Below are 222,680 nucleotides of genomic sequence, written 5' to 3' on the forward strand. Positions count from 1 at the left end.
TCCGCCGCCCTGCTGGAGCAGGCGAAGGACGTCGAGACCAAGGAGCAGATCGCCTCCACCGCGTCCATCTCCGCCGCCGACACCCAGATCGGCGAGCTGATCGCCGAGGCCATGGACAAGGTCGGCAAGGAAGGCGTCATCACCGTCGAGGAGAGCAACACCTTCGGCCTTGAGCTCGAGCTCACCGAGGGCATGCGCTTCGACAAGGGCTACATCTCCGCCTACTTCGCGACCGACATGGAGCGCATGGAGGCGGTGCTCGAGGACCCGTACATCCTCATCGCCAACTCCAAGATCTCCTCGGTCAAGGACCTGCTCCCGCTCCTGGAGAAGGTCATGCAGTCGGGCAAGCCGCTGCTGATCATCGCCGAGGACGTCGAGGGCGAGGCCCTGTCGACCCTGGTCGTCAACAAGATCCGCGGCACCTTCAAGTCCGTCGCCGTCAAGGCCCCGGGCTTCGGCGACCGCCGCAAGGCCATGCTCGGCGACATCGCCATCCTCACGGGCGGCGAGGTCATCTCCGAGGAGGTCGGCCTCAAGCTGGAGAACGCGACCCTGGACCTCCTGGGCCGCGCCCGCAAGGTCGTCATCACCAAGGACGAGACGACCATCGTCGACGGCTCCGGCTCCTCCGACCAGGTCAACGGCCGCGTCAACCAGATCCGCGCCGAGATCGAGAACAGCGACTCGGACTACGACCGCGAGAAGCTGCAGGAGCGCCTGGCGAAGCTCGCCGGCGGTGTCGCGGTCATCAAGGCCGGCGCCGCCACCGAGGTGGAGCTCAAGGAGCGCAAGCACCGCATCGAGGACGCCGTGCGCAACGCCAAGGCGGCCGTCGAGGAGGGCATCGTCGCCGGTGGTGGCGTGGCCCTGCTGCAGGCCTCCCAGGTGTTCGAGAAGCTGGAGCTCGAGGGTGACGAGGCGACCGGCGCCAACGCCGTGAAGCTCGCCCTGGAGGCCCCGCTCAAGCAGATCGCCGTCAACGGTGGTCTCGAGGGCGGCGTCGTCGTGGAGAAGGTCCGCAACCTGACCGTCGGCCACGGCCTGAACGCCGCGACCGGCGAGTACGTCGACATGATCGCCGAGGGCATCATCGACCCGGCGAAGGTGACCCGTTCCGCGCTGCAGAACGCCGCCTCCATCGCCGCGCTGTTCCTCACCACCGAGGCCGTCATCGCCGACAAGCCGGAGAAGGCCGCCGCGCCGGCCGGCGGCGGCATGCCGGGCGGTGACATGGACTTCTGATCCCGCGCGGATCGGCCTGTCCTTTCCGAGGGCGGCACTCCCTGTCTGTGGCAGGGGGTGCCGCCCTCGGGCGTGTCCGACGTCACAGCGCTCACCGGCCGGAAGCGGAATGCGCCGCGGGCCCCTGGGAGTTTCCTTAAGGAGCTGCAACAATGCGTGCGCACATACCAGCTGGTCAACCGAGTCGTCCCCGAGGAGCCCCCACGTGACCGTGACGCCGACCCCCGCCTCCCGCGCGGCCCAGATCCTCTCGCGCCCCATCACCCTGAACGGCCTGACCGTCCCCAACCGCATCGTGATGGCGCCGATGACCCGGATGTTCTCCCCGGGCGGCGTCCCCGGCGAGGACGTGGTGTCCTACTACGCCCGGCGCGCCGCGGCCGGCGTCGGCCTGATCGTCACCGAGGGCACCTACGTCGGCCACGAGTCGGCCGGCGGCAGCAGCCGCGTGCCCCGGTTCCACGGCGAGGAGCAGCTGGCCGGCTGGGCGAAGGTCGCCGAGGCGGTGCACCAGGCGGGCGGCACCATCGTGCCGCAGCTGTGGCACATCGGCACGGTCCGCAAGCAGGGCCAGAACCCCCACCCGGACGCCCCCTCCCACGGCCCCTCCGGGCTGCGCGTGGACGGCACCGAGGACGCCACGCCCATGACCCAGGCCGACATCGACGCCGTCATCGGCGCCTTCGCCCAGGCCGCGGCCGACGCCGAGCGCATCGGCTTCGACGGCGTGGAGATCCACGGCGCCCACGGCTACCTGCTCGACCAGTTCCTGTGGGAGGCCACCAACCGCCGCACCGACGCCTACGGCGGCGACCCGGTCGCCCGCACCACCTTCGCCGCCCAGATCGTGGCGGCCGTCCGCGCCGCGGTCTCCCCGGACTTCCCGGTCATCTTCCGCTTCTCGCAGTGGAAGCAGGAGGCCTACGACGCCCGTCTCGCTGAGACCCCCGAGGAGCTGGAGGCCATCCTCACGCCGCTGGCCGCCGCCGGCGTCGACGTCTTCCACGCCTCCACCCGCCGCTACTGGCTCCCCGAGTTCGAGGGCTCCGACCTGAACCTCGCGGGCTGGACGAAGAAGATCACCGGCAAGCCCGTCATCACCGTCGGCTCGGTCGGCCTGGACGGCGACTTCATCAAGGCCTTCCAGGGCGAGGGCTCCCCGGTCAAGGGCATCGACAACCTCCTGGACCGGCTGGAGGCCGACGAGTTCGACATGGTCGCCGTCGGCCGCGCCCTGCTCCAGGACCCCGAGTGGGCGGAGAAGGTCCTCTCCGACCGCTTCGACGAGCTGAAGCCGTACGACGCGGCCGCCCTGCAGACGCTCAGCTGAACCGGTGAGCGGGGCCGGGTACCGCCCCTCCCGGCCCGGAGGCCCGCCCCTACAGGTTGCCCATCGGCTCGATGTCGACGTACACGGGCGTGCCCCACACCCGCAGCACCTCGTAGTCGGTGAACTCGTGCACGAGCCGGTACGCCATGGCGGGCCGCGACCCGCGCCGCTGGGCGGCGAGGTAGGCCTCGGCCTCGTGCCGGTCCCGCCGGGGCGTACCGCACAGCTGCCACTCACGCCCGTTCCAGGCCTCCGCCAGCCAGCGCTGCTGCGGCTGGGGCCGGTCGGCGCGCACGCCGTAGCGGGAGGGGGCGGTGGCGACGGGCGCCGCCTCCGCCCGGCCGCTCCGGTACCCCGCCCGCCGGGCCGCCCGGCGCCGGGTCTCGCAGAGCAGGCACAGGTCGGGCGCGCTCTCGTCCACGGGCCCCTGCGGGTGCTCCGGGCAGCGCGTGGTGGGCGCGCTGCTGCTGACGCTCTCCTCCAGCAGGTCCAGCGCCCGCCGCAGATCGGCCTTGATCTCGTGCAGGCGGGCGTCGGGGGTGTCGGCGGTGAGGGCGTCGCCGTGTTCCCCGAGCACCCGCAGGGCACGGCCCAGGGAGGTGAGCTGGGCGTGGTTCATGGCAGTCCGTCCAGTCCTTCGGCTTCTGCGCGCCGGGCGGTGCCCGGCGGGGGCGGCGGCTCGGCCGGGCACCCCAGGGCCAGCTTACGAGCGGGCCCGGGCGTGACCGGCCGCGGGAAGCGTCCCGGCTCAACCGTCCGCCCGGGCCAGCGCCGCCCGCAGGTGGCCGTCGGACTGCCGCAGCAGACGGGCGGCCGTCGGGCCGTCGACGCCGGCGAGGATGGCCAGGATGGCGTTCTTCACCTCGCCGCCGGACTCGGTGAGGGCCTGCTCGATCTCCTCCTCGCCCGCCCCCGTGGCCAGCGAGACGATGCGCCGCGAGCGGGCCCGCAGCTTGTCGTTGGACGCGCGGACGTCGACCATCAGGTTCCCGTACGTCTTGCCGAGCCGGATCATCGTGATCGTCGACAGCATGTTGAGCACCAGCTTCTGCGCCGTGCCCGCCTTCAGGCGGGTGGAGCCGGTGAGGAGTTCCGGGCCGACGACGACCTCGATCCCGTGCTCGGCGGCCGCCGCGAGCGCGCTGTGCTCGTTGCAGGCCAGCCCGATGGTCAGCGCGCCGAGCGCGCGGGCGTGCTCGACGGCGCCGACGGCGTACGGGGTGCGGCCGGAGGCGGAGATGCCGACGACGGTGTCGTCCGGGGTGAGTTTCAGCGCGTCCAGGTCCCGGCGGGCCAGCTCCGGGGAGTCCTCGGCGCCCTCCACGGAGGTGACCATCGCCTCGGGGCCGCCCGCGATCAGGCCGACGACCTGCTCCGGGTCGGTGTTGAAGGTGGGCGGGCACTCGGAGGCGTCCAGCACGCCGAGCCGCCCGGCCGTCCCGGCGCCGGCGTAGACGAGCCGCCCGCCCCGCGCCATGCGCTCGGCTACGGCGTCGACGGCGGCGGCGATCTGCGGCAGCCGGGCGGCGACCGCAGCGGGGACGGCGCCGTCCTCCCCGTTCATCAGCCGGGCGATGTCGAGGGTGGGCAGCCGGTCGATCTCGGCGAGCTCGGGCCGGAAGGCCTCGGTGGTCAGGGACTCCAGCTGGGTGCGCAGGTCGTGGGAGGTCATGGGGGGTGGCTCTCTCCGCTTCCGGTGGCTTTCACTCACGTCTCACCTGGTGCCGGCGCGATGCCGGTGCGCCAGCGCCTCGTACGACGCCGCCAGCGCGGGCGCCGCACTCTCGTACGTCCGCTGCGCGACCCCCACGAACAGGCAGTCCACCACCAGCAGTTGACTGGTCCGGGACGACATCGCGGCGGGCCGCAGCTCCGACTCCCGCGACGTGGAGGTCGTCAGCACGTGGTCCGCGTACTGCGTCACCGGTGACTGGGGTCTCCCGGTGATCGCGACGGTCGTCGCCCCGCGCTCGAACGCGACCCGCAGCGGCTCTATCACGTCCCCCGTCGACCCGGAGTGCGTGATCGCGATCGCCACGTCACCCGCCCGCAGCTGCACCGCGTTGGTCACCGCCAGGTGCGGATCGCCCGGGGCGTGGGCTATGAGCCCTATCCGCAGCAGCTTCTGCGTGAGGTCCTGGGCGACCAGTCCGGACGCCCCGAGGCCGTACACGTCGGTGCGGCGGGCGGCCGCGAGCGCGGTGACGGCCGCGCCCAGTGCCGCCGTGTCCAGACCGGCGGCCGTGTCGGCGAGGGTCTGCTGCTCCTCGTAGGCCAGCTTGGTGACGACGTCGGCGAGAGAATCGTCCACCGCGATGTCCGTCGTGATCGCGGGCGCGCGGCCGGACTGCTGCTGCGCGGCCAGTCCGGCGAGGGCCAGCCGCAGATCGCGGTAGCCCGGATAGCCGAGCAGGCGGGCGGTGCGGACGACCGTCGCCTCGCTGGTGCCGGTGAGTTCGGCCAGGCCGGTGACCGTGAGGGCGGCGCAGCCGGCCGGGTCGCCGGCGACCGCCTCGGCGACGCGCTGCATCGAGCGCGTCATGGAGGGTGCGAGGGTGCGCACCTTGGCGGCGAGCGAGCCGCCCGGACTGCCGAAACTTTCCTTCACGTCCTGGGTCACCTCTGAAAGATATTTTCGGCTCGGCGTCCCGGTCAAGAGTGCGCACAATGGGACCATGGAGTCCCTGAGCCCGCTCGAACAGTCCCTGCACGCCGCCCGCGCCCTGGTGCTGGCGGACCTGGTCGCCGGCCGGGTCGCGCAGGCGGACGTGGTGTCGCTCGTCGAGGACTCCGTCGTCCAGCGGCGCTGGTGGGTCGAGCAGTGGCCGGACGGCGCCGGCTTCGTCGCCGGGCTGGTCGCCCAGGACGTGCAGGACGCGCTGCTGGAGCGCTACGGCCGCTGGCCGCTGTGCCCGGTGTGCCCCTCGGGCGACCCGCACGCCCTCGACGTCGAACCGGAGCTGGGCCCCGACCCGCACTGGGTGTGCCACCAGGCGGGCGTGAAGGTCGCCGCGGTGGGCTCGCTCGGTAGCGCCACGGGCGGGATGCAGTCCTCGTGAGGCGCCCGTGACGGTGTACATCGACCCACCGGCCTGGCCCGGCCACGGCCGCATGTGGTCGCACCTGGTCAGCGACGCGTCGTACGACGAACTGCACCTGTTCGCCGCGGACCTGGGCGTTCCCCGGCGGGCCTTCGAGCGCGACCACTACGACCTGCCGTCGCACCGGTACGCGGACGCCGTGGCCGCCGGGGCGGTGGAGGTGAGCAGCCGCGAGGTGGTGCGGCTGCTGCGCTTCTCCGGCCTGCGCCGCCCGAAGGGGCGGGTGGCGCGGGGGCTGCCGATCTGACGCCCGCGCCGCGGGGGCCGCCGCGAGGGACAGGCTCAGGCGGTCAGGCGCGGTGGATGTAGAGCAGCAGCCCGGCGTCCAGGTCGTGCTCCTGGTGCGCGATCCGCTCCTCCTCCACGGTGGCCGGGGTGAAGCCCGCCCGGGACACCACCCGCTGCGAGGGGACGTTGTCGCGCTCGATGGTCGCGAACACCGTGCCGACGTCGTCGCGGGCCAGCGCCCACTCGGTGAGCGCGCGCAGCGCCTCGGTGGCGTAGCCGTTGCCCCGGGCGCCCTCGACGAGGTCGTACCCGACCTCCACCCGGCCCTCCTCGTCCGGAGCGCCGTGGAAGCCCATGCCGCCGACGGCGCGGCCGTCCTCGTGCCGTACGAGCGCGAACACCCCGAACTCGGGCCGGTACACGCCCGCTTCGTAGGCCTTGATCAGAAAGCCGGCGGCCTCCAGAGTCCCCTGGTACGGCCCGCCCTCGATCCACTCGAAGCCGCCGTCGCCGCCGAGGCGCAGGTCGCGGGCGGCGGGCGGGCGGATGCCGGTCAGGGTGAGGCGTTCGGTGGGGATGACGAGGTTGTTGCGCCAGCGCCACTCCGTGACCGGGGCCCGGCCGGGCAGTTCACCGCGGCCGGTCGCCCACAGCAGGGTGGGCCAGGGCTCCGCGCCCGGCTGGACGTGCGGGAAGATGCAGCCCAGGACGGCATCGGCGAGCGCGGCGGGCGGCTCGTAGGCGATGCCCAGCCCCCGGGCCATGTCATGGGTGTGCAGCAGCACCTCGGCGACGCCCATCGCGGCGAAGCCCTCGCGGTCGGCGCTGCCGTACGGGAACGGGTGGAAGGCCCGGACACCGGGTGGAGTGGCGCGGACGGTGGTGGCGAGCAGGACGCCGGCCGTCCGGAGGACCTCCAGCGTGCCGGCGTCGTCGGCGTCCTCCTCCAGGACGACGTCGAAGGGCACGTACGCGTCCTGGGCCCGCCCGGCCAGCTGCCCCGCGTACGCGATCAGCGCACCGGCGACGTGCTCGGCCGTCCTCCGGCAGCTCCACTCCAGGCCCCCCGCCCCGACGGCGCCCCAGTCCTGCCCCACCCCCGCCCGCAGCGCCGCCACGCATCCGTCGACGGCCTCGGTCACGTCGTCCCCGCTCATCGCTCGCATGGGCGAACCCTAGGGGCCGGGACGGCTCCGGGCGACGGTATTTCCGGTTTCACCGACGGCTGCCCCTGCCGACGGGACCGGCGGGGGAGACGGCGGCGGCCGGGGCGCGGCCGCCCAGGCCGGCGCCGGCGGACATCGCGGAGCGGACGGTACTGGGGCCGGGCGACGGCTCCCGCCGAGGACTCCCCTCCATCGCCCGAACCGGGCACGTTCACCCCGGCAACGCCGGCCGAACCGGACGACGCCGACCGACTGCGCGCCCACCGGCGTGGGTTCCTCTCCTGGCTCGGCCGTTTCCGGCGCCGGCGCGTCCTCGTGCCGTACGGCGAGAACGGTGCCGCCCTGACGGTGGAGGCGCACGGGGCACGGTGGCTGCTCGCCCGTACCGGCTGGGGTGCGCCCGCCGCTGCTGCCCGCCGGCCGGGAAACGGCCGACGGGCTGCGGGCTACAGATGTTCTCGTCGACCGCATCGCGGGGTGGGAACACGCACTGGACATTCTTTGTCGGGCTGCTCCGCCGGTAGGAGCGGACCACCTGCTTCCTGTGTCCGCCTGACGGACATGGTCAATGGACACCGTGCTGGGCTGGGTCGGGTCGGTCCCGTCCGTCAGGCGGTCAGGTGGGTGGCGGCCGCGTGGTGGGGGTGGAGATCGCGGTCCGGTCAGGGGTGGAGGAGGGGGGTCAGCGGATGTGGCGGTGCATCGTCACGGTCGGCATGAAGTCGGCGAGGGGATCGGCGGTGCCGCTTGTGCGGGGCGCGCGTGCCGCTTCGTGGTCAAGGATGGTTTTGATCCGTTGGGCGAGCTCATCGGCCCGGCGTGTGATCTGGTCGATCGGCAGAGGGGACGCCCTGAGGGCGTCGACCTGACGGTTGATGCCGTTCAGTTCGACGCGCGCCTGGGGGCTGATGTGGAAAAGCCGAGGAGTGGCCACGACGAACTGGTAGGCAGCCGAGAGGGTTTGGCAGTCGGGGCAGTGCTCGTTGACTGCTCGGCTGAGGTTGGTGGCGTTGATGCGGCGTGCGTTGGCGCCGGCGGTGGTGACGATCTGGTAGGAGAGCGCGACGGAGCGGCAGGGGTTCTGGGGGCTGCATCCGGTGGAGACGGCGGTGGCGCGGTTGTTGGCGGTGACGGCGATGGTCGGGCCGTATTCGTGGATGGCGAAGGAGATGTCGCTCTGGTTCACGTGGATCCTGTCGGCGTGGCTGTGGGCGGTGTCGACCGCGACGGCGACGTGGGGGATGGAGCGGGTGGGGGTGGCGCGTGCCGTGCCGGCGACAGCGGTGACGGCCAGGCCGGCGGTGACGGCTGCGCCGAGTCGGACGGCGGTCTTGGTGGGGGTGCGTGGTTTGCGGTGGTGCACGGTCTTCTCCTGTGTGAGGGATGGGGTGAGGTGGTGTCAGGGCTGAGTCGGATTCGACGGCGTGGTCGCTGGGGGTGAGGGCGAGGTGGAGGGAGGCTGCGAGGGCGAGGAACTCTGCGAGGGGGATGGGGCGCTGGAGTGGCTGGGGGACGGGTCGGGTGTGGGGTGGGTGGGGGTGGTGTCAGGCGGTGTGGTGGGGCCGGGGGTGGGCGGTGGCGGCGTGGCCTGGGGTGTGCCGGTGGGGGTGTGCTGGTCGCTGGTGGTCGGGTGGGGGAGTCCTGCGGGGTGTCGGTGAACGGGGGTGGCGGCAGGGGGCGGCTGGGTGGGTGGGTGTGGTGTTGTGTCGTGTGGGGGGGTGGGGTGGGAGGCGTGGGTGGGCGTGGGGGGTTGGAGGGCGGGGGTGACGGGGGCTGCTTTGGGGAGGGGCGCGGGCGTGAGGCCTTGGGTCCAGGCGGTGGCGAGGACGGCGCAGCCTGCGGTGGCGGTGGCGGCGAGTACCAGGCGTAGCAGGGGTTTGCCCTGGGTCGCTCTGGTGGTGGCGCGCCAGAGGCGTGCGGTGAGGCGTGCGGTGAGGTAGGTGCCTCCCGCCATGGGGCATAGCAGCATGAGGATGCCGATCACTGCGACCAGTCCGGCCGCCGTGTGCCCGTTGGTGAACGCGGCTATGGTTCCGAGGGTTTGGTCGTGCAGGGCGCGGGCGGCGGTGGTGAGCAGGCGGGGCAGGTTCCACAGGGCGTAGGCGGCTTCGGCGAGCAGCAACGGAACCATGGTCAGGACCCACAGGGTGACGATGGTGCGTGCGGAGCGTTTGAGGTCGGCGACCTCGGCGGCGGCGCGGTGGTGTCCGGGGAGCAGGCTGAGCAGGATCGGTTTGACCTTGCCGTACAGGTCGGGGACGCCGGCGAGGTCGCCGAGGATGTAGTAGCCGTCCAGGCGTACGGCGGGCATGAGTTGTTCGAGGACTTCGAAGTGGGCGAGATAGACCGCGGCGAGCAGAAAGGGCTGGCCGGTGAGGAGGTAGAGGGCGGTGAGGGCCAGCATGAAGATGACGTTGAAGTAGACGCCGCCCAGTCCGGTGCGCAGGCGGCCGGCTCTACCGATCCGGTACACGTCGGTGACGTCGGTGTACATGGAGGGCCAGATCAGGTAGATGCCGCATCCGATCTTCCCGGGCACCGCCCCGCTGTACCGGCAGGCGGAGGCGTGCCCGAACTCGTGGAAGAGGAGGGAGGCTACGGTCAGGAGGAAGATGATCAGCGTCCACACGGGCTGTTCGAGTACCTGCAGGACGGCTGTCATGGCTCCATGGACGGCGAAGAGCCAGACGTCCATGACGAAGGCGCCCGCCAGCGTCAGTGCCACCACCGGGGGGTGGTGCAGCCAGGCGAGGGCGGCGGCGATGCGGGCCACCTGTCTCTCGTGGAAGATCACTGTGTGGCTGCGCAGGGCGAGCAGCAGATCGGAGCGGGGGGCGGTGATGTCGCCGGGGTGTTCTCCTGGCGGGACGGTGATCCCGAGCGGGGTGAGCTTGTGCTCCACGAGGTGGAGGATGTTGTCGGTGGTGACTTCGGCCCCGTAGCGGGCGCTGACGCGGTGGGAGATCGTCTCCGTGTCGCGGACGCCGTCGATGCTTGCCACGACGAGGTAGAGCAGGCGCGACATCTGGATGACCTGCCCGTCGCCGCGGCGGACGAGGTACCGGCGTTCGGTGAAGCCCGATCCCTGGTATTCGCCCAGGGTTTGCAGGCCCGGGCTCGGTTGCGGGACGGGCGTGATGTTCAGGGCCGCGGGGGCGTGGACCGTCGTGGCAGGATCCGGTTGCGCGTGCTCGTCGAACGCATGGCTGGCGGCCGCCTGCCCGGGAACGGGTCCGGGGTGGGGAGGGTGGGCCTGAAGCGTGGTGCGGCTGGCGTGGTCTTCGGACGCCGGCATGGTGATCTCCTGGACGCATTTGACGGTCCGACACAGGTGCGCGATGCGCGGTGGATGCCGATGGGGCGTTCGGGCGCATCCCGGCGGCGGTCCCGAAGAGTGACGACCGCTCGAGGTGGTCACGGTCGGTGGGCGCGTGGTGGAGCGGGCGCCGCGCGGTGAGGGAGCGGCGGTCCCCGCCTGGACGGCTCGATCACTCGCGGGCCGGTGCGGTCGAACGCCGACCAGTGGCGTCCTGAGCCGACTCCCGCCCCCGTGGGACCGGATGACGCACCGTGGGGGCAAGCGGGCGAGGCGCGGTGCGGCAAGCCGGCCGAGGCCGCGCTGCAGATCGTCGTGAGGTGGGCCGGGCAGGCCTGGACTCGTATGCCGGTACGGCTCTGCCCGGCCCGTGCACTACTGCTGCACGCTGATGCTCTGCGTGGCCTCGGACTGGGCCACCGCATACGGCGAGCACTGGTTCAGCGCAGCCGACTCGTTGTGCGCGTCGACGTGCGCGATCTTCTTCGTGACGGTGGTCATCTTGGCGAAGTTGAACGAGAACTTGCCGAGTGCCTCACGCCGCGGCAGCAGTTCCGCGGTCTCGGTCTCGAGCTGGTCCATGTTCATGGAGGAGTCCTTTCATCCTTCGAGTGGTTGGTGAAACCCGACGAGTTCCGGTGCGTCGCCCCGGGACGTCGTGGCCGCCTCTGCGGTCTCGTCCCGGGCCTGCCGGCGCGTTCGGGCTGACAGTGAGCGAGCAGCAGGCTGTCTGCGCTCCCCGCGCCGGCAGGACCGGTGGACGGGAGGAAGTCCCTCCTCGGCGGCCCGGCCATGCGGAAACCCGGCCGTCGAGTCGGGGAACGGCGGATCTGGGGGAGGTCCGCCCCAACCGTCCGACGACTCCGAACAGTTCGTCCGGAGGGTCTGGACAGTAGCCGAAGCCAAAAGAAAAGTGCAAACACACTAAATGCGACATTCGTTCAAAGTCGCACTGCTGTTTCGGGTGGGACCGGGACCGTCCGCGCCCGCGCGGCACCGCGGTGCCGCGCGGGCCACCGGCCGGGGGTACCGGCCGGACGTGGTTGAGGGGTCTGCAGCCGGCGCCTCGCACCACCGGGCCGCGGTGCGCCATGGGGTCGTGAACGGCCGTGCGGGCGGCGTACCGGGAGAGTCGTGGCGGCCTCCGAAGACGCCCGGCGCCGGGCGTCTTCGGTGTTCCGGCCGGCCCCGGCCCACGGTCCCGCAACGCTTCACCCTGCGCAGATGGCTCCGCAGGCGAGCCGTCCACCACCGCTGGGCCAACGGGAGATTGCCGCTTCAACCTCTTGCTGGATGACGGGGTCTGCCGGCAGGACCGCCTGACGCCGCAGATCTCATCACGGCTCGTGACATCCCCGGGGCCGAGCAGCCCCACGCGATCAAGTGGTCCCATGGTGTGCTTCGCCGGGAAGGACCGGCCGCCGTACCCAAAGAAGGGGGAGGAGGACGTGTTCGCCGGCTTCACGCCGGACTCAGTTGACGATCAGTCGGTAGACCGTCAACTCGTCTCCTTCGATACGGACATGGAAGTCCGGGTGGCCCGTGCCGAGTATCGGAACGGCGTTGTTGACGGTCGTGAGTTCCGCGGCGCTGAGAACGGCGGCAGCAGCTTTCATCATGTCGGTGATCGTCTTCTGCGGTACCTGCCGCAGTGAGTCGCCGGAAAGCAGGACCACCGCCTCGCCGGTGCTGCTGCGCACGACAGCGGTCGTGGGGGCTCCACGTACGACAAGCACCTGTACACCCCTCTCGGCGTGGCCCTTTTCGACCCGCTCGATATGGCACGGCAGGAGGATATTCCCCGCTCTTCCGGTGACCATGAACCATGGTGCAGGCACTGGATTCCGGGAAGATTCCGCCGAGCTTAGCGGGAGAGCCATCGCCGAGGGGGGAGGACCCGGAGGGCGTGCATGTGCTCGATTCGACGCCCCGCACTTCCTCCGCGCTGCTGACACGTCCCTCCTCGAGCGAGCAGTTCAGTCCCGACGACAAGCGTCCGGCGATACACGGGAGAGGGGCGCCGGTGGGAGCGGTGTCATCGGCGCGTGGCCCTCGCGCTCTGGCCCTCCCGCAAGATCCTGGATGTCGAGGCCGCATCGATTTCCGCCTGGAGTGCGATCGCCTGAACGATGCTCCCGTTCAGGGTCCGGCGGATGATGGGGTCGGTGATTCTCCACGCCGTCATGGCCTCGTCCGGCGAGAGGGCCGCGTCCGGTTCGCGTCGTGGTGACTGAGGACCCCGCTGCTCGGGAATGAGACCGCTCTCCACCAGAACCCTCCGGTGATCGAGATTGAGGACGGTCGCCCACGTCGTCAACTGCGAGGACAGCGGCAACGTTTTGCCGTCCAGCGTCCGGCTGATGGTGGTCAGGCTCAGACCGGTCACGGCCGCCAGTTGCGCCCGGCCGCCCTGGCGTCGCCGGACGTCGTATCCGGCTGCCGTCGCGGCCTGGGTGAGATACGCACCGATCCGCTGCGCCTGAGCCTGCCGTCTGGCCCGGCTCTCATGGGGGGAATTCTCCGCACTCCGCATTGTCGGAGAGTAGCGTGCAAGCACATTGACACATGCCGGTTGCACGCGTGCACCTTCGCAGGTCAAGAGCTAGATCGGCATTTCCGCAGGCCACATACCGGATCTCGTATTCGTGTGCGAATTAAAATACCCTTGCGTCAGTCGTAATCCGGCAACTTGCATATGTTGCGCGCGTGTGGGTCAGCCGCACGACTGCACGTTGCTGAGGGGGTCTTTTGACCATGCTTCGCCTCCATATGGCCACGCTCCTGCTCAAGGCCAGGGAGCTGGGTGACGAAAGCGTCGCCGACATGGCACAGCGCACCGGGATCAGCAGGTCGACGCTCCACCGGCTCGCGACCGGAACGAAACAGCCCAGTCTGGCCACACTCTGGACACTGCGGGACGCCTACAGCGTCCTGCTGGACGCGCTCGTCTACGACGATCCGCAGACGATGCAGACCGGCCTTTCGCAGCGCTGGCGTGTGCTCGACCCGGAGCGGCAACGCTTGCCGCACGGTGACCGGGACCGGCGCGCGGCCGACTGACGACCGGCCCGGCGCTCATCCCCCTCCGCGTCCTCAAGGCGGTCTTCGCACGCCACCGCCTCACGTTCCGCCGACAGCCCCACCTCTGCCTCTTTCCAACGACCGGGAGCACCCTTTGAACATCCAGGCTCACGACGCCACCCTCGACGGCAGTGCCGACACCAGGGAATCGGCCCTCATCGCCCTCGCCCAGCAGGGCGATCACGAGGCCTTCGCCGAGCTGTACCGCATGCATCACGGTGTCATCGCCGCACTCGTCGCCCGGCGCGTCAGATCGAACACCGCCCTGGCCGAGGACCTCACCGCGGACGTCTTCATGAAGGCATGGGCGAAGATCCCCACCTTCACGTGGAACGGTACGTCGATCCGTGCCTGGCTGTGCACCATCGCACGCCACGCGGTCGCTGACCACTTCAAGACCGCCACGACCCGCCACCTCACCTTCGTCGGCCAGATCACCCAGGTGGGAGACGCCTGGGCCCCGGTGGTGAGCAACCCCGAAGAAACCGTTCTCTCCTCGCTCGCACTCGACGACCTCCGGCACGCCCTGTCCGAGATCACCCCCCGTCAGCAGGCCGTCATCCGGTTGCGGTTCCTGGGCGAGATGTCCGTCCGTGAGACCGCCCGCACCATGGGCACCACTGACGGCGCCGTCAAGACGCTCCAATGGCGCGCGCTCGACTCCCTCCGCAAGGCCTACCTGGGGGCCGCGGCATGACCATCGCCGACGGCAGTGGGACGGACGTCGAGCGGGAACTCACCGCACGGCTCCGCGAACTCGCCCGCGTCTTCATCGCCGACCTGCAGGCACAGGGCCGCCTGGTGGAGACCGGCGGCGCCGACACCCTCCAGGGGCTCGGACAACAGAACCTGGCGCGTCGTCGTCCGCCGGAGTCGGAACCCGCCGATCCCGAGGCCGGATCCACCGAGACCGATGCATCTCCCGCCACGGGCGCGACGCCCCCGTGGGAGCCGGTCACGACGCCCCACGCCGGCGGGGACACGCCTGGCCTGTTCACCACGCCCCGCCCGCCGCACATCCCCGGCGTGTCCGAGCCTCACCCCGCGAGCACCCACGAGCCCGACGCACCGGCCACCACGCCCGTCCCGGCCCAGCTGCCCGCTGCACTCGAACCGGCTCCCTCCCGGAGCGCCGGTGCCCAGGAGCCGCGCACGGATGTCGGCGGCCAGACGCAGCCACCGGCCGCCGTCGCGGCGGCCAGGCTGCGGTCCGAGAACAACGACCGGCTCGAGGTCACCCGGATCACCTCGGATCACGAACGCGTCACCGTCCACATCCACGCTGTGTCCCTGGGGGACTGGGAGTACTGGCTGAACGAGATCGGTGCACCCCTGAACGTGCCGACTCACCGCAGTGGATGGGCGCAGACCGCCATCGGGCACCTTGACGGTGTGGAGGTCCATCTGACCGCGGACGCCGTGCCCCGCCTCTTGGAGGAAGCGGCGCAGCTAGCCGCTGAACCCTTCCTTCTGTGGGGCCGCGTCTACGACCTCGCTGTCGGTTACATCGACCGCCTGGGGCAGATCTGGCATCACCACAGCCGGCGTGGAGAGGACGGCGTCCCCCTGTTCACCCTGGGCGGTTCCAGCGGCACGCTCCACCCGCTCCCCTGCATCGTGATGGCCAACGGGCCCCTCACCCCCGTCGTCACCCCTGGAAACTGAGCGCGCGTCATACCACCGGCCCCGCGACAGGCCCCGGGGCAGCAGAGCCGGGGCGCACGGAGGACGACGGCTGCTCAGAGCCGCAGGAGGTTCTCCGGTTGTGGGAAGAACGAATGCGACACCTTTTGCGGACTGGGCCGCCGGGCTCGCTCCACCGCCGTGTCCTCCTACGCCGCACTCGGCGCAGCGACGCCTTCTCGCCTGTACGGGTAACGCCTGCGTTTCGTTCTGCTGCCACAGACTCGTGCCCGGCCGCCGTCGTACGCTTCGGGGCTCGGCCGGGCCGCGCAGGACGTCGCCTTGTGGAAGCGGGGGTCCGATGTGCGTGACCGCGGCGACTTTCCTGCTGGGTCGATGCGTCGGCGCGACGGGACACGCAGAAGCCGACGACCCGGTCTGAAGGAGGCGCTCTGGAAAGCCTCGGCGCCGACGGCGGCCAGGCAGCCGGCCGGTCTTCGTACATCACGCGGGACCGGAACATTCGCTGACCGTCCCCATACGCAACACCCGCGTGGTTCAGCGCACCCGGAGATGCTGATCACGTCTGGTGGGCGACCAGGTCCCCGTGCTCGGGCTTGGCCCGGCATCCGCCATCGGGCGGCCCGAAGGCTCGATGCCCCGCTGCGGTGAGCCGCGGCCGGTGGCGCCCGGCCTGCACTCGGAACGCCGAGTCGGAGCGGCTGGTCTTGCCGGGCACCAGCGCTGCCGACATTCGTCCGGACCGCCAGCGGGAACGGGCAGGCCGTGTCCGACCCGGGCGGCGGCGCATCGCGTCTCCCGTACGCCCGGCTCCGGCCTGCGTGATCGCAGGCGCGGTGGCGCCGTGCCGCTCGGCCGTCCGCGCGCGCCTCGGGGTCTGCTCGTCGGCCGGCGCCCGGGCCCGCGCCCGAGTTGCGCCCTGTTCATCGACGAGCGGCGGCCGCGGGGCCGGGCTGTTGCGTGTGGAACCGGCCTTGGGCGGGGTGGCCGCCGCGCGGGCGGGGGCGCTTGACGGCTGTGTGCTGTGGAGGACAGCGCGGGGTGAGGCGCGGCTCGCGGAGCGTCTCACTCCGGCGGAGGTAGTGCTGGTTCTCGATGCCGGCCGAGCCGTCCGCAGGTGTCGATCATGACGTGAAGTCGGCGGTCAGGGTAGCGCAGGCCGCTGGTGGAGGAACAGGTACGGAACGCCCCGCCGATACGGCCGTTAGACTCATTGACAGGCGGTCACTCCCTCTCCACAGGAAGAACCGGCGTGCCCAACACACTGCAGGAAATGATCAAGCGCAAGTTGGATCAGAACGGCTGGTCCTACAGCGATGTAGCGCGCCGCGGTGGCATCTCCCGTTCGACGGTCCACCACCTGGCGACGTCGGAGCGGCTGGCGCAGATGCCCCAGCAGACCACTCTGGAGGGCTTGGCCAAGGGACTGGGCATCCCCGTGGCGCCGGTGCATCGGGCCGCCGCCGACGCCGCGGGCGTCAACCTGTACCTCGAGGACGCACTCGAGGCCGCCGATCCGGAGGTGGCGATCCTCATCGCGAGCGTGCACAAGCTGAGCCCGGCGGACCGTCGGCATGTGGCCGTTCTCGTCGAGTCGTTGCTCCACGCGAACGGCACCCTCTAGGGAAGGAATGTGCTGCGCTCGCACGCCGGGCTCGTCACCTCGGGTGCGCAAGCGGGCACGGTTCAAGTGTTCGTGCCGCGTCGAGCCAGTCGATGACGGCGTGCACGGTGACGCAGTCGAGTTCGGCCAGTTTGAAGACGGCCTGGACGTCGGCGGCAGCGAGGGGAACACACACCCGGTCCAAGGCGCCGTACAGGTGCAATCGATGGGCGTGGTTGGTGGAGGTGTCCTGCCTGGTGTGGATGTCGGGCCTGGGGCCGCCTGTGGCGGGCACGGCTGGTGTCGTTTCCATGGGATCCGCCTTACGGTGTGGACGGGCTCGCTGGTCCGGCGGCCCACGCCTGCCGGGCGAAGCGGTCGAGGGTCTTGCCGAGCCTGCCCTCGGCACAGTATGTGTCCGGCCAGGGGGACGGGTCGTGCAGTTCGCGGTGGACGGCCCTCCAGAAGGTCTCCACGACCGCGTGGTCGTAGCGGTTTCCCACTGTTGCGCCGACGGGCGTGCAGCGAAGCGAGTCGGCCCGCTCGGTGAAAGAGCATGCCGGCAAGGGCTCGTGCAGGCCCTGGGGGGCCGGTTGCGCGTGAACGACGCGGGTGAGGGCGGCCATGAGGGCGCAGGGGACGAGGGTGCGGTGCGCGGTCGCGGCGGTGCTCCAGCCGAGCAGGCAGTGCGATGCGGTGTCGAGGACGACGGCCGTGTACAGCGGGCCCTTCGCTGTGGTGAGGGTGAGCACGTCGACGATCCAGCGCCGGCGCCGGGCCGAGGTCGCCGCCTGCGGGGTCTGTTCGCGCGGTCGTCCTGCTTGGCCGCGGATGCCGGCCCCCCTCATGACGGCCTCCACGGTGGAGTGGCTGATGTCGATCCCGTAGCGGCGGCCGAGTTCCTGCCTCACTCTGCGGTATCCGTAACGGGAGCCGGACTCCTGGTGGATGCCGAGGATCAGCCGGGTCAGTGAGGCCCGGCGCAGTGCGCGTGGGGAGGGTGAGCGTGTGCGCCAGGCGTAGTACCCGGACTCCGAGACGCCAAGGAGCGCGGCGACGCGGCGTGCCGGGAACCCGTGCGACGCCATGTGGTGGATCACCTCGTACCGTCTTTTGGGGGCATCATCTGCCGCATCGTGGCGATGACTTCGCGGCACAGGAGGAGTTCCCCCTCCAGTTCGTCGATGCGGGTGCGGGCCTGCGCCAGGTTCGACCCGGACGCGGCGGAGCGCCGCCAGCGGTAGACGGTCTGCGGTGAGACGCCCAGTTGCCGTGCCACTTCCCTTGCCGGGCACCCTTCCAGGACGAGTTGCATTGCGCGGGCGCGCAAGGCTGCGGGGTGAGGACTGCTCACCGGATTCCCCTCGTTCATGCCGTCGCCGCCGATGGATGGGTGAAAGCCGGGTGCGGGGACCGGTTCCCCGAGCGTCTGCCGGCGGATCCCGCCGGGTCCACCGCCCGCCCGACGTTCGGGGCCGGCGCGCACCACGGTGTTCCATCCCCAACTGGTAGGTACCGCGGGAAGTCCGTTACCGGCGGCAGGCATGGACCGTCCGGTGCCCGCACGGGCCACCGGCAGCCGGGCCGTGTCCAGCTCGTCGTGCCGGGTGAGCCCGATTCCTGTCCCGGCGCAGGGACATGCTCCGGGGGGACCGTCCCTGCGCCGGGGATCGTGCTACTGCCGGACGCTGATGGTCTGGGAGGCCTCGGACTGGGCGACCGCGAACGGCGAGTACTGGTTCAGCGCAGCCGACTCGTTGTGGGCGTCCACGTGCGCGATCTTCTTCGAGACGGTCGTCATCTTGGTGAGGCTGAAGGAGAACTTGCCCAGCGCCTCGCGGCCGGGCAGCAGTTCGGCGGTCTCGGCCTCAAGCCAGTCGTTGTTCATGAGGAAAACCTTTCCTGATGGAAGGGGGATGTACGTGAGATCAGGAGCCGGGCCGGGCGGCGAAACAGACCAACTGCCAGCCGCCCTGCTGCGCTCCACCTCCGGTCGGCGCCATCGGCCATCGGGTCTGCCGGCCACTGCAGAGGCCCGCCGGACCCGGCTCGACGGCATCGCGCGGATTCCGTACGGGAACGGTCACTCCGGACGGCAAGGCCATGCACAACCCCGCCGTCCGGAGTCTCCGGACGATTCGTCCGGAGAGCTTGGACGGTAGTCGACGGGAACGTGCAGTGCAAACCGCCTATTTCCGACATCCGTTCAGAAGTGTGCATCTGTTCCCTTCTCTGCCTCTGAACCTCAACCGCGGTGCATGTGTGGCGCGTTGGGGTCGCGGCTCCAGCCCGGCCGACGGGGGTGCCGGCAGGAGGCGGACGCCGGCCGGGCCGCCACCTTGCCGGAGCAGCGAAAACGCCCCCCTCCGGAGATCGGCGGCCACCTCGGCCGGCGGTCCCTGCCCGGTGCCGTGAGGGCGGTGGTGGCCCTGACTGCCGTCCATTCGCGGGTGCGCGTCCGAGATGCACCGTCGCCGAAGACCCCTCCCGGAGCCCGGGCCGACTGCCCCGGACTGCCAACTCGCCGGTGCTGGACGGTGCGCCGCATCGCCCGGTGTCCCGGGCGACCCGCCCCCTTTGCGCGACCGCCGCGCGGCGGTCGACACGCCGAACCCTGTGTGTCCTTCCCCCGGAGGCGGTCGACGGGCGCCGCTCCGCGAGAAACGCACTCCATGGAATTCAGGGCATTGTCGAAAGCTCGCGTCATCAGCTTCGACGCAAACCGCCACGCGCTTTCTCGTCGCACGACTCCGAAAAACAAGGGGCGTTTGGAGCGGCGCTTTACCGCCACCGGGTCTAATCTGTCGCAACCTTGGAACTGCGGGCTGGCTGACCGGAGTTCACCCGGTCGGCCGCCTTCTCCGCGCAGGGCGGGAATATTTCATAAGGGTGCGTCAGTGTCGCTGAGCTGCCGCTTTCGATGTAGCGCTCGTATGTGCGCTGGAGCTGACGGAAATTCAGCCGGCTTCAAGTCGGACGGCATTTGTGTAGCTTTGTGTTCAGCGGCAGGGCCAAATCGGACCTACTGCTTGAAAGGAGATCAGGTGAAGACCATTGCTAAGGCGGTAGCGGGCACGCTTTTGGCGGCCGGCGCTGTCATGGCCCCTCTCTCGATGGAGGCATCCGCTGCCCCGGCGGCGGCCCTCCAGACGGCAGTGGCCCCCTCGTTCCAGCCGGGCAACCACCACGCCTATGGCTACCGTCACTTCGATGACTGGCGGCGGTACTGCGACGACGACCGCTACGGCCGCTGGGGACACCGCAACCACTGCGATGGCTGGGGGCGGTACTGCGACGACGACCGCTACGGCCGCTGGGGTCACCGCAACCACTGCCGCGACGACCGCAACTACGGCTGGGACCAGTACAGGTACGGCTACCACCACCGTGTCTCCTACTGGGACTGCGACTAACGTCAACAGCCCGTGCGACACCCGGGCCGCCCGCCGTCAGCACCCCTGACCGCGGGCGGCCCGCAGACGCGGCCCCTGACCACCAGGTCGTTCACACGGCGGCGGCCCGGGGGCCGCGCTCGGCCGGGTCTGGACGACGAAGGCGTCTGCGGCGGTTGGGCGTTCGGGCACCGGGCATCGTTGCCGACTGGGGGGCGCCCCCGTTCGAGTCGGCTCTGGTGGCGGTCCGGTGCCCCGGCTCGAGCTCGGAGGCCCCCGCAGACGCCGGCCCCTGTACCCGCCGGCAAGGCCTACCACTCCCGCGGTGACGAGGCTCTGCGCAGCCGGCGGACCGGGTACGCGACCACCGGGAACACCGTGCCAGAGCCTTCACCATCTGCTCGCAGTCCTCCGGAGGAGGCTCACGTCGTGGCCGTCTCCGAATGGACGGGCAAGGACGCGGCGGCCCGGCCCACCCGCCCGCAGGCAACGCGGTCGTCCGGTGGCGGTGGTGACTCTCGGCCGGATGTGGACGGACCGAACGACAACATGGATGAGATCGTCATCAACGCCCCCGCCGGCCACACTCCCGCATCGGATCTCTGCTGTCGGACGCAGTCGATCGGCAGCCGTGCGGGGGCGTGATGTTCGCCTCCGAGAGGCTCAGTCGAGGCAGAACTCGTTGCCCTCGATGTCCTGCATCGTGATGCACGCGTCGTGGCCGTCGTACTGCGTCTGCACGTGCACCGCGCCGAGCGGAGCCAGACGTGCGCGTTCGGCCTCCAGTGCGGCGAGGCGCTCTTCGCCCACGAGTCCGGTGCCGACCCGCACGTCGAGGTGCACCCGGTTCTTGACGACCTTCCCCTCGGGGACCCGCTGGAAGTACAGCCGCGGCCCCACACCCGTGGGGTCACTGCATGCGAACCACGAACCCTGCTCCTCGGGCGGCAGCGAGCGCTGGTAGTCGTCCCAGGAGGCGAACCCCTCCGGTGGCGGCGGTACGACGTACCCCAGCACCTCGCACCAGAAGCGAGCGACGCGCTCCGGATCCGCGCAGTCGAAGGTGACCTGGAACTGCTTGATCGACGACATCGGCGGACCATAGCAGGGGGCTCTGTTGCTCCTCCACCGACAATTCACGCCGACAGCATGTCCAGTTCCGCCGACAGGTTGTAGCGAGCCGTCGCCTCCCAGTGCTCCCGCCCGTGCGGGGTGCTGAAGAGGTGGGGGAGGGCGAGGAGTTGCCGCAGGATGTCGGCGCGGCCCGCGCGGAACGCCTCGTTCGGGACGAAGTGGTACTCCTCGCGGACCTCGGCGGTGTAGGCGGCGTACGCCGACGGCGGTGCGGCCAGGATCGCCAGGTCCGCGTCGCACAGGACCTGGCCGTCGCGGTCGTCGTCCGCCGGGGCGTGGGTCACGGTGAGCCGGACCAGTCGGGCCACCTCCGCCGTCTTCGCGTCCGGCACGCCGGCCTCCGGCAGCGCGCGCTCGGCGAGCCGGGCCGAGCGCTCCTCGTTCTCGGACCGCTCCGGCAGGTACACCGCGTCGTGGAACCAGGCGGCCAGGCGCACGGCGTCCGGATCGGCGGCGTACTTCTCCAGCGCGTCGACGTGGTCCAGGACCGCCGTGAGGTGGGTCAGCGTGTGGTAGTGGCGCTGGGGTTCCTGCCAGCGGGCCAGCAGGTTGTCGGCGTACGGCGCCGGGTCGGGTCCGCCGTCTGGGCCGCGGGCGCCCTCCAGGGCGCGGGCGAAGCGGGTGCGCAGAGTGTCCAGGTCGGCGTGAGAGGCCATGGGGCCATTGTCCCCGGGCGGGGCGACCTGGTCCCGTGATCTTCAACTGATCCTCAACTCGGCTCGCACCGTCTTGCCCGGTCCTCCCCCTTCTCGCGGACCGACGCGCAAGTACCGGGCGGGCGGTGATCCACTCAAAGGCGTCATCGAGTCGCCGGTCTTCGGCCACAGCGACACCCACACGCTGCTTCAGCTCTCGGATCTCGTCGTCTCCTCCCTGCTCTTCCCCATCGCATGCCACGCCTACCTGAGCGACGTGACGTGGAACGTGCACTGCGACGACGCCTATCGGCCGCTGAGGGAACATTTCGGGGAGCGGCTGAAGAAGCTTCAGTTCCGTTACCAGGACCCGGCGGGCACGTGGCGCGGCGGGATCGTGGTGTCCGACCGACGGACGACGCAGCCGTCGAGCCTCATGTTCGGAACCGGTAAGCCCGTCACGTCCGAAATCCGTATCCCTGCGCAGCAGGCGGACAACGGGGGTCTGCCGAGCACCTTGTAGTGCGCGCCGCAGCCCGCGTGTCGCGGTCCACGACATCACCCGGCGTCCGCACTAGCGTGGCCCCCATGACGACTCCCGCGGATGTGACCGACGTACGAGACCCGGAACTGCCCGGACGGCTGCTCGCCGCCGAGCGGGACGCGTTGATACCGCTGTTGCGGTCCCGGCCCGACGCGGACTTCGCGTTGCCGACCGCCGCGTGTCCGGGGTGGAGCGTGCGGGACGTGCTGGCGCACTGTTCCGCCGTGCTGACGCGGGTGGTGGAGCGCCGGTTCGAGGAAGGTGTGTTCTCGCCCGAGTCCAACGACCGGGACATCGCCGAGCGTGCCGAGTGGACGAACGCGCAGGTCGTGGACGAGCTGGAGCGCGGCATGACCGAGGCCGGGACGGTGATCGGCAAGGCGGGCGGGGTGCTGGACATGATCGCGCTCGGGGAGTGGGTGCACGCCGGGGACGTGCGCGAGACCCTCGGGGAGCCGGGGGCGTACACGGGCGCGGCGCTGCCGGACGCGCTGGTGCTGCTGGCGCGCATCACCCGGGAGAAGGAGCACGTGCCGCTGCACGCGGACCTCGACGACCTCGACGAGCCGGTGCGGCTGGGCGCCGTGGCCGGGGACGGTCCGCCCGCCCGGTTCATCGGGGACGCCGCCACGCTCGTACGGCTGTACGCGGGGCGGCCGCTGAACGGTGCCGGGTACGAGCTGGCCGGCGCGGAGGCGGAGCGGCTGAACATCTTCGGCTGAGACGCGGGACCCCGTCCGGCGAAGCATGGGCTAAATTGGACTAGACCTGTAGGGGACCTGTAGCCCGCCGACGAATGGGGTGCCATGAGCAAGCGTGCAGTCCTGGAGGTGATCGCGCTCGACGTCGAGGACGCGGTCGCCGCCCAGGCCGGGGGCGCGGACCGACTCGAGCTGGTCACCGACATGGCGGCCGACGGGCTGACCCCGCCGGCCGCCACCGTCGCCGGGATCCGGGCCGCCGTCGACATCGACCTGCGCGTGATGCTGCGGCTGGCGGACGGGTTCGCGGCGGGTGACGTGGACCGGCTGGTGCGGGTGGCGCACGAGATGCGGGACGCGGGGGCCGACCAGTTCGTGTTCGGGTTCCTCGACCCGTTCGGCGGGGTGGACCTGGCCGCGGTGGAGCGGGTGGTGGCCGCACTGGACGGCTGCCCCTGGACGTTCCACCGCGCGATCGACCGCGCCGCCGACCGCGACGCCCTGCGGGGGCGACTCGCCGGTCTGCCCGGCCTGGACACCTACCTGACGGCGGGCGCGGCCGCGGGTGTCGACGCGGGCCTGTCCACGCTGGCCGCGGAGGCGCGGAGGGGCGGGCAGCCCGGGTACGGGCAGCAGATCCTGGTGGGCGGCGGGCTGCGCCTCGACCACGTGCCGCGGCTGCTGGCCGACGGCCTCGAAGCGTTCCACATCGGCGGGGCGGCCCGTCCCGGCGGGTGGCGGGGCCCCGTCTCGGCGGCGGAGGTCGCGCGCTGGCGGACCGTGCTCGACGGGGACGCCGTGCGGCCCGAGCTGAGCCCCGTCTAGGCCGTTCCGCGGTCTGGTCCCCTCGACCGGGAACGGCACAGCGCCCTACTCCGCGAGCTGGGCCGGCAGCGGTCCCGCGTGCGCGACGACCAGGCCCGACACCGCTCGGGTCAGGGCCACGTACAGCCGGCGCAGGCCCGTCCGCTCGTCGGGCTCGCCGTCCACCACGGCCCGCGGCTCGTCCAGGACGACGTAGTCGTACTCCAGGCCCTTGGCGAGGGAGGCGGGGACGAGGGTGAGGCGGGTCTCGCGGGTCGTCTCCTCACCCGGCGCGAGATACGTGATCCCGGCCGCCGCCAGTGCCTCGGCGAGTACGGGGACGCGGGCGTCGGCGGCGATCAGACCGGTCGAGCCCTCGTTGCGCAGCAACTCGGCGCAGGCGGCCACGACGTCCTCCGGCGCGGTGACGGGACGGACCTCGAAGAAGCCCGGGTTCTCGCGGACGGACGCGACCGGCGTCAGGCCGGGCGCGATGTGGGGCAGGAGCCGGGAGGCGTACGTGATGACGTCCGTCGGGACACGGAAGCCCGCCGTCAGCTCCTCGATGACCCCCTCCGGTTTGCCCAGGTGGGCCAGCGCCTCGTCCCAGCTCCGGGTCGCCCACGGCGTGGTGCCCTGCGCCAGGTCGCCCAGCACCGTGGCGCTGCCGGTGGTGCAGCGGCGTCCCACGGCCCGGTACTGCATCGGCGACAGGTCCTGCGCCTCGTCCAGGACCACGTGCCCGAGCGAGTGCGTGCGCTGGACCAGGTCGGTGGCCTCGTCGATCAGCACCGCGTCCGCCGCCGACCACTTCGCCGTCTTCACGCTCCGCGCCGGCTTCGCCCACAGGATCGTCTTCTGCTCGTCCTCGTCGAGGATCCCCGCCGCGTGCTCCGCGAGGAAGTCCGCGTCGCCGAGCAGCCGCAGCACCAGCTTCGCCGGGTCGACGGCCGGCCAGATCTCCTTCACCGCGGCCTTCACCGCGCTGTTGCGGGCGACCGCGTCCTGCACCCGGTCGTCGGGGGCCTCTCCGGAGCGCTCCATCTGCACCAGCACCGCGTGCGCGATGCGCTGCGGCAGGGCCTCGCGGGCGGCGCCGTAGCGGATGTCCCGCTCCAGCAACTGCCGTACCAGCTCCTCCAGTTCGTACGCCGGCACCCGCCAGCGCCGCGAGCCGCGCACGACGACGACGGGCTCGGTGGGCATGGTCACGTGCGAGTACAGGGCCCGGCGCAGCACCTCGGCCATCCGGGCGTCGCCCTTGACGACCGCTGCGGCCGCGTCGTCCGTGCCGCGCACCTCCAGGTGGGCGACCAGGTCGTCCACGGTCGCCTGCTGCACGGTCAGCTCGCCGAGGGCGGGCAGGACCTGCTCGATGTAGTGCAGGAAGGACTTGTTCGGTCCGATGACGAGCGTGCCGGTGCGGGCGAGGCGCTCGCGGTGGGCGTACAGGAGGTAGGCCACCCGGTGCAGGCCCACGGCGGTCTTCCCGGTGCCCGGGCCGCCCTGCACGCACACCGTGCCGGACAGGCCGGACCGGACGATCTCGTCCTGCTCGGGCTGGATGGTCGCGACGATGTCGCGCATCGGTCCGACGCGCGGCCGTTCGATCTCCTGCTGGAGCAGCTTGCTGGTGGTGGCGGCCTCGGCCGGGTCGGACAGGTGCTCGTCCTCGTAGGCGGTCAGGTCGCCGCCGGTGTAGCCGAAGCGGCGGCGCAGCCCGATGTCCATGGGGTCCTTCTTGGACGCCCGGTAGAACGGCTGCGACACCGGGGCGCGCCAGTCGATGACCATGGGGTCGCCGCCGGCGTCGTGCACGTGCCGCCGCCCGATGTAGAAGCGCTCGCCCTCCGCGCCCTCCGCCTGCTCGGCGCCGGGTGCGTGCAGGAAGTCGAGCCGGCCGAAGAACAGCGGGGTGTCGCTGAGGTCGGCCAGCGCCTTGATGCGCTCGTCGATCTGGTGGGCCAGCACCGCGGCGTTGACCCAGTTCGCGGTGACGTCGGTGATGTCCAGCGACTCGACGTCCTCGCGCATGGCGCGCAGCGCGGCCCGGGAGGAGGCGAGGTGGGAGCGCTCGCGGGCGAGGGGGTCCTCGAGCCGGTCGTGGGGATCGGCGAGCCGGTCGTGGGCGGGCGTGGACAAGGGGGTGCCTCCGGATCTGCTCTTCCAGGACTGGGGCCGACCGGTTTCCGTCCGGGCGGTGGCACTCCGTGAGGGAGGCGGGCAAGAGCGGAGATTTTAAGGGCAACGGGCGGGACGGGGCCAATGAATTTCCGCCGTCCGTGCACACCCTCTCGCGGGCCGTCCCCTGGGGGACGCGGACATCCCGCGGTAAGGGACGTGTCCACCCGCGGGCCTACCCGGACGGCCCGCGGATTGGACCCTTGGGCCGATTCCGCAACCGTGCCCGGAGTTCCACCATGGAGGCATGAGCGCAGCAACCATCCATCCCGCCTCCGTCCGGCCTCCGACCGGTGCCACGGCCGTGGACGGCCCCCACCACCACCTCCTGGGCAACGTCCTGCGTGCGGTCAAGGTGTTCGTGGAGGCCCTGTTCGACGTGGTGATCCTCGGCGAGTACGGCGAGCAGGCGGGCATACGCCGCGGGTAGCGGCCCGCCCGCCCCCGCCCGGTCGCTCAGCCGTCGGCGAGGATCTCGTCCGCGTCCATGATCCGGTAGGCGTAGCCCTGCTCGGCCAGGAAGCGCTGGCGGTGGGCGGCGAAGTCCTGGTCGAGGGTGTCGCGGGCGACGACGGAGTAGAAGTGCGCCTGGTGGCCGTCCGCCTTGGGGCGCAGCACCCGGCCGAGGCGCTGGGCCTCCTCCTGCCGGGAGCCGAAGGTGCCGGACACCTGGATCGCGACCGTCGCCTCGGGCAGGTCGATGGAGAAGTTGGCGACCTTCGACACCACCAGCACGCTGATCTCGCCCTCCCGGAACGCGTCGAAGAGCTTCTCGCGCTGCGCGTTGGACGTCTCGCCCTTGATCACCGGGGCGTTCAGGTGCTCGCCCAGCTCGTCGAGCTGGTCGATGTACTGGCCGATGACGAGGATCTGCTGCCCCGCGAACCGGCGCACGAGCGCCTCCGTCACCTTCCGCTTGGTCGCGGTCGTCGCGCAGAAGCGGTACTTCTCCTCGGTCTCGGCGGTGGCGTACGCCAGCCGCTCGGAGTCGGTGAGGTTGACCCGGACCTCGACGCAGTCGGCGGGCGCGATGTAACCCTGCGCCTCGATCTCCTTCCAGGGCGCGTCGAACCGCTTGGGCCCGATGAGGGAGAACACGTCCGACTCGCGGCCGTCCTCGCGCACCAGCGTGGCCGTGAGGCCCAGCCGGCGCCGCGCCTGCAGGTCGGCGGTGAACTTGAAGACGGGAGCGGGCAGCAGATGCACCTCGTCGTACAGGATCAGCCCCCAGTCCCGGGAGTCGAACAGCTCCAGGTGCGGGTAGACGCCCTTCCGCCGGGTCGTCAGCACCTGGTAGGTGGCGATCGTGACCGGGCGGATCTCCTTCCTCGTCCCGCTGTACTCGCCGATCTCGTCCTCGGTCAGCGAGGTCCGCTTCACCAGCTCGTGCTTCCACTGACGGGCCGAGACGGTGTTGGTGACGAGGATGAGCGTGGTGGACTTCGCCTGCGCCATGGACCCGGCGCCGACCAGCGTCTTCCCCGCACCGCAGGGCAGCACGACGACACCGCTGCCGCCGTGCCAGAAGTTCTCCACGGCCTGCTTCTGGTACGGCCTGAGCGCCCAGCCGTCCTCGACCAGCTCGATCGGGTGCGCCTCACCGTCGACGTACCCGGCGAGGTCCTCGGCCGGCCAGCCCAGCTTCAGCAGCGTCTGCTTGATCTGCCCGCGCTCGGAGGGGTGCACGGCCACGGTGTCCGGGTCGATCCGGGCGCCGACCAGCGGGGCGATCCGCCTGGACTTCAGCACCTCCTCCAGCACCGGCCGGTCGGTGGTGGTCAGCACCAGCCCGTGCGCGGGGTGCTTGGAGAGGGTGAGGCGGCCGTAGCGGTCCATCGTCTCGGCGATGTCCACGAGCAGCGCGTGCGGCACGGGGTAGCGGCTGTACTGCACCAGCGCGTCGACGACCTGCTCGGCGTCGTGCCCCGCCGCGCGCGCGTTCCACAGGCCGAGCGGGGTGACCCGGTAGGTGTGGATGTGCTCGGGGGCCCGCTCCAGCTCGGCGAAGGGCGCGATGGCCCGACGGCAGTCGTCGGCCCGCTCGTGGTCGACTTCCAGCAGCAGCGTCTTGTCGGACTGGACGATCAGCGGACCATTCACGCGCGGCACACCCTTCCTCAACGGCCCCCAACGGCCAAACGTCCAGTGTGCCTCATTCGCCGGCGTTCCCCCGGGCCGGCGGCCGGACGATCACCGTCAGTCCTCCGCGAGCTCGGCGACGCCCGTGATCCGGTGCAGCGGGTACGTCCGCACCTCGTCGGCCGTGTGGTCGTACGCCGTCACGAAGCCGCCCTCGACCCGGATCGGGGCGATGACGCGCTGGCTCGCGCTGCCCTCGGCGTTGACGTACCCGATCCACAGCGACTCACCGGTCAGGACGGCGGCCTGCACGGTGGCCAGGGTCTCGGCGGAGCCGGTGCGCGGCAGTTCCCCGCCGGCCGGCGGGGTGCCCGAGGACTTGCGCGGGGCGGTGGCGGCCAGGTCACCTGCCCGGATCGCCCGGATCGCGGCCGTGAGGAGGGTGGCGTCGGGCGGCGGCGGCCCCTCGGGCACCGGCTCCGGGGCGGTGCGCGGCGGGGTGCGGTGGGCGTGGGCGCGACTGACGAGCACGTCGCCCTCGGCCGACTCGGCGGCGGGCGCGTAGCCCATCGCGCGCAGCCCCTCCAGCAGCGTGGCCGGGTCGGACTGGGTGGCCAGCACGGTCGGGGCCAGCCGGCGCAGCCGCAGGGCGGCCGCCCGCTTGTCGGCGAGGATCTCGTTCAGCAGGGCGTCGTCGTCGCAGCGCACGTACGCCGAGGCCGCGCCGACCCGCAGGTGCCCGTGCCTGCGGGCCACGTCGTCGATCAGGTACGCCAGCGGCTGCGGGACCGGGGTACGGGAGTGCTCGGCGAGGAAGGCGTGCAGGTCGGCGGCGGTCCGGCCGGCGTCCAGGGCGCGGCGCACCGAGCCCGGCGTGAAGCGGTAGACGGTCGCCCCGCCCTTGGACTCGACGTCCGCGAGGACGCCGAGGACGTCGGCGAGCGGACGCCGCAGCGGCCCGGGGGCCACCGCCGTCAGGTCGGCCTGCAGCAGCACGTGGTCCAGCGGTTCGGGCAGCAGCGGCGCCAGCAGCCGGGCGGCGGCGGCCGTGGCGACGGCCTGCTCGGCGGGGGACAGGGGCCCGGCGGGAGCGGCCGGGCGGTGGTGGTGGTGCACGGGAAGCTTGTCACCCGGGCCGGACGGCTCGGCGCCGTCCGCCGCGGCCGTCACCGCGGGGCTCACGCCCAGGAGCGCGCGTCCGTGCGCGGACAGCGCGCCGCGCCCGGTGACGCCCAGCAGTTCCGCCTCGGACAGGGTCCAGCGGGCGAGCCGGGTCCGCAGGTCGTCCTCGCCCTCCCGCCGGGGACCGCGCAGCGGCCGCTCCCAGCCCAGCCGGGCCAGCACCGACTCGGCCGCCGGGGCGGCACCCGCCGGGAGCCCGGCCAGCAGGGTCAGCACCCGGTGCCGCACCTCGGGCGCGGCGGACCGGTCCAGCCCGGGCCCGAGGGCCGACAGCGTGCGGTCCTTCGCGTCCCGCCCGCCGATCACCCCCGGCGTCCGGGTCGCGGCGAGCCACGCCTGCGCCAGCCGCCCCCAGCGCTCGGCGGGGGGCTGCTCCAGCCACTCGTCGTAGGCGGGCGTGGCCGCGTACCGCTCGTCGGCCTCGCCGTCGGAGGCCAGCAGACCGGCCGCGTACGCCAGCTCCACCCAGAACGCGGCGACCGGCTCGGACACGTCCAGCGCGACGGCGGTCCGCTTGAGGTCCCGCACGCTGAGCCCGCCGGCCCGCAGCACGGCGGGACCGCCCTCGTCCCAGTCCTTCAGCAGCTCCTCCACCGTGGCCAGCGCGGTGTACGCCTGCCCGGCGGCCGTCGCGTCCACCACCTGGGGACTGTGCGCGGCGGCCGGCTCGACGGCGGGCGGCAGCGGCTCGGGCGCCCGGTGCGCGCGGCCCTCGCGCAGGTGCAGGGCCACCTCGCGGGGCAGCACGACCGTGCCGGGCGCGGTCGGCAGCAGCAGGCCGCGGTCGAGCAGCCAGCGCAGATGGGCGGCCGGATCGGGGGTGACCTGCCCGTACGGCGGACCCCACACCAGCCGGGAGAGCACCTCCAGGGAGGCCTCCGGAGCCCCGGCGAGCAGTTTGCCCATCTTCCTGCGGTCGGTGAACAGGGCGGTCAGCGCGCCCACGGCGGAGACCGAGTCGTGCGTCGAGGGCAGCCCGGCCGCGGTGACGATCTCCTGGATCCGCCCCGGGGACATGCCCGAGGTGGCCTCCTGCACGGTCGGGCCGAGACCGGTCGGGGAGGGGTGCTGCGCGGAGGGCGCCAGCAGCTCCCGGGCCGTGCGCACCAGTCGCAGCCGGTCGTCGTCGCCCCACGCCAGGGCCTGCTCGCGCAGGGTGGCGACGGCGCGCGGCAGCGCGGCGGCCACGGTCTCGTCCCCGGCGTCCCCCGCCATCAGACCGAGCAGCGTCCCGTACGACGCCGGGTCCGGGGCCACGGCCAGCGCCTCCGCGGTCTGCAGGGCGAACCGGTCCAGCCGCTCGACCGCGCGCAGCACCGAGGCGCGGGTGCCGGCGCGGGTGGCCAGCTGGGTCAGGTCGGTGGGGACGGGGGTGATGAGGTCGGGTCGGCTGCGCAGGAGCGCGGCCAGCGAGGCGTCGTCCCTGGCGCGGAGTGCTTCCGCGAGGGACCGGGGGGCTGCGGGGGCCTCGGGGCTCATCCGACCACGTTAGCGGTTGCCGTCCCCGGCTGACCGGTGCCCGTCTGCGCTACCTTCCTCACGGGTTGTCCGTGCCGTCGCCCGGAGGGGTTCCGTTGGGGATCGAGAGCGACCAGGTCGTCTACGAGTATCTGAGCCGTGTCGGAGACGTCGCTCAGCAGCGGCAGTTGCCGTCGGCCACGCGTATGCGGCTGGTGTCGGAGCTGCGCAACGAGATCGACCGGTCCCGGGCCAAGGCGCCGGTGGACAGTCCCGCCGCCGTGCGCCGCATCCTGGACCGGCTGGGCACCCCGTCCGAGGTGGTGGAGGCCGCGGGCGGCCGGCCGGTGGTCCCGCAGCCGCCGGACACCTCGGTGCCCGGGCAGCGCGAGCCGGAGACGGCGGAGGACCGGCCCAAGGGCCTGCGCAGGGTCGTACCCCGCCCCCGCCCCACCGGGCCGCCGGTGCCCTCCCCGCGCGACGCGCCGTCCCCGCCGCACCTCGCGTCCGCACAGGAACTCGGCGACGGCGCATCGCAGCCGGACTGGTGGCGGGTGGAGGGCCCGGCGTTCGGTGGGGCCTTCGACGACTCGGTGCCCGGCTTCGTCGGCGGTGTGGAGATCCCCGACCTGCTCAAACGCCCCCGGAAGGACGGCGAGGACGACACCGGCCCGGACGAGGGCAAGGCCCCGGTGGAACAGCCGGCCGCGGCCCCCGCAGGCCGCCGCCTGTTCGGTCGCCGCACGCCCGCGCCCGCGCCGGCCGCCCCGGCACCGGCGGCCCGTCCGGCCCGCCGCCTTCTGCCCGGCCCCGCCGCCGGCTGGTCCAACCCGCTGCTGCTCCTGGCCGCCGCGGCCCTGGTCGCCGGGGCCGTGCTCGGGAACTGGTTCGCGCTGCTCCTGGGCTGGCTGATCGCCTACGGCTCCCGGCGCCTGACCCCGGCCGAGACCAAGCTGGCCGTCCTGGGCGCCCCCGGACTGTCCCTCACGGCAGGCCTGCTCTGGCTGTGGGGCCGCAACACCGGCCGCTGGGGCGCGCCCATCGCCCAGGGCCACATGAACGCGGCCGTCGCCGAGACCTGGCCCTGGGTGGTCCGGGGCGCGGCGGTGGCCTCGGCCCTGTTCCTGCTGTGGCGCTCCCAGCGCGCGCGCTGAGCCGCGGGGCGCCCCGCCGCCGTCAGCATCCGCCGACGGCGAGAAGGCCCCTCGGGGGCCGCCCGCACCCGACCCCGAAAGCCGCACGGCCGGCGCGGGTGGGAACCCCCGGATCCGGCCGAAGGCCGGACGCCCGTCCCATCGGCCCGCACCCGCACCCGGCACAATGACCCCCATGACCTCGGCCTCCGCCCTCACCGTCGGCTTCGACCTCGACATGACCCTCATCGACTCCCGCCCCGGCATCCGCGCCTGCTACGTCGCGCTGTCGGAGCGGACGGGGACCCACATCGACGCCGATCTGGCGGTCACCCGCCTCGGTCCGCCCCTCGCCGAGGAGCTGGTGCACTGGTTCCCGCAGGAGGAGATCGCCGCGATGGCGGACCTCTACCGGGAGATGTACCCCTCGTACGCGATAGCCGCGACCCCCGCCATGGCCGGTGCGCGGGAGGCCGTCGAGGCGGTGCGGGCGGCGGGCGGCCGGACGATGGTGGTGACGGCGAAGTACGAGCCGAACGCCAAACTGCACCTGGCCCACCTGGGCATCGAGCCGGACGTGGTCGTCGGCGACCTGTGGGCCGAGCAGAAGGCGCAGGCCCTGCGCGAGCACGGCGCGGGCGTGTACGTCGGCGACCACGTCGGCGACGTCCGCGGGGCGCGTGCCGCGGGCACGCTGTCCGTCGCCGTGGCCACCGGCCCGTGCCCCGCGCACGAGCTGCGGGCCGCCGGAGCGGACGTCGTGCTCGACGACCTCTCCGCGTTCCCGGGCTGGCTGGACGGCTACCGGCCGGCGTCCCGCGCCTGACGCCGGCCGGCGGCGACCGAGCGCAGCACACCCGCCCCGGCGACCAGGAAACCGACGGCCATGAGCATGCTCAAGCCAAACATGTACGTCGGGAAGGGCTTCGCCCCGAGGAACAGCGGGGCCACCGTGACGAGGGTGGCCACGGCCCCGATGAAGAACACCACGGCACCGGCCCGGATCAGTCCGTCACCCGGCCCGGCGGAATTTGCTTGGGTTTTCTCTCGCACCCCACCAGGGTAGTTCCCCGGGTGCCGCCGGTGCCGGGCCGGCGCCGGCGGACACCGGGACGAGACGCCGTACGCACGACGGCCGAGTTCCCCTGCAGTCTCTTTGAGCCTCTGCCTTCACCAGCAGGTGCCGACTCCGTTTTCCGGGGTGATCGGCAGGGGAAAGCCCCAGTAATCTGATGGCAGGACGCTGGGGCCTGTCCCTTGGCAGCCTTGTCTGGGATGGCCCTACGGGAGCGGAAGAGGTGTGTGCTTTGCCGACTGGCAAGGTCAAATGGTTCAACAGCGAGAAGGGCTTCGGCTTCCTCTCCCGCGACGACGGCGGTGACGTCTTCGTCCATTCCTCCGTCCTGCCCGCCGGAGTGGAAGTGCTCAAGCCGGGCCAGCGCGTGGAGTTCGGCGTCGTCGCCGGGCAGCGCGGCGACCAGGCCCTCTCCGTGACCGTCCTCGATCCGACGCCCTCCGTCGCGGCCGCCCAGCGCAAGAAGCCGGACGAGCTGGCCTCCATCGTCCAGGACCTGACGACCCTTCTGGAGAACATCACCCCGCAGCTCGAGAAGGGCCGCTACCCCGAGAAGGCGTCCGGCAAGAAGATCGCCGGCCTGCTGCGCGCGGTCGCCGACCAGCTGGACGTGTGACCCGCAGGCGGACCCGGCGTACCCGGCCCGTCAGCGGGGGAACGCGAGCGCACCCGGCTCGAGGGGCGGCACCAGCCCCTCGGCCGCCGCGCGGGTGAGCAGCCCGCGGACCGCCGCGTAGCCGTCCTCGCCGAGACCGGCGGTGAACTCGTTGACGTAGAGCCCGATGTGCTGGTCGGCGACGGCCGGGTCCATCTCCTGGGCGTGCTCCATGACGTACGGGCGGGAGACGGCCGGGTCGTCCCAGGCGGCCTGGACGGACGCGCGGATGGCGTCGGCGAGCCGGCCGAGCACGCCGGCGCCCAGTGAGCGCTTGGCGATGATCGCGCCCAGCGGGATCGGCAGCCCCGTCGTCTGCTCCCAGTGCTCACCCATGTCGGCGAGCTTGTGCAGCCCGTAGTTCTGGTAGGTGAAGCGCGCCTCGTGGATGACGAGGCCCGCGTCCACCTTGCCGTCCCGCACCGCCGGCATGATCTCGTGGAACGGCATGACCACGATCTCCCCGACGCCGCCGGGCACGGTGTCCGCCGCCCAGAGGCGGAAGAGCAGGTACGCCGTCGACTTCTCGCTCGGCACGGCGACGGTACGGCCGCGCAGGTCGGTTCCCGCCTCCCGGGTCAGCACCAGCGGCCCGCAGCCCCGCCCCAGCGCGCCGCCGCACGGCAGCAGCGTGTACTCGCCGAGCACGTAGGGCAGCACGGCGTACGACACCTTCAGCACGTCGGACTCGCCGCGCTCGGCCATGCCGTTGGTGACGTCGATGTCGGCGAAGGTCACGTCCAGCGCGGGCGCGCCGGGCACCCGCCCGTGGGCGAGGGCGTCGAAGACGAACGTGTCGTTCGGGCAGGGGGAGTACGCGATCCGCAGGGACCGCTGCTCACTGGTCGTCATAGGTGTTCCAACTCTCCAGAGCGGGCGCGAGCTTCCCGAAGCCCCCGGTGAGGGCGGCGAGGGCTTCGCCGATGCGCCAGGCGGCCCGGTCGCGCGGGCCGACCGGGTTGGAGACGGCGCGGATCTCCAGCACGGGCACCCCGTGCGCGGCGGCCGCCTCGGCGACCCCGAACCCCTCCATGCCCTCGGCGAGCGCCCGCGGGTGCCGCGCCCGCAGAGCGTCGGCGCGGGCGGCGGTGCCGGTCACGGTGGAGACGGTGAGGACGGTCCCGGTGCGGGCGCCGGTGGCCTCGGACACGGCCCGCACGAGCTGCCGCGGGGGCCGGTGGGTGACGGTCCCGAAGCCCAGCTCGGTGACCGGAACGAAGCCCTCGGCGGTCTCGGCGCCCAGGTCGGCCGCGGTGATCGCGTCGGCGACGACGAGCGAGCCGAGCGGCGCCCCGGGCGGGAAGCCGCCGCCGATCCCGGCCGAGACGACCAGGCCGTAGGGCCGGCCGGCGAGGGCGGCCGCGGTGAGCGCCGCGGCGGTGGAGGCGGCGGCGAGGGCGGGCCCGACACCGGCGGCCAGCAGGTCGTACCCGGCGGCCGTCCGCAGCAGGCGGGCCCCCGGCAGCCGGACCTCCTCGGCCGTGCCCGGGAACGCCCGTGCCACCGCGTCCCGTTCGGCCGGGACCGCGGTGGCCACGAGGATGCGTACGGCGGGCGTGGTCAGGCCTTCTTCAGCTTGAAGGACCACAGGCCCTTGGCCGGGCTGGCGCCCATCTGGATGGAGACGGTGTTGGAGTCGCCCTGGGTGCCGTACTGGGCGTTGAAGAAGGCGCTGCCCGGGATGACGCGGTACGTCTTCTTGCTGGACTCGGTGAACTGGCGGCCGTTGACCAGGATCGTCCAGCCGGCGTCCGCGATCTTCGGGTCGACGCCGAAGCGGACGTTCTCGTCCTGGTCCACCTTGATCGACTTGATGTCGCCGGCGTTCTTCGCGCACTTGGCGAGCGACTTGGCGTCCAGGGCCTTGCCGTCGTTGTAGCAGAGGGCCTCGGAGTTGACCGAGTCCTGGCCTACCGTGACCGTCGAGACAGGGGTCGGCTTGTCGCAGGCCGACAGGACGAGCAGTCCGGCACAAACGGCGCCGGCGGCGGCGACGGCTCGGCGGCGCCGCGCGGCGCGGTGTACATCAGCGGCTTCGCCGCGGGGCAGCGTGGTCATGGTCGAAGGCTATCTGGCACCCGCAGCCGCCCGCCCACGTGGGGTGCGGCGTGCCCGGTTCGTTACGCCACCCGCGCCCCGGCCCGGCCGCCGTGCCGGGCCGAGGCGAGCAGCCCGCGCAGCGTCGCCACCCAGCCGACGGCCACCAGCGCGGCGGCGACCACGAGGCCGGCGGTGCCGTTGAGCGGCATCACGATGCCCACCGCGCCGCCGAACACCCACGCCATCTGCAGCAGGGTCTCCGAGCGGGCGAACGCCGACGTCCGCACCAGCTCGGGCACGTCCCGCTGGATCAGCGCGTCCAGGGCCAGCTTGGCCAGCGCCTGCGCGAAACCGGCGACCGCGGCCAGGCAGGCCACCAGGAAGGCCCCGAAGAACACGGCGGCGACGACCGCCGTCCCGAGCGCGACGGCGACGACGGTCACGATGATGACCTCCGGCGCCCGCGACCTCAGCCAGGCCCCCACGGCCGTGCCCAGCGCGTTGCCGGTGCCCGCCGCCACGCCCACGATGCCCAGCGAGACCGCCGCGCTCTCGCCGGTCAGCGGGTGCTCGCGCAGCAGGAAGGCGAGGAAGAAGATCAGGAAGCCGGACAGGCAGCGCAGGGCGGCGTTGGCGCCCAGGGCATGGGTGACGGCCGGGCCGACGGTGCGCAGCCCCGGCCGCTTGACCTGCCGCTGCGCGCGGTGCGGGCCGTGCCGGTGCCGCTCGTCGGCCGCGAGCAGCGCCACGTCCTCACCCTTGGCGGAGTCCACCTTGGGCGGCAGGGTGAAGGACAGGAACGTCCCCCCGGCGAAGATCACGAAGGCGCCGTACAGCGGCCAGGGGTCCCCGAGCGCGTGCAGCCCCGCCGCGATCGGCGCGGCCACGCCGGTGGCCAGCAGCCCGGCGAGCGTGACCCGGGAGTTGGCCTTCACCAGGGAGAACGCCGGAGGCAGCAGCCGGGGCACGACGGCACTGCGGACCACGCCGTAGGCCTTGGAGGCGACGAGCACACCGAGCGCGGCGGGATACAGCTCCAGGCTGCCGGTCGCCACCGCCCCCGAGATGATCAGCGCGAGCAGGGCCCGGGCCAGCATGGCGCCGGCCATCGCGGCGCGGCGGCCGTGCGGGAGGCGGTCGAGGAGCGGGCCGATGACGGGGGCGAGGACGGTGAACGGGGCCATGGTGATGGCGAGGTAGAGCGCGACCCGCCCCCGGGCCTCGTCCGTCGGCACGGAGAAGAACACGGTGGAGGCCAGGGCGACGGTGACCATGACGTCCCCGGCGCCGTTCACCGCGTGCAGCTCGATCAGCTTGCCGAGCCCCGACTCGCCCGCGCCGTGCGCGTGCGTCGCCCGGCGGATGCCCCGCGCGGCGCCGGTCACCGGGAGGTGCAGGGCGCGGCCGACCGAGCGGACGGCACCGCCGACCCGGCCCGATCCGCCACCCCGAACGCTGCCCCTGTCCGTGGCTGCCACGTCGTTCATAGTGCCCCGAGACCCCACCGGATAGTGCCCTTTGAAACGGAGCGAGTCGAAACGCCCCGAGGACCGGGTCCGGGCGCGGAGGCACGGCGGACTGTCCCCCACCACCGGCGACGGGGTAGCGTGCGTATCTCAGCCATAACGCACAATGGATGGCAGAGGTGCGTGCGCCCGAGTGCGCGGAACGCAGACGTCGATGCGGCCCCCAGGTCCGCTCCGTCCGCCCAACCGCCTAAGGCAGCCGCACTCATTGCAGACGGCGTAGGAGAGAAGCGATACCTGTGAGCGCAGCGACAACGCGAAGCCGCACCCCCGACCGTCTGTGCGCCGAGGCCGTGGACCTCGCCCGCGCCGCAGCCGAGGAGGCCGCCGCCCCCGGCGTGGTCGGAGAGCACGTCGGCCTGGTGTCGGAGGGCGACCGTGTTGTCACGCACTTCTTCGAGTGCAAGGAGCTGGGCTACCGGGGCTGGCGCTGGGCGGCGACGGTGGCCCGCGCCTCCCGCGCGAAGATCGTGACCCTGGACGAGGTCGTCCTGCTCCCCGGTCCCGACGCCCTGCTCGCCCCCGAGTGGGTCCCGTGGAGCGAACGGCTGCGCCCCGGCGACCTCGGCCCCGGCGACCTGCTCCCCACCGACCAGGAGGACCTGCGCCTGGAGCCCGGCTACACGGGCGAGGAGGAGCCGCCGCCGAACTCCGTGGTGTCGCAGGAGATGGCGGCCCTCGCGGAGGCGGAGGACGCCGACGTGGCCCCCGGAGCGCCGGCCGTCCAGCCGACCGCCCCGGTCCGCGGCTCGATCGCGGCGGTGGCCGAGGAGCTCGGCCTGCGCCGCGCCCGGGTGCTGTCCCGCTACGGCCTGCACACCGCCGCCGACCGCTGGGAGGAGGCCTTCGGCCCCAAGACGCCGATGGCCCAGGCTGCCCCGGCCTCCTGCGCGAGCTGCGGCTTCCTCACCCCGATCGGCGGCTCCCTCGGCCAGGCCTTCGGCGTGTGCGCCAACGAGTTCTCCCCGGCGGACGGCCGCGTGGTCTCCCTCGCCTACGGCTGCGGCGGCCACTCGGAGGCGGCGGTCATGCCGAAGACCCCGCAGCCGGCCCCGCCCGTCATCGACGAGACCCGCGTCGACCCCTTCCCCCTCCGCCCGGCCCGCGACTCCGGCTCGGTCCCGGAGCCCGGCGACGAGGAAACGGCGGAACTGGGCCACTCGTAGGCTCCGCGTGGGGCGGGGGCCGGCGACCAGCGTGGGTACCGGGCGCTGTCGGGCTGCTCTCCCGAGGGCGGTCCCGCCGGCGGGTGCGTCGCCCTCCGGCCGGTCTCCCGGGCGTGCCGGGCTCCTTCCGGCCCAGGTGTCCGGGCCGCCCCGGCCGGGCGGATCCAACGGCTCGCGAAGGTCGTTCGGAGTCCGCTCCTCCGGGTCCGACCGGGCACGCACGACCGCCGCACCCGGGCGGCTCCCGCTGCCCGAAGGCCTGCGCGCGCCCTCGTGCGCGAGCGGGCCCGCAGCCTGACCGGCCGCGCGGTCCGGCACCGACCCGCCCCGGGCCCGGCCAAGCCGGCCGTGGAGGCCGGCCAGGCACGCGCGGCCCCCGTACGCGAGCCGGCCCGTGGCCGACTCGGTTGCGCGCGGCCCGCCCGCGGGGCGGCCCGGCTCCCGACCGGGACGGCCGAACCGGCACGGGAGCCGGACGAGCCGCACTCGCTGCCCCGTCCCCAGGCCGGTGATCCGAGGCCCTTCACGTGCTCGGCGGCCACGTCACTCACCCCAGCCGCCCAGGTGCCGGGCGGCCCCGTGCCCAAGCCGGTCCAGAGCCTGACCTGCCGGGCCGGTCCCAGAGCCCTGTCAGGCACTCGCGGCCCCCGTACGCGAGCCGGTCCCGTGGCCGACTCGGTTGCGCGCGGCCTGCCCGCGAGGCGGCCCGGGCCCTGACCGGGACGGCCGAACCGGCACGGGAGCCGGACGAGCCGCACTCGCTGCCCCGTCCCCAGGCCGGTGACCCGAGGCCCTTCACGTGCTCGGCGGCCACGTCACTCACCCCAGCCGCCCAGGTGCCGGGCGGCCCCGTGCCCAAGCCGGTCCAGAGCCTGACCTGCCGGGCCGGTCCCAGAGCCCTGTCAGGCACTCGCGGCCCCCGTACGCGAGCCGGTCCCCCAGCCGTCCACGCGCTCGGCACCCCCTGCCCGGCAGGGCTCGGGCTTCCGCCCGCCCGCCTCGCGCGCTGTACCTTCGTCCTCACGTCGACGAGGAGAGTGAACGTGAGCAAGTACGTGCGGCCGGCGGCCGAGGGCGCCGACCCCTTCGGCACCGCCCGTCTGCGGCGCGGGGTCCTCGACGCCTGGGCCACCAGCCCCGCCCGGTTCCGCGAGGACGCCAACGCCGAGGAGGACCTGGTCCTCGGCGGCTACCGGGACCGGCTCGTGGTCGAGCTGGCCCAGAACGCCGCCGACGCGGCCGCCCGCGCGAAGACCCCGGGCCGGCTCCGTCTCACCCTCCGCGACGGCGTCCTGGTGGCCGCGAACACCGGCGCCCCGCTGGACGCGGCCGGCGTCGAGTCGCTGTCGACCCTCAGGGCCTCCGCCAAGCGCGACGCGCACGACACCCACGGCGCCGTCGGCCGGTTCGGCGTCGGCTTCGCCGCCGTACTCGCCGTCACCGACGAGCCGGCGATCGTCGGCCGGCACGGCGGGATCCGCTGGTCCCTGAACGAGGCGCGCGAACTGGCCGCCGACACCGCCCGGCACAGCCCCGGGCTGGGGGACGAGATCCGGCGCCGCGACGGGCACGTCCCGCTGCTGCGGCTGCCGTTCGCCGCCGAGGGCTCCGCCCCCGAGCCGTACGACACCGTCGTCATCCTCCCCCTGCGCGACGCCGCCGCCACCGACCTCGCCGAGCGCCTCCTCGAAGCCGTCGACGACGCCCTGCTGCTCGCCCTGCCCGGCCTGGAGGAGGTCGTCGTCGAGGCCGGCGACTCGCCCCCGCGCACGCTGCGCCGCCGTACCGAGGGCGCCCTCACGATCGTGGAGGACTCGCGGGAGGGCACCACCCGGTGGCGTACCGCCGCCGCGCACGGGGCGCTCACCCCCGACCTGCTCGCCGACCGGCCGGTGGAGGAGCGCCTGCGCCCGCACTGGTCGGTGACCTGGGCCGTACCCGTGGACGAGCGGGGCGCGCCGCTGCGGCCGCGCACCACCGCCGTCGTGCACGCCCCGACCCCGAGCGACGAACCCCTCGGCGTCCCCGCCCTGCTCATCGCCTCGTTCCCGCTGGACACCACCCGCCGGCACGCGGCGCCCGGCCCGCTGACCGACTTCCTGGTGCAGCGCGCCGCGGACGCCTACACCGGGCTGCTGGCCGAGTGGCGGCCGGTGAGCGAGGGCGTCATCGGCCTCGTGCCCGGGCCGCTGGGCAAGGGCGAGCTGGACGGCGCGCTGCGGCAGGCGATCCTGGAGCGGCTGCCGAGGACCTCCTTCCTGCCGCCGGCCCTCGACTCCGAGGGCGACGACGACCTGCCGGAGGCCCTGCGCCCCCGGGACGCCGAGGTCGTGGAGGGAGCGGGGGCGGACACCGTGCGGGTGCTCGCCGAAGCGCTGCCCACCCTGCTCCCGGCCGGCCTCGAGCGCCGCGCCGAGCTGCGGACGCTGGGCGTGGCGCGGCTCCCGCTCGCGGACGCCGTCGACCGGCTCGCCGGCCTGGAGAAGGAGCCCGGCTGGTGGTGGCGGCTCTACGACAGTCTCGCGGGAGTCGATCCGGACCGGCTGTCCGGGCTGCCCGTGCCGCTCGCCGACGGGCGGACCACCATCGGGCCCCGGCAGGTGCTGCTGCCCGCCCCGGACGGCGCCCGCCTCGACGCGGACGTGCTCGGCCGGCTCGGGCTGAAGGTCGCCCACGAGGACGCCACGCACCCGCTGCTGGAGAAGCTGGGCGCGCTGCCCGCGACCCCGCGCGCGGTGCTGACCACCCCGCAGGTGCGGGCCGCCGTGGCCGCCTCGCTGGACGAGGAGGGCGGGCGGCTCTGGGAGGAGGACGCCCCGGACGCCGAGGAACTCGCCGACACCGTGCTGGCGTTGGTGCGGGACGCGGGTCTGGAGCCCGGTGACGAGCCGTGGCTGGGCGCCCTCGCGCTGCCCGACGAGGAAGGGGAGCTCGCTCCGGCCGGCGAACTGGTCCTGCCCGGCAGCCCGTTCGCCCGGGTGATCCGGGAGGGCGAACTGGCCGCCGTGGACGCGGACCTGGCCGAGAAGTGGGGCGAGCAGCCGCTGACCGCGTGCGGGGTGCTCGCGGACTTCGCGCTGGTCCGCGCCACCGACGTCGTCCTCGACCCGGACGAACTGGAGCCCCGGGACGGCGACTTCGCCGAGCCCGACGACGCGGGGCTGCTGGACGCCGTGGACGTGTGGAGCGAGGACGTCCTCGACCGCTTCCCGGACAGCCCGGTGCCCCCGGTCGCCACCGAACTCGTCGCCGTGCGCGACCTCGACCTGGTGGACGACGACCAGTGGCCCGAGGCCCTCGCCCTGCTCGCCCGGCCGCCGCTGCGCGACGCCCTGACCCAGCCGGTGCGGATCCTGCTGCACGACGGCACGCACGAGATCGTCCGGCCGTACACGGCGTGGTGGCTGCGCGGGCACCCGGTCCTCGACGGCCGCCGCCCGGCCGGCCTGCTCGCGGCCGGCGGCGACCCGCTCCTGCGCGGCCTGTACGACGAGGCCGACGCCACCGGGTTCGGGGACGAGCAGGTGCTGCGCGCGCTGGGGGTGCGGACCTCGGTCGCCGCCCTGCTGGACGAGCCCGGCGGCGCCGCCGAGCTGCTGGACCGCCTCGCCGACCCGGACCGGCCGGTCACCGCCGCCCAGCTCCACGGGCTGTACGGCGCCCTGGCCGAGCTGGACCCGGATCAGGTGACCCTGCCGGACGAGCTGCGGGCGGTCGTGGACGGCCGGGTCGAGGTGGTGGACGCGGCCGACGCGGTGGTCGTGGACTCCCCGGACCTCCTGCCCTTCACCGCCGGTGTCCCGCTGCTGCCGGTCCGCCCCGCCCGGGCGGCCGAACTGGCCGAACTGTTCCAGGTACGGCGGCTGAGCGAGTCCGTCACCGGCGAGGTGCACTCCGAGGGCGCCGAGCACGACGTACCGGAGCCGGTGCGGGTGCTGCTCGGGCCGCGCACGCCCGAGACCTACGTCGAGCACGAGGAACTGGTCGTGGACGGCGTCGGGATCGACTGGCGCCTCACCGCCGACGGCGTCCTGCACGCGGCCACCCTGGAGGGCGTCGCCGCCGGACTGGCCTGGGCGGCGGGCCAGTGGCCGCGCCGCTTCGAGGTGGCGGCCCTGCTGGAGGACCCGTCCAGGACACAGGAGTTGGCCCGGGACCGCTGGTTCGACTGAGGCGGCACAGGAGCCATTTCAAGCCGTTCGCAAAACTTTCAACTTCTCTACAACCGTTCCCCTGGGTGGCGAGTCTGATCACCGAGTCGACTGACTCCACGATCATTTGGGCGCTCTCGCGCCCACCCTCTCCACACAGGGGAACGCATGCGCATACGTGCCACCGTGGCCGCCGTCACCGGCGCCCTGGCCCTCTCCGCTCTCGCCGTGCCGGCCGCGCAGGCCGCCGGCTCCGCTCCGTCGTACAAGACGGAGGCCGCCAAGGTCCTCTCGCACGCCGCGTCCGGCAAGACCGCCTTCACCTCGGCCGCCGACCCCGTAGACCTGGGCGTCACCTTCTCGAACCTCAAGATCGCCTCCGCGATCAAGGTCGGCACGACCAACCACGTCACCGCCACGGTCACCTACACGATGACCTACGGCTCCGGGTACGTCCTCGGCTCGGACGACTTCGACAACGGACCCCTCATCTACAAGGAGTCCACGGGCAACATGCTGCTCGGCGACGCCCCGGCCGACTGCACCGCCACGTCGGCGACGACCGCCGACTGCAAGGGCCTCATCGACATCTACCCCGGTGACGGCGAACTGACCAACGCGGACGCGGGCACCTGGTCGGCCGGCGCGCTGGCCCTGCAGTACAGCACCGGCAACTTCTCCGAGGCGGACGGCCTGGGCACCACCAAGGTCCAGCGCTACTCCAAGCTGACCGTCAACGCCTCGCCGGAGCCGGTGAAGAAGGGCAAGACCATCACGGTCACGGGCAAGCTCACCCGCGCCAACTGGGAGGACAACCTGTACCACGGCTACACCAACCAGCCGGTGAAGCTGCAGTACCGCAAGAAGGGCTCCACCACCTACACCACCCTGAAGACCATCACGTCGGACTCCACGGGCTACCTGAAGACGACGACCACGGCCACGGCCGACGGCTACTACCGCTACTCCTTCGCGGGCACCTCGACCACCCCGGCGGTCAGCGCCACGGGTGACTACGTCGACGTGCAGTAAACGGGACCGACGGCCACCGGAGGCGCCCGCCGCCTCCGGTGGCCGGAACGTTTCCTCTCACTTGTGCCACGACCTGGCAATCGGCCGACAAAGAATGGCCGGGAACGGCTCCCGCCGTACAACCGGAACGGGGTCTCGCGGATCTGATCGCGTGAGTCGACCGACTCCCCGATCACTTCTCCCTCCAGGGGACCGCACATGCGCATACGTGCCACCGTGGCCGCCGTCACCGGCGCCCTGGCCCTCACCGCTCTCGCCGTGCCGGCCGCGCAGGCCGCCACGTCCAGCGGTACGCCGTACACGATGGACGTCAGCTTCTCGAACCTCAAGATCGCCTCGGCGATCAAGGTGGGGACGACGAACAAGGTCAGCAGCACCTACACGTTCACGCTGACGCACGGCGCGGACGTGGACACCACCGCGTCCGACTTCTACGCCGACGCCTACCTCTACCGCGGCTCGCTGGACGCCCCGTCCAAGACGCTGGAGGGCGACGACTTCGCCACCTGCTCGCCCACCTCGTCGACCGCCGCCACCTGCACCGGCACCGTCGACCTCCACCCGGGCGAGGGCGAGCTGAAGAACGCCGACGCCGGCAGCTGGTCCGTCGCCGCGGAGGCGACCGCCTTCAACGGCCAGGACCCCGACAACCCCGACCTCAGCAAGGTCGGCTACGCCGAGCAGGGCGGCATGGCCACCACCAAGCTCCAGCGCTACTCCAAGCTCACGGCCAACGCCGGCCCCGAGCCGGTCGCCAAGGGCAAGACCCTCACCACCACGGGCAAGCTCTCCCGCGCCAACTGGGAGGACCACCTGTACCACGGCTACACCAGCCAGCCGGTCAAGCTCCAGTTCCGCAAGGCGGGCACCAGCACGTACACCACCGTCAAGACGGTCTACTCCGACTCGTCGGGCAACCTGAAGGCCACCGCCACCGCCGCCTACGACGGCTACTGGCGGTTCAGCTTCGCGGGCACGTCGACGACCCCGGCGGTCAGCGCGACGGGTGACTACGTGGACGTGCAGTAGCCGGCCCTCACACGGGAAAGCGGCGGCCGATCCACCTCCACACCAGTTCCAGGACGGCCGCCGCCGCCACCGCCACCCCCACCGCCGTCCACGGCAGGGTCGGGCCCACCAGGCGCAGGGCGAAGAAGTCCCGCAGGGCCGGGATCGTGAGGACGAGCAGGAACGCCGCGGCCATGGCCGCGACCAGGGCGACGCGCCACCAGGTGTACGGGCGGGCGATGATCGCCAGGATCCACAGGGAGACCAGGAACAGGGTCAGGGTGGCGGCGCTGGTCTCCGCGGTCAGGGAGCCGGCGCCGGTGTAGTGGTGGCGGGCGATCAGGTACGTCGCGAAGGTCGCCGCTCCCGCCACCAGGCCGCCGGGCACGGCGTAGCGCATGACCCGGCGGACGAAGTGCGGGCGGGCCCGCTCGGTGTTGGGGGCCAGGGCCAGGAAGAAGGCCGGGACGCCGATCGTGAGGGTGGACAGCAGGGTCAGGTGCCGCGGCAGGAAGGGGTACTCGACCCGCCAGCACACCACCAGCAGCGCCAGCAGCACCGAGTACACCGTCTTCACCAGGAACAGCGTGGCCACCCGGGTGATGTTGCCGATCACCCGGCGCCCCTCGGCGACCACCGACGGCAGCGTCGCGAAGCTGTTGTCCAGCAGCACGATCTGCGCGACGGCCCGGGTCGCCTCCGAGCCCGAGCCCATCGAGACGCCGATGTCGGCGTCCTTGAGCGCCAGCACGTCGTTCACCCCGTCACCGGTCATCGCGACCGTGTGCCCCCGGGACTGCAGCGCGCCCACCATGTCCCGCTTCTGCCGCGGGGTGACCCGGCCGAACACGGTCGCCTCGTCCAGCGCCCGCGCCATGCGCTCCCGGTCGGCGGGCAGCCGCCGCGCGTCCACCGCCTTGCCCGGCAGGCCCAGCTTCGCCGCGACCGTACCGACCGAGACCGCGTTGTCGCCGGAGACGACCTTGGCGCGGACGTTCTGCTCGGCGAAGTAGCGCAGGGTGTCGGCGGCGTCGGGACGCAGCCGCTGCTCCAGCACGACGAGGGCGGTCGGGTGGGCGCCCCGGGCCGGCTCCGGGTCGTCCAGGTCGCGGGTGGTGCGGGCCAGGAGCAGCACCCGCAGCCCCTGCTCGTTCAGGCGCTCGGTCTCCGCCAGGGCCGGGTCGCCGGGGGCGAGCAGCACGTCGGGGGCGCCCAGCAGCCAGGTGCTGGCCTCGCCGTCGCCCCCGCTGAACGCGGCCCCGCTGTACTTGCGGGCGGAGGAGAAGGGCAGCGACTGCACGCAGCGCCACTCCTCGGTATCCGGGAAGGCGTCGATGATCGCCCGCAGCGAGGCGTTGGGGCGCGGGTCGGACTCGCCGAGGGCGCCGAGCACCCTGCGCACGTAATCCTCGTCGGCCCCGTCCAGCGCCCTGAGCGCGGTGACGTCCATGCCGCCCTCGGTCAGCGTGCCGGTCTTGTCCAGGCACACGGTGTCGACCCGGGCGAGGCCCTCGATGGCGGGCAGCTCCTGCACCAGGCACTGCTTGCGGCCGAGCCGGATGACCCCGATCGCGAAGGCGACCGAGGTGAGCAGCACCAGCCCCTCCGGCACCATCGGCACGATGCCGCCGACGGTGCGGGCGACGGCGTCCTTGAGGTCGTCGTTCTTCACGACCAGCTGGGTGACGACCAGGCCGATCGCGGCCGGGACCATCATCCACGTCACGTACTTCAGGATCGTGGAGATGCCGGTGCGCAGCTCGGAGTGGACGAGGGTGAAGCGGGAGGCCTCCTCGGCGAGCTGGGCGGCGTACGCCTCGCGGCCCACCCTGGCCGCCGTGAAGGCGCCGCCGCCCGCGACCACGAAGCTGCCGGACAGCACCTGGTCGCCGGGGCGTTTGACGACCGGGTCCGCCTCACCGGTGAGCAGCGACTCGTCGATCTCGAGCCCCTCGGCCTCGGCGCACACCCCGTCGACGACGATCTTGTCCCCGGGTCCGATCTCCAGGAGGTCGTCCAGGACGATCTCGTTCGTCGGGACCTCCACGGCGGTGCCGTCCCGGCGGACGGTCGGCCGGGCCTCCCCGATCACCGCGAGCGAGTCCAGGGTCTGCTTCGCCCGCCACTCCTGGACGATGCCGATGCCGGTGTTGGCGAGGATCACGAAGCCGAAGAGGCCGTCCTGGATCGGCGCGACGAACAGCATGACCAGCCACAGCACGCCGATGATCGCGTTGAACCGGGTGAAGACGTTCGCCCGGACGATCTCGCCCAGGGACCGGCTGCCGCGCACCGGAACGTCGTTGACCTGCCCACGCGCGACGCGTTCCGCGACCTCGGCGCCGGTCAGTCCGCCCGGCCGGCTCCGGGGCAGTGCCACGGGGTGCACGGGGTCGAGTTCGGCGCCCGCGTCTATGTGGGTCATGCCTTCGACGGTACGTGCGCCGGTGGCCGTTCACCTGCCGAGCGGGGCCGATCTCCGACCGGGGGAGGACCGGTGTCGTACGCCGGTCGTACGGACGGTGCGCCGCCCGTACGCCCTACGGCCGTTCCACCGCCGCGCGCAGCGCCGCGTCCCGCTTGATCGCGGCGTCCCGCCTGCGGACGTACCAGATGCCGATGAGCCCCAGGCCGCCCCCGGCCAGGCAGGTCCACAGCCACCACAGGTGGCCGTGGTCGGCGAACCAGCCGTAGAACGGCAGCTGGACCAGGAAGAGGACGAACCACACGATCGTGCCGCCGGTGACGGTGGCGACCACCGGGCCCTCCAGGGGCTCGGGCGCTTCGTGCTTGGGGGTCCACTTGGCCATGGGCACAGCTTACGAGGCGATCGGACGCACCTCGTATCCGCTCGTGTCTACGCGCGGAGATAGCGATCTCGCCTTCATGTGTTCATACTGAAACCGTTTGTCTTTGACCGCTTCTGTTCGTAGGAAAGTCCAACGGGGCTCGGGGGAACCCCGTAGGTGATGAGGTCCCGCATGTCCTCCTCGGCCCCCACCAAGGCCCCCACTCCCGAGAAGCCGGGCGCCACGCCCGGGCAGGGAGCCCTCGACCGCTACTTCCGGATCTCCGAGCGCGGCAGCACGCTCGGCCGTGAGGTCCGCGGCGGTTTCGCCACCTTCTTCGCGATGGCGTACATCATCGTGCTGAACCCGATCATCCTGAGCAGCGCGAAGGACATGTACGGGCACCACCTGGACAGTGGCCAGCTGGTGACGGCGACCGCGCTGACGGCGGCGTTCACCACGCTGCTGATGGGCGTCATCGGCAACGTGCCGATCGCGCTCGCCGCCGGTCTCGGCGTGAACTCGGTCGTCGCGCTCCAGCTCGCGCCCCGGATGTCCTGGCCGGACGCCATGGGCATGGTCGTGCTGGCCGGCTTCGTGGTCATGCTGCTGGTCGCCACCGGCCTGCGCGAGCGCGTGATGAACGCCGTGCCGTTCGGTCTGCGCAAGGCGATCGCGATCGGCATCGGCCTGTTCATCATGCTGATCGGCCTGGTCGACTCCGGCTTCGTCACCCGTATCCCGGACGTCGCCCAGACCACCGTCCCGCTGCAGCTCGGCGTGGGCGGCCACCTCAACGGCTGGCCGGTGCTGATCTTCGTCCTGGGTGCGCTGCTCACCTTCGCCCTGATCGTGCGCAAGGTGCCCGGCGCCATCCTGATCTCCATCGTCGGGATGACCGTCCTCGCGCTGATCGTCAACTCGGTCGCGAAGGTGCCGTCCTGGGGCCTGACGGTCCCGAAGTGGCCGGGCAACCCGGTGGCCACGCCCGACTTCGGCCTGATCGGCAAGGTCAGCCTCTTCGGCGGCTTCTCCAAGGTCGGCGTGCTGACCGGCGTCCTGTTCGTCTTCACGGTGCTGCTGTCGTGCTTCTTCGACGCGATGGGCACGATCATGGGCATCGGCGACGAGGCCAAGCTGACCGACGCCCAGGGCTACATGCCGGGCATCAACAAGGTCCTCTTCGTCGACGGCCTCGCGGTCGCGGCGGGCGGCGCCAGCTCCTCCTCGGCCACCACCGCGTTCGTGGAGTCCACGGCCGGTGTCGGCGAGGGCGCCCGCACGGGCTTCGCGAACGTCGTCACGGGCGGCCTGTTCGCCGTTGCCCTCTTCCTCACGCCGGTCGCCACGATGGTCCCGTCCCAGGCGGCCACCCCGGCCCTGGTCGCGGTGGGCTTCCTGATCCTGTCGAACTCCGTCCGGGAGATCGACTGGGCCGACTACACCATCGCGATCCCGGCCTTCGTGACCATGCTGATGATGCCGTTCACCTACTCGATCACCAACGGCATCGGCATGGGCTTCATCACCTTCGTCGTCCTGCGGCTGGCCGCCGGGCGGCCCAAGGAGATCCCGGCCGCGATGTACGTCGTCGCCGCCGTCTTCGCGTTCTACTACCTGATGCCGGCGCTCGGCCTGACCTGAGCGCCGGGCGTCAGGTGACGCCGTAGAACTTCTCCGTCTCCTCGACGGCGGCCTGGAACCGCTCGTCGAAGTCGTCCCGGATGAGCGTGCGGACCACATAGTCCTGCACGCTCATTCCTCTTTTCGCCGCGTGGTGCCGCAGTCTCTCGAGCAGCTCCCTGTCCATGCGCAGGCTGAGCACATCGGTCCCCATGCGTACGAGGGTCGCCACCTCCGGTGGTCCGAGGTGTCACTTTCCGGCCGCGAGTCACCCGTACGAGTGATGAAGGGTGGCAGTGGCGGGTGTCACGGCGATAAGGGCGTGTCGCGGTGTTCTTTAGCGAGAGTAATGAGTTACTCTAAAGAACATGCCGGACCTCACCCATGGCGACGACGCTGCCGCCGTGAACGCCCTCCGCTCCGCCGTGATGCGGCTGTCCCGTCGGCTCAAGCACCAGCGGGTCGACGAGTCGCTGAGCCCCACCGAGATGTCGGTGCTCGGCACCCTCGCCCGCTGCGGCTCGGCCACCCCGGGTGAGCTGGCCCGCAAGGAGCACGTGCAGCCCCCGTCGATGACCCGCATCGTCGCGCTGCTCGAGGCGAAGGGCCTGGTCCGGCTGGAGCCCCACCCCGAGGACCGGCGCCAGAAGGTCGTCACGCAGACCGAGCAGGCCGAGGCGATGCTCGAGGAGAGCCGCCGCAAGCGCAACGCGTTCCTGGCCGGCCTGGTCGAGGGCCTGGACGAGGACGAGTGGGCCCGCCTGCGCGCCGCCGCGCCCGTGCTGGAGAAGCTCGCGCACCTGTAGGACACGTCGCAAGGAGGCGAACCCTGTTGAGTACGGGACCCGGAGCACCTTCCGCCCCCGCACCGACCACTCCCACCCCCATCTCCCGCAAGTCCTCGATGTTCAGCTCGCTGAGGATCCGGAACTACCGCCTGTTCTTCATCGGCCAGGTCGTCTCCAACACGGGCACCTGGATGCAGCGCATCGCCCAGGACTGGCTGGTCCTCAGCCTCACCGGCTCCTCGGCCGCCGTCGGCATCACGACGGCGCTGCAGTTCCTGCCGATGCTCCTGTTCGGGCTCTACGGCGGTGTGCTGGTCGACCGCCTGCCCAAGCGCCCCGCGCTGCTGTGCACCCAGTCCGCGATGGCCGTCACGGGCCTGGTGCTCGCCGCACTGACCCTCTCCGGCCACGTCCAGGTCTGGCACGTCTACCTCGCCGCCTTCGCCGTCGGCCTCGCCACCGTGGTCGACAACCCGGCCCGGCAGTCCTTCGTCTCCGAGATGGTCGGCCCCGGTCAGCTGCAGAACGCGGTCAGCCTGAACTCGGCGAACTTCCAGTCCGCCCGCCTGGTCGGGCCGGCCGTCGCCGGCCTGATGATCACCGGGGTGGGCACCGGCTGGGCGTTCCTCGCCAACGGCCTGTCCTTCGCCGCGCCCATCGCCGGCCTGCTGCTGATGCGCGCCCGCGAACTGCACGTGGTCGAGCGCGCCCCGCGCGGCAAGGGCCAGCTCCGGGAGGGTCTGCGGTACGTGGCCAAGCGGCCGGAACTGATCTGGCCGATCGTCCTCGTCGGGTTCATCGGCACCTTCGGCTTCAACTTCCCGGTGTGGCTGTCCGCCTACGCCGACGACGTCTTCCACGCCGGGGCCGGCGCCTACAGCCTCTTCAACACGCTGATGGCCGTCGGCTCCCTGTGCGGCGCCCTGCTCGCCGCCCGGCGCGGCACGGCCCGGCTCCGGGTGCTGATCGCCGCCGCGCTGGCCTTCGGCACCCTGGAGATCGTGGCCGCGCTGGCACCGTCGTACTGGCTGTTCGCGCTGCTCATGGTGCCGATCGGCATCTTCGGCCTGACGGTCAACGTCACCGCCAACACCGCCGTCCAGATGGCCACCGACCCCGCCATGCGCGGCCGGGTGATGGCGCTGTTCATGATGGTCTTCATGGGCGGTACGCCCGTGGGCGCGCCGGTCGTCGGCTGGGTCACCGACACCTACGGCGCCCGGATCGGCTTCGCCCTCGGCGGCGTGGTCGCGGCCGCGTCCGCCGCCACGATCGGCCTGGTCCTCGCCCGCATCGGCGGCCTGCGCCTGTCGGTGGGCTGGCACCAGGGCCGTCCGCGGGTCCAGTTCGTCCGGCGCGAGGAGCTGGCGCCGGCGGCGTGAGGAAGGGACCGGGGATCAGTCGCCGGGCGACTCGTCCGATTCGAGGACGGCCGTCGTGGCGCTCCTCCCCGGCCGCCCCGTCGACGAGTGCAGCCGCGCAGGACAGCGATACGCACGGTGACCGGGACACGCCCCGGTCCCGCCGGAGGAGACTGGTGGCATGAGACTCTTCGCCGCCGTTCTGCCGCCGGACGACGTCGCCGAGCAGCTGGCCGCCGAGGTCGCCGCGCTGCGGGAGCTGCCCGGTGCGGACGGGCTGCGCTGGACCGGGCGGCCGGGCTGGCACTTCACGCTCGCCTTCTACGGCGAGGTCGACGACGAACTCCTGCCGGACCTGTCGGACCGCCTGGCCCGCGCGGCCCACCGGACGGCGTCCTTCGAGCTGGCCCTCGCGGGCGGCGGCCGGTTCGGCCGCGGCCAGGCGCTGTGGACCGGGGCCTCGGGCGACGTCGAGCCCCTGCGCCGGCTCGCCGACCGCGCGGAGGCGGCGGCCCGCAAGGCGGGGGTGCCGATGGAGCAGCACCGCCGCTACCAGGCCCACCTGACGATCGCGCGCAGCCGGACCGCGGTGGACGTGCGGACGTACGTGAGCCTGCTCGGCGCGTTCAGCAGCCGGCGCTGGACGGTGAACGAGCTGACGCTGGTGCGCAGCAACCTGCCGAGGTCCGGTGTGCCCGGCGAGCAGCCCCGCTACGAGGCGGTCGCCCGCTGGGCACTGGACGGGGCCGGTTAGTCTCGAGTACGTGGACCCGAAGACCCGGAACCGGATCATGGCCGGTGCGCTCGTTCTGATGTTCGTGGTGGTTGCCGTGGCTGCTGCCATGAGGTAGGGGCACGGGACGCCCCCGTGCCCCTGGGCGGGTCACCCCTCCCGCGCTACCAGGCGAACGCCTCCGGCGACGGCCCCGGACCCGGGAAGACCTCGTCCAGGCCCGTCAGCACGTCCTCGCTCAGCTCCAGGTCCACCGCCCTGACCGCCGACTCCAGCTGCCCGGCGGTGCGCGGGCCGACGATCGGGCCGGTCACGCCGGGACGGGTCAGCAGCCAGGCCAGGGCCACCTCGCCGGGCTCCAGGCCGTGCTTGTCGAGCAGGTCCTCGTACGACTGGATCTGCGCGCGGGCGGCGGGGTCGGCGAGGGTGTCGGCGGCCCGGCCGGAGGCGCGGCGACCGCCCTGCACCTCCTTCCTGATCACTCCGCCGAGCAGGCCGCCGTGCAGCGGCGACCAGGGGATGACCCCGAGGCCGTAGTCCTGCGCGGCCGGGATGACCTCCATCTCGGCGCGGCGCTCGGCCAGGTTGTACAGGCACTGCTCGCTGACCAGGCCGATGGTGCCGCCGCGCCGGGCGGCGATCTCGTTGGCCTGGGCGATCTTGTAGCCCGGGAAGTTGGAGGAGCCGGCGTAGAGGATCTTGCCCTGCTGGACCAGGACGTCGATCGCCTGCCAGATCTCCTCGAAGGGGGTGTCCCGGTCGACGTGGTGGAACTGGTAGACGTCGATGTGGTCGGTCCGCAGCCGCTTCAGGCTCGCGTCCACGGCCCGGCGGATGTTCAGCGCGGAGAGCTTGTCGTGGTTCGGCCAGGCGCCGTCGCCGTCGGGGGCCATGTTGCCGTACACCTTGGTGGCGAGGACCACCTTGTCGCGCCGCTCGCCGCCCTTGGCGAACCAGTCGCCGATGATGCGCTCGGTGCGTCCCTTGTTCTCCCCCCACCCGTAGACGTTCGCCGTGTCGAAGAAGTTGATGCCCGCGTCCAGTGCGGCGTCCATGATGGCGTGGCTGTCGGCCTCGTCCGTCTGCGGGCCGAAGTTCATCGTCCCGAGGACGAGCCGGCTGACCTTGAGTCCCGTGCGTCCAAGCTGCGTGTACTTCATGGTCCACCAGCCAACGGCGTGGAGTGCGCTCTAGGCAAGGGGCCGGTGACGCGCCCGGTCAGTCCCGGGGGAAGCCGTCGGTCCGCAGGACGAGGTCGACGACGGAGCCGGTCAGGTCGAGGTCGGTGCCGAAGTCCACCCGGACCGGGTCGCCGTAGTCGCCGTCCTTGGGGTCGGTGTAGACGTGGCAACGGCCCTGATAGGGATCGGCGATGACGTAGAGGGGGACCCCGGCCACCGCGTAGGCGGTCTTCTTGGGGCCGTAGTCGTTGCGGGCGGTGCCCTCGGAGATGACCTCGGCGACGAACTCGACGTCCTCGCAGCGCCAGCGGCCCTCGTCCTTCTTCGCCGAGTCCTTGAGCAGGGCGACGTCCGGACAGAAGCCGTTCTCATGACCGGGAAAGTCGATGCGGACGTCCGAGAGGACCCTGTCCATCCCGTACTTCTCCGCGACGGCTCCCGCGATACGGAAGATGATGGCCCAATGCGTGTCCCGCTGCGGCGTCATGTGGACGTTGCCCCCGACGATCTCGACCCTGTATCCCTCGGGGACGGGCATGCGCTCAAGACGTTCGAACCACTCGTCCAGACGCTTGGTGTTGGCGTCGGCGTCGGCCATCGCGATCCTGTCTTCGAGGACGGTCATCGTGGCGCTCCTCCCCGGCCGCCCACGGACAGATGCGGCCGCGCGGTACAACGATACGCACGGTGACCGGGACACGCCGGAATCAGGTCAAAGCGTTCCCGCCGCGTACGCCTGTCCGACCCCCCACGCCTCCGCCATCGCCCCCGCGAACGCCTCCGCGATCCGGTGCTCCCCGGACTCGTTGGGATGGGTGCCGTCGTAGGTGTCGGTGTGGATGTCGTAGCCCTCGGGCGGCGGGACCAGCAGGACCGGGGAGCGGGACTCGTCCAGGTCGGCGACGGCCTTGGCCAGCAGGTCGTTGAAGAGGTCCACCTGGGCGGCGAAGGGCTCGTCCGCCTCGGCCCGGATGTTCGGGATCACCGGGAGGAGCGCCATGCGGACGCGCGGGTTGGCCTCCCGGGCGCCGGCCACGAACGCCCGGACGTTCCCGGCCGTCTGCTCGGCGTTGGTGTAGAAGCCCAGGTCGATCAGGCCCAGGGAGACCAGGAGCACGTCGGCCCGGTAGTCCCGCACCGCCCCGCCTATCAGGGGGGCCATGTGCTGCCAGCCCTCGCCCCAGCCGGCCAGGTGGGCGCGGGGGAAGGCGGGGTCGGCGTAGGCCAGGGAGGTCGGGGCCCCGGCCTCCTTGTCGTACAGGGTCTCGCGCGGGCCCACGAAGGTGAACGGGGCGTCGTACGAGGTGCACAGGTGCCGCCACAACCGGTAGCGCCAGGTGTGCTGGCCCGGGCTCCCGATCGTCATGGAGTCGCCCACGGGCATGAACCTAAGCATCCGCTCATGATGGACGATCACGCCCGCGGGTGGGATGTGAAGCCCACCACGTCCGGCGAACGGCCGCGGGCAATGGCAGTCTTGGTCCATGCGTCGACCGTTCGCCCTGCTCGCCGGGGTCCTCCTCGCCGGTGCCTGCGCGCTGCCCGCCTCCGCCGCCGACGGCGACCAGGGCTTCACGATCAAGGACCCGAGGATCACCGAGTCCAGCGGCCTCGCCGCCTCTCACCTGCACCCCGGCATCTACTGGACGCACAACGACAGCTCCGACGGGCCCTACATCTACGCGGTGGACAGCCGGACCGGGAAGACCGTCGCCACCGTCACCCTGCGCGGCGTCGGCGCACCGCGCGACGTCGAGGCCATCTCCATCGGGCCGGGCCACCAGATCTACGTCGGGGACACGGGCGACAACTTCGGCGGGAGGTGGCCGTACGTGTGGATCTACCGGCTGCCCGAGCCGAAGGTGCTCAAGGACCAGACCGTCACCGCCACCCAGTACGTCGTGAAGTACTCCGACGGGCCCCGGGACGCCGAGTCGCTGATCGTCCACCCGAAGACCGGGCGGGTCTACATCATCGACAAGAAGGAGGACGGGGGGCACCTGTACGAGGGGCCGGCCCACCTGTCCGCCTCCGGCACGAACGTCTTCCGGCCGATCGCCCCCGTCGACCTGTGGGCCACCGACGCCGCCTTCTCCCCGGACGGCCGCCGGCTCGCCGTGCGCGGCTACTTCGGCGGGATCTTCTACGACTGGAACGGCGGCGACATCCGTCGCGAGGGCCGCCTCGACGTGCCCCTGCAGGGTCAGGGCGAGTCCCTCAGCTACTCGGCCGACGGCACCAAGCTCATGTACGGCAGCGAGGGCGCCGGCAGCTCGGTGGAGGCGCAGGACGCGCCCGGGGGCGCCGGCAAGTCCCCGTCCGCCCACGGCGGTTCCGCCGCGAGTGGACAGGGCGCGGGCGCGGACTCCAGGAGCCTCGGAATCGGTGCCGCGGCCGTCGGCGCGGGCGCGGTGGCCCTCCTCGGTCTGCGGCGCCTGCGGCGGCGGAGCCGGTAGCGACTCCGGTCCAGTGTCTTGACGTGAGCATGGTGCTCTCAGTTTCCTAGGGGGGCGCGGTGCATGGGAGCGCTCCCATGTTCCGGGGCCGCGCCTCCCCGAGAGGACCCAGCCACATGTTCCGCAGTCTGCGAAAAGTGCTGTGCGCCGCCGCGGCGGCGCTCCTCGTCCCCCTGGCCGGCGTCACGACGGCACACGCGGCCGTCCCGTCGGCCGCCGCCACCCCCGGAGCCGGTTACTGGCACACCAGCGGCCGGCAGATCCTGGACGCGGCCGGGCAGCCGGTCCGGATCGCCGGCATCAACTGGTTCGGCTTCGAGACCGGCAACCACGTCGTGCACGGCCTCTGGTCCCGCGACTACAAGAGCATGATCGACCAGATGAAGTCACTGGGCTACAACACCATCCGGCTGCCCTACAGCGACGACATCTTCAAAGCCGGCACCGTCCCCAACAGCATCGACTTCTCCGGCGGCAAGAACACCGACCTCCAGGGACTGGACTCCCTCCAGGTCATGGACAAGCTCGTGGCCTACGCGGGACAGGACGGCCTGAAGGTCATCCTCGACCGGCACCGCCCGGACTCCGCCGGCCAGTCGGCGCTCTGGTACACCTCGTCCGTCCCCGAGTCCACCTGGATCGCCAACCTGAAGTCCCTCGCGAACCGTTACCGGGGCCAGGACACCGTCATCGGCATCGACCTGCACAACGAACCCCACGACCCCGCCTGCTGGGGCTGCGGCGACCAGGCCACCGACTGGCGGCTCGCCGCCCAGCGCGCGGGCAACGCGGTCCTCTCCGTCAACCCCGACCTGCTGATCTTCGTCGAGGGCGTGCAGTCGTACAACGGCGTCTCCGGCTGGTGGGGCGGCAACCTGATGGGCGTCGCCCAGTACCCGGTGCAGCTCTCCGTGGCGAACCGGGTGGTGTACTCCGCCCACGACTACGCCACCAGCGTCGCCCAGCAGAGCTGGTTCAGCGACCCCTCGTTCCCCGCCAACATGCCGGGCGTGTGGGACAAGTACTGGGGCTACATCTTCAGGCAGAACATCGCCCCCGTGTGGGTCGGCGAGTTCGGCACCACCCTGCAGTCCACCGTGGACCAGAAGTGGCTGGCCGCGCTGGTGAGTTACCTGCGGCCCACGTCGACGTACGGGGCCGACGCCTTCCAGTGGACGTTCTGGTCCTGGAACCCCAACTCCGGTGACACCGGCGGGATCCTGAAGGACGACTGGACGACCGTGGACACCGTCAAGGACGGCTACCTGGCGAGCATCAAGGCGCCGCTGTTCCCGGGGACCGGCACGGGCGGGGGAACCGGTGGCGGGGGAACCGGCGGGGGAACCGGTGGCGGGGGCGGCACCGCCTCGTGCAGCGCCACCTACACCGTCAGCAGCGACTGGGGCAGCGGCTTCAACGCGGACGTGAAGGTCACCAACACCGGGACGACGGCGATCAGCGGCTGGAAGGTCACCTGGACCTGGAGCGGGTCGCAGAAGGTCACCAGCATGTGGAACGCCTCCTACACCCAGACCGGCTCGACCGTCACGGCCGTCAACGCCGACCACAACGGCACGGTCGCCGCGGGCGGTTCGGCGGGCTTCGGGTTCGGCGGAGCGCCCGGGGGCGGGGCGGTGCCCACCCTGACGTGCACGGCGGCATGAGACAGGCGCCATGAGAGAGGTGGCATGAGAAAAGGGCGCCCGGTGTCCGCCGGGCGCCCTTCGCCGTCGCGTCGGACGGCTGGAGCTAGAGCTTCTCGATCACGTAGTCGACGCACTTCGTCAGGGCCTCGACGTCCGCCGGGTCGATCGCCGGGAACATCGCGATGCGCAGCTGGTTGCGGCCGAGCTTGCGGTACGGCTCGGTGTCGACGATGCCGTTGGCGCGCAGCACCTTGGCGACGGCGGCCGCGTCGATCTCGTCGGCGAAGTCGATGGTGCCGATGACCTGCGAGCGCTTGGCCGGGTCGGAGACGAACGGCGTCGCGTACTTGGACTCCTCCGCCCAGGTGTACAGGCGGGTCGAGGAGTCCTTCGTGCGGGCCGTGGTCCAGTCGAGGCCGCCCTGGCCGTTCATCCACTCCAGCTGCTGGTTCAGCAGGAAGAGGGTGGCGAGGGCCGGGGTGTTGTACGTCTGGTTCTTGCGGGAGTTGTCGATCGCCGTCGGCAGGCTGAAGAACTCCGGGACGTGCCGGCCGGACGCGTGGACGCGCTCGGCGCGCTCGATGGCGGCCGGGGAGAAGACGCCGATCCACAGGCCGCCGTCGGAGGCGAAGGACTTCTGCGGGGCGAAGTAGTAGACGTCGGTCTCGGAGACGTCCACCGGGAGGCCGCCGGCGCCCGAGGTGGCGTCCACGAGGACCAGCGCGCCCTCGTCGGCCCCCTCGACCCGCTTGATCGGCATGGCGACGCCGGTCGAGGTCTCGTTGTGGGTGTAGGCGTAGACGTCGACGCCCGCCTCGGCCCGCGGCTCCGGGTGGGTGCCCGGGTCGGTGGCGACGACGGTCGGCTCGGCCAGCCAGGGGGCGAGCTTGGCCGCCTTGGCGAACTTCGAGGAGAACTCGCCGAAGCTGAGGTGCTGCGACTTGTTCTCGATCAGCCCGTGGGTGGCGATGTCCCAGAAGGCGGTGGAGCCGCCGTTGCCGAGGATGACCTCGTAGCCCTCGGGGAGCGAGAACAGGGAGCTGATGCCCTCGCGGACCTGGCCCACGAGGTTCTTCACGGGGGCCTGTCGGTGGGAGGTGCCCAGCAGAGACGTACCGGTGGCGGCGAGGGCGTCCAGCGCCTCGGTGCGCACCTTGGAGGGGCCCGCGCCGAAGCGTCCGTCGGCGGGCTTGATGTCAGCGGGGATCTGGATGTCGGCCACGGAAAGGAGGTTAGCGGCTGGGGGAAACCGGGGCGAAACCTCGTCCGTCCGGTGAGACGGTGTCGTGGCCGGAACCGGTCGGCCGGGCGCGCGATGACGGATGCCGGCGGGCGGGGGAGCGGTCGGGCGGGCGGGGTCTCGTGGGGGAGTCGCGTCGGGTGGTGGGGGCGGGGCCGTCCGGGGCGCCGATGGCGTGGCGGCCCCCCTGCGGGTGTGCCGGGAGCGCGGGTGGGTGGTCGCCCGGGAGGCGGTGCCGTGGCCGGGGCGGGCGGTGGCGCGGGCGGGACGGCCTCTCTCGCGGGCGGGTTGCGCCGGTTGGTCCGGGGCGAGGTCGCTCGGGGTGGTCGCGCCCCTGAGCGTCGGTGACGTGGCGGCCGTCCCGGGACGCGCCGGACGGGGGGACGGCGGTGGTGGCCGAGAGGCGGTGTCGTGGCGGGGCGGGCTGGTGGGCCGCTCGGCACGACGGATCGTGCGGGCGGGACGGGTTCCCTCGCGGGCGGGTTGCGCCGGGTGGTCCAGGCAAGTTCGCTGGGGTGGTCGCGCCCCTGACCGTCGGCGACGTGACGGCCGTCCTGTGGACACGCCGGGCGGGGAGACGGCGGTGGTCGCCCGGAGGCCGTGTCGTGGCCGGGACCGGCCGGTCGGCACGACGGATCGTGCGGGCGGGACGGCCTCTCTCGCGGGCGGGCCGCGCCGGGTGGTCCGGGCCAGGAAGCTCGGGGTGGTCGCGCCCCTGACCGTCGGGTGACCCGGGAGGCGGGGTCGTGGTCGCGGTGGGCTGGTTAGCTGGGCGGTATGACGGATCGTGCGGGTGGGACGGCCTCTCTCGTGGGTGAGTTGCGCCGTGTGGTGCGGGGCGAGGTCGGGTTCGACGCGACCTCCCGGGCGCTGACGACCATGGACGCGTCCAACTACCGTCGGGTCCCGCTCGGGGTGGTCGCGCCCCGGGACGCCGACGACGTGGCGGCCGTCCTGGAGGTGTGCCGGGAGCGGGGGATTCCGGTGGTCGCGCGGGGCGGCGGGACCTCGATCGCGGGGCAGGCGACCGGGGTCGGCGTGGTGCTGGACTTCACCCGGCACATGAACCGGCTGCTCGCGCTCGACCCCGCCGCGCGCACGGCCGTCGTGCAGCCCGGCCTGGTCCTGGACCGGTTGCAGGAGGCCGCCGCCCCGCACGGCCTGCGCTTCGGCCCCGACCCGTCCACGCACGGCCGGTGCACGCTCGGCGGGATGATCGGCAACAACTCGTGCGGCGCGCACTCGGTCGCCTGGGGCACGACGGCGGACAGCGTCCGGGAGCTGTCCGTGCTCACCGCCCGCGGGCGGCTGCTGCGGCCCGGACGGGACTGGGCCGGCGCCCCGGAGGGGCTGCGCGCACTCGTGGAGGGCGAACTGGCGCGGCTGCGCACCGGGTTCCCCGACCTGCCCCGCCGCATCTCCGGGTACGCACTGGACGCCCTGCTGCCCGAGCGCGGTGCCGACGTCGCCCGCTCCTTCTGCGGCTCGGAGGGCACCCTCGGCATCCTGACGGAGGCGGTCGTACGGCTCGTGGAGGCGCCCCGCGCCCGGGCGCTGGCGGTACTGGGTTACGCCGACGAGAGCGCCGCCGCCGAGGCGGCCGCCGGGCTGCTGCCGCTCGGGCCGCTGACGGTGGAGGGCATGGCGGCCGACCTGGTGCGCTCGCCGGCCGGGCTGCCGCGGGGCGGTGCCTGGCTGTTCGTGGAGACCGGCGGGGCGACGGCGGGCGAGGCCCGCGCGCGGGCGGAGGCGATCGTCCGCGCGGCCGACGTCGTCGGCTCCCTGGTGGTGACCGATCCGGCCGCGCAGCGCGCCCTGTGGCGCATCCGCGAGGACGCCAGCGGCACGGCGACCCGGATACCTGGGGGCACCTCCCGGACGAAGTCTGGGGGAGGCACGGAGGCCTGGCCCGGCTGGGAGGACTGCGCGGTGCCGCCCGCCCGGCTCGGCGCCTACCTGCGCGACTTCCGCGCCCTGCTCGCCGGCCACGGCCTGCGCGGCACGCCGTACGGGCACTTCGGCGACGGCTGCATCCACGTCCGCATCGACTTCGACCTGCTCACCGAGGCCGGCGTCGGCCGCTTCCGGCGCTTCTCCGAGGACCTGGCCGACCTGGTCGTCGCCCACGGCGGCTCGCTGTCCGGGGAGCACGGCGACGGCCGGGCCCGCGCGGAGCTGCTGCCCCGCATGTACGGCGCCGAGACCGTGCGGCTGTTCGAGCGGGCCAAGGCGGTCTGGGACCCCGACGACCTGCTCAACCCCGGCATGCTGGTCCGCCCGGCCCCCCTGGACACCGATCTCCGCTTCTCCGTGCTGCCCCGCCGCCCGGTGGACGTCGCCTTCGGCTACCCGGCCGACGGCGGCGACTTCCGCGCGGCCGTCCGCCGCTGCGTCGGCGTCGCCAAGTGCCGTACGGCCACGTCGGCGGGACCGGCGGTGATGTGCCCCTCGTTCCGGGTGACGGGCGAGGAGGAGCACTCCACGCGGGGGCGTGCCCGGCTGCTGCACGAGATGCTCGCCGGCGAGATCGTCACCGGCGGGTGGCGCTCCACGGAGGTCCGGGACGCGCTGGACCTGTGCCTGTCCTGCAAGGGCTGCCGCTCCGACTGCCCGGTCGGCGTGGACATGGCCACGTACAAGGCGGAGTTCCTGCACCACCACTACGCGGGCCGGCGCCGCCCGGCCGCGCACCACGTGCTGGGCCGGCTGCCCGAGTGGCTGCGCGCCGTGGCGCGGACGGGCACGGCCGCGCTGGTCAACCGGCTGGCCTCCGTCACCGTGGCGGCACGCCTGGGCAAGCGGCTGGCCGGGATCGCGCCGGAGCGGGACGTCCCGGGGATCGCCGAGGAGACCTTCACCCGCTGGTGGCGGCGCCGGGGCGGCGGCCGGGCCGCCGGGGACCCGGTCGTGCTGTGGCCGGACACCTTCACCGAGCACCTCTCGCCCCAGGTGGGCCGGGCGGCCGTACGGGTGCTGGAGGCCGCCGGGCTGCGGGTGGAGCTGCCGCCGGCGGGCCGCCGGGGCCGCGTCTGCTGCGGTCTGACCTACGTCTCCACGGGCCAGCTCGACCGCGCCCGCGCCGTGCTGCGCCGCACGCTGGACGTGATGGAGCCGGTGCTGCGGGCCGGGGCCCCGGTCGTGGTCCTGGAGCCGAGCTGCGCGGCGGCCCTGCGCGGCGACCTCCCGGAACTCCTGCACGACGACCCGCGCGCCGCCCGTCTCGCCGCGGTGGTCCGCACCTTCGCCGAGACCCTGGAGGAGCACGCGCCCGAGTGGACCCCGCCGGCCGCGGACCGCCCCGTCGCCGGTCAGACCCACTGCCACCAGCACGCCGTCCTCGGTGACGCCGCCGACCGCCGCCTGCGCGAGTCGGCCGGCCTGACCGGTGACCTGAGCGGCGGCTGCTGCGGCCTGGCGGGCAACTTCGGCTTCGAGAAGGGCCACTTCGAGGTGTCCCGGGCCTGCGCGGAGGAACAGCTGCTGCCGGCGGTACGGGCGGCGGCCGGGGGCACGGTGATCCTCGCGGACGGCTACTCCTGCCGCACCCAGCTGGAGCAGCTGGCCGGCGTCCGGGGCCGGCACCTGGCGGAAGTGCTGGCGGAGGGGCTCGACGGGGGGCCGGACGGGGATTCGGAGGGGGCCACCGGCACCGGCCGATAAGCCGGCTCCCAGGTTCCCCGGCGCATTCTCAGGCTCGCGCCGGTCTCTCAGGAATTCCCCAGGAATTCCAAGGTGTTCACAGCGCCCCTTTGCCATTTTTACCGTCCGGCCGCCCGGGCGGCAGGTAGTTTCTTCGGTGTCGGGAACACCGGACGCGGAAATTCCCGGACAGTGAACTGTGAACCGCAAAGAGCCGAACCGTCTAGAACCAGGAGTCGGAAATGAGCTTCAGGAAGCTTGCCCCGCTGCCCCCCAAGCCCAAGTCGAAGCAGCTCCCGCCGCCGCCGAAGCCGAAGGCGAAGAAGCACGCGCACAAGCCGCTGCCCAAGCCGCTGCCCGGTCACGATCGCTGAACCGGCTGAACCGGCGCTGAACGGAAAGGGGTCGATGGTGCACCGTCGGCCCCTTTCTGTATTCGTTCCCGATTAGTTCGGGGCGGTGGCGGCCCAAACGGCCGCAGAAGGGAATACGTCATGGACGCCGAGGGTGATGAACACGAATACGGCACCCCTTCCATTCCGGCCCGCACGGCGTTTCGCCGTTTCTGGCCGCTGACCCGGGGTCTGCGCGGCCCGCTGCTGCTGGTCTGGGTGTGCACGGTGCTGGCCGCACTGGCCGAGACCGGGGCCGTCCTGCTCTTCGGCGACCTCACCGACCACGCCCTGGCGACGGGCTCGCTCGGCGCGTTCTGGGCGCCGGCCGTGGAGTGGCTGGGCATCGCGGTGGCCGGCGCCCTCGTCGCGTACGCGGGCAACTCGATCGCCGCGTGGGTGACCGAGCGGTTCGTGCTGCGGCTGCGTGAGCACGTCTTCGACCATGTGCAGCAGCTGCCCCCGCACTTCTTCCAGCGCCACCGCCAGGGCGACCTGCTCTCCCGGCTGACCGGCGACGTCGAGGCGATCGAGACGATGGTCGTGTCGGGGCTGGTGGGCGCCGCCTCGGCCGCATTCTCCGCGTTCTTCTACGCGGCCGCCGCGTTCTGGCTGCGCTGGGACCTGGCCGCCGCCACCTTCGTCCTCGCGCCCCTGTTCTGGCTGGCCGCCCGCCGCTTCTCCGGTTCCCTCGGGGCCGTGTCCCGCGAGGGCCGGGTCGCCGACGGCGCGATCACCTCCGTCGTCGAGGAGTCGCTCGGCAACATCGTGCTGACCCAGGCCTACGGCCGGCGCGACGCCGAGCGCCGCCGGCTGCGCGAGGAGGCGAACGCCTGGTTCCGCGCCTCCGTCCGGTCCACCCGCCTGAACGAGGCGTACGAGCAGCTCGTCCAGGTCATCGAGACGGTGTGCGTGCTCGCCGTGATCGGCATCGGCGCCTGGGAGATCTCCACCGGCCGGATGACCCTCGGCCGGCTCCTCGCCTTCGCCGCGTTCCTCGGCTACCTCTATCCGCCGGTGCGCGGCCTCGCCCAGCTCGGGCTCACGGTCACCGCGGCCACCGCGGGTGCCGAGCGGCTCATCGAGATCCTGGACGCCCGTCCGTCGGTGCGCGACCCCCGGCGTCCCACGGAGACCGGCCGCCCGGACGGCACCGTCGAGGTCCAGGACGTCTCCTTCCGCTACCCGGGCGCCGACCGGGCCGCCCTGGAGAGGCTGTCCTTCACCGTCACCCCCGGCGAGCTGGTCATCGTCACCGGCCCGAGCGGCGCCGGGAAGTCCACCGTCTCGAAGCTGCTGCTGCGCTTCTACGACCCCGACGCCGGCCGGATCCTGCTGGACGGCGTCCGCCTGCGGGACTACCCGCTGGCCCGCCTGCGCGAGTACGTCACCCTGCTGCCGCAGGAGACCCTGGTGCTGCACGACACGGTCCGCGCCAACATCGCCTGCGGCCGGCCCGGCGCCGGCGACCGGGCGATCGAGGAGGCGGCCCGGGCGGCGGACGCCCACGACTTCATCGTCCGGCTGCCCGACGGCTACGACACCCGGGTCGACCCGAACACGGCCCGCCTGTCCGGCGGTCAGCTCCAGCGCCTGGCCATCGCCCGCGCCCTCCTGCGCGACGCGCCCGTGCTGGTCTTGGACGAGCCGACCACGGGCCTGGACGCGCTGGCCGCCCGCCGGGTCGTCAAGCCGCTGCGCCGGCTGATGGCGGGCCGTACGACCATCATGATCACCCACGACCTCAACCTCGCCCCGGACGCCGACCGCATCCTGGTCGTGGACCGCGGCCGGATCGTCGAGACGGGCCGCCACGAGGAGCTGCTCGCCCGCGGCGGGGCGTACGCGCGGCTGCACCGCTCGCAGAACGGCGCGGTGACGGACACGGCCGAGCTGCGCCTGCCGCTGTGGCCGGAGCCGCCCGCTCGGGCACCGGCTCCGGTCTCCTGGCCGGGCGCGTGATGTCAGCATGTGGGACAGTGGCATAAGTGGTTTACGCACCTGTTGAAGGTCATTACCCTGAACCTGCCAGTGCATCGTGATGAACACCGTCGACCAAGCGGCAGGACCACCGTGAGTGCTACCTCCAGTACCACCAGCTCCGCCACGCCCACGCCGGTCGCCCCGGGCGGAGGGCGCGGCCGCTTCGGCTCCTTCGGGCCCGTCGGCCTGGTGCTGGCCGGCGGGGTCTCGGTCCAGTTCGGCGCCGGGCTCGCGGTGACCCTGATGCCGCGGGCCGGAGCGCTCGGCGTCGTCACGCTGCGGCTGCTGGCGGCGGCCGTCGTCCTGCTCCTGGCCTGCCGTCCGCGGCTGCGCGGCCACTCCCGCGGCGACTGGGCGACGGTGGTCGTCTTCGGCATCACCCTGGGCGGGATGAACGGCTTCTTCTACGAGGCGGTGGCCCGCATCCCGCTGGGTGCCGCGGTCACCCTGGAGGTCCTCGGCCCGCTCACCCTGTCCGTCCTGGGCTCCCGCCGCGCGATCAACGCACTGTGGGCCGGTCTCGCCCTGGCGGGCGTCTTCCTGCTCGGCGGCGGGGGCTTCAGCGGCATCGACCCCGTCGGTGTCGGCTTCGCCCTGGGCGCCGGTGCCATGTGGGCCGCCTACATCGTCTTCAGCGCCCGGACGGGCCGCCGGTTCCCCCAGGCGGACGGGCTGGCCCTCGCCATGGCGGTCGGCGCCCTCCTGATCCTGCCCCTGGGGATCGCCGACGCCGGCAGCCGGCTGCTGAACCCCACCACCGTCGCCCTGGGCTCGGCGGTGGCGCTCCTGTCCTCGGTCCTGCCCTACACCCTGGAACTCATCGCCCTGCGCCGCCTGCCCTCCTCCACCTTCGCCATCCTCATGAGCCTGGAACCGGCCCTCGCGGCCACGGCCGGCTTCCTGATCCTCGGCCAGTCCCTCTCCGCCGCCCAGGCGGCCGCGATCGCCCTGGTCATCGCGGCGAGCATCGGCGCCGTACGCACCCAGGTCGGCGGCGCCAGGCTGCGCGCGAAGGCCCCGGACGCCTGACCGGGCGCGCCCGGCGGCCGACCCCTGCCACAGGCCCCCCGAGGTAACCGTCCTCGTCGGGCGCCGGCCGACGGTACTGCGCCGGGGGCGTCAGGCACCCGCCGTCTTCCGGCGCGTCTCCGTGCCAAATTCATGCAAGCATGCTTGATTGTTTCTCGCCCCGCTGCCATGCTCCCCCCATGGCCGACCCGACGCCCGTCATCGACGACCTGCGTGCCGAGAGCGACGAACTGGACTTGCTCGTAGCCGAGTTGAGCCCCGAGCAGTGGAGCCTTCCCACTCCGGCACCCGGCTGGTCCGTCGCCCACCAGATCGCGCACCTCGCCTGGACCGACCACTCCGCGCTGCTGGCCGTCACCGACGCCGACGCCTTCCGGGGCCTGGTCGAGAAGGCACTCGCCGCCCCCGGCTCGTTCTTGGACGAGGGGGCGGAGGAGGGTGCGCGCCTGCCGCGCACCGAGCTGCTGTCGACGTGGCGCGCGGGGCGGGCCGCCCTCGACCGGGCGCTGCGCGCCGCGCCGCCCGGCGCCCGCTTCCCCTGGTACGGCCCACCCATGTCCGCCGCCTCCATGGCCACCGCCCGGCTCATGGAGACCTGGGCCCACTCGCTGGACGTGGCCGACGCCCTGAGTGTGGAGCGCCCACCCACCGACCGGCTCCGTCATGTGGCCCGGCTCGGGGTGCGCACCCGCGACTTCGCCTTCGGGGTGCACGGACTCACCCCGCCCGCGGACGAGTTCCGGGTGGAACTGGCCGCGCCGGGCGGCGAGGTGTGGGCCTACGGCCCGCAGGACGCCGCGCAGCGCGTCACCGGCCCCGCCCTCGACTTCTGCCTCCTCGTCACCCAGCGCGCCCACCGCGCCGACCTCGCCCTGCGCGCCCAGGGCCCGGACGCCGACCGCTGGCTCGGCATCGCGCAGGCGTTCGCGGGACCGCCCGGCACCGGCCGCCCCGCGAAGGAGGCCGGACGGTGAGGGCGCTGCGCGTCGGCAACTTCTCCGGCTTCTACGGCGACCGCGCGGACGCCCTGCGCGAGATGCTCACCGGTGGCGAGGTCGACGTCCTCACCGGCGACTACCTCGCCGAACTCACCATGCTCATCCTCGGCCGCGACCGCCTGAAGGACCCGGACGCCGGATACGCCCGCACCTTCCTGAGCCGGCTGGAGGACTGCCTCGGCCTCGCCCACGAGCGCGGGGTGCGGATCGTCACCAACGCGGGCGGCCTCAACCCGGCCGGACTCGCCGACGCCGTCCGCCGGCTGGCCGAGCGGCTGGGCGTCCCCGTCCGGGTCGCCCACGTCGAGGGCGACGACCTGGGCGCGGCCCACCCCGGAGCCCTCGCCGCCCACGCCTACCTCGGCGGCTTCGGCATCGCCGCGTGCCTGCGGGCCGGCGCCGACGTCGTGATCACCGGTCGGGTGACCGACGCGGCCCTCGTCACCGGGCCCGCCGCCGCCCACTTCGGCTGGCAGCCGGGGGAGTACGACCGCCTCGCCGGCGCCGTCGTCGCCGGGCACGTCCTGGAGTGCGGAACCCAGGCGACCGGCGGGAACTACGCGTTCTTCCGGGAGGGGGACGTCCGCCGGCCCGGCTTCCCGCTGGCCGAGATCCACGCCGACGGCAGCAGCGTCGTCACCAAGCACCCCGGCACCGGCGGCTTCGTCGACGTCGGCACGGTCACCGCCCAGCTGCTCTACGAGACCGGCGGCGCCCGCTACCTCGGCCCCGACGTCACCGCCCGCCTGGACACCGCACGGCTCGCCCAGGACGGGCCGGACCGGGTGCGGATCGAGGGCGTGCGCGGCGAGGCCCCGCCGCCGACCCTCAAGGTCGGACTCAACCGGCTCGGCGGGTTCCGCAACGAGGTGGTGTTCGTCCTGACCGGACTCGACATCGAGGCCAAGGCCGCGCTGGTCCGCGAGCAGCTGGCCGACGCGCTCGCCAAGGCGCCGCCCGCCGAGGTGCGCTGGGACCTCGTCCGCACCGACCGGGCCGACGCGGGCACCGAGGAGACGGCCAGCGCCCTGCTGCGGCTCGTCGTACGGGACCCCGACCAGCGTCTCGTCGGCCGGGCGCTCAGCGGGGCCGCCATCGAACTCGCCCTCGCCAGCTACCCCGGCTTCCACGTGCCGGCGCCACCCGGGAAGGGCGCCCCCTACGGGGTCTTCGAGGAGGCGTACGTCCCCCAGGACGCCGTCGACCACGTGGCGGTCCTCCCCGACGGGCGCCGGGTGACCGTGGCACCGGCCCCGGACGCCTCCGCGCACGCGACCGCCGCACCGGACCCGCTCCCCGAGCCCCCGCTGCCCGAGCCGCTGCCGCCCGGCCCCACCCGCCGCGCCCCCCTCGGCCTGGTCGCCGGAGCCCGCAGCGGCGACAAGGGCGGCAACGCCAACGTGGGCGTGTGGGCGCGCTCGGACGACGCCTGGCGGTGGCTCGCCCACGAGCTGACCGCCGGCCGCTTCCGGGAACTCATCCCCGAGAGCCGGGACCTGCCCGTCACCCGGCACGTGCTGCCCAACCTCCGCGCGGTCAACTTCGTCGTCGAAGGCATCCTCGGCGCCGGCGTCGCCGCGCAGGCCCGCTTCGACCCGCAGGCCAAGGCCCTCGGCGAATGGCTGCGCTCCCGCCACCTGGACATCCCGGAGGCCCTGCTTTGACCGCTCCCCCTTTGAAGGACAGGGGAATTCCTGGCTCAGGCGGCCTTTTGGAGCAGCGCTCCAGGAGGACTTACGCCATCGGCGCCAGCCGGGTTCAGACCAGCCCGGACCAGCATCACGTGGGCGGAGTTCTTGTCTCTGGGAGAGACGGCTCCGCACGCGGTGCAGGTGTAGGTACGTTGCGAAAGGGGAAGTGCGTGCTTGGTTCTCGCTCCGCACGACGCACAGTCCATGGTGGTGTGTGCGGGGTGTACCAGGCGGACGTCGCCCCCGTGCTTGCGGCCCATCTCGATCAGAGCCTTCTTGGTGGCGCCGATTGCGGCGTCTGCGGCCTTGCGCGCCATGTTCGTCTTGGCGAGGAACTTCGGCCTGAAGTCCTCGACCGCTACTGCGTCATGGTCCCGCACGACTCGCTTGGCCCATTTGCGGGCGGTGTCCGCTCTCTGCCGGGCGATCTTCTGGTAGGCCTTTGCTCGCCACTTCTTCGCCTTTTGGTAGCCCTTCGACTTGGGCTGTCCCCTCTGAGGCGTGCGGCGGGCCATCATCCGGTCGTAGCGGGACACCCTTGTCTTGGCCTTCTTGCCATGCTCAGGATGAGGAAGATCGTGCGTGTCGCTGGTGGTGGTCGCGATCTCCTTGATGCCCCAGTCAACGCCGAGCACTTGGCCGGTCTCCGGCAGCTGCTCGACCTGGGTGGGGACGACGAACGAGGCGTACCAGTCGCCAACACTGTCCCGGTACACCCGCACCGACGACGGTTCGGCAGGCAGATCACGCGACCACACCACAGTCAGCACGATCCTGCCTGCCAGGTGCAGTCGGCCGTTCTTGAGTCGGAAGCCGCGACGGGTGTAGTTGAGACTCGGATTGGCTTGGTGCTTCTTCCTGTAACCCGGCATTCCGGCCCGCAGCCTTACCGGCAGCTGCTTTTTGATGTCCCCCAGTGCTTTCGTACGAGACTTGCCAAAGTCACGGATCAACTGCTGCTGGGGTACCGATGCTCCCTCAGCCAGCCAAGGGGTGATGGCGCGAGCGTGCGTCAGCATCCGGTCCAGCCGTGCCGGACCGCACTCTTCCCCGTCCGTATGGGCCTTCTTCGAGCGGGCCACGCACTCATTCCACAGCCAACGGCACCGGTCCCACTCCGCCAGAAGGGCCGTACGGGCGGTGGCCGACACCCGCAGCCGGTAGGTGTACCGAACATGTCCCGTCCCATCCGCTTCTTCCGCTGCCATTCCGTCACCCCCTCGCTCACGCCCGGCACTGCTCATCCGACCTCCGGGACCCGACCCTACGTACGACGCCCGCATGCCAGTACCGGCGTTTCGCCGAGACCACCCCAACGAGGCGACTTGGAAACAAACGTTCGCCTGCCTGAATGTCGCCAGTCTTTGCGTGTGGAGGCGTCACGCTGCGAAATGGCGGACGGTGCCACACTCGGCTTTGTGGCTGCAGCGGAAGGCGATTCCTGTATCCCCGCCGTGGCCTGCCCGAGCCCCCATTCCCCCCGGCTCAGCAGCCAGGGCGCTTCAGGAGGTACGTGGTGACCGTCCTGACCTCGGCCCTGGATACGGCCGGCCCCGACCACCGCGCCCACCGCGACGCCATGCTCGCCAAGCTCGCCGAGCTCGACGCCGAACACGCCAAGGCCCTCGCCGGCGGCGGCGAGAAGTACGTCCAGCGGCACCGCGCACGCGGCAAGCTGCTCGCCCGGGAGCGCATCGAGCTCCTCCTCGACCCCGACACGCCCTTCCTGGAGCTGTCCCCGCTGGCCGGCTGGGGCAGCGAGTACACGGTGGGCGCCTCGCTGGTCACCGGCATCGGCGTCGTCGAGGGCGTCGAGTGCCTGATCACCGCCAACGACCCGACCGTGCGCGGCGGCGCCAGCAACCCGTGGAGCCTGAAGAAGGCCCTGCGCGCCAACGACATCGCGCTCGCCAACCGGCTGCCCTGCATCAGCCTCGTCGAGTCCGGCGGCGCCGACCTGCCCTCCCAGAAGGAGATCTTCATCCCCGGCGGCGCCATCTTCCGGGACCTCACCCGGCTGTCGGCCGCCGGCATCCCCACCGTCGCCGTCGTCTTCGGCAACTCCACCGCCGGCGGCGCCTACATCCCCGGCATGTCCGACCACGTCATCATGGTCAAGGAGCGGGCCAAGGTCTTCCTCGGCGGGCCGCCCCTGGTGAAGATGGCGACCGGCGAGGAGAGCGACGACGAGTCCCTGGGCGGCGCGGAGATGCACGCCCGGGTGTCCGGCCTCGCCGACTACTTCGCCGTGGACGAGCAGGACGCGTTGCGCCAGGCGCGCCGCGTCGTCGCCCGCCTGAACCACCGCAAGGCCCACCCCGATCCGCCCGCCGCCGAGCCGCCCCAGTACGACGCCGAGGAACTCCTCGGCATCGTCCCGGAGGACCTGAAGACCCCCTTCGACCCCCGCGAGGTCATCGCGCGGATCGTCGACGCCTCCGACTTCGACGAGTTCAAGCCGCTGTACGGCACCAGCCTCGCCACCGGCTGGGCGACCCTGCACGGCTACCCCGTCGGCATCCTCGCCAACGCCCAGGGCGTGCTGTTCAGTGCCGAGTCGCAGAAGGCCGCCCAGTTCATCCAGCTCGCCAACCAGCGCGACATCCCGCTGCTGTTCCTGCACAACACCACCGGCTACATGGTCGGCAGCCAGTACGAGCAGGGCGGCATCATCAAGCACGGCGCCATGATGATCAACGCGGTCAGCAACAGCCGCGTCCCCCACCTGTCCGTCCTGATGGGCGCCTCCTACGGCGCCGGGCACTACGGCATGTGCGGGCGCGCCTACGACCCCCGCTTCCTGTTCGCCTGGCCCAGCGCCAAGTCCGCCGTCATGGGCCCGCAGCAGCTCGCCGGCGTGCTGTCGATCGTCGCCCGGCAGTCGGCCGCCGCCAAGGGCCGGCCCTACGACGACGACGCGGACGCCGCCCTGCGCGCCATGGTGGAGCAGCAGATCGAGTCCGAGTCTCTGCCGATGTTCCTGTCCGGGCGGCTGTACGACGACGGCGTCATCGACCCGCGCGACACCCGCACCGTCCTCGGCCTGTGCCTGTCCGCCGTCCACACCGCCCCCTACGAGGGCGCGCGGGGCGGCTTCGGCGTCTTCCGGATGTGAGGTCCATGGTCCAGACACTCCTCGTCGCCAACCGCGGCGAAATCGCCTGCCGGATCTTCCGCACCTGCGCCGCGTGGGGGATCCGCACGGTCGCCGTGCACTCGGACGCCGACGAGAACGCGCTCCACGTGCGCGCGGCCGACACCGCGGTCCGCCTGCCGGGCGCGACGCCCGCCGAGACGTACCTGCGCGGCGACCTCGTCGTGAAGGCCGCCCTCGCCGCCGGCGCGGACGCCGTGCACCCCGGCTACGGCTTCCTCTCCGAGAACGCCGGCTTCGCCCGCGCCGTCCTCGACGCCGGCCTGACCTGGATCGGCCCGCCCCCCGAGGCCATCGAGGCGATGGCGTCCAAGACGCGCGCCAAGGAACTGATGGGCGTCGCGCCGCTCGGCGAGGCCGACGTCACCGAGGCCGACCTGCCGGTGCTGGTGAAGGCCGCCGCGGGCGGCGGAGGGCGCGGCATGCGCGTCGTGCGCCGCCTGGACGAGCTGCCCGCCGCACTGGAGGGCGCACGCGCCGAGGCGGCGAGCGCGTTCGGTGACGGCGAGGTGTTCGTCGAGCCGTACCTCGCCCACGGCCGCCACGTCGAGGTGCAGATCCTCGCCGACACCCACGGCACCGTCTGGGCCCTCGGCACCCGCGACTGCTCCCTGCAGCGCCGCCACCAGAAGGTCATCGAGGAGGCACCGGCACCCGGCCTGTCCCCGGGACTGGAGGAGGAACTGCACGGCCTGGCCGTCCGCGCCGCCCGCTCCGTCTCCTACGTCGGCGCCGGAACCGTCGAGTTCCTCGTCGCCGACGGCCGCGCCCACTTCCTGGAGATGAACACCCGCCTCCAGGTCGAACACCCCGTCACCGAGGAGGTGTTCGGCATCGACCTGGTCGCGCAGCAGATCCGCGTCGCCGAGGGCCACGCCCTCCCGGTGGACCCGCCCCCCGCGCGCGGCCACGCCGTCGAGGCCCGCCTGTACGCCGAGGACCCCGCGCGCGACTGGGCGCCCCAGACCGGCACCCTGCACCGGCTCGACGTACCGCCCGGCGTCCGCCTGGACACCGGCTACACCGACGGCGACACCATCGGCGTCCACTACGACCCGATGCTCGCCAAGGTGATCGCCCACGCCCCCACCCGCGCGGAGGCGCTGCGCAGGCTCGCCGGCGCGCTCGAACGCACCCGGCTGCACGGCCCGGTCACCAACCGCGACCTCCTCGTCCGCTCCCTGCGGCACGAGGAACTCGCCGCCGCCCGCATGGACACCGGCTTCTACGACCGCCACCTGCCCGCCCTGACGGCCCCCGCCCCCGACCCGCACGCCCCGCTCGCCGCCGCCCTCGCCGACGCCCACGGCCGCTCCCGCTTCGGCGGCTGGCGCAACGTCCCCTCGCAGCCGCAGGTCAAGCGGTACGAGACGGCCGGGCAGGAGCACGAGGTCCACTACCGGCACACCCGGCAGGGCCTCGCCGCCGACGGCGTCCGCGTCGTGCACGCCGACGCGCACACCGTCGTCCTCGAAGCCGACGGGGTACGCCGGACGTTCGAGGTCGCGCGCTACGGCGACGAGATCCACGTGGGCGGCACCCGCCTCACCGCCCTGCCCCGCTTCCCCGACCCCGCCGCCCAGCTCGCCCCGGGCTCCCTGGTGGCCCCGATGCCGGGCACCGTCGTACGCGTCGCCGAAGGCCTGGCCGAGGGGGCGGCCGTCCAGGCCGGGCAGCCCCTGATCTGGCTGGAGGCCATGAAGATGCAGCACCGCATCACCGCACCCGCCACCGGCACCCTCACCGCCCTGCACGCCGAGCCCGGACAGCAGGTGGAACCCGGCACGGTGCTCGCCGTCGTGCGGGAAACCCCGTCCCAGGAGCGCCCATGACCGCCGTCATCGAATCCGAAGAGCACAAGGCCCTGCGATCCGCGGTCTCCGCGCTCGGCAGGCGCTACGGCCGCGACTACATCACCCGCACCATCGCGGAGGGCCGCCACCCCACCGAGCTGTGGGCCGAGGCGGGCAAGCTCGGCTACCTCGGGGTCAACCTCCCGGAGGAGTACGGCGGCGGAGGCGGCGGCATCGGCGAACTCTCCATCGTCCTGGAGGAACTGGGCGCCGCCGGCTCCCCGCTCCTCATGCTCGTCGTCTCACCGGCCATCTGCGGCACCGTCATCTCCCGCTTCGGCACCGAGGAGCAGAAGCGGGCCTGGCTGCCCGGACTCGCCGACGGCACCCGCACGATGGCCTTCGGCATCACCGAACCCGACGCCGGCTCCAACTCCCACCGCATCACCACCACCGCCCGCCGCGACGGCGCCGACTGGCTCCTCACCGGCCGCAAGATCTACGTCTCCGGCGTCGACCAGGCGGACGCCACCCTCATCGTCGGCCGCACCGCGGACGCCCGCACCGGCAGCCTCAAACCCTGCCTGTTCATCGTCCCCCGCGACACCGAGGGCTTCGCCCGGCACCCCATCGACATGGAACTGAACGCCGCCGAGAAGCAGTTCGAGCTTGTCCTGGACGACGTGCGGCTGCCCGCCGACGCGCTCGTGGGCGACGAGGACGCCGGCCTGCTGCAGCTGTTCGCCGGACTCAACCCCGAACGCATCATGACGGCCGCCTTCGCGATCGGCATGGGCCGCCACGCCCTCGCCAAGGCGATCGAGTACGCCCGCGTCCGCACCGTCTGGAAGGTCCCCATCGGCGCCCACCAGGCCATCGCCCACCCCCTGGCGCAGGCCCACATCGACCTGGAACTGGCCCGGCTGATGATGCAGAAGGCGGCCCACCTCTACGACAGCGGCGACGACATCGGCGCCGGCGAGGCCGCCAACATGGCCAAGTACGCCGCCGCGGAAGCCTGCGTGAAGGCCGTCGACCAGGCCGTGCACACCCTCGGCGGCGCCGGGCTCACCCGCGAGTTCGGACTCGCCTCGTTGATCACGGCCTCACGGGTGGCCCGTATAGCTCCGGTGAGCCGGGAGATGATCCTCAACTACGTCTCCCACCAGACCCTGGGTCTGCCCAAGTCGTACTAGACACTCGCGCAGACCCCTCGTGGCCGCTTGGAGGAACCGTGTTCCGCAGCGCGTACGCAGACGTCCCGCCCGTAGAACTCCCCATCCACGAAGCCGTCCTGGGCCGGGCCGCCGAGTTCGGCGACCACCCGGCCCTGATCGACGGCACGGACGGCACCACCCTCACCTACGGACAGGTGGACCGGTTCCACCGGCGCCTCGCCGCCGCCCTCGCCGACGCCGGGGTCCGCAAGGGCGACGTCCTCGCCCTGCACAGCCCCAACACCATCGCCTTCCCCACCGCCTTCTACGCCGCCACCCGCGCCGGCGCCTCCGTCACCACCGCGCACCCCCTCGCCACCCCCGAGGAGTTCGCCGAGCAGCTCCGCGACAGCGCCGCCCGCTGGATCGTCACCGTCTCGCCCCTGCTGGCGTCCGCCCGCCGGGCCGCCGAACTCGCGGGCGGCATCCGGGAGATCCTCGTCTGCGACAGCGCCCCCGGGCACCGCTCCCTCATCGACCTGCTCGCCACCACCGCCCCCGAACCCGACCTCGCCTTCGACCCGGCCGAGGACGTCGCCGCCCTGCCGTACTCCTCCGGCACCACCGGCACCCCCAAGGGCGTCATGCTCACCCACCGGCAGATCGCCACCAACCTCGCCCAGCTGGAACCCGCCGTCCCCGCCGGACCCGGCGACCGCATCCTCGCCGTCCTCCCCTTCTTCCACATCTACGGCCTCACCGCCCTGATGAACGCCCCGCTGCGCAAGGGCGCCACGGTCGTCGTCCTGCCCCGCTTCGACCTCGAGACCTTCCTCGCCGCCATCGAGACCCACCGCATCACCGGCCTGTACGTCGCCCCGCCGATCGTCCTCGCCCTCGCCAAACACCCCGCGGTCGCCCGCTACGACCTGTCCTCCCTCCAGTACGTCATCAGCGCCGCCGCCCCCCTCGACGCGCAGCTCGCCACCGTCTGCGCCGAACGCCTCGGCCTGCCCCCGATCGGCCAGGCCTACGGCATGACCGAACTCTCCCCCGGCACCCACGTCGTCCCCGTCGACCGCCTGCACGACGCCCCCGCCGGCACCGTCGGCCGGCTCATCGCCGGAACCGAGATGCGCATCGTCTCCCTCGACGACCCCGGCAAGGACCTCGGCACCCGCGAACCCGGCGAGATCCTCATCCGCGGCCCGCAGGTCATGAAGGGCTACCTCGGCCGCCCCGACGCCACCGCCGCCGTGATCGACCCCGACGGCTGGCTGCACACCGGCGACGTCGGCCACGTCGACGAGGACGGCTGGCTCTTCGTCGTCGACCGCGTCAAGGAACTCATCAAGTACAAGGGCTTCCAGGTCGCACCCGCCGAACTCGAGGCCCTGCTGCTCACCCACCCCGGCATCGACGACGCCGCCGTGGTCGGCGCCCGCAACGAGGACGGCAACGAGATCCCGCACGCCTTCGTCGTCCGCCGGGCCACCGCCGGCGACCTGACCGAGAACGAGATCATGCTCTACGTCGGCGAGCGCGTCGCCCCCTACAAACGCGTCCGCAAGGTCACCTTCCTCGACACCGTCCCCCGCGCCGCCTCCGGCAAGATCCTGCGCCGACAGCTCCGGGAGCACCCATGACCGCCCTCATCGGCCGCACCCGCGAGCGAGCCGTCGAAACCCTCAGCCTCGACTCCACCGGCACCCGCAACGCGCTCTCCGCCGCCCTCGTCGCCGCCCTCGCCGACGCGCTGGCCGACTGCGCCGAGGACCCCGGCGTCCGCGCCGTCGTCCTCACCCACACCGGCACCACCTTCTGCGCCGGCGCCGACCTGCGCGACCCGCCCGACCCCGACGCCCTCGTCGGCCTGCTCCGCCAGATCGTCGCGCTGCCCAAACCCGTCGTCGCCCGGATCACCGGCCACGTCCGCGCCGGCGGCCTCGGCCTCCTCGCCGCCTGCGACATCGCCGCCGCCGCACCGGCCGCCACCTTCGCCTTCACCGAGGTCCGCATCGGCGTCGCCCCCGCCGTGATCTCCCTCCCGGTCCTCCCGCGCGCCGACCCCCGCGCCCTCGCCCGCTACTACCTCACCGGCGAACGCTTCGACGCCGCCGAGGCCGTACGCCTCGGCCTGCTCACCACGACCGCCGACGACGTCGACCAGGCCCTCGCCCCCGTCCTCGACGGCCTGCGCCGCTCCGCCCCCGAGGCCCTGACCGAGACGAAACGGCTGCTCACGGCTAGGGTGCTGGAGACGTTCGACCGGGACGCGGCCCACCTGACCGCGCTCTCGGCCCGGCTGTTCTCCTCCGCCCACGCCCGGGAGGGGATGACGGCCTTCCTGGAAAGACGGGATGCGGCATGGGTGGTGGTGTGAGTACAGCGGCGGAACGCGACCGCGTACCCAAGCAGGACCGCAGCCGGGCCACCCGGCAGCGGCTCCTGGAGGCCGCCGTGGCCTGCCTCGCCGAGCACGGCTGGGCAGGCTCCACGGTCTCCGTCGTCGCCGAACGCGCCGGCGTCTCCCGGGGCGCCGCCCAGCACCACTTCCCCACCCGCGAGGACCTCTTCACGGCCGCCGTCGAGTACGTCGCCGAGGAACGCTCCACCGCCCTGCGCGAACTTTTCCCCGACGGCCCCGCAGACCGCCGCGCCGTCGTCGCCGCCGTCGTCGGCCTCTACACCGGCCCCCTCTTCCGCGCCGCCCTCCACCTGTGGGTCGCCGCCAGCGACGAGGAACAGCTCCGCGCGCGCGTGACCGAACTCGAGGCCCGCGTCGGCCGCGAGTCCCACCGCATCGCCGTCGAACTCCTCGGCGCCGACGAGTCCCGCCCCGGCGTCCGGGAAACCGTCCAGGGCCTGCTCGACATGGCCCGCGGCCTCGGCCTCGCCAACCTCCTCACCGACGACACCGCCCGCCGCGAGCGCGTGGTCGCCCAATGGGCGGCACTCGTGGACACGGCCCTGGACTGAGCCGCCACCGAGCCGGCGCGACGACCACCACGCCCACGGCCATCTCGGCCTCGAATCCTGGAACCGGCCCGAGATCACCGAGGACTTCCGCGGCCGGCCGGCCGGCCGGGCGACGAGACGGGCACCGCACGGTCCACCTCCAGGGCGAACTCCGACCTCGCCCACCGCGGCCCCGGCACAGTGAGCCCGGCCACAGGCGCATCCCGCGAACCGCAGTACCCTGTGCTCCATGCTTCCGATGCTCGTCCGACGCCGCCACGTGGACTACGTGCGCGTCACGAGCATGGGCTGTCGGCGCTTCTCCGCCTGACCCAGCCCCCTGCGCGCTTTCTCCCTCTTCCGGCACCCGGGGGCCGCCACACCCCCGGCGGCCGCCCGTGCCCCGTACACCCAGCGGACGCACCCCATGACGACGCACACCGCGACGAACCCGTCGTACGCCCAGCTCCCCATCATCGACCTCTCCGCCGCCGACCGCGGCCCCCAGGCCCGCGCCCTCCTCCACGCCCAGCTGCACAGCGCCGCCCACGACGTCGGCTTCTTCCAGCTCGTCGGCCACGGCGTGACCCCGGCCGAGACCGACGCGCTGCTCACCGCCATGCGCGCCTTCTTCGCCCTCCCCGAGGCCGACCGGCTCGCCCTCGACAACGTCCGCTCCCCGCACTTCCGCGGCTACACCCGCACCGGCGACGAACGCACCGCCGGTGCCCGCGACTGGCGCGACCAGCTCGACATAGGCGCCGAACGCCCCGCCCACGTCCCCGGCCCCGGCGAACCGCCCTACTGGTGGCTGCAGGGCCCCAACCAGTGGCCGGCCGCCCTCCCCGGACTGCGCACCGCCGCCCTCGCCTGGATCGACCGGCTGAGCGCCGTCGCCGAGCGCCTGCTCCGCGAACTGCTGACCGCCATCGGCGCTCCCGCAGGCTTCTACGACCCCGTCTTCGGCGAGCACGCCCACCCGCACCTCAAGCTCGTCCGCTACCCCGGCAGCGCGGGCGACGGCACCGACCAGGGCGTCGGCGCCCACAAGGACTACGGCTTCCTCACCCTGCTCCTGCAGGACGCCGTCGGCGGCCTCCAGGTCCAGCGCGCGGACGGCCGCTTCCACGACGTGCCGCCGATCGAGGGCGCCTTCGTCGTCAACCTGGGCGAACTCCTCGAGGTCGCGACCAACGGCTACCTGATCGCCACCAACCACCGCGTGGTGAGCCCGCCCGGAGCGACGGAACGCTTCTCCGTCCCGTTCTTCTACAACCCCCGCCTGGACGCCCGGATCGAGCCGCTGCCCTTCCCGCACGCCACCACGGCCCCCGGCATCACCACCGACCCGGCCAACCCGCTGTACGCCGAGTACGGCTACAACGAACTCAAGGGCAAGCTCAGGGCCCACCCGCTGGCGGCGCAGCGGCACCACGGGGACCTGCTGACCCCGGCGTGACCCTGCCGCAAGGGGCGCGGGCGGCCGCACCGGCGTGCGACCGCCCGCGCCCCTCAGCGGCTCCCTCAGTGGGCGATGTCCGCGTACCCCTCGACGTCCCGCGGACTGCGCGGTCCCGGCCCCACGTACTTCGCCGACGGCCGCACCAGCCGCCCCGTCCGCTTCTGCTCCAGGATGTGCGCCGACCAGCCGGCCGTCCTCGCGCACGTGAACATCGACGTGAACATGTGCGCCGGCACCTCCGCGAAGTCCAGCATGATCGCCGCCCAGAACTCCACGTTCGTCGCCAGCACCCGGTCCGGCCGCCGGTTGTGCAGCTCCTCCAGCGCCGCCTTCTCCAGCGCCTCCGCGATCTCGAACCGCGGCGCCCCCAGCTCCCGCGCCGTACGCCGCAGCACCCGCGCCCGCGGGTCCTCCGCCCGGTACACCCGGTGCCCGAACCCCATCAGCCGCTCACCGCGGTCCAGGGCCCGCCTGACGTAGCCCTCCGCGTCGCCGGTGCGCTCGATCTCCTCGATCATGCCGAGCACCCGCGAGGGCGCACCGCCGTGCAGCGGCCCGGACATGGCGCCCACCGCACCCGACAGCGCGGCGGCGACGTCCGCCCCGGTCGAGGCGATGACCCGCGCGGTGAACGTGGAGGCGTTCATGCCGTGCTCGGCGGCCGACGTCCAGTACGCGTCGACGGCCGCCACGTGCTTCGGGTCCGGCTCACCCCGCCAGCGGATCATGAACCGCTCCACCACGGAGCCCGCCTTGTCGATCTCCCGCTGCGGCACCATCGGCAGCCCCTGCCCGCGCGCGGACTGGGCGACGTACGACAGCGCCATCACCGCGGCGCGCGCGAGGTCGGCGCGAGCCTGCGCCACGTCGATGTCCAGCAGCGGTTTCAGGCCCCACACCGGGGCCAGCATGGCCAGCGCGGACTGCACGTCGACGCGGATGTCACCGGAGTGCACGGGGATCGGGAAGGGCTCGGCGGGCGGCAGTCCGGGATTGAACGCGCCGTCCACCAGCAGCCCCCACACGTTCCCGAAGGAGACGTGCCCGACCAGATCCTCGATGTCGACGCCCCGGTAGCGCAGGGCGCCGCCCTCCTTGTCCGGTTCGGCGATCTCCGTCTCGAACGCGACGACTCCTTCGAGCCCGGGTACGAAGTCGGACATCAGGCGGCTCCTCGTGAAAGTGTCGGCGGCGGTCACCCCGGTGATGCCCCGATAGGCCGGTGGTCACCCGAACCGCGTCGGAACCAGCACGATAACCCCGAGTGCCATAGTTGGGGAGCCCACACGACACTGAGTGCCACGCCCGTTCGATACGGCAGGATGACCGCGTGACCGACAGCGACGCCACCCTCGACCCCCTCCTGGACCCCGCCGCCATGCGCAAGCAGTACCGGGCGGCCGGGCTGGACGAGAAGGACCTCGCCACGCAGCCCATGGACCACTTCGCCGGCTGGTTCGAGGACGCCGCACGGGCGGCCCTGCACGGCACCCTCTACGAACCCAACGCGATGGTCGTCTCCACGGCCGACGCCACGGGACGCCCCAGTTCGCGCACGGTCCTCATGAAGCAGTTCGACAGCGAGGGCTTCGTCTTCTACACCAACTACGACTCCCGCAAGGGGCGCGACCTCGCGCAGAACCCGCACGTCTCGCTGCTCTTCCCCTGGCACCCCATCGCCCGCCAGGTCATCGTCACCGGCACCGCCCGCCGCACCAGCAGGGAAGAGACCACCGCCTACTTCCGCACCCGCCCGCACGGCTCCCGGCTGGGCGCCTGGGCCAGTGCCCAGTCCACGGTGATCGCCTCCCGCACCGACCTGGACACCGCCTACGCCGACCTGGAGGCCCGCTACCCCGAGGGCGAGGAGGTCCCGGTCCCGCCGCACTGGGGCGGCTTCCGCATCACCCCGGAGATCATCGAGTTCTGGCAGGGCCGCGAGAACCGCCTCCACGACCGCCTGCGCTACGTCTCCCGGGGGGACGGCACCTGGACGGTGGAGCGCCTCAGCCCCTGAGCACGCAGACGACCCGCGGGCTGGGTTCCTCCGAGGAGGAGCCGGCCGGACGTACCGGCAGCCCGCGGGTCGGGTGACTGCTTGGGATTGGGCCGGCTGCACGTACTGTCACGTGCTGGTCCGGCACCGCACTGGATGTGGTGGCGAGCCGCTAGCCCGCAGCCACCTCACGCGTCCGGTTCTCATACATCTGCCGAACCACCTCCCTTCTCGTGTACCGCACACCTTAGGAAGTGGTCGGGAGCTGCTCAACCCCTTTTTTTCCGTGGACGGCCTCCGCTGCCGGTCCTACGGTTCGGATCATGACCGATCTCCGCATACAGCCCGTCGACGGCGACCCCATGCTCGAGCAGTGGCGGCATGTCCACAACGTGGTCGTGCCGCCCGCCGCGATGTCCCTGGAGGAGGCGCGGGAGCGGCTGGGGCGGTATCGGCTGGAGAACGCCTATGTGGGGGATGTGCTGGTGGGGTGTTCCACCGTGCGGCCACCTAGTGGGGAGGGGGCGGCGGCGACGGTGATCGCGCGGGTGCTGCCGGAGTTCCGGCGGCGGGGGTTCGGTGCCGCGCTGTACGAGAACGGGCTCGCCCACGCGCGCGGGCTGGGTGCCGAGACGGTCGAGACGTGTGTGCTGGCGGTGAACGGGGACGGGCTCCGGTTCGCCGGGCGGCGCGGGTTCGTGGAGGTCGACCGGTATGTGCTGGACGGGGAGCTCGACGAATGGGTGGACCTGCGGCTGGAGCACGGGGGCGGCCACTGATTGCCGCAGACTTGCGGGAACAGGATGTGGGCTGTGTCACGTTCCAGTTGAATGAAAGGCCAGTGAGCGAACCGAGCGCCGTACGGGCGCGGACGAAGCCTCAGGGGGTCAGGGTGAGTGCTTCCCGGCGGAGTGGGGCCACCGACGAGCTGGGGCCGGACGATCCCGACGGCCCCGAGGAGCCCGGTGGGTCGGACCTGCTCGCCGCGCTGCTGGACGGCATGGACGCGGCGCTGTGCGCGTTCGACGCGGACGGTGTCGTCACCCATTGGAACCGGGAGGCCGAGCGGATTCTCGGCTGGACCGCGGCGGAGGCGGTCGGGCGGCACGGGTTCGCCGGGTGGGCGGTGCGCAGCGCGGACGCCGAGGAGGTGCACGCCCGGCTGATGTCGGCGATGCACGCGCCGGGCCGGCAGGTGCAGGAGTTCGCCCTGGTCACCAAGGACGGCGGGCGGGTGCTGGTGCGGACGCAGTCGGCGGCCGTGCGCGGGCCCGACGGGAAGCCGGCCGGGGTGTACTGCGCGTTCAGCGAGGTGCACGCGCAGATCGATCTGGAGCGGTCGATCGCGCTGAGCGAGGCGTTGTTCGAGGACGCGTCGTGGGGGGTTGTCCTGGTGGACGCGGACCTGCGGCCCGCCGTCGTCAACGCGCACGCGGCGCGGGCGCTGGGCATCGGGCGTACGTCGGCGCTGGGGCGGCCGCTGGGGGAGTTGCTGGCGCAGGGTGTGGAGGAGCTGGAGAGCGCGCTGACCCATGTGCTGGCCGAGGGGGCGCCGCCCGCGCCGGCCGAGATGTGGGTGGCGGTGCGGACGGCGGAGGGCGAGCGGCGGCGGTGCTGGCGCAGCGGTTTCGTGCGGCTGGCGTCGCCGCTCGCCGAGGAGCCGGTGCCGCTGGGGGTCGGCTGGTTGTTCCTGGACGTCACGGAGGCGAAGCAGGGGGAGCAGGAGGGGGCGCTGCTGCGGTTCCGGACGAATCAGCTGCACCGTGCGGCGCGGGCCGCCGCCGAGTGTGAGGATCCGGCGGAGGCGGCGACCGTGCACCTGGACTTCGCGCTCGCCGGGTTCGCCGATCACGCGCTGCTGGACAGGGTGGCGGGTGTGCCGCGGGCGGAGGGTGCGGAGGCGGCGGGTCCGGTGCGGCTGGTGCGGCTGGCGGCGACGCCCGCGGGGGCGCCGGGGCCGAGTTCGCTGACAGGGGCGGCGGGGCTGCCGGTGCGGTACGGGGAGGGGCATCCGGCGCTGCAGTGTGTGGAGCGGGCGGGTGCCGTGCGGGCGGACGCGCCGGGGTCGGCGGAGCGGGCGCGGGAATGGGCGCTGGAGCGGCAGTGGCCGGGTGACGCGGTGCACGCGTTGTGCGCGGTGCTGCGCAGCCGGGGGCGGACGCTGGGTGTGGTGACGTTTCTGCGGGGGGCGGGGCGCAGCCGCTTCGAGCGGGTGGACGCGGTGTACGCGGAGGACGTGGCGGTACGGGTCGCGGCGGCGCTGGATCTGGCGGACGCGGTGCGGCGGGGGCCGGCGGAGTGACGCCGGCCCGGTTTCAGTGCCGGTAGAAGATCCGGTCGCCGTACTGCTCCATGATGCGGCGGTTCCAGTCGTGGCCGCCGTCGACGTTGCCGGAGCGCAGCAGCGGGGGTTCGATGCCGCGGTCGGCGAGGGTGGCCGCGGTGGTGGCCATGACGGCCTGCATGAGGGCGGAGGTGACCACCGTGGAGGCCGGGGCGAAGGGGGCGGGGATGGTGTCGAGGGTGAGTTCGGCGTCGCCGACGGCGATCTTGGAGTCGAGGACGACGTCGCAGTGGTCTTTCAGGAAGGTGCCCGAGGTGTGGCGTGAGGTGGTCTCGGCGGCGTAGGCCACGGAGGTGACGCCGATGACCTTGACGCCGAGGGTGCGGGCGGTGAGGGCCATCTCGACGGGGAGGGCGTTGCGGCCCGAGAGGGAGATGACCACGAGGGCGTCGCCGGCGCGCAGGGGCGAGGTGGCGAGGACGGCGCTCGCGAGGCCGTCCACGCGTTCCAGGGCGGAGCCGAGGGTGGCGGGGGTGACGTCGACGCCGACGACGCCGGGGACGGCGAGGAGGTTCATCAGGGCGAGTCCGCCGGCGCGGTAGACGACGTCCTGGGCGGGCAGGGAGGAGTGTCCGGCGCCGAAGGCGAACAGGCGGCCGCCGGCCGCGACGGTGTCGGCCAGCAGGGTGGCGGCGGCGGTGACGGCTTCGGCCTCCTCCTCCCTGACCCGGTGCAGGAGGGTGATGGCGGCGTCGAAGAACAGGTCGGCCGGCGTGCCGTCGCTCATGCGGTGCCCCTTCGCAGCGTCTGTGTCGCGGATCACCGTGCGGTCTGGACCAGTGCGGTGTCAATACGGGGGGCGTGTGGCGGCCGGGGCGGGGCCCGGCCGTCCGGCGGCGGCCCGTTCCCCCGGATTCACCGGTAGCGCACGGTTGTCAGTGGTATCCGGCAGAATTGAGGTCAGGGCCAGCGCACGCGCCGGGCGAGCTTCCGGCAGAGGTAATCGAGGGGCACGTATGTCCGGACTGATCGACACCACGGAGATGTATCTCCGCACCATCCTCGAGCTGGAAGAGGAAGGCGTCGTCCCCATGCGCGCCCGCATCGCGGAGCGGCTGGACCAGAGCGGGCCGACGGTGAGCCAGACGGTGGCGCGGATGGAGCGCGACGGTCTGGTGTCGGTCGCCAGTGACCGGCATCTGGAGCTGACGGACGAGGGCCGCCGGCTGGCCACGCGGGTGATGCGCAAGCACCGGCTGGCGGAGTGTCTCCTGGTCGACGTGATCGGCCTGGAGTGGGAGCAGGTGCACGCGGAGGCGTGTCGCTGGGAGCACGTGATGAGTGAGGCCGTGGAGCGCCGGGTGCTGGAGCTGCTGCGGCATCCGACCGAGTCGCCGTACGGCAATCCGATCCCGGGTCTGGAGGAGCTGGGCGAGAAGGACGGGGCGAATCCGTTCCTGGACGAGGGGATGGTCTCGCTGGCGGACCTGGAGCCCGGTTCGGACGGGAAGACGGTCGTCGTCCGGCGGATCGGTGAGCCGATCCAGACCGACGCCCAGCTGATGTACACGCTGCGGCGGGCGGGGGTGCAGCCGGGCTCGGTGGTGAGTGTGACGCAGTCGGCCGGCGGGGTGCTGGTGGGCAGTGGCGGTGAGGCCGCCGAGCTGGAGGCGGACATCGCCTCGCACGTGTTCGTGGCCAAGCGCTGAGTGTGGGAGGGCCCCGGCGCCTGGTGGCGCCGGGGCCTGTCCTCCCCTTGCTCTGACCCGGAGCCCCGAGCTCTCAGGGTCAGTCCCCCTCGGACCGTTTTTCCCCGAGCGGTCCGCCTCCCGCCAGAAAGATCCCCTCGGTGGCGGCGATCATTCCTTGGGGGGTGTCACTCGAACGAGGGGTGTTGACCACGAAGGCCCCATTTTCGAATGGGCTTTCGAGACGCTTGGGTAGGCTGCGGTCGCGGTAACCACGGCACGACGGGAAACAAGGGCAGTACACCGGTACGAGGCAGGCGGAGCTTGGGGGGTACCAGGCCGATGGCACGGCGTATCGACGTGACGGGAGCGGGCGGGGTGCGCCTTGCCGCCTGGGAGTTCTCGGACCCTCCGAAACCGGAGGCGGAGCCCACCGCCGTCCCGGGGGTGCTGTTACTCCACGGCCTGATGGGCCGCGCCTCGCACTGGGCGTCCACCGCCCGCTGGCTCGCCGAGCGGTACCGCGCCGTGGCGCTCGACCAGCGCGGCCACGGCCGCAGCGAGAAGCCGCCGGAGGCCGCCTTCACCCGCGAGGCCTACGTCGAGGACGCCGAGGCCGCGCTCGAGCAGCTGGGCCTCGCCCCCGCCGTCCTCGTGGGCCACGCCATGGGCGCCCTGACCGCCTGGCAGCTCGCCGCGAAACGCCCCGACCTGGTGCGCGGCCTGGTCGTCTGCGACATGCGGGCCTCCGCGCTCGGCGCGGCCTCCCAGCGCGAGTGGGCCGACTGGTTCCGCTCCTGGCCGGTCCCCTTCGCCACCCTCGCCGACGTCCGCAAGTGGTTCGGGGAGGACGATCCCCGGGTCGAGCGCCCCAGTCCGTCCCGCGGGGACTTCTTCGCCGAGATCATGCGGGAGGCCGCCGACGGCTGGCGCCCCGTCTTCGAGCAGGAGCAGATGCTGCGCACCCGCGAGAGCTGGGTGTACGACGCGCACTGGGAGGAGCTGGCCCAGGTCCGGTGCCCGGCGCTGGTCGTGCGCGGGCTCGACGGGGAGCTGGGGCGGGCCGAGGCGCAGGAGATGGTCCGGGTGCTGCCGCTCGGGGAGTACGCGGAGGTGGCCGACGCGGGCCATCTGGTGCACTACGACCAGCCGGCGGCCTGGCGCGGGGTCGTCGAGCCGTTCCTCGACGGAGTGTTCGGGGGGTGAGCGACTGAACGCCCGCGGGCGGGATGCCGGTGCGGCTGCGCTGCGGCTGCGTCGCGGCCCTGCCGCCCCGTTCCCCTGCTCCCGCCGACGTGTCCCGCCCCGCCCGGACGGGCGCACTCACCCCTTGCTCACCGCCGCCAGGATCTCCGGCAGCCGGGCCGCCGTGCGGGGGGCGGCGAGGCGGAGGCCCGCCCAGGTGAGGGCCGCGCCGTAGGCGGCGCCGGCGGGCAGGAGCAGCCAGGTCCACGCGTCGCCGCCCGCGCTCACGTTGAGCCAGATGGCCGCGGTGATGACGGGGGAGCACAGCAGGGCCGCCGCGACCATGCCGCCGAAGATGGAGATCCAGGCGAGGCCGGCCTGGCCGGGGGCGACGTTCTTGTGGCCCTCCTGCGGGATGGAGTAGGGGAAGCGGGCCGAGGTCCAGGCGCCGGTCGCCAGCATGGCGCCGAGCAGGGCGAGGGAGAGGCCGAGCACCTCCGGCAGGCGCGGCCAGTCGCCGAGCAGGGCGGTGGTGACGACGGTGACGAGGGCGGCGTAGGGCAGCGTGATCGTCAGCAGGGCGAGCGCCCGGCCGCGCAGTTCGTCGTAGGCGTCCCGGGGCGAGGAGATCGTGAGGGCCACCATCCAGAAGGCGGAGGTGTCCTGCCCGAACTGGTTGTACATCTGGATGCCGAGCATCCCGGCGGCGAAGCACGCGAAGTAGATCGACCCGGTGCCCTGGACGGCGTTGAAGACCGGCACGATGAGCCCGATGGCGAGCGAGGTCACCCAGGCGGCCTTGGTCTTGGGGTCGCGCCAGACGTAGCGCAGGGCGCGTTCCATGACCGTGCCGGTGCGCCCGCCGGGCAGCAGCCGGGCGAGGCCGCCGGCGGAGCGGTCGCGGGTCCGGGTGTCGGCGGTCTGCAGCGTCGAGCCGTCGGGCGAGGTCATCAGCCGGGTCAGACTCCGCTCCCAGAGCGCGACCAGCAGGGCGAGTGCGGCCGCCGTCACGAGCAGGCGGGCGGCGGCGGCGCCGTACGATCCCTGGCTCGCCGCCCGGACGGCGCCCACCGCCGCGGCGGGCGGCACCCAGGACAGGACGTCCGCGACCGGCCGCAGCGGGCCGAGTCCCGCGGAACCGATCCGCTGGGCACCGAAGTTGACCAGCTGGGCGCCGACGGCGATCACGAGTCCGCTGAGGACGGCGAGGTCGCGTCCCCTCCTGCTGGTGAGCAGCCGTACGTTGGCGGCGGCGACGGCCCGCGCGAGCGCCACGCAGACCAGTAGCGCGAGGGCCACGGCGACGACGGCGACGGCGTAGGCGGCGCCGCCGTGGGCGACGGACAGTGCGCAGCCCGCCAGCACCAGCAGGGTGAACAGGGGGCCGATACCGACCAGGGAGGCCGCGAGCAGGGCGCGCACCAGCGGCCGGGGGCGCAGGGGCAGCATGACGAGCCGGGTCGGGTCCAGGGTCTCGTCGCCGCTCGGGAAGAACAGCGGCATCACCGCCCAGCCCAGGGCCAGCAAGGCCGTGCCGGGGACGGCGACGGTCTCGGCGTTCGCGTGGCCGCGCAGCGCGAGGAGGCCCAGCAGTTGCAGCAGCCCGAACAGCAGGGCGACGACGGCGGAGGCGACGAACGCGGAGCGGCGGCCGGAGGACTGCCGCAGCCCGCCGCGCAGCAGGGACAGTTTCAGGCGTACGACGGTGGCGGTGGTGCGGCTCATCGGGCGGCCCCGCCGCCCAGCCAGTCGAGGTCGGACGCGGCGTCCCGGCCGCGGGCCCCGACCAGTTCCAGGAAGGCCGCCTGGAGGGTGGGGTGCTCGCCGCGCACCTCGGCCAGGGTCCCGGTGGCGCGGATGCGGCCGGCCGCCATCACCGCGACCCAGTCGCACAGCGACTCGACCAGTTCCATGACGTGGGAGGAGAAGACGACGGTGGCCCCGGAGGCGGTGTACCGCTCGAGCACGCCGCGGATGGTCTGGGCGGAGACCGGGTCGACGCCCTCGAAGGGCTCGTCGAGGAAGAGGACTTCGGGGTTGTGGAGGAGAGCGGCCGCGAGTCCGATCTTCTTGCGCATGCCGGTCGAGTAGTCGACGACGAGTTTGTGCTGCGACCCGGCGAGGTCGAGCACGTCGAGCAGTTGGGTCGCCCGCTTGTCGACCTCGGCTCCGGGCAGCCCCCGCAGCCGTCCGGAGTAGCCGAGCAGTTCCCGTCCCGACAACCGCTCGAACAGCCGCAGTCCTTCGGGCAGTACGCCGATCCGCGCCTTGACGGCCACGGGATCGCGCCACACGTCGTGCCCGACGACGGAAACGGTCCCTTCGTCGGGTCGCAGCAGCCCGGTCACCATGGACAGGGTGGTGGTCTTGCCGGCGCCGTTGGGCCCGACCAGTCCGATGAACTTCCCGGCGGGCAGCTCCAGGTCGATCCCGCCGACGGCGACCTGCTGCCCGAACCGCTTCCAGAGCCCCCGTACACGCACTGCGACTTCGGTCATGCATGAAGGCTACGGCGGCGGCGGCTCCCCCGGGGGGCGGGCGTCGGTCAGCGGTCCCGGCCGCAGGCGTAGGCGAGCGGGGAGATCAGTTCCTCCGCGTCCGGCAGCCACCGGTTCGCGGGGGTGGGCCGGCAGGCCCACTGCACGGCTCCCCGGGACCCGAACCGGGTGGGCGGTGCGGCCACGTAGGCGCCTTCCCCGAGCGGCACCAGATCCAGCGAGGCCAGTGACCAGCCCAGCGTGTGCACCAGGTCGGAGACCTTGGCGGCGGCTCCCGGCAGGACGAAGAACTGCATGCGGCGGTCCGGGGTCAGCGTCACCGGCCCGAGCGTCAGCTCCATCCGCTCCATCCGGGCCAGCGCCAGGAAGCCGGCGCTCTCCGGGACCGACAGGGCGTCGAACGTACGTCCCGTGGGCAGCAGGATCGACGCCGTGGGCTGCCGCTGCCACATCCGCCGCGCGACGGTCGCGCTGCCGGTCGCCTGCGTCGCCCAGTCGGGGCGCGCGGGGTGCGCACCCGGCGCGGGGCAGGAGGCGTCACCGCACGAGCAGCGCTGGGTTCCGTCGGCGGCTTCCAGCCAGGTGCCCGGGACCACGTCCCAGTGCCGCTCCTCGGCGTAGCGCACGGCGGTGTCCAGCAGCGATTCCCCGCGCTGCTGCGGAATGTGAGCGGCTTCGGGGCCCGCGATCGTCTCTTCCACGCTCCACTCAACTCCCGCGCTCACCTCGGGTTACGGCCGTGGCGCGCGCGGGGGAGGAGCATCGATTCGGCAGCCGGGGCGCATGGGCGCACATCCGGGGGCGCGCGGGAGGAACGGGGGTCGGGGCTGGGTAGGCAGGGGTGGGGTGGCAACAGCCGTTACCCCGGCAAACCGCACATGTCACGCATTGACGGTATGTCAGCTGGGCAGTGATCTTCTGGTAATGATCGTCTGCTCCAGGGGTTCGCAGGGGGTAGCACATGGCCGCAAGGCCTCTCGTGGCGAGGCAGCCGAACGAACGGCTGCAGGCACTCATCCAGGAAGCGGGGTGCTCGAACGCCGGGCTGGCCCGGCGGGTCAACATGTGCGGGGCCGAGCACGGTCTCGACCTGCGCTACGACAAGACGTCCGTGGCCCGCTGGCTGCGCGGCCAGCAGCCGCGGGGCCGGGCCCCGGCGATCATCGCGGAGGCGCTCGGGCGCAAGCTCGGCCGTACGGTCACGATCGACGAGATCGGCATGGCCAACGGCAAGAACCTGGCCTCGGGTGTCGGTCTCCAGTTCTCGCCGACGGTACTGGGGGCCATCGAGCAGGTCTGCGAGCTGTGGCGCAGCGACGTGGGGCGCCGGGACTTCCTGTCCGGCTCCTCCGTCGCCGCCTCCGCGCTGGTCGAGCCCAGCCGCGACTGGCTGATCTCGGCGCCCGACGCGCAGGTGGCGCGGCAGGCGGGGCCGCGCGTGGGCATGGCCGACGTGGCGGCCGTGCGGTCCATGACCCAGGCGCTCACGGACCTGGACCACAGCTACGGCAGCGGGCACGTCCGCCCGGTCGTCGTCCACTACCTCAACAGCGTCGTCTCCGGGCTGCTGGCCGGCTCGTACCGGGAGGCGGTCGGCCGGGAGCTGTTCGCGACCGTCGCCCGACTGACCGAGCTGGCCGGGTACATGGCGGTCGACACCGGCCAATCGGGCCTCGCCCAGCGGTACTACATCCAGTCGCTCCGGCTCGCGCAGGCGGCCGGCGACCGCGGGTACGGCGGCTACGTCCTCGCCGCCTCCATGAGCCACCTCGCCGCCCAGCTCGGAAACCCGCGGGAGATCGCGCAGTTGGCGCGCGCGGCGCAGGAGGGGGCGCGGGGGCGGGTGACGCCGCGCGCGGAGGCGATGTTCCACGCCGCCGAGGCCCGGGGCCACGCCCTGCTCGGCGACGCCCGCGCGGCCCAGGCGTCCTCCGGGCGGGCGGTCGAGGCGATGGAGCGCGCGGACGCGGCCTGCGGTGACGACCCGGCCTGGATCGCCCACTTCGACGAGGCCTACCTCGCCGACGAGTTGGCGCACTGCCACCGGGACCTCGGGCAGGCCGAGGCGGCGGCCCGGTGCGCCGAGCAGTCGCTGGCCGGGCATCCCGAGAGCCGGGTCCGGCGCCGGGCCATCGGCTACGTGCTGCTCGCCACGGCCCAGGTGCAGCAGCGCGAGATCGAGCAGGCGTGCAGCACCGGCATGAAGGCGGTGGAGCTGCTGGAGACGCTGCGCTCCAACCGGGGCGCGGAGTACCTGGAGGATCTCCAGCAGCGCCTGGAGCCCTTCCGGGAGGAGGCGGTCGTCAGGGAGTTCGGGGCCCGCCTCGACCTGCAGCCGGCCGCCTGAACACCCGCCCCGCGGCCGCCTTTCGGGCGGTGGGCCGCGGGGCGGTCACGTGGTCGCCGGCACAGGGCGGAAGATCACGGTCCGAGCTGCGTGGCACCCGGCTCGGGGGACCCGGTAGCGTGAACCGACGATGCAGTAGGTCCCCCATTCGTAGGAGTCCCGGTGACGCAGAGTGGACAGGGCGAGGAGCCCTCGGCGCGGCCCGCGCACGAAGGCATCGTGCTGCCCTCCGACGGAGGCGAGCCCCTGTTGCCGGGTATGACGGGCACCCCCGCCCCGGCCGCGCCGGCCGGCGGCCAGGCCTGGGGCGGTGCCTGGGGCCCCGGCCATGAGGAGCCGCAGCCCCAGCCGGGCCAGGGCTGGCCGCCCGCGGCCGCCCAGCAGTGGGGCACCCCGGAGCAGCAGCCCGCCCCGGCCGGCCCCGGCCCGCTGCCTCCCGAGGGCGCCCCGGCACCGTCGTACGGCGGGCAGGCGCCCACCGGTCAGGCGGCGCACAACGGTCAGGCGTACGGCGGGCAGCAGGCGTACGGCGCCGGGTCCCACGAGGCCCAGGCCTACGGCGCTCCCGCCGATCCGTACGGGCAGCCGCAGCGGCAGTACCCGGCGCAGGGCGCTCCGCTGCCCCCGGCGGCCGACGGCGCGACCCAGTACCTGCCGCCCGTCCCGGCGGCCGCCGGGCCCGCCAACGTGCCGGCGGCCGAGGGCGCCACCCAGTACCTGCCCCCGGTCCCGGCGGCCTCCGCCGACGAGGGCGCCACGCAGTACATCCCGCCGGTGCCGTCCGGCTCGCTGCCGCCGGAGTCGGCCGGGGAGCAGACGCACTACCTGGGCACGGGGGCGCAGCGGCCGGCCGGTCACCCCGACGCGGAGGCCACCCAGTACATACCGCCGTACGCCGGTCAGGCGCAGGGTGGGGACCAGCAGCCGCCCGCCGAGTTCGACAACCTCTTCCGCGGCGGCCCGGCCGGCCCGGAGAGCCCGGCCGGGGCCACCCAGCAGATGCCGCGCGTCCCGCAGTCCGGCGGCTACCCGGGCCACCCGGGGGCGCCGCAGCCGCCGCAGCCGTCCTACGGCTCGCCGGCGGACCCGGACGACGGCCGGCGCGGCTCGGGGCGGTCCGGATCGCGGGTGCCGCTGATCGCCGCGATCGGGGTCGGCATCGTGGTGCTCGGCTTCGGCGTCGGCGCGCTGCTCAGCGGCGGCGGCGGGGACGGCAAGGGCGGGGACGACAAGACCGTCGCCGCCTCGTCCCCGGCCGTCCAGCAGTCCTCCGCACCCGCCGCCGACCCCGCCAAGCAGCAGGCGGTCGCCCTGGACAAGCTGCTCGCCGACAGCGGCAGCAGCCGCGCCTCGGTGATCCAGGCGGTGGCGAACGTCCGGCAGTGCGACAACCTCGGCCAGTCCGCCACCGACCTGCGCAACGCGGCCCGGCAGCGCACCGACCTGGTCACCCGGCTCGGCAAGCTGTCCGTGGACAAGCTGCCGGCCAACGGCGAGCTGACCGCCGCGCTCACCCGGGCCTGGCAGGCGTCCGCCGCCGCCGACAACCACTACGCGGCCTGGGCCGACCAGGTCGGCGGCCGGAAGGGCTGCCACAAGGGACACGCCCGCAACACGCCCCAGACGCAGGCCGGCAACCGGGAGAGCGGCACCGCCAGCGCGCAGAAGGTGAAGGCGGCGGCGCTGTGGAACGCCATCGCCGGCAAGTACGGCCTGACCCAGCGCCAGCCGACCCAGCTGTGACGGGCGCGGGCCCGGACCTCTGCGGTCCGGGCCCGCGTTCCGTCCGGGGCCGTGTCAGTCCGGGCCCGCGTCAGTCCAGGTCCGCGTTCTCCAGCGTGCTCGTCATGTCGGTGATCCCGTCGATGCCGGAGCCCCGGGCCGGCTCGGCCTCCACCAGCTCGCCGCCGCGGACCACCTGGAGGCTGACGTCGGCGTTGACGAGGCGCGGCAGGCCGAGTGCGGCGAGCCTGCTCGCGTACGGCCAGCGCAGGGTCGGGGTGAGGCCGCCGGTGGACACCTTCAGGCCGCCGTCGAGGGTGCGCCGCACGGTGTCGGCGCTCACCTCGCCTGCGCCGATCTTCTCCAGGGCGGCCCGGAGCACGGTGTAGGCGATCCAGGTGGTCTGCACCCCGGCGTCCGCGGGGTCGATGCGGTTGTCGCCGAAGGCCTCCTCGTCGATCACCCTCTTCATCGGCTTCCAGCGCCGGTCGGAGGCGGGCGGGTACCAGCCGGTGATGTACGCCCCCTCGTACGGGCCCGACGCCCCGCCGGTCGCGTTGATCACGCTCTGGTCGACGCTGCCGAGCACGGTCGCCGTGCGCACCGACGGGTAGGCGTCGCGGGTGCGCCGGAAGGAGTCCATGAAGGTGTCGGTGCGGTCCCCGAGGGCGGGCACCACGCAGCCCTTCCGCGCCTGCTGCCCGGCCGGTGCCGTGGCCGTCGCGCCCGTGAGCCCCTTCACCGGCGCCTTGTCCGTCCCCTGGGACGCGTACCGCAGCGCCTGCTCGGCCTGGTCGCCGTACTCGGTGGCGTTCTCGGCGGCGAGCTGGTCGCCGGCCGGCGCGTGGCCGCCCGCCTTCAGGCCCGAGTCGAGCAGGGCGGGCAGCTGGTCGCCGGCGATGCTGTCGGGGCGGACCAGGGAGACCGGGCCGCAAGCGGCCGCCAGGGCCCGGCCGAGACCGGCCAGCAGGGCGGGCTGGCCGCCGTTGACCGGGTACGACATGGTTCCGGTGAACTCGTCGTTGGTGACGCCGTACCCGCCGATGTAGGGGATGCCGGCGCTCTCCAGCGGGGCGAGGAAGGAGTCGCCGAACTGGCTGTAGGAGCCGACCACCGCGACCGCGCCCTCGGTGGCCGCGCGCCGGGCGCACCGTGCGGCGCCGACGCTGTCGTTGTGGTCGTTGCAGGTGAGGATCTCCAGCCTGCGGCCGTGGATGCCGCCGCGGGAGTTGATCCACTTGCCGTAGGCGCGGGCCATGGCGGGCATGCCGGGTTTGTTGGTGGCGTCGGTGTCCTGCGGCGCCCAGGTCATGACCTTGATCGGGCCGTCCCCGGAGCCCCCCGTGGCACCGGGGATGGCCCCGCACCCGGCGGTGAGCGACGCGCAGGCGGCCAGGGCCCCCGCCGACAGCGCGGTGGCTCTGACGGGCCGCGGGAGGAAGTGGAGGAAAGTGCTGCGGAAGCGTCGGCTGCCGGTCATGCACATGCACGATTCCCTCACACCGCTAACCGAGGTGTGACCGTCGTTCAACGGTACGTGACAGACAGGTGAATTACAGGGGCGGGTGAGACATGTGCGACCGGGAACGTACGATCGATGACCGTGCAAGGTTCGGAGAACTCTTCCCGTCGCGGCCGTCGCTCCTCCACCATGGGCGGCATGCCACTGAACGACATGCCGTGGTGGCGCTGGCGCAGCAACGTGCGTTCCGCGCTGCACATGCTCTCCGATCCGGTGTTCCAGAGGGACGTCTGGCTGGCCGGCGTGGACGGCTACGGTGACGTCACCGACGCCGTGTACCGGCTGGTGGAGGACACCTGGCTGGACAACTGGTCGGCGGAGAAGTACGTGGGCACGATCTTCCGGGACTCCCAGGAGGCGGCGCTCGTGGACACCGCCGTGCTGCGGGTGCTGCGGATCATGCACCAGGTCGGCCCGGACGCACCGGTCGCCGCCTACCTCGAGCACCAGGCGTGGCCGGAGGCGGTGCGGGCGGCGCGGGACGCGCACCTGCGCCTGTCGGCCGGCGACGGCGACGACCCCGACGTCCCGCCGCGCAGCCTGGAGGTCCTGCGGATCATGACGAGGGCCGCGTAGCCCGTCCCGTCGCGCCCGCATGTCCCGTCCGCCGTCCCGCCCTGCGGGACGACCGTCCGCGGGGGCGGGGCGGTATGGGAACCTGTGGTGCATGAATGAGCAGTCCGCCCCCGTCGCCGTCCCGGCCGACCAGTACGTCCTCACGCTCTCCTGCCCGGACAAGCAGGGCATCGTGCACGCCGTGTCGAGCTACCTGTTCATGACCGGCTGCAACATCGAGGACAGCCAGCAGTTCGGCGACCACGACACGGGTCTGTTCTTCATGCGCGTCCACTTCTCGGCGGACGCTCCGGTGACGGTGGACAAGCTGCGGGCGAGCTTCGCGGCGATCGGTGACTCCTTCCACATGGACTGGCAGATCAACCGGGCCGACGAGAAGATGCGCATCGTGCTGATGGTCAGCAGGTTCGGGCACTGCCTGAACGACCTGCTGTTCCGGGCGCGGACCGGGGCGCTGCCGGTGGAGATCGCGGCCGTGGTGTCCAACCACACCGACTTCGCCGAGCTGGTGGGCTCGTACGGCATTCCCTTCCACCACATCCCGGTGACGAAGGAGACGAAGGGCGACGCCGAGGCGCGGCTGCTGGACCTCGTGCGCGAGGAGCGGGTCGAACTCGTCGTCCTCGCCCGGTACATGCAGGTGCTCTCCGACGACCTGTGCAAGCAGCTGAGCGGGCGGATCATCAACATCCACCACTCGTTCCTGCCGAGCTTCAAGGGCGCGAAGCCGTACCACCAGGCGCACGCGCGGGGCGTGAAGCTGATCGGCGCCACGGCGCACTACGTCACCGCCGACCTCGACGAGGGGCCGATCATCGAGCAGGAGGTCGAGCGGGTCGGGCACGACGTGACCCCGGAGGGGCTGGTCGCGATCGGGCGCGACGTGGAGTGCCAGGCGCTGGCGCGTGCCGTGAAGTGGCACGCGGAGCGGAGGATCCTGCTGAACGGGCGGCGGACGGTGGTGTTCGCCTAGCGGCTCGAGGGTGCCTGTTTCCGGGCGGCTGCGGGTGGTTGGTGATCGATCGCGCAGTTCCCCGCGCCCCTGTCGGGGCGTTCGGTGGCCGTGCTTCAGGGGCGCGGGGAACTGCCCGAGAACACCCCACGCACCCGCGGCCGACCACGAAACCGCGGCCACCCCTACATCCGGCTCAGCCCAGCGGCGGCGAACAGCACCTCTCTGATCGCCTCCCGGTCGCCCACCTGCCCGGCCGCGGCCTCCTCCGGCGGGACGTGGCCGGCGGCCAGCTTGCAGAACTCCACGCCGTCCAGGGCCACATGGGCGACCTCGAGGTCGGCGGACCCCACGGCGCCGGGTGAGTCGAGGGGGATGAGCCACTCCCCGCCGGCCGTGCCCTCGATCTCCAGGCGCAGGCTGCGGCCGGGCGTGCCCGCGGGGACCAGGTGCGGGGCCGCGGCAGCGGCGGACCGGCCCTGGCGGCGGCGCTCGGCGAGGGCGACCGGCAGCATCCTGGCGGCGAGGTCGATCATCCGGTTCAGGTGGCGGGGCGCGGGCGGTTCGTAGGGGTAGTCCACCGCCTCCGCGATGTCCTCCGCGTGCACCCAGCACTCGAAGGCCCGGTCCAGCATGGCGTCCCGCAGCGGCAGCGCGAAGTCGCCGTACGGCACCGCCGGGCCGTCGGCGGTGCCGGTGACGGACACCGTCCGCACGAGGCTGTGGCTCTGCTCCCGCCAGGGCCCGCGCACGGACCGCGTCGGCGGGAAGTGGGACGTCCGCCAGAACGCCTCGGTGCGCCCGCCCGGTCCGCGCACGGCCTCCTCGCCCTTCTCGACGACGTCGGCCAGCGGATCGTCCAGCCCGAGCGCGACCGCGACCAGGCCGTCCACCGACAGCAGGTGCGCGATCACCCCGGCCACCGTCGTGCGGCGGCTCGTCGCCGCGTCGCCCCGGAACCAGCGCAGCCGCACCGGGGCGTGCCACTCGGCGTCCCCGAAGTCCTGCAGGAGCGCGTCGAGTCGGGCGGTCTCGGCGTCGTAGGGAGCCGCCCACTCGGGCACCGGGATGCGCGGGGGCCGCCGGTCCAGGCAGCTCTGCAGGACGCGGGTGCGCAGCGCGGGGTCCAGGTCGAGGGTCTCGGGCTGGTGCAGCAGGCCGACCGCCTCGCGCAGCCGGAGCGCCTCCTCCGCGCAGGGGCCGCAGCCGCCGAGGTGGTCCTCCACGGCGGCCGTCTCCGCCGCCGAGCAGGCGGCCAGCGCCCAGGCGCCGAGGAGCGACTTCAGGACGTCGTGCGACAGGTCGAGCGGCACGGGTGCGGGGTCCCCCAGGTCGGCGAGGTCGGGCAGCGGCAGTCCGGTGTCCTCGACGGAGGCGCGCGGCGGCGGTATGCGCGGCGGCCGGCCGGGTCCGGCGGCCGCGCCGTCGCCGCGGCCCTCGCCGGGTCCGTCGTCGTACGCCCCGGAGCCTTCGGTGCCGTTCACGCCGCACCTCCGTGTCCGGGCGGGCCGCCGGCGTCGTGGGCGGTGGACAGCAGCTGGAGTCCGAGGCGCAGCCGGCGGCGGGCCTCGTCCTCCGTGACGCCGAGGTCGGCCGCGGTCTGGCGGTAGTCGCGGCGCTGGAAGTAGGCCAGCTCCAGGGCGGCGCGCAGCGGGGCGGGCATGGAGTGGACGATGTAGTCGGCGCGGGCGGCGACCGAGGCGCGGCTCACCTTGCGCTCCAGTTCGCCGGCGCGGTCGCCGTCCGCCTCCGTGAGGGAGGCGGCCTCGGTGGCGCGCAGCCGCTGCACGGCCAGGCGGTGGGTGACCGCGGCGACCCAGGAGCGGAGCGGGCCCTGCTGGGGGTCGTAGCTGTCGGGGTGCTCCCAGACGTGGCCGAAGACCTCCCGGGTGACGCCGTCGGCGGCGTGCTCGTCGCCTAGGACGCGGTGGGCGAGGCTGTGCACGAGGGAGGCGAAACGGTCGTACAGCTCGCCGAGGGCGGCCGCCTCGCCGCGCGCGAGCCGCTGCTGCATCCTGCGGTCCCAGCGGGGCGGTAGGTCCTTCTGCACCATGCGGCCCCTCCCTTCGCGCTCGTCCGGCACGTCCAGCGTGTCCGCACCGTCCTCTCGAATGTAGTCGGCACGTCCGACCGTGCACGCCCCTTTATGTCAATGTGCGCCCCCCGGGGCACCGCAGGTGATAGTGCCCCCTTCACAGTTCCTTCACGCCACCGGCGTCCAGCTTCGATCGAACAGGATCGATAGTGACCGAAACAAGCCCTCTGTCGATCGCGCGCGGTTTGCTGCCCGAAGTTTCAGGGAACGGCCGCTGGGCAGCCGCGCGGAAAGATACGTAGGAACTGCTTCCGCTTCCGGGCGGTTCCGGGGATCCGCGAGTGGAGGGGCATGGCCGTGGCATTCAAGGTGACCGGCGCCGAACAGGGCGAGTGGGCCGTGCTCCAGGTGTGCGGGGAACTGGACCTGATGACCTCACCGGTGCTGCGCCAGCGGGTGCACGACGTGGTCGCCGAGGGCCACCACAGCCTGGTCCTCGACCTGTCCGAGGTGTTCTTCTGCGACTCCAGCGGGGTCGGCGTCCTCATAGCCGCCCGCCGGCTGATCCGGTCCTGCCAGGGCCGGCTGCGGCTGATCCTGCCGGACCGGGGCGCGGAGGACGGCTCGCACGTCAACCGGGTCCTCGGCGCGCTCGGCGTGCGCCGGCTCTTCGACGTCCACCCCGACGTGACGACCGCCACCGCCGACGAGGCGGGCCCCCTCTCCGCCTGAGCGTGCCCCGCGCGCCCGCCGCTCGCCACAGAGTTGTCGCGGAATTCCCCCGGTCCAGGCACAACCGCCGCTTTCCCGTCACGTCACCGCCGCCCGCGACGTACGCTCCCTGCCAGATCGACCCCCACGTCAACGTAAGGCGGCCCGAACAGACATGGTCAGCACCGAGTACGAGCGCAGGATCGCCGCCCGGTTCGCCGGCTTCGACCAGGACGGCAACGGCACCATCGACCGCGAGGACTTCAACGCGGCGGCCAAGGCCCTGCTCGCCGAGTTCGCCGTACCCGCCCGCTCCGACCGGGGGCAGGCGCTCTACGCCGGCGCCGAGGCCTTCTGGCAGGGCATGGCCGGCATCGCGGACCGCGACGGCGACCAGCGCATCACCCGCGAGGAGTTCGTCACCGGCGCGGTCAAGCGCCTGCGCGACAATCCCGACCGCTTCGCCGAGATCGCCCGCCCCTTCCTGCACGCGGCCCTGGCCGTCGCGGACCCGGACGCCGACGGCCACGCCACCGTCCCCGACACCGCTCGCGTCCTGCGGGTCCTGCACGTCCCCGAGGACGTCGCCCGCGCGACGGCCGCCGCCCTCGACACCGACGGCGACGGCAGGGTCTGCGAGAACGACATCGTCCCGGCGTTCGCCCGCTACTTCACCGTGCCCGAGTAGCGCACACCGTCCGCCCCCTTACCCCACGAGGCGGGGGGACCGGGTGACATTTCCCGAACCGTCCGGGCGACCACCTCACCCTCGCCACAGTGGGACGCGTGACATGGACAGTGTTGGCGTCGTTCGCCGGCGCCGTGGTCGGTGCGCTCGCCTCGTCGTGGGCGGTGGTGCGGCGCACGGCTCATGAACGCTCGGAGGAGCGCCGCAAGGAGCAGGTCACCCACCTCACCGCCTTCCTGGCCGCCGTGCAGGAGGCCGAGCGGGTCGCCGTGGACCGCTGGCACCACCGGATGAGCGACGAGCGGTGGCAGGCGCGGGCACGGCGGGCCGTCGACCGGGTGTGGGTGACGCAGAAGACCCTCCACCTGCTCTGCTCGACCGAGATCAACGACGCGGCCCGCAAGCTGGCCTTCGCCGTGCACGAGGTGGTCAGGGACGGCCCCGGGGACCCGGACGACCCGCAGGACGAGAAGGTCTGGGCGTACATCCGCCCCAGCCGGAACGAGTTCCTCGACGCCGGGAAGCGCCACCTGAGGGCGGCACCCTCGGGCCGGCGGTCCTGAGAACCGCGGGCCGTGCAACACGCCCGGACCCGAGAGTAGTTCGGCCCGGCCGATCGGGGCCTGCGGCCGTCAAACACCTGTGCGCCGACCTGCCGGTGCGTCGCCGGGACGGCCCGGGCGGCGGTGTGAGCGGCCGCCGCGACGGCAGGCCCCGCAGGCATCGCGGCCGCCCGGCCGCCGGCCGACGGCGCCGCGGTGCGCGGCGCCCGGGACCGCCTCCAGGTGCCCGGCGGCATGGGCTCCACCTGGGAAGCGGACGTCCACCGGCACCTGAAGCGCGCCTGGGACGCGGGCCGGACGCTGAGGCGGGGGCACGGAGAGTGAGGAGGCTTTGGCCATCGGCCTGACGGCCTGACGGGCCGGTAACCCGGCGGTCAGGCCCACCCCTTGAGCCTTGGCCTGGGATGTCACGCATCGTGGCACGGGCGAGGTCACGGAGCGTCGATACCGGGTTGTGTCCTCCGGGCGGTCTCGTCACGGCCCGGAGTCGGCCGTCCGCTCCGGTACCTTGTGTGGGATGCGAGTGGCTGTGAGCACGAGCCGTGCCGGAGATTCCCCTGGGGCGTCCCCGCAGCACCCGGTGCGCACCGCTGCTCACCGGGCGGTAAGGGCTTGCGCCGCCGCCCGTTCGACTGCCCCGCACATGCGTCGCACAGTATGCCGCACGCGTACTCCTTCGCGCTGGAATATGCCCGAAGCGCTTGTTGGGGTGACTGTACGTCAACCATGCTGTCGCGTAAGGGAATCACGTTCCGTGACCCTTGCTCTGGCCGTTGTCCTGGCCATGCAGAAAATGGCTACGATCGTGGCCCTCGCCGCGCCGCCCGTCACGGTGTCCGCCGTGCCGGCCGGGTGGCGTGGGGTCGCGAGTCCGCCGGTTCGGATGGTGTGAGCGGTGCAGGTGCTTCAAGTACAGCTGGAGATCCGGCCCGACCCCGCGGAGGTGGGCCGGGCCAGGCGGTGGGCCCGGTCGCGGCTCGCCGGGCTGGGGATAGAGGCCGACGAGCCCTTGGCCGAGACGCTGGTCCTGCTCGTCTCCGAGCTGGTGACCAACGCCGTGGTCCACACGGGCCGCCCGGCCGTGCTGCGGCTCTCCCTGCCGGGTGCGGCGGAGACGGCGCCCGCGGCCACCGTGCGGCTCGAGGTCGCCGACGCCAGTTCCCGGGCGCCCGTCCCGCGCTGCGCCGGCGGGGACGCCACGGGCGGGCGCGGCCTGGCCCTCGTCGACTGCCTCGCCGACCGCTGGGGCTGGAGCCCCGAGGACACCGGCAAGCGCATCTGGTGCGAGCTGGACCGCTGCGCGTCCACCGGACAGGGCGCGGCGGCGGCGTACGGGATCGGGCTGTCCGCCTACGAGGACCTCGCGTTCGAGGCGGTCTAGCGCCCGGCGCGGTGTGCGCCGGGGGTGCATCCGTGCGCGGTCCCCGTGAAGCGCGCCGGCCGGAGAAATCGGCCCCTCGGTGTTGACGGCTCGTGACGGGTTGATCACGCTGGTGGGCGACGATTCGCCGTGAGGGGACGGCGAGGGCTTGACGACGGCGGTCCTCGTCGAGTGTGGGTCGCACCGGGTGGCGGCGCGGCGTGAACGCAGGGGGAGGCCCGCCGCCAACCGGCCCGCCCGGGACGGCCGTCCGCGTCCCCGTCGCCCCGGTGAGCGGTTCCGGCGTCGCCGGCGGCGGGAACGCGCACCGTCCCGCTCCTCCACAGGCTGTGGACAACTTTTCGGGATTCCCGATCCGGCCTCACGTCCTGACGCCCGTCCGGAAGGTCCGCCGGTACGCGGTGGGTGTGACGCCGAGCGCCTGCTGCAGGTGCTGCCGCATCGACTGGGCCGTGCCGAAGCCGGCGTCCCGGGCCACCTGGTCGACCGAGAGGTCGGTGGACTCCAGCAGGTGGCGGGCGCGTTCGACGCGCTGCTGGGTGAGCCACTGGCCGGGGCTGATGCCGGTCTCCTCACGGAAGCGGCGGGTGAAGGTGCGCACCGACATGGCCTCCTGCTCGGCCATGTCCCGCAGCTGGATCGGCTCGTGCAGCCGGCCGAGGGCCCAGGTGCGGGCCGTGGTGGTCGTGGCGAGCTGCGGGTCCGGGACGGGGCGGTCGATGAACTGGGCCTGGCCGCCGTCGCGGTGGGGCGGGACGACCGTGCGGCGGGCCACGTCGTTGGCGACGGCCGTGCCGTGGTCGCGGCGGACCATGTGCAGGCACAGGTCGATGCCCGCGGCCACTCCGGCCGAGGTCAGCACGTCCCCGTCGTCGATGAAGAGCACGTCGGCGTCCACCTCGACCTCGGGGAACATCCGCTGGAAGCGGTCGGCGTCCGCCCAGTGCGTGGTCGCCGGGCGGCCGTCCAGGTAGCCGGCGGCGGCCAGGACGTACACGCCGGTGCAGATGGAGGCCAGGCGGGTGCCGGGGCGGATGCGGGCGAGCGCGGCGGACAGCTCCCCGGTCAGCCTGCCCTCCTCGTAGACCGGGCCGAGCTCGTACGACGCCGGGACGATCACCGTGTCGGCCCGCTCCAGGGCCTCCGGGCCGTGGGCGACGTGCACCGCGAAGTCGGCGTCCGTCTCGACGGGCCCGGGCGGCCGGACCGAGCAGGTCACCACCTCGTACAGGTGCCGCCCCGCGGCGTCCTTGGGGCGCCCGAAGATGCGGTGCGGGATGCCCAGTTCGAAGGGGAGAAGGCCGTCCAGCGCGAGGACGACGACACGATGCGGGCGGTGGTCCTGGCCGGAGGTCATGGCCCGATCCTAGCGAATGCTGTCCCTCGGGCCACTCGCTGGAAGGTTCAACCACCCGGCATCTTTGTGACGTGACTCAGACAAGCGAAGCCGCAGCTCCCGTCCAGGCCCCCGTTCCGCGGCGCCGGGGCGTGCACCGTGCCTGGTTCGTCGCCGCCGTCACCTTCGTCACCATCATCGGCGCGGCCGCCTTCCGTTCCCTGCCGGGCCTGCTCATCGACCCACTGCACCAGGAGTTCGGCTGGTCGCGCGGCACGATCGGCGCGGCCGTCTCCGTCAACCTCGCCCTCTACGGGCTCACCGCGCCCTTCGCCGCCGCGCTGATGGACCGCTTCGGCATCCGCCGGGTCGTCGCCGTGGCGCTGACCGTGATCGCGCTGGGCGCCGGCCTGACCGTGTGGATGACGGCGCCCTGGCAGCTCCTGCTGTGCTGGGGCCTGCTGGTCGGGCTCGGCTCCGGGTCCATGGCGCTGGCCTTCGCGGCGACCGTCACCCACCGCTGGTTCACCGCACGGCGCGGCCTGGTCAGCGGCATCCTCACCGCGGCCTCCGCCTCCGGCCAGCTCATCTTCCTGCCGCTGCTGTCCTGGATGGTCGAGGCGCACAGCTGGCGCCCGGCCGCCGTGACGGTGGCCCTGGCCGCGCTCGCCGTCGTGCCCTTCGTGTGGATCCTGCTGCGCGACCACCCGGCCGACGTGGGCCTGAAGCCCTACGGCGCCACGGAGTTCGTGCCGAAGCCGCCGCCGCTCACCGGCGCGGCCCGCCGCACGCTCACGGTCCTCGCCTCGGCCGCCCGCACCGGCCCCTTCTGGCTGCTCGCCGGTACCTTCGCGATCTGCGGCGCCTCCACCAACGGCCTGGTGCAGACCCACTTCGTGCCCGCCGCCCACGACCACGGCATGCCCGTCACGGCGGCGGCCTCGCTGCTCGCGGTCGTCGGCGTGTTCGACGTCGCCGGCACGATCGCCTCCGGCTGGTTCACCGACCGCTTCGAACCGCGCCGGCTGCTCGCCGTCTACTACGCGCTGCGCGGCGTCGCGCTGCTCTTCCTGCCGATGCTCCTGGCCCCGTCGGTGCACCCGCCGATGGTCTTCTTCATCGTCTTCTACGGCCTCGACTGGGTCGCCACCGTCCCGCCCACCCTGGCCCTGTGCCGGGAGCAGTACGGCGAGGACAGCGCCATCGTCTTCGGCTGGGTGCTCGCCGCCCACCAGGTCGGCGCGGCCCTCGTCGCCTTCCTCGGCGGCGTCGCCCGCGACGCCTTCGGCTCCTACGACCTGGTCTGGTACGCCTCCGGCACCCTGTGCGCGATGGCGGCCCTGATGGCCCTGGTCATCCGCCGCCGCCCCGCGCTCCCCTCGCTCGCGGCGGCCTGACCCGACCCGGGCCGGGCCTCGGCCCCGCCGTCGCCCCCGCACCGGGCTGTGCCTACGCTCTGCCCCATGGGGTGGGAAAACGACGGTAAAGAGCGGCCGGGAACCGGCCGGCTCTGGACGGCCGCCGACCTGGGGGCGGCCATGTCCCTCGGCGGGGCGCAGCTCCCGGCGGCCGGGCTGCTGGCCTGGGTCTACGTCAGCACGACCCGGGACGACTACGGCGCGGGTTACGGCGGAGCCCTCGCCGCGTTCTTCGTACTCCTCGTCGGGGTCGTCGTCGTACCCGTGCTGCTGCCGCTGCTGAGCGCGGCGCTGACGTTCGCGCTCACCCTGCCCTCGGTGGTCCTCGCCCGGCTCGCCGCCCGCCGCGCCGGCGGCCCGTCCTGGCTCTGGCACCTGCCCGCACCGGCCGTCCCGGCCGCCCTCTGGGGCGTGCTGACGCTCCCGCTCTGGCCGCTCACCACGTCCGTGCCGGCCCTCACGGCACTGGGCCTGCCGCCCACCCTCTGGGTGGCACTCGCGCGCGGGCGCGCCTGGCGGCCGTCGGGCGTCTGGTGGCGCGCCGCGGCCGGCTCGGCCGTCCTGCTGGTGGCGGCCCTGGGCGGCGCCGTCCTCGCCACCGAGACGGGCCTGATCCACCGGTACGAGCCTCCGCGGCTGAGCACCGGGCGGCTCGCCGGGGTCTGGCGCGGCGCGGGCGGGGCCGAGCTGCGGCTGAGCCCCGACGGGCGGGCGGAGGCGGTACGGCTGCCGGCCCAGCCACCCGACTACGACTGGCTCGACAAGGAGTACGTGCGCTGCGGGGGCACGGGCACCTGGCGGCCGGAGGACCGGGACGACCTGGACCGGCGCGGCATCCGGCTCAGGCTCGACGGCCACTGCGGTGAGGACACCGACTGGTCCTTCGGCGGCACCGAGGACGCCCCCGAACTGTTCGTGCTCTTCGGCGACCCGGACGCGGGCACGCTGCGCGTCCTCAGAAGGGCGTAGGCCTCACACGCGAGGAGTCACGGCCGGTCACGGCTGTCGCGGCCGGACGTCCGGGCCGCCCGCCGTGCCACCGCCTTGGCGATCTTCTGCGCGTCGATCGCCAGCTCCCGCAGCATCCCGCTGATCGGGTTGGTGAACCCGGTGAAGTACAGGCCGGGGGCCTGCGCCGGCGCCCGGCCCCCGTGCACCACGGGCCGGCCGCGCTCGTCCAGCACCCCGAGGTGCCCGACCAGGTCCTCCAGCGCCCGCTCGTACCCGGTGGCCGCGACGACGGCGTCCGGGGAGATCCGGTCGCCGTCGGCGAGGACCACCTTCCCGTCCTCGAACCCCTCGACGGCGGCCACGACCTCCACCCGGCCGGTGCGCACGGCGTCGATCAGGCCGACGTCCTGCACCGGGATCGCCCCTTCCCGGACCCTGCTGTAGAGCCCGGTGCCGGGGCGCGGCAGACCGTGCGCGGACAGGTCCGGCGTGCTGACCTTCGCGAGCGGCCTCGCCAGCCGGTCGACGAGCCGCACGGGCAGCCGCCGCACCAGCACGCCCGTGTACTGGGCCGCCCACCCGGCGGTCGAGCGGCGCACGATGTGCGGGGCGGTGCGCACCGCCAGCCGCACCCGCGCGGCCCCGCCCTCCACCAGGTCGACGGCGATCTCGGCACCGGTGTTGCCGGCGCCGACCACGAGCACGTCCCGGTCCGCGAACGGCCGCGCGTCGCGGTACGCGGACGCGTGCAGGAACTCCCCGCCGTAGCCGTCCAGGCCCGGCCAGCCGGGGACCCGGGGGGTGTGGTTGAAGCCGGTGGCCACGACCACCGCGCTGCCGGTCAGCTCCCGCCCGCCGGAGGCGTGCAGCAGCCAGCCCTCGCCGTCCCCGGACCGCTCGACGCGGAACACCTCCACGCCGGTGACGATCTCCAGCTCGTGGTGCTCGGCGTACTTCTCCAGGTACCTCACCACGTTCTCCCGGGACACCCAGCGCCCGAACCTCCGGGGTATCGCCAGGCCCGGCAGGGCGGACAGGCGCCGGGTGGTGTGCAGGTGCAGCCGGTCGTAGTGGCGCCGCCAGGAGGCGCCCACGTGGTCGGCCTTCTCCAGGACCACCGCCCGTATGCCCCGGGCCCGCAGCGCGTACGCGGCGGCCAGTCCACCGGGACCCCCGCCGATCACGTAGACGGGGCGGTCGGCGGGGGTCGGGGAGAGCTGTACGGAGGTGGGACGGGATGCGGCCATGAGCGCGAGCGTAATCACGCACCAGCTTGATGGGTCTCGGTCAAGACCGGAATTGGTTGCGGATTGATCACGGGTGTGGAAGAAGCGGGCACGAACGGTGCCGTGGCCGGCCCGTATGTGAGGAAGTCCTAGCGGCTCCTGCGGCGGTACCCCGTAACCTCGGCGATCCACGCCACGAAGGCGCCGGGGTCGGTGTTGGCGCCGTGGCCCTCGTCCCAGTAGTAGCGGTGGTCCACCTCGTCGCCCAGCCGGTGCGCCGCGGCGGCGAGGTTGGCGGACACCGTCAGCGAGGTGTCCGAGTCCTTGGTGCCGAGGCGGATCCACCAGTGCTTCGCGCGGTGCGGGTTGGGCTCGTCGACCAGGTGGTACATCGGGTTCATCAGCCGCAGTTTCGCGGGGATGTCGGCCGCGACCCGCCTGCTGCCCAGGCCCGTGGTGTCGTGCCGCGCGCCGTACGCCGTGAAGTGCCGGGCCCCGGTGGTGCCCGCGCCGAACTCGTTGTTCTCGCCGGTCGACAGGTCGAAGGCGTCGAAGGCCGGGGCGGTCTTCTTGCGGGCGCCGACGTGGGTCAGGAAGTCGCTCCAGGAGAAGCGCGCCTTCCCGCCGGCCCAGCCGATGAAGGGGTTGGCCGCCAGGTAGGCGGCCCGGTCGGCGGCGGACAGGCCGGCCAGGTAGGTGGTGGCCGACGGCTCCAGGTACTGCTCGACCAGGTAGGTGTCGTAGGTGCGGGCGGTGAGCGGCCCGAAGCCGTTCAGGCCCGTCAGGCGCAGGGAGGCCTGGTACTCGGCGAACTGCGCGCGCAGCTGCTTCGACACCGCCTGGTCGACGGTACTGCCCGTGGACTGGGTGACGTTGGTGCCCCAGTTCCACTCGTAGGCGGCGTCGGCGTGCTCCAGGTCCGTGATCGGGCACCAGGCGCCGGTCGCGAAGACCGCGTCGGAGGCGTCGGCGGCGCCCAGCTCCTTCAGGTACGGCTCGTAGAGCGGGCTGTCGCCGGACGCGCCCAGCAGCGCGGAGAGCGCACCGCCGGCGCTGGTGCCCGCGGAGACGATGCGGTCGACGTCGCCGGGGATGCGGCCCCTGTTGGACCGCACGTAGCGCACCGCCGCCTTGAGGTCGACGATCGCGGCCGGGGCGGTGCCGTAGTACGTGCCGCCGGAGTCCTTCAGGATGCGGCCGCGGGCTCCGGGCTCGACGACGACGTACCCGGCGGCCAGCGCGAGCCGCTGGTTGGTGTCGAGCGCGCCGCCGGTGGGGTTGGTGCTGCCGTTCGCGCCCGGCGCGGAGGCGGAGGCCGAGGGTGCCGGGCTGCCGGAGGGCGCCCCGCCGCCCGGCATGCCCCCGCCCATGCCCGCACCGCCGATCCCGGTGGCGTCGGCCACCGACGACGGCATGTAGCCGCCGACGGAGTTCGCGAACAGGATCGGCGCGCCGGAGGCGTCCACGGCGGTGCCGTCGATCTCGACCGGGACGCTGACGTTGAGGCTCTGGTACTTCACGTCGACCGGGTCGGCGACGTAGGTGACCGCCTTCCAGAAGTGGTACGTCACGGCGTGGTCCGTGCCGTCGGTGTCCGTGACCGTGGTGGTGAGCCGCGTGTACGCGTCCGGGTCGAAGACCAGCGGGCCCGCGGCCGCCGAGCCACCACCCCCGGCCGCCCGCGCGCCCAGCGCCGTGCCGCCCACCGCCGCCGCACCGGCGGCGGCACCGATGCCCATGACGACGCTCCTGCGCCCAACTGCCCTGTGCTTCACGCTGCTCTGCCTCTCGTCGCACCCGCTCCTGTCCTGACGTCCTGGAACCTAGTTATTCGCCAACAAAATCGTCAACAATTCGGGTCCGATTCACGGCGGATCCACAGCCGCCCGGTGGACGCGCGCTCTCACGGCCACAGCAGCTGCCGCTGCCACCCCCACCCCGTCTTGCGGTACTCCAGGCGTACGTGGCGGCGCTCGGAGTCGCCCTGGAAGAACTCGACCGTCTCGGGGCGGACCCGGTACAGGGTCCAGGTGGGGGACGGCTCGGTCGGGTTCTGGCGGGCTCGGTCCCAGGCCGCCTCCGAGGCGTTCCGCAGCTCCTCCAGCGAGGCCAGGTCCTCGCTCTGCCGGCCGGTCAGCGCGGCGGCCAGCGCGCCGGTGGAGCGTGCCTGCAGGTCCGCCTGGCTGTCGTGGGACGGGGCGGAGGAGACCGGGCCGCGGACCCGGACCTGCCGGCCCAGGACCGGCCAGTAGAAGACCAGGGCGGCGTAGGGGCGGGCGCTCAGGGCGCGGCCCTTGCGGCTGGTGGAGTGGGTGCCGAAGGACCATCCCTCCGCGTCCGCGCCGTGCATCACGACGATCCGGACGTCCGGGTCGCCGTCCTCGTCCGTCGTCGCGAGGGACATCGTGTGCGGCTCCGGCTGCCCGGCGTCCACCGCCTCGGCGAACCAGCTCGTGAACAGGGACAGCGGTGTCGGCGGTGCCGTGTCCGGGTCGAACGGCCGCAGCTCCGTCGTCTCGGGCGACCAGACCCGCAGGGTCCTGAGCAGTTCGTGGAGGTCGGTGAGTGCCATGGGGCGAGTATTACCCGGGGCCCGGCGCGGTAAGGGGCACCGGTATCCCGGCCCGGGGCGAGCGCCCCCGACGAGCGGAACCAGCCCCGCGGTGCCTGGGGGCGACCCTGGGCGGGCGGAGCGCCGTCCCGTGCCCGAACCTCCCGGTCACCGCCCTCCCCGCGCGGCTGCCGTACGGCCTCAGCCGGCAGGAGCAGCCCGGCGGGAGCCCTGAGGCACCGCCCCCCTAGAGCGTCGCCAGGCGCTCGGCCAGCAGGAGCGCGCCGATGCCGAGCATCGCCGCGCCCGAGGTGCGGGTGACCGCGCGGGCCGCCGCCGGGCGGGCCGCGAGCAGGGCTCGGGCGAGCGCGCCGACGGCGAGGTAGACGGCCGCGCAGCAGGCCATGTGGAGCAGCCCGAGGGCGGCGGTCTGCGCGGCCACGGGCAGATGGGCGCCCCGCAGGGTGAGGAACTGGGGGAGCACGGAGAGGTAGAGCAGCAGGCCCTTGGGGTTCAGGCCGCTGATCGTGGCGCCCCGCAGGAAGGGCCGGCCCCCGGCGGACGGCGCCTCCTGCGCGCCCGGTACCGCCGGGCGGCGCAGCACGCCCCAGCCCAGCCACAGCAGGTACCCGGCCCCCGCCACGGTCAGCGCCGTCAGCAGCCGGGGCGAGCCCGCCACCAGGACCGCCAGGCCCGCCGTCGCCAGGACCGTGTGCAGGGCGTACCCGCTGACCAGGCCCGCCACCGCGCGCGGCACGGAGCGGCCGCCCAGCGCGCCGGCGATGACGTACGCCCAGTCGGCGCCCGGCACGCACACCAGCAGCAGGTCCACGGCGAGGAAGGAGAGAAGCAGTCCCGAGTCCATGAGGGGGACATTAGGCGTGAAAGCCCCGAAAGTGTTCCCGAAGTTTGCCCGTGATCGCGCCCAATGAGCAAATATCTTTCTCATGGACGATGTGGACCGGAAAATCCTTGCCGAACTCCAGCAGGACGGGCGGCTGACGGTGACCGAGCTGGCCGCCCGGGTGCGCCTGAGCGTCTCGCCCTGCCACCGCCGGCTGCGCGAGCTGGAGCGCTCCGGTGCCATCGAGGGCTACCGCGCGGTGGTGGACCCGGCCGCGCTCGGGCTGAACTTCGAGGCGCTGGTCTTCGTCTCCATGCGGCAGGAGGACCGGGACACCGTCGCCGAGTTCGAGCGGGCGGTCAGCGGGCTGGAGCACGTCCTGGACGCCCAGCGCCTCTTCGGCGAGCCCGACTACCTGCTCCGGGTGGCCACCGCCGACCTCGCCGCCTTCCAGCGCCTCTACGACGAGCGTCTCGCGACCCTGCCCGGGGTGCAGCGGCTGACCTCGACGCTGGTGATGAAGCACGTGGTGCGGGACCGGCCGCTGCCCGCGTGAAGCGCTTGCGGGCCCCCACAGCGACGCAGGCGGTGGCTCACCGTAGGTGAACCACCGCCTGCCAGACAGGACTTGGACCCGGGAAAAGGGTGGGAGGGGGGAGGATCTATCTGGTCGGCTTCCTGCCGGTCACGCCCAGGTGCACCAACAGGGCCACGTTCGGCTTGAGTTCGGTCTGCTTCACGCCCCAGGACGAGAAGCCCTTCTGGTGGGACGCCACCGCCGCGAGCATCGCGACGAGCGAGCCGGCCACCGCCGCCGGGTTCACGTCCTTGTCGACCCGGCCCTTGGCCTGCAGTTGCGCGATGGCGTCCGCGAGGGAGTTGTTGACCGAGTTCAGGATCTTCATACGGATCTTGTAGAACCGTTTATCCCCTTCGGCGGCGCCGAGGTCGACCACGCGCAGGATCGCGTCGTGCTTGCGCCAGAACTCCAGGAAGCCGTCGACGAGTTCCTGCGCGGTCTGCCAGCCGGCCTTGCCGGCCCAGGTGCGCCCCTCGAGCAGCTCGGTCAACCCGGCGCTGTCGGCCGCCATGTGATCGGCGATCTCCAGTACCGCACCTTCCACGTCCGGAAAGTACTGGTAGAAGGTCGCGGGGGAGGTCCCCGCCTTCCGGGCGACATCGATGACCTTGACGTCCCGGTAGGGGGAGGAGCTGAGCATCTCGCTGAGGCAGTCGAGCAGCTTCTGCCGGGTCGCCTGCCCACGCCGGCCGGCCACACGGCCGTCGACGGTACGCACTTGTCCTGTCATGTCGTCAGCTTACCGACGGGTGATCTGGGCGCGATTCGGCCGACTGCAAATGGGGTGCGGGGGCGCACCGGGCCTGGTGTGGCTGGTCTGCGGGCTGCGCGCGGCCCGGTTACTTTGGCGGCATGGCCGAAAACAGGGCATCCGGGAACGAAGAGATCTCCGGGAGCGAAGAGGTCTCGGGGAACGAAGAGGTCTCGGGGAGCGAAGAGGTCTCCGGGAACGACGGGAACGAAGAGATCTCCGGGGACGCGGAGACCTACGGGGAGGGTGTGCCCTGCTGGGTGGACGCCCAGCTGCCCGACCTCGAGGCGGGCAAGCGGTTCTACGGCGATCTCTTCGGGTGGACCTTCGAGGAGGCGCCCGGCTCCTCCGTGTGGGCCCGGCTCGACGGCGAGCCCGTCGCCGCCCTCGCGCGCAAGGCGGACGGCCGCATGCCCACCGTCTGGACCGTCTACTTCGCCACCCCGGACGCCGAGGCCCTCGGCCGGCGGATCACCGCGGCCGGCGGCCAGCTCGTCGTCCCCCCGTTCCCGGTGGACCGCCTCGGCGCCGCCGCCCTCGCCGCCGACCCCCAGGGCGCGGTGTTCGGCCTGTGGCAGCCGGGCAGCCACCCGGGCTTCGGCCGGCGGCGCGCGCCGGGCACGTTCGCCTGGGCGCAGCTCTACACCCGCGACACCGCCGCCGCCAACGCCTTCTACGGCGATCTCTTCCACGAGGCCCTCTTCGGCACGGGGGCGGCACCCGACTTCGGCCGCGCCGACGTCTGCGAGGTCTTCCCGGCCGAGATGCCCCCGCACTTCCTCGCCCACTTCCGGGTCGCGGACCTGGACGACGCGCTCGGGGCCGTCCAGCGGCTCGGCGGCCGGATCCAGGCTCCGCCTTTTGAGACGTCGTACGGACGAGTGGCCGTCGTCACCGACAATCAAGGGGCCTCGTTCGCGGTGCTCCGGCGCTGAGCATCGGCGGCGCGGCGGGAAATGACCGTATCGAGTACGAGACACCCCGTTTTGCCGTCGGGTTCGCAACCAGCCGCCCGGCCAGGAAGAATCAGGGGTCGTGCCGCCCTGGCGGTGCGGTGGTGAGACGCTGCACTCCGCCCGCGTACCTGAGCGGGTGGCGCGGCTCGTACGGGGAGGTGGCAGGCAAGTGGTGGATCAGCTGACGCAGCACGATCCGCGGCGGATCGGGCCGTTCGAGGTGCTGGGCCGGCTGGGGGCCGGCGGCATGGGGCTGGTCTATCTGGCACGCTCGGCATCCGGCCGGCGCGTGGCGATCAAGACGGTCCGCACGGAGCTGGCCGAGGACCAGCTCTTCCGGGTCCGCTTCACCCGCGAGGTGGAGGCGGCCCGCGCGGTCTCCGGGTTCTACACGGCCGCCGTCGTCGACGCCGACCCGCGCGCCGCCGTGCCGTGGCTCGCGACCGCCTACGTCCCCGCGCCCTCCCTCGAGGAGATAGTGAACGAGTGCGGGCCGCTCCCGGCCCAGGCCGTGCGCTGGCTGGCCGCGGGCGTCGCCGAGGCCCTGCAGTCCATCCACGGCGCCGGCCTGGTCCACCGCGACCTGAAGCCGTCCAACGTCCTCGTCGTCGAGGACGGCCCCCGGGTGATCGACTTCGGCATCGCCTCCGGCGTCTCGAACACCCGCCTGACCATGACGAACGTGGCCGTCGGCACCCCCGCCTACATGTCCCCCGAGCAGGCCAAGGACTCCCGCAGCGTCACCGGCGCCAGCGACGTCTTCTCCCTCGGCTCCATGCTCGTCTTCGCGGCCACCGGCCACCCGCCCTTCCACGGCGCCAACCCGGTCGAGACGGTCTTCATGCTGCTGCGCGAGGGCCCGGACCTCACCGGTCTGCCGGACGAGCTGCGTCCGCTGATCGAGGTCTGCATGCAGATGGAGGCTTCCGGCCGTCCCACCCCGGCCGACCTCCAGGCCCAGCTCGCCCCCCACCTGTTCGGCTCCGGCTCCGACGACAGCGGCACCGCCTCCGCCTGGCTGCCCGAGAAGGCCGTCGCCCTCATCGAGTCCCGCCGCGGCGGCCGCCCGGCCGCGAGACCGGCCCCGGCCGGCCCCCGCAGCGGCGGCCGGCCCGCCGTCCCCCCGCCGCCGTCCTACGACCCCGCCGTCCCCGCCACCGCCCCGGTCGGCGCCCCCGACACCGGCCCGGTCCGGCTGGCCGGCGCCCCGGTGCCCATCGGACCCGGCCCCCGGGTCGCCGACGCCCGCGCCGCCGCCGTCAAGGCGCCCCCGCCGGAGGCCGGACTGGTCGCCGGCTGGACCCGCCCGCGCCCCGGCCTGGGCGGCGCCGACCCCGCCGGGGCGCCCGTCCCGGCCGCGCCCCCGGAGACGGCGAGCGGCTGGCGGCCCTGGCGGTTCCGCATGTCCAACGACGTCTGGGGCACCCCGGCCGTGGACGGCGACCTCGTCTACGTCACCTCCTTCGAGGTGCACGCCCTGGACGTGGCCACCGGCCGCCGCCGCTTCAAGACGCGCGACGTGGCCTGGTCGATGGCCGTCGCGGACGGCCGTGTCCACGCCTCCGACGGCCCCACCCTGTTCGCTCTCGACGCCCGCGAGGGCGGTGACCTGTGGCGGCTGTCCACCGACGCCTGGGTGTACTCCCTGCACGCCGACCACGGCACCGTCGTCACCGGCACCCGCGGCGGCGGCGTCCAGGCCTGGGAGGCCGCCAACGGCCAGAAGCTGTGGGAGATCAGCGGCTGCCAGACGGACTTCGAGTCCCCCGAGTCCGGCCCCGCCGTCCATGACGGCACCGTCTACGTCTGGCAGGACGCCCGGCTGCGCGCGCTGGAGGCCCGCACCGGCGAGGAGCGCTGGTCGTACCCGGTCGGCGACGCGGCCTCCTGCGGCGGCGTCCCGGTCCGCATCACCCCGGCGCCCGACGGCTACGTCTACGTCTGCGCCGGCACCCGGGTCCTCGCCATCGACGTCGCCAGCGGCCTGGTGCGCTGGCACTTCGAGGCGCCCGCGGTGTTCCTGTGCCCGCCCGCCTTCGCCCCGGGCCCTGCCGTCACCGGCGGCGGCGTCTACCTCGCCGACTACCTCGGCACCGTCTACGCCCTCGACGCCACCGACGGCCGCGACCGCTGGCGCATCGCCACGGAGGCCCGCTCCTCGATAGAGCCGGTCCTGGTGGCCGCCGGGCACGTCCACGTCGGCAGCGGCAAGGGCCTCTACACCCTGGACGCCGTCACCGGCACCCCCAAGTGGCGCTTCCAGGCGGGCGGCGACGTCGTGGGCGCCCCCGTCGTCGCGGAGGGCCGGATCCACTTCGGCTCCACCGACCACCTGCTCTACACCCTGAAGTCCGACGACGGCCGGCTGCGCTGGAAGCTCGCCACGGGTGGCGAGATCACCGGCTCCCCGGTCGTCAAGGACGGCGTCGTCTACGCCTGCAGCAAGGACCGCTGTGTGTACGCGCTGGACGCGGAGAAGGGAACGGGGACGGCACGCACGACCTGAGCCGGTGCCCTCCGGGTGGATAGGCTGACGACATGCATGGACGGACGCGCACGCTCAGGTTCACGGCCGTACTGACCTTCGTGGTGCTCAGCCTCACGGGCTTCTCGACCGGACGGCACCACAGCCGCCACGGCGGCCACGGAAGCGGCGGCGGGTGCAGCAGTTCCCGCCAGGACCACGACAGTTCGTCGTCGTCCACGTCGGGAGCCGGATCGTACGGCGACTCGGACGACGACGGCTACGGCAGCAGCGGCACGAGCGGCGGCACCGGCGGAAGCACGTACACGCGGCGCCCGACCCACCGGGCCACCCCCACCCCTTCCGGCGGCACCGCCAAGCCGCTGCGGGACGGCCGCGCGACCCTGGTCGGCTGCGCGAGCGAGAAGAAGCCGTACGCCACCGTCGAGATCACCAACCCCAACGACCGCAAGGCCGGCTTCAGCACCGACGTCTCCTTCCGCGACCAGGACGACGACGAGGTCGAGTCCGGCCACGCGTACGTCACCGTGCCGGCGAAGGGCAGGGCGACGGCCCGCGTGGAGGTCCCCTCGGGCAGCACGGCCCTGATCGACCACTGCAAGGTGGAGCCGACGGCCCGCCCGGAATGACCACGGGGCTCACCGGACCCGGAACACGATGAGGGGCGGGCGCCTGCGCCCGCCCCTCATCGGTGACTTGGGGGCCCACCCCCGCAACACACATCGGCCGCGACGGCTCCCCCTCCGCGCCGCCGCGGCCGATCCCCCGTCGGGAGGTGAGGCTTACAGGGCCGGCGGAGCCGGCATGTGGCTGTCGAGCGTGGTGATCGTGTCGTCCTTCGGCGGGGCCGGCATGTGGCTGTCGAGGGTCGTGACGGTGTCGTCCTTCGGCGGGGCCGGCATGTGGCTGTCGAGGGTGGTGACGTCGTCCGCGATCTTGGGCTCTTCGGCGTTGCTCATGAAAACTCCCCTGTGACAGTGCTGTGGGGAACGCCCGCTCGGCAACTCCCCCGCGGGTCGTCGAACGGGCGTTCCGGGGCGCTCACTTTAGCCGTGGGCTCCCACAGGATCCGCCTGCGTCCCCCCGCCGTGACGGATCGATGACTCGATGGTGACAGTCCCTCATAAACGTTCGATGAACGCCGCTGTGGACCTGGTCAGAGCAGGGCGGCCGAGGGAAGAAGGCGGCGCAGCCGGTCGGCCTCGGGTGAGCCCGCGCTCTCGTGGATGGCGAGGGCCTCGCGCCAACAGGCCCTGGCCCGGTCCGTCTGCCCCAGGCTCTCCAGGGACTGTCCCAGCAGCGTGAGGATGTTCGCGCGCATCCACTCACCACCCATGGAGCCGGTCGTCAGCGCTTGCTCGGCATGCTGTGCGGCCTGGGCCGACCGCCCGGCGGACAGGTGGACCTGGGCGATGCGGAAATGGGTGGTGCCCTCCCAGAGGCGCTGCCTGTTCACGCCGAACGTGCTCAGTGCCGCGGTGAGCTGCTCCAGGGCCTCGTCGTGGCGTCCTCCGTGTCCGAGCGCGATCCCCAGTGCGTACCGGGCGTTGGCCAGCCGGAACGTGAGCCCGAGTTCGTCGTAGATGGCGATGCCCTCACGCACCAGCTCGATGGCGGTGGAGACACGCTCCAGCGAGACGAGGACCCGGGACAGGTTGCACAGGGCGCTGGCCTCTCCCGGGCGGTTGCCGTCGGCCCTGAACGCCTGGATCGCCTCGCGCAGGTGGGTCTCGCTGACGGCGCGCCGGTTCAGGCAGTTGGCGATGATGCCCTGTTCGTTGTGGGCGTTTCCACAGGTCCAGGGATCCCCCGTGCTGCGGCCGAGTTCGATGGCCCGCTCCGTCTCGGCACCGGCCTCCTCGAAACGGCCCGCGTGGCTGAGGACTTGGGCGAGGGTGGTCCGTGCTCTTCCCTCCGCGTGGGCGTCTCCCAGAGCGGTCGCGGCGTCCCGGGCGGCCTGCGTCACGACTCCGTAGCGCAGTGCGCTCGCTCCGGACTCGGCCAAGTCCTTGGACGCGAGGAGGAGATCGACCGCCTTGCGCAGGGTCGGCGCGGCCAGTGACTGCTGGACGCAGGCGAGGATGCAGGCCGCTTCCGCGTGCAGCCAGTCCAGGGCACGGGCGTCGTCCGTGAACTCCTGGCCGGGATGCCGGGTCACCTCCAGGTGATCCACCGTCCGGTCCCCCGGCCGCTCGATCGCGTACACCCGCGCCGCCGTCGCCAGATAGAAGTCCAGCAGCCGCGACATCGCCGCCTCCCGCTCGCTCGGCGGCTGCTCGTCGCGTTCCGCGCAGGCGCGGGCGTAGAGGCGGACCAGGTCGTGGAAGCGGTAGCGGCCCGGTGCCGCCGATTCCAGCAGGGAGGTGTCGACCAGGGACTCCAGGAGGTCCTCCGTCTCCTCCGGAGGGAGGTCGAGGACGGCCGCCGCCGCCGCCAGGGAGATGTCGGGGCCGTCGGCCAGGCCCAGCAGGCGGAAGGCGCGGGCCTGGGCCGGTTCCAGCTGGCCGTAGCCGAGTTCGAAGGTGGCCTTGACCGCGAGGTCGCCGGCCTGGAGTTCGTCCAGCCGGCGCCGCTCGTCCGCCAGCTTGGCCGCCAGGACGGACACCGTCCAGGTGCGGCGGGACGCCAGCCGGGAGGCGGCGATGCGGATCGCGAGGGGGAGGAAGCCGCAGGCCGCCACCACGTCGAGCGCGGCCTCGCGCTCCGCCGCCACCCGCTCCTCGCCGACGATCTTGGTGAAGAGGGCCAGCGCCTCGTCCGGGGACATCACGTCCAGGTCGACCAGGTGGGCGCCCGCCAGGTCCACCATGCGCACCCGGGACGTCACCAGCGCCGCGCACCCCTCCGTGCCCGGCAGCAGGGGCCGCACCTGCGCGGCGTCCTTGGCGTTGTCCAGCAGGACCAGGACCCGGCGGCCGTCCAGGACGGAGCGGTACAGGGCCGCCCGTTCCTCCAGCGAGTCGGGGATCGCCGAGTCCGCCGTGCCGAGCGCGCGCAGGAAGGAGCCGAGGACCGTCTCCGGCTCCGCCGCCCGCGGGCCGGCGCCCTGGAGGTCCACGTAGAGCTGGCCGTCGGGGAAGGCCGGGCGGGCCCGGTGGGCGACGTGGACGGCCAGCGTCGTCTTGCCCACGCCGCCGATCCCCGCCAGCGCCGAGACCGCCATGACCCGGCTCTCCGGGCCGTCCGGCTCCGAGGCGGAGGACAGCACGTCGCTCAGCTCGGAGACGAAGGCGTCCCGGCCCGTGAAGTCCGGCACGGACGCCGGGAGCTGCGCCGGGCGGACGGGCACCACCGTCGGCTCCGCGACCGGGGCGGAGGGCTCAGCGAGCGCCGGGTCCGCCTGGAGGATCCGCTGCTGCAGCTCCCGCAGGCCCGGCCGGGGGTCCACGCCGAGTTCCTCGGCGAGGAGGCGGCGGGTGTCGGCGTAGACGGCGAGCGCCTCGGCCTGCCGGCCGCTGCGGTACAGCGCCAGCATCAGCAGCTCGCGCAGGCGCTCCCGGAGGGGGTGGGCCGCGGTCAGGGCCGTCAGTTCGGAGACCGCCTCCGCGTGGCAGCCCTGCTCCAGGTCCATGTCCAGGCGGGATTCCAGCAGGCCGAGGCGCCACTCCTCCAGGCGGGCCCGCTGCGCCTCGGCGTACGGGCCGGGGACGCCCGCCAGCGGCTCCCCGTCCCACAGCGCCAGCGCCCGGTTCAGGGCCTCCCGCGCGTGGGAGAGGTCCCCGCCGCCGCGGGCCTTCTCCGCCTGGGCCGCGAGTTCCTGCGCCACCGCCAGGTCCAGCGCGCCCTCGCGCGGCGTCCGCACCGCGTAGCCGCCCGACTCGCTGACCAGGACCCCGGCGTCCAGGACCTTGCGCAGGCGGGAGGCGTACGTGCGCACCGCCGCCAGCGCCTGGGACGGCGGCTCGGTGCCCCACAGGGCGTCGATCAGCTCCGCCGCCGTCGCCGTGCGGCCCTCGCGCAGCAGCAGGGCCGCCAGCAGGGCGCGCTGCTGCGGGGAGCCGGTCGCCAGCGCCTCCTCGCCGCGCCAGGCCCGCACCGGACCGAGCACGCTGAAGCGCAACGCCGCCGGCTCCGCCACGACACTGGCCGCGGAGCCGGAACGCCGCTGCTCAGGTACTCGCGGCCCACCGTCCATGCGTTCGCCCCCCTAGGCATACGAACAACCCCGCCAGTTTGCCTTGTTCGGGGCAGTTGCGTCAGCCGTGGGAGACGCCGATCACAGACCTGTGCACCTCGTTTCACACGGTCCTCACACACCGGGCGGTGGCGAGCCTCACGCCCGCGGTGTCCGCGCGCTCACCCGTCCAGGTCGATCCGCACCGTCAGCAGGTCCGCGCCGAACGCCCGTACCGCCGCGCTGTTGAAGCGGGGCAGGGTGCGCAGCCGGGCCACCGGGTCGTCGTCGGGCAGGAGATGGGCGGTGCCGTGGTGCCAGCGGCCCGCGATGCGGACGCGGACGCGCGGGTCGGCCTCGATGTTGCGGACGTACTGCGACTTGTGGCCGAACTCCGACACCAGCCAGAAGGAGCCGCCGACCCGGCGCCCGCCCACCGGGGTGGTGCGGGGCAGCCCGGAGCTGCGGCCGGTGGTCTCCAGGAGCGTCTGGAACGGCAGCCGCCGGTTGAGCGGGTTGGCGATGTGCCGCTGGAAGGCGGTCACCAGGCGCTGCTTGCGGTCTGCGGGGGCTGGCATCTCGGTCGCTCTCCTCGTCTGGCGGCACGGCTCCGGCGGCGCGGCTCCGTCGGCACGGCGTGGCGGCGGGGAGGGTGTGCCGGACCGGTGCGGGGCGTGTGACCCTCGAACCGTCCGCCGGCTGTCGCGTGTTAGCCTCCCCCGCGGTCGTGATCACCGCAACGGGGGAGTTCGATGGGCGCGTCTTCGGACGGCTACACGGTCAGGTCCGGGATGTCCGGGCAGGCCAAGGAACTGGACGCCGCGGGCGACGACGCGGGCAAGATACGCGAGGCGATCCAGCCCGGCATGTGCTACGTGGACGACGTGCTCGGCGGTCCGGAGGCCGCCGCGGCGTTCAACGCGTACGCCGCCGCCTGGGAGGCGGAGGCCAAGGCCCTGGAGTCGGCGCTGCACGAACTGGCCGACAAGGTGCGGCTGTCGAAGAGCGCGTACCACGGCAGCGACAGCCTCGTCGGCACGAGCGCCCACGGTGTGGCCGTCGGGGAGAGCCACCTCACCGGCACCCGGCCCGCCCAGGCCGGCCGCCCGTCGGCACTGGCCGGTTACTGAGGGGGCGGACGATGACGGGGTCCACGGGCGACCGCCGCAAGCGGCTGGGCGAGCTGTGCGGGACCATAGCCTCCGCCGGCAGCAAGAACGACCTGATCGACGCCATCAACGACGCGCTCGCCGTCTCCGCCCCGGTCGGCAGCACGGCGACGCTGGAGTCCCTGGCCAAGCTGTACCAGAAGCAGGACGTCTGGGACCTCAGCAAGCGCATCGAGCGGGTGGCCAAGAAGGGCCTGCCGGACGTCTGGGCCGGGAACACGAGTGTCCTCGCCTCGGACGCGGTGGCCGCCGCCCGGCGGGCCGCCAACGCGTTGAGCCGGGCCTTCGACGGCGGCGGACTGGCGCTGCTCACCTTCGCCGACGCCCTCAAGGACGCCCAGACCCAGGACAGCGACGGGCGGCAGACGCTGCGCGACGCACTCGGGACCCTCGGCGGCAAGGACGGCTGGTTCGACGACCTCTACGAGGACGACGTCGAGGAGTCCGTCCGGTTGCAGGCCCGTTCCCTCGCCGCCATAGGCGTCGGCGACATGCACAGGGCCGCGATCGCCGCCGACGACGCCGCCCACGCCGTCGCCAGGGACCTGAACAAGTGGGTCGCCGAGGCGCGCCTGAGCAAGATGGGCACGGGCAGCCTGACCGCCGTCGACAAGCTGCTGCTGGCCGAGACCAGCGCCGTCGACGGCGACCCCGTGACGAACGAGCTGCTCACCGCGCACGACCTGGAGCGGGCCGGCCGGCGCATGGACGGGCTGAGCGCCGCGGACCGGGCCGCCGTGGACGGGATGCTGGCCGGGTCGGGCAGCCCGCAGGAGCGGGCGTACCTGATGAAGGCCCTGGCCGCCGGGCACAGCGTGGCGGAGATCGAGCGGTTCCAGGGCAAGATCCAGGGCCACGACCCGGAGTGGCTGCGCCGGCACCTCACGCCGGTCGTCACCGCCCTGGACAGCATGCAGAACGAGGGCCTGGCCTCCGACGGCTCCAACAACAACAAGGACTACGTCACCTTCGACGGGCAGCGGTGGATCCAGGGCGGCGACGGCTCGGAGGGCACCTGCGTGGCCTCGTCCACCGTCACCGCCCGTGCCATCGTCGACCCCCTCTACGCCCTCGGCCTCACCGGCGGCCCCAGCGGGCAGGAGGACGACCCCGACGCCTTCAAGCGGCGCCTGGTGGCCGAGCAGCACCGGCTGCACACCGAGGGCGACGGCGGTGACCACTGGGAGGGCATGGGCCCCGACGGGCAGGAGCACATCGCGGACTCCACCATCGGCGCCGCCACCGGCGACGACTACCAGCGCCGCGACCTGGACGGCGCCGACGACCGCAGGGCGGCGCTGACCGACGTCGAGAAGGCGGTCGCGGACGGCCGCCCGGTCCCCGTCGACGTCCAGGGCAAGGACGGCGCCCACGCGATGACCATCATCGCCCAGCAGGGCGACATGCTGCAGGTCTACAACCCCTGGGGCTCGACGACCTGGGTCAGCGAGAACGACTTCATCAACGGACACATGGGCAAGGCAGCGGACAGTGGACTCAGCGACGCGTACAGCGTGTACCTCCCTACGGCGAAGTAGGCGGAGCCTCTTGCGCCGCGGCAGGGCGGCGGGCGGCGCCGTCGCGGCGGTCGCGCTGCTCGCGCTCGTCGCGGGCTGCGGGTCGGGCACCGACGAGCCCGCCCCCGTCGCGCACCCCACCGACCAGCCCCGCATCGCGGCGAAGGTCGGGCAGCGCTTCACGCTGACCGTCCACCAGAACGCCTCCACCCGTGAGCACTGGTACCTGTCCGACCCCCGGCCCGACGCCGGCGTGGTCCGCGAGCGCGGGCAGCACAGCGCCTCGGACTCCGGCGACGAGCACGTGGCCGGCGGCGGCAGCAGCCTCACCTTCACCTTCGAGGCCACCGGCAGGGGCAGCACCGGGATCGTGCTGACCCACTGCACGTTCGCCACCACCTGCGACGAGGCGGGCGGCGGCACCCCGGCCCCTTCGCCGACCGGGCCGGTCCGGCAGTCCGCACCGAAGCGCGTCACCTACACCGTCACCGTCCGCTGAGCCGGCCGGCACCACCGACGACCGGCACCACCGACACCGGAACGTGAACCCCGTGACGAACCCCGTCCCGCAGCCCCCGGACCGCACCGACGACGAGCTGGCGGAGCTCGACGTCCCGACCTTGCTCCGCTACGGCCTCACCGCGCCCCCCGGCCCCCGCCGCACCGCCCTGTTCGGCGACGGCGCGGCGGGCGCGGCGGTGCTGCTCGACCGCCTCGGCACCCAGCCGCGCTCGGTGGCCTTCCTCGCCGACGTCGTCCGGGCCGGCGGCCTCGCCTACGCCGCCGGGCTCGCCGAGCCGCTGCCGCGGCCGGAGGCCACGGCCGTCGTACGCGACTGGCTGGCGGCCGGCACCGAGCTCGCGGCCGGTGTCCCCGCCGACGACACCGCCGCCCGCTGGCTGCGTGCCGTGGCGACGCTCATCGAGGTCCGGCAGCGGACGAGGGCCGCACGGAGCTGACGGCCCCGCGCGGCTCACGCCCCGCCGGCCGCCCCGAGGAAGACCGGATTGGTGAACGCGGCCATCGCCCCGGGCACCGGCCCGAGCGCCGTCTCGTGCCGCAACTCCGCGCGCACGTAGGCCGCGCGGGCCGCCGTCGTCGACCACCGCACCACCCCCGCCCCCGACACGGGCAGCGGACCGCCGCGCAGCACCACGCCCTGGTCGGTGACCAGACGCGCCGAGCAGCGCGGGGCGCCCGAGACGTCCAGCCGGACGGTCACCGGCGTGCCCGCGTCCACGGTCAACCGCTCCCCGGGACCGGCCCGTTCGCCGCTGTCGGCGCTGACGGTGAGGTCCAGGGCGACGGCCTTCGACTCCGCCACGTACGACCGCCCCGCCCGCAGCCCCGCCAGGACGGCCCGCCGGCTCAGTTCCTCGGCGAGGACGACGGTCTGCGGATGCCCGACGACGTCCGGGGCCCGGTGGGCGTCACTGCCGCCCATGGCCGGCAGCCACGCCCCGTCGCCGCGCACCGAGGCGGCGAGCATGCCGTCCCAGGCCGCCAGCGCCACCTCGTCGTCGGGCGTCCACACCCCGTTCCACACCTCCACCGCGTCCGCCTCGGCGAACCCGAACTTCCAGGAGCACCCCAGGCAGTCGGCGTACGGATGGGCCGGTACGACCAGACCGCCGCCGCGCCGGATCTCCCGCGCGGCGTGTGCCCAGCGCCCGTCCCGGGCCCGGTACCGCCAGTCGACGAAAGTGCCCGGATCGGTGCCGACGGCCAGCACGTGGCCGTTCCTGGTGGTGACCTCCTCGCCCAGCAGCACCAGCAGGTCGCCGCCCGCCGCGTCGGCCCAATGAGCGTGCGAGGCAAAGGTGTTGTGATCGGAGCTGTTCACGAAGTCCAGCCCGGCCGCACGCGCCGCCGCGGCGATCCCGGCCGGGGTGCGGCGCCCGTCGGAGTGCCAGGAGTGCAGATGGCAGTCGCCCCGGTACCAGTCCCGCCCCCGGCCCGGCACCCGTTCGGGCGGATACACCGGCGCGGGCGCCTCACCGGCCGCTCCGGGGACGAGCGTGACGGTCACCTCGTACGACAGCCCCTGCGGGGCCACGGTGTAGGGGCCCAGGACGACGTACCAGGTGCCGGGGTTCAGCGGCCCCGGCAGGTACCCGGGCGTCGCGTCGTCAGTCCGCACGAAGAACCCTCCCCGGGCCCCTCCGGACCAGCCCCTGAACCCCGCTCCGCCGGCCTCGGCACCCCGCTCGTCGAAGAGCCCGATGTCGAGCGCGTTGCCGGGGGTGCCGGCGGGGACGGAAGGCCTGTCGTAGGTGTAGGACACCTTCAACTCGGCTGTCCCGGACGGGACTTCGAAGGGAAGGTGGACGTAGTCCGGGCAGCCGGGCGGGAGAGTGCCGCGCAGGGTCGTCACCCGGTCCACGGTAGGCGCCCCGGCGGCGGGCGGCCAGCCGCACGGCCAGGCACACCGGCCCCCGGGACGCCCCCGGCCGTGCCGGACCGGCGGAGTCATATCCTCGGGGGATGACCACTTCCGCGACCTCCGGAACCGGCCCCACCGAGAACTCCATGCGTCGCGCCCTCAAACGTGCCCGGGACGGCGTCGCCCTCGACGTCTCCGAGGCCGCGGTGCTGCTCCAGGCGCGCGGCGAGGCCCTGACCGACCTCGCCGCGTCCGCCGCCCGGGTGCGCGACGCGGGCCTGGAACAGGCGGGCCGCCCCGGCGTCATCACCTACTCCAAGAGCGTCTTCGTCCCCCTCACCCGGCTGTGCCGGGACAAGTGCCACTACTGCACGTTCGTCACCGTCCCCGGCAAGCTGCGCCGCGCCGGACACGGGATGTTCATGTCCCCGGACGAGGTGCTGGACATCGCCCGCAAGGGCGCCGCCCTCGGCTGCAAGGAAGCGCTGATCACCCTCGGCGACAAGCCCGAGGACCGGTGGCCGGAAGCGCGCGAGTGGCTCGACGCGCACGGCTACGACGACACGATCGCCTACGTCCGCGCCGTCTCCATCCGCATCCTGGAGGAGACCGGCCTGCTGCCCCACCTGAACCCCGGCGTCATGACCTGGACCGACTTCCAGCGCCTGAAGCCCGTCGCGCCCTCCATGGGCATGATGCTGGAGACCACCGCGACCCGCCTGTGGTCCGAGCCCGGCGGACCGCACCACGGCTCCCCGGACAAGGAACCGGCCGTACGGCTGCGCGTCCTGGAGGACGCCGGCCGCTCCTCCGTCCCCTTCACCTCCGGCCTGCTCATCGGCATCGGCGAGAACTTCGAGGAGCGCGCGGAGTCCCTCTTCGCCCTGCGCAAGGTCGCCCGCGCCTACCACGGCATCCAGGAACTCATCATCCAGAACTTCCGCGCCAAGCCGGACACGGCGATGCGCGGCATGCCGGACGCCGAGCTCGACGACCTGGTCGCCACGGTGGCCGTGGCCCGGCACATCATGGGCCCGGGCGCCTGCCTGCAGGCCCCGCCGAACCTGGTCGACTCCGAGTACGAGCGGCTGATCGGCGCGGGCATCGACGACTGGGGCGGGGTCTCCCCGCTCACCATCGACCACGTCAACCCCGAACGCCCCTGGCCGCAGATCGAGGAACTGGCCGAGAAGTCCCGGGCCGCGGGCTTCGAACTGCGCGAACGCCTCTGCGTCTACCCCGAGTTCGTCCGCCGCGGCGAACCCTGGCTGGACCCGCGCCTGCGCCCGCACGTGGCGGCCCTCGCCGACCCGGAGACCGGACTCGCGCGCCCGGACGCGGTGGTCGAGGGACACCCGTGGCAGGAGCCGGAGGAGGCCTTCGTCCCCACCGGCCGCACGGACCTGCACCGCACGATCGACACCGAGGGCCGCACGGGCGACCGCCGCGAGGACTTCGACGAGGTCTACGGCGACTGGGCGGCCCTGCGCGAGGCGGCGGCACCCGGCATGGCGCCCGAGCGCATCGACACGGACGTACGCCAGGCCCTGCGCACGGCGGCCGACGACCCGACGCGGCTCACCGACGCCGAGGCCCTGGCCCTGCTGCACGCGGACGGCCCGGCACTGGACGCGCTGTGCCGGGTGGCCGACGACGTGCGCAGGTCCGCCGTCGGCGACGACGTGACGTACATCGTCACCCGCAACATCAACTTCACCAACGTCTGCTACACCGGCTGCCGCTTCTGCGCCTTCGCCCAGCGCCGCACCGACGCCGACGCCTACACCCTCTCCCTGGACCAGGTCGCCGACCGCGCCCAGCAGGCCTGGGACGTGGGCGCGGTCGAGGTCTGCATGCAGGGCGGCATCCACCCCGACCTGCCCGGCACCGCCTACTTCGACATCGCGCGGGCGGTGAAGGAGCGGGTCCCCGGCATGCACGTGCACGCCTTCTCGCCCATGGAGGTCGTGAACGGCGCCACGCGCACCGGCCTGTCGATCCGCGAGTGGCTGTCCGCCGCCAAGGACGCCGGCCTGGACTCCGTCCCCGGCACCGCCGCGGAGATCCTGGACGACGAGGTCCGCTGGATCCTGACCAAGGGCAAGCTGCCCGCGGCGACCTGGACCGAGGTGATCAGGACGGCCCACGAGCTGGGCATCCGCTCGTCCTCGACGATGATGTACGGCCACGTGGACCAGCCCCGCCACTGGCTGGGCCACCTGCGCACCCTCGCCGGGATCCAGCGCGAGACCGGCGGCTTCACCGAGTTCGTCACCCTGCCCTTCATCCACACCAACGCACCGGTGTACCTCGCGGGCATCGCACGGCCCGGCCCCTCCCTGCGGGACAACCGGGCGGTCACCGCGATGGCCCGCCTCCTCCTGCACCCCTGGATCCCCAACATCCAGACGAGCTGGGTCAAACTGGGCACCGAGGGGGCGGCGGAGATGCTGCGCTCGGGCGCGAACGACCTGGGCGGGACCCTGATGGAGGAGACGATCTCCCGCATGGCGGGCTCCTCCTACGGCTCCTACAAGTCCATCCGGGACCTGGTGGCGGTCGCCGAGGCGGCCGGCCGCCCGGCCAAGCCCCGGACGACCCTGTACGGCGAGGTCCCCGAGGAGCGGCGGCGGGCGGCGGAGGCGTCCGACGGGCACCTGCCGGAACTGCTGCCGGTCCTGGACTGAGTACGATGATCCGACCCCGGTGCCGAGTCGGGGACTCGTAGCGGAGGAGATGCGTACCCGTGGCTGGCCGACTGCTGCCCTCATGGGCCTGGGTCTCCGGACTGACGGTGGGAGCGACCGCCGCCGTCGTCGCCCTCGCCGTCCAGGCGGAGCACGGGCCGCATCCCACGGCCGCGACGGCCGGGCCCCGCGCGTCGGCGTCGGCGTCGCCGCGCCCGCACGCCTCCGCGGACCCGAAGCCCTCGGCGCCGCCGGCCCTGCCCGACGGCTCCGGAACGGGCCGCCGGATCGTCTACTCCGTCGGCGAGAAGCGGGTGTGGCTGGTCGACGCGACCGGCCACGCGACCCGTACCTTCCCGGTGTGGCCGGGCACGGTGAACCCGCAGCCCGGCCGCTACTCGGTCACCCTGCGCATCCAGTCCCTGAAGGGCTCGGACGGCGTCGAGATCGAGCACGTCATGTACTTCACCAAGGTGGAGGGCGTGAACATAGCCTTCTCCAACGCCCTCGACGGCTCCTCGCCCCCGCCCGCAGGCGGCCAGAAGCTGGGCGGCATCCGCATGCACAAGCAGGACGGGGCCGCCCTGTGGTCGTTCGGCGACACGGGCTCCAAGGTGTCCGTCGTCCAGTAGCGGCGCCCCGCCGGGCACGGCCGGGAAAACCCGCTGGCGGACCACGGCGACCACTGCTACTTTTCCGGTGGCCGTGCGAGAGAACGAGGAGGTGGTACCCGTGAACGTATCGACATGGGTGCTCTCCTCAGGAGTCACGGTCGGGCGATAGGTCGTCCGGGAGCGCCGTTCCAGCGCACTCCCGAAAGGCACGACCATGCGCTTCACTTCCGAACAGCGCCTTGACGAAGGCGTCGTCGAGCGCGAGTTCACCCTCGGCGAGATCCCCGGCACCCTGTGGACGCCTGAATCCGCCGCTGATCCCGCTCCGCTGATCCTGATGGCCCACAACAACGGCCTGCCCAAGGCGGACCCCCGGCTGGTGGCCCGGGCCCGGTACACCGCGGCGCGCGGCTACGCGGTGGCCACCATCGACGCCGCCGGGTGCGGTGACCGCCCCCGTTCCGCCGCTCACGAGCAGGCCCGTGCCGACCTCCGGCGGGCGATGCAGGCCGGCGAGCCGGTCGACGAGCTCTTCGAGTCCCTCATCGGCCCGCTGGTCGAGAACGCGGTCCCGGAATGGCGGACCACTCTGGACGCCCTCCTGGAGCTGCCCGGGGTCCGCGGCCCGGTCGGGTACTCCGGGGGGTGGACCGCCCTCGGCATCCGGCTGGCGGTGGCCGAGCCGCGCATCGCGGCCGCCGGCTTCTTCGCCGGTGGCTACGTGCCCCGCGCCCAGCGCGAAGAGGCCCGTCAGGTCACCGTTCCGCTGCTGTTCCTGCTGCAGTGGGACGACGAAGGGAACCCCCGGCAGCGGGCTCTGGACCTGTTCGACGCCTTCGGCAGCAAGGAGAAGACGCTGCACGCCAACCTGGGCGGCCACACCGGCACCCCGTGGTTCGAGCTGGAGGACGGCACCCGGTTCTTCGACCGGCACCTGAAGTAGGACCGGGCCGCCAGGCCGGCGCCGCCCTGTGGTCCATCGGTGTACGGACCACAGGGCGGCCGTCGTCATGTGGCGTCGCCCCGCCGGGCGGGCAGCAGGTTGACGATCAGCGCGAGCCCGGTCAGCACGAGCACCCGGGTCGCCGCCTCCAGCCCGTTCCAGGTCTTCGACTGCCACATGGCGAACCACTCCCCGCCGATGGCGATGAACCCGGCACCGAAGAGCAGCACGAGCATCAGCAGCCCGTAGGTGGAGAACCGCCGGGCACGGTCCTGATCCCGCCGCGCCCACAGGTACGTCCCCGCTATCAGCACCAGGGCCGCCACCGTCTCCCACACGATGATCGCCACGTAGGCGGTGTCCTGAAGTCCCGTACTGGTGATCGCCCGCCACATCAGGTGGTCGTCCTTGAACGTCGTGTCCATCGCCAGCACATGCCGCACGAACTGCTGGTTGGTCCCGAAGTCGGTGATGTTCCCGAGGGCGACCAGGGCGATGTAGAGGGCGAGGACGCCGGTCAGGACCCCGGCGGCGAGACTGAGGCCGTTGTGGCGTGTGGGGGTGGTGGTCATGGCGGAATTCTTCCCGCTACGACCTGCCCTCCGCCGCACGCATTGCGCCAACAAAGTCCAGCCAGGAGGCGGGAGTCACGGCGAGCCGGGCGCCGTCTCTGTTCTTGGAGTCGCGGATGTGGACGGTTGCGGGGGTTATCGCCACCTCGACGCAGTCGGGGCCGTCAGCGCTGCTGTGGCTGCTCTTGAACCACTCCAGCGGCGTGGGGTTCATGTCTCTGCTCCCAGCACTTTCTCGATGAAGGTCAGTGACTCTCGGGGCGAAAGGGCCTGCGCTCGGATCATCCCATAGCGCATTTCGAGGATCTGTACCTCGCGGGGATCGCTGATCACGCGGCTGTGCAACTGCACCTCCAGGTGTCCAAGTGTCTTGCCACCACGGAGTTTCAGCAGCCGAATGGGTCCGCTGAGCCCGGCATGGTCGTCGCGATCCGTGGGCATCACCTGAATCGCGACGTGCGGCAACCTGCCCACCTCCAGTAGGTGTTCGAGTTGTCTGCGCAGAACCGGCCTGCCACCGACGGGCCTGAGCAGCGTCACCTCCTCCTGGACGAACGTGATCAGCGGCCGGGGCACTCGGTCGAAGACGGTCTTCCGCGCCATGCGTGCGGCGACCAGTCGCTCGATCTCCTCCTCGGTGTACGCCGGTCGCCGCAACGTGTACACCGCCTGGGCGTACTCGGGGGTCTGCAGCAGTCCATGGATGTGATGGCTGACGTACGCCCCCATCTCCACGGCCTCGTCCTCCAGCTTGGCCAGGTCCCGCACGTTCTTCGGATAGCGGGCCTTCTCCACGTCGACCTTCATGGCCGACAACTTGCCGCCGGCGCCCAGCGCTTGGTCGGCGTTGTCCAAGAACTCCGGCTGGGGAACCCGCCGCCCCCGCTCCACCGCCGAGACGAGATCCTCCCCGTACCCGATGGCGGCCCCCAGCTCCGGCTGCGTGAGGCCGGCCGCCTCCCGCCACACCTTGACCTGCCGCCCGACGGCCCTGAGAACGGCCTCGGCCTCCTCGTCCTCCATGCTCACCCTCCGTGTCGATCTCGTCACCGCAGAGAGTGGGGGTGGGCTACTGTTCCGGCGGGTGCTTCCTCGACCTGTCGACTGGAATGGCTACACGGGAGCCGTCTTCCCGCCGTCACCGGCACGCTGAACACCCACGTCGACCGTCATTCCCCGGCGATCGTCCACGTCGGTCCGAGGGCCGCACACGAGGGCCGCACAGGGGGCCAGGAGGGAAATTACTCGGTGTCCTTGGGGTGGCGGGTGGATGCGCACACGAGGTGAACCGTGCGGCGTGCTTCGTCGACGAGGTAGCGCACGCGACCGCTTGCCGTCACCTCGTACTCCCACTGGGGGTAATCACGGCCGCCGAGATTCCCCGTGGCAAGTCGGCCACGGAGTCGGTGTTGACGGTCCGGGTCCGCTCGGAAAAGCGGATCCCTGCGGAGCGCCTCGAAGCAGCGGCGGGTGTTTCCCGGTGCCTCCGCACCCAGTTCTCCCCAGCCTTTCGCCGCCTCGTTCGTGGCGAATCGCAGGCGCCACTCCTCTCCGACCGGCGGTGGGGCGACGTCGTCGCCGCGTTTCGGGGTCACGGAGCGGTCACCTCGCCGTGGTCTTCGTCCGGCAGCCGGCGGGTGAGACGGGCGGTGAGCTCCGGGTCGGCGAGGATGCGTGCCGTCGCGCGCCATTCGACGACGACCCGGTGCAGGTTGCCGTGAACGTCCAGATCGGCCACGTCATGAGTGGCGTCGATGAGTTCTGTCACGAACTGCTTCAGCTCGTCCGCCGACAGGTGTCGGACCCATGGGAAGACCGTCGGGAGGGCGTGCTGTATGGCTCTTTCGCCGGCGTCGCTGCGGACGAGGGCGCCGAGCAGGCGGGCCGTGATGTCCGCCGTCTCCTCCCGCTGCTGGTCATGGCGCGCCGTCGTCAGGTAGAGGTCCTCGCCGTCCCTACGGGTGATGTGCACACGCTGCGTACGGTCGAGTGTCTCGGCGACTCGCTTCGAGTTCTTCGAAAGTTCGGAGAAGGCAACCGTGGGTGTGGACATGACTCGACGGTACTTCGGAACACATTCCGAAGTCAATCCGATCCACTCCCCGTACAGGGCCGCTGCCGCTACCGCCGGCCATCCGTGGCCACCGCATGAGCCTGGACGCGGGACCGACGGCGAGCGCTACGTCAGCGCCGTACCGCAGGCTCCACCGGTACCGTACGAGGACCGAGCCACCCGCACCGGAGGTCACCGTGAGCGCTCAGACCGACGGCCCGTACGGACCGCTGATCCCCATGCCCGAGCTCACGCCGGACGCGCTCCGCGCGGCGGTCGCGCGTATCGCTCCGAGCAAGGTCCCGGCTCTGACGCAGCACCTCTTCGAAGCCACGACGAACGCGCAGCAGACCCAGAGCCTCGCGCCGCTGCGAGCCTTCGTTCACTCGTGGGCGGTGTTCGTGGCCATCGAGCGGCACCCCGAACGAGCGGCACGACTGCGAGAGCTTGAGCGGGTCGTCGATGCGGGGGAGCAGGACCCGGAGGCGGCCATCGCGGAGATCCGCGCGATTCGCGAGACGGCCGAGGCGGAGGCCGGCCTGTGACGGACCGGGCCTGACCGGCCGATCGACCGCGAGGGCGGACTGCGCGCGTACGACATCCTCGGCGGACGCGGCTTCGTCGGCTTCCTCGCCACGCCAGACCACCCGGGGGCGGCAAAGCGCCCACAGCTGTGCGCCAATGCTCCGCCACGGCCGGTTTGCCCCCGTGAACCCACCGTTCCCGGTCGATTACAGTGCTCAGCGTCGTACATACGGACGGTGCCCCGAGGAGGTCTGGTGGGTGCGACGACCGGTGCCGTCTGGGGCCGTGCCGAGCAGCAGGACTTTCGCAGCCGGGTGCGCGGCACCGTGCTCGGCGCCGCCGTCGGCGACGCGCTGGGCGGCCCCGCCGACGCGCTGGCCCTGGACGAGATCCGGTCGGAGTACGGCCCCGAGGGGCTGCTCGACCTCGCCTTCGGCCACGGCGGGCGCGGCACGGTCACCCACCACACCCAGCTGACCCTGTTCACCGTGGACGGCCTCATACGCGCCCAGGTCCGCCGGGACACCGGCGCCTGGCATCCGCCGACCGACCTGCACCGGGCGTATCTGCGGTGGGCGGCCACCCAGCGCGACTGGGGCCCGGACGAGCGCCGCGAGGACGACGGCTGGCTCGCGCGGGAGGAGTGGCTGTACGCCCGCCGCGACCCGACCCGGGCGCTGCTCATCGGCCTCGGGGACGAGACGATGGGGACGCTGGAGGCGCCCAAGAACCCCGGCGAACTGGGCCCCGAGGCCGTGGCCCGGTCCGCTCCCTTCGGGCTGCTGGTCGGCTGGGAGCCGCAGCTCGTCGCCCAGCTGGCCGTGGAGTGCGCGGCGCAGACCCACGGGCACCCCATCGCCTACCTCTCGGCGGGCGCGTACGCCGTCATCGTGCACGGCCTCGCGCGCGGGGAGAGCCTGGACGGCGCCGTGCAGCGGGCGCTGGCCCTGCTCGCCGCCCGCCCCGGCCACCAGCCGGTCTCCGACGCGCTGCAGCACGCGCTGGGCGCGGTCCGGCAGGGGATGCCGGGCCCGGCCCGGGTGGAGGAGCTGGCCGGCGACGGCACCGCGGACGGGCTGCTGGCGGCCTCCGTGTACTGCGCGCTGGTGGGGGAGGACGTACGGCACGGCCTGTGCCTGGCGGTGAACCAGAGCGGGCCCTCCGCCGCGGCGGGCGCCCTCACCGGCGGTCTCCTCGGCGCCCTGCACGGCGAGACGGCCCTCCCGCCGGCCTGGCTGGCCGAACTGGAGGGCCGTCCCACGATGCTGGAACTCGCCGACGACTTCGCCATGGAGATGACCCAGGGGCCCGCGCTGCACGGACCCGCCGGGTCCTCCCCGGGATGGCTGGCGCGGTATCCGCGCGGAGCCTAGGGCTCGGTCAACGACACCTCACACGTACCTCAGGTGCCTCAGGCGAAGGGCAGGTGCAGCACGGACAGATTGCCCGTGCCCAGGGTGCTGGGGTTGTTGCCGATCGCGTTCCACACCTCCGCCCGTACGGTGCCGCCCGTCAGGCTGCCGCACATGGTGCCCTGGGAGGAGAGCAGCCCCTGGGTGTCCTTGTAGTGCTCCCAGCCGGTGATCGGGTCGGTGGCGAAGTAGCGGTAGGTCTCCACCCGGTCCCAGCTGCCGTCGCCGGTGCAGTCGTAGGACACCCGCATCTGCACGCCGTTGCCCACGGCCTGCTTGGCGTCGACCGACAGGTCGAAGGTCGTGGTGGCCCCGTTGTACTTCAGGTTCAGCCCCTTGGCGGTCAGGGTGACCGGCTGGTACGGGGTGCCGTCGTGGTTGGTCCCGTCGCCGGCCGCCACGGTGACGCTGCCGTCGCTGCCCGCCGTGCCCGCCAGGGTGCTGTCGGACTGCAGGTACAGGTCCGGGGAGGAACCCGCGGTGGCCGACGGGGAGGGGCTCGGCGACGCGCTGTCCGACGGCGAGGGGCTCGGGCTGGCGGAGTCCGTGACGGTCGGGCTGGGGCTCGGGCTCGACTGGACGCCGCCCGTCGCGGTGCCGCCGCTCCAGTTCTGGGCGCCGGAGGCCACCGTCTTGCCGGCGGGCACCTGCACGGCGGTCCCGTCGGAGAAGTGCACGGTCGTGTCGTCGGCCGTCACATTGGACGCGACGTAGGTGCGCCGGCCGCTCTTGGTGAAGACCGCGGTCAGCGGGCTGTCGGCGGTGACGGTGGTGTCCACGGTGCCGAGCGCGGCCAGGTTGCGGATCCAGTGGAAGGTGTGCGCCTTGCTCTCGCCCTCCTCGGAGGTGAAGCCGTTGTTGGCGCGGAAGTTGGCCAGGGCCGCGTCACCGTCGCCGAGGGCCTGGTACTCGTACCAGATGTCCGTCCAGATGGTCGGCTGGGTCTTGCCGCTCTGGTCGAGCATCTCCTGGTAGTTGGCCCTGACGTAGGCGGGGTCGTCGCCCAGGTAGAGGTGGCCGCCGGTCACCGGGAGCAGGTTGATGCCCTGGATCTGCTCGGGGGCGCTGGAGAACCAGGTCGAGTACGCGCCGCCGTTGCCCCAGACCATGCCGACCTCCTTGTGCGGGAAGTCGCTCGGGTAGATCTCGTCCTTGGTGTCGAACCAGTAGTCCTGAATGGCGGCGGCCTGCGTGGTGTACATGTAGATGCCGGCGTCCCGGACCGTCTTGTCGCCGGTCGCGATGCCCCACTGGATGAGGGCGTTGTCGAAGTTCATCCCCTCGGACGAGGACTCCTGGTTGTTGCCCGCGGCGAACGAGCCGTGGCCGGAGGCCCAGTCGTGACCGCTGTAGATGTCGAAGTCACGCAGGTAGGGGAAGCGCTTGTCGGCGCGGTCGTAGTTGTTGGCGTCGCGGATCAGCAGGTCCACCATGCCGCCGTACTGGCTCGAACTGGCCCAGGCCGGATCGAACTTGGCGAGGGTCGCGGCCGCGGCGATGTAGTAGCCGTAGTGGAAGTGGTGGTCGTTCAGCTCCTGGTCGGACCCGTAGGAGGCCGGGTAGCCGATCAGGGTGCCCCACTTGTCGTCGTAGTAGAACAGGTGGCCCGTCTCGTTCTGCGAGGCGGTGAACCAGTCCGTCAGCTTGGACTTGATCGCCGCGAGGGCGGCGTCGCGCACGTCCTTGTTGCCGGTCTGGTCGGCGATCTCCGCCAGGCGGGCGGCGCGGCCGAGGCCCTTGCCGGTCCAGTAGGTGTCGTCGCTCTGCTGCCGGGTCGGGTCGGCCTTCTCCGCGTTCAGGTAGTTCTGCAGGGTGGTGGCGTCGGCCCCGGAGCTGTCGGCGACGGCCGGCACCTCGGGGAGCACGCCGTGGAAGACCATCGACGTCGTGAAGGACGTGATGCCGGTGAGCACCTTCAGCGGGCCGCGCGAGGAGATGTACTTCTGCGCCAGCGGGGTGCCGCCGGCGAGGTTGCGCCACTGGTGCGGCATCAGCGCGGCGACCGTGGCCTTGCCGGTCCCCTCGAGGGCGGTGGTGGTGTAGCTGTACTTCGTCGTGACGGTGCTGCTCGCCTCGTCGTACGTGTACGACACCGCGGTCCCGGTGACGTGGTTGTAGGCGTACTTGGCGTACTCGTCCGCCAGCGCGGCCCGGTCGGCGGCCGAGGTGGACGGCGTGGTCGGCAGCACGGCGATCGAGAAGTAGTCCTTGCCGCCGAGCGAGGAGGTGAAGGTGGTGCCGGAGCCGTCGACCGACCAGGTGGCACCGCTCGGGGCGAAGGCGACGTAGTCGTGCCCGGCGATGGTGTAGCCGAGCATCGAACCGGAGTGGGACCACACGCCGGCCGTCGCGCCGGAGGCCACCTTGATCTGCGCGTCGCCACCGGTCGCCCGGAAGTACGCGAACGGCAGACCGGAGCCGATGGTCGCCCGCAGCGTGTGCGCGCCGTCGCTCAGGACGGGGCTGACGGTCCAGTCGCTCCAGTCGTCGACCTTCACCTCGGGAGCGCCCAGGCCGGCCACGCCGGCGACGAAGTCCTCGGTGTAGTTGAAGTGGTACTCGCCCACGCCCTTGGCGCTGCCGGAGATCGCCGGCGTGGTGCTGTACGAGAAGCCGAGTCCGCCCGACTGGGCCTTGAAGCCCAGCGGCTGCGCGAACAGCGGCTCGCCGTAGGCGCAGTTGGTGCGCTTCCAGAGGATGGACGACCACCAGTCGTTGGTCGGCACGGCCCCCGACGGGGCGTTGGCCGTGACCCAGTGGCGCGGGTTGGTGGACAGGTCCGCGCAGCCCGAGGGCAACGGGCCGGGAGGCTGGGTGGTGTAGCTGCCCTGGCCCACCGTGGCGGCGCTCGCCGGGTGGGGGGCGAACACGGCCAGCACCGTGCCGAGGAGGGCCGCGACCACCCCGAACACCAGGACATGCGGGCTGTATACGGTTCTGCGTGGGGGAAGGCTGCCGGCGGGTCTTGGCCGGTCCGTGTCGCTGGACATCCGAACTCTCCTGACGTGGGGTGCCGCGTGTTCGGCCGTTCTGAGAGCGCTCTCACGACGCGAGGGTAGGGAGCGCATCATGAACGCGTCAACACAATGAGCGACCTGATTTCACCTGGTTGTAACTCCCTTGGGGCGTGTTCGGGGCACAGGAGAGGTGTCCGAGAGAGCGCTCTCACGGCGTGAGCGAGCGGTGGGGAGCCGTCCGGAGCAGCGCGAAAAGGGCCCGGTCACCTGGACCGGACCCTTTTCGCGATCGCCCCGGGGCGGGAGTGTGCCGGGTCAGGGCGTCTGGGTCCCCACCACGTCGTCGCCCGCACCCGCCGGCGTCGGGACCGCGGCCATCCCCGCCGCGCCGCCCGGCCCGTCGCCGTCGGAGTTGACCCGCTCGATGATCGCCAGCCGCTCGGGGGTGTCCTCCGGCTTCACGAAGCCGATCACGATGTACAGCACCAGGGACACCGCGAGCGGCACCGAGACCTGGTACTGCAGCGGCACTCCGCCGTCCACGTTCCAGTTGACGGGGTAGTTCACCAGCCAGAACGCCAGCAGGCCCGCGGCCCAGCTGGTGAGCGCCGCCGTCGGGCCGGAGCGGCGGAACGCGCGGAGCAGGCCCAGCATCATCGGGATCGCGATCGGGCCCATCAGGCCCGCCACCCACTTGATGACGACCGTGATGATGTCCTTGAAGGCGGGGGAGTTGACCTGGGTCGCCACCGCCATGGACAGGCCGAGGAAGACGACCGTCGTCACCCGGGCCGCGATCAGGCCCGAGCGCTCGCCCCAGGCCCGCGCCCGCGGGGACAGCACCGGCGCCACGTCCCGCGTGAACACCGCGGCGATCGCGTTGGCGTCGGAGGAGCACATGGCCATCGTGTGCGAGAAGAAGCCGACGATGACCAGGCCCAGCAGGCCGTGCGGCAGCAGCTGTTCGGTCATCAGGCCGTAGGAGTCGGAGCCGTCCGGCTTCTGCGCGTGCACGAGGAGCGGCGACATCCACATCGGGAAGAACAGCACCACCGGCCAGACCAGCCACAGCACCGACGACAGCCGGGCCGAGCGCTCGGCCTCGCGGGCGCTGCCCGTCGCCATGTAGCGCTGGGCCTGGTTGAGCATGCCGCCGTTGTACTCGAAGAGCTTGATGAAGAGGAAGGCGAGCAGGAACACCGTGCCGTACGGCCCGACCAGGGGCTTGCCGTGGCCGTGCAGCGCGGGCTCGTCCCAGGCGCCGAGGAAGCCGATGCCCTTGTCGTTCAGCTTCAGCACGACCGCGACGAACATCGAGATGCCGGCCAGCAACTGGATGACGAACTGGCCGAGTTCGGTCAGCGCGTCCGCCCACAGGCCGCCGATCGTGCAGTAGATCGCGGTGATCGCGCCGGTGATGAGGATGCCCTGGTTCAGCGACACCCCGGTGAAGACCGACAGCAGGGTCGCGATCGCCGCCCACTTGGCGCCCACGTCCACGATCTTCAGCAGCATGCCCGACCAGGCGAGCGCCTGCTGGGTGGAGAGGTTGTAGCGGTTCTTCAGGTACTCCAGCGGAGAGGCCACGTGGAGCCGGGAGCGCAGCCGGTTGATGCGCGGCGCGAACAGCTTCGAGCCGACGGCGATGCCGAGCGCGATCGGGAAGGACCAGGTGACGAAGGACGTGACGCCGTAGGTGTAGGCGATGCCCGCGTACCCGGTGAACATCACCGCGCTGTAGCCCGACATGTGGTGCGAGATGCCGGACAGCCACCACGGCATCTTGCCGCCTGCCGTGAAGAAGTCGCTGACGTTGTCCACGCGCTTGTGCGACCAGACGCCGATCGCGACCATCACACCGAAGTAGCCGATCAGCACGGCCCAGTCGAGACCGTTCATGTGTCCCCTTCCAGGGTTCGCAGCCAAGGTCAGGCATGTGAACTCTGGTTTCCAGCGTGTACGCACGGCAAGGAAGAGGAAGGTCAAGAGCGCGTAAAAATGTTCGTTGTAGTGACCCTCGTTCACCTACATGAACACAGGTGATGCGAGGGAGACCATGGCCGCGCCCCTCTCGGGCGCCGAGCGGCTACTTCCGGCCCTGGGACCCCTCGGACCCCTGGGCGGACTTCACCGTGTCGGGGCAGGGGGTGCCGCGCGGCAGCTGGTACGGAGCGGCCAGGTGGTAGGTGCCGGCGCGCGGGGCGACCAGGACGGTCCACTTGTCGCCGTCGGTGTCCTCGGCCGTGGGCATCAGGCAGGCGTTGATCTTCTGGTACGTCAGGCTCTTGCCCTGGTCGTCGACGATGCTCAGCCACGGCGAGTACGGGATCCTGATCAGGATCCGCCCCGGCCGGCTCACCTCGAGCGTCATCTCGCCCTGCTCGGCCCGGTCCACCACCGCGTTGGGCTCGGCGAGCGGCGCCGGGTCGGTCACCTTGAACAGCTGCCAGTTCGCGTCGCCCCAGATCTGCTCCAGGTAGGGCATCCCGCGCTGCAGCAGCGACCGCTCGCGCACCCCGCCGTCCCCGTCCGGGTTGTCCTTCGGCAGCACCACGAAGTGCACGGCCCAGCGCTGCAGCCACTCGTGGTAGTTCGCCGAGTTCAGGGTGTCGTCGTAGAAGAGCGGGTTGCGCTCCATGTCCGCCTGCCGGTTCCAGCCGCGGGCCAGGTTGACGTACGGCGCGAGCGCGGAGGCCTCGCGGTGCGAGCGCGCCGGCACCACCTCGACCCGCCCCCGCTCCGCGCCGACCTTCTGCAACTGGTTGACCAGCGGGGCGAGCTCCCGGGCCCAGGAGGCGGCCGGGGTCGTGTGGACGATGTCGTCGACCGTCTTGAAGCCGATCCAGCCGACGAAGCCGAGGAGCGCCAGCACGGTCAGGTACCACTTGCGCGAGCGCGGCACGGTGTAGGGGAGCGCGGCGAGCAGCACCGCACCCGCGAACAGCATCGGCAGGCGCGAGATGTTCGAGCCGATCTGCGAGCTGATCAGCCACACCAGCACGACGCCGAGGCTGTAGACGGCCGCCGTCAGCCGGACCGTGATCCACTCCTTGGGGACCAGGAACAGGCACAGCAGGCCGTACAGCAGCGGCAGGACCACCGAGCCGAAGGTCATCGGCTGGGTGCCGGAGAACGGGAACAGCCACGCCGACACGGCGACCACGGCCGAGGGGGCGAGCCCCAGCGCCCAGGCGCCCGGCCGCCGCTTCTGCAGGAAGAGCGCGGCCGCGACCAGGCCCACGAACAGTCCGGCGACCGGCGAGGCCATGGTGGCGATCGCCGCCAGCGGGGCCGCGACCAGCGCCTTCGCCCACCGCTTGTACCGCCACTTGTACGGCCAGCAGAAGACGGCCGCGACCGCGCCGAGCGCGAACATCGTGCCGAGCCCGAACGTCACCCGCCCGGAGATCGCGTTGCACAGCAGCGCGAAGACCCCGGCGAGCGCGACCCACAGCGGGTTGCGCACCGCCCGGCTGCGGATCAGGACCAGTGTCAGCAGGCCCGCCGAGACCGTGCCGGCGATCATCATCGTCGTCCGGACGCCGAGGACCGACATCAGGTACGGCGACACCACGCTGTACGACACCGGGTGCATGCCGCCGTACCAGGCGAGGTTGTACGCCGAGTCCGGGTGCCGGCCGACGAACTCCGCCCAGGCGTCCTGGGCCGCGAGGTCGCCGCCGCTGTTCGCGAACGTGAAGAACCAGATGATGTGCAGGGCACCGGCGAGCGCGGTGACGGACAGCACCGGGTGCCGCAGCAGCCGCTGCCGGAGCGGTTCGGCGGAGACGAGGAGACGGGCGAGGCGGCCCGGCCGCGAGGCCTGGTGACGGTCCGTGCCGGTGTCGGTGTCCGTGTCAGACGGCTCCGGTGCGCCGGTCGCGTCCGCCGTGTCGGTCACGTTCCTGGTGTCCATGGCGTCCCTCGTGGACAGAGGTATTCGCGGGCCTGATCCCGGGTCCGGATCGGCGTCGTCGGCCCGTGTCGGCTCGGTTGTGGCCACCTGAAGGCACTCCCCGTGTCCCGTCTTCTGTTCTCGGCCGTGTCCCTCGGGTGTGTGTTCCCGGCCGCTTTCCGTCCAGTCCCCCGGCGCCCGTCGTCCCGTGACCGGCGGCCTGCCCCGTTTCGTGACGCTAGCACGCACCCCGCCGCGGTAGCCCGTCGACGGGGTGCGGGCCGGCCGTGCCGCCGGCGCCGGTCTCAGCCGAGCCGGGTCAGCTTGGCCGCGAAGCCGGGTTCGGTCAGGTCCTTCTCCAGGGCCACGGGCACCTGCACCGCACCGGCGGCCGAACCGTCACCCACGGTGAGCGAGCCGACCTTGGTGCCCGCCTTCGCCGTGTGCGGCACGGCGTCGGCGGTGAAGGACAGCTTCACCTTCAGGCCGGACCAGCCGGCCGCCGTCACGTCCTTCGTGGCCACGACCGGCGTACGGCCGCCGAGCCCGTCGTCGACGTACCCGACGACGTCCCCCTTCTTCAGGATCGTCGCCGGCTTCAGCGCGCCCTGCGCGGCCTGCATCAGCTTCTTGCCCGCGTCCAGGACGCCGCTGATGATCGTGTTGTCGAAACCGCCGGCGGGCTGGCGCAGCACGGCCCCGATGACGGTCCGGGTCTCACCGCCGACCTGCTGCTTCGCCGCGAAGACCAGGTTGCCGAGCGCGGAGGTGGTGGTGCCGGTCTTGATGCCGACGACGTTGTCGTGGCCGACCAGGCGGTTGTAGTTGGAGTGGTTGACGCCCTTGTAGTCGTCGTACGACATCATCGCCGCGACCTCGCGGAAGGCGGGCTTGGCCATGGCGGCCCGGGCCAGCTTCACCTGGTCCACGGCCGTGCTGACCGTGGAGTCCGTCAGGCCCGAGGGGTCGGTGTACCTGGTGTTGACCATGCCGAGGCTCTTGGCGGCGGCGTTCATCTTCGTCACGAACGCCTTCTCCGAACCGACGTCCCAGCGGGCGAGCAGACGGGCCACGTTGTTCGCGGAGGGCAGCAGGATGGCCTCCAGGGCCTCCCGCTCGGAGATGCTGTCCCCGGCGGTGACCTTGACGGTGGACTCCTGGCCCGCGTCCGACTGCTGCTCGGCGGCCTTGTCGATCTTGATCTTGGGGCCGGCCTCGCCGCTCTTGAGCGGGTGGTCGCGCAGGATCAGGTACGCGGTCATGACCTTCGCCACGCTCGCGATCGGCACGGGCTTCTGGGCGCCGGACGAACCGAAGCTGCCGATGCCCTGGACCTCCAGCGCGGCCTCTCCGCTGGCCGGCCACGGGATGCCGGGCTTCGCACCCGGGAAGGTGTAGGTGTCCTTCGCGGTCAGGTCGAGGGTGGGCTGGGGGAGGGGGCGCACGGACTGCACGACCGCGACGACGACGGCCAGGAGGAGGACCACGGGGGTCCAGATCTTGACCCGGCGCACCAGGGTGCGGACCGGGGTCTCCGGGGGCGGCGGCGTGTTCGTCAGCTCGGCCAGCAGGTCCAGCGGCGGCTTGGGCGGGAGCGGCTGCTGCGTGGTGCGCTCGGGGCCCAGCTGGGGGACCTGTGCGGTCACGTCCGGCTTGAGCGCGACGAACTTGCTGGTGCGGTCGGCCTCCGGCGGTTCGGGCTGCCGGGGCTTGGCGCCGCCCAGCTTCAGCATTGTGGTCGGCTGGTCGACCTCGGGCTTCTTGGGGCGGACGGCCTTGAAGACGGTGGTGGGCTGGTCGACGGGCTCGGGGTCGGCTTTCGCGGGGGTGTCCGCCTCGGCTTCGCCTTCGTCGGGGGTGCTCCCCCCCGCACCACCCGTGCGGGTCTCGTCGTCGGGTGCGGGTGGCCCCTGCGGGGCGCCTTCGCCGTCGGCGGCCTGCGGGTCGTCGGCGGCGGCCTTGCCCGCGGCGCCGGTCTTGGCGGCCGAGCCCGTGCCGGCCTTCGCATCCGCGTCGGCGTCGGCCTTCTCGTCGGCATCCGCCTCGGCCGCGGGCCGGGCGTTCCCGCCCTCAGCGTCGCCCGCACCGGCCGCCGCGTCGGTGTCGGCGTTGGCGACCTTGGCGTCAGTACCGGTCCTGGCGTCGGTGTCGGTCTTGACCTCAGTGCCGGCCTTCGCGGCCGGGTCTGCGTCGGCCTTGCCGGCGGCGCCGGTTCCGGCGGCCGCCGCCTTGGCGCCGGGCTTCGCGTCCGCGACCGCGTCAGCGGCGGCAGCGGGGCGCGCGTCGGTCTTCGGGTCCGCTTCGGCGTCGGCCTTGGCGGCTGCCTCGGAGCCGGGCTTCGCGTCCGCGTCCGCGACCGCGTCAGCCGTGGCGGCCGGGCGCGCGTCGGTCTTCGGGTCCGCTTCGGTGTCGGCCTTGCCGTCGGTGGCAGTCTCGGCCTTGGTGGCCGGCTCCGGGTCGGTGGCGGTCTCCGCGTCGGAGTCGGTGTCGGGGGCCGCTTCCGTGGTGGCCTTCGCTTCTGTCGCCGCGTCAGGCGCAGCGGCGGGGCTCGCGTCGGGCTTCGGGGCCTGGGCCGCGGGCTCCACCGTTTCGGGGGCCTCCTGGGTGGCACCCTCCGGCGTGGAGTTCCCGGTGTCGTCGGCGTCCTCGGGCCGTTCGGGCTTGTCGGCCGAACGGACCCAGGCGGAGACCGCCTCGCGGAGGTCGGCGTCCTCGTCCTCGGGGCCGGAGGCCGCCCGCTTGACGTCCCGTACGGACAGGACCTTCGTCGCCGTGTCCGTCGTACCGCCGGAGGAATCCTTTTCGCGGGACACCGCGAGCCGCGGATCGCGAGCCTCGGGAACCGTACCCTCGCTACCCGACGTCGGTTCCACTGACGACTCGTGCTGCTTCGACCTGTCGGGGGACTCGCCCGCCACCGATGCCTCCTCCATGCGCCGCACGCACACTCGCGCGCCCTGTCCGAACCATGTACCAGTGTCCTGTGTGGGGGCTTGGCCCCTGCGGTAGACGAGAACGACATACCTGCCGGTTCCCTCACGAACCGGTCACGCACCCTCGACAGATGAATGTGAGAGGGGTCACCCTGTCATTCATCCACGCGGGGAGGCATGGATGGGCAGGAGCCGCAGAACACTTCCGGAGGAGCTTCTGCTGCTGGCATTGGACCCGGCCACGGGTACCACTGCGCAGCCGCAGTCGCTCGACCTCGGTCTGGCCGGAGCACAGCTAGTGGAGCTGGCGCTGGCCGGACGGATAGCCCCAGACGGGGATCGTATCGCCGTGGTGGTACCACGGCCGACAGGAGATCCGACACTGGACTGCGCGTTGGAGTTGCTGCGAAGGCGCGGCGCTCCCGTGCGGGCCGTGCACTGGATCGGCGGGCCGCGTCTCGGGCTCCGCCAGGTCTACCTCACGCATCTGGAGCGGTGCGGCATGGTCGCCGCCGTGCCGGGACAGATGTGCGGGGTGCTGCCGACGACTCGCTACCAGGCGACGGACAACGAGATCAGCCGGGAGATCAGAGCCCGGCTGGACTCCGCGATCCGCACCGGCGTCCCGCCGGACCCGCGGACCGCGGCGCTCGCCGCCCTGGCGCACGCGGTCGGCCTCGGCAAGCACCTGTACCCGGGGAACGAGGGACGCTCGTCCCGGTCCCGGTTGCGGGACCTGATCCGGCACGACCCGATGGGCGGCCTCGTCGCGCACGCCGTGATGGACGTCCAGAACGGCGCGGGCGCCCAGCCGCGGCGCGGTCCGGCCACCACCGGACGGCAGCCCGGGCCCGGCGCCAGGACGGCGCCGCAGCCCGCGCGCGGGGTGCCGATGCAGCCGCACCACGGGTCCATGGCACGCGCCGTGGCGCACTGAGCCGCACCGAGCAGTACTGAGCCGCACCGTCAGTCCCCAGGACCCGGTTCGGGAGCCGCTGGTTCGAGCGGGGTGGCGAGACCTCTGTGGTCCCGTCACCCCGCTCGACTGCGTTCCCCCGCGGCCCGTCACCCGGCATCGAGTCCGAACTGACGCGTACGCGCCGCATATCCACCGTTTGCCAGCGGTAGAAAGGACCTTGGTGGCAGTCTGCTCAACGGCAGATACGCAAAGTATGAGATGTACAGGCAGGCAGCCGGAGGTGCACGTCCCGTGGCGTCCAATGTCAATCCCACCGTCAGGCGGCGCCGGCTCGGCCAGGAGCTGCGCAGGCTCCGTGAGCTCAAGGGCATGACGGCCGAAGAGGTGGCCGAGCGGCTGCTGGTGTCGCAGTCGAAGATCAGCCGGCTGGAGAACGGCCGCAGGAGCATCAGCCAGCGCGACGTGCGCGACCTGTGCGGGGTGTACGAGGTCGAGGACCAGCGGATCGTCGACTCGCTGATGGAGATGGCCCGCGACTCCCGGCAGCAGGGGTGGTGGCACACGTTCGGGGACATCCCGTACAGCGTGTACATCGGCCTGGAGACCGACGCCGAGTCGCTGCGGGTGTACGAACCCCAGCTGGTGACCGGCCTGTTGCAGACCCGCGCCTACGCGGAGGCCCTGGTGCAGGGCGCGTTGCCGGAGACGTCGACGGCGGAGATCGAGAAGCGGGTGCAGGTCCGCATGCGCCGGCAGGAGCGGATCACCTCCGGGACCAACCCCCTGCGGCTGTGGGTGGTGCTGGACGAGGCGGCGCTGCGCCGGGTCGTGGGCAGCAGGCTGGTGATGCGGGAGCAGCTGGAGCACCTGATCGAGATGTCGCAGCTGCCGCACGTGACGGTGCAGGTGCTGCCGTTCGAGGTCGGGGCGCACCCGGGGCTCAACGGGCAGTACGCCATCCTGGAGTTCACCGACGCGGCCGACTCCAGTGTCGTCTACCTCGAGGGCGTCACCAGCGACCTGTACCTGGAGAAGGCGCAGGACGTGCAGAAGTACGCCGTGATGTACGAGCATCTGCGGGCACAGTCCCTCAATGTGGAGCAGTCCCGGCAGTTCATCGCGAACCGGGCCAAAGACTTCGCCGACTGAGCCCCACTCGTGGCAAGCGCCGGATCGTACACCATTGGTCCACTCCAGCGGAAGGCTCACTTGGAATATGCCATCCGCTTGAGTGAACGACTCCTACGGTGGCGTCAGTTGCCCGGTAGCGTCGATCACGCCATCCGACGACCAGGTTGGCGTGAACCGCACTACCGCAACTCGCAACAGGAGTGGACATGGCACTGATTCAGGGCGCTTCGGAGACGTGGATGAAGTCCTCCTATTCCGCGGGCAACGGCGCGTGCGTCGAGGTCAAGTCGCCCACCACCGCGGAACTCGCCGTACGCGACTCCAAGGTCATCGAGGGACCGACCCTGGCCTTCCCCGCGGCCGCGTGGAACGCCTTCGTCGCGTCGGTCAAGGCGTAAGGGAGTCACCGGGCATCAGCCGCAGCACCTGTTCCACCTGTATCACCCGCATCACCCGCATCACCCGCAGCCCTCTCGACCGGTCGCCGTCCTTGCCGAGAGGGCTCGGCCATGCGGGTGCCCGCGGGGTCAGGCCAGCTGGGCCTCGACGGCGGCGACGACCTCCGCCGACTCGGGCTCGGTCTGCGGCGAGAAGCGGGCGGCGACCCGGCCGTCACGGCCGATCAGGAACTTCTCGAAGTTCCAGCGGATGTCGCCGCTGTGGCCCTCGGCGTCCGCGAAGCCGACGAGCCGCTCGTACAGCGGGTGCCGGTCCTCCCCGTTCACCTCCACCTTCTCGGTCATCGGGAAGGTCACGCCGTACGTCGCCGAGCAGAACTCGGCGATCTCCTCGGCCGTGCCGGGCTCCTGCCCGAGGAACTGGTTGCAGGGCACTCCGAGCACGGTGAAGCCCTGCCCGGCATACCGCTCCTGGAGCCGCTCCAGGCCCGCGTACTGCGGGGTCAGGCCGCACTTGGAGGCCACGTTCACGATGAGCACGGGCCGGCCGGCGTACTGCGCCAGACCGGCCGAGCCGCCCTGGAGCGCACCGATCTCCACACCCAGCGCGGAACCGTCGAAGTCATTCGTCGTCATGCCCGGATGCTAGCCCGGCCGCCGGCCGGTCCGGAGCGGCCGCCTGGTCGGGCACCGAAGGAGCCGCCTCCTCCTCCTTCGTCGCGAGACCGTCGCCGATCTGCCTGGCCGCGCGGTCGAAGTAGCGCAGCAGCTCCACCGGGAACGGCATCACGAGCGTGGAGTTCTTCTCGGCGGCCACCTCCACGACCGTCTGCAGGAGCCTGAGCTGCATGGCCTCAGGCGTGTCGGACATGATCCGCGAGGCGTTGGCGAGCTGCTGGGCCGCCTGGAACTCGCCGTCGGCGGTGATGACCCGGGCCCGCCGCTCCCGCTCGGCCTCGGCCTGCCGCGACATGGACCGCTTCAGCGACTCCGGCAGCTGGACGTCCTTGATCTCGACCCGGTCGATGTGGACGCCCCACCCGGCGGCCGGGCTGTCGATCATCAGCGCGAGCCCCTCGTGCAGCCGCTCCCGGTCGCTCAGCAGGTCGTCCAGATCGCTCTTGCCGATGATGGACCGCAGCGAGGACTGGGCGACCTGGCCGACGGCGAAGACGTAGTCCTGCACCTCGATGGCGGCGCGCACCGGGTCGGTCACCCGGAAGTAGACGACGGCGTCGACCTTCACCGACACGTTGTCCCGGGTGATGCCCTCCTGGGTGGGCACCGGCATGGTCGCGACCTGCACGTTCACCTTGCGCATCCGGTCCGCGACGGGGATGAGGAAGGTGACCCCGGGCTGCCGGTGCGCCGGCAGCGCCTTCCCCCACCGGAACACGACCCCCCGCTCCACCTGGTTGACGACCCGCATCCCGCTCCTCAGCACGAGCAGCACGAGCGCGGCCACGACCACCACTGCGACGACGGTGCCTTCCATGGCACTCCCATCTCCGACGCGGAACACCCTGTCCCGGGCAACGAGGAGGACACCGTTCACCCCCTCCCCGGATCCGCCCGGGGCGTCAGAGAACCGTAAAGATTCGGGCGGGAGGCGGCAGGACACCCGCCACTCCGCCGGCCGCGGGAAACCTCGTCCCTGCCCCCGCCGTCTTGCAGTCCGAATCGCCTCGATTCACGGGACAGGGGGGCCACATGCGTGACGCGATACCCGAGGTGCCGCCGGAGGCCGACGTACTGGCGGGGTTCCTCGCCGCGGAGCCCGATGTCCGGTCGCGGGTGGCGGCCGGTGTGGTGGAAGCCGTGGGACGGGAGCGGCTGGAGCAGGTCGTCGCCGCCACGCTGACCCGTACCGGGACACCCGTCGGCGTCACGGACGGCCCCGACGGGCTGATCGTCGGCGGGCCGCGGGGCGCGGTTCGGGCCTGGGTCCAGCTGACCGCGGGCGGGGACGGGATCGCCGGGATGCTGCTCGAAGGGGCACGTTACGAGCCGCCGCGGCGGCGACCGCCCCGTTCCGTGCGCCTGGTGGGGCCGGCTTGCCTGCTCCTCCTCGTCCTGTGGGACGTGCTGACCGTGTGGACGGCAGCCGACCGTGTCTCCTGGTGCGCGGCCGTGGCCACGCTCACCGCCGCCTTCGTGCTCGCGGAGGGCGTCGGCGCCCCGGCCCAGCAGCCCCGCCTCGTGCGCCGCGCGGTGGAGGCCGTCGCCCTCGCCGCGCTGCCCTCGGCCGGGCGCCTGCCCGGCCTGCCGTCCGGTCACTTCGACCCGGGCCTCGCGGCTGCCCTCGCCCTTCTCGCCGGGGCGGCCGGCGCGGTGGCCGCCGCTCGCCTGCACCACTGGCGCAGCCCCGTCTCCCAGCCGCTCCACTTCCCGCTGGAGGGCACCTGGTACGTCCTCCAGGGCGGCGGCCGGCTCCTCAACCACCATGCCCGGCTGCCGGACCAGCGCGGCGCCGTGGACCTGACCGGCCTCGGCCCGCACGGCACCCGCACCCGGCCCGACACCGCCGACCTCACCGCCTACGCCGCCTACGGCCGCCCCGTCCGCTCCCCCTGCCACGGCCGGGTCGTCTCGGCGGCCACCACCATCCCCGACCAGCGCCCCGGCGAGCTCCGCTACCAGCCCCCGTACGGCAACCACGTCTTCCTCGACACGGGACGCGAGATCATCAAACTGGCCCACCTGCGCCCGGGTTCCGTCACCGTGCGGCCGGGTGACGTCGTGGCGCCGGGCCGGCTCCTCGGCGAGGTCGGCAACAGCGGCAACTCCACCGAGCCCCACCTGCACCTCCACGCCGAACGCGACGGGCTGGGCCTGGACCTGAGGTTCACGGACGTACGCGGCCGCCTCTACCGGGGGCGCAGGGTGCGGGTGGCGACCGGCCCCCGCCCCCGGTAGGCGTGTGCGCTAGTCGACGTTCACCGGGCCGTCGTCCTGCTTCCTGTCCTTCGCCGCGCGGAGCTGGAGCAGGCCGCTGTTGTCGGGCTTGTCGGGGTGGTCGGTGCCGGGGTTCTGGCCGCCGAGGTTCTGGCGGACGGAGTCGAGGATCGTCAGGCCCTGGGAGACCAGGCCGGCGGCGATCTCGCCGAGGCCGTCCGCACCGTTCAGGACGTTGACGTTGGCGCCGGCCAGGCCTCCCGCGGCCTCCTTCACGATCTGCGGGAGCTGGTCGATCAGCATCCGGTCGAGCGCGACCCGGTCGTAGGAGGCCGCGGCCTCCGCCTGGATCTTCATGCGCTGCGCCTCGGCGGCGGCGAGGATGCGGACCCGCTCGGCCTCCGCCTCGGCCGGCTTCACGACCTCGGCCACCAGCTGCTGCTGGCGCAGCTTCGCCTGCCGCTGGGCCAGTTCCGTCTGCGCGGCGAGCACCTCCTGCTGGGCGTGGGCCTGCGCCAGCGGCCCGGCCTGGGCGGCCTGCGCCTGGGCGCGGTCCACCTCGGCCGAGTACTCGGCCTTGACGACGGCGGTCTGCCGGGCGTACTCGGCCTGCTTGCGGGCCGCCGCCTGCTCCGCCTCGACCGCCGCCTGGGTGGCCTGCGCCTGGGCGATCTGCGCCTGCCGCTGGATGGCCGCCTTGTGCGGCGCGGACATCGCGTCGATGTAGCCGGTGTCGCCGTCGTCGATCGACTGGATCTGCAGCGAGTCCACGATCAGGCCGATCTTCGCCATCTCCGTCTTGGAGGTGTCCAGCACCTCCGCCGCGAGCTTCTGCCGCTCGGTGACGATCTCCTCGACCGTCATCGAGCCGATGATGGCCCGCAGGTGGCCGGCGAAGATCCGGCCGGTGAGCACCGACATCTGGTCCTGGTCGGACAGGAACCGCTGGCCCGCGTTGATGATGCTCTCGTGGTCGTTGCCGACCTTGAACGCGATGACCGCGCGGACGTGCAGCGCGATGCCCTGCCGGGTCACACAGGTCTCCGTGACCTCGGACTCGCACATCGACAGGGTGAGGAATCGAACCTTACGGAAGACCGGCAGCACGAACTTGCCGTGCCCCGTGACCACTCGGAACGGCGCGCCCCCCAGTCCCCGCCGACCCCCCGAGATCAACATCGCCTCGTCGGGCGCGGGAACGCGATAACCGAACATGCTTGTACTCCTCAGCCGGCGCCGGCGGGATCACCGTCCAGCGCGTCCAGTGGATCCTTCCATTCGATGACGCCCACCTCGCGGCATCCCCGTGATTCGATCACGAGCACCGTCGCACCCTTGGGCAGGGGATCCTCCGACCAGGCGAGGAACGTCTCGGAGCCGCCCCTGACCCGTACCAGGACCTCACCGGGGCCCGCCGCTCCGCGGGTGCCGATGAGCATCGTCCCCGTACAGCCGATCACGGCCTCGTCCCGCGGCATCACCGGCCGTCCTCCTCGTCCTGGCTTCAGGGTTCCGACGATAGACCCAGGCGGCCGGGCACCCAATCCCGGTGCACGACCCTGACGGAGTATCAGCGCCCCGGACGGGGCTTTCCGGCTGAGCACGCGGCGGGATGCCGGACCAGCCTCCGAAACGAGCGCTGAGTGGATCTTCAGTGGTCCCCCTGTCATGCGCTCCTGTCCGTCCGATGCCCGTCCGCTTCCCCACGAGGAGGAGTCATGCGCAAGCTCCACAAGGCCGCCGTCGCGGCCGCGTTCATCGGTTGCTTCGGCTTCATAGGCTCCGGCACGGCCGCCGCCGAGGGCGCGGAGGGCATGCACGGTGGTGGGGGCGGATGCAGGTCCCACGACCTGAACATCGCCGTCCTCGACCAGATCGACATCGGAGGCGGCCTCGCCGGCAACCTGCTCAACGATGAAGGAAGTCCAGGCGGCCAGTGGGGCCGCGTAGGTTCCGAGTGCGGCGGCGGTTGCTGAGCCGTCCGGAAGCCCCGCGGTCGCGCGCGACCCGCCCCCTCACCCGCGGGGCGCGCCGGAGGGCGTCTCGGCGGGCAGCGGCTGTTCGGCCCAGATGGTCTTGCCGCCGGGTGTCTGGCGGCTGCCCCAGCGCTCGGCGATCTGGGCGACGAGCAGCAACCCGCGCCCGCCCTCGTCGTAGCCGCGGGCCCGGCGCAGGTGCGGCGCGGTGCTGCTGCCGTCGGAGACCTCGCAGATGAGCGACGCGTCGCGGATGAGCCGCAGGACGATCGGGTCGTCGCCGTACCGTACGGCGTTCGTGACCAGCTCGCTGACGATCAGCTCGGTGGCGAACGCCGCCTCCGTCAGCCCCCACGCGTCCAGCTGCTCGACCGCCATCTTGCGGGCCCGGGCCACCCCCGCGGGGTCCCGCGGCAGCTCCCAGGTGCGCACCCCCGCGTCGCCCAGCGCGCACGTCCGGGCCAGCATCAGGACGATGTCGTCGGCCGGACGGCCGGTCAGCACGGTGCGCACCACCTGGTCGCAGGTGTCCTCCAGGGGCCTGGCCGGACCGCTCAGCGACCGGCGCAGCAGGGCCAGGCCGCCCTCCATGTCCCGGCCGGCCGCCCCGACCAGGCCGTCGGTGTACAGGGCGAGCAGGCTGCCCTCCGCCAGTTCCACCTCGGCGGCCTCGAACGGCAGGCCGCCGACGCCGAGCGGCGGCCCGGCCGGCAGGTCCAGCAGCCGTACGGTGCCGTCGGGGGTGACCAGGGCGGGCGGCGGATGCCCGGCGCGGGCCAGGGCGCAGCGCCGGGTCACGGGGTCGTACACCGCGTACAGGCAGGTCGCCCCGACCTCGCCGGACGCCTCCTCGCCCCGCCCGCGGACGTCCGGGCCCTCCTCCCGGTCGAGCCGCAGGACCAGGTCGTCGAGCTGGGTGAGCAGTTCGTCGGGGGCGAGGTCGACGTCAGCGAGCGTCCGTACGGCGGTCCGCAGCCGGCCCATCGTGGCCGTCGCGCGGATCCCGTGGCCCACGACGTCGCCCACGACCAGGGCGACCCGGGCGCCGGACAGCGGGATGACGTCGAACCAGTCCCCGCCGACGTCCGCCCCGGATCCGGTCGGCAGGTAGCGGTAGGCCACCTGCATCGCCGACAGCTGCGGCGGCCGCTCGGGCAGGAGGCTGCGCTGGAGGGCCAGCGCGGTGCGGCGTTCCCGGGTGTAGCGGCGGGCGTTGTCCAGGCTCACCGCGGCCCGGGCGGCGATCTCCTCCGCGAGCAGCAGGTCGTCCTCGCTGAAGGGCCGCGTCGTGCGGTGCCGCATGAAGTGCACCAGACCGAGGGTCACGCCGCGGGCGCGCAGCGGCACCATCATCACGGAGTGGATCCGGTGCCGGGCCATGGTCTGCGCGCGCGCCGGGGACGACCTGATCCACTTCAGCAGCCCCGGATCCCGCGGCCGGGGCCGGGTGCCGCGGCCGGCGGCGAGCGCCCGCGCCGGCGGTGTGCCCTCCGGGTAGGACACGGTGTCGCCGGTGGCCACCACGGACTCCGGGCAGCCCTCCAGCACCGACCGCTGCGCCGTACGGCGGACGGTGACCGCTGCGGCCGTCGGCACCGGTTCCGGTTCGTCGCCGAGGGCGACGGACTCCAGCAGGTCCACGGTGACGAAGTCCGCGAACCCCGCCACGGCCACCTCGGTGAGCTCCTCGGCGGTGCGGGTCACGTCGAGGGTGCTGCCGATGCGCAGGCTGACGTCGTTGAGCACGGCCAGGCGGCGGCGCGCCCAGTACTGCTCGCTGGTGTCGAAGACGGTGGCGGACATGCCCTGGACCGCGCCGTTGCGGTCCTTCAGGGGGGAGAGGAACATCGACCAGGAGCGTTCGCGGACCTCGCCGGGCGCCCGGCCGTGCGCCTCGTGGAACACCGTCTCGCCCGTGCGCAGGACCTGCCGCTGGAGGCGGTCGAACTCGTCGAACGGGGGGCGCGGCTCCAGCTCCCAGAGGGTCAGCCCCCGCATCTGAGCCGCGCTCCGGCCCATCACCCGGGCCATGGCCTCGTTGGCGGCCACCAGCCGCGCCTCGCGGTCGTAGACGGCCACCGGCATGGGGAGCTGCACGAGGGTGAGGTCCCACAGGCTCGCCGTCCCCGGCCCGAGCCGCCCGGTCTCGTACACCGGCGGGGCGCCGGTCACCAGCCACATCCGCTCGCCGCCCGCGTCCAGCAGCGGCGTCCCCTGCAGCCGGACCACGACCCGGTCCCCGTCGCGGTGCCGCAGCGCGACCTCACTGACGCACCGGTGCCCCTCGGCCACGTGCCGCCGCGCGGGCCGGGGCAGGGGGGCTGCCAGAAGACCGGCGGCCGGCCGGCCCACGATCTCGGCCGGTTCGTACCCGAGCAGCCGCTGGGCCCCGGTGCTCCACACCACGACCAGCCCACCGGCGCCGACGACGACGGCCGATCCCTCCGGTACGAGTTCCTCCAGCGTCACCGTCACCACGCCTCCGGATGCGACATCCGTCCCCTTCCTCACATCCTTCCCAATTCCGGGTACCCATGGACGCACCCGCCTCGACGCCGGCCCGCATGTCATGGACCCGGCGCGTCCGCGCGCCCTGTGGCCGCCCCTTCCCGATGCCGTGAGGCGGGGGCGGGCGCGGCCCCTCCCCGCTCGCCCAGGCCCAGCGCCAGGCGCACCACCCGCGGCCAGTCGGCCCGGGCGCCGCTCGGCCTCGGCGCACCGGGGCGGCGGCGGGGCACGCGGACCCGGAGCGCCCCGGGCGAGCTGCGGCACACGACGGGCGACGGCAGGACGACGTGCTCCCCGTCGATCCCCACGGGGACGGTGTCCGCGCCGGTCTCGACGACGACTTCCCCCGCACTCAGCCGCAGCAGCCCCCGGGAGTGCGGCCCGCGCACCATGTCCGCGGCCTGGGCGGCGCTGCCGACCCGCACGCCCACCACGCCGAGGAGTCCCGAGTCCAGCCGCTCCCTGCGTCCGGGGTGCGCCGCGTCGACGGCACGTCCGTAGGGGTTGTTGCTGACCAGCAGGGCCTGGAGCCCCTCGACGGGCGTCCCGTCGACCCGGGTCCGCAGCCCGGACGCCTCCTCGCCGGTGAGCAGATCGGGCAGCGTCCGCAGGACCGTGCGCGCTTTGGCGTCCCGGTACGAGGGCTCGGTGACGACGGACGCGTACGTCCCGAACGAGGCGTTGTTGACGAACACCCGGTCCGCGGCGTACCCGAGGTCGACGCGGCGTTCTACCCCGTCGGCCAGCGCCCGCAGGGCCGTCGCCGGGTCGTCGCGGTCGAGGCCGAGGTCGAGGGCGAAGTGGTTGCGGGTACCGGCCGGCACCACCAGGAACGGCAGGTCGTGGCGCGCCGCGACCTCGGCCACCAGCGCCTGGGTGCCGTCGCCGCCCGCCACCCCGAGCAGATCGGCTCCCTCGGCGACGGCCCGGCGGGCCAGCGCGGTGACGTCCTGGCCCCGGTCGAGCAGGACCACCCGGCAGCCCGCCGCCCGGGCCTTCTCCACCAGGTGGAAACGGTCCACCTTGCCCCCGCCGGAGCGCGGGTTCATCAGGATCCAGGCGGCGTGCGGCGGATCGGCGGCAGGCTGCCCGGAGTCGCCGTGCCCGGGTGCCAGGGCCGTCCGTGCCGTCGTCACGGCCAGCATCCACAGGCCCAGGGACAGCAGGGCCGGTCCCAGCAGGCCGAACGCGCCGTACAGGGCGAGGACGGCGAGGGGCGCGGACACCGACAGGGCCACCCCGAGGGCGCGGAGGACCCCGGTGTGCGCCAGGGTCCACCACACCCCGACGGCGGCGAGCGCCAGCCCGGCCAGGACCCACAGCACGCTGCGCAGACCGGCGGCGACGAGCGGCACGAGGACGCTGCCCAGCAGGGCGAGCACCGCGAGGCGGGCGCGTCCGGCACGGCCCTCGCGCGCGGTCACGGCGCCCGCCCGGCCGGCCGGTTCACGGACCGCTCGGCGGGCTCTCCCCGGACGGCCCGAAGAGGCTGCCGCGGTCGACCACGCACAGCGCCCAGATGACGAAGCCCGAGATCGCGATCATCACGACGGACCAGACCGGGTAGTACGGCAGGGACAGGAAGTTCGCGATGATGACGAGACCGGCGACGGCCACGCCGGCGACGCGCGCCCACATCGCGGTCTGGAACAGCCCGAGGCTGATGACCACGGCGGCGATGCCGAGGGCGACGTGGACCCAGCCCCAGCCCGTCAGGTCGAACTGGAACACGTAGTTGCGCGTGGTCACGAAGACGCTGTCCTGGGCGACGGCCATGATGCCGCGGCAGATGTCGAGCACGCCGGTGATGAGGAGCATTACGGCCGCGAAGGCGCTCAGGCCCGTCGCCCATCCGTGTTTCGCCGTGTGCATCGGCTGGGTGTGTGACGCGGTCATCGGTCCACCTCGTTTCCTGTCGTCCGGCCGCTCAGCGACCGGAGGTGTGGGTGACGGGGCCGGAGGTGCCGGTGGCCGGGGCCGCGGGCCCGGCCGGAGCGTGGCCGGACAGCACCTCTTCCTTCGCCCTGCGGAACTCCTCGTCCGTGATGGCGCCGCGCTCGCGCATCTCGGACAGCCGGGCCAGCTCGTCGACGCCGCTGGGCCGGCCGCCGGCCGCGGTCTGCCGGACGTAGGTGTCGAACCGCTCCTGCTGCGCGCGCGCCTGCGCCACCTCGCGGCGGCCCATGTCCTTGCCGCGGGCCATCAGGTAGACGAGCACGCCCAGGAAGGGCAGGACGAGGCAGAACACCAGCCAGCCGGCCTTCGCCCAGCCGCTCAGCGCGTCGTCGCGGAAGATGTCGAGGACGACCCGGAAGAGCAGGATGAACCACATGATCCACAGGAAGAACCAGAGCATGGTCCAGAAGGCGCTCAACAGCGGATAGTCGTACGCCAGGTAGGTCTGCGCAGTCATGTCGGACCTCCGTCCCGCGTCGTGTGCGGTCGCCCGGCAGGGGTGCGCACCGTCTCCAGCGTGGCGACGGCGGGCACGGGCCGCCTCACCCGGCGCGGGTGACCGGCCGCGCCGCCCGCTCGTCCCCGCCGTCGGCGCACGCCCGCGGCCGGCGGCTCAGCGCAGCAGGCGGCCCACGACGGCGCCCAGGTGGATGACCACGCCGACCGCCACCAGCCACGACAGGATGACCATGACGACGCCGATGGGCCCGTACTTCTGCTCGTTCGCCACGATCGACGCCGAGAAGTAGTGCGCGGAGAACACCCCGAGGCCGATCCAGCACCCGCTGGTGACCAGCGCCGCGGGCAGCAGGGCGCGCCACGGCACCGCCCGGGTGAGCAGCACGTACATGCTTCCCCACCAGAAGACGACGGCCCAGGGGAAGCCGAGGAGGCCGGTGAGGAACCCTCCGCCGAGCGCCCTGCCGGCGGCGGCCTGCGCGGCGGCGTAGCCGAGCAGCCAGACGACCCAGACCAGCCGGGCCCCGGTGTCCCGCCACCCGCGGCCGGGGACGTCGAACAGCAGCCGGTACCAGCTCTGCAGGGTGCCGGCCACGGCCATGACCCCGAGAACCAGCAGCACGGTGCTCGTCGCGGTGAGGCTGTACGACGTGGTCGTGGGGGCGAACAGGGAGGACACCGCGCGCGCCGCCTGCTCGTCCAGCCCCAGCCAGCCGATGAGGACCGTGGCCGCGTCGTGGCCCGCGGCGGCCGTGGCGATGATCAGGAACGGGAAGAAGCACAGCAGCCCGAGCGCGGCGAGCTGGAACGAGTGCCCGAAGAAGTCGACCGCCGAGAGCCGCCCCCACAGCCGGCCCGCCCCGCTCTCGTCGAAACGCCGGACCGCGGCCCGCCACCGCTGGTCCGCGCGCCGCCACCGGGTGCGTCCGTCCCGGCGTGACACGTCCCTTCCGCCGCCCATGCAAGGAAGTGAACCCCGGCCGGCGTGCCCTGTCGCGCGGGGCGGGGCGAACGGGCGCGGCGGTCAGGGCTGCGCCGACCGGGGCTGGGTCGTGGGGATCCGGTGGGTGAAGAACAGGGCGAGGACGGCGGCGAAGGCCAGGCCGGCGAGCGCCGCGCGCAGACCGTCGAGTCGGGCCTCGGCGTTGGCGCGGAGCGTCGCCTGCACCCCTTCCGCGCTCATCCCGGCCTCTTCGAGCGCGGCCTTGAGCTGCGCGTCCGACAGGAAGGCCGCCCCGCTCTGCAGCTCGGTGGTCGCCTTGGCCTTGGCGGCGGCCGGGACCGCCGGATTCTGCTCGACGCTGGTCAGGAACGACGACGTGAGAGCGGCGATCATCATTGATCCGGCGAGGGCGGTCCCGAGGGAGGCGCCGAGGTTGGTGACGGCGTTCTGGACGCCGCCGACCTCCGCGCTCTGGCGCTCCGGCACCGCGGACACGGTGACCGACCCGAGCTGGGACGCCAGCGCTCCCATGCCGAGCCCGACCAGCAGCAGCGGGACGGTGACGACCTCGGCGCCGGCGTCCGCGTCGAGCGCGGCCGTCAGCACGACCGCGCCCGCCAGCAGCGCCAGGACCCCGAGCCGCACCACGCGCCGCGGCGAGACGTCGGGGAGGAAGCGCGGGATCAGCACCGCCGCGGCCAGCAGGGTGATCGACAGCGGCAGCAGGCGGGCACCGGTCTTGAGCGCGGACAGCCCGAGGGCGACCGACAGGTAGAGCGGCGCGACGAAGAAGACGCCCATCTGCAGGAAGTACTGGAAGAAGAACATCGTCAGCCCGCCGGTGAGCTGCTTGTTCTCCCACAGCGACGGGTCGACGAGCGGCTCCCCGTGCCGCCCGGCCACCCGGGTCTCCCAGCGCAGGAACAGCCAGACGAGCAGCAGCCCGGCCAGCATCAGCCAGACGACGAGGGAGATCCCGAGCCACGCGGGCGCGTCGGGCTTCGGCTGGAACCAGCCCCACTCGTCCGAACGGAGCACCCCGTAGACGAAGGTCCCCAGTCCGAGCGTGGAGAGCACGGCGCCGACGACGTCGATGCGCGGGCGCCCCGGGCTCGGCGCGTCGGCGATGCGGCGGGCGAGCGCCAGGATGCCGAGGACCACCAGGACCTCCCCGGCGAAGACCCACCGCCACGAGAAGTAGGTCGTCGCGACACCGCCGATGAGCGGTCCGAGCGCGATCGCCACGGCGCCCGCCGCCGCGACGAGTCCGTAGGCCGTGGCCCGTCGTTCGGTGGGGAAGTTGCCGGCCACGAGCGCCACGATCGCGGGGAGGATGAGGGCCGCCCCGACCCCTTCGAGGAACGCCCAGCCGAGCAGCAGCACCGGCAGGTTCGGCGCGAGCGCCGTGGTGAGGGAGCCGCAGCCGTAGACGACGCAACCGATCATGAAGGCTCGTCTGCGGCCGATCAGCGCCCCGACCTTGCCGCCGGGGATCATGCACATGGCCATCACGAGGGTGTAGGCCGTGATGGCCCCCTGGATGCCCGTCACCGTCGTGCCGACGTCGTCGGCCACGGTGGCGATCGAGACGTTCATGACCGAGCTGTCGAGCGCCATCAGGAACTGACCGGCGGCGAGCGTCAGCAGCACGAGCCGCGCCGCTCCCGGACCGGGGCCTGTGCTCGTCGTCATGGACGAAGCGTTCCAGGCCGCCCCGGGTGAATCCGCGCCCCGCCCCGGAGTTCAGCCGGTCGGCGGGCGCCCGTCCGCCGCCACCGATCGGCCCGCGCTCCCGTAGGCGCGGCTGACTGCTGCATCGGCGTCACTCCGTCACCGGGTCGGCGGACCGGACCGTCGGCCGGGATGCCGGCCCCCGGGCACGGGTGTGACGATCACAGCACGGTGACATGGCGACTCCCGGACGTCACCCCAGCAGCCAGCACAGCAGCCAGGAGGACCGATCGATGAACCCCACCCTGACGCGCCTGCTCGGCGCCGCCGCCGCGGTGGCCACGGGTGCCACCGTCCTGCTCGGCACCGGCGCCGGCACCGCCCGCGCCGCCGAGGACGCGCACTGCGACCACGCCGAACGGCCCGTCTGGAGTCAGGGCCCCAGCCGCAACGTGACCGGCCACGGCTGCAGCGTGCCGAGCGGCCGGGGGCGCTGGTACACCGTCGGGATCGACACCCTCGTACAGCCCCACTACCGGACCGACTACGTCAACGGCGGGGTCGACCGGACCGAGACCCTGCACGACACCACCCTCAGGTGCCTGGGCTACACCACCGGCGACGGCACGGTGAACTGGTTCGGCTGCCTGCCGCGCTGACGCTCACCGGACACACGCGCCGCCCGCGTCGCACCCCGCGAGGAAGGTCTCCACGGCCTCGCGGAACGCCGTCTCCTCCTCGATGTGCGGCATGTGGCTCGACGCCGGGAACACGCGCAGCCGCGCACCGGCGACCAGCTCGGTGAACGGTGCGACGCTTTCGGCGGTGGCCTCGTCGTGTCCCCCGCGCAGCACGAGCACGGGAACTCGGACGGACGCCAGCCGGTCCACCACCGACCAGTCGCGCAGGGTGCCGGTGACGTCGAACTCGCTGAGCCCGATCATCGTCCGGTAGACGGTCGGGTCCTCCTGCCGGCCGGCGAAAACGGCCGCCACCTCGGGCGGGTACGGCGTGACGCGCAGCAGGTGCCGGTCGTAGAAGACCTGCGCGGCCTCCGCGTACTCCCGTGAGCCCGTGGTGCCGGCCGCCTCCTCGCGGTCCAGCACCTCCCGCACCTCGCGCGGCAGCGCCCGGCGCAGCCGAGCCACCCCGCGGGACCACAGGGGCATCGACGCGGGAGTGTCCGCCAGCACCATGCCGCGCAGCCCGGCCGGGCCCCGCACCGCGTGCTCCGCGGCGAGCATGCCGCCCCAGGACTGGCCGAGCAGGACGTGCTCCCCGGCGATCCCGAGATGCGCGAGCAGCGCGTCGAGTTCGCCGAGGAGCGCGTCCCGGAGGGGGCGGCCGTCGAGCGGCACGCCGACCTGGGGGACTCGCTGCTGCCCTGGGTGATCGCCCTCTTCGTGCTCACCGTCCTGCTGTGGCCGGCCGGCAGCCGCACGTCCGCCCGGGAGGAACCCGGTGGGGAAGGGCCCCGGGTCGCGGCGGTGCCCGTACGCGTCGCGGCGATCGTGCTGTCGGTCGCCGTCTCCGCGGGCGCTCTGGTGCAGGTGTACCGGATCGGGGACTCCGGAGCGAAAGCGGTCTGGCACGGCAAGGTCTCCAGGACACCGCTCCCCGGCCGCGACTGACCCGCCCGCCGATCCGTTTCGCCCGCGCCCTGGCACGGCCACCGGTGTGCGCTCTCCCCGCCCGGCGAGCATCCTGTGATCATGGCCCTCGCCGTCGCCGTACCGGCCGCGCTCCTGGCCGCCTGCCTCTTCGCCGTGGCGGCCGTCCTGCAGCAGGAGGCCGCCGCGGCCATACCCGGCGAGGAGTCCCTGCGGCCCGGTCTGATCTGGGCCCTGGCCCACCGGCGGCGGTGGCTGGCCGGCATCACCCTGTCCGCCGTCTCCTTCCTCGTCCAGGGCGCGGCCCTCGCCTTCGGCCCCCTGGTGCTCGTCCTGCCCCTGGCGTCGACGGACCTCCTCTTCGCCCTGCCGCTCCTCGCCCGGCGCCGCCGCCGGCACCTCACCCGGCGGGAGGTCACGGGCGCGCTGTGCACCGCCGGCGGCGTGGCCGCCTTCCTGGCCGTCCTGCCCTACTCCGCGGGCGGGGGCCGGCCCGGCGTGCGGGAGTGGCTGCCGCTCCTGGCGGTCGTCGCGGCCATCGTCACGGTCCTCGTGCCCGCCGGGCTCCGCGCCTCCGGCCGGGTGCGGGCGGGCGTGTACGCGGCGGCCGCGGGCCTGCTCTTCGCCCTGCTGGACGCGCTGACGAAGAGCGCGTCGGGGCTGTTCCGGGACCGGGGCCTGGGCGCACTGGGCCACTGGGAGCCGTACGCGCTGCTCCTCGTCGGCGGAGCCGGGCTGCTGCTGGCGCAGAGTTCCTTCCAGGCCGGTTCCCTGGCGGTCGGCCTCCCCCTCATCGACACCGTCGAGCCGATCGGCGCGGTCCTGATCGGCGCCGCCGTCTTCCACGAACGCCTGGCCACGGCCGGGCACCTCGCCGTCCAGATCCTCGGCGCGGCCCTGGCCGTGACCGGCATCGTCGTCCTGGACCGGTCGCCGCTGGTGCGCGCGGAGGGTGCGCGCACCGGCGGGTGACCTCGGCGCGGCCGGTCCAGCGCCGCCTGGAGGCGGCGGCGTGCCGGGCCTCGTCCGCCGCGGTGCCGAGGAAGAAGCGGGCGGCCGCCGTGTCACCGGCCGCGGCCGCCTGCGCCGGGCGAACCCGGGGTGGACGGTGGCCGCCTCCGCGCGCTCGCCGGTGACGGCCTCGCGCAGGTTCTCCCTCGTGCCGCGCACCCGCCCCGCCAGGACGGCCTCGCCGGCGAAGTGCTCGCGCAGCTCGCCCCCTCCTCAGGGGAGCCGCGGCGGTGCGCCACCGCGCCGTAAGCTCAGCCTTCCGGGTGACTGACGGAGCGTCATCAGAGCCGGCCGAGTCGTCGCGCCGTGGCACCGCCGGAGTCGCCGCCGGCCATCTCGGGGGAGGAATCCATGACGGTCACCTACCTGCTGCTCGCGCGGCTGCCGGAGGGACGCCTGGACGCGTTCGACCGCTACGAAAGCGCCGTTCTGCCGCTCCTCGCCGAGCACGGCGGGCGGCTCGAACGGCGGCTGCGCTCCCTGGACGACCGCGTCGAGGCCCACCTCGTGAGCTTCCCCGACGACGAGCACTTCGCCGCCTACCGGGCCGACCCGCGGCGTTCCTCCGCCGCCCCGCTGCTGGAGGCGTCCGGGGCGGCGACGGAACTCCTGGCCGTGCGCGACGTGTGAGGGCGGGCTACTTCGCCGGCTGCGTGAAGGCGAGGATCCTCGGCGTCAGCAACTTGGTGGAGTCAGGCCCGCGTTCGGTTCCGGGCTTGACGTAGTCACGCAGCGAGGCCATGAACGCGCCGTGCAGGGCGGGGTCGCCCTCGGCGGAGGTGTTCGCGCGTGACGGCAGCAGGCCGGTGGTGATCCGGGTGCAGTTCTCCGGCCCGCCGGGCACGCCCCGCAGCACCGAGCAGTCCCGGGTGAAGTAGTGCACGAAGAACTTGTCGGTGTGCTGGACCGTCCTCGCGTAGCCGCTCGCGGAGCCCTTGAGGCCGGTGTCCAGGATGTTCGCCACGCCGGCCAGCAACGAGGGGTCGTTGACGGACAGGGCGGCGTACGCCGCGTTGCCGGTCTCGGTGGCGAGGGTGTCGACCACCGCGTAGACCTGCCCGGAGTCGAGCGGGAGCGGCCAGGCGTCCGGAGGCGGCAAACGCGGTGGGCCGACCGGGCGAGGGCGGGGTGCGGGTCGCCCTCGCGGCCGGCCTCCGGACGGGCCCCGGGGGTCTCACCGGCCGCTGAGGTACCTGCCGTACGCGAGCGCGCCGGCCGGGGAGGGCAGGCCCAGCTCGGCGGGGGTGAAGGCGGAGGAGTAGCAGGCACTCGACCGGGGGAGCAGCCACACGCCGCCCGAGCCGGTGTTCTCGCCCGGGGAGCCGACCGCCAGGTCCGCCCTGCCGTCGTGGTCGTAGTCACCGGTGGCCACGGCGGCACCGAAGGCGTCGTCGGTCTCGGCGACGCCCGGCACGCACGGGGTGTTCTGCTGCAGCCCGACCGAGTGGCCTTCGCCCTCGGCGTCGAGCAGCCCCGCCGGGCCGCCGAACAGCACGGTCGCGGCGCCCGCACCCGCGCGGGTGCCGATCGCCTCGCCCGGGGCGCCGGCGATCAGGTCGTCGCGGCCGTCGTCGTCGACGTCGGCGACGGCGAGCGCGGCACCGAAGCGGTCACCGGTCTCCGCGACGCCCACCACACCGGCCGTGTCCTGGTTGAGCGTCTGCTGCCGGAACCCGAAACCGCCGGACGCGGCACCGCCGTAGTGGACGTGGATGCCGCCGCCCTTCGCCGACTCCTCCGGGCCGCAGGGGTCGTCGATGTTCTCGTCGGCGATCTCCCGGCACTCGCCGAGGGCCAGGTCGTCGTGCCCGTCGCCGTCGAAGTCGCCCGCGGCGAGCGCGGAGACGCCGGCGTTGTCGGTGTTCCAGGTGTTGGCCAGGGCCTGGTCGGTCGCGTCCCAGGACCAGATGCGTACGTGCGACTGGGTGAACGGAGTGGTCGACCAGTACCCGACGGCCAGGTCCGCCGTGCCGTCCCCGGTGAAGTCGCCGGTGGCGAGGACGGGCGCGCGGTCGCCCATCGGCGCGGTGACGACGCCGCTGTAGGTGCCGTTGGCGGTCCGCAGGACCACCGTGTCCTTCCCGCCGATCACGATGTCCTTCCGCCCGTCACCGGTCAGGTCGGCCGAGGTGACCGCCAGCCCGAACGCCGCCGACACCGAGGGGCCGTTGAGGACAACGGACCCCGGACCCGTGCCCTTCGCCGCACCGCCCACCGCGGTGACCGAGCCCGCGTCCGTGCCCCGGCCGGTGACGTCCTCGCCGGGCGCACCGACGAGGAGTTCCGCCCTGCCGTCCCCGCTGGTGTCCACCAGCGCCACGGAGGCGCCGAACCGGTCGCCCTTCTCGGGAGTACCGGGTACCTCCGGGGTGGCCTGGCTGACGCGCATGCTGCCGTAGGCGCCGATCCCCTTCGGACCACCCCAGACGAGGTTCACGTAACCGGCCTTCGCCACGCCCCCGACCGCACCGTCGGGCACACCGACGGCGAGGTCCGCGTACCCGTCCCCGTTGAAGTCACCGGCGGTCCCCGCTGACACGGCGGCCGAGGCGGGGAGGCCCAGCCCGGCGGTGGCCGCGGCGACGATGGTGGCTGCGGTGGCGTACGTCCGTATCCGTCTGCGCACGGGGGCTCCCAGGGGGGTCGGTGTCCGGGGTGTGGAGTTCACCTGTGGGACATCCGGAGGGGGCCCGGGGTTGTGCTGGGGCGTACGCGGGCGGTCAACTCGGCCGGGCCCGGCCACCGCGTCCCGCGCGGTGGCCGGGCCCGTCCGAGCGGAGGGTCAGGACGGCGGCTGGAGAACCGAGTCGATGACGTAGATGGTGGCGTTCGCGGCCTGGAGGTTGCCGCAGACGATGTTCGCCTTGCCGTTGACCTTGAAGTCGGTGCCCGAGCCCGACGTGGTCAGCTTGCTGCCCTCGACCGTGGTGAAGGAGCCCTTGGAGAGCTGGTCCGGCGTGATCTTCTTGTCCACGACGTGGTAGGTCAGCACCTTCTTCAGCTGCCCCTCGTTGCCGAGCAGCGAGGAGAGCTGCGACACCGTGATGCCCTGGAACGCCTTGTTGTTGGGAGCGAAGACGGTGATGTCGGGCTTCCCGTCGAGGGTGCTGCCCAGCTTCGCTCTGACCGTGGCCGCGACCAGTTGGCTGAGCTGGGGGTACGCGGCCGCGGCCTCGACGACCTTGTCCTTGGCCGTGCTGGCCTTCTGGGCGATCGACGAGCAGCCGGAACCGAACGTCCCCGACGGGCTGGGAGACGCACCCTGTGCGTGGCTCTGCGACGCCAGACCGCCCAGCGCGAGCGGGATGGCGACGAGAGCCGCTCCGGCGGCCCTTGCTGTACGCATGCGCGTGAACCTCATCGCAACCTTCCTCCCATGGAGGCGTGAACACTGCGAGGTCTTGACCGCGGAAGTCCTCGCTTCCGCGGGGCGGGGCAGGCGGCTGCCGCGTCACGGACCGCCCTCACCCGGCCACTCAGCGAGCGTAACCAGCACGTCCCGGGGACCGCATCTCGAAGCCGGCCGCGGGCTCGCCACCCTGGTGACGGACACCCGGAGTGGAAAGGACACCGGCTTTCCCCGTCCTGCCGCGGCAGACCGGCGAACGAGGGACCGCGTTCCGCGCCGCGGTGGCCTCCGCGCCCGGCCCCGACGCGCAGGTGCCGACCTGCCCCGACCGGACGCTGTGCGACCTGGTCCGGCACCTGGGCCAGGGGACCCGCTCCCGGGCCGCCACCGTCACCGAGGGACCTGCCACCGCTCCACCGGCCGAACCCGCGTCGGAGGGCCCGGAGGCCGCGCCTGGGGAGCGCGAGGCCCTGCCGGCCTGGTCGGCCGCATCGACGCGCCGGCTGCTGGACGCGCTGCCCGCGACTTCCTGCACCTGGCGGCGGGCGACGGCACCGGAGGTCTGCGGTGACTCCGACGGGCCCCACCACGTCCGGCAGTCGTGCTCCGGGAGCCCGCCGTCCTCGACTTCCACGCCGCCGAGGGCCGCTCCTGGCGCCTCTCGCTCTTTGCCGACGGCGCACTGACCACCCTGTGTCCGGCACTGGTGCCGGTACCGTCCCGGCCGCGGCCGGCGCATCCGCCCGGGGACGGCCTCGTGACGTCGCACAACCTCAGGCGACCCGGGGGGCACTTCGCCCCGCAGGACGATTTCCGGCGGAGCCAAGTGACCTCGGTTTCAGCGTCAGTTGCAGAAGTTGAGGATGGGGAGGAGGCCGTTGCCGCACTGGAACTCTTCCCCGTGCCCGCCGCCATGGCCGTGTGCGGAGACGTGCGTGACGGGCGTCGCGGCCACGGCGGACGTGGCGGTCGTCATTCCCGCCGCATCCGAGCGGGTGAGCCCGTTCGAGGGGCTCGGTCGGAGGCCGTCTGAGGCCTCCAACCGCACGTGTGGAGAAGCGAACTGTGGAGGCATCAGTCATGGTCGGCTGCCGTACCGCAGGCCGGGCATCCGTCCCCGTATGCAGGCCGTCGGGCTCACGAGGCCGCCGGACCTCATGGGCCCGCTGCACTCAGGACAGACGGGGCCGCCGCTCGTGCCGAGCACCCCAACGGCGCGGCCGCTCGCCACCGCCGGAAGACTTCGCGGGCTGTGTCATCCAGAAGCGCGCCGACAGGAGTTTGTACGGGTGGAGAGGCGCCCTCCGTCCACCAGCGGGCCTGGGCCCCGTGAGGGGGACCCCGCGGCGGACGGTCTCAGGCCGCGAGGCGCGCCGCGAGCTGCTCCGCCTTCACGACGGCCTCTTCGAGGGCACGGTCACGGGAGGCCTCGAACAGCGGGACCAGTTCGGCCATCGCCGGGTTGTGCGGGGCCATGGTCGGCTCCGGAACGATGAAGTCGGCCGTCAGGCCGAGGCCCACCCCGAGGACGTCCGCGAGGTAGTTCCGCACTCGTACTCGTACGGCTCGCGCGGGGTGCCCGGCGCGTAGGAGCCGCCCCGGCTGGCGACGACGGTCACCGGGATGCCCTTGGCGGACGGGGACTCGTCCCAGGCCCGTCACGCCGGTTCGGGAAGTAGATGTCGTACCTTCGCGCGAGCGCGGAGACTCGCACGTGCGGTGGTTCACATGCCGGGGCAGGCACCGGCCGCGTTCTCACCGGAGTCGTGACAGCGGCCGGTGGCCCCGCTACGGGCGACGGGGCTCGCCTCCCGCCTCAGATCCGCCCGCCGGTCAGACGGGTGATCGGACCGAGCGTGCGGCGACCCGCACGGCGACCCGCCAGGTAGGACGTGGCACTCAACGCCGACAAGCCCGCACCGACGCCGGCGGCGACGAGCTTTCGATGGGCGATCAGCGTCCACGCCGTCTTGGCGAGGACCGCGGCCTGCCCCGAGGCCGCGACGACGGCCTTGCGGCCGACCTGGACGCCCTGGGCCGCGCTCTGTACGACCGCGCTGCCCGCCCCGGCCGCGCGCCCGGCCACGCCCGACACTGCTGACGCCGCGTCGCCGGACTTCTCGGCCGCCTTGTCGGCCGCCTTGTCCGCCGCCTGCGACGCGGGAGCAGTCGCCTTCGCGGTGGCCCGCCGGGCCTTGGCGGCCGCGCTCTGCTTGGATCCGGACTCTTGGTTCGTGCCGCTGTTGGACTGTCTCATGGACTTCGCGTTGCCGCTCGCGTCGACGGCAAACACCCTCCGCCGGGGCGCCGCACGCCGACGCTGTCCTCCAACTCCGTTGTGCGCCAGGGCGAATCCGTACAGAAGGGGCGCCGGCCGCGGTACACCGGCACAGCCGGTCACGCCGGACCGGCCCGGATCGTCAGGCGGTCGCCTCGTCCGGGATCCCGCCACTCGCCCCGGCTCCTGTGCAGGTGAGTCCGGTCACGCCGTCACCCGCGCCTACTACGCGCGGCCGTAGACGGCAAAGCCCGGCCTCGCCCGAGAATCCGGCGCCGGTACCGGGCCCCTCTACGGCCGCGGGCCGTATCGAGGCGGTTGTCACCGGGCCGGGGTCCGGGCTAACGATGACCCCTGCTGTGCAGCGCCGCCGGTGCCACGCTCCCCGGCGGCGCCGTACGCCGACGTGGGCGCCGAGTCCCGATCCGGCCCGCCACGGCCCGGCCGCGTGACCCGAGCAGAAGGAAGAAGGTGCCCCATGTCCAGCGTCGTCCCGCTCGCCGATCCAGCGATCGGAGCCGCGTCGGCCGGAGTGGCCGGCCGGCTCATGGCATTCCTGGACTGCTTCGCCGGCGTCTTCACCCTGCTCTCGCTGACCGCCGTGGTGGCATGCGGGCTCGCCGCCACCGACCGGCTCGTGCTGACACCCCGGCTGCGGGTGGCCGTGCAGTCGGTCCACCGGGCGAGCGCCGTCGCGGCACTCGGCTTCCTGGCCACCCACATCACCGTCAAGGTCGTCGAGCGGCACGCCGCTCCGCAGACCGCCGTGGCCCCCTTCACCGGCGGCGCCGCCCTCGCGGTGAGCCTCGGCACCATCGCCGCCGACCTGCTCGTCCTGGTCACGGCCACCGGCGTGCTCCGCGGCCGGTTCGCCGGCAGCCGCCGCCCCTGGCTGTGGCGGGCGCTGCACGCGACGGCGTACGTCTGCTGGCCGATCTCCCTGGCACACGGGCTGACCGCCGGGCGCGAGGCGCGCCCGTGGGTGCTCTGGGGCTACGGCCTGTTCGCCGCCCTGGTGGCGCTCGCCCTGCTGGTGCGCGCCCTGTCCTGCCTGGGCCGCCACCAAAACCTGAGCCGGCGACGGCGCGGCGCCAAGGCGTACCGGCCCGCCGCCGTCCACCCGGCCGCGCTGGCCGCCCTGTCCACGCGGTCCGCCCGGCCCGTCACCGGCGGCGGGCCGATCGCCCGGGCCGCCCGGCCCGCGGCACCCGGGACGGCGGCCCACCGGCCCGCTCCGCGTGCCGGTCTGCCCGGACAGCCCGGCGGCGGCCCGATCACCCGGCCCAGGCACGCCGCGAGAGCCGTGCCCGCGCCGCTCCACCTGGCCCGGCCCGGGAGCGGCGAGTGAAGGGCGCCCCGCTGACCCTGCCCGAGGTGCGCCGGCTGGACTCCGCCCGGCTGACCGCCGGCCTGGACCACCACCAGCGCCTGGACCTCGCCGCGCACACCGATGTCCACCCGCCGCTCCCCCGGTCCGACCGGGACGGTCTGCTCGCCCTGGCCGAAGCCGCCGGACTGTCCGGCCGCGGCGGCGCGGGCTTCCCGTTCGCCCGCAAGGCCCGGGCCGCGCTCGCCACGGCCGACCGTACCGGCGCGCCGCCGGTCATCGTGGTGAACGGCGCGGAGGGCGAGCCCGCCAGCGCCAAGGACAAGATGCTGCTCGCCCGCTCCCCGCACCTGGTGCTCGACGGAGCCGCCCTGGCCGCCGCCGCGTTCGGCGCCGAGGAGATCGTGGTCGGCGTCGCCGCGGGCAGCCCCGGCGAGCTGTCGGTCCCGGCCGCGCTCGCCGAGCGCGAACTCCCCTGCCCGGCCCGGACCGTGTGCGTGCCCGAACGCTTCGTCTCCGGCGAGTCAGGAGCCCTGATCCGCGGCATCAACGGCCTGCCGGTGGCACCGGCACCGCTGAAGGCCCGCGCGGCCGACGGCGCAGAGGGCGGGGTGCGGCGCCGTCCGACGCTGCTCTCCAACGCCGAGACCTGGGCCCAGCTCGCCATCGCGGCCCGGCTCGGTCCCGACGCCTACGCCGCCGTCGGAACCGCCGACGAGCCCGGGACGACCCTGCTCACCGTCAACCGGCCGGCTGCCGGACCGCTGGTGGTCGAGGTCCCGGCCGGCACCCGGCTGGGCCCGGTCCTGGACGCCTGCGGACTCCAGCCGGGCGCCGGAGTGCTGGTGGGCGGCTACCACGGCGCCTGGCTGCGCCCGCAGGACGCCGTCGACGCGCTCCTCTCCCGCGCCGGTCTCGCCGGCCTCGGCGCCACCCTCGGCGCGGGCGCGATCGTCACGCTCCCCGACGACACCTGCCCGCTCGGCGAGATCGCGCAGGTCGCGGCCTGGCTGGCGGCCGAGTCCGCCGGCCAGTGCGGCCCCTGCAAGCGCGGCCTGCCCCACGCGGCCGAGGCCCTGGCCCTGCTGGCCGCCGCAGCCGCCGAGCCCACGGTGCTGGAGGACGCCCGGTCCGCGCTCGGCGCGGCACAGGCCGGCGGCGCCTGCTCGCACCCGGACGGCACGGCCCGCTTCCTGCTCACCGCGCTGGACGTCTTCGCCGAGGACGTGGAGATCCATCTGACCGGCCCGGGCTGCGGCCGTCCCGCCCGCGGGGTACTGCCCCTCCCGCCCGCCCAGGGCGCCCGGCTGGAGGTGGACTGGTCCCGCTGCACCGGCCACGGTCTGTGCGCGGTGCTGGCCCCCGACCTGATCCGTCTCGGCCCGCACGGCTACCCGACGTCCACCACCGTCCCGGTCGCCCCCTGGCAGGAGCACGACGCCCGCCGCCTCGTCAGCCAGTGCCCGGCCCTGGCAGTGCGGCTGCGGCGTCACGGCTGACTCCCGCGAAGGCCTCCTCGCCGCTCCCGGCACCGCCGCTGCGGCGAGCCGGGCTTGACGCCGGGCGCCGTGCGACGACAGGTCGATGTGCGGGGCGGCGGCCAGGCCTCCACGACTGGCCGCATGACAGCTCTTGTGACGGCAGGCATCTGCGCGTGCGCACAGGACCGTTCCGTGCCTTGACGATTCCGGCCGAGGCGATCGGGACCGCACGCGTCGCGCACGGTTCCACCCACGGCCACGGACTGCGCAGGGTCCCGGACGAGGACGGCGCGGTGGCCTGCACGGTCGGCAGTGCGACCAACCTCGTCATCGACCTCGAAGAACCGGTGCTGGTGCGGCTGCGCAAAGGCCCACCGGTACTGGCGAGCCGGATCTACGCCGCCGCTGACCGACCGGCGGAAGCGGCTCGCTCGATCAGCCGCTCGATCGCCGGAGGCACGAAGCCGTGAGGGACAGAGCCGTGAGGGACGGAGCCGTGAGGGACGGAGCCACGGACACCCTCGACGCGTGCACCGAACGGCACGACCTTCTGACCCGCACCGGGTTCGGGTCCCTGGCCGGGCAGCCGGACGTGAGAAAGCCGCCCGGCCGCAACGACAACCGGATCGGCACCACCGACACCGGCCAGCGCGTCTTCGCCAAGAGACTCGAGGGGCCGGCCGAGGCGTCGGCCGCCCGGATCCGGCAGAGCGTCACGTTCGACCGGATCCTCAGAGGGCTTTGACCCTCCTGCGCGTCGAGTCGGGCGTCGGCCACGGTGCACGCGCCATGACCCGCATCGTCGAACTCTCGGTGGACCAGCTGTCCTTCGCGGCCTGGCAGGCAGGACTGGTTCTCCCGGGCGGGTGACGGTGCCCGACGCGCATCCGTGCCCCGCTGCCCGAGCGGCGCCCGCCCGATTCCGCCGGTTCCGTGCGACGGACCAGCCCTCCGCCCGCGTAGAGCGGACGACGGATCGATCCACGGAGGGGGCTGCACAGTGACAGCGCGTGCACTCAAGGGAGCACTGAGGGGTGCCAGGGGTACGGCGATCGCGGCGGCGGCGATGGCCGTGCTGACCGCGTCGCAGGCGCCGCGAGCGGTCTCGGCCGCGGCCGCGCAGCCCGCGCGGAGGACGGCACCGGCCGAACACGGCCCGAGCGTGTCGGGGGACACCCCGTACCGCACCGGTCTGCCCCCGCTGCGGACACCGAAGGAGGGCCCGGCACAGCAGGCGACGGGCGGCGGTGCCCTGCCCGCGACCGTGTTCGCCGCGTACCGGCGCGCCGAGGCGGAGCTTGCGGGCAGCGCGCCGGGCTGCCGGCTGCGCTGGCAACTGCTGGCCGCGATCGGCCAGGTGGAGTCCGGGCAGGCACGGGGCGGCCGGGTGACCCGGGACGGTACGACCGTGACGCCCATCCTCGGCCCGCGGCTGACGGGCGGCGCCTTCGCCGCCGTGGCGGACACCGACGGCGGCGCGTACGACGGCGACGCGGTGTACGACCGCGCGGTCGGCCCGATGCAGTTCATCCCGTCCACCTGGGCCCGCTGGGGAGCGGACGGCAACGGCGACGGACGGAGGGACCCGGACAACGTCTACGACGCGGCGCTCGCCGCCGGCCGCTACCTGTGCGCGGGCGGCCGGGACCTGTCGAACCCCGCCGACCTGGACCGGGCGATCCTGGGCTACAACCACTCGGACGCCTATCTGCGCATCGTCAAGGCGTGGTACGCGTACTACCTGACCGGGCACCGCGTGGTGCCGGACGCGTCCGGCGGATCCCGGCCGGACCGGCCGGAGCCGTCCCGCCCGAAGAGGCCGAGGCCCTCGCCGTCGAAGCCGTCGGACGACCGGAGGCCGGCCCCCGGTCCTTCGCGCACGCCGTCGACGCCGCCCGCCCCACCCGCTCCCGGCCCGTCCCCCACGGCCGGTGTCCCGAAGGAGTCCGGGACGCCGCTGGTTCCGGTCCCCGTACCGACCCTCACGCTGCCCGGCGGCGGTGTCCTGCCCGGCGCGGGGCAGCTGACCACCGGTAACGGCTAGGACATGATGGGCGCCGCCCCCTCCACAACCGCCACTACTCGGCGGTAATGTCGCCACGGTCGGAAGTACGGGACCGGCGGGTGGTGCGAAGGGGCCCTCATGGCGACGGACATGCCTGCGGACACGGCGGCCGCCGACGAGCGTTGGCAGCGCATGTGGAGCCATCGCGAGCAACTGCTCAAGGTGGCCCGGCGGCGATCCATGAGCCAGGAGGACGCCGAGGACGCCGTCCACGAGGCGATGCTGCGGGCCGCGGAGCGCCCGGACCTCGACGACGAGCGGCTCGGCGCCTGGCTGACGACGGTGACGATGCGGCTGTGCGTCGACCGCCACCGGCAGGTCAACCGCGAGGCCGAGGTGGGCCGTCGCCCCACACTCGTCGCGCCGGGCCCGGTACCCGTCGAGGAGGCGGTGTGCGACCGGGCCGAGGCGAAGTGGCTCGCCCTGCGCAGCGGTGAGCTGCCCGCCCGGCAGGCGGAGGCGCTCCGGCTGAGGTCCGAGGACCTGGACGTGAGCCAGGTCGCGGTGCGGATGGGGCTCAGCTACCGGACCGTCGAGTCGCTGCTCGCCCGGGCCCGGCGGACGCTGCGCGCCTCGCTGGCCGGGACGCTCGGGCTGGTGCTCTTCCTGGTCGGGCGCGGGCGGCTGCGCGGCGGCGGCCATGTCCAGGCGGTCGCGGTCACCTCGACGGCGGCGACCCTGGTGGTGGCGGGGTTCGTGCTGCCGTACGCGCTCGACGGGGGCGGACACGGGAACGGTCCGGCGCCGCGGCCGGCCGTGTCCGGCCACGCGCAGGTCCTGGGCGGCGAGGCCGCGGGCCGGGGGCGCGCCTCCGGGACGCCCGCCACCTCGCCCTCGGCGCCGGGGGCCTGGGGCCGTACGCCCTCACCCACCGGAGAAACGTCCCTGCTGTCGGTGTCCGAGGTGCCGAAGGTGCCGGGGATGCCGAAGGTGCCGTCCGTGCCGGACGTGTCCGCGTCGGCGCTCCCGAAACTGTCGGTGCCGCGGGTTCCCCAGGTGCCCGAGGTGCCGGGCCTGACGGCCGCCGTGCCGGACCTGCCGGCGAAGTCGGCCGTCCCGTCGCTCCCGTCGCTTCCCCCGGTCTCGGCCGTACCGGCCGCCCCGCTCTCCGTCCCCGCCCCGGGGACGCCTTCGCGCACGCCGTCGCCGACGCTGCCGTAGCGCCCCGTACACGCGGCCGTAAAAAAATCACCGACCGCCGCGACGGACGCCCCTTCCCTCCCCGTAGAGCGGATGTCGGAGCCGCTCCACGGGCGAAGGGTGTGACCGGATGGGTGTCGAGATCTGTGTGGAAGGGCTGACCAAGTCCTTCGGCCACCAGGTCATCTGGCAGGACGTCTCGCTGACCCTGCCCGCCGGGGAGGTCTCGGTGATGCTCGGCCCCTCGGGGACGGGCAAGTCGGTGTTCCTCAAGACGCTCGTGGGGCTGCTGAAACCGGACCGGGGCTCCATCACGATCCAGGGCCGGGACATCACCAGGCTCCGCGAGCGCGACCTGTACGAGGTGCGGAAGCTGTTCGGCGTGCTGTTCCAGGACGGCGCGCTGTTCGGCTCGATGAACCTCTACGACAACATCGCCTTCCCGCTGCGCGAGCACACCCGCAAGTCCGAGAGCGAGATCAGGCGGATCGTCCTCGAGAAGATGGACATGGTCGGGCTGCTCGGCGCCGAGGGGAAGCTGCCGGGCGAGATCTCCGGCGGCATGCGCAAGCGGGCCGGGCTCGCCCGTGCCCTGGTCCTCGACCCGGAGATCATCCTGTTCGACGAGCCGGACTCGGGCCTGGACCCGGTCCGCGTGGCCTACCTCAACCAGCTCATCGTCGACCTCAACGCGCAGATCGACGCGACCTTCCTGATCGTCACCCACGACATCGCCTCGGCCCGCCAGGTCCCGGACAACATCGGGCTGCTGTTCCGGCGCGAGCTGGTCATGTTCGGGCCCCGCGAGGAGCTGCTGGCCAGTGACGAGCCCGTCGTACGGCAGTTCCTCAACGGCCGGATGCAGGGGCCGATCGGCATGGCGGAGGAGAAGGACGCGGCCCAGGTCGAGCAGGAGCTGGCCCAGATCGACGAGGACGGTCCGGCGACCGCCCCGGCTCCCCGCCTGCTCCCCGGCCCCGGCATCACCCGCCCGCCCCGCTGGGAGGCGATCGCGAGACGCGAGGCGGAGCTGCACGGGACGGGGGTGACGAGCCCATGAGGCTCTCCCCGACGGGTGCGCTCCGGCACTCGGGCAACCTCTTCGCGATGGCACTGGACGTCGTCCGGTCCCTGCCCCGACGGCCCTTCCAGGCCCGGGAGTTCATCCAGCAGGCGTGGTTCGTCGCGAGCGTCACGATCCTGCCGACGGCTCTGGTCTCGATCCCCTTCGGGGCGGTCATCGCCCTGCAGATCGGCAGCCTGACCCGGCAGTTGGGCGCGCAGTCCTTCTCCGGTGCCGCGTCCGTGCTCGCCGTGCTGCGGGAGGCCTCGCCGATCGTCACCGCGCTGCTGATCGCGGGCGCGGGCGGCACGGCGATCTGCGCGGACCTCGGGGCACGCAAGATCCGGGACGAGATCGACGCGATGCAGGTGCTCGGCATCGACCCGATCCACCGGCTCGTCGTACCGCGGGTGCTGGCGTCGATGGTCGTGGCCGTCCTGCTCAACGGCCTCGTCTCGGTGGTCGGTGTCGCGGGCGGCTACTTCTTCAACGTCGTCCTCCAGCACGGCACGCCCGGCGCCTACCTGGCGTCCTTCACCACCCTCGCGCAGCTGTCCGACCTGTGGGCGGCGGAGATCAAGGCGCTGGTGTTCGGGGCCATCGCGGCGATCGTCGCCTCGTACAAGGGACTGACGGCGCAGGGCGGCCCGAAGGGCGTGGGCGACGCCGTCAACCAGTCCGTGGTGATCACCTTCATGTTGCTGTTCGTGACCAACTTCGTGATGACCGCCGTGTACTTCCAGGTCGTCCCGCAGAGGGGTTAGCCGATGAGACCGAGAGAACTCCTCGACCGCCCCCTGCGCTCGCTCGAAGAGCTGGGCGCGCAACTGTCCTTCTACGGGCGCTCCCTGGCCTGGACGGGCCGCACCCTGCGCCGCTACAAGAAGGAGACCCTTCGGCTGCTCGCCGAGGTGAGCTTCGGGCGCGGCGCGCTCGCCGTCGTCGGTGGCACGGTCGGCGTGATCGCGTTCCTGTCCTTCTTCACCGGCACCGAGGTCGGCCTCCAGGGCTACGCGGCCCTCAACCAGCTCGGCACCTCCAACTTCGTGGCGTTCCTGTCGGCGTACTTCAACACCCGGGAGATCGCCCCGCTGGTGGCCGGACTCGCCCTGTCCGCGACGGTCGGCGCCGGGTTCACCGCCCAGCTCGGTGCGATGCGGATCAGCGAGGAGACCGACGCGCTGGAGGTGATGGGCGTCCCGTCGCTGCCGTTCCTGGTGACGACGCGGATGATCGCCGGCTTCGTCGCGGTGATCCCGCTGTACGTGATCGGGCTGCTGTCCTCGTACCTGGCCGCCCGCACCATCACCACCGGCTACTACGGGCAGTCCACCGGCACCTACGACCACTACTTCCACCAGTACCTGCCGCCCGTCGACGTCCTCTGGTCCTTCGGCAAGGTGATCGTCTTCGCCGTGCTGATCATCCTGGTGCACTGCTACTACGGCTACCACGCGAGCGGCGGCCCGGCCGGTGTCGGCGTCGCGGTGGGCCGGGCGGTACGGACCTCCATCGTCGCCATCAACATCCTGGACTTCTTCCTGAGCCTCGCGATCTGGGGCGCCAACACGACCGTACGGATAGCGGGGTGACCGCGGTGCGCACACACAGGACCGGACTCAGGCTGTACGGCATCGCGTTCCTCGCCGTACTCGCGCTGCTGCTGTCGCTCGCGGTGGCCGTCTACCAGCAGGCGTTCACCTCCGTCGTGCCCATCACCCTGGAGGCCGACACCCTCGGCAACCAGCTCGACCCGCGCGCCGACGTCAAGCTGCGCGGGCTGCTGGTCGGCGAGGTGCGCGCGGTCCACGCCGACGGCACGAAGGCGACCCTCGACATCGCGCTCGAGCCGCGGTACGTGTCGTCCATCCCCTCGGACGTGCACGCGCGACTGCTGCCCAAGACGCTGTTCGGCGAGAAGTACGTCGACCTGGTCGCTCCCGCCGGCCCCGCGCACCCGCCGGCCCGGCCCATCCGCGCGGGCGACGTCATCACCCAGGACCGCACCGAGGTCGGCATCGAGGTGCAGCAGCTGATGAACGACCTGCTGCCGCTGCTGCGCACGGTCCGGCCGGGCGAACTCAACGCCACCCTCTCGGCGTTCGCCACCGCCCTGGAGGGCCGCGGCGACCGGATCGGCGGCAACCTCACCCGGGTCGAGGGCTATCTGCGCCGCGTCGACCCGCACATGCCCTCCCTCAAGGAGGACATCACGCGGTTCGCGGACGTCGCCGAGGTGTACGGCGACGCCGCGCCCGACCTGATGCGGATCCTGCGCAACACGGTCACCACCAGCCGGACGATCACCGAGAAGAAGGACCAGTTGGCATCGGCTCTGCGCGCGACCGCCACCGTGGCGGGCACGGCGAACGACTTCCTGTCCGAGAACGGCGACCGGCTGATCACCCTGGGCCGGGTCTCCCGCCCCACGCTGGAGCTGTTCGCCCGCTACTCCCCGGAGTACCCGTGCCTGTTCCAGGGCCTGGTCCGGCAGGAGAAGGCGTCCGAGGACGCGTTCCGGGGCGGCGAGATGCGGATCACCCTCGAGGCTGTCCGGCCGCAGGGGGCGTACCGGCCCGGTGAGGAGCCGGTGTACGGCGAGCGGTCCGGCCCGAACTGCCGCGGCCTGCCGCATCCGCAGGTGCCCGGGACGAAGCCGCATCTCCACGACGGAACGTCGGCCGCAGGCTCCGGCGGCGCACAGCCCGGAAACCCCGGCGTGTCCGCCACCCGGGCCGAGCAGCTGGCCGTCGGCTCGCTCGTGGCCCCCGTCCTGGGCGTCCCCGCGGACCGGGTGCCGCCCGTGGCGACCCTGCTGTTCGGACCCCTCGCGCGCGGGACGGCGGTGAGTGTCGCATGAGCGGGTCAGGAGCCCGGCAGACCGCCGCCCCGCTGGTCAAGTTCAGCCTCTTCGCGCTGGTCACGATCGCGGCGACGGCACTGCTCGCCGCCACCATCGTCAACATCTCCTTCACCCCCGAGGACACGTACCACGCGGTCTTCACCGACGTCACCGGGCTGGAGACCGGCGACGACATCCGGGTGGCCGGAGTGCGGGTGGGAGAGGTCGAGGGCATCCGGATCAAGGACCGGACCCTGGCGGAGGTCACGTTCACCGTCAGCACGGACCGGCCGCTGCTCGCCGGGACCCACGCGGTCGTCCGCTACCGCAACCTGGTCGGGCAGCGGTACATCGCGCTCACCGAGGGCACCGGCGACGCCACCGCCCGGCTGCGGCCGGGCGGCACCATCCCGCTGTCCCGCACCCAGCCGGCGCTGGACCTCAACGCCCTGCTGAACGGCTTCAAGCCGCTGTTCGCCGCGCTCAGCCCGAGCGACGTCAACCAGCTCGCCACCGAGATCGTCCAGACCCTCCAGGGCGAGGGCGGCACGGTGAACAGCCTGCTCGCGCACACGGCCTCGCTCACCAGCACCCTCGCCGACCGGGACAAGCTGATCGGGTCGGTGATCGACAACCTCAACACCGTCCTGCAGACGCTCGACGAGCGCGGCTCCCGCTTCTCCGGGCTGCTCACACAGCTGCGCCGGGTGATCTCGGGGCTGTCCGCCGACCGCAAGCCCATCGGGGCGTCGCTGGTGAGCATCGGCGACCTCACGGACGTCACCGCGGGGCTGCTGAAGGACGCGCGTCCACCGCTGAAGGACGACATCGCCGGGCTCGGCGCTCTCACCGGAACGCTGAACAGGAACGAGAACACCGTGGAGGGCGTCCTGAAGCGGCTGCCGAACAAGCTCGAGAAGCTGACGGGGACCGCCTCGTACGGCTCGTGGTTCAACTTCTACCTCTGCGACTTCGACGGCCGGATCGTGCTGCCGAAGACCAAGCAGGTGATCAACCCGGAGCTGCACGTGGCGCGGGCGAGGTGCGGCGGATGAGCATGCGCGTCAGGCGGCGCGACACCCGCCGCCCCGAGCCCCTCGTGAAGGTCCGCGTCCTGCCCCCGAAGCTGCCGAAACCTCCCCGGCTGCTGCCCCGGCGCGCACCCCGCCCCGAGCCGCTGGTGAGGGTCCGGGTCCTGCCGCCGAAGCTGCCCGGGATCCGGATCGGGCGGCCACGCCCGAAGCCCTTCCGCAGGGGGGCACCTCCCGGCGGTAGCCGGGGGAGGAACCCGGTCGTCGTCGGCGCCGTCGGCCTCACCGTCCTCGCGCTGCTCACCGTCGCCGCCTTCAACGCCGACAGCCTGCCGCTGATCGGCGGCGGCGACACCTACAGCGCGGCCTTCTCCGAGGCCGGCGGGCTCAAGCCGGGCGACGAGGTACGGATCGCCGGGGTCAAGGTCGGCAAGGTCGAGGGCGTCGACCTGGACGGCGACCACGTCGAGGTGACCTTCAAGGTGAAGGACCGCCCGGCGTTCGGCACCGACACGGGTGCGGCGATCCGGGTCAAGACGATCCTCGGCGCGAAGTACCTGGCCCTGTACCCGAAGGGGCCCGGCCGGCTGAAGCCGGGCAGCGAGATCCCGCTCCGGCGGACCGTGTCGGCGTACGACGTCGTCCAGGCCTTCAGCGACCTGACGACCACCACCGAGGAGGTCGACACGGGCCGGCTCGCGAAGGCACTGGACACGATCTCCGTCACCTTCCAGGACTCTCCCGGCGAGGTGCGGGCGTCGATCAAGGGGCTGTCCCGGATCTCCCGGACCGTCGCCGCCCGCGACAAGGCGCTGCGCGGGCTCCTCGACCACGCGAACGGGGTCACCAAGGTGCTGGCCGGTCACACGAAGGACTTCTCCGCGCTGGTGAAGGACGGCGACGCCCTGTTCAAGGAGATCGCCAAGCGGCGCGCGGCGATCCACAGACTGCTCAAGACCTCCGCGCTGCTCGGCGTCGAGCTGTCCGGCCTGGTCGACGACAACAGCAAGGAGATCGGGCCCGCGCTGAAGAACCTCGACACCTTCGTGACGATGCTCGAACGCAACCAGGCGAGCCTCGACCGCAGCGTCCGGCTGCTCGCCCCCTACGTACGGCTCTTCACCAACACCCTCGGCAACGGCCGCTGGTTCGACTCCTACATCCAGAACCTGGTCGCCGCCCCGGTCACCCCCCGGACGGGAGGCACCCGATGACCCGCAGACTCCTGGCCCTGTTCACCGCGCTCGCGATCACCGTCGGCCTCGCCGTCGTCCTCTGGCCGGGCCCCGGCCCCGTCCGCGTCACGGCGTACTTCCCGCGCACCGTCGGCATCTACCCCGGCTCCGACGTCCGCGTCCTCGGGGTCCGCATCGGCGAGGTCAGGAAGATCACGCCGGAGGGCGGCCGGGTACGGGTGGAGCTGGAGTACGACCGGGGCCGCAAGGTCCCCGCCGGCGCACAGGCCGCCATCGTCAACTCCTCCGTCGTCAGCGACCGTTACGTGCAACTGCTGCCGGTCTACCGCAAGGGCGCCGTGCTGCGGGACGGAGACGTCATCCCCGAGTCCCGTACGGCCGTCCCCGTCGAGCTGGACCGGATCTTCGACAGCCTGCACACCACCGCCGACGCGCTCGGCCCGAACGGCGCCAACAAGAAGGGCTCGCTGTCCCGGCTGCTCGGGGTGAGCGCGGACAACCTCCGGGGGCAGGGCAAGGACCTCAACCAGACCGTGGAGGACCTGTCCCACGCGGTCACCACGCTGTCCGACGGGCGCGGCGACCTGTTCGGAACCGTGCGGAACCTCCAGGTGTTCACGGCCGCGCTGGCGGCGGACGACACCAGTGTGCGGTCGTTCGACACCGACCTCGCCGACGTGGCCGGGCAGCTCGCCGGGGAGCGCAAGGATCTCGCCGCCGCGCTGAAGTACCTGGCCGCCGCACTCGGCGACGTGTCCGGCTTCGTGAAGGGCAACAAGAAGGCGCTGACCTCGGACGTGCGGGGCCTGGCCAAGGTCACCGAGGTCCTCGTCACCCAACGCAGAGCCCTGGAGGAGCTGTTGACCGTCGCCCCCACGGGCCTGTCGAACCTGCAGAACGCCTACGACCCCGTCGCCGGCACCCTCGACACCCGCGACAACGCGCAGACCCCGCAGGATCCGTCATCCCTTCTCTGCTCGATCCTGAAGACGACCGGCGAGGACCACGACGACTGCGCCGGCCTGAAGAAGCTCCTCGGCTCCCTCCCCGACATCCCGTCGGCGCCCGCGTCGACGGGCACGGTCGACAAGACCCTCGGCGGCATCCTGGGGGCACCGGCGTGAGCGCGCGGCGCAAGATGCGGACGGCCGCCTGGACGGTGGTCGGCTCGCTGCTGCTGACCGGCTGCGAGTTCAACGGCTGGTACGACGTCCCGCTCCCCGGCGGCGCCGCCTCGGACGGCCACGCCTACCACGTCACCGTCGACTTCCGGGACGTCCTCGACCTGGTGCCGCAGTCGGCGGTCAAGGTCGACGACGTCACCGTCGGCGCGGTGGAGAAGGTGGAACTGGACGGCTGGCACGCCCGCGTGCGGCTCAGGATCGCCGACTCGGTGAAGCTGCCCGGCAACGCGGTCGCCGATCTGCGGCAGACCAGCATGCTCGGCGAGAAGTACGTCGCCCTGTCCCCGCCGGCCGGCACGCGGCCCGTCGGACGGCTCCGCGACGGCGACCGCATCCCGCTGTCCCGCAGCGGCCGCAACCCGGAGGTCGAGGAGGTGCTGTCGGCGCTGTCGGCGCTGCTCAACGGCGGCGGGGTGGCCCAGCTGAAGACGATCACCGTCGAGCTGAACAAGGCCCTCGGCGGCCGCGAGGACCGGGTCAGGTCCCTGCTGAAACAGCTCGACACGTTCCTCGGCGGCCTCGACGACCAGCGGGCGGAGATCGTGCGCGCGCTGAAGGGCGTCGACCGGCTCGCCGAGCGGCTGAGGAAGGAGAAGAACACGATCGCCCTGGCCGTCGACACCATGCCGCCCGCCCTGAAGGTCCTCGCCGACCAGCGCAGGGACCTGACGAAGATGCTCACCGCCCTCTCCGGACTCGGCAGGACCGGCACCAGGGTGGTGAACGCCTCCCGCGCCGACACCGTCGCCGACCTGAAGAAGCTCCGGCCCGTCCTCCAGGAGCTGAACAAGGCGGGCGACGACCTGCCCGACTCCCTGGAGATCCTCACCACGTACCCGTTCCCGCGCAACGCGACGGACGCCGTCAAGGGCGACTACGTCAACCTGAAGATCACCGCCGACCTCGACCTGGCGGACCTCTACGGCAACGTCACCGGCAAGCCCGGCAAGGGCGGGAAGTCCCCGGGCCCCGGGACACCGCGTCTTCCCGGCGTCCCCACTCCCGCCCCCCTTCCGTCCTTGCCGTCCCTGCCGTCCGCTCCGCCCCTGCCGTCCACCCCGCCCCTGCCGTCCACCCCGTCCGTACCCTCCGCGCCGCCGACGCCCTCCAGCGGCAGCTCCCTGCTGTGCCCGCCGGTGTGCACCGCCGCCTACGGCACCGGGAGCGGCTCGCGCCGCCTCCCGCCGGGCACCGACACCGGCCTCGCCGAGCTGATGCTGAAGGGGATGCTGCCGTGATCACCCGTACGGTCAAGGCCCAGCTGCTCGCCTTCGCGACCGTCACCGCCCTCGGGGTGTCGTACGTCGGCGCCCGGTACACGGGCCTGGTGGACGACGTCCTGCACCGCGGGTACACCGTGCGCGCCGACTTCGCCGAGTCCGGGGGCATCTTCTCCGGCGCCGAGGTCACCTACCGGGGAGTGCCCGTGGGCCGCGTCGGCGACCTGCGGCTTACCGGGTCCGGGATCTCGGTGGCGCTCAGGATCGAGGACGGCGCCCCGCGGATCCCGGCCGACACGCTCGCGGTGGTCGCCGACCGCTCGGCGGTGGGCGAGCAGTACGTCGACCTCCAGCCACGGCGGTCGGGCGGCCCGTACCTCGAGGACGGCACCCCGATCCCGCGCAGCCGCACCCGGACCCCGCTGCCGGTCACCGACCTGGTCCTCAGCCTCGACCGGCTGGTCGACTCGGTCGGCAAGGACGACCTCCGGGTCACCGTCGACGAACTGGGCAAGGCGTTCGCCGGCACCGGGCCGAACCTGAGCCGGCTGGTGGACTCCGGCGACGCGCTGGTGGAGTCGGCGTCCGAGTCGCTCCCCCAGACGGTCTCGCTGATCGAGGACTCCCGGAAGGTGCTCAAGACACAGGCCGACAAGGGCTCGGCCATCAAGTCGTTCTCCCGCGACCTCGCCACCCTCACCGCGCAGTTGAAGTCGAGCGACGGCGACCTGCGCCGGCTGATCGGCAACACGGCACCCGCCGCGCAGGAGCTCGACTCCCTGCTGAAGTCCACGCGGCCGCACGTGCCGGTCCTGCTGGCCAACCTCGTCAGCGGCGGCCAGATCACCGTGGCCCGGCTGCCCGGCGTCGAACAAGCCCTGGTCACGCTCCCGCTCACGGTCGCGGGCAGCTACACGGTCATCCCCGGCGACGGCACCACCCACTTCGGGATGACCGTGAACGCGGACGACCCTCCCGCGTGCACCCAGGGCTACGGCACCCAGCGACGCGACCCCGCCGACACCCGCACGCGCCCGGCGAACACCGACGCCCGCTGCACGGCACCGCGCGGCGGCAGGACCTCGGTGCGCGGAGCGCAGAACGCGCCCGGCGCGACGACCGGCCGGCAGGGCGCCGACCGGGCCGCGTTCGTGGCCCCGTACGACCCGGAGACCGGCACCGCGACCGGCCCGGACGGAACGCCCGTCGAGATCGGCTCGACGGGCGGAGAACAGACCGTGTTCGGAAAGGAGTCGTGGCAATGGCTGCTCGTGGGACCGATGGCGGGAGAGGCGCACGCATGAGGCTGCTGTCGGCGGGGCTCGCCGCCGCGACGGTGCTGACGACCGTGCCCTGTGTCTGGCTGGGCCTGAAGCTGTCCGACCAGCGCGCGGCGGAACAGCGCCGCCAGGACATCCTGGCGGCGGCCCGCCAGTCGGCGCTGAACTTCACGTCGCTCGACTACCGGCACTACGACCGGGACAGCGGCAACGTGCTGAAGGGCGCCACCGGCGAGTTCAAGAAGGAGTTCGCCGCGCAGACCGCGCACCTGACGAAGCTGGTCGCGCAGAACAAGTCGGTGTCCGAGGGGCAGGTCCTGGAAGCGGGCATCGTGCGGTCCGACGCGCGCACGGCCCGGGTCCTGGTCGTCGCCGACAGCAAGGTGACCAACACCGCCGCGCCCCAGGGCCAGGCGCGCACCTACCGGCTCCAGCTCGACCTCGCGCGCGTGTCCGGCCGCTGGCTGACGTCCGACGTCGCGTTCGTGGGCTGACCCACCCGTGAGTCCATCGATGAGGAGAGACACCGTGGCGCATCAGACCGCCCGTACCCGCGGCACCGGCTCACCGGCCCGCCGCACGATGACCGCCGCCGCCCGCGCGGCAGCCAAGCGCACCGGGCGGTCCGCACGCCCCGAGCGCGGTGGCCGCCAGGAGGAGCAGACGCCCTCCGGGCGCACCCTGCTCGTCGAGCCCCCGGCGAACGGCTGGGAGGACCCGCCGGAGCCCGAGTCGCCCGAGTCGCCCGAGGCGCCTGAGTCTTTCGAGTCGTTCGAGGGGGAGCGGGAGGACGGTGCGCCCCAGCACACGGCCGGGCGGCGCGTGCTCACCGCCGTGCTGGGCGTCGTCCTCGTCGCGGCCCTGGTCGCGGCCGCCGTACTCGGGTGGCAGTACCGGCAGGGGCGGCAGGCGGAGCAGGCCCGCGGTGAGGCCCTCGCGGCCGCGCGGAAGGCGGCGCCGGTCGTGCTCTCGTACGACTACCGGCACCTGGACCGGGACTTCTCCCGGGCCCGCGCCCTGCTGACCGGGCACTTCCGCGACCAGTACGGCAAGACCACCAAGGCGGTGGTCGCGCCGACCGCGACGAGGTACCACGGCGTGGTGAAGGCGACCGTGGCCACACCCGCCGACGGCGGCGCCCCGGCGGCCTCCGTCGTGTCGGCCGCACCGGACCGGGCCGTCGTCCTGCTCTTCGTCGACCAGGTCACCCGGAGCACCCAGGTCCCGCAGCCCCGGCTGGACCTGAACCGGGTCCGCATGACGCTCACCCGCACCTCCGACGGCTGGAAGGTGAGCGGCGTCGACGCCCTCTGACCCCTCCGGCGCCACGCCGTACGGCGCGTGCGACGCCGTCGCCCTCGGCTGTCGTGCCGGCGGGCCCTGCACACCCGCCGGCACGCCGAAAATTCGATAAACCCTCACACGGTTCACCGTCAGGTCACGGTGAACCTGAATATCCGTCATGAACAAGTCGTGAATCGATGAATTCGACGCGGGCGGCCGTTTCGGACGCCGGCGGCAATCACCATGTCTGCATCCTCTCAGCAGCACATGTGAAGAAGTCGGTGTCTTCGGTCATTGCCCGGTCACACCGGTGAAGACGCATTCCGGTCCGCGTCCCGTCCGGGACCCGGTCGACTGGCCGCCGCAAGGTCGGCCTGATTTGATCCTTGGCGTGGCGCCGACTCGCCCGAGAACGAATTCCGGTACTGGCGCCGGAAGCCGAGCGGGCGAACGCTGCCGTTCAGAGTGCTCATTCGAAGGGAACCGCGCGTAATGAACTTCGTCCCCCAGGTCGCGACGACCGAAATCTCCGACGCCGACCTGGACAACGTCTCCGGCGGTCTCGCGATCGGCGGCTCCGGCGGCCTCTGCGTCGAGACTCCGATCGCCTCCGTCGCCTCGGACCTCCTGGCTGTCGCCACCCCCGAGGGTGTCACGACGGGCATGGCCTTCCACACCGCCGCTCACTGACAGCGGCGCCCGGTCGCCGGGGCAGGAGCGGCCCGCCGGCTTGTCGGCGGGCCGCTTGCGCCCTGCGGTCCGGGCGCGGGGGCTCGGAGACCGGCCAGGCCAGGGCAGGCCAGGTCGGTCAGGGCGGGTCAGGTCAGGAAGACGTCCTAGCGGTGGCGCCGCCGAACGTCCATTTCTGGTTGCCCCCGTTCGCGCACGCGTACAGCTGGATCTTCGTGCCGTTGCCGGTGCCCGCGCCGACCGCGTCCAGGCACAGTCCGGACTGGACTCCGGTGATGGAGCCGTCGGAGTTGATCCGCCACTTCTGGTTGTCACCGCCCCAGCACGTGTAGATCTGCGCCTTGGCGCCGTTGCCGGTTCCCCCCGCGTCCAGGCACTTGTCGCCCAGGATCCTGAACTCGCCCGCGGAGGTGTAGGTCCACTGCTGGTTGCTGCCGCCGGAGCAGTCCCACAGTTGCAGCTGTGTGCCGTCGGTGGTGGTGGAGTTGGGATCGTCCAGGCACCGTCCGGAGCCGACGCCCTTGATCGCGCCGGTGCCGGTCCCGGGCGGCGGGGTGGTCGGCGGCGTCGTGGGGGGCGTCGTCGGGGAAGCGGCGTTCAGGGTGCTGAGCACCGAGGAGTACGCCGCCTTGCTGTTGCCGTTGTTGTCGAACAGCAGGGGGTTCTCGCCGGTGCGCCAGGAGTCGCTGTCCCGGATGCCCCAGACGGTGATGCCGGTGCAGCGGGCGACGTTCAGACAGGCCTGGACGGTGTTCGCGTAAGCCGTGGCCGGGGCCTGGGCGATGTCGAGTTCGGTGATCTGCACGTCGACGCCGAGCGCCGCGAAGTTCGACAGCGTGGTCTGGAAACTGGCCGGCGGTCCGCTGGAGCTGAAGTGGCTCTGGAAGCCGACGCAGTCGATGGGCACGCCCCGGGACTTGAAGTCGCGCACCATGCGGTAGACGCCCTGGGTCTTGGCGTCGCTCCAGTTCTCGATGTTGTAGTCGTTGTAGCAGAGCTTGGCGGCGGGGTCGGCGGTCCGCGCGGTGCGGAACGCCTCCTCGATGAAGCCGTCGCCGAGCACGTTCTGGAACACGGACGAGCGGTGCGCGCCGCTGCCGCCGTCGGCGAAGGCCTCGTTGACCACGTCCCAGGCGTAGATCTTGCCCTTGTAGTGGGACATCGTCTGGGTGATGTGGTTGTCCATGACGCTGCGCAGGGTCCCGGCGTCACCGATGGAGCTGACCCAGCCGGGCAGTTGCGAGTGCCAGACCAGGGTGTGACCGCGCATCCGCTGGCCGTGGGCCTGCGTGTGGCTCATGATCTGGTCGCCCGGACCGAAGTTGAACGACCCCCGGGACGGTTCGACGGTGTCCCACTTCATCTCGTTCTCCGCGGTGACCATGTTGAACTCGCGGTCGAGAACGGTGGAGTACGTCGAGTTGCCGAGCTTGGACGCGGCAACGGCCGTACCGAAGTACCGGCCCGACTGCGCGGCCGCCGCACCCAGCGAACCAGCCGCCGAGGCATTGGTCGCCATGGTCGCGACACCGACGAGCGCGAGCGACGCGGTGACGGTCACGCCGGTCGTCGCGACCAGCAAGCGTTTGTAGTGATCATGCCAATTTAAGAGACGCATGCGGGGGGTTCTCCTTCGCGTGTGCGGGTGAGATGCCGGCAGCCGGAGCAGGCGAAAGTTTCGTTGTGCCTGCGAACTTTTCGGGCACCCTAGGGCCGCCCAACGGGTGCGTCAATACATCTCGACCGACACGGATCGTGCGGCGCCATGGTTCAAGCCGCATCGTGTGGCCGATGCGGGGGTGGAAGGGCGCCGCGGAATGGCGCCGCAGCGTTTCGAAACTTTCGAAGCGGCAGCCTCTACGTGCGCACGCGGCCGACGCGCTGGCCGATGTACTGCATCACTCCACCGCAGACCAGCATGAGCAGGCTGCAGGGGAACACGATGTCGGCGGCGGTGAGGTCGTGCACCGTGCTTCCGTAACGGGCCAGCCCCATCCCCGCGCCGAACAGCAGGGCTCCGGAGCCCCACAGCCGCGGCCGCAGGATGTACCCCCGCTGCCACGGCACGGCCCGGCCGGTCGTGAGGGCCAGGACACCCGTCACGGCGTAGAGCACCACGACAGCCGCCACGGCGACCAGTGAGATGACGTGCAGCATCGAACCCCCTAGCGCGGATTCCCGATCGTGGCACCACGTGACGTGGACGGCAAGATCCACCGCCTGTGGATGCGGTGGCTCCTGGGGATCAGACCACCGGGTGGACGGCGTAGCCGCCGAGGAGGTCGGCGTAGACGTCGACGGAGGCGGATCCCCCGTTGTACAGGTCGATCTCGCCGTCGGCGCCGACCTTCACCAGTGCGCGGTTGGCCGCGGCGTGTCCGGCGGTGAAGTCCACGGAGTGCACGCCGGGGCCTCGGACAGCTCGCCTGGTGAACGGTCGACGTCAGGAAACACCCTTCCGCAACGACGCGAGGAGTCGGTCAAGGTCCCCGCGTGCCGTGTACGTACGGATCGGGTCGATGTAGTCGCGTGACTCGATGATCTGACCGTCCCGGATACGCATGACGAAGACGCAGGGCACCTTGGCCGTGGAGTCGTCCGGCAACGTGAACTCATAGGCGAACTCGGCGACGATCACTTCAGGATCGGCGGTCTCGTGGACGACGACATCGACGACCCGCCTCTTCGGCAAGGACTCCCGAGCTCCTGGCGGCACCGTGAAGTGCTCCTGGAGCGCACTCCGACTCGTCAACGGCTCGGACTCCGGCGTCGCCATCGGATGGCGGACATCGGTGACCTCGCCATACAGGTCAGGCAACTCGTCGAAATCCCCGCCGGCGACCCCATGAACAAGCCGGAGAAACACTTCGCGCGGACTCAGACTCACAGGACCTCCCCAAGCAATACGCACAGGCAGCTAGTGATCATTATCGCCTGATCCAGGCCGGTCTTGCGGACTGTTTTGGCCAGCAGCATCCACCCGCCTGACTGACGTGCCCCATGGCCGCCATCCTGGACGCGGACATGCGTTCAGGTCCGTACGCTTCACCTGAGAAGTGCGCCTTCGAGAGCAACGGTCAGGACCCTCGACACGTCGTATCGCTGCAAGGCAGGGGCACTTCCCGCGTTTCTGATCAAGTGGGGCACGGCACCACTCGTGAAGCCCGAGGTTAGTGGCACGCTTGTGGCGCGACCCCGGACACGTCGAAAGAGCCAGCCTGGGAGGAAAACCCTCCCGAGTGGCCCATCTCGCTGTGCCCCCGGCAGGATTCGAACCTGCGACACCCGCTTTAGAGTTCGATCACTCCTCGGCACCATCGGGGAGACACCCTGCCACGCTGGCCATGCCAGAGGGAGCGCTGGCGTCCGGCGCCGTTGATGTCACTCGTGGGCGCGACTCAGTGACCCGGACCGGTATCCCTACCCCTTCCACCCCGATCTCGGCGGCCTCATCTCCTGGGGTTCGGACGAGCACGGCAGCGAGTACTACTTCCTCGCGATCGAGCCGGACCCTGATGAGTGGCGCATCGTCGTCAGCAGCGAGTGCAGCGAGTGGGGCGGGGCCGCGGTGGCCGCGGCCCGGTCACAAGCACGCTGGCCGCCCCCCGTACCCGGTCAACGAGGCTGCCCATGAGATCGGTTACGATCCGCCGGTTCTCGGGGCGCGGTTCATCGACAGCGCCGGCCGGCATGCGGTAAGCCGACCCGGCGCCGAGACTGTGCTTCGCCATGGCGGCCGGGGGCTTCCCGGCCTCTCCTCCCTTCCGGGCCCGGTCTCCGTAGGTGGTGCCGACGGGCTCTCCTACGAGGAGCCGCCCGGACGGCACCGGCCGCCGGTCCAGCCAGTCAATGATTTCCGACCGTCGGAAGTAGTCCTGTCCGTTGGAGCGCCGCGGCGAGGGGAAGCCGGTCTCCTGATTTTCCCAGGCCGTTACGGTCGGTCGGCTTACGCCTGCGAGCGTGGCAATCTCCGCTCGTCCGAGCAGCGGATCTCCACCGGTTGGCGGGTACGACATGAGCGCGGAGTCCCCCTTCAACTGCGCTACGGCAACTGGCTAATGGAGAGTGAGCCCAGAAGCGCGCGGCCATGCCGAGCAACTGCGCACCCGGAGTGCGCAATCCTCTCAGCGGTTGTTGGAGCTACGTTGTTGGGGCGTTGACCCTGTGACGGGGCTTTAGGCGCCATCTCAGAAGACGTGCTCGCCGCTTGTTGTTTGAAGAGGGTGTTGGTAGGAGCCTGTTCGGTCACATGGCCGTGTGCCACCCTGCCGGGCAAGGCGCTGCCTCATCCATGCCGGATGAACATGGACGCGTCATGCTGCTGCGAGGGGATGCGACGGGGCGGTCGACGGGACGGTGGCGCCTTCTGGCCTCAGATCGATTCGTGTCTGATCGTCTCCGTCAACAATGGGGAGCCGCCTGCAGGGGTATCGGCGGCTCGGCCGACTGTCCACGCCCCTCGGCGAGGCCGGCGACTGCTGGTTCCGGGCCATGTCCTCCGGTCCCCGCAGCTTGTGGAGAGCGCGTGGGCCTCTCCGTCCCGGCAGTCGGGTTGACCGGACGTAACGGAGGGTCCCATCGGCATACGGTCAGCGGTCAGCCGGAGGAGCGGGTGAGTCGTCGGAGTGAGGTGAGGGCAGCGTTTCGTCAGACCTTCTCGACTCGCACGGGGTGTCCCGCGAGGAGTTGAGCCATGTCTTCGGTGTCGGACGTGAAGACGGTTGCCTCAGCTCCCTGCACGGCTTCTCGCCCTGCCACAGCCGCCAGAATGGCGTCGATGGCGTACTTGTGGCCGTGCAGACCAGCTGCCTTCAGCATGTCGCGCGCCATGGCGATCACCTGGTCATCCGTGTGCAGGACGCGGATCCGGGACAGCGTCCAGTTCCACAGTGCCTGCCTCGACGTCTCGCGAGGGTGCCATGCTTCCAAGGTCGTGAGTGCCGACGTGACGATCGGGATGTCGAGCCGCGGAGCCGTTTTGATCAGCGCGGCCATCTCTCGATCGCCGTGAACCGCCTTGGAGAGTGCCTCGGAGTCGAACACGAAGACGCGCTGTCGTGGCCGGTGCAGTTTCGCTCGGGCGGTGTGGCTCACGCAGCCTCGCCTGAATGCGAGTGCTGCTCGTCGTGCCAGCCGTCAATCGCTGCGATGCGGTCCAGCGCTGCCTGCTGCTCGTCGTCCGTCACGGCGCCGTGCTCTTCTTCCAGGCGTTCAGCCAGCTCGCGCAGTCGGTCCATGGCGTCCTGATGAGCTGCGGCGGCCGCAATGTAACTGGACACCCCGCGGGCATCGACGCGTTCCTTGATCGATTCCACCAGCTCTTCCGGCACGGTGATGGTGATCTTCCGGGTTGCCATACTTTAAGTATGCCATGTCTTGTGCGTCGTGGGTGGGTGCCTCGGCTGCCGTCATCCTTGGCGGCCACTTCACGCTGTGCCCGGGAGGGCCGGAGTCAGGGTGTGAGGGGCGTAGAGACCTTGCGGAGCTCGTGGTGCCTGGCGATCCGCCCGCTCACGCAAACGGCCCCGGACGAAACGTCCGAGGCCGAAGGGAGCCCCTCCATGGGAAAGAAGTCCCAGGTCAGAGCGGTAATGCACTGTGCCCCCGGCAGGATTCGAACCTGCGACACCCGCTTTAGGAGTTTTCCCGGGGTAGGGCTGTGACCTGCGGAAACGTCGATTGCAGGGTGTCTGACCTGGGAAAGCACCCCTCCGCAGTTCTCACGTGTTCACGGGGTTTCCCGGCCTCGTGTGTGCTGGATCCGTTTTGCCGGGCACCTCGAAGGAGGCTCTTGGCAGTCGCACTCGACTGTCAAGGGGAGACGGAGTTGCCCCGGGTCTCTTCGGCCTTGGGTGCAGCGATAGGCCATGAGGTGATCGTCTGCCAAGGCGAGCACGAGGTTGTGTCCTTGGTGCCCTTGCACACCGCGAGGTAACCGGTTGTGGTGAGCCGATATGCCTGCCGGATGGCAACGTCCACTGCCTTCCGGCCGCATACGTCGGCCTGCTTGTGGGCCGGAGCGGGGATGATGTCGAAGACGAACTTGGTCCAGAGCGAGTAGCACCCATCTCCGGCATTGGACAGGGTGCCGTTCACGATGAGGCTGGGGGAGGCGAGCGGGCCGTCGCTCTCCAGCCAACGCTGCCCTGAAGCGCTTGCCGTGTGGTACTGCGCGGACCACGGGACGGTATTGGCTGGTGCAGCCGTGGCGGCAGTCATGGTGATCAGGGCCGTGCCGAGGGTGGCCGCTGCGATGAATCCGGTGCGTAGGTGCATCAGATGGTCTCTTCCACTGTTTCGTAGGTGGCCGACGAGGAGGATCTTGCGCGGCTGGAGTGCGTCGACATGAGTCAGGAAGCGAGGGCCGTACTCTGCGTCTCCGGCCTCTCGGGCTGCGAGGCGGTGGTGCGGGCACGGGGCCGGATCAGCCATGCGAGGTCGGGATCGTGGCCCAACGGTGCCAACAGCAGCAGCAGTCCCGCCCACATGGCCAGGGCGAAGCTCCATAGCCCCATGACCACCGCGATGCCAAGATGAAACAGGATGCCGGCGGGCAGCAGCATCCAGCGCACCTTCTGGGGCAGCAGCAAGGCCGCTGCCAGGGACAGCTCCAGTACCAGGGGGAGCCAGGTCATGATGGCGACCCCAACCGGCTGTCGGGCTACGGCGTCGAGGAGGGGGCGCAGCCAGCCCGAGGCCCCGAAGTCGTAGTTGTTGATCCAGTAGTACAGCGCGGTGCCGTCGGCCCACTCGGCGTGCGGCAGTTTGGCCACGCATGCCTGGAAGTACACGAGGGACATCTGCAGGCGGGCCACGACCAGCGCACTGGTTCCCACCAGGGCGAGGTATCTGCGGCGCTGAGACAGAGCGGACTGTGGTGGCTGTTGCGTCTGCCAGTGCCACTTGCGTTTGTCTCCGATGGCGACGAGCGCGATCAGGAGGCTGAGGATCCACGTGATCTGGTCGCCGCCGTCGGGGATGGCGATGCCGGTGAACACGCTGAAGGATATGTAGGCGTGGGGGATGGCGGTCAGGGCCGGTCGCCATCCGCTGGCGACAAGCAGCAGGACGAGACAGCAGAGCCAGCGGACGATGTCGTAGTCCTGGGGCGACGCCAGGCACCACGCGCCGGCTCCGGTCACGCCTTGGCACAGCGGGTACTTTCCGACGCCGGCTACCTCTCTGAAGAGGGTGGCGGAGTCGCTGCACATGAGTGTTCCGAGCGTGCCGAGGGCAAGCAGTGTCCTCGCCCAGCCGTAGCCAGTGCTCCATGGCAAGGTGATCGTGTGGCGGCGCATCAGCACCTCACCTTCAGCACCATGACGCGTTCCGGTGAGTGACTGTCAGCGATCAGGGACCGCCATGCCCAAGGAGTGGGACGTTCCTGCAGCAGGCCGATCGTGCCGCACAAGGTGGGCTCGGGAGAAGCATTTTTGATCGTCCTGACCGGAGCGCCGAAAGTGGTGAGGCAGCTGTCGCGTGTTCCCGTGCAGGGGCGCCAGTCCTTCTCTCGGGCGGAGGAAAGAACGAGGGCAATCTCCACGCCTTGAGCCCGGGAAGCCCGGTTGAGCCCAAAAAAGTTTCGCGGCGAAGAATGGGGGCCAAGAGCCAGCGATCGCCAACTGCCGGCCTGCTTCCCGTAGGGTCTGATTTCTGGGTCGCGGGGAGACTTCGTGAAGAAAGCCCATCCTTGCGGCGCCATATTGACCACGGTATGCCTCACGCTTTTCTGCGCAGGCAGTGTAATGGCGTTCTTGGGAAGCTGTTCCTGGGCTACGTAGAGAATGAAGGCTGACCAGACAACGCATGTGAGTGCAATGGCACGCCTGGGGAGTGTGACAGTTTGGTCACCGGTCCGCGAAAGTCTCGCGTATATATGGCGGATTGATTTCTTCATAGTGATCCTGGCCTGCTCGCCGACTGGCGGGCGCGCTGCCGAGGGGACGGAGAGTCTGCAGCCGCTCCGTCCCTTCGATCACGCCTCAGGCGGCCTTCAGCGCCTCCGTCACCTGTGCCACGGCCTCGTCGCGAGACAGCTGCGAGCCGTCACCCGCTGTGGGTTCCGCACTCCAGAACCAGTTCTTGCCCTTGACGAAGTTCGCGCCGACGGCAACCGTCACCGTGACAACCGCACCGGCCGCGGTCAGGACCGCCGCCACATGGACCACAGCGGCGGCAACCGCGACGGTCACGCCACACTTCTGGCCGTTCTCGACAGGGTTGGCGGCCTTGTCCCCCTTGTGTGCCACGGAGAGGAGCATGGCCTGAGCCTTCGTCACGGCCTGCTCCACCTGACGGGGGTCACCGCTGCGCGTCTTCGCGCTCAGCTCTGCGAAGAAGCCGGGAGACCTCTTGTCGATCAGGTCGATGACCGCGTTCGCCGCACGGACCTGCTCGGGCGAGTCGTTGCGGACGTGCTTGCGCGCGTCCGCGAAGAGGTCGAGCGTGGCCAGCCGCTCCCCGACCTTGCCTTGGCCGAAGAAAAGGCCGCGGAATACGTTCTCCCCGTCAGTCTTCGCCGACACCGACGAGGACGCGGCGGCCACTGCAGAGGTCTTGGCGGCAGTATCGGCTGTCGCGGCGGGCGCGGCAGCGACACATACAGTTGCCGCAGTCAGACCAGCGACGGCGAGCATTCCGCGCTGTTTGATATTCAATTGGATTCCCCTCGTAGGATGAGTCGCGCCGAGGGGAAGCAACGTGTGGTCAGCACGCCCCCCCGGTGCGTGATCTCTTCTCAAGGGGGATCATGACACGTTTTCTGAAGTGCGTCGAACCTTTGTGCTGTACTTCACATGTCAACATTTTCAATGTTCCCCAAGCTTCTGATGGATCGAGGGAAAAGGTTCAGCCAATCTCTGCTCAGCCAGTCTCTGCCCTATTCAGTGCGTTCAGCAGGGCTGCCCCGCGTTCGGCGTCATCGATACTGATGGCGAATTCCTTACCCTTGTCGCGGGTGCGAATGACGAGGCATTCTCCACTCCGCAGCATGACTGTGGTACCGAGACCACTGAACCGGTAACCCCAACCTCCGACCTGCGCGGGGGAGCGGTCCTCCGTACGGGCCGAGTCGATGTCCGCGGCCGGCCACCGCCGGGCCGGCCAGCCAAGCGGGCCGAACGCCACCTCCAGGCCACGCTCGGATGCACGTGCCTGCACCGTGGCGCAGCCCGCGAGCACAATGGACGCGAATGCGAAGGGGGCGAACAACGCCCACAGAGGCCCGGAAGCGGCCAGGCCGCTGATCAGGGCAATCAGTGCGGCCACCGCCACAAGGCCCGTCGCCGCGGCCAGCAGTTGAAGCCACGGGTTGCTGGTGCGGGAGAGCCACACCAGGCGCTGCCCGCGAGGAACCTCCAGGGTCGACCCGGAACTGCTTGTCGGGGCCGCCGGGGCAGAAGTACGGCTGCGCGTGTTCACGATCCACGCTACGACGGCTGCCGCTACCGCGGCCGTGGCGAGGGTCGCGGCAATCCACGGCGTGGGTTGGTGGGCCTGGTGCCAGTCAGTGTGGCCGAGGTTCGCGCGGATGATGGACGCCTGCGCACCGCCCAGGAGGATGCCCCCGGAGAGCAGTACGGCGGCGGTCCACGCCCGCGCCGCGGAGCCTGCGGTGGTTCGCGATCGCCGCACTACCAGATGCGTGATTCCTGACAGAGCCAGCCAAATGGTGGTTGGAAAGAGGGACGCTGCCCAGAGGGGCATGGAACCATCGGCGGTGTCGCGCCCGAGGTCCCAATGCGTAGCCACTCGCTGTGGCAGTTGCCCACGGGCGACCCAGGGTAGAGCCGCGATCAAAGTGGCAGTGCCCACTGTCCAAACCCCGGCAGCCCAGCGTGCGCCGCGCTTGGACTTTGCGCCGTCGTTCACGATATCCCCCTGATCATCTCGATGAGATCGGTTCGGCTGTAGCCCAGACGCGCCGCCTCCGCCACCAGTGCCTGCACCTGGTCCAGTAGCCCGGACCGCTGGTCGGCACCGTCTGCAACGGTCACGCCTCGGCCTCTGCGGAACTCGAGGAGTCCCTCGTCCCGAAGACTGCGCAGGCCCCGCAGAACGGTGTTGACGTTGACGTCCAACGCCAGGGAGAGGTCACGGGCCGACGGCAGGCGGTCCCCAGGCCGGCATTCACCGTCGGTGATGGCGCGCCGGATGGCGCTCGCAACCTGCTCGTGCAGGGGCCGGGTGTCTCTCTGGTCCAAACGCAGCAGCATGATGCTACTGACGATAGCACCATTGGGTTGATGAGTGTGGGCGCTGGCGAAAGCTCATCGGGTTTGCGTGACAAGGTTGCACCGCACCCCCGATGAATGATCAGCGCCGACCGGCTCGGCTCTCGGCTCCGGCTGGGTCACATCGGCCGAAGTCCGGCCGTCGATGTACAGGTAGTCGTAGCTGAGGGGGCTCAGCCGACAGCGAGCGCCCTGAACGCATTGCGGATCCCGGTCAGCGGCCGGCGGTCGCGGGTGTAGTAGAGCTTGTTGGTCAGGAGCACGGCCCAGCGGCCCTTGGTGGGGGAGATCCACATGCCTGTTCCGGTGAAGCCGTAGTGGACCCAGATGTCCTCCTCAGCGGCGGTGCCGGGAGCGGGGTGCCAGAACAGGCCACGAGCCGGCGGGAGCTCACCCGTCTGGATCGTCAGTGAGCGCGCGGTCCACTTGCTGCCGAAATCGGCCCGGGATGGGGACATGGCAGGAGCGAGCATGTAGCGAAGGAAGGCGGTGAGGTCGTCGAGGACGGTGAAGACGCCGGCGATACCGCAGACGCCGCCCAGGAGGCGGGCCGAGAAGTCGTGGGCGACTCCCTTGAGGTGAGTGTCGGTGTCCTGGACGAGTTCGGTCGGCGCGCAGCGGGCGGCGTTTTCGGCGGGCAAGGGGCCGAAGCGAGTCGAGGTCATGCCCAGTGGCTGCCAGGTGCGGACAGCGGCCAGTTGGTCCAGGGGCCGGCCGGAGAGGTGTTCGGCGAGGTAGCCGAGGATGAGGGCGGCCCGGTCGGTGTACGTCGGGGATGCCCCAGGGGATGTGGGTGATCTTGCGGCGTTCGATCTGCGGGGCGAGCTTGAGGAGGCGGTCGGCCATCGCGTTGGTGGGGACCACGATGGCGTCGGCGGCCCTGGCTGTTTCGCGTAGCACTTGGAGCTGGTCCCGGCGGGTCTCGGCGAAGAGCAGGTCCGTACCGTGGACGAGGGCGATCCGGGGATGTGTCGGCAGAGCGTGGATGAGGGCCGGGGTGGCGCCGAACGCGAGGTGCTGCAAGTGGAGGACGTCGTGCACCCTCCCGAGCCTGATCGCCGACCTGCGACTGGCGGCCGGTGATGCGACGGACAGGGATGCCGTGTCCCGGCTCCTGGCCACGGCGTACCAGACGGCGACGAGCCTGCTGCTCAAGCAGCACGACCAGGGCAGCGCATGGCTCGCCGTCGGCCGGGCGATGGCAGAAGCCGAACGCTCAGGCGACCCGGTCGTTCTCGCCTCCAGCGTCCGTGTCCAGGCCCACGTCCTGGTCCGCGAGAAGCACGCCACAGAGGCTGTCACCCTGGTCCGGCACACCGCGGACCAGCTCACCGGCTCCTACGACCGGCGTTCACCGAAGTACCTCGCCGCCGTCGGACTGCTGCTCCTACGCGGTGTGACCGCGGCCAGCAGTCGTGGTGATCGCGCGGCCACGAAGGAATTCCTCACCGAGGCGAAAGAAGTCTCGCGGTACGTCACTCTCGACCGGCCCGACGCCTGGGCCACCTTCAGCCCGACCAACGTCGCCCTGCACGAGCTGAGCGCTCTGGTGGCCTTCGGCGACGCCGGCCTCGCCCTTCAGGCGGCCCGGCCCCTCATGCGCCGGCACATCCCGGTGCCCGAACGCCGAGCCGCACTATGGGTCGAAGCGGCCCGCGCCTATAGCCAGCAGGGCCGTCTTGCTGACGGCTACCAAGCCCTGAGGATCGCCGAGACCTGCGCCGCCCAGGACATCCGCCGCCCCGACGTCCGCCACCTGGTCGCCGACATGGCAGCCCGCGACCGCCGACGTACTCTGCCGGAACTGCACCACTTCAGTCGCCAACTGGGAGTCCCCGCGTGACCGAACCGACCGCCCCGGACAAGAAGCCCTTCCTGTACGTCGTCGTGTGCGCGGCGGGCGTGGCCCGTGACGTCGGCAAGCTCATCACCGCCGCCCAGGAGGCGAACTGGGATGTCGGCGTCATCGCCACACCGCAGGGATTTGGCTTCATCGATGCCACAGCGATCGAGGCACAGACCGGTTACCCGATCCGCTCCGCCTGGCGTTCACCGGGAGACCCGCGCCCCCTGCCCCCGGCGGACGCGATCGCCGTGGCTCCCGCCACCTTCAACACGATCAACAAGTGGGCCGCCGGGATCTCCGACACCCTTGCTCTGGGCATCCTGTGCGAGGCGTACGGCATGGGCATCCCGACCGTGGCTTTGCCCTACCTGAACTCCGCCCAGGCCGCCCACCCCGTCTACCAGCAGAGCCTGGACCGGCTGCGGGGTATGGGGGTCCTGATCGGCTCCTGCGAACCGCACCGGCCGAGGGCCGGCGGCGCGGCGGAGCGCTTCCGCTGGGAGGAAGCACTGGACTTGCTGGAGCCTCTGGTCAGCACGGCGCGGTGACTCCGTCCGTCACTTGGTAAGAGGGTGTATCCCCACGGCTGACGGCCTCGAGACGCGAGGCCGTCCGTGCCGGAATTGCCGGTGTCGCGTGGGGGCCGCAGGCCCAGGCTGTGACGGGCTCGGTCGTGCCTGGCCGGAGTGTGCCGGTCGTGGTGTCCCCACGTGCGGGCTTGGGCGGCTCGTGCTGGATCGCTGGGGGCCTGCCGGGCAGCGAGGCGTTGGATGCGCCAGGTGAGGGTTCTGGCGGTGGAGCGGGCGTCGTCCAGGGTGCGCTGCCGTGCGGCGTGCTGGAGGAGCTGTTCGGGGTGGTGGCCGGTGGTCTCGGCTTCGGTCAGGGCGGCGGCCAGTGCGGGCCAGGCGGGGTCGTCGAGGACCTGGTCGGCGTGGTCGGGCAGGATCGCGATGATGCGCTGGGCGTGGCGTTTCATGGTGCGGGCGGGTGGCTGGCGCTGGGCCAGGGCGGCCAGCGGCTCGGCAGCAGCCTGTTGGTAGGCGGCCTGCTTCTCGATGGCCGCGAGTTCCTTGTCCGCGGTCAGGTAGTCGTTCCAGTGGCGGGCGGTGCGCAGGTCGCCTCGGACCTTGGTGGCGGCGATGTGGATGTGGTCGTCGGCGTGGCGTACGGCGACCCACCGGCACCCATCGGGATCGCCTTGTGGCGCGATGCCGGTGGCCGCCACAACGCGGTGCGCGATGTCCGCCCACTCGGCGTCCGTGAGGTGCCGGTCGCCGGGGGCGGCACGTACCGAGCAGTGCCATACGTGCCGCTCGGGCGCCCGGCCCAGTCGGCGGGCTTGCTTGACCCGCTGATCGAGGTCGGCCACGAGCTGCTTCTTTGTGGCGTCGAAGTCGTCGGCGCGGCCGGGATCGGGCGCGAAGCCGTCCCAGGAGGCGACCAGGTGCGGGTCTGTGTGGTCCTTGGCCTTCTTCGTGTCGAACAGGTACCGGATCAAGCCGGCGGTGCTCTTGCCGCTGCCGATCTTGGCGATCACCGGGCCGCCTTCGCGGAGACGGCGTGGTTCATAATCTGCGCGATGTCGCCGATGGCGGCGCGGACGGCGCCCAGGGTGCGTTCGGTCTGGGCGAGGACGGTGGCGTCCACCCGGTGTGGATCGCCTCCGGCATTGAGGCGGTGGGCGATCTGGTTGACGTTGTTGCCGATGCGGGCGACTCCGGACCGCAGGGCGTCGAGCTTGTCGAGGCAGTCGTCGAGCTGGGTGCGCTGTCCGGCTAGGCCAACGGAGAGGTCGCCGTCGAGGTAAGCCATGATCACGGCACCGACGAGGTGGGCGCCTGCGATGCCCATCTGGCGGGCGCGGGCGATGATCCGGGTCTTCTCGTCCACGCTGTAGCGGACATCGACACGCTGCTTGCGCTGGACGTCTTCGCGGGTACGTCGGCGAGCGATACGACGCAGGGTGACTTCGTCGGCGAGCGCGGCGGGGGACTGCTCGGCCGCGTCGGCGGGCGTTTCCTCCTCGGGCACCCCCGGTGCCCGAGGTCCTCCGCCCCCGGGGCGGAGGTGTCCGCGTTGGACCGGCCCTTGGACGGTCCAACGTCATACCTTGCTGCGCTGGTGGCGGTAGTGATCATCTGCTGCGGCAGTCTTGGCACTTCGTGGTGCGGGTCGTGCATCGGGCGGTTCTCCGTGCGTGGTGGGAAAGAGGTCATGGCTCCAAGACCGCTCGTCCCGCGGCGGGCTGCGCGGGGACGAGCGGAAGGAGTCGAACGCGAGGGTGACGGACGTGCCTGCGGACTCAGTGGGCGCCGACGGGTTCCTTGTCGGGCTCGGGCTGCCGCCGGCGGGCGGCCTGGTCGAGTTCGGCCTGCACGTGGTCCTTGATCTGGGTCAGGCGGTCCTTGCCGATGCGGCACCCAGCGGCGCGGATGGCCGCCTCGATGTTGCGGCGTGAGGCGCGGTCCCCGCGTCCCAGTGGTGCGGTGCGGGCGATAGCGAGCAGCTCGTCGAAGGTGGCGTCGCGTTCGTGGCCGCCAGCTGCCCGTAGTAGCCCTGGTACTCCGGCTTCAAAGCGCCCTGCATCAGCGACTCAAGCCGCTCAACCAGCTTCTCGTACCGGCGCCGGGCCAGATCGTCCTTCGCGGGCATATCGCACAGCTCCCCACCTCTGCCCGCAGCTCGTGTGTGCCATATGTGTGCTGCGAGTGCGAAGGCCCTCCCGTCCGTCGGACGGAAGGGCCTCTGACCAGTTGTTTCTCTGTGCCCCCGGCAGGATTCGAACCTGCGACACCCGCTTTAGGAGTTCGATCTGCCCGAGGCCTGGTCGCCCATCACCTCGTGCGTCGGCGGTGTCCGCGACCGTTGTGTGTCGCCCTCGTTCGGGGGCGTTGATGTCAGGGTTGGATGTCAGCGGAAGAGCTCCGGAACCGGACAGGCTCTCGAAGGCTCCTCCGGCCGGTCGGCCCGGCGCCATTACGGGCACACCAACGGGCAGGAACAGACCGGGTCATGACGTCGCCAGCGTTGCCACCTGGTCGGCCGAAGGCTCAGTAGAACTTCTGGGACGGCTGGGATGTCGGGCTAGGGCTGCCATCGGACTCGAGTCCGGCGACGCGCTGGTTGTAGTCGTCGACACTGCCAGGCTTCAGCACGTAGTCCTCGATCTGGCCGTTCGACTGCGGTACCTGCAGAGTAAGAGCGTCGCCGTCGAGGGTGCCGTCGATGACCGTGCTACCTAGCGTCAACTTCACCGTGAGGGTGACCTTCGACCCCTTCAACGTTCCTGTGACGACCGCACGCTGATGCTCCGGGCTGTTGTACTTCACCTCCGTCTCATCGAGGGTGCCTGTGATGGTGCCGTTCTGCGTCTGGGTCACAAGGAGGCTGACAGAGTTGTAGTCGCTGCCCACGAGCGTGTGTGGCAGCCCAGCGACCATCGCTGGCGCGATGGGCTCGGTACCGTGGCCGGAGCCTTTACCGGCGCCGCAGCCGACGGTTGTGAGTGCGCAGACGGCAGTGGCGGCGACGGCCGCACGTTTGTTGATCACAAAGCCCCCCAAGGCTGTTCAGTGCAGACCCTAGCCTCGGCAGGCCACGCCAGCAGGACGATCGACAACAGCCAGCAGGCCATGGGTCACCTCGGAGCGGTCTCTTCGAGGTGACCCGCAGTAGGCCCGGCGGCCCTACACAAACCGGCGCATCCGTGGGTCCACCTTTCCCAGCGTGCACGCCCAGAACATCATGTCGATCATCCCGACGGTCAAGCGCAGCATCAGCCGAACCAGCGAGACCGCAAGCCCCACCACTACCGGCCCGCTTTCCAGTCGGTGTCCAGGATCGCCGCATGCACAGCCGCGATGAGCAACGTGAACACCAACACGCCACCCGACCAGTTCTTCGCGTTGCCAACCAGTGACGCGACCATCGGCGTCCCCCAGGCGAAGATGGCATAAAGGGCGGGCACGTACATGGCGACGACACGCTTCTTCGCCGCGATGAAGAACAACGGCGGCGCCAGCAAACCGGCAGACAGCACTACCACGACAACCCACACCACCTTGTGCAGCGTGGAGCCATACATGCGGGCTCGGATCGGTGCGTTGATGTACGGACTACTCATCGTCCCCCCAACTCAAGACAGAGACGCCAGTGTGACCCACAACACGACCTCTTGTAAGGAGATTGGCGAGGCTTGCAGGACGTCCAAGGGCTCAGTGCTCCCAGGCGCCCGGCACACTGTCCCGCCACTCCACCCAGTTATCTGAGGGTGTTCCTGCTGCAGTTCAGCTCGCCAACAACGACAACAACAACGCCGACGTCGCGGATCCGCGTGCGGCGCACCGATGCCGGGCTGGTCATCTATGATCTCGCCGACGTCCATCGCCGTCGCGGCGCCCGTAGCAAGTGAAGCCCCTCTGGGTGAAGACGAAGCCGAAGCCCGTCCTCAGCACACCGAAGAAGGGACGATGGTCGCATGACGAAGCCACGCCTCAGCGAAGAAGAGCACGCCCAGATCGGACAGCAACTGGCCGAGATGCAGAGGGAACTAGTGCGCCTAGGGGGCAAGGTGGCAAACGCCTTCCCCCGCACGGGCCCTGAGAGCCTTGCGCACAAGAGGCTGACGCAGGCGGAGGACGCACTGAGGGACGCCCGCTGGGCGCTGGAGAGGGAGCTCTTCCAGGACTACCCCGACGCCGGCACTTCGGTGTACTACCCGCAGCAGCCCTGAGCCTGCTGGCACGCTGAGACCGGGCCCCGCCGTCGCCTACCGTTGGTGGCCGGGCCCGCTCACGCTGGTAGCGGACGATCTGGCTGTTGCTCGGTCTCCTCAAGCTTGCCGTACGAGTCCAGCGACCAGCGCACCCCGCCGTCGTCGGTGAAGTACAGCGTGGGGCGGTTGTTGTGCACTGTGGCTGACGGCCATCGCTGAGAGTGGAAGCGAACCCTTCGGCTGGGGCCCACCAGGTGAAGGGGAATCGTGCGTCGTTCCCCCTGGTGGGCGTGCAGAGACTCCCGACTCAGCTCATAGGCCTCGGCTGCCGTGTAAGCCGAGCCGAAGCGGACTTCCACCTGGTGCACGGGCGCATCGCTGCCATTGCTCGCAATGACTACCCAGTGGTCGTCCGGCCCAGCATTCCCCTCGGCGTCGGGCGTCGACCATGCGGGCTGGTGATGCATGCGCACGCGCCGTGCTTGCGCCCACCGCCGATCCTCGGCTGCAGAGCGCAGTTCAGCACGTTCCAGTTCCATCGTGGCCGACTGCTCAGCGATGAAGACCCGTTGTTCTTGGATCTGGTCTCGCTGACTCTTCAACGTCCACACCGCTGCACCCGCTGCTGCCGCAGCGAACACCGTTCCGAGCCACGTGGGGACGTCACCCCAGTTGATCACGCTCATGTGCGCGATTCTCACCCGCTCACCAGACCGGACGCGCCAGAGTGACGAGTTCGTGACACTGGCCCAGGGCTGGCGGGTGGTCCGCTAGTCGGCGTGGACAGGCTCGCTGGCCGCCTCGATGCGGGCAGCCGGCCTTGTGGCACGAACCTCAGCCGACGACAGCCAGCCACGACGGCGGGCTTGCCGAACGATCACGCACGCGTGTGTTTCGGTGCACCCCCACCAGCCTCAACCACGCTGCTCTGCCGTCGATCAGAGCAAGCGGCGCCAGCCGGGCCGTAGGGCGACTCCGTACCGGCCTCTTCAAGCTAGCTTCGGAAGCTTCGGAGTCGACCACATCACTGAAGCCTTCACCAGAGTGACTGACAAGCGAACAGCGCCATTGTTGGGACACTAAGCGCTACGATCTCTTGCTGGCGCTTGGCCTCTTGTCGGCACGGGGAGGTTCTGTGGATCTACTGGATCTTCAGAAATTGTCTGACTTTGATTTTGAAAGTCTCTGCAAGGATCTCTTTGAGAGGATTCTTGGTGTTCGACTGGAGATCTTCACCAGCGGCCCCGACGGGGGGATTGACCTTAGATATATAGGTCCTGGTAGAGAGAAAGTGATCATCCAATGCAAGCATTGGATGAAAAGCGGAAGAAGCAAGCTCTTCAAGCATCTCATCGAAAAAGAGCTATCCAAGGTTCGCCGCCTTAGCCCGACACGTTACATCCTCGCCACTTCGGTGGAAATGACACCAGCCGCTAAGGAGAAACTGGCCGCGGAATTCCGGCCATACATCGTCAATGAGGGCGACATATTCGGTATCGATGAGATCACTTCTATCTTGCGAAATCACCCAGATATTATCCGCAAGCACATTAGACTGTGGCTGAATGATGCCACAATCCTCGAATCTGCCATTGCAAGAAACATCATTCGGAGGTCGCTGCATTTAGCTGACGACGTGAAGGACACCCTGCGGACGTATGTGCCCAGCAGGAACCTTCGACTAGCACTGCAATTCGTCGAGGAAAATCACGTCGCCCTCCTTTCTGGTCCGCCTGGAGTGGGCAAAACCACGCTGGCCCAGGTGATTTGTGCTCATTATGCGAGCAAGGGTTTTGAGCTTGTTGAAGTATCCGAGAACGTAGAAGATATCTACAGAGTCTGGGATGACAAGATTCCTCAGCTCTTCATTTATGACGACTTCCTCGGGCAGAGCTCGCTAGGCGATAAACTATACAAGAATGAGGATGGTCGCCTTCTCTCGGTGATACGGAGGGTGCGAAGAGAGCCGAACAAGCGACTAGTCTGCACAACTCGGGGCTACATCTTGGAGCAAGCGCGCCAACGTCATGAACGGCTCGATCGCGAAAACCTAGATCCCCTGACGTTTCTGGTTGACTTAGACACCTTCACTCTCGAAGAAAAAGCACAAATTCTATACAATCATGTGCACTGGTCGGATTGGCCGGCATCCGCCAAAGAGGATTTCGCACAACCAGAAACATATCGTCCGATTATTAGGCATAAAAAATTCAACCCTAGGGCTCTTTCTAACGTATTTTCCGTTCCTTACGATCCCGATCGAGGAACTCCGAAGTCGCAGGTCATAGCCGTTCTTAATGATCCCATGGTGGTGTGGCGGCATATTTTTGACCACCAGTTGGGGGACAGTGAGAGAAGGATTCTTGTCCTGCTCTTCTCTATGGGATCAGAATCTTCTGCGGCCTCGCTAGAGGAGGCTTTCCTTGAGTGCAGGGCTGGCAGTGTGGCAAATTTCCGAAACAGCCTAAAGGTACTTGAGGGGACTTTCGTTAAGGTCGCCGCAGCGCCCTACCGTAGGCAAGTAGAGTTCGCGAACCCTTCTGTAAATGATTTCATTCTAGCTAAACTGGCAAACGAACCTGATTGGCTTCAATGGGTTCTAAGAAATCCCTATTCTTTTGATCAAGTCGTCCATCTTTGGGATGCCCACACCGGGCCTTGCGATGTAGAGGCTCCGGCCAAGGTGAATTTGATGCCCCACGCTGCCGACTTGGAGAGAGCCGCTCTGGCTACGCTGGATCGGCGTGAAACGGCAAGCTACGACAGGGCTGGGCGGCTGCTTGCCTGCCTTCGGATTGCGCAAGAACTGGCTCTATCGGAGTTGGCACAGCAGGCTGCTGACAGATTGTCGGTCCAAGGCTGTGTTTACGACGCTCGCGATCTCGACGATATACCGCACCTAATTCGACTCACGCATGAATCGCGACATGCGAGGGTTCGCGCACTCCATGAATCCGTCAAGCTGGAGGGCTTGACCGCCCTGTTTAATAGAGATCGACAAGAATACGGCCTGTTTAAAGCGGCAATGTATGCGGTGCAGCTGTCAGACTTTGTGGACCCCTCCATTAAGGAGGAGATAATTCAGGCTGCCGATGAGAAATTCAAGGGCGTATTGGATCGGCATTTTTTCGAATCCGATGACCTTGATTCCTCCTTGTTGGGGTACGGCCTGGATTATATTAGGCAGTACGACGACTGGCAGGAGCGTTGGCCCATGGCTTCTGATTTTATGACCTACCCTGACTTGGAATCGGAAGACGGAGAATTCGAGGATAGCGAGGAGGCGTTCGACGTTGATCCGGAGTATATTGACGGCGAGGCCTATTTGATCATGAGCTCTCTGCGAATTGTAAATGACGCGTAGAGCATGGTGATTTTTGAATGTGCGACGCACGGCTGACGGAGTGGCTTTGAGGTGGCGCTGCTGGGGTGCCGTAAGCGTGTAGCGCGCTGGGATGGTGGTCGGGGCTCGCGCCAACGTGGCTGCGTAGAGCCGTGGAACCGACCGCCCCAGCCGCTAAGCCGCTTTGGCAAGTGGCTGTTCGCTATGAGCGCGGCACGGGCGCCGGCCGGGCTGGAGCGGGACGGAGGCAGGAGCGCAGGCCCGGCCGGGGGTCGGGCCGCGCGCGGGGAGCGGAGCGAGCCGCCTTGAACCAGTAGAGAAAGTTGTAACTCAGTCGGCTCCCGAGCTTCGGGCCTCCGTGATGCGGCGGCCGTGTTCGGCAGCTAGTAGCAGGGACTGGGCTACTCGTTCGGCGTCGTCGGGGTGCAAGTAGATCTCCTGGGTCCACAGCACGGACAGGCGGACTGTGCCGTTGAGAAGGTTCGTTGCCACGTCCACCTCGACGCCGTTGCCGGTGGCGTCGGTGACGTTCAGGTCCAGGTCGCTGCTGTAGGCGCTCATGTCGCCGAGCATGACTGAGGCCCGGCTTCACGTACGAGACCGGGCCTTCGGTGTCAGATGAGAGGGGACACCCTGGGTCTGGGTCTGAACTCGTAGGCGCAGGGCGGGAGCTCTGTCCGGTGAGCTAACGGTAGGTACGTGACCGGTCGGATGGTCCAAGTGACGCGGGTGCCGGCGTGTGTGACTGACACCGTGCAGGGCTCTGACCGCAGAAGGGCTCGTCTGGTCTCCGCGCGACCGTCGTGCAGCCACTCCCACGCCTCGTCGGAAGCGTCCGGATCCAAGGCCGGCGAGATCGTGCGGAGGGCGACCGCCACCCACCGGTCGGCCTGTGGTGCCGAGTAGGCGTCGAGGGATGCCAGGAGTGCTGGCCCCCGCTGCTTGGTGAGGTCTTCTGTCCAGCACTCGCACCAGAAGCCGCGGCGGGTTTCCTGACTCAGCACGGCTGGCCTCCCCGCAGCGCGTCCGCGTAGAGCTCCGCGGTGACCGTGTGACCCTGGTCGCTGTCGTGGATCACGACCCGGTGAGCGATGGCGCTGACCATGCCCAGGCCACGGCCGTGCTCGGCGTCCTGGTCCTGGTGCTCGACCTTCGGGGCCGTGGCCGTACCGCCGTCGTCCGTGATCGATACCGCGACCACCTGAGCGGAGACCGCGACGGCTAGGTGGAAGCTGCCGTACCCCCGGCCGCTGGCCGTGTGGAGAATCGCGTTCGCGCTCAGCTCGCTCACGATCAGTTCGGCGTCTTCGGCTAAAGGCGAGCCGCGCAGGATGTCACGGGTCCATCGGCGGGCCCGGCTCACTTCTTCCGGGAATCCTGGGCAACTCAGCCCCCAGACCCGAGCCTTACTCGTATACTCGTGCATACAAGTTCCTTTACGCTGGTAGGCCGCCATGTGCAGCGGGTTCGGGCTAGACGAGTTTCACGCCGTCGTGGGCGCGGATGGCCGGCGGGGTCGTCGCGTCGAGTGCGTCCAGGACGCGGATCGAGTACGCCTCGTCGGCAAGTTCGGTGACCTCTTCGCGGGTGGCCCAGCGCAGCGCGCGGGTCTCGTCACCGGTGGTGGGCTCACCGTCGGCGGCTTCACAGCGGAAGACCAGCGAGACGATCAAGCCCGTCATGTTCTTGTAGACGCCGGTCAGAGTCGCGGGAAGCGCGATCTTGATGCCGGTCTCTTCGAGGACTTCGCGCTGAAGGGCCTCCGGGATGGTCTCCTCGCGTTCGAGGATGCCGCCCGGCGGCTCCCAGTGGCCGTTGTCCCGGCGCTGGATCAGGAGGGCCCGCCCTTGGTCGTCCACGACGACCCCGGCGACGCTCACGGAGTGCGGGCGTTCAGTGCTCACGTTCCTCGGCCCTCTCGGCTGGCTAGGCTCTCCACCGTAGCAACAACACTCGCCCACTCGTCTAGATACCTAAAGGAGTACGCGTGAGCCCTCTTCCTTCGGGCCTCCTCGGTGATCTCGACCCCACGAGCGATCGTGCGGTCTTCCGGCAGATCGCCGACCAACTGCGCGAGGCCATCGACCGTGGGCGATTCCGCGAGGGCGAGAAACTGCCCTCCGAAGCCGACCTTGTCGACCACTTCGGGGTTTCCCGGATGACCGTCCGCAACGCCTTCTCCATCCTCCAGGGTGAGGGCCTGGTGCACGCCGAGCACGGCCGGGGAGTCTTCGTGCGGCCCCGACCGCCTGTCAGGCGGCTCGCTTCCGACCGCTTCGCCCGGCGGCACAGGGAACAGGGCAAGTCCGCGTTCATCGTGGAGGCCGACGCGGCCGGCAGTCATCCTCAGGTGGACAGCCTGGAGGTCAAGGAGGAGAAGGCCAGTCAGGATGTCTCCACCCGGTTGGGCTCCGTGCGGCGGGTGCTGGCTCGTCGGCGCCGGTATCTCCTCGACGGGCGACCGGTCGAGTTCGCCACTTCCTACCTTCCCCTCGACATCGCCCGCGGCACCCCGATCGCCGAACCCAACCCCGGACCCGGCGGCATCTACGCCCGCCTCGAGGAGCTGGGCCACCGCCTCGACCACTTCGACGAGGAGATCCGCGCGCGGATGCCCTCGCCTGCTGAGGTCAAGACGCTCCGGCTGGCGGCCGGCGTCCCGGTCATCCACCTCATCCGGACCGCCTTCGACACCGAGGGGAGGCCCGTCGAGGTCTGCGACACGGTCATGGCGGCGGACGCGTACGTCCTCTCGTACCAGCTCCCGGCGACCTGATCGTCATGCTTTGCGGTGGTGCGCGGGGACGCTTCTCCGACTCGTACACCCCAACACGCTTACTCGTATAGACGAGTGGGCAAGTTGTGTGGCAAGGTGATCCCGCGATCCCGATCAAGGGGCTCGCAGGACGCATCTTGTATAGACGAGTAGATAGGAGTGTGCCTTGCGCACCATCCGTGTGGAGACCTCCGCCGCGACGATCCTCCTCACCGAGGCTCCGGAGCCGAAGGTCCGCGACCGGCAGACCGGTGAGATCGCGAAGGACGCCAACAGCGGTGAGGCTCTGATGACGATCGGCGTCGTCTACATCGAGGACGGTGAGTCGTCGCTGATCAAGGTCACCGTTCCTGAGGGCGGCATCTCGGAGGGCCTGGCCCTCGGGGCGCCGGTCTCGCTGCCCGGCCTTGTCGCCCGGCCGTGGGAGTCCGTCTTCAACGGCCAGCAGCGCCACGGCATCGCCTACCGGGCCGCTGCCGTCACCCCGGCCACCTTCCCGGCCGCGACCGGAGCCGCGGCCTGATGTCCGACCTGACGACGCTTCTGGAGGTGGGTGGTCCTGTCGCCGCGCTCGGTGGCGGGGCCGCCTACGCCCGGGCCAAGCACCCGGCGGCGTACTGGTCCTCGATCGGCCTGCCGGTGTCCACGGTCCGGCTGCTCAGCTCGTACGGCTCGGTCATGGAGGCGTGCGACCTGACCGTCACGCCCTCCCGGCTGCGGGTCTTCGCCGTGAAGACCATGAGCCGGCGGGAGGTCCGGCCCGTCCCACCGCGCCGGGGCATCATTCGGCCCACCACGACCGGGCTGCGGCTTCGCCTCCGCCTGGCACCGGGACAGGAACCCGCCGACTTCGCCGCCGCCGCAGAACGGCTGCGACACGCCTGGGGCGTCCACGCCGTGTACGTCACCACGGTCAAGCCGGGAGTCATCGAGCTACGGCTCGTCGGCTACGACGTCTTACGGCGGGTGCGCATGCCGCGCAAGAACGCGGGCGGCTTCCTCAAGGTGCCAGTCGCCCTCCGGGAGGACGCCACGCCCTTCGTTCGCGACTACCGCACCATCCCGCACCAACTCACCCTCGGCGCCACCCTGTCCGGCAAGTCCATGTACCTGCGGCACCTGATCATCGGACTCGCTCCTCAGCCGGTCGCTCTGGTCGGCATCGACTGCAAGCGCGGTGTGGAACTGGCACCCTTCGCATCCCGGCTGTCAGCCCTCGCCACCGACCCGGAGCAGGCGGCCGAGCTGCTGCCCGTCTTGGTCAAAGAAATGGAGGACCGGTACGACCTGATCAAAGCCCGGCAGGGGATCGCGCCCGACACTCCCGACGAGGAGATCACCTCCGACATCTGGGGCCTGCCCGACAGCGAACGCCCGGTGCCCGTCGTGCTGTTCGTGGATGAGGTCGCCGAACTGTTCCTCGTCGCGACGAAGAAGGACGAGGAACGCCGCGACGAGATGGTCACCCAGCTCATCCGCCTCGCCCAGCTCGGCCGGGCCGCCGGCATCTACCTTGAGGTCTGCGGGCAGCGCTTCGGCGCCGAACTCGGCAAGGGCGCCACCATGCTCCGCGCACAGCTCACCGGCCGCGTCTGCCACCGAGTGAACGACGAAGCCTCCGCGAAGATGGCGCTCGGCGACATCGCACCCGAAGCGGTCATGGCCGCCTGTTCCATCGCTCCCGAGCGGCCTGGTCTCGCCGTGGCAGGTGACACCTCCGGCGGCTGGTCCCGCATCCGCACGCCGTACCTGTCCCTCGGGGATGCCGCCGAGACCTGCCGCGAGTCGGCCCACATGGTGCCCGACCTGCCCGCGCTGAAGCCCTTCCGGCCCGACGTGCCTGCACGACCCGTGGAGACCGCGGCTCCGGTCTTCCTGCCGCATCCGGTGACCGACTGACCTTTCCCTGCCCCCCTCCGGAAGGAGCCGCATCATGCGTGCCCGCCTGGCCCGTGTCGACGCGGTGCTCGTCCAGGCGCTCATCGCCGCCGCACTGTCCTTCGCCCACCTGCACGATGTCGCCGTGGCGGCCGGACAGGACGGCTGGAAGGCTTGGGCCTACCCCGTCTCCGTCGACTTGCTGCTCGTCGCCGCCTGGCGTCGACTGCGCTCCGGAACGACCAAGGCGGCGGCCTGGTGCTGGTTCGTCATCGCGCTCGCCGCATCCCTGGGCGCCAACGTCGCCACCGCCGGCCTCCTCGACCTCGGCAACGTCCCGGCCTGGCTGCGCATCCTCGTCGCGGGCTGGCCCGCCATCGCCTTCCTCGGCGGGACCCTCCTCGCTCACAGCGCACCGGAGGCGGACCCCGAACCGGAGGTCATCGAGGACCAGGAGGGCGAACCCGAGACCGCGCCGGCAGCACCTGCCCAACCCGAAGCCGTCGAGGCTCCGCCGCAGCATCCGCCCGTGCCCGTCCCGTCTGCCCTAGTAACCCACGCCCGCAAGGTCGCCGCTGAGCATCACGCCCGTACCGGCGCCCCGATCGACACCATGACCCTCCGTGCTCGCCTCGGCGTCCCGGCCCCCATGGCCGAAGCGATCGCCGCCCACCTCTGAGAGGAGATCCATGGCCGCCAACCGCAGCTTCCGCAACGTCACCCGCATCGGCCCTGTCCAGGTCGGCACCGCCTACGACGGCCACGGCCGCGAGAAGCACACCGCCGCCTGCACCGCCCCGCGCTGCGGCTTCTCCGCCGACTACGACAGCCGCGCCGCCGCCGAACTGGCCGCCCGCACCCACCGCTGCCCCGTCCGCTGAAAGGACCCGGACCACCGTGACCGTCAGCCTGCCGCTCGTCGTCGTCCTCGGCTTCTTCGCCTGGGGAGCGATCAAGTTCCTCGGCGTCCGCCCCTGGATCGTCGTCCTGATCGCCCTCTTCGGCTTCTGGCTCTCGCACACCATCCTCGCCCCCGCCATCGAGTCCGGTACGCGCTCGGGCGTGGGCGTCATAAACGGCTCACATAACTAGACGAGTAGATGAGGAGAGGCCAGCCGTGCTCCAGCCCAAGTACCCGGACAGCCCCACCCCGCCACCTGCCCACATTCACGCCCCGACCGACCCGGCGCCCGTACGGCGCTCGGTGCCGTCGATCTCCGTCGACCGGAACACGGTCGCGGTCGTGCTCGTCGGCGGTGTGGTCCTCACCTCGCTCCTGGCCGCTGTCGCTGTCACGGCCATCTCGGTAGCCGTCGCCGCTGTGGTCCTGCGCTCCCTGCTCAGCGAGCAACACCGGCGCTGAGGAGAGGCCCCCAGCACCCGGGGCGGCCCGACACCGCCAAGCATCCGCCGCCCCGGGTCCCTTCCTCCCGACCGAACCAGTCCGTCAGAAGGAGAACGCCATCTTCACCCGCACCACCACGCCCCCGCTCCCGGAACTCACAAGGCTGGCCGCAGACGGCACCCTGCCCGGTATCCTCCGGCAGCTCTCCGGGCTCGGCGGCTGCACCAACCCGATCCGCCTCGACGGCCACCGCACCGAGTACGGCATCGACACCACCACCGGTGAGATCGGCCGCGTCCTCCAGCGGCTCGACTCGACCGACCTCCCGGCCGGCCAACTCCTCGTCCGCTGCAACAACCGCCGCACCACCCGCTGCCCGGCCTGCGCGGAGGTCTACCGCCGCGACACCTTCCACCTGATCACCGCCGGTCTGCGCGGCGGCAAGGGCACCCCGGAACACGTCGCCGCCCACCCCCGCGTCTTCGCCACCTTCACCGCCCCCGGCTTCGGTCCGGTCCACAACCGCCGCACCGACGGCCGCGCCTGTCGCTGCGGCACCCACCACGACCAGGACGACGACACCCTCGGTACGCCGCTCGACCCGGACACCTACGACTACGAAGCAGCCGTCCTGTGGAACGCGCACGCCGGTCAGCTCTGGCGGCGCTTCTCGACCTACCTGCGACGAGAGGTCGCCAAGCGCGCGGGCCTGTCCCAGCGTCGGTTCCGGGACCACGCCCGCGTCTCCTTCGCCAAGGTCGCCGAGTACCAGAAGCGCGGTGCCGTCCACTTTCACGCGGTCATCCGGCTCGACGGACCCGCCGGCGGAGACACTCCGCCCCCGGTATGGGCGACCGCCGAGCTGCTGACCGATGCCATCGGGGCCGCCGCTGCCAAGGTCCAGGTCGACGGCCCGGTCATCGACGGCCGCGCTCACACCTTCACCTTCGGCCGGCAGCTCGACGTCCGCACCATCCGCTCGGCCGACTTCAACGACGGCCAGGAGCTGACCGAGCGAGCCGTGGCGGCCTACATCGCCAAGTACGCCACCAAGGGCGCCGAGACCGCCACGGGAGCTCTCGACCGCCCGCTTAAGTTCGCCGCCGAACTCGCCCAGCTCGACATCAGCGACCACGCCCGCCGCCTCATCCGCACCGCCTGGGCCCTCGGCGCCCGCAAGGACCTCGAACACCTCCGCCTGCGCGCCTGGGCCCACATGCTCGGATTCCGCGGCCACTTTTCCACCAAGTCCCGCCGCTACTCCACCACCCTCGGCGCCCTCCGCGACGCCCGCGCCGAATGGCGCCGCGCACAAGCCGCCAACGGCTCCGAGCCCGAGACGACTTACGTCCTCGCTCACTGGGTCTTCGCCGGGACCGGCCTGTCCGACGCCGAAGCCTGGCTTGCCGCATCCCTCGAACCCGCACCCGGAACGGAAGGAGAGCCCACCCATGCATGACGACGAACTGCTGACGGTGCCGGAGGTCATGGCGCGGCTCAAGCTCGGCCGCTCCACGGTCTACGACCTCATCCGCTCCCGCCGTCTGCCCTCGATCACCATCGGCCGGTGCCGTCGCATCCCAGCGCTGGCGGTCCGCGAGTACATCACCAACGAACTGGAGGCGGCAGCCTGATGGCCCAGCAGCGCAAGCGCAATCCGAACGGCGCCGGCACCATCACCAAGCGCAAGGACGGCCGTTTCCAGTGCGCGGTCTACGTTCTCCAGCCGGACGGCACCCGCGCCCGCAAGTTCGCCTACGGCAAGACCTGGGCCGAGTGCGACGCCAAGCGCCGGGAACTCCTCGACAAGGTCGACCAGGGCGTGCCCGTGCCGACCCGGTCGGCCAAGCTCTCCGAGTGGCTGCCGTACTGGCTGGACAACGTCATCAAGCCCCGGCGGAAGCTGAGCACGTACGACAAGTACGAGGCGCACGTCCGGCTCTACCTGGTGCCGCTCCTCGGCGCGAAGCGGCTCGAATCGCTGGGCGTCGCCGACGTGCGCCGCTTCCTCGTCCGCTTGGAGGCGGAGGCCACGGCGGCCACGGCCAAGGAGGCTCACCGCGTGCTGCGGTCGGCGTTGTCCTCGGCTTGCCGAGAGGAACTGATCACCCGCAACGTCGCGAAGCTCGTCGAGCCGCCCCGGATCAAGGAACGGGAGCTGAGCCCCTGGACCCTGGACGAAACCCTCGACTTCCTTGCCGCCGCCCGCACAGACCCGCTCTACGCGGCCTTCGTGCTCGCCATCGCGATGGGCCTTCGCCGGGGAGAGATCGTGGGGCTTCGCTGGTCGGACGTCGACCTCGACAATCGGGTGCTCTACGTCCGCCAGCAGATGCAGCGCCGCCGTGGCGTCCTGTACGACGACGATCCGAAGAGCCGCCGTCGCCGTGCCGTCCCGCTGCCCGCTCTCTGTATCGCGCCCCTGCGCTGGCACCGCATGCGGCAGGCGGCTGCCCGTGCCAAGGCGGGGGAGGGGTGGCAGGAGTCCGCGTACGTCTTCACCACCCGGACCGGCCGCCCGGTCGAGCCGCGCAACCTCTACCGCTCCTTCACCCGCGTCGCCCAGTCCGCCGGCCTCCGCGTCATCCGGCTCCACGATGCTCGCCACGGCACCGCGACACTCCTCACGGCGGCCGGGGTCGCGCCCCGCGTCGTGATGGAGATCCTGGGCCACTCGCAGATCAGCATCACCATGGACGTCTACACCCACGTCGTCCAGGACACGCAGCGCGAGGCCATGAGCCACATGGACCGGCTGCTCAGGAGGCGTCGCGGTCGTCAGTGACCGACCCCGTTGATGTCAGAAGCAGATGTCAAAGGCCCCGGACCATGATCGGTCCGGGGCCTTTTGGCTGGTGCCCCCGGCAGGATTCGAACCTGCGACACCCGCTTTAGGAGAGCGGTGCTCTATCCCCTGAGCTACGAAGGCGGGGCCTTGCGTGGAGCGTGGGTGGGAAATCCTGCTGGGCAGGCGCCCGCGCTGTGGCAAGGGTGGGACCGCCGCTAGGGCGGTCTCTGACAGGGTAGCGGATCTGTGGCGGGCGGTGGTGAGGGGCTTCCGGTGCCCCGGGCCGTTCTTGCCCGGCCGGGCTGCTCAAGGCCGGCCGGTTGGGAATCGGCCGTGGTGCTCAGGCACGCCGGGGGCGGGGCTGCTCAGGGCCAGGCGGTCGGAGGCCCCGGGGTTGCCCAGCGCCGGCCGAGGCCCCGGGGTTGCCCAGCGCCGGCCGAGGGGCCGGGGCTGATCAGGCCGGCCTGGCAAAGAGCCGGTCAGTGCGCTCAGGGTCGGCCCGGCACCCGGCCGATGCGTATCTGCCAGCGGTCCGGGCCCGACTCCACGTACTCCCAGGTGTAGGCGCCGGGGTGGGTCGCCTCGAACTCGCGGTGTAGGGGCTTGGGGTCGTGGTTGTTGATCAGGGTGAAGGACTCGCCGGGGGTGAGGCGGGCGAAGCGGGTGAAGATGCGGGGGTGCCGGCGGCCGTGCGGGATCTCGCGGACGTCGACGACCGGGGTCTCCGTCAGGACGCCGCCGTCGAGCAGGGTGTCCAGGTCCGACATGAGGGTGGGCAGGTCGGCTCCGGGGAGGCTGACGAGGGCCGGGAGCAGTACCGTCCGCTCCACCGCGAAGTGCGGTCGGAGTGTCGCCTCGATGGCCCTGGCAGTCGCCGTCGCCGTGGCGGCGTCGTCGGCCTTGGACACCTGGACGATGTACTGGTCCAGTACGGCGGCGGTGGTGCGCAGTGCGCGCACCAGCAGCCGGGTCTCGGCCGCGCCCGAGGCGGTCGCGTAGAGGGTACGGTCGCAGGCGCTCAGGTAACGGCGCAGGTCGTCGGTGCAGAAGCTCGCCAGGGCCGCGCGGACCGTTTCCCCGGCTTCCGCCGGGGGGTCCACCTCGGTGAGGGTGACCAGTCGGCAGCGCAGCCGCTGGTGGATCTGGTGGAGGGCGCTGCGCGCCTGGACGGCCGGGTCGGTCTCGGTCGACTCGATGTAGACGTCGTGCGTGTCGGGTGGCGGCGGCGTCATCCTGCCCTCCGACCCTTCCGTCTCTTCCATCCCTGGCATCGCCATCCCTTCCGTCTCTCTGTCCGTCTTCCTGCGCCTCCCTTACGTTAATTATTACATGTTGTTATTGGAGAAACTGATCCTGGGTGGGGCGTCCGTCGTGGATGCCCGCTCCCTGCCCCCGCCCTCCCTTACTCGTGCTTCGCCACCGTCAGCAGCACCGCCGCGTCCTCCGGCGCGTGCAGGCTGTGGCGCGCCGGGGGGATGGCCAGCAGGTCGCCGGTCGTGCCCTCCCAGCTGTCCTCGCCGCTGCGCAGGGTCACCCGGCCGTGCAGGACCAGGAGGGTGGCCTCGCCGGGGCTGTCGTGTTCGGCCAGTTCCGTGCCGGCGCGCAGGGCCAGGAGGGTCTGGCGCAGGGTGTGTTCTTGGCCGCCGTAGAGGGTCTCGGCGCTGCGGCCGGTGGACGATGCCGCGGCCTTCTCGAGGTGCTCGCGGGCCTTGGCGTCGAGGGAGAGCTTCCGCATGGCCATGAGTGAGTCGCCTTTCCGTTCAGGGCCCCTGGGGCCGGTTCGCGTCCTTGGTGTCGTTCTCGTCCTTCACGTACACCGCTCTGCCCGCCGTCGCCAGCATGGCGGTGAAGACCGCCGCCCAGACCGCCAGTGCCGCCCAGGCCTCGGTGGTCCCGATCGTGGTCATCCAGTCCCAGCCCGCCACCCGGCCCAATTCGCGGGTCGCCACCCCGTACATGCCGACCGGGAAGACCAGGCTCCACAGGCTCGTCTCGTACCGCAGGGGCAGGCGGCGCAGTGCGTGCCGCCACACCCCGAGGACGAGGAGAAGGGGGATCAGCCAGGTGCAGAAGGACCACAGCAGGGCGGACAGGCCCAGCACCACCTGGCGGGGGAGCAGTTCGCGGCCCGGGGGCAGTTCCAGGAGCTTGGCGCCGGCCAGCACGCTGATCGCGGCGGCGCCCATGAACACCCAGTACGGCGGGACCAGTTCCGCGGGCGTCACCGGTTCCAGCAGGAGCCGGGCCAGGGTCAGCGCGGCGGTCAGGAGGTACTGCAGGAGCCCGACGGCCCAGCACACCGACGCCAGGGCGCCCAGGGCCGTGCCGCCGGTGTGCTGGGCGAGGGACGCGGTCGCGACCGCCACGGACTGGGTGCCCACCGCCCAGATGAACCACGTCCCGTTCACCTGCCGCAGCGAGAGGGGGTCACCGGAGCGGATCAGCAGGAGCGGTACGCCGTAGCCGAGCAGCAGCCAACCGGCCGCGCCTACGGCGATCAGCGCGACGGCGACGCCGTGGAGCCGGGCGGTCAGTGCCCTGCTCGCCAGCACCTCGGACGCGGCCACCAGGGTGAGGAAGGAGAAACCGCGCGGGCCGGCGAGGTCCGCGAGGAGCCGCCGCGGCCGCCACGCGGCGCGCCAGACATAGGCCACCCACAGCAGGGCGTACCCGGCCGCGGCGATCACCGCCAGGACCGCCGACGCGGTCGCCGCACCGTCGCCGGCCAGCGCGGTGGAGATGATGCCGGTGGCCATCACGAAGGCGAACGCCCCCGGGCTGAGGTCCTCCACCGAGGAGGCCAGCCAGGAGGTCACCGCGGAGCCCCAGGTGCCGGGCGGCCTGCGGCGACCGGACACTGCGGCCCTCGTCACGGCCCCACCTCCTCCCTGGCGCCCTCCTCCTTCGCCTCCTGCTCCGTCGGGGCCTAGGGCTTCCCTGTACGGCCGATCTTGAAACAGCCGGGCCGGCTCGCGCACGTCACCGGCCCACGGTGCTCGCCGTGCCGGGCTCCCGGCACGGCGAGCGCGTAGGGTGGCGGTGCAGCACGGTGAACGGATGGTGACGTCGTCACCGCCTCTACGGCACCGGGAGGCACGCATGGCGCGCGATTCGCTGCAGCGGCCGGAGCGGCCCGAGCGCCCGGACCACGAGTTCCGCTCACCGACAGCCCCGGCAGCCCCGACCGCCCCGAAGGCTCCGGCAGCTCCGGCAGCCCTCGACCCGCAGCGCATCGGGCACCTGCTGGACGCGGTCGTGGCCCTCAGCGCCGACCTCGACCCCCGGGCCGTGCTGCAGCACATCGTGGACGCGGCCACCGGGCTGATCGGCGCGCGCTACGGCGCACTCGGGGTCATGGGTGAGAGCGGCGACTTCGTCGACCTCATCACCGTCGGGATGGACGGCCCCGACGTATGCGCGGGCATGGGGCTGCCGCAGCGGCACGGGCTGCTGGGCGGTCTGGTCGCCGACCGGCGGCCGCTGCGGGTGGCGGACATCCTGGCCGACCCGCGCTCCGTCGGCTTCCCGGACGGGCACCCGGTCATGACGACGCTGCTGGGCGTGCCGCTGATGGTGCGCGGCACCGTGTACGGCAACCTCTACCTGGCCGACAGGCGCGACGGAACGCCGTTCACCGAGGACGACGCGGCGCTGCTGACGGCGGTGGCCAGTGCCGCGAGCATCAGCATCGAGAACGCGCGGCTCTACCAGAGCCTGAAGCACGCGGCCGAGCACTTCCAGCGCCGTATGCTGCCCACCCTTCCCGACCTGGGTCCCCTGCGGGCCGAGGCGCACTACCAGCCGGCCTCGGAGCTGCCCCGGCTCGGCGGGGACTGGTACGACGCCTTCGTGCTGCCCGACGGTGCCACCTGCGTCGCGATCGGCGACGTCACCGGTCACGACGTCGAGGCCGCCCCGCTCATGGCGCAGATCCGCAACATGCTGCGCGCCCTCGCCTACGACCAGGGCGGGCCGCCCGGCCTGATCGTCTCCAAGCTGGACCGCGCCCTGACCATGTTCGCCGAGCCCCCCACGGCCACCCTGATCCTCGGCCGCGTCGAGCAGGGCGGCGGCAGCGGTGGCGGCGACAGCCCCTGGACCTTCCGCTGGAGCAACGCGGGGCATCCTCCGCCGCTGCTGGTCGGCGCGGACGGCGGTACCCGCTACCTGGCGCCCGTCCAGCACGGGATTCCGGTCGGCGTCGATCCGTCCGTCCCCCGGTTCAGCCACGAGTTTCCGCTCACGCCGGGAGACACGCTGCTGCTGTTCACCGACGGGCTGGTGGAACGCCGGGGCCAGGACATCGACACCGGCCTGCGCGCCCTCGCCGAGGACGCCTCCCTGCTGGCCACGGCTCCGCTGAAGGACCTGTGCGGGGAACTGGTCGCCGGGCGCGGCCAGGTGTTCGACGACGATGTCGCCGTGCTGGCACTGCGCATCCCGGGCCCGCGCGAAGGCTGAGGAGGCGCGTCAGCGGGGTCAGCGGCGGGAGCGCCCCGACAGCCACTCGGCCAGGACGGCGGCCTGACTGTGCTCCACGTCCTTGGTGGCGGTCAGGAGCGTCACCCGGTCGTGGGCGGCCAGTTCCCGCAGGTGCCCGGCGGCCTCGCGATGCCCGGCGTCGCGCAGTTCGGCGCGGTAGCGGCGGCGGAACTCGTCGTACTTCTCCGGCTCGTGGCCGTACCAGCGGCGCAGTTCGGTGGACGGGGCGACGTCGCGCAGCCACTCGTCCAGGTGCGCGTCCTCCTTGCGCATGCCCCGGGGCCAGATCCGGTCGACGAGCACCCGCTTGCCGTCCTCGGGCGAGGTCTCCTCGTAGACGCGGCGACAGGTGATCCGTACGGCCATGAGGGCACCCTCCAGATCGATCGGCTCCCTTGATCCTGACCCGACTGCCGACTGCCGACTGCCGACTGCCGACTACCCGCGGAACCGCCGTGCTACCCCCGACACCGCCGCGCTACCCCCGGCAGCACCGGCCACCGGCCGGCAGTCACCGGCTCACGTCGGCGGGACGCGCGTGAAGCGGGACGCCGTGTGCAGGTCGGCCTGGATGCGGTCGGCGGTGGCGCGCAGGGCGGGGAGGAGGTCGTGGACGCAGTCCTCCAGGGTGCGGCGGGCCGCGTGGGTGGCCACGTCGATGGCCGCGACCGCCCGGCCGCCGCGGTCCCGTACGGGGACGGCGATGGAGCGCAGGCCCGACTCCAGTTCCTCGTCGGCCAGCACGTAGCTCCGGTCGCGGACCTGGGCGAGGTCCGGTGGCAGGGGGTCCGCGGCGTCGGCGAGGAGGACGCGGCCCAGGGACGTCGAGGCGGCCGGGAGCCGTGCGCCCACCGTGATGTCCGCGGTGAGCACGCGGCTCGCGCCGGCGCCGGCCGTGTACTGGATCTCCGTGCCGTCCCCGGTCAGCACCGCCAGCGCCACCGGCTCGCGCAGCCGCTCGGCGAGGGCCCGCAGGTGCGGCTCGGCCAGGCGAGGCAGGGCGGTGCGCGAGAGCGCGGGGAAGCCGAGGTCCAGGACGCGGGGGGTGAGGGTGAAGGTGCGGGGGTCGGGGCCCGGGGCCACCAGGCCCAGGTGCTCGTGGGTGATCAGGGCCCGGCGGGCCGTGGCGCGGGTCAGGCCGGTCGCCCGGGCCACCTCCGTCAGGGACAGCGCGGACCGGCCCTCGCCGAACGCGGTGAGCACGGTCAGGCCCCGGGCCAGGGACTCGACGAACTCCCGGCCCAGCTCGTGCTTGGACGCCGTCGTCCAGGTCGCCAGGCCCGACGGCGCCGGGCCGGGGCGGGACGGGGCCGCCTCGCGCAGGTCGGCCTCCATCGCCGCCACCGCCGTACGCAGGCGGGGGAGGAGGGCGGTGCGCAGGCCGGCCGCCGGGTGCCGGCTGGTGTGGCTGACCACGCTCGCCACGCAGGCCGTCCGGCCGGTGGCCGGATCCCGCACCGGCACGGAGACGGCGACCAGACCCGGCTCGATCAGCTGGTCGTCCAGCGCCCAGCCGTCCCGGCGGGCCCGGTCCGCCCGCCGCTGGAAGTCGTCCCCCTGCTGGGAGTCGTCCCCCTGCTCGAAGCCGTCCCGCTGCCAGAAGCCGTCCCGCTCCTCGGAGTCCTCCGGGGCGGACGCGGGGCGGGGCGGTACGGCGGGGAAGGCGGCGTCCTGGGGGTCGGCGGCCCGGCGGGTGCGCCACCTCGCCCACTCCGCCCCGGTCCGCTCGGCCGCGAACAGCGCTCCCGGCGCCGTGCGTTCGGCCGGGAGCAGGTCGCCGATGCGGAAGCTCACGGACAGCGCGCGGCGGCGGGTGGCCTGGTGGATGAAGCGGATGCCGTCCAGGTCGGCGACGGCGAGCGACACCGACTCGTCCAGCTCGTCGGCCAGGGCGTCGGCGCGGGCGCCGAGCAGCGCGGGCAGGCGCAGGGCGGCGAGGTAGGCGTTGCCCAGCTCCATCACCCGGGGGGTCAGCACGACGTCCCGGCCGTCGAGGCGGACGTATCCCGTGCGGGCCAGGGTGGCGGTGATCCGGTCGACCGTGGACCGGGCGAGCCCGGTGGCCCGCTCCAGCCCGCTCGGGCTGAGCGCCCCGCCCGCCTCGGTCAGCCGCCGCAGTACGGCGATCCCGCGGATCAGCGGCGCGACCGCCTCGGCCGGCGGCCCGGCGACGTCGTCCAGTGCGGTCTTCGCGGGCATCGGGTCTCCGGTACGGCTTACGGGCACGCCTACGTTGACGTGCTCCCTGGCCTAAAGTCCAGGGATTCCGGCCTGGGTCGTCCGACCCTTCCGGGGGCTTACTGCTTCACCGCGCGGTGCGGGCACGTGTGCCCGTCTTAACCGGCGCTCCACAGGCGTTTGGTGTCTCCGCCCGTCCGGCGGCGACGATGCGGCGTCCTTCGGAGAGGACGTTGCGGGCTGCGTTGTGGTCGCGGTCGTGCACAGCGCCGCACTCGCGGCACGTCCATTGCCGGACGTGCAGCGGCTTGGGGCCGTCCCTGAACCCGCAGGCCGAGCAGATCTGGGAGGACGGGAAGGCCCGGTCCACCTTGGCGAAGGTGCGGCCGTGCAGAGCCGCCTTGTACTCCAGCATGCCGACGAACGTGGACCATCCCGCGTCGTGCACGGACTTGGCGAGCCGGGTACGCGCGAGGCCGCACACCGCGAGGTCTTCCACGTACACCGCTTGGTTGTCGCGGATGATCTGTGTGGATGCCTTGTGGTGGAAGTCCCGGCGCCGGTCGGCGACCTTGGCGTGCTGGCGTGCGACCCTGACACGGGCCTTGGCCCGGTTCTTCGATCCCTTGGCCTTGCGGGACAGCTCCCGCTGGAGGCGCTTGAGTTTCTTCTCGGCCCGGCGCAGGAAGCGAGGGCTGTCGATCTTGCGACCGTCGGACAGGACGGCGAAGGCGGACAAGCCGAGGTCGACGGCGGCCTCCGCCTCCACTTCCGGGAGGATGTCCGGCTCGGTGTCCACGACGAAGCTGAGGAAGTACCTGCCGGAGCTGTCCTTGGTGACGGTCAGGGACGTCGGTGCCGCCGGAAGCCGGCGGGACCACGTGACCTTGAGGTTACCGACCTTGGCCACGTACACCGTGCCGTCGTCCTGGAGGGGGAAGGCGTTGGTGTTCAGGCGGATCGACTGCCGGGTGTCCTTTTTCGACTTGTAGCGGGGTGAGCCGACCTTGCGACCCTGCCGCTTGCCCTTGACCGAGTCGAAGAAGTTTTTGTAGGCGGCGTCCAGGTCCCGCAGGGACTGCTGCAGGACCACCGCCGACACCTCGGCGAGCCAGGCCCGCTCCTCGGTGCGCTTGGCCTGGGTGATGCGCAGTCGGGACAGCTCGGCCGACGTCACGTATGGCAGCCCTGCCGCGTGTGCTTCCTTACGGTCGCGCAGGCAGTCGTTCCACACCACGCGGGCGCACCCGAACGCTTTCGCCAGCGCATGCGCTGGGAGGCGTCCGGGTAGGCCCGGTAGTTATAGCGGAGCTGCATGACCAGGACACCACGACAATTGATCTCATGCGTGGGCAGAACGGCTAAAGATGTGGCAGGCAGGTCGTTTCGGCGATGCATGTGCACTCGAATTTCGTGACGAAGTGCCAGCGCGGTGTGCTCGACGATGAGATGCCGGCCCGCTGCGAAGAGATCATGCGCAAGGTGTGCGAGGACTTCGAAGCGGAGTTGAAGGAGTTCAACGGCGAACGCGATCAGGTCTACCTCCTGGTGCACTACCCGCCGCAGGAGTTCACCGGCCGGATCAACCGCGCCATCACGCACGGGCACCTGTGGTCGCCCTCCTATTTCTCCGCGTCGTGCGGCGGGGCGCCGTCGGCAATCGTCCGCCAGTACATCGAGCAGCAGAAACGCCCGCTCCAAGGTGCACGTCAGAGCAGCCTTGAGACGCATTCATCCCCGACGTGAACGCCGGGGCTTTCCGCAAGGAACCCGGTAAACCCGCCCGCACGGCACCCGGCCACCCACGATCCCCACCCGACCACCCGCGATTCCCCTGCTGCGGTTCCCGCCATCCCCGCTATCCCCGGACCACCCGCACCCGGTAGTTCCCGTCGTCGTCCGCGCCCAGCACCTGCACCGTGATGTGGTGCCGCGGGTCCTTGAAGCTCTGGCCGGGGGAGAAGGGGGCGTCGGAGAGTTCCGTCTGGACGTTGGGGACGCGGGTGCAGCCGCCGCTGCCCCGGTGGGCGTCGTAGACGGTGACCGGGCCGTGTCCGGTGTCCACCGTGGCGTCGACCTTGTAGATGAGGATGCCGGGCTTGCACACCGCCTCGTCGTTGCCGCCGGGGGCGCGCAGCTCCAGGGCGTACAGCGTGCGGGAGTCGACGGGGACCAGGACGAGCTTCGCGCCGCCCGGCCGGTACAGCGGGGTCAGCGTGTACGTGACGCTGCCCCGGCCCGACGCGCAGCCCACCTGGCTGCCGTCCAGCCAGCCCAGCTTCCACTTGTGCCAGCCGAGCAGGTCGTTGTCGGGCCCCCAGTCCTCGCTCATGATGTCCCAGTGGCCGACCGCGCCGCCGCCCTCGGGTGTGTAGAGGTCGGGCAGGCCGAAGGTGTGGCCGTTCTCGTGCGGCAGGACGCGGTAGCCGGTGCGGTCGTAGGTGCCGGAGCCGTCGTCCTGCCGGGAGTAGACGAAGGACGCGTTCGCCACGGCGACCCCGTCGGCGACCGGGGCGTCGGCGTTGTCGGCGAAGGTCACGGAGAGCACGGTGTCCAGGGCGGAGGGGCCGGCGTTCGGGGTGACCAGCACGTTCAGCAGGTCGTACGAGCGGAAGTCCACCTTGGGATCGGCGGCGGCCACGAGATCCTGGACGAGTTGCCGGTAGCCGGGGTCGAAGGGGGCGCCGCGCTCTATGCCGTACGAGCGGAACGGTTTCGGCATCCGCAGCCAGCCGGTGACCGGGGTCTCGGGGCGGTAGTCGAGGCGGCCGTAGGACGCCTTGCGGAACCACTCGCGGGTCTGCGGGAAGAACTCGTGGAAGCGGTCCATCGCGCTGCCCTGTCCGGGCGCGTCGGAGAAGTCGACCATCAGGGTCAGGGCGTGCACCGTGCCGGTGGAGCGGGAGTACCCGGCCGGCGTGGGTATGCCCTCCGTCATCTGCACGTCCGGGCCGCCGTGGATCGCGCAGGGGGAGTGGGCCGAGGAGCGGGTCAGGCCGATCGGCCCGGCGGTGGTGGGCGCCGCCAGATGCCCGGCCCCGGCCGAGGTGCCGACCGCGAAGGTCAGGACGGTCACCGCGCCGAGGGCGGCCATGCGGCGCCGGCGTATGCGGTCGGGTCGCGTGCGGCGGGGGCGTATGCGGCGGCGCGGCGACTGCGGCTGCATGCGGGAACCTCCGCTCCACGGCAGCCCCCGGTCACCGGCTGCGCCCTTGCGATCACCCTGTGTCGGTGGGGCGGCGGGCGCGCGCTGGGGGAGACCGATCGTGCGAATCGCGGCGCGGGCGGGGGTGAATACCCCGACGGACAGGTGTGGTTCAGGTCACACCAAATCCTTCCGGGGGTGGGAAATAACCGGGGAACCTCTCCCCGTTTAGCACTGTGTCCGAGCGAAACGGGGACTCGCTCCCCGGATCGCCCCGAAGTCACCGAAGCCACCGAAGCCACCGAGGACCCGAGAGGTCTTCCGAGAACCGAGGAGTACGCCGTGCAGACCGCCACCCCCGCGCGCAAGGTGACCCGGCCCCGCGCCGACGCCCTGCGCAACCGGGAGCGGATCGTCGCCGCCGCCCGGGAGATGTTCGTCGAGGACGGCCCGGACGTGCCGTTCGACGAGATCGCCCGCCGGGCCGGCGTCGGCAACGCCACGGTGTACCGCAACTTCCCCGACCGTGACGCCCTCGTCCGCGAGGTCGTCTGCTCCGTGATGGACCGTACGGCCGAGGCGGCCGAGCGGGCCCTCGCGGAGACCGGGGACGCCTTCGCCGCGCTGGAGCGATTCGTGCACACCGCCGCCGACGAGCGGATCAGCGCGCTGTGCCCGATGGTCTGCGGCACCTTCGACAAGAACCATCCCGACCTCGAAGCCGCCCGGGAGCGCGTCGAGCGGCTCGTCGAGGAGGTCATGCGCCGGGCCCGGGAAGCGGGCCGGCTCCGCCCCGACGTGGGCGTGGGCGACCTGCTGGTCGTCGTCGCCCAGCTCAGCCGGCCGCCGGCCGGCACGGACTGCCTGCGGGGCGACCGCTTCGTCCACCGCCATCTGCAGCTGTTCCTGGACGGACTGCGGGCACCCGCCCGTTCGGTCCTGTGCGGTACGGCCGTGACCGTCGAGGAGCTGCGCCGGCCCTGACCGACACCGATGAGTCCGGCCCCCGGCCGGAGTCAGCTCCCTGCAACCTCCCATGACGCACCAGGTTCCCGGCCGTCAGCGACGACGAGCCGGCGAGCCCCGCCCTGCTCTTTTTCGCTTCTTTCCGTCACGAAGTCCCGAAGTGGGTACCTCCATGTCCGAAACAGCCCGGAAGGCTGCCGGCGCCGCCGCACCGAGCGGTGACGCCAACCGCTGGAAAGCGCTCGTCTTCATCGCGCTCGCCCAGCTGATGGTCGTCCTCGACGCCACCATCGTGAACATCGCCCTGCCGTCCGCCCAGACGGACCTCGGCATATCCGACGGCAACCGGCAGTGGGTCGTCACCGCCTACGCCCTCG

General features: G+C 72.1%; 215 protein-coding genes, 1 tRNA gene and 6 pseudogenes (2 of these 222 only partly in view). 117 read left to right on the plus strand and 105 right to left on the minus strand.

The features are described 5' to 3' along the window. A protein-coding gene (groL, locus tag AQJ66_RS08225) for a chaperonin GroEL (RefSeq protein WP_061918631.1) crosses the window boundary here: on the plus strand, positions 1-1,245 show its 3' portion. Its footprint begins 378 nt before the window's first position; the window shows 1,245 of its 1,623 coding nt (coding positions 379-1,623); the start codon falls outside the window, past its left edge; its stop codon occupies positions 1,243-1,245. A 205-nt stretch (positions 1,246-1,450) separates the two neighbouring features. Further along, complete coding sequence (locus AQJ66_RS08230) at positions 1,451-2,575, plus strand: NADH:flavin oxidoreductase (protein ID WP_061918633.1); 1,125 nt, start codon at positions 1,451-1,453, stop codon at positions 2,573-2,575. Between the two features lie 49 nt (positions 2,576-2,624). Here the strand turns inward: AQJ66_RS08230 and AQJ66_RS08235 are convergent, their stop codons facing one another. The 3 genes from AQJ66_RS08235 to AQJ66_RS08245 all read right to left on the minus strand — a co-directional run bounded on the left by AQJ66_RS08235 (position 2,625) and on the right by AQJ66_RS08245 (position 5,195). Then, positions 2,625-3,194 (minus strand): hypothetical protein, encoded by a 570-nt coding sequence (locus AQJ66_RS08235; RefSeq protein ID WP_061918635.1) that lies wholly within the window; start codon positions 3,192-3,194, stop codon positions 2,625-2,627. Between the two features lie 129 nt (positions 3,195-3,323). Beyond that, a complete protein-coding gene (gene murQ, locus AQJ66_RS08240) occupies positions 3,324-4,247 on the minus strand; it encodes an N-acetylmuramic acid 6-phosphate etherase (RefSeq protein ID WP_061918637.1) in 924 nt (307 codons plus the stop codon). A 42-nt stretch (positions 4,248-4,289) separates the two neighbouring features. Continuing rightward, positions 4,290-5,195, minus strand: a complete 906-nt coding sequence (locus tag AQJ66_RS08245) for a MurR/RpiR family transcriptional regulator (protein WP_061918639.1) — start codon at positions 5,193-5,195, stop codon at positions 4,290-4,292. Between the two features lie 55 nt (positions 5,196-5,250). On the opposite strand from AQJ66_RS08245, the gene AQJ66_RS08250 reads away from it, so the two are divergent. Together AQJ66_RS08250 and AQJ66_RS08255 are read left to right on the plus strand one after the other, a co-directional pair. Beyond that, positions 5,251-5,634, plus strand: coding sequence for a hypothetical protein (locus tag AQJ66_RS08250; protein WP_061918641.1), 384 nt, complete (start codon positions 5,251-5,253; stop codon positions 5,632-5,634). 7 nt (positions 5,635-5,641) lie between these two features. Then, entirely contained in the window at positions 5,642-5,923 is a 282-nt protein-coding gene (locus tag AQJ66_RS08255) for a DUF4031 domain-containing protein (RefSeq protein ID WP_061918643.1), read from the plus strand. 43 nt (positions 5,924-5,966) lie between these two features. Here AQJ66_RS08255 and AQJ66_RS08260 read toward each other — a convergent pair whose 3' ends face one another. The 6 genes from AQJ66_RS08260 to AQJ66_RS08285 form a co-directional block, all read right to left on the minus strand. Further along, complete coding sequence (locus tag AQJ66_RS08260; protein ID WP_061918645.1) at positions 5,967-7,061, minus strand: GNAT family N-acetyltransferase; 1,095 nt, start codon at positions 7,059-7,061, stop codon at positions 5,967-5,969. A gap of 691 nt (positions 7,062-7,752) precedes the next feature. Beyond that, entirely contained in the window at positions 7,753-8,433 is a 681-nt protein-coding gene (locus tag AQJ66_RS08265) for a hypothetical protein (RefSeq protein ID WP_061918646.1), read from the minus strand. Between the two features lie 36 nt (positions 8,434-8,469). Beyond that, complete coding sequence (locus AQJ66_RS08270; RefSeq protein ID WP_063804026.1) at positions 8,470-10,365, minus strand: hypothetical protein; 1,896 nt, start codon at positions 10,363-10,365, stop codon at positions 8,470-8,472. A gap of 396 nt (positions 10,366-10,761) precedes the next feature. Further along, complete coding sequence (locus tag AQJ66_RS08275) at positions 10,762-10,974, minus strand: hypothetical protein (RefSeq protein WP_061918648.1); 213 nt, start codon at positions 10,972-10,974, stop codon at positions 10,762-10,764. 884 nt (positions 10,975-11,858) lie between these two features. Further along, positions 11,859-12,086: a hypothetical protein gene (locus AQJ66_RS08280; protein WP_061918651.1), complete on the minus strand. Its 228-nt coding sequence runs from the start codon at positions 12,084-12,086 to the stop codon at positions 11,859-11,861. Positions 12,087-12,421: 335 nt separating this feature from the next. After that, a complete protein-coding gene (locus tag AQJ66_RS08285) occupies positions 12,422-12,919 on the minus strand; it encodes a hypothetical protein (RefSeq protein ID WP_061918653.1) in 498 nt (165 codons plus the stop codon). Positions 12,920-13,155: 236 nt separating this feature from the next. On the opposite strand from AQJ66_RS08285, the gene AQJ66_RS08290 reads away from it, so the two are divergent. The 4 genes from AQJ66_RS08290 to AQJ66_RS08305 all read left to right on the plus strand — a co-directional run bounded on the left by AQJ66_RS08290 (position 13,156) and on the right by AQJ66_RS08305 (position 16,735). Continuing rightward, positions 13,156-13,446, plus strand: coding sequence for a helix-turn-helix domain-containing protein (locus AQJ66_RS08290; protein WP_159052538.1), 291 nt, complete (start codon positions 13,156-13,158; stop codon positions 13,444-13,446). 115 nt (positions 13,447-13,561) lie between these two features. Further along, positions 13,562-14,164: a sigma-70 family RNA polymerase sigma factor gene (locus AQJ66_RS08295; protein ID WP_061918657.1), complete on the plus strand. Its 603-nt coding sequence runs from the start codon at positions 13,562-13,564 to the stop codon at positions 14,162-14,164. Next, the gene (locus AQJ66_RS08300; RefSeq protein ID WP_061918659.1) at positions 14,161-15,132 is read left to right on the plus strand and encodes a BN159_2729 family protein; all 972 of its coding nucleotides are present in this window, start codon (positions 14,161-14,163) and stop codon (positions 15,130-15,132) included. The genes AQJ66_RS08295 and AQJ66_RS08300 overlap by 4 nt, the downstream gene beginning before the upstream one ends. A gap of 1,252 nt (positions 15,133-16,384) precedes the next feature. Beyond that, on the plus strand, positions 16,385-16,735 hold the full coding sequence (locus tag AQJ66_RS08305) for a helix-turn-helix domain-containing protein (RefSeq protein ID WP_244162775.1): 351 nt from the start codon (positions 16,385-16,387) through the stop codon (positions 16,733-16,735). A 34-nt stretch (positions 16,736-16,769) separates the two neighbouring features. Here the strand turns inward: AQJ66_RS08305 and AQJ66_RS08310 are convergent, their stop codons facing one another. From AQJ66_RS08310 to AQJ66_RS08325, 4 genes are all read right to left on the minus strand, one after another. Further along, positions 16,770-17,027: a hypothetical protein gene (locus AQJ66_RS08310; protein WP_063804027.1), complete on the minus strand. Its 258-nt coding sequence runs from the start codon at positions 17,025-17,027 to the stop codon at positions 16,770-16,772. A 10-nt stretch (positions 17,028-17,037) separates the two neighbouring features. Then, on the minus strand, positions 17,038-17,802 hold the full coding sequence (locus AQJ66_RS08315; RefSeq protein WP_061918665.1) for an IS3 family transposase: 765 nt from the start codon (positions 17,800-17,802) through the stop codon (positions 17,038-17,040). 8 nt (positions 17,803-17,810) lie between these two features. Further along, a complete protein-coding gene (locus AQJ66_RS40840; RefSeq protein ID WP_079060133.1) occupies positions 17,811-18,260 on the minus strand; it encodes a helix-turn-helix domain-containing protein in 450 nt (149 codons plus the stop codon). A 129-nt stretch (positions 18,261-18,389) separates the two neighbouring features. Further along, positions 18,390-18,602: a hypothetical protein gene (locus tag AQJ66_RS08325; RefSeq protein WP_061918669.1), complete on the minus strand. Its 213-nt coding sequence runs from the start codon at positions 18,600-18,602 to the stop codon at positions 18,390-18,392. Between the two features lie 1,225 nt (positions 18,603-19,827). Between AQJ66_RS08325 and AQJ66_RS08330 the strand changes: the two genes are divergently transcribed. Together AQJ66_RS08330 and AQJ66_RS38775 are read left to right on the plus strand one after the other, a co-directional pair. Further along, positions 19,828-20,127 carry a hypothetical protein gene (locus AQJ66_RS08330; protein ID WP_159052540.1) on the plus strand — a complete coding sequence of 100 codons (300 nt, stop codon included), beginning with the start codon at positions 19,828-19,830 and terminating at the stop codon, positions 20,125-20,127. A gap of 408 nt (positions 20,128-20,535) precedes the next feature. Further along, positions 20,536-20,751, plus strand: coding sequence for a hypothetical protein (locus AQJ66_RS38775; RefSeq protein WP_159052541.1), 216 nt, complete (start codon positions 20,536-20,538; stop codon positions 20,749-20,751). An 18-nt stretch (positions 20,752-20,769) separates the two neighbouring features. Here AQJ66_RS38775 and AQJ66_RS08335 read toward each other — a convergent pair whose 3' ends face one another. Beyond that, a complete protein-coding gene (locus AQJ66_RS08335) occupies positions 20,770-21,198 on the minus strand; it encodes a VOC family protein (RefSeq protein WP_061918674.1) in 429 nt (142 codons plus the stop codon). A 44-nt stretch (positions 21,199-21,242) separates the two neighbouring features. Continuing rightward, positions 21,243-21,896, minus strand: coding sequence for an HD domain-containing protein (locus tag AQJ66_RS08340; protein ID WP_061918676.1), 654 nt, complete (start codon positions 21,894-21,896; stop codon positions 21,243-21,245). Here AQJ66_RS08340 and AQJ66_RS08345 point away from each other — a divergent pair. The 3 genes from AQJ66_RS08345 to AQJ66_RS08355 all read left to right on the plus strand — a co-directional run bounded on the left by AQJ66_RS08345 (position 21,895) and on the right by AQJ66_RS08355 (position 23,945). Next, positions 21,895-22,398, plus strand: a complete 504-nt coding sequence (locus AQJ66_RS08345) for a hypothetical protein (RefSeq protein ID WP_244162776.1) — start codon at positions 21,895-21,897, stop codon at positions 22,396-22,398. The genes AQJ66_RS08340 and AQJ66_RS08345 overlap by 2 nt on opposite strands. A gap of 65 nt (positions 22,399-22,463) precedes the next feature. Then, positions 22,464-23,141, plus strand: coding sequence for a maleylpyruvate isomerase family mycothiol-dependent enzyme (locus AQJ66_RS08350; protein WP_061918678.1), 678 nt, complete (start codon positions 22,464-22,466; stop codon positions 23,139-23,141). A gap of 84 nt (positions 23,142-23,225) precedes the next feature. Further along, entirely contained in the window at positions 23,226-23,945 is a 720-nt protein-coding gene (locus AQJ66_RS08355) for a copper homeostasis protein CutC (RefSeq protein WP_061918679.1), read from the plus strand. A 45-nt stretch (positions 23,946-23,990) separates the two neighbouring features. Here AQJ66_RS08355 and AQJ66_RS08360 read toward each other — a convergent pair whose 3' ends face one another. After that, the gene (locus AQJ66_RS08360) at positions 23,991-26,066 is read right to left on the minus strand and encodes a HelD family protein (RefSeq protein ID WP_061918681.1); all 2,076 of its coding nucleotides are present in this window, start codon (positions 26,064-26,066) and stop codon (positions 23,991-23,993) included. A gap of 286 nt (positions 26,067-26,352) precedes the next feature. On the opposite strand from AQJ66_RS08360, the gene AQJ66_RS08365 reads away from it, so the two are divergent. Then, complete coding sequence (locus AQJ66_RS08365; RefSeq protein ID WP_061918683.1) at positions 26,353-26,535, plus strand: hypothetical protein; 183 nt, start codon at positions 26,353-26,355, stop codon at positions 26,533-26,535. A gap of 26 nt (positions 26,536-26,561) precedes the next feature. On the opposite strand, the gene AQJ66_RS08370 is transcribed toward AQJ66_RS08365, so the two are convergent. Then, positions 26,562-28,205, minus strand: coding sequence for a DNA repair helicase XPB (locus tag AQJ66_RS08370; protein WP_061919353.1), 1,644 nt, complete (start codon positions 28,203-28,205; stop codon positions 26,562-26,564). 96 nt (positions 28,206-28,301) lie between these two features. After that, on the minus strand, positions 28,302-30,845 hold the full coding sequence (locus AQJ66_RS08375; protein ID WP_061918685.1) for a helicase C-terminal domain-containing protein: 2,544 nt from the start codon (positions 30,843-30,845) through the stop codon (positions 28,302-28,304). Between the two features lie 95 nt (positions 30,846-30,940). Here AQJ66_RS08375 and AQJ66_RS08380 point away from each other — a divergent pair, with 95 nt between their 5' ends. After that, on the plus strand, positions 30,941-31,978 hold the full coding sequence (locus tag AQJ66_RS08380) for a hypothetical protein (RefSeq protein ID WP_061918687.1): 1,038 nt from the start codon (positions 30,941-30,943) through the stop codon (positions 31,976-31,978). Between the two features lie 166 nt (positions 31,979-32,144). Next, positions 32,145-32,783 (plus strand): HAD family hydrolase, encoded by a 639-nt coding sequence (locus tag AQJ66_RS08385; protein WP_061918690.1) that lies wholly within the window; start codon positions 32,145-32,147, stop codon positions 32,781-32,783. Here AQJ66_RS08385 and AQJ66_RS08390 read toward each other — a convergent pair. Then, positions 32,759-33,010: a hypothetical protein gene (locus AQJ66_RS08390; RefSeq protein WP_061918693.1), complete on the minus strand. Its 252-nt coding sequence runs from the start codon at positions 33,008-33,010 to the stop codon at positions 32,759-32,761. The genes AQJ66_RS08385 and AQJ66_RS08390 overlap by 25 nt on opposite strands. A 254-nt stretch (positions 33,011-33,264) precedes the next feature. Between AQJ66_RS08390 and AQJ66_RS40595 the strand changes: the two genes are divergently transcribed. Beyond that, positions 33,265-33,648: a cold-shock protein gene (locus AQJ66_RS40595; protein ID WP_061918695.1), complete on the plus strand. Its 384-nt coding sequence runs from the start codon at positions 33,265-33,267 to the stop codon at positions 33,646-33,648. A 30-nt stretch (positions 33,649-33,678) separates the two neighbouring features. Here the strand turns inward: AQJ66_RS40595 and AQJ66_RS08400 are convergent, their stop codons facing one another. The 4 genes from AQJ66_RS08400 to AQJ66_RS08415 all read right to left on the minus strand — a co-directional run bounded on the left by AQJ66_RS08400 (position 33,679) and on the right by AQJ66_RS08415 (position 37,214). Next, positions 33,679-34,539 (minus strand): 1,4-dihydroxy-6-naphtoate synthase, encoded by an 861-nt coding sequence (locus tag AQJ66_RS08400; RefSeq protein ID WP_061918697.1) that lies wholly within the window; start codon positions 34,537-34,539, stop codon positions 33,679-33,681. Next, entirely contained in the window at positions 34,526-35,224 is a 699-nt protein-coding gene (locus AQJ66_RS08405; protein WP_079060134.1) for a futalosine hydrolase, read from the minus strand. Before AQJ66_RS08405 ends, AQJ66_RS08400 begins: the two co-directional genes overlap by 14 nt. Positions 35,225-35,247: 23 nt before the next feature. After that, entirely contained in the window at positions 35,248-35,745 is a 498-nt protein-coding gene (locus AQJ66_RS08410; RefSeq protein ID WP_061918699.1) for a hypothetical protein, read from the minus strand. A gap of 62 nt (positions 35,746-35,807) precedes the next feature. Then, on the minus strand, positions 35,808-37,214 hold the full coding sequence (locus AQJ66_RS08415) for an MFS transporter (protein WP_061918701.1): 1,407 nt from the start codon (positions 37,212-37,214) through the stop codon (positions 35,808-35,810). A 278-nt stretch (positions 37,215-37,492) separates the two neighbouring features. Between AQJ66_RS08415 and AQJ66_RS08420 the strand changes: the two genes are divergently transcribed. From AQJ66_RS08420 to AQJ66_RS08435, 4 genes are all read left to right on the plus strand, one after another. Then, positions 37,493-38,419, plus strand: coding sequence for a DUF3027 domain-containing protein (locus AQJ66_RS08420; RefSeq protein WP_061918703.1), 927 nt, complete (start codon positions 37,493-37,495; stop codon positions 38,417-38,419). 1,043 nt (positions 38,420-39,462) lie between these two features. Beyond that, positions 39,463-42,591, plus strand: coding sequence for a sacsin N-terminal ATP-binding-like domain-containing protein (locus tag AQJ66_RS08425; RefSeq protein ID WP_061918705.1), 3,129 nt, complete (start codon positions 39,463-39,465; stop codon positions 42,589-42,591). A 147-nt stretch (positions 42,592-42,738) separates the two neighbouring features. After that, complete coding sequence (locus AQJ66_RS08430) at positions 42,739-43,602, plus strand: hypothetical protein (RefSeq protein WP_061918707.1); 864 nt, start codon at positions 42,739-42,741, stop codon at positions 43,600-43,602. Positions 43,603-43,800: 198 nt separating this feature from the next. Continuing rightward, positions 43,801-44,631: a hypothetical protein gene (locus AQJ66_RS08435; RefSeq protein ID WP_061918709.1), complete on the plus strand. Its 831-nt coding sequence runs from the start codon at positions 43,801-43,803 to the stop codon at positions 44,629-44,631. Positions 44,632-44,638: 7 nt separating this feature from the next. On the opposite strand, the gene AQJ66_RS08440 is transcribed toward AQJ66_RS08435, so the two are convergent. Then, positions 44,639-47,035, minus strand: coding sequence for an HAD-IC family P-type ATPase (locus AQJ66_RS08440; RefSeq protein ID WP_061918711.1), 2,397 nt, complete (start codon positions 47,033-47,035; stop codon positions 44,639-44,641). Positions 47,036-47,150: 115 nt separating this feature from the next. Beyond that, positions 47,151-47,420 carry a DUF2530 domain-containing protein gene (locus tag AQJ66_RS08445; protein ID WP_061918713.1) on the minus strand — a complete coding sequence of 90 codons (270 nt, stop codon included), beginning with the start codon at positions 47,418-47,420 and terminating at the stop codon, positions 47,151-47,153. Between the two features lie 171 nt (positions 47,421-47,591). On the opposite strand from AQJ66_RS08445, the gene AQJ66_RS08450 reads away from it, so the two are divergent. Then, positions 47,592-49,043: an NCS2 family permease gene (locus tag AQJ66_RS08450; RefSeq protein ID WP_061918715.1), complete on the plus strand. Its 1,452-nt coding sequence runs from the start codon at positions 47,592-47,594 to the stop codon at positions 49,041-49,043. 10 nt (positions 49,044-49,053) lie between these two features. On the opposite strand, the gene AQJ66_RS08455 is transcribed toward AQJ66_RS08450, so the two are convergent. Further along, positions 49,054-49,236: a ribbon-helix-helix protein, CopG family gene (locus AQJ66_RS08455; protein ID WP_061919356.1), complete on the minus strand. Its 183-nt coding sequence runs from the start codon at positions 49,234-49,236 to the stop codon at positions 49,054-49,056. A gap of 154 nt (positions 49,237-49,390) precedes the next feature. Here AQJ66_RS08455 and AQJ66_RS08460 point away from each other — a divergent pair, with 154 nt between their 5' ends. The 3 genes from AQJ66_RS08460 (at position 49,391) to thpR (ending at position 51,925) form a co-directional block, all read left to right on the plus strand. Further along, positions 49,391-49,828 carry a MarR family winged helix-turn-helix transcriptional regulator gene (locus AQJ66_RS08460; RefSeq protein WP_061918717.1) on the plus strand — a complete coding sequence of 146 codons (438 nt, stop codon included), beginning with the start codon at positions 49,391-49,393 and terminating at the stop codon, positions 49,826-49,828. A 26-nt stretch (positions 49,829-49,854) separates the two neighbouring features. Next, complete coding sequence (locus AQJ66_RS08465) at positions 49,855-51,192, plus strand: MFS transporter (protein WP_107118895.1); 1,338 nt, start codon at positions 49,855-49,857, stop codon at positions 51,190-51,192. A 160-nt stretch (positions 51,193-51,352) separates the two neighbouring features. After that, complete coding sequence (thpR, locus tag AQJ66_RS08470) at positions 51,353-51,925, plus strand: RNA 2',3'-cyclic phosphodiesterase (RefSeq protein WP_061918721.1); 573 nt, start codon at positions 51,353-51,355, stop codon at positions 51,923-51,925. A gap of 143 nt (positions 51,926-52,068) precedes the next feature. Here the strand turns inward: thpR and AQJ66_RS08475 are convergent, their stop codons facing one another. From AQJ66_RS08475 to AQJ66_RS08485, 3 genes are all read right to left on the minus strand, one after another. Further along, positions 52,069-53,064 (minus strand): aldo/keto reductase, encoded by a 996-nt coding sequence (locus AQJ66_RS08475; RefSeq protein ID WP_061918723.1) that lies wholly within the window; start codon positions 53,062-53,064, stop codon positions 52,069-52,071. 58 nt (positions 53,065-53,122) lie between these two features. After that, positions 53,123-53,710 (minus strand): Uma2 family endonuclease, encoded by a 588-nt coding sequence (locus tag AQJ66_RS08480; RefSeq protein ID WP_061918725.1) that lies wholly within the window; start codon positions 53,708-53,710, stop codon positions 53,123-53,125. An 87-nt stretch (positions 53,711-53,797) separates the two neighbouring features. Next, positions 53,798-54,481, minus strand: a complete 684-nt coding sequence (locus tag AQJ66_RS08485) for an SGNH/GDSL hydrolase family protein (protein ID WP_061918727.1) — start codon at positions 54,479-54,481, stop codon at positions 53,798-53,800. Between the two features lie 88 nt (positions 54,482-54,569). Here AQJ66_RS08485 and AQJ66_RS08490 point away from each other — a divergent pair, with 88 nt between their 5' ends. Further along, the gene (locus tag AQJ66_RS08490; RefSeq protein WP_061918729.1) at positions 54,570-55,541 is read left to right on the plus strand and encodes a hypothetical protein; all 972 of its coding nucleotides are present in this window, start codon (positions 54,570-54,572) and stop codon (positions 55,539-55,541) included. A 116-nt stretch (positions 55,542-55,657) separates the two neighbouring features. Beyond that, complete coding sequence (locus tag AQJ66_RS08495; protein ID WP_061918731.1) at positions 55,658-57,205, plus strand: cellulase family glycosylhydrolase; 1,548 nt, start codon at positions 55,658-55,660, stop codon at positions 57,203-57,205. 85 nt (positions 57,206-57,290) lie between these two features. Here AQJ66_RS08495 and serC read toward each other — a convergent pair whose 3' ends face one another. After that, entirely contained in the window at positions 57,291-58,409 is a 1,119-nt protein-coding gene (serC, locus tag AQJ66_RS08500; protein ID WP_061918733.1) for a phosphoserine transaminase, read from the minus strand. 795 nt (positions 58,410-59,204) lie between these two features. On the opposite strand from serC, the gene AQJ66_RS08505 reads away from it, so the two are divergent. From AQJ66_RS08505 to AQJ66_RS08525, 6 genes are all read left to right on the plus strand, one after another. Beyond that, positions 59,205-62,087, plus strand: a complete 2,883-nt coding sequence (locus AQJ66_RS08505; protein WP_061918735.1) for an FAD-binding and (Fe-S)-binding domain-containing protein — start codon at positions 59,205-59,207, stop codon at positions 62,085-62,087. Positions 62,088-62,308: 221 nt separating this feature from the next. Next, complete coding sequence (locus tag AQJ66_RS40600; RefSeq protein ID WP_279617312.1) at positions 62,309-62,440, plus strand: hypothetical protein; 132 nt, start codon at positions 62,309-62,311, stop codon at positions 62,438-62,440. Positions 62,441-62,560: 120 nt separating this feature from the next. Continuing rightward, positions 62,561-64,420: an ABC transporter ATP-binding protein gene (locus AQJ66_RS08510; RefSeq protein WP_079060135.1), complete on the plus strand. Its 1,860-nt coding sequence runs from the start codon at positions 62,561-62,563 to the stop codon at positions 64,418-64,420. 111 nt (positions 64,421-64,531) lie between these two features. Further along, positions 64,532-65,470, plus strand: coding sequence for an EamA family transporter (locus AQJ66_RS08515; RefSeq protein ID WP_079060136.1), 939 nt, complete (start codon positions 64,532-64,534; stop codon positions 65,468-65,470). A gap of 179 nt (positions 65,471-65,649) precedes the next feature. Further along, positions 65,650-66,444 carry a TIGR03084 family metal-binding protein gene (locus tag AQJ66_RS08520; RefSeq protein ID WP_061918740.1) on the plus strand — a complete coding sequence of 265 codons (795 nt, stop codon included), beginning with the start codon at positions 65,650-65,652 and terminating at the stop codon, positions 66,442-66,444. Further along, a complete protein-coding gene (locus AQJ66_RS08525) occupies positions 66,441-68,132 on the plus strand; it encodes an acyclic terpene utilization AtuA family protein (RefSeq protein ID WP_061918743.1) in 1,692 nt (563 codons plus the stop codon). Before AQJ66_RS08520 ends, AQJ66_RS08525 begins: the two co-directional genes overlap by 4 nt. 35 nt (positions 68,133-68,167) lie before the next feature. Here AQJ66_RS08525 and AQJ66_RS08530 read toward each other — a convergent pair whose 3' ends face one another. Continuing rightward, positions 68,168-69,367: an RNA-guided endonuclease InsQ/TnpB family protein gene (locus AQJ66_RS08530; protein ID WP_061918745.1), complete on the minus strand. Its 1,200-nt coding sequence runs from the start codon at positions 69,365-69,367 to the stop codon at positions 68,168-68,170. A gap of 308 nt (positions 69,368-69,675) precedes the next feature. Between AQJ66_RS08530 and AQJ66_RS08535 the strand changes: the two genes are divergently transcribed. From AQJ66_RS08535 to AQJ66_RS08565, 7 genes are all read left to right on the plus strand, one after another. After that, positions 69,676-71,274, plus strand: coding sequence for an acyl-CoA carboxylase subunit beta (locus AQJ66_RS08535; RefSeq protein ID WP_061918747.1), 1,599 nt, complete (start codon positions 69,676-69,678; stop codon positions 71,272-71,274). A 5-nt stretch (positions 71,275-71,279) separates the two neighbouring features. Then, complete coding sequence (locus tag AQJ66_RS08540; protein ID WP_061918748.1) at positions 71,280-73,145, plus strand: acetyl/propionyl/methylcrotonyl-CoA carboxylase subunit alpha; 1,866 nt, start codon at positions 71,280-71,282, stop codon at positions 73,143-73,145. Continuing rightward, complete coding sequence (locus AQJ66_RS08545; protein ID WP_061918750.1) at positions 73,142-74,302, plus strand: acyl-CoA dehydrogenase family protein; 1,161 nt, start codon at positions 73,142-73,144, stop codon at positions 74,300-74,302. Before AQJ66_RS08540 ends, AQJ66_RS08545 begins: the two co-directional genes overlap by 4 nt. A 38-nt stretch (positions 74,303-74,340) precedes the next feature. Then, positions 74,341-75,909 carry a 4-coumarate--CoA ligase family protein gene (locus AQJ66_RS08550; protein ID WP_061918752.1) on the plus strand — a complete coding sequence of 523 codons (1,569 nt, stop codon included), beginning with the start codon at positions 74,341-74,343 and terminating at the stop codon, positions 75,907-75,909. After that, on the plus strand, positions 75,906-76,646 hold the full coding sequence (locus tag AQJ66_RS08555) for an enoyl-CoA hydratase family protein (RefSeq protein WP_061918754.1): 741 nt from the start codon (positions 75,906-75,908) through the stop codon (positions 76,644-76,646). Before AQJ66_RS08550 ends, AQJ66_RS08555 begins: the two co-directional genes overlap by 4 nt. Further along, positions 76,631-77,242 carry a TetR/AcrR family transcriptional regulator gene (locus tag AQJ66_RS08560; protein ID WP_061918756.1) on the plus strand — a complete coding sequence of 204 codons (612 nt, stop codon included), beginning with the start codon at positions 76,631-76,633 and terminating at the stop codon, positions 77,240-77,242. Before AQJ66_RS08555 ends, AQJ66_RS08560 begins: the two co-directional genes overlap by 16 nt. Before the next feature lie 406 nt (positions 77,243-77,648). Further along, positions 77,649-78,680, plus strand: a complete 1,032-nt coding sequence (locus tag AQJ66_RS08565) for an isopenicillin N synthase family dioxygenase (protein WP_061918758.1) — start codon at positions 77,649-77,651, stop codon at positions 78,678-78,680. A 65-nt stretch (positions 78,681-78,745) separates the two neighbouring features. On the opposite strand, the gene AQJ66_RS08570 is transcribed toward AQJ66_RS08565, so the two are convergent. Beyond that, positions 78,746-79,846 carry a citrate synthase 2 gene (locus AQJ66_RS08570; RefSeq protein WP_061918760.1) on the minus strand — a complete coding sequence of 367 codons (1,101 nt, stop codon included), beginning with the start codon at positions 79,844-79,846 and terminating at the stop codon, positions 78,746-78,748. A 167-nt stretch (positions 79,847-80,013) separates the two neighbouring features. Here AQJ66_RS08570 and pdxH point away from each other — a divergent pair, with 167 nt between their 5' ends. From pdxH to AQJ66_RS08585, 3 genes are all read left to right on the plus strand, one after another. Then, positions 80,014-80,700: a pyridoxamine 5'-phosphate oxidase gene (gene pdxH, locus AQJ66_RS08575; RefSeq protein WP_061918762.1), complete on the plus strand. Its 687-nt coding sequence runs from the start codon at positions 80,014-80,016 to the stop codon at positions 80,698-80,700. Between the two features lie 302 nt (positions 80,701-81,002). Further along, positions 81,003-81,458: a GNAT family N-acetyltransferase gene (locus tag AQJ66_RS08580; protein ID WP_061918764.1), complete on the plus strand. Its 456-nt coding sequence runs from the start codon at positions 81,003-81,005 to the stop codon at positions 81,456-81,458. Between the two features lie 113 nt (positions 81,459-81,571). After that, positions 81,572-82,981 carry a PAS domain-containing protein gene (locus AQJ66_RS08585; protein WP_061919359.1) on the plus strand — a complete coding sequence of 470 codons (1,410 nt, stop codon included), beginning with the start codon at positions 81,572-81,574 and terminating at the stop codon, positions 82,979-82,981. A gap of 13 nt (positions 82,982-82,994) precedes the next feature. Here the strand turns inward: AQJ66_RS08585 and AQJ66_RS08590 are convergent, their stop codons facing one another. After that, positions 82,995-83,750 carry an SIS domain-containing protein gene (locus AQJ66_RS08590; RefSeq protein WP_061918766.1) on the minus strand — a complete coding sequence of 252 codons (756 nt, stop codon included), beginning with the start codon at positions 83,748-83,750 and terminating at the stop codon, positions 82,995-82,997. 229 nt (positions 83,751-83,979) lie between these two features. On the opposite strand from AQJ66_RS08590, the gene AQJ66_RS08595 reads away from it, so the two are divergent. Next, entirely contained in the window at positions 83,980-84,672 is a 693-nt protein-coding gene (locus tag AQJ66_RS08595; RefSeq protein ID WP_061918767.1) for an iron-dependent transcriptional repressor DtxR, read from the plus strand. 321 nt (positions 84,673-84,993) lie between these two features. Continuing rightward, positions 84,994-85,857: an alpha/beta fold hydrolase gene (locus AQJ66_RS08600; protein WP_061918769.1), complete on the plus strand. Its 864-nt coding sequence runs from the start codon at positions 84,994-84,996 to the stop codon at positions 85,855-85,857. Positions 85,858-85,974: 117 nt separating this feature from the next. On the opposite strand, the gene AQJ66_RS08605 is transcribed toward AQJ66_RS08600, so the two are convergent. From AQJ66_RS08605 to AQJ66_RS08615, 3 genes are read right to left on the minus strand one after another with little or no spacing between them, the layout of a single operon-like run. Beyond that, positions 85,975-87,561, minus strand: coding sequence for a hypothetical protein (locus tag AQJ66_RS08605; RefSeq protein WP_061918771.1), 1,587 nt, complete (start codon positions 87,559-87,561; stop codon positions 85,975-85,977). Beyond that, positions 87,558-88,334: an ABC transporter ATP-binding protein gene (locus tag AQJ66_RS08610; protein WP_061918773.1), complete on the minus strand. Its 777-nt coding sequence runs from the start codon at positions 88,332-88,334 to the stop codon at positions 87,558-87,560. Before AQJ66_RS08610 ends, AQJ66_RS08605 begins: the two co-directional genes overlap by 4 nt. Before the next feature lie 47 nt (positions 88,335-88,381). Beyond that, positions 88,382-89,035 (minus strand): bifunctional DNA primase/polymerase, encoded by a 654-nt coding sequence (locus AQJ66_RS08615; RefSeq protein WP_061918775.1) that lies wholly within the window; start codon positions 89,033-89,035, stop codon positions 88,382-88,384. A gap of 260 nt (positions 89,036-89,295) precedes the next feature. On the opposite strand from AQJ66_RS08615, the gene AQJ66_RS08620 reads away from it, so the two are divergent. Together AQJ66_RS08620 and AQJ66_RS08625 are read left to right on the plus strand one after the other, a co-directional pair. Then, positions 89,296-90,681, plus strand: coding sequence for an NsdA family TPR-like regulatory protein (locus AQJ66_RS08620; protein ID WP_061918777.1), 1,386 nt, complete (start codon positions 89,296-89,298; stop codon positions 90,679-90,681). Positions 90,682-90,843: 162 nt separating this feature from the next. Continuing rightward, positions 90,844-92,424 carry a hypothetical protein gene (locus tag AQJ66_RS08625; RefSeq protein ID WP_061918779.1) on the plus strand — a complete coding sequence of 527 codons (1,581 nt, stop codon included), beginning with the start codon at positions 90,844-90,846 and terminating at the stop codon, positions 92,422-92,424. 70 nt (positions 92,425-92,494) lie between these two features. Here the strand turns inward: AQJ66_RS08625 and AQJ66_RS08630 are convergent, their stop codons facing one another. Next, positions 92,495-93,883 (minus strand): ABC transporter substrate-binding protein, encoded by a 1,389-nt coding sequence (locus AQJ66_RS08630; RefSeq protein WP_079060166.1) that lies wholly within the window; start codon positions 93,881-93,883, stop codon positions 92,495-92,497. Positions 93,884-94,000: 117 nt separating this feature from the next. Here AQJ66_RS08630 and AQJ66_RS08635 point away from each other — a divergent pair, with 117 nt between their 5' ends. Beyond that, positions 94,001-94,501: an SCO4402 family protein gene (locus tag AQJ66_RS08635; RefSeq protein ID WP_061918781.1), complete on the plus strand. Its 501-nt coding sequence runs from the start codon at positions 94,001-94,003 to the stop codon at positions 94,499-94,501. A 91-nt stretch (positions 94,502-94,592) separates the two neighbouring features. Next, the gene (gene purU, locus AQJ66_RS08640) at positions 94,593-95,474 is read left to right on the plus strand and encodes a formyltetrahydrofolate deformylase (RefSeq protein WP_061918783.1); all 882 of its coding nucleotides are present in this window, start codon (positions 94,593-94,595) and stop codon (positions 95,472-95,474) included. A 164-nt stretch (positions 95,475-95,638) separates the two neighbouring features. Here purU and AQJ66_RS08645 read toward each other — a convergent pair whose 3' ends face one another. After that, positions 95,639-96,937: a zf-HC2 domain-containing protein gene (locus AQJ66_RS08645; protein WP_107118897.1), complete on the minus strand. Its 1,299-nt coding sequence runs from the start codon at positions 96,935-96,937 to the stop codon at positions 95,639-95,641. Then, positions 96,934-97,506: a sigma-70 family RNA polymerase sigma factor gene (locus AQJ66_RS08650; RefSeq protein WP_061918786.1), complete on the minus strand. Its 573-nt coding sequence runs from the start codon at positions 97,504-97,506 to the stop codon at positions 96,934-96,936. Before AQJ66_RS08650 ends, AQJ66_RS08645 begins: the two co-directional genes overlap by 4 nt. Before the next feature lie 333 nt (positions 97,507-97,839). On the opposite strand from AQJ66_RS08650, the gene AQJ66_RS08655 reads away from it, so the two are divergent. The 4 genes from AQJ66_RS08655 to AQJ66_RS08670 all read left to right on the plus strand — a co-directional run bounded on the left by AQJ66_RS08655 (position 97,840) and on the right by AQJ66_RS08670 (position 100,831). Further along, complete coding sequence (locus AQJ66_RS08655; protein ID WP_061918788.1) at positions 97,840-98,220, plus strand: STAS domain-containing protein; 381 nt, start codon at positions 97,840-97,842, stop codon at positions 98,218-98,220. A gap of 154 nt (positions 98,221-98,374) precedes the next feature. Next, positions 98,375-98,887, plus strand: coding sequence for an EF-hand domain-containing protein (locus AQJ66_RS08660; protein WP_061918790.1), 513 nt, complete (start codon positions 98,375-98,377; stop codon positions 98,885-98,887). Positions 98,888-98,985: 98 nt separating this feature from the next. Next, complete coding sequence (locus tag AQJ66_RS08665; protein WP_159052543.1) at positions 98,986-99,450, plus strand: hypothetical protein; 465 nt, start codon at positions 98,986-98,988, stop codon at positions 99,448-99,450. Between the two features lie 895 nt (positions 99,451-100,345). After that, positions 100,346-100,831 (plus strand): ATP-binding protein, encoded by a 486-nt coding sequence (locus AQJ66_RS08670; RefSeq protein ID WP_061918794.1) that lies wholly within the window; start codon positions 100,346-100,348, stop codon positions 100,829-100,831. Positions 100,832-101,192: 361 nt separating this feature from the next. On the opposite strand, the gene AQJ66_RS08675 is transcribed toward AQJ66_RS08670, so the two are convergent. Beyond that, a complete protein-coding gene (locus tag AQJ66_RS08675) occupies positions 101,193-102,188 on the minus strand; it encodes a GlxA family transcriptional regulator (protein ID WP_061918796.1) in 996 nt (331 codons plus the stop codon). A 71-nt stretch (positions 102,189-102,259) separates the two neighbouring features. Here AQJ66_RS08675 and AQJ66_RS08680 point away from each other — a divergent pair, with 71 nt between their 5' ends. Both AQJ66_RS08680 and AQJ66_RS08685 read left to right on the plus strand, forming a co-directional pair. Continuing rightward, complete coding sequence (locus AQJ66_RS08680) at positions 102,260-103,564, plus strand: MFS transporter (RefSeq protein WP_061918798.1); 1,305 nt, start codon at positions 102,260-102,262, stop codon at positions 103,562-103,564. A 66-nt stretch (positions 103,565-103,630) separates the two neighbouring features. Beyond that, entirely contained in the window at positions 103,631-104,554 is a 924-nt protein-coding gene (locus AQJ66_RS08685; protein ID WP_063804028.1) for a hypothetical protein, read from the plus strand. A 17-nt stretch (positions 104,555-104,571) separates the two neighbouring features. On the opposite strand, the gene AQJ66_RS08690 is transcribed toward AQJ66_RS08685, so the two are convergent. The 4 genes from AQJ66_RS08690 to AQJ66_RS08705 form a co-directional block, all read right to left on the minus strand. Next, entirely contained in the window at positions 104,572-105,783 is a 1,212-nt protein-coding gene (locus AQJ66_RS08690; RefSeq protein ID WP_061918802.1) for a flavin-containing monooxygenase, read from the minus strand. 128 nt (positions 105,784-105,911) lie between these two features. Further along, positions 105,912-107,501, minus strand: coding sequence for a subtype B tannase (locus AQJ66_RS08695; protein ID WP_061918804.1), 1,590 nt, complete (start codon positions 107,499-107,501; stop codon positions 105,912-105,914). Between the two features lie 164 nt (positions 107,502-107,665). Further along, the gene (locus AQJ66_RS08700) at positions 107,666-108,334 is read right to left on the minus strand and encodes a pyridoxine/pyridoxamine 5'-phosphate oxidase (RefSeq protein ID WP_061918806.1); all 669 of its coding nucleotides are present in this window, start codon (positions 108,332-108,334) and stop codon (positions 107,666-107,668) included. A gap of 226 nt (positions 108,335-108,560) precedes the next feature. Beyond that, positions 108,561-109,178: a LysE family translocator gene (locus tag AQJ66_RS08705; RefSeq protein ID WP_061918808.1), complete on the minus strand. Its 618-nt coding sequence runs from the start codon at positions 109,176-109,178 to the stop codon at positions 108,561-108,563. 82 nt (positions 109,179-109,260) lie between these two features. On the opposite strand from AQJ66_RS08705, the gene AQJ66_RS08710 reads away from it, so the two are divergent. Beyond that, positions 109,261-109,713: an Lrp/AsnC family transcriptional regulator gene (locus AQJ66_RS08710; protein WP_061918810.1), complete on the plus strand. Its 453-nt coding sequence runs from the start codon at positions 109,261-109,263 to the stop codon at positions 109,711-109,713. 106 nt (positions 109,714-109,819) lie between these two features. On the opposite strand, the gene AQJ66_RS08715 is transcribed toward AQJ66_RS08710, so the two are convergent. Next, positions 109,820-110,455 (minus strand): TetR family transcriptional regulator, encoded by a 636-nt coding sequence (locus AQJ66_RS08715; protein ID WP_061918812.1) that lies wholly within the window; start codon positions 110,453-110,455, stop codon positions 109,820-109,822. A gap of 293 nt (positions 110,456-110,748) precedes the next feature. Here AQJ66_RS08715 and kbpA point away from each other — a divergent pair, with 293 nt between their 5' ends. The 3 genes from kbpA to AQJ66_RS08730 all read left to right on the plus strand — a co-directional run bounded on the left by kbpA (position 110,749) and on the right by AQJ66_RS08730 (position 114,558). Continuing rightward, entirely contained in the window at positions 110,749-111,423 is a 675-nt protein-coding gene (gene kbpA, locus AQJ66_RS08720) for an AfsK-binding protein KbpA (protein WP_061919365.1), read from the plus strand. 190 nt (positions 111,424-111,613) lie between these two features. Beyond that, a complete protein-coding gene (locus tag AQJ66_RS08725) occupies positions 111,614-113,950 on the plus strand; it encodes an outer membrane protein assembly factor BamB family protein (RefSeq protein ID WP_061918814.1) in 2,337 nt (778 codons plus the stop codon). A 32-nt stretch (positions 113,951-113,982) separates the two neighbouring features. After that, complete coding sequence (locus tag AQJ66_RS08730; RefSeq protein WP_061918816.1) at positions 113,983-114,558, plus strand: hypothetical protein; 576 nt, start codon at positions 113,983-113,985, stop codon at positions 114,556-114,558. Positions 114,559-114,711: 153 nt separating this feature from the next. Here AQJ66_RS08730 and afsS read toward each other — a convergent pair whose 3' ends face one another. The 3 genes from afsS to AQJ66_RS08745 all read right to left on the minus strand — a co-directional run bounded on the left by afsS (position 114,712) and on the right by AQJ66_RS08745 (position 118,621). Then, positions 114,712-114,888 carry a regulatory protein AfsS gene (gene afsS, locus AQJ66_RS08735; RefSeq protein WP_061918818.1) on the minus strand — a complete coding sequence of 59 codons (177 nt, stop codon included), beginning with the start codon at positions 114,886-114,888 and terminating at the stop codon, positions 114,712-114,714. A 197-nt stretch (positions 114,889-115,085) separates the two neighbouring features. Continuing rightward, the gene (gene afsR / locus AQJ66_RS08740) at positions 115,086-118,064 is read right to left on the minus strand and encodes an SARP-family global regulator AfsR (RefSeq protein WP_079060137.1); all 2,979 of its coding nucleotides are present in this window, start codon (positions 118,062-118,064) and stop codon (positions 115,086-115,088) included. Positions 118,065-118,225: 161 nt separating this feature from the next. Then, complete coding sequence (locus tag AQJ66_RS08745) at positions 118,226-118,621, minus strand: nitroreductase/quinone reductase family protein (RefSeq protein ID WP_061918820.1); 396 nt, start codon at positions 118,619-118,621, stop codon at positions 118,226-118,228. Between the two features lie 174 nt (positions 118,622-118,795). Between AQJ66_RS08745 and AQJ66_RS08750 the strand changes: the two genes are divergently transcribed. From AQJ66_RS08750 to AQJ66_RS08765, 4 genes are read left to right on the plus strand one after another with little or no spacing between them, the layout of a single operon-like run. Next, positions 118,796-119,173: a hypothetical protein gene (locus tag AQJ66_RS08750; RefSeq protein WP_061918822.1), complete on the plus strand. Its 378-nt coding sequence runs from the start codon at positions 118,796-118,798 to the stop codon at positions 119,171-119,173. A gap of 11 nt (positions 119,174-119,184) precedes the next feature. Beyond that, complete coding sequence (locus AQJ66_RS08755) at positions 119,185-120,750, plus strand: hypothetical protein (RefSeq protein WP_061918824.1); 1,566 nt, start codon at positions 119,185-119,187, stop codon at positions 120,748-120,750. Between the two features lie 10 nt (positions 120,751-120,760). Next, a complete protein-coding gene (locus tag AQJ66_RS08760; protein ID WP_061918825.1) occupies positions 120,761-121,228 on the plus strand; it encodes a protease inhibitor I42 family protein in 468 nt (155 codons plus the stop codon). A 52-nt stretch (positions 121,229-121,280) separates the two neighbouring features. Beyond that, complete coding sequence (locus AQJ66_RS08765; RefSeq protein ID WP_061918827.1) at positions 121,281-121,688, plus strand: hypothetical protein; 408 nt, start codon at positions 121,281-121,283, stop codon at positions 121,686-121,688. A 14-nt stretch (positions 121,689-121,702) separates the two neighbouring features. Here the strand turns inward: AQJ66_RS08765 and AQJ66_RS08770 are convergent, their stop codons facing one another. After that, a complete protein-coding gene (locus AQJ66_RS08770) occupies positions 121,703-123,202 on the minus strand; it encodes a CehA/McbA family metallohydrolase (protein ID WP_167359152.1) in 1,500 nt (499 codons plus the stop codon). Positions 123,203-123,213: 11 nt separating this feature from the next. On the opposite strand from AQJ66_RS08770, the gene AQJ66_RS08775 reads away from it, so the two are divergent. From AQJ66_RS08775 to AQJ66_RS08785, 3 genes are all read left to right on the plus strand, one after another. After that, complete coding sequence (locus AQJ66_RS08775) at positions 123,214-125,799, plus strand: bifunctional FO biosynthesis protein CofGH (protein WP_061918831.1); 2,586 nt, start codon at positions 123,214-123,216, stop codon at positions 125,797-125,799. A gap of 59 nt (positions 125,800-125,858) precedes the next feature. Continuing rightward, positions 125,859-126,431: a hypothetical protein gene (locus AQJ66_RS08780; protein ID WP_061918833.1), complete on the plus strand. Its 573-nt coding sequence runs from the start codon at positions 125,859-125,861 to the stop codon at positions 126,429-126,431. 196 nt (positions 126,432-126,627) lie between these two features. Then, positions 126,628-127,356, plus strand: coding sequence for a dienelactone hydrolase family protein (locus tag AQJ66_RS08785; protein WP_061918835.1), 729 nt, complete (start codon positions 126,628-126,630; stop codon positions 127,354-127,356). 65 nt (positions 127,357-127,421) lie between these two features. Here AQJ66_RS08785 and AQJ66_RS08790 read toward each other — a convergent pair whose 3' ends face one another. From AQJ66_RS08790 to AQJ66_RS08805, 4 genes are all read right to left on the minus strand, one after another. Continuing rightward, positions 127,422-127,928 carry a DUF2165 domain-containing protein gene (locus tag AQJ66_RS08790; protein ID WP_061918837.1) on the minus strand — a complete coding sequence of 169 codons (507 nt, stop codon included), beginning with the start codon at positions 127,926-127,928 and terminating at the stop codon, positions 127,422-127,424. Positions 127,929-127,944: 16 nt separating this feature from the next. Further along, the gene (locus AQJ66_RS08795) at positions 127,945-128,142 is read right to left on the minus strand and encodes a DUF397 domain-containing protein (RefSeq protein ID WP_061918839.1); all 198 of its coding nucleotides are present in this window, start codon (positions 128,140-128,142) and stop codon (positions 127,945-127,947) included. Beyond that, a complete protein-coding gene (locus AQJ66_RS08800; protein WP_061918841.1) occupies positions 128,139-128,951 on the minus strand; it encodes a helix-turn-helix domain-containing protein in 813 nt (270 codons plus the stop codon). Before AQJ66_RS08800 ends, AQJ66_RS08795 begins: the two co-directional genes overlap by 4 nt. A gap of 568 nt (positions 128,952-129,519) precedes the next feature. Further along, a complete protein-coding gene (locus tag AQJ66_RS08805) occupies positions 129,520-129,981 on the minus strand; it encodes a hypothetical protein (protein ID WP_061918843.1) in 462 nt (153 codons plus the stop codon). A 197-nt stretch (positions 129,982-130,178) separates the two neighbouring features. Between AQJ66_RS08805 and AQJ66_RS08810 the strand changes: the two genes are divergently transcribed. Both AQJ66_RS08810 and AQJ66_RS08815 read left to right on the plus strand, forming a co-directional pair. Next, positions 130,179-130,526: a DUF6247 family protein gene (locus AQJ66_RS08810; RefSeq protein WP_061918845.1), complete on the plus strand. Its 348-nt coding sequence runs from the start codon at positions 130,179-130,181 to the stop codon at positions 130,524-130,526. Positions 130,527-130,760: 234 nt separating this feature from the next. Next, positions 130,761-131,879, plus strand: a complete 1,119-nt coding sequence (locus AQJ66_RS08815; protein WP_061918847.1) for an ADP-ribosylglycohydrolase family protein — start codon at positions 130,761-130,763, stop codon at positions 131,877-131,879. Positions 131,880-131,917: 38 nt separating this feature from the next. Here AQJ66_RS08815 and AQJ66_RS08820 read toward each other — a convergent pair whose 3' ends face one another. The 4 genes from AQJ66_RS08820 to AQJ66_RS08835 all read right to left on the minus strand — a co-directional run bounded on the left by AQJ66_RS08820 (position 131,918) and on the right by AQJ66_RS08835 (position 141,703). Further along, positions 131,918-134,908 (minus strand): glycosyl hydrolase, encoded by a 2,991-nt coding sequence (locus AQJ66_RS08820; protein WP_061918849.1) that lies wholly within the window; start codon positions 134,906-134,908, stop codon positions 131,918-131,920. A gap of 282 nt (positions 134,909-135,190) precedes the next feature. Beyond that, on the minus strand, positions 135,191-136,774 hold the full coding sequence (locus tag AQJ66_RS08825) for a sodium:solute symporter family protein (protein WP_061918851.1): 1,584 nt from the start codon (positions 136,772-136,774) through the stop codon (positions 135,191-135,193). 187 nt (positions 136,775-136,961) lie between these two features. Then, positions 136,962-138,791: an MFS transporter gene (locus AQJ66_RS08830; RefSeq protein WP_425264268.1), complete on the minus strand. Its 1,830-nt coding sequence runs from the start codon at positions 138,789-138,791 to the stop codon at positions 136,962-136,964. Between the two features lie 284 nt (positions 138,792-139,075). Continuing rightward, entirely contained in the window at positions 139,076-141,703 is a 2,628-nt protein-coding gene (locus AQJ66_RS08835; RefSeq protein WP_079060167.1) for a D-alanyl-D-alanine carboxypeptidase, read from the minus strand. A gap of 181 nt (positions 141,704-141,884) precedes the next feature. Here AQJ66_RS08835 and AQJ66_RS08840 point away from each other — a divergent pair, with 181 nt between their 5' ends. The 3 genes from AQJ66_RS08840 to AQJ66_RS08850 all read left to right on the plus strand — a co-directional run bounded on the left by AQJ66_RS08840 (position 141,885) and on the right by AQJ66_RS08850 (position 144,151). Then, a complete protein-coding gene (locus AQJ66_RS08840) occupies positions 141,885-142,640 on the plus strand; it encodes a GOLPH3/VPS74 family protein (RefSeq protein ID WP_061918855.1) in 756 nt (251 codons plus the stop codon). Between the two features lie 273 nt (positions 142,641-142,913). Beyond that, entirely contained in the window at positions 142,914-143,771 is an 858-nt protein-coding gene (locus tag AQJ66_RS08845; RefSeq protein WP_061918857.1) for a helix-turn-helix domain-containing protein, read from the plus strand. 188 nt (positions 143,772-143,959) lie between these two features. Further along, positions 143,960-144,151: a DUF397 domain-containing protein gene (locus tag AQJ66_RS08850; RefSeq protein ID WP_061918859.1), complete on the plus strand. Its 192-nt coding sequence runs from the start codon at positions 143,960-143,962 to the stop codon at positions 144,149-144,151. 129 nt (positions 144,152-144,280) lie between these two features. Here the strand turns inward: AQJ66_RS08850 and AQJ66_RS08855 are convergent, their stop codons facing one another. Both AQJ66_RS08855 and AQJ66_RS08860 read right to left on the minus strand, forming a co-directional pair. Next, positions 144,281-144,787, minus strand: coding sequence for a glutathione peroxidase (locus AQJ66_RS08855; RefSeq protein WP_061918861.1), 507 nt, complete (start codon positions 144,785-144,787; stop codon positions 144,281-144,283). Further along, complete coding sequence (locus AQJ66_RS08860; RefSeq protein WP_061918863.1) at positions 144,774-145,646, minus strand: slipin family protein; 873 nt, start codon at positions 145,644-145,646, stop codon at positions 144,774-144,776. Before AQJ66_RS08860 ends, AQJ66_RS08855 begins: the two co-directional genes overlap by 14 nt. 215 nt (positions 145,647-145,861) lie before the next feature. On the opposite strand from AQJ66_RS08860, the gene AQJ66_RS39995 reads away from it, so the two are divergent. Next, positions 145,862-147,067, plus strand: coding sequence for a M23 family metallopeptidase (locus tag AQJ66_RS39995; protein WP_061918864.1), 1,206 nt, complete (start codon positions 145,862-145,864; stop codon positions 147,065-147,067). 9 nt (positions 147,068-147,076) lie between these two features. Here AQJ66_RS39995 and AQJ66_RS08870 read toward each other — a convergent pair whose 3' ends face one another. Beyond that, positions 147,077-148,261 (minus strand): SPFH domain-containing protein, encoded by a 1,185-nt coding sequence (locus tag AQJ66_RS08870; RefSeq protein ID WP_061918866.1) that lies wholly within the window; start codon positions 148,259-148,261, stop codon positions 147,077-147,079. A gap of 11 nt (positions 148,262-148,272) precedes the next feature. Next, complete coding sequence (locus AQJ66_RS08875; RefSeq protein WP_061918868.1) at positions 148,273-148,524, minus strand: hypothetical protein; 252 nt, start codon at positions 148,522-148,524, stop codon at positions 148,273-148,275. Between the two features lie 240 nt (positions 148,525-148,764). Between AQJ66_RS08875 and AQJ66_RS08880 the strand changes: the two genes are divergently transcribed. Next, on the plus strand, positions 148,765-149,022 hold the full coding sequence (locus AQJ66_RS08880; RefSeq protein WP_061918870.1) for a hypothetical protein: 258 nt from the start codon (positions 148,765-148,767) through the stop codon (positions 149,020-149,022). Between the two features lie 39 nt (positions 149,023-149,061). Here the strand turns inward: AQJ66_RS08880 and AQJ66_RS08885 are convergent, their stop codons facing one another. From AQJ66_RS08885 to AQJ66_RS08910, 6 genes are all read right to left on the minus strand, one after another. Further along, positions 149,062-151,593 (minus strand): SpoIIE family protein phosphatase, encoded by a 2,532-nt coding sequence (locus AQJ66_RS08885; protein WP_079060139.1) that lies wholly within the window; start codon positions 151,591-151,593, stop codon positions 149,062-149,064. Further along, positions 151,590-152,954: a diacylglycerol/lipid kinase family protein gene (locus tag AQJ66_RS08890; protein WP_061918872.1), complete on the minus strand. Its 1,365-nt coding sequence runs from the start codon at positions 152,952-152,954 to the stop codon at positions 151,590-151,592. The genes AQJ66_RS08885 and AQJ66_RS08890 overlap by 4 nt, the downstream gene beginning before the upstream one ends. Positions 152,955-152,976: 22 nt before the next feature. Then, positions 152,977-153,426, minus strand: a complete 450-nt coding sequence (locus AQJ66_RS08895) for a DUF7144 family membrane protein (protein ID WP_061918874.1) — start codon at positions 153,424-153,426, stop codon at positions 152,977-152,979. 31 nt (positions 153,427-153,457) lie between these two features. After that, a complete protein-coding gene (locus AQJ66_RS08900) occupies positions 153,458-153,943 on the minus strand; it encodes an SHOCT domain-containing protein (RefSeq protein ID WP_061918876.1) in 486 nt (161 codons plus the stop codon). Positions 153,944-154,099: 156 nt separating this feature from the next. Next, positions 154,100-154,906, minus strand: coding sequence for a YhjD/YihY/BrkB family envelope integrity protein (locus tag AQJ66_RS08905; RefSeq protein ID WP_061918879.1), 807 nt, complete (start codon positions 154,904-154,906; stop codon positions 154,100-154,102). Between the two features lie 63 nt (positions 154,907-154,969). Continuing rightward, positions 154,970-156,580 carry an MFS transporter gene (locus tag AQJ66_RS08910; protein ID WP_061918881.1) on the minus strand — a complete coding sequence of 537 codons (1,611 nt, stop codon included), beginning with the start codon at positions 156,578-156,580 and terminating at the stop codon, positions 154,970-154,972. Positions 156,581-156,852: 272 nt separating this feature from the next. Between AQJ66_RS08910 and AQJ66_RS08915 the strand changes: the two genes are divergently transcribed. Continuing rightward, positions 156,853-157,218, plus strand: coding sequence for a hypothetical protein (locus AQJ66_RS08915; RefSeq protein ID WP_061918883.1), 366 nt, complete (start codon positions 156,853-156,855; stop codon positions 157,216-157,218). 3 nt (positions 157,219-157,221) lie between these two features. Here the strand turns inward: AQJ66_RS08915 and AQJ66_RS37085 are convergent, their stop codons facing one another. Further along, complete coding sequence (locus tag AQJ66_RS37085; RefSeq protein WP_159052545.1) at positions 157,222-157,917, minus strand: alpha/beta fold hydrolase; 696 nt, start codon at positions 157,915-157,917, stop codon at positions 157,222-157,224. Between AQJ66_RS37085 and AQJ66_RS38785 the strand changes: the two genes are divergently transcribed. From AQJ66_RS38785 to AQJ66_RS08935, 3 genes are all read left to right on the plus strand, one after another. After that, entirely contained in the window at positions 157,852-158,190 is a 339-nt protein-coding gene (locus AQJ66_RS38785; RefSeq protein ID WP_159052546.1) for a hypothetical protein, read from the plus strand. The two genes, AQJ66_RS37085 and AQJ66_RS38785, sit on opposite strands and share 66 nt — an antisense overlap. Before the next feature lie 81 nt (positions 158,191-158,271). Further along, positions 158,272-159,141, plus strand: a complete 870-nt coding sequence (locus tag AQJ66_RS08930) for a DMT family transporter (protein ID WP_061919373.1) — start codon at positions 158,272-158,274, stop codon at positions 159,139-159,141. A gap of 390 nt (positions 159,142-159,531) precedes the next feature. Next, the gene (locus AQJ66_RS08935; RefSeq protein WP_061918889.1) at positions 159,532-159,810 is read left to right on the plus strand and encodes a hypothetical protein; all 279 of its coding nucleotides are present in this window, start codon (positions 159,532-159,534) and stop codon (positions 159,808-159,810) included. Positions 159,811-159,817: 7 nt separating this feature from the next. Here AQJ66_RS08935 and AQJ66_RS08940 read toward each other — a convergent pair whose 3' ends face one another. From AQJ66_RS08940 to AQJ66_RS08950, 3 genes are all read right to left on the minus strand, one after another. Then, positions 159,818-160,279 carry a hypothetical protein gene (locus tag AQJ66_RS08940; protein WP_061918891.1) on the minus strand — a complete coding sequence of 154 codons (462 nt, stop codon included), beginning with the start codon at positions 160,277-160,279 and terminating at the stop codon, positions 159,818-159,820. A 75-nt stretch (positions 160,280-160,354) separates the two neighbouring features. After that, a complete protein-coding gene (locus tag AQJ66_RS08945) occupies positions 160,355-161,806 on the minus strand; it encodes an FG-GAP-like repeat-containing protein (RefSeq protein ID WP_061918893.1) in 1,452 nt (483 codons plus the stop codon). A gap of 156 nt (positions 161,807-161,962) precedes the next feature. After that, positions 161,963-162,541, minus strand: a complete 579-nt coding sequence (locus AQJ66_RS08950) for a fasciclin domain-containing protein (RefSeq protein ID WP_061918895.1) — start codon at positions 162,539-162,541, stop codon at positions 161,963-161,965. Positions 162,542-162,810: 269 nt separating this feature from the next. On the opposite strand from AQJ66_RS08950, the gene AQJ66_RS40945 reads away from it, so the two are divergent. Beyond that, complete coding sequence (locus AQJ66_RS40945) at positions 162,811-163,215, plus strand: maleylpyruvate isomerase N-terminal domain-containing protein (RefSeq protein ID WP_425264272.1); 405 nt, start codon at positions 162,811-162,813, stop codon at positions 163,213-163,215. Positions 163,216-163,373: 158 nt separating this feature from the next. Here AQJ66_RS40945 and AQJ66_RS40605 read toward each other — a convergent pair whose 3' ends face one another. The 3 genes and pseudogenes from AQJ66_RS40605 to AQJ66_RS08960 all read right to left on the minus strand — a co-directional run bounded on the left by AQJ66_RS40605 (position 163,374) and on the right by AQJ66_RS08960 (position 164,786). Continuing rightward, entirely contained in the window at positions 163,374-163,505 is a 132-nt protein-coding gene (locus AQJ66_RS40605; protein WP_279617313.1) for a hypothetical protein, read from the minus strand. A 380-nt stretch (positions 163,506-163,885) separates the two neighbouring features. Further along, positions 163,886-164,175: pseudogene (locus tag AQJ66_RS08955) on the minus strand (FMN-dependent NADH-azoreductase); the annotation flags it as partial. A 170-nt stretch (positions 164,176-164,345) separates the two neighbouring features. Beyond that, a complete protein-coding gene (locus AQJ66_RS08960; protein WP_167359153.1) occupies positions 164,346-164,786 on the minus strand; it encodes a hypothetical protein in 441 nt (146 codons plus the stop codon). A gap of 499 nt (positions 164,787-165,285) precedes the next feature. Here AQJ66_RS08960 and AQJ66_RS08965 point away from each other — a divergent pair, with 499 nt between their 5' ends. From AQJ66_RS08965 to AQJ66_RS09050, 19 genes are all read left to right on the plus strand, one after another. Next, positions 165,286-166,155, plus strand: a complete 870-nt coding sequence (locus tag AQJ66_RS08965; protein ID WP_061918899.1) for a hypothetical protein — start codon at positions 165,286-165,288, stop codon at positions 166,153-166,155. After that, positions 166,152-167,633, plus strand: a complete 1,482-nt coding sequence (locus AQJ66_RS08970; RefSeq protein ID WP_208611314.1) for an NADH-ubiquinone oxidoreductase-F iron-sulfur binding region domain-containing protein — start codon at positions 166,152-166,154, stop codon at positions 167,631-167,633. The genes AQJ66_RS08965 and AQJ66_RS08970 overlap by 4 nt, the downstream gene beginning before the upstream one ends. A 179-nt stretch (positions 167,634-167,812) precedes the next feature. Beyond that, positions 167,813-168,085: a hypothetical protein gene (locus AQJ66_RS08975; RefSeq protein ID WP_061918901.1), complete on the plus strand. Its 273-nt coding sequence runs from the start codon at positions 167,813-167,815 to the stop codon at positions 168,083-168,085. Positions 168,086-168,111: 26 nt separating this feature from the next. Continuing rightward, on the plus strand, positions 168,112-168,360 hold the full coding sequence (locus tag AQJ66_RS08980) for a hypothetical protein (protein WP_061918903.1): 249 nt from the start codon (positions 168,112-168,114) through the stop codon (positions 168,358-168,360). Beyond that, complete coding sequence (locus tag AQJ66_RS40610) at positions 168,357-168,485, plus strand: hypothetical protein (RefSeq protein WP_279617314.1); 129 nt, start codon at positions 168,357-168,359, stop codon at positions 168,483-168,485. The genes AQJ66_RS08980 and AQJ66_RS40610 overlap by 4 nt, the downstream gene beginning before the upstream one ends. A gap of 130 nt (positions 168,486-168,615) precedes the next feature. Beyond that, positions 168,616-169,659 carry a lytic transglycosylase domain-containing protein gene (locus tag AQJ66_RS08985; RefSeq protein ID WP_341849408.1) on the plus strand — a complete coding sequence of 348 codons (1,044 nt, stop codon included), beginning with the start codon at positions 168,616-168,618 and terminating at the stop codon, positions 169,657-169,659. A gap of 99 nt (positions 169,660-169,758) precedes the next feature. After that, positions 169,759-170,841: an RNA polymerase sigma factor gene (locus AQJ66_RS08990; RefSeq protein ID WP_061918907.1), complete on the plus strand. Its 1,083-nt coding sequence runs from the start codon at positions 169,759-169,761 to the stop codon at positions 170,839-170,841. A 109-nt stretch (positions 170,842-170,950) separates the two neighbouring features. Further along, on the plus strand, positions 170,951-171,880 hold the full coding sequence (locus AQJ66_RS08995) for an ABC transporter ATP-binding protein (RefSeq protein WP_061918909.1): 930 nt from the start codon (positions 170,951-170,953) through the stop codon (positions 171,878-171,880). Next, positions 171,877-172,647, plus strand: a complete 771-nt coding sequence (locus AQJ66_RS09000) for an MlaE family ABC transporter permease (protein ID WP_061918911.1) — start codon at positions 171,877-171,879, stop codon at positions 172,645-172,647. The genes AQJ66_RS08995 and AQJ66_RS09000 overlap by 4 nt, the downstream gene beginning before the upstream one ends. 3 nt (positions 172,648-172,650) lie before the next feature. Then, positions 172,651-173,475, plus strand: coding sequence for an MlaE family ABC transporter permease (locus tag AQJ66_RS09005; RefSeq protein WP_061918913.1), 825 nt, complete (start codon positions 172,651-172,653; stop codon positions 173,473-173,475). A 5-nt stretch (positions 173,476-173,480) separates the two neighbouring features. Then, the gene (locus tag AQJ66_RS09010; protein ID WP_061919377.1) at positions 173,481-174,743 is read left to right on the plus strand and encodes an MCE family protein; all 1,263 of its coding nucleotides are present in this window, start codon (positions 173,481-173,483) and stop codon (positions 174,741-174,743) included. After that, positions 174,740-175,780 (plus strand): MCE family protein, encoded by a 1,041-nt coding sequence (locus tag AQJ66_RS09015; protein ID WP_061918915.1) that lies wholly within the window; start codon positions 174,740-174,742, stop codon positions 175,778-175,780. The genes AQJ66_RS09010 and AQJ66_RS09015 overlap by 4 nt, the downstream gene beginning before the upstream one ends. Beyond that, entirely contained in the window at positions 175,777-176,970 is a 1,194-nt protein-coding gene (locus AQJ66_RS09020) for an MCE family protein (protein ID WP_244162778.1), read from the plus strand. Before AQJ66_RS09015 ends, AQJ66_RS09020 begins: the two co-directional genes overlap by 4 nt. Continuing rightward, the gene (locus AQJ66_RS09025; RefSeq protein WP_208611315.1) at positions 176,967-178,076 is read left to right on the plus strand and encodes an MCE family protein; all 1,110 of its coding nucleotides are present in this window, start codon (positions 176,967-176,969) and stop codon (positions 178,074-178,076) included. The genes AQJ66_RS09020 and AQJ66_RS09025 overlap by 4 nt, the downstream gene beginning before the upstream one ends. A gap of 14 nt (positions 178,077-178,090) precedes the next feature. Further along, positions 178,091-179,374: an MCE family protein gene (locus tag AQJ66_RS09030; protein WP_061919381.1), complete on the plus strand. Its 1,284-nt coding sequence runs from the start codon at positions 178,091-178,093 to the stop codon at positions 179,372-179,374. Continuing rightward, positions 179,371-180,660 carry an MCE family protein gene (locus tag AQJ66_RS09035; protein WP_061918917.1) on the plus strand — a complete coding sequence of 430 codons (1,290 nt, stop codon included), beginning with the start codon at positions 179,371-179,373 and terminating at the stop codon, positions 180,658-180,660. The genes AQJ66_RS09030 and AQJ66_RS09035 overlap by 4 nt, the downstream gene beginning before the upstream one ends. Continuing rightward, positions 180,657-181,130 (plus strand): hypothetical protein, encoded by a 474-nt coding sequence (locus AQJ66_RS09040; protein ID WP_244162780.1) that lies wholly within the window; start codon positions 180,657-180,659, stop codon positions 181,128-181,130. The genes AQJ66_RS09035 and AQJ66_RS09040 overlap by 4 nt, the downstream gene beginning before the upstream one ends. Before the next feature lie 34 nt (positions 181,131-181,164). Continuing rightward, positions 181,165-181,950, plus strand: coding sequence for a hypothetical protein (locus AQJ66_RS09045; RefSeq protein ID WP_244162781.1), 786 nt, complete (start codon positions 181,165-181,167; stop codon positions 181,948-181,950). Between the two features lie 462 nt (positions 181,951-182,412). Next, positions 182,413-182,610 (plus strand): hypothetical protein, encoded by a 198-nt coding sequence (locus AQJ66_RS09050; RefSeq protein WP_061918924.1) that lies wholly within the window; start codon positions 182,413-182,415, stop codon positions 182,608-182,610. A gap of 133 nt (positions 182,611-182,743) precedes the next feature. Here the strand turns inward: AQJ66_RS09050 and AQJ66_RS09055 are convergent, their stop codons facing one another. The 14 genes and pseudogenes from AQJ66_RS09055 to AQJ66_RS37095 all read right to left on the minus strand — a co-directional run. Next, positions 182,744-184,228: an endo-1,4-beta-xylanase gene (locus AQJ66_RS09055; protein ID WP_061918926.1), complete on the minus strand. Its 1,485-nt coding sequence runs from the start codon at positions 184,226-184,228 to the stop codon at positions 182,744-182,746. A 239-nt stretch (positions 184,229-184,467) separates the two neighbouring features. Next, on the minus strand, positions 184,468-184,767 hold the full coding sequence (locus tag AQJ66_RS09060; protein ID WP_061918928.1) for a hypothetical protein: 300 nt from the start codon (positions 184,765-184,767) through the stop codon (positions 184,468-184,470). An 88-nt stretch (positions 184,768-184,855) separates the two neighbouring features. Further along, positions 184,856-185,014 (minus strand): hypothetical protein, encoded by a 159-nt coding sequence (locus tag AQJ66_RS38790; protein WP_159052547.1) that lies wholly within the window; start codon positions 185,012-185,014, stop codon positions 184,856-184,858. Positions 185,015-185,053: 39 nt separating this feature from the next. Then, positions 185,054-185,497, minus strand: coding sequence for a nuclear transport factor 2 family protein (locus AQJ66_RS09065; RefSeq protein ID WP_244162782.1), 444 nt, complete (start codon positions 185,495-185,497; stop codon positions 185,054-185,056). A 1,760-nt stretch (positions 185,498-187,257) separates the two neighbouring features. Further along, positions 187,258-187,704: a hypothetical protein gene (locus AQJ66_RS09070; protein WP_061918930.1), complete on the minus strand. Its 447-nt coding sequence runs from the start codon at positions 187,702-187,704 to the stop codon at positions 187,258-187,260. Further along, positions 187,701-187,967 (minus strand): ribbon-helix-helix domain-containing protein, encoded by a 267-nt coding sequence (locus AQJ66_RS09075; protein ID WP_061918932.1) that lies wholly within the window; start codon positions 187,965-187,967, stop codon positions 187,701-187,703. Before AQJ66_RS09075 ends, AQJ66_RS09070 begins: the two co-directional genes overlap by 4 nt. A 454-nt stretch (positions 187,968-188,421) precedes the next feature. Then, positions 188,422-188,886 (minus strand): hypothetical protein, encoded by a 465-nt coding sequence (locus AQJ66_RS09080; protein WP_061918934.1) that lies wholly within the window; start codon positions 188,884-188,886, stop codon positions 188,422-188,424. 74 nt (positions 188,887-188,960) lie between these two features. After that, positions 188,961-189,908, minus strand: coding sequence for a sporulation-delaying protein SdpB family protein (locus AQJ66_RS09085; protein WP_061918936.1), 948 nt, complete (start codon positions 189,906-189,908; stop codon positions 188,961-188,963). Next, the gene (locus tag AQJ66_RS40950; RefSeq protein ID WP_079060142.1) at positions 189,908-190,507 is read right to left on the minus strand and encodes an SdpA family antimicrobial peptide system protein; all 600 of its coding nucleotides are present in this window, start codon (positions 190,505-190,507) and stop codon (positions 189,908-189,910) included. The genes AQJ66_RS09085 and AQJ66_RS40950 overlap by 1 nt, the downstream gene beginning before the upstream one ends. A gap of 85 nt (positions 190,508-190,592) precedes the next feature. Further along, entirely contained in the window at positions 190,593-191,267 is a 675-nt protein-coding gene (locus tag AQJ66_RS09090; protein WP_159052548.1) for a sporulation delaying protein family toxin, read from the minus strand. Positions 191,268-191,472: 205 nt separating this feature from the next. Continuing rightward, positions 191,473-192,030: a hypothetical protein gene (locus AQJ66_RS40845; RefSeq protein WP_341849409.1), complete on the minus strand. Its 558-nt coding sequence runs from the start codon at positions 192,028-192,030 to the stop codon at positions 191,473-191,475. Positions 192,031-192,476: 446 nt separating this feature from the next. Continuing rightward, complete coding sequence (locus AQJ66_RS09100) at positions 192,477-192,824, minus strand: GntR family transcriptional regulator (protein WP_061918942.1); 348 nt, start codon at positions 192,822-192,824, stop codon at positions 192,477-192,479. A 191-nt stretch (positions 192,825-193,015) separates the two neighbouring features. Then, positions 193,016-193,627: pseudogene (locus AQJ66_RS09105) on the minus strand (serine hydrolase); the annotation flags it as partial. Then, a pseudogene (locus AQJ66_RS37095) lies at positions 193,575-193,916 on the minus strand (glycosyltransferase); the annotation flags it as partial. The pseudogenes AQJ66_RS37095 and AQJ66_RS09105, both read right to left, overlap by 53 nt. Between AQJ66_RS37095 and AQJ66_RS09110 the strand changes: the two are divergent. Continuing rightward, positions 193,882-194,685, plus strand: a pseudogene (locus AQJ66_RS09110) (helix-turn-helix domain-containing protein); the annotation flags it as partial. The pseudogenes AQJ66_RS37095 and AQJ66_RS09110 overlap by 35 nt on opposite strands. Continuing rightward, on the plus strand, positions 194,682-195,236 hold the full coding sequence (locus tag AQJ66_RS37100) for a flavoprotein (protein WP_079060144.1): 555 nt from the start codon (positions 194,682-194,684) through the stop codon (positions 195,234-195,236). The pseudogene AQJ66_RS09110 and the gene AQJ66_RS37100, both read left to right, overlap by 4 nt. A gap of 113 nt (positions 195,237-195,349) precedes the next feature. Here AQJ66_RS37100 and AQJ66_RS09115 read toward each other — a convergent pair. After that, positions 195,350-196,225 (minus strand): annotated as a pseudogene (locus tag AQJ66_RS09115) (relaxase/mobilization nuclease domain-containing protein); the annotation flags it as partial. Continuing rightward, positions 196,222-196,719 carry a plasmid mobilization relaxosome protein MobC gene (mobC, locus tag AQJ66_RS09120; RefSeq protein ID WP_061918946.1) on the minus strand — a complete coding sequence of 166 codons (498 nt, stop codon included), beginning with the start codon at positions 196,717-196,719 and terminating at the stop codon, positions 196,222-196,224. The pseudogene AQJ66_RS09115 and the gene mobC, both read right to left, overlap by 4 nt. Positions 196,720-196,969: 250 nt before the next feature. Between mobC and AQJ66_RS40955 the strand changes: the two genes are divergently transcribed. Continuing rightward, the gene (locus AQJ66_RS40955; RefSeq protein ID WP_208611316.1) at positions 196,970-197,146 is read left to right on the plus strand and encodes a hypothetical protein; all 177 of its coding nucleotides are present in this window, start codon (positions 196,970-196,972) and stop codon (positions 197,144-197,146) included. A gap of 592 nt (positions 197,147-197,738) precedes the next feature. Here AQJ66_RS40955 and AQJ66_RS09125 read toward each other — a convergent pair. After that, on the minus strand, positions 197,739-198,239 hold the full coding sequence (locus AQJ66_RS09125; protein ID WP_159052549.1) for a hypothetical protein: 501 nt from the start codon (positions 198,237-198,239) through the stop codon (positions 197,739-197,741). Between the two features lie 257 nt (positions 198,240-198,496). Further along, a complete protein-coding gene (locus AQJ66_RS09130) occupies positions 198,497-198,811 on the minus strand; it encodes a hypothetical protein (RefSeq protein WP_061918950.1) in 315 nt (104 codons plus the stop codon). Between the two features lie 147 nt (positions 198,812-198,958). On the opposite strand from AQJ66_RS09130, the gene AQJ66_RS38795 reads away from it, so the two are divergent. Both AQJ66_RS38795 and AQJ66_RS09135 read left to right on the plus strand, forming a co-directional pair. Further along, the gene (locus tag AQJ66_RS38795; protein WP_159052550.1) at positions 198,959-199,099 is read left to right on the plus strand and encodes a hypothetical protein; all 141 of its coding nucleotides are present in this window, start codon (positions 198,959-198,961) and stop codon (positions 199,097-199,099) included. A 66-nt stretch (positions 199,100-199,165) separates the two neighbouring features. Then, entirely contained in the window at positions 199,166-199,420 is a 255-nt protein-coding gene (locus tag AQJ66_RS09135; RefSeq protein ID WP_061918953.1) for a hypothetical protein, read from the plus strand. A 59-nt stretch (positions 199,421-199,479) separates the two neighbouring features. Here the strand turns inward: AQJ66_RS09135 and AQJ66_RS09140 are convergent, their stop codons facing one another. Next, positions 199,480-200,088: a hypothetical protein gene (locus AQJ66_RS09140; protein ID WP_061918955.1), complete on the minus strand. Its 609-nt coding sequence runs from the start codon at positions 200,086-200,088 to the stop codon at positions 199,480-199,482. Positions 200,089-200,537: 449 nt separating this feature from the next. Between AQJ66_RS09140 and AQJ66_RS37110 the strand changes: the two genes are divergently transcribed. Next, positions 200,538-202,766: an nSTAND3 domain-containing NTPase gene (locus AQJ66_RS37110; protein WP_159052551.1), complete on the plus strand. Its 2,229-nt coding sequence runs from the start codon at positions 200,538-200,540 to the stop codon at positions 202,764-202,766. Positions 202,767-203,075: 309 nt separating this feature from the next. On the opposite strand, the gene AQJ66_RS09150 is transcribed toward AQJ66_RS37110, so the two are convergent. The 4 genes from AQJ66_RS09150 to AQJ66_RS09160 are packed head-to-tail and all read right to left on the minus strand — an operon-like array spanning position 203,076 to position 204,625. Then, the gene (locus AQJ66_RS09150; RefSeq protein WP_061919386.1) at positions 203,076-203,306 is read right to left on the minus strand and encodes a hypothetical protein; all 231 of its coding nucleotides are present in this window, start codon (positions 203,304-203,306) and stop codon (positions 203,076-203,078) included. A 53-nt stretch (positions 203,307-203,359) separates the two neighbouring features. Continuing rightward, the gene (locus AQJ66_RS40005; RefSeq protein ID WP_079060147.1) at positions 203,360-203,749 is read right to left on the minus strand and encodes a hypothetical protein; all 390 of its coding nucleotides are present in this window, start codon (positions 203,747-203,749) and stop codon (positions 203,360-203,362) included. Beyond that, positions 203,743-204,171: an ATP-binding protein gene (locus AQJ66_RS09155; protein WP_061918959.1), complete on the minus strand. Its 429-nt coding sequence runs from the start codon at positions 204,169-204,171 to the stop codon at positions 203,743-203,745. The genes AQJ66_RS40005 and AQJ66_RS09155 overlap by 7 nt, the downstream gene beginning before the upstream one ends. 46 nt (positions 204,172-204,217) lie before the next feature. Beyond that, positions 204,218-204,625 carry an NUDIX hydrolase gene (locus AQJ66_RS09160; protein ID WP_061918961.1) on the minus strand — a complete coding sequence of 136 codons (408 nt, stop codon included), beginning with the start codon at positions 204,623-204,625 and terminating at the stop codon, positions 204,218-204,220. Positions 204,626-204,732: 107 nt separating this feature from the next. On the opposite strand from AQJ66_RS09160, the gene AQJ66_RS09165 reads away from it, so the two are divergent. The 10 genes from AQJ66_RS09165 to AQJ66_RS09210 all read left to right on the plus strand — a co-directional run bounded on the left by AQJ66_RS09165 (position 204,733) and on the right by AQJ66_RS09210 (position 211,529). After that, positions 204,733-205,521 (plus strand): GntR family transcriptional regulator, encoded by a 789-nt coding sequence (locus AQJ66_RS09165; RefSeq protein WP_061918963.1) that lies wholly within the window; start codon positions 204,733-204,735, stop codon positions 205,519-205,521. A gap of 166 nt (positions 205,522-205,687) precedes the next feature. Continuing rightward, positions 205,688-206,044, plus strand: a complete 357-nt coding sequence (locus AQJ66_RS09170) for an SCO3933 family regulatory protein (RefSeq protein ID WP_061918965.1) — start codon at positions 205,688-205,690, stop codon at positions 206,042-206,044. Beyond that, a complete protein-coding gene (locus tag AQJ66_RS09175) occupies positions 206,044-207,420 on the plus strand; it encodes an FtsK/SpoIIIE domain-containing protein (protein ID WP_061918967.1) in 1,377 nt (458 codons plus the stop codon). The genes AQJ66_RS09170 and AQJ66_RS09175 overlap by 1 nt, the downstream gene beginning before the upstream one ends. Positions 207,421-207,454: 34 nt before the next feature. Beyond that, entirely contained in the window at positions 207,455-208,078 is a 624-nt protein-coding gene (locus AQJ66_RS09180; protein ID WP_061918969.1) for a DUF2637 domain-containing protein, read from the plus strand. 10 nt (positions 208,079-208,088) lie between these two features. After that, entirely contained in the window at positions 208,089-208,280 is a 192-nt protein-coding gene (locus AQJ66_RS09185) for a mobile element transfer protein (protein ID WP_061918971.1), read from the plus strand. A gap of 16 nt (positions 208,281-208,296) precedes the next feature. Next, positions 208,297-208,491 carry a hypothetical protein gene (locus tag AQJ66_RS09190; RefSeq protein ID WP_061918973.1) on the plus strand — a complete coding sequence of 65 codons (195 nt, stop codon included), beginning with the start codon at positions 208,297-208,299 and terminating at the stop codon, positions 208,489-208,491. Between the two features lie 25 nt (positions 208,492-208,516). Continuing rightward, positions 208,517-208,762, plus strand: coding sequence for a hypothetical protein (locus tag AQJ66_RS09195; protein WP_061918975.1), 246 nt, complete (start codon positions 208,517-208,519; stop codon positions 208,760-208,762). Positions 208,763-208,907: 145 nt separating this feature from the next. Continuing rightward, on the plus strand, positions 208,908-210,203 hold the full coding sequence (locus AQJ66_RS09200) for a replication initiator (protein WP_208611331.1): 1,296 nt from the start codon (positions 208,908-208,910) through the stop codon (positions 210,201-210,203). Continuing rightward, on the plus strand, positions 210,196-210,378 hold the full coding sequence (locus tag AQJ66_RS09205) for a helix-turn-helix domain-containing protein (RefSeq protein ID WP_061918978.1): 183 nt from the start codon (positions 210,196-210,198) through the stop codon (positions 210,376-210,378). Before AQJ66_RS09200 ends, AQJ66_RS09205 begins: the two co-directional genes overlap by 8 nt. After that, a complete protein-coding gene (locus tag AQJ66_RS09210) occupies positions 210,378-211,529 on the plus strand; it encodes a tyrosine-type recombinase/integrase (protein ID WP_061918980.1) in 1,152 nt (383 codons plus the stop codon). The genes AQJ66_RS09205 and AQJ66_RS09210 overlap by 1 nt, the downstream gene beginning before the upstream one ends. Before the next feature lie 68 nt (positions 211,530-211,597). On the opposite strand, the gene AQJ66_RS09215 is transcribed toward AQJ66_RS09210, so the two are convergent. The 4 genes from AQJ66_RS09215 to AQJ66_RS09230 form a co-directional block, all read right to left on the minus strand. Then, positions 211,598-211,673 (minus strand) — tRNA-Arg (locus AQJ66_RS09215). Between the two features lie 347 nt (positions 211,674-212,020). Continuing rightward, positions 212,021-212,764, minus strand: a complete 744-nt coding sequence (locus AQJ66_RS09220) for a DUF2249 domain-containing protein (RefSeq protein ID WP_061918982.1) — start codon at positions 212,762-212,764, stop codon at positions 212,021-212,023. Between the two features lie 170 nt (positions 212,765-212,934). Then, positions 212,935-213,267 (minus strand): cupin domain-containing protein, encoded by a 333-nt coding sequence (locus tag AQJ66_RS09225; protein ID WP_061919388.1) that lies wholly within the window; start codon positions 213,265-213,267, stop codon positions 212,935-212,937. 25 nt (positions 213,268-213,292) lie between these two features. Continuing rightward, a complete protein-coding gene (locus AQJ66_RS09230; protein ID WP_244162783.1) occupies positions 213,293-214,405 on the minus strand; it encodes a tellurite resistance/C4-dicarboxylate transporter family protein in 1,113 nt (370 codons plus the stop codon). A 226-nt stretch (positions 214,406-214,631) separates the two neighbouring features. On the opposite strand from AQJ66_RS09230, the gene AQJ66_RS09235 reads away from it, so the two are divergent. After that, the gene (locus AQJ66_RS09235) at positions 214,632-215,993 is read left to right on the plus strand and encodes a PP2C family protein-serine/threonine phosphatase (protein ID WP_079060149.1); all 1,362 of its coding nucleotides are present in this window, start codon (positions 214,632-214,634) and stop codon (positions 215,991-215,993) included. Between the two features lie 18 nt (positions 215,994-216,011). On the opposite strand, the gene AQJ66_RS09240 is transcribed toward AQJ66_RS09235, so the two are convergent. The 3 genes and pseudogenes from AQJ66_RS09240 to AQJ66_RS09250 all read right to left on the minus strand — a co-directional run bounded on the left by AQJ66_RS09240 (position 216,012) and on the right by AQJ66_RS09250 (position 219,509). Next, positions 216,012-216,380 carry a DUF488 domain-containing protein gene (locus AQJ66_RS09240; RefSeq protein ID WP_061918984.1) on the minus strand — a complete coding sequence of 123 codons (369 nt, stop codon included), beginning with the start codon at positions 216,378-216,380 and terminating at the stop codon, positions 216,012-216,014. 153 nt (positions 216,381-216,533) lie between these two features. Then, the gene (locus AQJ66_RS09245; protein WP_061918986.1) at positions 216,534-218,213 is read right to left on the minus strand and encodes an IclR family transcriptional regulator domain-containing protein; all 1,680 of its coding nucleotides are present in this window, start codon (positions 218,211-218,213) and stop codon (positions 216,534-216,536) included. Positions 218,214-218,264: 51 nt separating this feature from the next. Next, positions 218,265-219,509 (minus strand): annotated as a pseudogene (locus AQJ66_RS09250) (RNA-guided endonuclease InsQ/TnpB family protein). 75 nt (positions 219,510-219,584) lie between these two features. On the opposite strand from AQJ66_RS09250, the gene AQJ66_RS09255 reads away from it, so the two are divergent. Continuing rightward, entirely contained in the window at positions 219,585-219,938 is a 354-nt protein-coding gene (locus AQJ66_RS09255; protein ID WP_061918988.1) for a transposase, read from the plus strand. A 112-nt stretch (positions 219,939-220,050) separates the two neighbouring features. Here AQJ66_RS09255 and AQJ66_RS09260 read toward each other — a convergent pair whose 3' ends face one another. Then, entirely contained in the window at positions 220,051-221,358 is a 1,308-nt protein-coding gene (locus AQJ66_RS09260; protein WP_061918991.1) for a M6 family metalloprotease domain-containing protein, read from the minus strand. A 321-nt stretch (positions 221,359-221,679) separates the two neighbouring features. Here AQJ66_RS09260 and AQJ66_RS09265 point away from each other — a divergent pair, with 321 nt between their 5' ends. Together AQJ66_RS09265 and AQJ66_RS09270 are read left to right on the plus strand one after the other, a co-directional pair. Continuing rightward, positions 221,680-222,321 carry a TetR/AcrR family transcriptional regulator gene (locus AQJ66_RS09265; protein ID WP_061918993.1) on the plus strand — a complete coding sequence of 214 codons (642 nt, stop codon included), beginning with the start codon at positions 221,680-221,682 and terminating at the stop codon, positions 222,319-222,321. Positions 222,322-222,475: 154 nt separating this feature from the next. Next, positions 222,476-222,680 carry the 5' end (the start) of an MFS transporter gene (locus tag AQJ66_RS09270; RefSeq protein ID WP_061919392.1) on the plus strand. Its footprint extends 1,334 nt past the window's final position, so the window shows 205 of its 1,539 coding nt (coding positions 1-205); the start codon lies at positions 222,476-222,478; the stop codon falls past the right edge of the window.

This window comes from Streptomyces bungoensis (assembly GCF_001514215.1).
GTDB lineage: Bacteria > Actinomycetota > Actinomycetes > Streptomycetales > Streptomycetaceae > Streptomyces > Streptomyces bungoensis.

What these genes read in the sequence shown, in the direction of transcription:
- AQJ66_RS08235 (WP_061918635.1), bottom strand. Translation starts at nt 3,194, where the DNA reads ATGAACCACGCCCAGCTCACCTCCCTGGGCCGTGCCCTGCGGGTGCTC.
- murQ (WP_061918637.1), bottom strand. Translation starts at nt 4,247, where the DNA reads ATGACCTCCCACGACCTGCGCACCCAGCTGGAGTCCCTGACCACCGAG.
- AQJ66_RS08250 (WP_061918641.1), top strand. Translation starts at nt 5,251, where the DNA reads ATGGAGTCCCTGAGCCCGCTCGAACAGTCCCTGCACGCCGCCCGCGCC.
- AQJ66_RS08260 (WP_061918645.1), bottom strand. Translation starts at nt 7,061, where the DNA reads ATGAGCGGGGACGACGTGACCGAGGCCGTCGACGGATGCGTGGCGGCG.
- AQJ66_RS08270 (WP_063804026.1), bottom strand. Translation starts at nt 10,365, where the DNA reads ATGCCGGCGTCCGAAGACCACGCCAGCCGCACCACGCTTCAGGCCCAC.
- AQJ66_RS08275 (WP_061918648.1), bottom strand. Translation starts at nt 10,974, where the DNA reads ATGAACATGGACCAGCTCGAGACCGAGACCGCGGAACTGCTGCCGCGG.
- AQJ66_RS08285 (WP_061918653.1), bottom strand. Translation starts at nt 12,919, where the DNA reads ATGCGGAGTGCGGAGAATTCCCCCCATGAGAGCCGGGCCAGACGGCAG.
- AQJ66_RS08290 (WP_159052538.1), top strand. Translation starts at nt 13,156, where the DNA reads ATGGCCACGCTCCTGCTCAAGGCCAGGGAGCTGGGTGACGAAAGCGTC.
- AQJ66_RS08300 (WP_061918659.1), top strand. Translation starts at nt 14,161, where the DNA reads ATGACCATCGCCGACGGCAGTGGGACGGACGTCGAGCGGGAACTCACC.
- AQJ66_RS08305 (WP_244162775.1), top strand. Translation starts at nt 16,385, where the DNA reads ATGATCAAGCGCAAGTTGGATCAGAACGGCTGGTCCTACAGCGATGTA.
- AQJ66_RS08310 (WP_063804027.1), bottom strand. Translation starts at nt 17,027, where the DNA reads ATGGAAACGACACCAGCCGTGCCCGCCACAGGCGGCCCCAGGCCCGAC.
- AQJ66_RS08315 (WP_061918665.1), bottom strand. Translation starts at nt 17,802, where the DNA reads ATGGCGTCGCACGGGTTCCCGGCACGCCGCGTCGCCGCGCTCCTTGGC.
- AQJ66_RS40840 (WP_079060133.1), bottom strand. Translation starts at nt 18,260, where the DNA reads ATGCCTGCCGCCGGTAACGGACTTCCCGCGGTACCTACCAGTTGGGGA.
- AQJ66_RS08325 (WP_061918669.1), bottom strand. Translation starts at nt 18,602, where the DNA reads ATGAACAACGACTGGCTTGAGGCCGAGACCGCCGAACTGCTGCCCGGC.
- AQJ66_RS08330 (WP_159052540.1), top strand. Translation starts at nt 19,828, where the DNA reads ATGGAGGCATCCGCTGCCCCGGCGGCGGCCCTCCAGACGGCAGTGGCC.
- AQJ66_RS08335 (WP_061918674.1), bottom strand. Translation starts at nt 21,198, where the DNA reads ATGTCGTCGATCAAGCAGTTCCAGGTCACCTTCGACTGCGCGGATCCG.
- AQJ66_RS08345 (WP_244162776.1), top strand. Translation starts at nt 21,895, where the DNA reads ATGGGGCCATTGTCCCCGGGCGGGGCGACCTGGTCCCGTGATCTTCAA.
- AQJ66_RS08340 (WP_061918676.1), bottom strand. Translation starts at nt 21,896, where the DNA reads ATGGCCTCTCACGCCGACCTGGACACTCTGCGCACCCGCTTCGCCCGC.
- AQJ66_RS08350 (WP_061918678.1), top strand. Translation starts at nt 22,464, where the DNA reads ATGACGACTCCCGCGGATGTGACCGACGTACGAGACCCGGAACTGCCC.
- AQJ66_RS08355 (WP_061918679.1), top strand. Translation starts at nt 23,226, where the DNA reads ATGAGCAAGCGTGCAGTCCTGGAGGTGATCGCGCTCGACGTCGAGGAC.
- AQJ66_RS08365 (WP_061918683.1), top strand. Translation starts at nt 26,353, where the DNA reads ATGAGCGCAGCAACCATCCATCCCGCCTCCGTCCGGCCTCCGACCGGT.
- AQJ66_RS08375 (WP_061918685.1), bottom strand. Translation starts at nt 30,845, where the DNA reads ATGAGCCCCGAGGCCCCCGCAGCCCCCCGGTCCCTCGCGGAAGCACTC.
- AQJ66_RS08385 (WP_061918690.1), top strand. Translation starts at nt 32,145, where the DNA reads ATGACCCCCATGACCTCGGCCTCCGCCCTCACCGTCGGCTTCGACCTC.
- AQJ66_RS08400 (WP_061918697.1), bottom strand. Translation starts at nt 34,539, where the DNA reads ATGACGACCAGTGAGCAGCGGTCCCTGCGGATCGCGTACTCCCCCTGC.
- AQJ66_RS08410 (WP_061918699.1), bottom strand. Translation starts at nt 35,745, where the DNA reads ATGACCACGCTGCCCCGCGGCGAAGCCGCTGATGTACACCGCGCCGCG.
- AQJ66_RS08415 (WP_061918701.1), bottom strand. Translation starts at nt 37,214, where the DNA reads ATGAACGACGTGGCAGCCACGGACAGGGGCAGCGTTCGGGGTGGCGGA.
- AQJ66_RS08430 (WP_061918707.1), top strand. Translation starts at nt 42,739, where the DNA reads ATGCGCATACGTGCCACCGTGGCCGCCGTCACCGGCGCCCTGGCCCTC.
- AQJ66_RS08435 (WP_061918709.1), top strand. Translation starts at nt 43,801, where the DNA reads ATGCGCATACGTGCCACCGTGGCCGCCGTCACCGGCGCCCTGGCCCTC.
- AQJ66_RS08440 (WP_061918711.1), bottom strand. Translation starts at nt 47,035, where the DNA reads ATGACCCACATAGACGCGGGCGCCGAACTCGACCCCGTGCACCCCGTG.
- AQJ66_RS08445 (WP_061918713.1), bottom strand. Translation starts at nt 47,420, where the DNA reads ATGGCCAAGTGGACCCCCAAGCACGAAGCGCCCGAGCCCCTGGAGGGC.
- AQJ66_RS08450 (WP_061918715.1), top strand. Translation starts at nt 47,592, where the DNA reads ATGTCCTCCTCGGCCCCCACCAAGGCCCCCACTCCCGAGAAGCCGGGC.
- AQJ66_RS08455 (WP_061919356.1), bottom strand. Translation starts at nt 49,236, where the DNA reads ATGGGGACCGATGTGCTCAGCCTGCGCATGGACAGGGAGCTGCTCGAG.
- AQJ66_RS08460 (WP_061918717.1), top strand. Translation starts at nt 49,391, where the DNA reads ATGCCGGACCTCACCCATGGCGACGACGCTGCCGCCGTGAACGCCCTC.
- thpR (WP_061918721.1), top strand. Translation starts at nt 51,353, where the DNA reads ATGAGACTCTTCGCCGCCGTTCTGCCGCCGGACGACGTCGCCGAGCAG.
- AQJ66_RS08475 (WP_061918723.1), bottom strand. Translation starts at nt 53,064, where the DNA reads ATGAAGTACACGCAGCTTGGACGCACGGGACTCAAGGTCAGCCGGCTC.
- AQJ66_RS08480 (WP_061918725.1), bottom strand. Translation starts at nt 53,710, where the DNA reads ATGACCGTCCTCGAAGACAGGATCGCGATGGCCGACGCCGACGCCAAC.
- AQJ66_RS08485 (WP_061918727.1), bottom strand. Translation starts at nt 54,481, where the DNA reads ATGCTTAGGTTCATGCCCGTGGGCGACTCCATGACGATCGGGAGCCCG.
- AQJ66_RS08490 (WP_061918729.1), top strand. Translation starts at nt 54,570, where the DNA reads ATGCGTCGACCGTTCGCCCTGCTCGCCGGGGTCCTCCTCGCCGGTGCC.
- AQJ66_RS08495 (WP_061918731.1), top strand. Translation starts at nt 55,658, where the DNA reads ATGTTCCGCAGTCTGCGAAAAGTGCTGTGCGCCGCCGCGGCGGCGCTC.
- AQJ66_RS08505 (WP_061918735.1), top strand. Translation starts at nt 59,205, where the DNA reads ATGACGGATCGTGCGGGTGGGACGGCCTCTCTCGTGGGTGAGTTGCGC.
- AQJ66_RS40600 (WP_279617312.1), top strand. Translation starts at nt 62,309, where the DNA reads ATGAGCTTCAGGAAGCTTGCCCCGCTGCCCCCCAAGCCCAAGTCGAAG.
- AQJ66_RS08510 (WP_079060135.1), top strand. Translation starts at nt 62,561, where the DNA reads ATGGACGCCGAGGGTGATGAACACGAATACGGCACCCCTTCCATTCCG.
- AQJ66_RS08520 (WP_061918740.1), top strand. Translation starts at nt 65,650, where the DNA reads ATGGCCGACCCGACGCCCGTCATCGACGACCTGCGTGCCGAGAGCGAC.
- AQJ66_RS08530 (WP_061918745.1), bottom strand. Translation starts at nt 69,367, where the DNA reads ATGGCAGCGGAAGAAGCGGATGGGACGGGACATGTTCGGTACACCTAC.
- AQJ66_RS08540 (WP_061918748.1), top strand. Translation starts at nt 71,280, where the DNA reads ATGGTCCAGACACTCCTCGTCGCCAACCGCGGCGAAATCGCCTGCCGG.
- AQJ66_RS08545 (WP_061918750.1), top strand. Translation starts at nt 73,142, where the DNA reads ATGACCGCCGTCATCGAATCCGAAGAGCACAAGGCCCTGCGATCCGCG.
- AQJ66_RS08555 (WP_061918754.1), top strand. Translation starts at nt 75,906, where the DNA reads ATGACCGCCCTCATCGGCCGCACCCGCGAGCGAGCCGTCGAAACCCTC.
- AQJ66_RS08560 (WP_061918756.1), top strand. Translation starts at nt 76,631, where the DNA reads ATGGGTGGTGGTGTGAGTACAGCGGCGGAACGCGACCGCGTACCCAAG.
- AQJ66_RS08565 (WP_061918758.1), top strand. Translation starts at nt 77,649, where the DNA reads ATGACGACGCACACCGCGACGAACCCGTCGTACGCCCAGCTCCCCATC.
- AQJ66_RS08570 (WP_061918760.1), bottom strand. Translation starts at nt 79,846, where the DNA reads ATGTCCGACTTCGTACCCGGGCTCGAAGGAGTCGTCGCGTTCGAGACG.
- AQJ66_RS08580 (WP_061918764.1), top strand. Translation starts at nt 81,003, where the DNA reads ATGACCGATCTCCGCATACAGCCCGTCGACGGCGACCCCATGCTCGAG.
- AQJ66_RS08590 (WP_061918766.1), bottom strand. Translation starts at nt 83,750, where the DNA reads ATGAGCGACGGCACGCCGGCCGACCTGTTCTTCGACGCCGCCATCACC.
- AQJ66_RS08595 (WP_061918767.1), top strand. Translation starts at nt 83,980, where the DNA reads ATGTCCGGACTGATCGACACCACGGAGATGTATCTCCGCACCATCCTC.
- AQJ66_RS08600 (WP_061918769.1), top strand. Translation starts at nt 84,994, where the DNA reads ATGGCACGGCGTATCGACGTGACGGGAGCGGGCGGGGTGCGCCTTGCC.
- AQJ66_RS08605 (WP_061918771.1), bottom strand. Translation starts at nt 87,561, where the DNA reads ATGAGCCGCACCACCGCCACCGTCGTACGCCTGAAACTGTCCCTGCTG.
- AQJ66_RS08610 (WP_061918773.1), bottom strand. Translation starts at nt 88,334, where the DNA reads ATGACCGAAGTCGCAGTGCGTGTACGGGGGCTCTGGAAGCGGTTCGGG.
- AQJ66_RS08620 (WP_061918777.1), top strand. Translation starts at nt 89,296, where the DNA reads ATGGCCGCAAGGCCTCTCGTGGCGAGGCAGCCGAACGAACGGCTGCAG.
- AQJ66_RS08630 (WP_079060166.1), bottom strand. Translation starts at nt 93,883, where the DNA reads ATGACCGGCAGCCGACGCTTCCGCAGCACTTTCCTCCACTTCCTCCCG.
- AQJ66_RS08635 (WP_061918781.1), top strand. Translation starts at nt 94,001, where the DNA reads ATGACCGTGCAAGGTTCGGAGAACTCTTCCCGTCGCGGCCGTCGCTCC.
- purU (WP_061918783.1), top strand. Translation starts at nt 94,593, where the DNA reads ATGAATGAGCAGTCCGCCCCCGTCGCCGTCCCGGCCGACCAGTACGTC.
- AQJ66_RS08650 (WP_061918786.1), bottom strand. Translation starts at nt 97,506, where the DNA reads ATGGTGCAGAAGGACCTACCGCCCCGCTGGGACCGCAGGATGCAGCAG.
- AQJ66_RS08655 (WP_061918788.1), top strand. Translation starts at nt 97,840, where the DNA reads ATGGCCGTGGCATTCAAGGTGACCGGCGCCGAACAGGGCGAGTGGGCC.
- AQJ66_RS08660 (WP_061918790.1), top strand. Translation starts at nt 98,375, where the DNA reads ATGGTCAGCACCGAGTACGAGCGCAGGATCGCCGCCCGGTTCGCCGGC.
- AQJ66_RS08675 (WP_061918796.1), bottom strand. Translation starts at nt 102,188, where the DNA reads ATGACCTCCGGCCAGGACCACCGCCCGCATCGTGTCGTCGTCCTCGCG.
- AQJ66_RS08685 (WP_063804028.1), top strand. Translation starts at nt 103,631, where the DNA reads ATGGGGTGGGAAAACGACGGTAAAGAGCGGCCGGGAACCGGCCGGCTC.
- AQJ66_RS08690 (WP_061918802.1), bottom strand. Translation starts at nt 105,783, where the DNA reads ATGGCCGCATCCCGTCCCACCTCCGTACAGCTCTCCCCGACCCCCGCC.
- AQJ66_RS08695 (WP_061918804.1), bottom strand. Translation starts at nt 107,501, where the DNA reads ATGGGCATCGGTGCCGCCGCCGGTGCGGCGGCGGTGGGCGGCACGGCG.
- AQJ66_RS08700 (WP_061918806.1), bottom strand. Translation starts at nt 108,334, where the DNA reads ATGGCACTCACCGACCTCCACGAACTGCTCAGGACCCTGCGGGTCTGG.
- AQJ66_RS08705 (WP_061918808.1), bottom strand. Translation starts at nt 109,178, where the DNA reads ATGGACTCGGGACTGCTTCTCTCCTTCCTCGCCGTGGACCTGCTGCTG.
- AQJ66_RS08710 (WP_061918810.1), top strand. Translation starts at nt 109,261, where the DNA reads ATGGACGATGTGGACCGGAAAATCCTTGCCGAACTCCAGCAGGACGGG.
- AQJ66_RS08730 (WP_061918816.1), top strand. Translation starts at nt 113,983, where the DNA reads ATGCATGGACGGACGCGCACGCTCAGGTTCACGGCCGTACTGACCTTC.
- afsS (WP_061918818.1), bottom strand. Translation starts at nt 114,888, where the DNA reads ATGAGCAACGCCGAAGAGCCCAAGATCGCGGACGACGTCACCACCCTC.
- afsR (WP_079060137.1), bottom strand. Translation starts at nt 118,064, where the DNA reads ATGGACGGTGGGCCGCGAGTACCTGAGCAGCGGCGTTCCGGCTCCGCG.
- AQJ66_RS08745 (WP_061918820.1), bottom strand. Translation starts at nt 118,621, where the DNA reads ATGCCAGCCCCCGCAGACCGCAAGCAGCGCCTGGTGACCGCCTTCCAG.
- AQJ66_RS08750 (WP_061918822.1), top strand. Translation starts at nt 118,796, where the DNA reads ATGGGCGCGTCTTCGGACGGCTACACGGTCAGGTCCGGGATGTCCGGG.
- AQJ66_RS08755 (WP_061918824.1), top strand. Translation starts at nt 119,185, where the DNA reads ATGACGGGGTCCACGGGCGACCGCCGCAAGCGGCTGGGCGAGCTGTGC.
- AQJ66_RS08770 (WP_167359152.1), bottom strand. Translation starts at nt 123,202, where the DNA reads ATGACTCCGCCGGTCCGGCACGGCCGGGGGCGTCCCGGGGGCCGGTGT.
- AQJ66_RS08775 (WP_061918831.1), top strand. Translation starts at nt 123,214, where the DNA reads ATGACCACTTCCGCGACCTCCGGAACCGGCCCCACCGAGAACTCCATG.
- AQJ66_RS08785 (WP_061918835.1), top strand. Translation starts at nt 126,628, where the DNA reads ATGCGCTTCACTTCCGAACAGCGCCTTGACGAAGGCGTCGTCGAGCGC.
- AQJ66_RS08790 (WP_061918837.1), bottom strand. Translation starts at nt 127,928, where the DNA reads ATGACCACCACCCCCACACGCCACAACGGCCTCAGTCTCGCCGCCGGG.
- AQJ66_RS08795 (WP_061918839.1), bottom strand. Translation starts at nt 128,142, where the DNA reads ATGAACCCCACGCCGCTGGAGTGGTTCAAGAGCAGCCACAGCAGCGCT.
- AQJ66_RS08800 (WP_061918841.1), bottom strand. Translation starts at nt 128,951, where the DNA reads ATGGAGGACGAGGAGGCCGAGGCCGTTCTCAGGGCCGTCGGGCGGCAG.
- AQJ66_RS08805 (WP_061918843.1), bottom strand. Translation starts at nt 129,981, where the DNA reads ATGTCCACACCCACGGTTGCCTTCTCCGAACTTTCGAAGAACTCGAAG.
- AQJ66_RS08820 (WP_061918849.1), bottom strand. Translation starts at nt 134,908, where the DNA reads ATGTCCAGCGACACGGACCGGCCAAGACCCGCCGGCAGCCTTCCCCCA.
- AQJ66_RS08825 (WP_061918851.1), bottom strand. Translation starts at nt 136,774, where the DNA reads ATGAACGGTCTCGACTGGGCCGTGCTGATCGGCTACTTCGGTGTGATG.
- AQJ66_RS08830 (WP_425264268.1), bottom strand. Translation starts at nt 138,791, where the DNA reads ATGGACACCAGGAACGTGACCGACACGGCGGACGCGACCGGCGCACCG.
- AQJ66_RS08835 (WP_079060167.1), bottom strand. Translation starts at nt 141,703, where the DNA reads ATGGAGGAGGCATCGGTGGCGGGCGAGTCCCCCGACAGGTCGAAGCAG.
- AQJ66_RS08840 (WP_061918855.1), top strand. Translation starts at nt 141,885, where the DNA reads ATGGGCAGGAGCCGCAGAACACTTCCGGAGGAGCTTCTGCTGCTGGCA.
- AQJ66_RS08850 (WP_061918859.1), top strand. Translation starts at nt 143,960, where the DNA reads ATGGCACTGATTCAGGGCGCTTCGGAGACGTGGATGAAGTCCTCCTAT.
- AQJ66_RS08855 (WP_061918861.1), bottom strand. Translation starts at nt 144,787, where the DNA reads ATGACGACGAATGACTTCGACGGTTCCGCGCTGGGTGTGGAGATCGGT.
- AQJ66_RS08860 (WP_061918863.1), bottom strand. Translation starts at nt 145,646, where the DNA reads ATGGAAGGCACCGTCGTCGCAGTGGTGGTCGTGGCCGCGCTCGTGCTG.
- AQJ66_RS39995 (WP_061918864.1), top strand. Translation starts at nt 145,862, where the DNA reads ATGCGTGACGCGATACCCGAGGTGCCGCCGGAGGCCGACGTACTGGCG.
- AQJ66_RS08870 (WP_061918866.1), bottom strand. Translation starts at nt 148,261, where the DNA reads ATGTTCGGTTATCGCGTTCCCGCGCCCGACGAGGCGATGTTGATCTCG.
- AQJ66_RS08875 (WP_061918868.1), bottom strand. Translation starts at nt 148,524, where the DNA reads ATGCCGCGGGACGAGGCCGTGATCGGCTGTACGGGGACGATGCTCATC.
- AQJ66_RS08880 (WP_061918870.1), top strand. Translation starts at nt 148,765, where the DNA reads ATGCGCAAGCTCCACAAGGCCGCCGTCGCGGCCGCGTTCATCGGTTGC.
- AQJ66_RS08885 (WP_079060139.1), bottom strand. Translation starts at nt 151,593, where the DNA reads ATGACATGCGGGCCGGCGTCGAGGCGGGTGCGTCCATGGGTACCCGGA.
- AQJ66_RS08895 (WP_061918874.1), bottom strand. Translation starts at nt 153,426, where the DNA reads ATGACCGCGTCACACACCCAGCCGATGCACACGGCGAAACACGGATGG.
- AQJ66_RS08900 (WP_061918876.1), bottom strand. Translation starts at nt 153,943, where the DNA reads ATGACTGCGCAGACCTACCTGGCGTACGACTATCCGCTGTTGAGCGCC.
- AQJ66_RS08905 (WP_061918879.1), bottom strand. Translation starts at nt 154,906, where the DNA reads ATGGGCGGCGGAAGGGACGTGTCACGCCGGGACGGACGCACCCGGTGG.
- AQJ66_RS08910 (WP_061918881.1), bottom strand. Translation starts at nt 156,580, where the DNA reads ATGACGACGAGCACAGGCCCCGGTCCGGGAGCGGCGCGGCTCGTGCTG.
- AQJ66_RS08915 (WP_061918883.1), top strand. Translation starts at nt 156,853, where the DNA reads ATGAACCCCACCCTGACGCGCCTGCTCGGCGCCGCCGCCGCGGTGGCC.
- AQJ66_RS38785 (WP_159052546.1), top strand. Translation starts at nt 157,852, where the DNA reads ATGCGCGAGCAGCGCGTCGAGTTCGCCGAGGAGCGCGTCCCGGAGGGG.
- AQJ66_RS08930 (WP_061919373.1), top strand. Translation starts at nt 158,272, where the DNA reads ATGGCCCTCGCCGTCGCCGTACCGGCCGCGCTCCTGGCCGCCTGCCTC.
- AQJ66_RS08935 (WP_061918889.1), top strand. Translation starts at nt 159,532, where the DNA reads ATGACGGTCACCTACCTGCTGCTCGCGCGGCTGCCGGAGGGACGCCTG.
- AQJ66_RS08950 (WP_061918895.1), bottom strand. Translation starts at nt 162,541, where the DNA reads ATGAGGTTCACGCGCATGCGTACAGCAAGGGCCGCCGGAGCGGCTCTC.
- AQJ66_RS40605 (WP_279617313.1), bottom strand. Translation starts at nt 163,505, where the DNA reads ATGACGACCGCCACGTCCGCCGTGGCCGCGACGCCCGTCACGCACGTC.
- AQJ66_RS08960 (WP_167359153.1), bottom strand. Translation starts at nt 164,786, where the DNA reads ATGAGACAGTCCAACAGCGGCACGAACCAAGAGTCCGGATCCAAGCAG.
- AQJ66_RS08965 (WP_061918899.1), top strand. Translation starts at nt 165,286, where the DNA reads ATGTCCAGCGTCGTCCCGCTCGCCGATCCAGCGATCGGAGCCGCGTCG.
- AQJ66_RS08990 (WP_061918907.1), top strand. Translation starts at nt 169,759, where the DNA reads ATGGCGACGGACATGCCTGCGGACACGGCGGCCGCCGACGAGCGTTGG.
- AQJ66_RS08995 (WP_061918909.1), top strand. Translation starts at nt 170,951, where the DNA reads ATGGGTGTCGAGATCTGTGTGGAAGGGCTGACCAAGTCCTTCGGCCAC.
- AQJ66_RS09000 (WP_061918911.1), top strand. Translation starts at nt 171,877, where the DNA reads ATGAGGCTCTCCCCGACGGGTGCGCTCCGGCACTCGGGCAACCTCTTC.
- AQJ66_RS09005 (WP_061918913.1), top strand. Translation starts at nt 172,651, where the DNA reads ATGAGACCGAGAGAACTCCTCGACCGCCCCCTGCGCTCGCTCGAAGAG.
- AQJ66_RS09015 (WP_061918915.1), top strand. Translation starts at nt 174,740, where the DNA reads ATGAGCGGGTCAGGAGCCCGGCAGACCGCCGCCCCGCTGGTCAAGTTC.
- AQJ66_RS09020 (WP_244162778.1), top strand. Translation starts at nt 175,777, where the DNA reads ATGAGCATGCGCGTCAGGCGGCGCGACACCCGCCGCCCCGAGCCCCTC.
- AQJ66_RS09025 (WP_208611315.1), top strand. Translation starts at nt 176,967, where the DNA reads ATGACCCGCAGACTCCTGGCCCTGTTCACCGCGCTCGCGATCACCGTC.
- AQJ66_RS09030 (WP_061919381.1), top strand. Translation starts at nt 178,091, where the DNA reads ATGCGGACGGCCGCCTGGACGGTGGTCGGCTCGCTGCTGCTGACCGGC.
- AQJ66_RS09040 (WP_244162780.1), top strand. Translation starts at nt 180,657, where the DNA reads ATGAGGCTGCTGTCGGCGGGGCTCGCCGCCGCGACGGTGCTGACGACC.
- AQJ66_RS09050 (WP_061918924.1), top strand. Translation starts at nt 182,413, where the DNA reads ATGAACTTCGTCCCCCAGGTCGCGACGACCGAAATCTCCGACGCCGAC.
- AQJ66_RS09055 (WP_061918926.1), bottom strand. Translation starts at nt 184,228, where the DNA reads ATGCGTCTCTTAAATTGGCATGATCACTACAAACGCTTGCTGGTCGCG.
- AQJ66_RS09060 (WP_061918928.1), bottom strand. Translation starts at nt 184,767, where the DNA reads ATGCTGCACGTCATCTCACTGGTCGCCGTGGCGGCTGTCGTGGTGCTC.
- AQJ66_RS09075 (WP_061918932.1), bottom strand. Translation starts at nt 187,967, where the DNA reads ATGGCAACCCGGAAGATCACCATCACCGTGCCGGAAGAGCTGGTGGAA.
- AQJ66_RS09080 (WP_061918934.1), bottom strand. Translation starts at nt 188,886, where the DNA reads ATGCACCTACGCACCGGATTCATCGCAGCGGCCACCCTCGGCACGGCC.
- AQJ66_RS09085 (WP_061918936.1), bottom strand. Translation starts at nt 189,908, where the DNA reads ATGCGCCGCCACACGATCACCTTGCCATGGAGCACTGGCTACGGCTGG.
- AQJ66_RS40950 (WP_079060142.1), bottom strand. Translation starts at nt 190,507, where the DNA reads ATGAAGAAATCAATCCGCCATATATACGCGAGACTTTCGCGGACCGGT.
- AQJ66_RS09100 (WP_061918942.1), bottom strand. Translation starts at nt 192,824, where the DNA reads ATGCTGCTGCGTTTGGACCAGAGAGACACCCGGCCCCTGCACGAGCAG.
- AQJ66_RS09130 (WP_061918950.1), bottom strand. Translation starts at nt 198,811, where the DNA reads ATGAGTAGTCCGTACATCAACGCACCGATCCGAGCCCGCATGTATGGC.
- AQJ66_RS09135 (WP_061918953.1), top strand. Translation starts at nt 199,166, where the DNA reads ATGACGAAGCCACGCCTCAGCGAAGAAGAGCACGCCCAGATCGGACAG.
- AQJ66_RS09140 (WP_061918955.1), bottom strand. Translation starts at nt 200,088, where the DNA reads ATGAGCGTGATCAACTGGGGTGACGTCCCCACGTGGCTCGGAACGGTG.
- AQJ66_RS09150 (WP_061919386.1), bottom strand. Translation starts at nt 203,306, where the DNA reads ATGAGCGCCTACAGCAGCGACCTGGACCTGAACGTCACCGACGCCACC.
- AQJ66_RS09155 (WP_061918959.1), bottom strand. Translation starts at nt 204,171, where the DNA reads ATGCACGAGTATACGAGTAAGGCTCGGGTCTGGGGGCTGAGTTGCCCA.
- AQJ66_RS09175 (WP_061918967.1), top strand. Translation starts at nt 206,044, where the DNA reads ATGTCCGACCTGACGACGCTTCTGGAGGTGGGTGGTCCTGTCGCCGCG.
- AQJ66_RS09180 (WP_061918969.1), top strand. Translation starts at nt 207,455, where the DNA reads ATGCGTGCCCGCCTGGCCCGTGTCGACGCGGTGCTCGTCCAGGCGCTC.
- AQJ66_RS09185 (WP_061918971.1), top strand. Translation starts at nt 208,089, where the DNA reads ATGGCCGCCAACCGCAGCTTCCGCAACGTCACCCGCATCGGCCCTGTC.
- AQJ66_RS09205 (WP_061918978.1), top strand. Translation starts at nt 210,196, where the DNA reads ATGCATGACGACGAACTGCTGACGGTGCCGGAGGTCATGGCGCGGCTC.
- AQJ66_RS09210 (WP_061918980.1), top strand. Translation starts at nt 210,378, where the DNA reads ATGGCCCAGCAGCGCAAGCGCAATCCGAACGGCGCCGGCACCATCACC.
- AQJ66_RS09220 (WP_061918982.1), bottom strand. Translation starts at nt 212,764, where the DNA reads ATGACGCCGCCGCCACCCGACACGCACGACGTCTACATCGAGTCGACC.
- AQJ66_RS09225 (WP_061919388.1), bottom strand. Translation starts at nt 213,267, where the DNA reads ATGCGGAAGCTCTCCCTCGACGCCAAGGCCCGCGAGCACCTCGAGAAG.
- AQJ66_RS09235 (WP_079060149.1), top strand. Translation starts at nt 214,632, where the DNA reads ATGGCGCGCGATTCGCTGCAGCGGCCGGAGCGGCCCGAGCGCCCGGAC.
- AQJ66_RS09240 (WP_061918984.1), bottom strand. Translation starts at nt 216,380, where the DNA reads ATGGCCGTACGGATCACCTGTCGCCGCGTCTACGAGGAGACCTCGCCC.
- AQJ66_RS09245 (WP_061918986.1), bottom strand. Translation starts at nt 218,213, where the DNA reads ATGCCCGCGAAGACCGCACTGGACGACGTCGCCGGGCCGCCGGCCGAG.
- AQJ66_RS09255 (WP_061918988.1), top strand. Translation starts at nt 219,585, where the DNA reads ATGCATGTGCACTCGAATTTCGTGACGAAGTGCCAGCGCGGTGTGCTC.
- AQJ66_RS09260 (WP_061918991.1), bottom strand. Translation starts at nt 221,358, where the DNA reads ATGCAGCCGCAGTCGCCGCGCCGCCGCATACGCCCCCGCCGCACGCGA.